Raw genomic sequence first — 230,686 nt, forward strand, 5'->3', positions numbered from 1 at the left:
ATGTACCGATTAGTCCAGCGTCTGACCCCTGAGCAGGTCGGTATTATTGCCCGTCAGCTGTACATTGAGATGCTGAAGGGCGGTTACACTCAGGTGGCTGAGTTCCATTATTTGCACCATGCCCCGGATGGTAAACCTTACGCAGATAGCGGGGAGATGACCGGGCAACTCAGTCAGGCTGCGGAACAAGCCGGGATTGGCATGACGCTGTTACCTGTGTTGTATCGCTACGCCGGATTTGGCGGGCAGCCCGCGCAGCCCGGTCAAAGGCGCTTTATTCAGGATGTAGAGAGTTATTTGCAGCAACAGCAGAAAATTGCCCAACAGATACGGCATCAACCACTACAAAATCAAGGGTTATGTTTTCATTCGCTGCGAGCGGTAGAGTTGGAGCAAATGCAGCAAATACTGGCCGTGTCGGATAAACAGTTGCCGGTGCATATTCATATCGCTGAGCAGCAAAAAGAGGTGAATGACTGTCTGGCATGGAGCGGTCAACGACCCGTGGCTTGGTTATATAATCATTTACCGGTAGATAGCCGCTGGTGTCTGGTGCATGCCACTCATCTGGATAATGACGAATTATCCGCGCTGGCTGCCAGTCATGCAGTAGCGGGGCTTTGCCCAACCACAGAGGCCAATCTGGGCGACGGTATTTTCCCGGGGGTTGAATACATTCAACATCATGGGCGCTGGGGAATTGGTTCCGATAGTCACGTTTCACTCAATGTGGTGGAAGAACTGCGCTGGCTGGAATATGGGCAGCGGCTACGAGATCAGCGGCGTAATCGCTTGACCAGCCCTGAGCAACCGGCGGTGGCTGATTTGCTGTATAGCCAGGCGTTATCCGGCGGTGCGCAGGCCTGCGGTACCCAAATTGGAGCATTGGCGGTCGGCTATCGAGCCGATTGGTTGGTGTTGGACGGTGACGATCCTTACATTGCCGGCACACCTTCATCGTCGTTACTGAATCGCTGGCTTTTTGCCGGTGATAAATCGCAGATCCGCGATGTGTACGTAGGTGGTAAGCCGGTGATTATTGGCGGTTTCCATCCGTTACAGCAGCTGAGCGCTCAGGCATTTTTGGCGGTGCTGAAAGACTGCCTGCGGGAGGCTTTTTAATGAGTCTGACATTTTTTGATTATGCCAGTTTACCCGTGAGTCGCTGGCGCAATGGCGGGGGAGAAACCCGTGAAATTGCCTGCTGGCCGGTAGGTGGCGAGGATTTTGGCTGGCGAGCCAGCATTGCGACCATTGAACAAAACGGGCCGTTCTCCACCTTTCCTGAGGTTGAACGTTCGATAACCTTATTGGCGGGTGACGGAGTCAGGTTATTTAGCGCAGAGGGTCATATTGATCACGAACTCGCTCAATCTTTGCAGCCATTCTCGTTCCCGGGGGATATTGCGCTGGAGGCGACATTGCTCGGAGGTAACAGTCAGGATTTTAATATCATGACGCGAAGAGGCTGCTGGCGCGCGGATGTCTGCATCATTTCTGGTGCGCAGCCATTGCCCGTCAGTCGTGCCGGTGTGGTGTATGTGGTTCGCGGTGATTGGCAGATTCAACACGAGGAAAGCCGCCGGTTATCTCATCAACAGGGTTGTTGGTGGACGCCAATGATTAGAGGGGGACAATTGCGTCCCCTGGTCGCGAATAGCCAGCTAATTTGGGTTGATTTATTATCCGCAGTTTAGTTTGATAATCAACGGGTATGTTTTTTGAATGATATTTACACGCACCAATAAAGGGGGGCTCCCTTTGTTGGGCAATGATGATTTATGTTATTAACATGAAGAGATTTAATATTTCATGTGTTTATCGGTATCTAATAATATAAAGAAATTCCGATGACGTTTTTCATTGTGCATTTTTATATCTACATTTTTTAATCTTCGATGGTGTCATTTAATGTCTGTTTAGTAGGGGAGTTTTCATTTTGATTGATGAAATTGACAGCTATTTACTCGCGGCTTAATAAGATTAATAACGGGCGATGTGTTCGCCATATTAGCTCACTAGCGAGTGTTAGTGTTTTAGGTGTTTGCTTTTTTTATTATTTAATATCTTTCAGTGGGATAGCGGAGTCGGTTTGTTAACTGTAATTGATTCTCTATCAGGCGTTCCCTGATGTCAGTGACGACTTTTCCCGACGGTTAAATAGATATAAATACCTAGTTATTAATAATGAATTATTTATGGATAATGTTTTTTATTAGAATTACCATCCTTTTATTTTTATGGCTAAGAAATGGTTAACGTCCAGTACATGATAATTAATATTTGTTTTTTTATGTTCAGGTGATATGTTGATATGTAACGCTTCAATTGTTTGTTGGGTCATGATGAGATTTTCTTGAAGTTTACTTTCGTTTTTTTGTTTGTCGAAAATCTCTAAAACTATTGTGAAGTATAATCAGCATTTTAATTTTTTGTAATAAGTCCATCCGTGTAATGGCGCACCAGGGGAGTCGCTTTAGATATGTTTTTTTAACTATTAACTTTTCCTATTATTGCTATTGCACTTACGGATATTCATCTTGTGATTTCAAATCATCACCACATGGTTGGGGGAATATACCAGACGCTTACCGTTTATACGGTGTCATTTTAGCTGTCCAGCACTGAGGGAAAATTGATTTATCTGGCGTAACTAGGGGCGTCGTTAACGGAGAGGGCGCAATGAACCAATCGGGATGATACAAATATTCGCCCAGTTAATGAATGAACAATAAAGGATTTTTAATCAGAGGGAATCATATGGCATCAGATGACACTGCGGCGGTATTGCTTTCTCGGTTGCGAGCTGCGGGGCTCGTGCTGTGGGAGGAAGATGGAGAGTTGCACTATCGGGCACCTGAAGGTTCACTGACGCCAGCGGATTTGAAATCGTTACGAGCAGCCAAGCCATTGTTATTAAACCAGTTGTTGGCAGAACGGGATAAATTCATTCTGCTTGAAAATACCGCTGAGCGTTACCAGCCTTTTCCTCTGACAGATGTGCAGGCCAATTATCTTTTAGGGCGTGAAAATGTTTATGGCTACGGCGGCATTGGGTGCCACGTCTATCTGGAGGTCACCTATCCAGATTTAGTTGCTACAAGAACGGAAAACGTTTGGAATCAGCTCATTGCGCGGCATGATATGCTGCGAGTCGTGATGGAAGCCAGCGACAGTCAGCGGATTTTATCTAAGGTTCCCTTTTTTACCATTCCCTGTGGGGATATGAGGAACCTCACGAGCGCGCAAGCGCAAACCGCATTGGATCGAATACGAGCTGAACTCAGCCATAAGAAATACGATCCGCAACAGTGGCCACTGTTTGAAATAAGAATCAGCCGAACTGCTGAATACAGCGTATTACATTTGTCGGTGGATTTATTAATGGCCGATTGGTCCAGTATTTGCCTTCTTTTAGCTGAATTTGAAGGACTGTATGCCCAACCTGACAAAGCCTTAGATCCGATAGATGTCACTTTCCGGGATTATTTACTAGCAGAGCGGAAGTTGCGCGGTAGCCCAACGTACAGTCGCGATCGGCAATATTGGTTGCAAAGCTTGGCTAATTTCCCCTCTGCCCCTGAGTTGCCGCGCGCCGAACATCTTCCTCAACCTGAGAATGCCCGTTTTCGGCGGCGTCATCTGAGGCTTGATAATGAGGACTGGCTGGATTTAAAGCAGCATGCAACGGCACACGGGTTAAGTCCTACCTCCATTATATTAACCGCTTTCTCTGCGGTTATTGCGCGTTGGAGTCTGAACAAAAAGTTTTGCCTGAGCTTAACGGTGCTAAATCGTTTGGCTGCCTATCCGCAAATAGAGCAGGTCGTTGGAAATTTTACATCCGTCAGCCTATTTCCCGTTGACTGGCAGTCAGATAGTTCTTTTGCGCAACAGGCCGCCGCTATCAGCGCACAGCTTTTTGCTAATCTGGATCATCGTCTATTTTCAGGCATTGAGGTGTTGCGGGAGTTGGTTAGGCAGAAAGGGCGAGGGGCCGCGCTCATGCCGGTTGTATTCACCAGCGCAATTGGGCTAAGGGATTATAACTCTTTGCTGAGTAGCGATGGTCGTTTGGATGGGCGCGGTATCACGCAGGCACCTCAGGTATTTATTGATTGCCAAGCGGCAGATGACGCGCACGGATTACAGATTAACTGGGATATCCGTGAGGGAATATTTCCTATGGGAATGGCGGATGACATGTTTGACGTCTTCACCGAGTTGTTGCTTGGGCTCGTTGATTCCGTTGGTCTCTGGCGGCAAAAATATCAGCTACCGCTTCCGGCATGGCAGCGAAAAGAACGGCAAAAAGCCAACAGTACCATGATGAAAATCACCTCGAAGCTGTTGCATCAGGCCATATTTCAGCAGGCTGAACGAACGCCGGGAGCCGCAGCTGTTATCGATTCACAACAATCAGTTAGCTATGGCGAATTGGCTGAACGAGCCAGGGCGGTGGCGAATCGTTTGCAACTGTTAGGATGTCGTAGCGGTGAATGCGTTGCGGTGGTGATGAATAAAGGTGCGGAACAGATATCGGCGTTATTAGGCATTTTTTCCGTGGGTGCTGTTTATGTCCCAATTGATGTAGGGCAACCGGAAGTACGCCGTTTTTTCATCCTTAAAGATGCCGGATGCAGGCTGGTATTGACCACGTCAGAGATGACCATGCGTTGGCCTGCAGAATTGAAACGGGTAGATATTGATCGTCTTAAATCTCAGTGTCATGACATCATGGTTCCGACAATAACGTCAGAATCGCCAGCTTATGTCATTTATACATCAGGCTCCTCGGGGCAACCCAAGGGCGTAACGGTATCTCATCGTTCCGCGCTAAATACCATATTGGATATTAACCGCAAGTTTAAAGTTTCCTCTCAGGATCGAGTGTTGGGCTTGGCTCATTTGGATTTTGACCTCTCGATTTATGATGCACTCGGCCTGCTTTCTGTTGGAGGCTCCTTGGTTTATCCGCGATCTCATCGTGCATCCGCATCTGACCCGGCTCATTGGGTTGAATTGATGCTCAAACATAGCATCACGCTATGGAATACGGTTCCAGCAATGATCCAAATGCTGGAGACTTATTTAACCAGTATGCCACCGATTCGTATGCCAGCTTGGCGTTTGGCATTAGTTTCCGGCGACTGGGTGCGGCCTGGTTTACCTGACGCCCTAAAGGCTCGGTTCCCACAGCTTCAACTGGTTGTATTGGGTGGGGCGACGGAAGCCGCGATTTGGTCAAACTATCATTGTTATCAAGGCGCTCAACCGGGGTGGCGCAGTATTCCGTACGGTTTTCCTTTAGCCAATCAGAGATTGCACGTTCTGGATGAGAACACGCATGATTGCCCGGTTTGGAGTAAAGGTGAGATTTATATCGGTGGTGACGGGGTAGCGATAGGCTATATAGGGGATGAATTCACAACATCCCAGCGCTTTATAACCCATAAGGAAACACATTCTCGGTTGTTTCGCAGTGGCGACTTTGGGCGCTATCTTCCAGGAGGCGAAATTGAGTTTCTGGGGCGTGAAGACTGCCAAACCAAAATCAACGGACAACGCATTGAGCTGGGTGAAATTGAATCGGTACTGTGTCAGCATCCAGGCGTAGCCGCCGCTGGGGTGGCGATCAGCGAGTTTGAAGGTCATATTTCACTCTTTGCCGCAGTAGAAACACGCCAATCCACCGTTCAGCCTGATCCGATACCAATACACTTTAACCTTGAGCGACGAAATAGGTTGGAGTACCGCACTAAACATATCTTATATGAATACACCGCTTCTCAAGTTGTTGCTGCGTTAGAGTCACTCAACGAGGCTATGTTGGACTCAATGCGTTCGGCTCTATTACAGTTAGGGCTATTTGCGCTAAATGACAGGGAAAAGACAGAACAATGGATAGGTGATAGTGCGATCTCCCCCGATTTCTATTGGCTCATAGAACGATGGTTTGCGGTGCTATTAACTGAAAAATGGTTACTAAAAAACTCTGATGGTTCCGTCATGCTGGCTAACCGAATAAATCAAAATGAGGGGCATCATCGCTGGCGAAAAGCTGAATGTTTATGGAATAACGTTCTGGCCAACTCGGAGTTTCTTGGCTATCTGAAACGTTGTGCTGACAGCTTACCGGCGCTATTGAAGGGGACGCTGGATGCCAAAAACCTGTTGCTACCACAGGGCAATATGGCTGTCGTTCAGGCATTGTATTGCGAAAATATGATGGCGCAGTATCTCAATGATACGGTGCGTGATCTAATCGGCAATATTGCGTCAGATCGTTTATCTAATCGACGTTTACGAATACTTGAGGTCGGCGCAGGAAGTGGTTCGATGACTCAGGCAGTATTATCGATTTTTCGTAACTATTCCGTTGATTATCTGTTCACCGACATATCCACCTTTTTCCTTTCGGAAGCACGCGCAAATTTCGGTAGTTTTCCCGATATCTCATTCACCCGATTCGATATTGAACAGGATTACCGCAGTCAGGGGCTACAGCCAAATGGGTTTGACATTGTGCTAGTCGATGGCGTGCTGGGAAACATCAGTCATCTGGAGGAGGCCTTATGCCAATTGATTGAGCTGGCAGCGCCGGGCGCCTGGCTAATCCTGGCTGAATCCACGCAGGAACATCCGTGGATACTGGCTTCACAGGCTTTTATGATGAAGAGCAAAACGGGGTTATCACGTTCTCAGGCCGCTTATTTAAACCGAAACGACTGGCTGACCCGGCTTGCTAACTATACCGACGGAGAAGTTATTTGCTTACCCGAATCGTCGCATCCGCTGTTTTCTTTGGGGCAGCATATATTTGCCGCGCGGTTAAAAACTCAGCGTGCTTTTCTTACAGTGACTCAGATCGGTGCCTTTCTTCGGATGCGGCTTCCTGATTATATGATTCCGGAGCAGTGGCAAATAGTGGATAAATTACCAGTAACCGCCAACAGTAAGCTGGATCGCAAACAATTACGTCGGTGGCAAATGGCTGCGTGGCAACATTATCAACGCCAGCCAACGACATCGGGTAATGCGAATCTATTAAATAACAAGCTGGCTGAAATGTGGAGAAATGCGTTAGGGGTGACGCAACTGACACAATCGCAGAATCTGTATGAAATGGGGGCCGATTCTCTGATTATGGCGCGGATGGCCAGGCGAATGCGTGAACAGCTAAAAGGAGCGCCATATGGTGTTGATGAGATCCCTTTTGATGCATTGTTATATCTAATGCTAAATCAACCAACCATTGAAGCACTGGCAGAATTTATTTGGCATTACCCCAAAATGTCGGCAATGAATATTGGCCATCAGCACACTGCTATTGGCGGAGAAAATACTAAACCCTTTCGAAGTAACGGCATATTTTATCACTATGGAGGAGGTAATACCGATGTTACCCGCATAGTCTTTCACGCGGGTTTAGGTTCAATGGACAGCTTCCAACCGTTATTGACGGAAATGGCTGAGCAATCTGTGGGGGCGGTGATCGGTATTAGCGTCGCTGACGATAAGAAATATTGTGCTCTAGATACAGAAAGGTTGGTTGAACGAATTGCGGATGATTATGCCACCTTCTTACTTGCTGCCGGATATCAACAGCTCCAACTTTTAGGGTACTGTCTGGGAGGGCTTTATGCCGTTGAAGTTGCCCGACGTTTAAAAGACCGTGGCGTTAACATCCTGGACTTGGTGTTAGTCAGCAGTCATCCGGTGCGCTTTGAAGTCCACGATGAATTGATGATCGAAATGTTGTTTCTGCCCAATCTGAGCATCTCAATAGAGCAGTTAGAATTAGGTGCCATAAATAGCAGCCTATTGGTTCAGGGTTTTATGCAGGTTATTGAAGCTAATAATGGGGTCATCCCCATGGATTCGTTAGGTACGATAGGTAACGGGGGAAACTTGGATCAGGTAGGCGAACTGTTTAGAACGTTGAACACCCAAACTCGCCGTCAACGATTTGAATGTTATGTTGCTGCTAAGGCACGTCACATTGGGCAAACTATGCCGGTGGAGAAGGCTATGGAGCTTTTTACCGTCTTTCGCCAAAGCTTTCTCTCTGGGCGCTTCACGCCCACACCTTATTTGGGTGATATTCGTTTTTTGCTACCTCAGCAAGGTTATGATTTCGCGCCAGGAATTGATAGTCAGACATTAGCGTTTTGGCGTGAGATCTGTTTAGGGACAATGAAAGTAACTCATATTGAAGGAAATCATTTCAGCTGTATTGCCGCAGAAAATGTGGCGTCATTGGCCCGTTTAATTGCTTTACCATTTCAGAAGTAAATGAGGGGCATTGAATAGACCCGGGTTTCGTAGGCACTTTTTTGCCTCATAATGGAGGCTCAATGAAGGAGTGTTTATGTCAGCCAAAAATTTCACTGAAGAATTCAAAATTGAAGCCGTACAACAGATTAGCGAGCAGGGATACCCTGTTTCTGAGGTTGCGGCACGACTCGGTGTTTCTACCAACAGCCTTTACGCGTGGATTAAGCGTTACCAAAAACCTGAACCACAGCGAAAGCAGGACGATGCCCTTCAGCACGAAGTAAAGCGCCGCAGGCAAGAACTTAAGCGTGTGACTGAAGAGCGAGATATTTTAAAAAAGGCCGCCGCGTACTTTGCAAGAACGTCAGGCTGAAGTACGCCTTCATTAAACAAATGTCCTCCTTTTATGCTGTACGCCGGTTGTGTCTGGTTCTTGGCCTCCATTACAGCGGTTATTACCAGTGGCTAAAGCGACCTCAATCTTTGCGTGCCAGGCAAGATGAGCGCCAAACAGGTCTTATTAAGCAGCTGTGGCTTGAAAGTGGTACGGTTTATGGTTATCGAAAAATCTGGCTCGATATGAAAGACTTGGGTGAACGCGCTGGGCGTAACAGGATCGCGCGCCTAATGAGGCTTGCAGAGTTGGCTTCTCAAACCGGATACCGGAAACGACGCTATTACGGCGGCGGAAAGCCTTCAGTTGCCAGCCCTAATTACCTTGAGCGCCAGTTCATTGTTCCTACCCCAAATACTCATTGGGTGAGTGACATGACCTATATAAGAACGCATGAGGGTTGGTTGTATCTGGCCGTTGTTCTCGATCTCTTCTCGCGCCGGGTTATCGGCTGGAGTATGGGTGGACGAATGACAGCAGAGTTGGTGATGGACGCCTTGTTGATGGCGGTGTGGCGACGCAAACCAGCGGCAGAAGTACTAATCCATTCGGATCAGGGTTCTCAATATACGAGCGAAAGATGTCAGCACTTTATGACAGCTCACAATTTAAAAAGCAGCATGAGTCGTCGTGGGAATTGCCATGATAACGCGGTGGCAGAAAGTTTTTTCCAGTTGCTGAAACGAGAACGCATAAAGAAACGGATCTATAAAAATAGAGAAGAAGCAAAGGCTGATATCTTCGATTATGTAGAGATGTTTTATAATGCTAAACGTCGGCATAGTGCCTGTGAAGATCAACCCCCTGCAGTTTATGAAAGTGCCTGGTTCATGAGGCACGCTACCGTCTAGGAAACTGGGGTCTATTCAAAATCGCTGGAAAAGCTGGAAACTCAATATATCTGCCGGGTATTGCGTATTGCTGAGGAATTGGTGAAGCAATTCCGGTTTTCCAGTGTATTCAACGCTGGGTTCGTTACGCTATCGCTTAAATCCAGTACCCGACGCTTGTTGAATCGTGAGCTAGGTAAGGTAGAAGCAAAGCGAGTACTGAAACGCTGGAAGCACCTTCTGAAACCCCTGAGGCGAGATCTGGCTTTACTGCTGGATCATTACGAAGGTACAGCATTGACCAACCGTTACGGTAAATGTGTTACCAATGCGGTAGGGCAGTCATTCAATATCACCTACAAAGATGTGGCAGCGCGTAAACGGAGGAAGTCAGATGTGATGCGCCGGAAGCTGCTTTCGCATATGTTACAGGGCCTGGAAAGTCAGGCCGTATACGATTACGTTGCCAGCCATAAGGGCGTTTGTGCGCTGGAACACGATGGGTTTGTTTCTTATGAAGAGATCACTGACTGGTCCCATCCATATCTGTTGATTGAGAAAAAGCATTAAGGGGAGCCACTCAGTCAATTACAGCTTATCCCGGTTGATAGACTAGACGGGACATTTAGCTCTTTCATGATGTGCATAGCAGGTGATCCTAGCCTGCTTTCAGCGAGGAACTGACATTTAATTTATATTTTTTCAGGTGGTTACATTCAGTAATCCACCACATTTCCTCATTATCAGCGTCTCCGCAGCAAAATCGCCCACAGTTGCACCCTACAGAAATTGACACTATTGTTGGCCGAGAGGTACTGGCTGTGGGCTGGAAAGCGATAAGAGGGCGATGAACCACAAAATATTCCCGTTTTGTTACTTTGATACGATTGCTCAAAATGGGTGGCAACACTGAGATAGTTGAAATGACTGCATGTTACATTGTTACTTTTGTTACCGTTGAAAACATCAAGTTGGAGAGCTAAATGGATTGGCCAAAGGAGTACAGCAAGACGACTCAAGCGGTAAGAGATGCGGCGTATAAACACTACTATGTTGAAGCAATCACACGGTCGGTTCTGCTACCGGGACAGGAGAAAACCGCTTATCACGATGGACTACTAACGACGGATTATTACCTTTTCCTGTTCACCAGCAGGGAGAATCCGAAGCTTACAGGGTATTTTACCTGTGGCTTGTATGCTGCAAAGGGGTGGTTCGAGTTGAACGGACAGCGACCTGAGGAAATTCCATCATACAACCCCCTTACGGGCGAGTCCTCCGGTGGTAGTAAAAAGAGTGGCTGCGGGATTACTAAACCGCTGAAAGCTGAATCAGACCCAAGAATGAAACGTCTTATCAGGGTACTCCAGACGTTCATTTCTCTGACGGACGATGAGAAAAGGAAAATAAAAGGCGAGTCAACCACACTGGCTGTCCTACAGAAGCTCATAAAAGCGTCAAAAGAAGCCCCCAGCACGTCAAATATTAGATCAGTAAATACCACTCTGTACAAAGCGCTCAAGGATGGCCGTCATGGTGGTGCTCGTACATTCACTCAACTAGTTGGTTATTACGAGATTCTTCTTGGTGTGACTTTCAAGAAGATATCTATTGATGATTTCAATCAGGAGATCGACGATACCCGTAACAAGTCAGCGACATATCCGTATATCCCTTTGGCATCATTCTGAAATGAAGTGCTACAGTCTTGTCTGCTATCGGCCCATCGATCAAGCTTAGTGGGCGGAAGCTCTGTTAGGAACGAGGGGCTGGTCACGGGGTGGCGATTGGAAAATGCTGAGTGATGGATTTCGCTTCCAGCTCAAGCGTTAAGATTGAGCTAGCTGAATATAGTTCTTTATAACGACAGCATTAGTTCTTAGGAAATCTACCATTTTATGGCAGTATTCTTAAACACACTATGTCAAGGAATACGTATGTCAAGAATCACCGTCAAAGCTGGAGCCGACTTTCTTACTGGATTGGCTCATGCAAAACCAGTTGCCGCATTGAGTGAGCTAATTTGGAATGGTTTTGATGCAAAATCTAAGCGTGTTGAGATCGAGATTAAGACGGATCTGGCCTTTGGGGGGATTGAAGCAATTCTGATTAAGGATTATGGTACCGGAATTGCTCACAATAAAGTTGTGGATTACTTTGGTAATCTCGGTGAATCTTGGAAAAAAGCTGAGAAGGCAAATGGAGATCGTTCCCTCCATGGCCAGTTTGGGCGGGGGAGATTCAAATCTCTTTCTCTTGGTGAACAAGTTCATTGGAAAACCGTGTTCGAAAAAAATGGATCAAAATATAAATACACGATTTCAACCGATGCTAATAAAATTAACGATTTTACAATCAGTGAGCCAGAGTTAGCTGATGATGAAGATGTAGGTACACAAGTAGAGATTTATAATGCTAGTAACACTGCGGAGCTTTTATTAACTGAAGATGCTTTAGCTGATCTAATCATGGAATTTGCTCTTTTCCTTACAGAGTATCCAAGTAGGAAGTTAATATTCTTAGGTAAGAGTGTCTCACCTTTTGATGCTTGGTCTGACAAACAGGACTACGATATAGGCGGGGTGAGTCTCCCAGATGGTTCATTGATTAATGCTTCCTTGACTATTATAGAATGGAAAAAGAAAGTTCATAGGGAACTTCATTATTGTGATTTGTTAGGGTTTTCTCTATACAAAGAGAAAATTGGGCAGATTATTCGCGCTCCTGGGTATGATTTTACACTCTACGCGAAGTGTGATTATTTTAAGACGCTAAGTAATAAAAATGAAGTATCTTTAGGTGAGCTTATTCCTGAGGTTAGAGCGATTAAAGATGCTATCATTCAACGGGCGAAGATTCATTTTCTCGACAAAGCATTTCTTAATAAATCCAAAATCGTCGACTCTTGGAAAGAACAAGAAATTTACCCATATAACGATGACGTACTCCAAGGTCCGACGGAAGTAATTGAACGAAAGGTGTTTGATATTCTTGCGGTTAATGTTCAAAGCTATCTCAAAAGCTTTGAAAGTGCTGATAGGAAAACAAAAAAATTCACCTTTATGCTCTTATCTCAAGCGATTAAACAGAATCCCACGTCTGTTCAAAAAATTCTAACCGAAGTGTTAGGTTTGAAGTCTAAAGAGCAAGATGAATTGGCTGCGTTATTGGAGAGGACAACCTTATCATCAATAATTAGTGCTTCTCAGATTGTGTCTAATAGAGTTGATTTTATTAATGGGCTAGATAATCTTTTACATGATAAAAATACAAAGAAAACATTATTGGAAAGAGATCAGCTTCATAAAATTATAGAAAAGGAAGCTTGGCTTTTTCGGGAGGACTTTTTCCTTGCTGGTTCTGAAGACTGGCTTGAAGATGTTTTAAAAAAACATATCAAGCATCTTGGCAAAAGATATGATGAGGATGATAACGAACCTGTTTTACTCCCAGATGGAAGGCAAGGCCGCGTTGACCTAATGTTTGCAAAGTGCCGTCAACCGTATGAAGGCTATACAGAGTATTTAGTCGTTGAACTTAAACGGCCCTCTCAGAAAATTAATTACGATGTTATCGGTCAGGTCGAAAAATACGCGTTATCTGTTTCTGGGGATGAACGTTTTGATCATACTAAATCAAAATGGACTTTCATAGCAGTGTCTAACTCAATGGATGAGTATGCTGAACGTAGGGCTAATCAACGTGGGTGGCCTAAAGGTAAAACATTAGATGATGCTGAGTTAAATGTTGAAGTATGGGTTATGATCTGGGCTGAAGTGTTGAATGCAGCAAGAGCAAAATTAAGTTTCTTTAGTAAGCAGTTGAATCTAGAGGCATCAAGAGATGATGCAACATGTTATCTTGAAAAGACACACCGTGAATTTATTCCGGTTATAAATAGTACTGAAGAAGTCTAATTATCCTCACCGCCTTCGGGCGGTTTTTTGTTGTTATTAAAATGATCTACGCATTCTAATAATTATAAAGCTACGACGACTTCCTGTAAGTATCCCTGCAAAATGAGTCATCAATTTTTAGAGAGTTTCTGGCACTTCAACTTCCGCTTCTGGCTCGAAGTCATGTGGTCTGCCAAGTGCTAGAAGCGGATGTACATGGTCGTGAATTAGTAATCTGCCTAGCAGAAAGATTAATCTGATCCACCTAACATGGATGGTGAAGTGGACCAAACAGCAGGATATTATCATACCGGTATTGCGTTAATTCTGACCAAGCATATGAGTCTATTCAATAATTAAACTTTCAATGAGGATACCAGAGAGCCTTTTCTTTTAGCATGATCTTTTCGCAACAAAACAAGTTCAAGCATTGCATAGGGTTCAAGAGACTTTTCTATAATGCTCTCTTCATCGATAAGTTCATCAAAAGAAGAAGGACTATTTAAGGATCTAAATTCTTTTAAGATGGCTTGATATTGCTCTGATAAACCATAATGTTGCGTTAGTTCTATGAATAAATCCCGATAATATATTGGCCTGTTAATCGGATATGAATCTATGATTTCGGCGAGAGTACTTAAAACAAGAATGTGAAACGTCTGAAAAGGCCATAGTTGCTCATGTTTTCGATTCATTTTCAGGTGCCGTGGGAAAGAGGGGCCTTTCTTGTCTAATGCTGGTGTAAAAAGATGTCTCTTAATCATCCATTCTTTCCAAAACGAATAGTTAGCCTTGAAGAATGTGTCGTAACCGTTTGAGTATTCAGAAGCTAACATTTCGACCTTTTCTTTTATATGGCGTAGTTTGTCGATGTTAATTAATTCTAGTATATATTGGTTCCTTCTTTTCTGAATGCTTGCCTCCACAGAAGGATGTTTCAACCATGAGCAATGAATAACATTAGACGCATCGTCAAAGTAATTACATATCGCATATTTCCCAGCGGGGGTTCGCAATTCAGGAATGCAACTTGAGTATGAATAACCAACTCTGATCGTTCTACCTCCAGTAAATATATCGAGGACGACACATTCATCAGACTCAAATGTCAGCGAGACTTTTTGACATGTAACGGTGCGGGCAGTAAATACCTCTCTATTTATGTTATGCGTCTTACCATTGTGTTCGACTACTATGTCTTGGCATATGCCGGGGAGATACAGCGTTTTATCCTCCATAGAACGTTTAATGAGTTCGTGTACTTTAGATTCTCTTTCAGCTTTGGCCTGTTGCTTTTCTTGTTCAATCTTTTCCAGGTGCTTGAGTTTATTTTTCTCAAGGGCTGAGTGGTAGATCCATTTGTAGTCTACGCGGTTAACTTTTAGTAGAGCGATCCATTCGTCAATGCTCCTGTTTTCATTCGGTGGAAAACGGTACTCAATCGAATCAATCTGGTGGTCGATGTAATATTGTCTCTTCTCTTCCTCACATTCATGAGTGACCCAGACTTCAATTGCTACACCACCAATGCCTGTCTCTAGGTACACATCTGCCCAGTATTTCCCGAGTTTGTACTCAAGGGTTGATTTACTGACATCTGTAGTAAATTCAGGAACAAATATATCAGTATCATCAAGAGTTAACGAATTTTGGGGAAGGGTAAACTTGGATATCGATAAGAAGTGTTGCTGCATCCCGATGTGCAGCTGTGTCATTTGACAGTCTCGGCTTTCTTCTTTGGTTGTGTGAGAGAAATGGTGGCTTATTACCCTACCGTTGTTCTTTGCTACCAGAGCGTCCCCACAGTTCTTACAGATGCATTCACACCGTTTGCCGTTAGGAACGGCATCAACGTGAACAATTTTGTTTGTATCTTTATGGAGGGCATACTCAAAAAGCATTTATTCTTTTAGCATCCTTTCTCAGATATATCGTTGATTTATCATCATTTGTTCTATTCTTGATTGGAAGGCATCTTTTCCAACTTATCGGTTTATTCTTGCATCATTACCCTGCTTTCATCAAGGTAATGTAAAGATCTCGTATAACCGAGCGCTGGCTGATGTGTAAGTATCCCGCTTAAACGGCCCATTCACTTTTAGAGATCTTCCGACATACTGATGATGTCACCTGAGGAGATCCTTATGCGCAAGATCCGATTTACCGAGCACCAGATCATCGCCGTACTGAAGTCCGTCGAAGCGGGTAGGACCGTCAAAGATGTGTGCCGCGAGGCTGCTATTTCCGAAGCCAGCTATTACAATTGGAAGGCGAAATATGGCGGGATGGAAGCCGCTGATATCAAAAAAATCAAAGATCTAGAAGACGAGAATCGCCGTCTGAAGCAGATGTTTGCCGACCTGAGTCTGGAATGCCGTGCGCTGAAAGACGTCATCGAAAAAAAGCTTTAAAACCAGCGATAAAGCGTGAGCTCGTCAACTATCTGACCACGCAGTTTACGATGAGCATACGCCAGGCATGCAGGACGTTATCGCTGAGCAGGACGGTGTTTCGTTATCAACCGAATACACGACGTGATGAACCGGTGATCCAGAGGCTGACTGAGCGGCTGAACGCTATCCCCGCTATGGATTTAAGAAGCTTTTTCAGGTGCTTCGCAGGCAGGGATACGCCTGGAACCACAAGCGCATACACCGGATTTACTGTCTGCTAAAACTGAATTTTCGTCGTAAAGGGAAACAACGCCTGCCGGTGCGTAATCCGGCGCCGCTGGCCACGCCGGAAGCCCTCAACCAAAGCTGGTCGATTGATTTTATGCACGACGCGCTGACATGTGGCCGACGTTTTCGGACCTTCAACGTCGTGGATGATTTTAACCGCGAGGCTCTGGCTATCGAAATTGACCTGAATATTCCGGCGCAGCGCATTGTGCGGGTGCTGGACAGAATAGCGGCAAACCGTGGCTATCCGCTGAAGATGCGGATGGATAACGGGCCGGAATTGATATCACTGACGCTGGCACAATGGGCTGAAGACCATGGCGTGATGCTGGAATTTATCAAGCCCGGCAAACCAACACAGAACGCGTTTATCGAACGGTTTAACCGAACGTACCGGACCGAAATACTGGATTTTTATCTGTTCAGAACACTGAATGAAGCACGGGAAATAACGGAGCGCTGGCTGAATGAATACAACAGTGAGCGGCCTCATGAATCCCTGAATAATCTGATGCCGGAAGAAAATCGGCTGATGGCTGAGAAACCGGAAATCTCAAAAAGTGTGTGGAACTAAAGCTGGGATACTTACATCGCGAGCTTCGGCAAGTTTGACCGTCGGGTACTCACCCAGCGCAAACATGCTGGATTTACCGTTGAGTTTAAACCGATAGCGCCATGCCTTTTTGCCATTGGGTTTCACTTCGAGGTAGAGACCATTGAAATGATTGAGCCGATAGAGTTTTTCTTTCGGCTTGGCTGTGCGGCATTGTGTATCAGTGAGCATAGCGAGTCTTTGTCTAGTTCTTATACCGCGATTGTACTCATCCCTATAATCATTTTTCACTGCATTGTCATGAGGTTATGTGAGACGCCATGAAAAGAAAAATCCACGCAATTGCGTGGATTTTATGATGTTTGTCTGTCTTCATGCGATACATTGATATCCCAAGAGACAACAAAATTAACTTAGACGTTAAACAAGAAGTTCATGACATCGCCATCTTTAACGATATAGTCCTTACCTTCTGAACGCATTTTGCCGGCTTCTTTCGCGCCTTGCTCACCTTTGTAGGTGATGAAGTCTTCAAAAGCGATGGTCTGAGCGCGGATAAAGCCTTTCTCGAAATCGGTATGGATTTTACCTGCGGCCTGCGGAGCCGTTGCACCGACAGGGATGGTCCATGCACGAACTTCTTTTACGCCTGCGGTGAAGTAAGTTTGCAGGTTCAGCAGTTCGTAACCGGCACGGATAACGCGGTTCAGACCCGGTTCTTCGATACCTAACTCGGCCATGAATTCAGCGCGATCTTCGTCTTCCATCTCGGCAATATCAGATTCAACGGCCGCACATACGGCAACCACTACGGAACCTTCAGCCGCGGCAATTGCGCGCACTTGATCCAGATACGGGTTATTTTCGAAGCCATCTTCATCAACGTTGGCGATATACATCGTTGGTTTCAATGTCAGGAAGCTTAAGTAGCGGATTGCTGCTTTGTCTTCAGCAGTCAGAGTCTTCAATGCACGCAACATACCGGCATTTTCGAGGTGTGGCAGACATTTTTCCAACGCTTCCAGCTCAGCTTTAGCGTCTTTATCGCCGCCTTTGGCTTTTTTCTGTACGCGATGAATGGCACGCTCACAGGTGTCCAAATCGGACAGCGCCAATTCGGTATTGATGGTCTCAATATCGTCAGCCGGATCGACTTTACCTGCAACGTGGATGATGTTGTCGTTTTCGAAACAACGTACTACGTGGCCAATCGCCTCAGTTTCGCGAATGTTGGTCAGGAACTGGTTGCCCAGGCCTTCGCCTTTGGATGCGCCCTTTACCAGACCGGCAATATCGACGAATTCCATCGTGGTTGGCAGAATACGCTGCGGTTTAACGATTTCAGCTAATTGGTCCAGACGCGGGTCCGGCATGGGTACCACACCCGTGTTAGGTTCAATGGTACAGAAGGGGAAATTCGCTGCTTCGATACCCGCTTGTGTCAACGCGTTGAACAGGGTGGATTTACCAACGTTTGGCAGACCAACGATACCGCATTTGAATCCCATGTTTATATCACCTTAAATAACTTAAAAATCAGCCAATTAGGTTTAACCAGCCGATGTAATCAAAATTTATTCCGCCATTATACACATAATGATGATTTATCTCGATCCTACTGTTTGACGCAGTGATTTTAACTGCGGTTTAGCCTCTGTATTTTACCGGTCTATCTTTATCTGGGATCCCGAGAGTCGGTCATAATTTGTTGTTCTTGCATATAATCTTGGTTTGTTGAATTTATCGCTTTCGGTGAGAGTGAGAAGTAAACAAGGGAACGCCGAATAAAAATCTACAGCATTACCGGTTTGCTGCCGATAACCAGTGATTACACCTGATGCCAACTATGGCGTCTTACTGTTCTGATAGGGTATTAAATATGGTGATGAGCGGCTTTAAATGGTTGTTGCTGATCTTATTTGGCTCTTTGCTGGGCATCACTATCACGCATTATTTAACCAGAGTGGACACTGAGCGTCCTTTAACCTGGTTAGAGCAAATCGATAATTACGGAAAATTAGTCGAGCGTCGCTCCGATAAAAGCATTAAATATATCGGAGTGAAAAAGGTGATGACTTCGCCAGAAATGGACAGCTATTTAATGCGTTTTAGCGCATTAACCGATCGCTATGAAACTAACGGTAATAAAGTCGCTAATCAGAAAAAATCGGATGAGTGGGATAAGTTTTTCTGTACTGATGGATTAAAGAATATTATCGGCCAGTATAAGAATCGTCGGGTCAAAGTGATGGTGCCAGGTGCGGTTTACAGCAAGACCGGAGCCCGTGGCAGCGCGACGGCCTGCTATATTAATTAGCTAATTATTTGTTTAACATGTTTTTGAGTGAGAGTTTTCTTAGTTTTTTGTGCAGTACGATATAATTTTCGCAACATTGAATGATTTCTTCATATTTTTCTTCATCGATCGTGTTTTCTGCTGAAATGGCTCTTCGGCTGGACATTCGGCATTTATAACACGCGGATTTTAATTTATCTTTTAACTCATTAAATTCGGCGCTGGTTTTATATTCCCCCCAAAAATCGAGTGAAATACAGGCCAGCCGTATGGCTTTATTAAATTCACCCACTTTCTTCGATTGATAATCAAAGTTCTTTATGCTGCGGTTTTCGCAAACTCTTTTTAACGCTCTGATACTTCTGACTGTATCGTAAGTCAGTTTCAAAAACTGCTCGACTAGCAGAGCAGTTTGCTCCGTTTTTTTATTATCAAACCATTTTATCGCGACTACGGCCGCAGTGATTGCCATAATGGCACTGGAAATCGCAATGACGATATCTGAAATTGAACCCCATTCCATAGTCTCAATCCTAATAAATTAAAGTGTATTGGCGTTTTTTATAATAATTATCCTTGCCCTCGGTGATGAATATGAGGGCAAGGGGAATATTATGCGTTGGCTTTAAATGAATGCAGGCGATTCATAGCCTTGGTCACGTCTTCTTTTAATAAAACCTCGGTACAACGAATAGCTTCATCGATGGCATCATCAATTAACGTTTGTTCGCTCGCCGGTGGTTTCCCTAAGACAAATCCGGTCACTTTACTTTTATCTCCCGGGTGACCAATACCGATGCGCAAGCGGTAAAAATTGGGATTATTACCTAATTTGCTTTGAATATCTTTTAAACCGTTATGGCCCCCGTTACCGCCGCCCAGCTTTAATTTAGCCACGCCGGGCGGAATATCCAGTTCATCGTGCGCAACTAAAATTTCTTCCGGTAAAATACGATAGAAGCTGGCCATGGCAGAAACCGCTTTGCCGCTGAGATTCATAAAGGTAGAGGGAACAAGCAGTCGAACGTCCTGACCGGCCAGATTTAAACGGGCAGTGTAGCCGTAGAATTTACTCTCTTCTTTCAGAGATTGATTATTACGCTCAGCCAGTAAATCTACGTACCAGGCACCGGCGTTATGGCGGGTTTGGGCATATTCAGCGCCTGGATTTGCCAGGCCAACGATCAATTTAATGCTGCTCACTTCGTTATTCGCTATTACTCAGAGATGAAAGAACCCTAGTTTACCCGTCGCCGCGTAGAATCACAAAAATAAGGGGGAGAATAAAGGTAAAACTAGCGGATAAGGTAAATACTAACCATGGTTAATTATTCAACAATTAGGCCAAATAATCGCTTAATGTAAAGATTTATAGAAATATCTTTGCCAGATGTGATCGTCTCCGCAATACCCTTATGCTTTCCCTGACTATACTAAGTCATTAAGTACAGGTGAACAATTCAATAGGAAGAGTTGTTTAAAGGAAGTGAATGCAGGAGGTGGCATATGAAACGCAAAACCGCAACAACGTTAGGTAACGCGCTGATGGGGCTGGGTCTGGTCACTATGGTTGTTGGGGTAGGTTACTCTATCCTGACCGAAGTTTCTCAACTTGGTTTACCGCAGTTCTTCTCCCACGGTGCGGTCATGAGCATTTTTGTGGGGGCCTTGCTCTGGCTGGTCGGGGCGAGAATCGGTGGCCGGGAAGAGGTGGCGGATCGCTATTGGTGGGTTAAGCATTTCGATAAACGCTGCCGCCGTAATGAGCGACACTCATAATATTGACGTATTTATCGTCAGTGAAGTGTGATGCCAGAAAATGTTACCGAAAATGCAGCTGAATAATTCAAACTGAGGGTAGGGAATTAAATGACAGCCCAAGAGTAGAAAGCCCGTTGTTGCTTGCGCTTCAACGGGTTTTTCTTTTTCTGCGTTTAACCGCAAATCACTGTCAGTGCGGCGATAAGTCAGATACAACCTATGCCAGACTTGCAGCGCCTAAGCGCTGCAGAGAGTGATTAATGCTCAAACATCGCAGAGATGGACTCTTCGTTGCTGATACGGCGGATGGCTTCAGCCAGCATACCGGACAGCGTCAGAGTACGAACGTTTTTCAACGCTTTGATTTCCGCAGACAGCGGAATGGTGTCGCAAACAATCACTTCATCAATAACTGAATTTCTGATGTTTTCCACTGCGTTACCAGAGAAGATCGGGTGTGTCGCGTAAGCAAATACGCGTTTGGCACCACGTTCTTTTAAGGCTTCAGCAGCTTTACACAACGTGCCACCGGTATCGATCATATCGTCAACCAGCACACAGTCACGGCCAGCAACGTCGCCGATGATATGCATCACCTGGGAAACGTTAGCACGCGGACGGCGTTTGTCGATAATGGCCATATCGGTGTCATTCAGCAGTTTAGCAATAGCTCGTGCACGAACAACACCGCCGATATCTGGTGAAACAACGATTGGGTTTTCCAGATTCTGCTGCAACATATCTTCCAGCAGGATTGGGCTACCAAATACGTTATCAACCGGCACATCAAAGAAGCCTTGGATCTGTTCAGCATGCAGGTCCACTGTCAATACACGGTCAACCCCAACACTTGAGAGAAAATCGGCAACAACTTTGGCAGTGATAGGCACACGAGCAGAACGCACACGGCGATCCTGACGAGCGTAACCGAAGTAAGGGATAACGGCAGTAATACGTCCTGCGGAGGCGCGACGCAGGGCATCAACCATGACAACCAATTCCATCAGGTTATCGTTCGTGGGTGCGCAGGTGGACTGGATGATGAAAATATCACCACCGCGTACATTTTCGTTGATTTGCACGCTCACTTCGCCGTCGCTAAAACGACCTACAGCGGCGTCACCAAGACTGGTGTACAAACGGTTGGCAATACGTTGTGCTAGTTCCGGGGTGGCGTTACCAGCAAAAAGCTTCATATCAGGCACGAGAAGAACCTCAGGCTTGCGTCCAGAGAAGATATTGTCAGCCAGTAGTCAGGGGCGATTCATCCTACTGATTGCAATATACATACGGGTATTTAAAACCAAAACATTGTTAACCTAAAAGAGCGTTATGAGCCGGCTTTTAATTCAGTTAAGAAGGCAACGTGTTGGCGACGCAGGATAAACCGTAATGCTATGGAAAAACCTGAGTTGCCACGCAAATCGCTGCTTATTTCTCAACTTTTCCAGAGCGTACAAGATGCAGTGGTGAGACGTTAACGCCACGAGCCACAAAACCCTGTAACCACTCCGGGGCAATACTTAACACCTGACGGGCCGATGACTCGGTATCAAATTCAGCAAATACACAAGCGCCGGTCCCGGTTAGGCGCGACGGGGCGTATTGTAACAGCCATGAAAGAACCTGTTCAACCTCGCGAAAACGTTTTCTTGCGATCGGTTCGCAATCATTTGCGTAAGGAGCGGCTAAAAGTGCCGCCAAGGGGCGAACTGGCGTGTTTCTTGTTAAATCCGGATCGGAAAAAATAATTGGCGTTGGGATGCTAACGCCGGGGTGTGCGACCAAATACCAGCGCTCAATGGGCTGCGCGGGCTGCAATTTTTCGCCAATTCCTTCGGCGAAGGCGGCATGGCCGCGCACAAATACCGGTACGTCGGCACCCAGTTGCAGGCCAAGATCGGCTAATTCTTCATCATTCAATCCGCATTGCCACAGGTGATTTAAGGCGACCAATACCGTCGCCGCGTTGGAGGAACCTCCGCCTAAACCGCCTCCCATTGGCAGGCATTTTTCGATCGAAATATCCGCTCCGTGGGGGGTATCGGAACCTGCCGTATGTTGCTGCAATAAACGTGCTGCCCGCACGATCAGATTTTGTTCGTTTTCCACCCCTTCAAGCGGCGTAAGTAAACAAATCTGGTTATCATTTCTCGGTGTGATAGTGAGGCTGTCACCATAATCGAGAAACTGAAATAGCGTCTGTAATTCATGGTAACCATCGGCGCGTTGGCCGGTGATATAAAGGAATAAATTCAGTTTTGCCGGAGAAGGCCAGGTGTGAATCATTTGACAGTCCAGTTATCCATTTTCAGTTTGATGCGTTGCTGATCCTGCTTTAGCTCCAGACGACTCGGTAAAACTGGGGTCACCTTGGTGTTATATTCTTGATAATCAACGGTCCACACTTGATTTCCCTGCTTATAAGTCAGCTGTTTCAGGCGATATTTATCGTCGAGGACAAAATCGTTGGTTTCGCCGGGCAGGCCGAGAATCCATTGGCGCAGGCTATTGATAGGAATGTCCATGCCGGTAAGTTTGGCAATCATTTCTTCCGGGTTATCACTAACGTAGCGTTTGCCCTGGTTATCCGTCAGTTGAGTAACGCCCGGCTGCACGACCAGCTCCATCTCGGTGCTGCCCAGCGGATTGGTCAGCAGCAGACGGTAACGATCCGCTGAATATTGTTGCCAGAAGAAACGGGCATAAACCTTCTGTTTATCTGAAATATAAGCGAAAGAGCCGCGGGTCTGGAACTGGCTGAGTTGCTGCAATTGTTGCTCATGCTGTTGCCACTGCGGCGAGGTGGGGCTCGTCGCCGGGCCAGTCGAGGTGGTGGTAGTACAGGCGGCTAGCATCAGGCTGGCTAATGGAAGCAGGCGATAAAAAGTGACCTTGCGCATGGGCATATCAATATCAATCCTTTAAAAGCGTGGTTTTCACCAGCGAGGCATTTGGGTGCTGCAAAGTTGCAGCCAAGGTGCTCACGCTAACGGTGGTAAGGCGGAGCGTCAATATCTTGTTTATGTCGTGAGCAATTTACCCACGATATCCGTGATATTAGGACGGATAATGCGGTGTGACTTTAATTGCTCTCGCGCATCAAGTAGAATGCGACTCAGACGAGAATCCATACTAAGACAAGTATTACTCTAAGCCGTTCTCATGACCCTGCTCGCATTAGGCATTAATCACAAAACCGCTCCTGTCTCGTTACGTGAACGGGTGACATTTTCACCTGACTCGATCGACCGGGCGCTTAATAGCTTGCTCCAGCAACCGCTGGTGCAGGGCGGTGTGGTGTTGTCTACGTGCAACCGCACCGAATTATACCTCAGTGTAGAACAGCAAGAAAATCTGCATGAGCAATTGGTTGACTGGCTGTGTCATTACCACCGCCTCAGCCGCGATGAGGTCATAAAAAGCCTGTACTGGCATCATGATAATGAGGCCGTCAGCCACTTAATGCGGGTAGCCAGTGGTCTGGATTCGCTGGTGTTAGGCGAGCCGCAGATTCTCGGGCAGGTTAAAAAGGCGTTTGCTGAATCCCAGCGGGGTCAATCCCTCTCTGGTGAATTGGAGCGTTTGTTCCAAAAAACTTTCTCCGTAGCCAAGCGGGTGCGTACTGAAACCGATATCGGTGCCAGTGCGGTGTCGGTGGCTTTTGCCGCCTGTACGTTGGCGCGGCAAATTTTCGAATCCCTTTCCGAACTGAATGTGTTGCTGGTAGGCGCAGGTGAAACCATCGAATTGGTGGCGCGTCATCTGCGTGAACATCAGGTTAAACATATGATTATCGCTAACCGCACCCGTGAGCGGGCGCAGTCTCTGGCGGACGAAGTGAACGCCGAGGTGATTACCTTGCCGGAAATCGATGCCCGCCTGGCCGACGCCGATATCATTATCAGTTCAACGGCCAGCCCGCTACCGATCATCGGTAAAGGTATGGTCGAGCGTGCGCTAAAAGCGCGCCGTAATCAGCCGATGCTGTTTGTCGATATTGCCGTGCCGCGGGACATCGAGCCCGAAGTCGGCAAACTGGCTAACGCCTATCTGTACAGTGTGGATGATTTACAGGCAATTATTCAGCACAATCTGGCGCAGCGTAAGGCTGCGGCGGTGCAGGCTGAATCGATAGTACAGCAGGAAAGCATGAATTTTATGGCTTGGCTGCGTTCACAGGGGGCGGTAGAAACCATTCGGGATTACCGTTCTCAGGCTGAACAGATTCGTAGTGAAATGACCGCCAAAGCGCTGGCGGCCATTGAGCAGGGTGCGAATGTGGAGCAAGTGATCAATGAACTGGCCCACAAGCTGACCAACCGCCTGATTCATGCTCCAACCAAATCCCTCCAACAAGCAGCCAGCGATGGCGATATGGAGCGGTTACAATTATTACGCGACAGCCTTGGGCTGGATCAGCATTAGTTTCCTCAATTAACAGGATTTAAAACCGCGGATGAAGTCTTCTATTGTTGCCAAACTGGAAGCGTTACAAGAGCGCCACGAAGAAGTGGAAGCACACCTTGGCGATGCCAATGTGATTGCCGATCAGGAGCGTTTTCGTGCGTTATCGCGCGAATATGCCCAGTTGACCGATGTGACCCGTTGCTTTAAAGAGTGGCAGGGCGTTCAGGACGATCTCGAAGCGGCAGAAATGATGCTGGAAGACCCTGAAATGCGTGAAATGGCGCAGGAAGAACTGAAAGAAGCCAAAGCCCGTAGCGAAGAGCTGGAACAGCAGCTTCAGGTCTTGTTATTGCCGAAAGATCCCGACGATGAGCGCGGTTGTTTCCTGGAAATCCGCGCCGGAACCGGCGGCGACGAAGCGGCGATTTTCGCCGGCGATATGTTCCGTATGTACAGCCGTTACGCTGAGGCTCGTCGTTGGAAGATCGAAGTAATGAGCGCCAGCGATGGCGAGCACGGTGGCTATAAAGAAATTATTGCCAAAGTATCCGGCGAGGGCGTTTACGGTCAGCTGAAATTTGAATCCGGCGGTCATCGCGTCCAGCGCGTGCCAGAAACCGAATCTCAGGGGCGTATCCATACGTCGGCCTGTACCGTAGCGGTGATGCCGGAAATACCTGAAGCTGAAATGCCAGAAATCAACGCGGGCGATCTGCGCATCGATACTTTCCGCTCCTCGGGTGCAGGTGGCCAGCACGTTAATACCACCGATTCCGCTATTCGTATTACCCATATTCCGACCGGGATTGTGGTGGAATGTCAGGATGAGCGTTCACAGCATAAGAACAAAGCTAAAGCGATGTCAGTGCTGGGTGCGCGTATTCGCGCTGCCGAAGTGCAAAAACGTCAGCAGGCCGAAGCGTCTGAGCGTCGTAACCTGTTAGGGTCTGGCGATCGTTCCGACCGTAATCGCACCTATAACTTCCCGCAGGGGCGTGTCACCGATCACCGTATCAACTTGACACTGTACCGTCTGGATGAGGTGATGGAAGGCAAACTGGATATGTTAATTCAGCCGATTGTGCAGGAATATCAGGCCGATCAGCTGTCCGCACTTTCCGAGCAAGATTGATGGATTACCAACGCTGGCTGGCGCAGGCTGCGGCACGCTTTCAGCACAGTGACAGTCCCAAGCGCGATGCGGAAATTCTGTTGGGTCTTGTCACCGGGCGTCAGCGTACTTTTTTGCTGGCCTTCGGTGAAACCGAATTGACCGAAGAGCAGAAAGAACAACTGGAACTATTAGCCGCCAGGCGAGAGCAGGGCGAACCTATCGCCTATCTGGTCGGTGAGCGCGAGTTTTGGTCGCTGCCGTTGAGCGTGTCTTCGGCCACGTTGATTCCTCGCCCTGACACCGAGTGTCTGGTGGAACAGGCGCTGGTGCGTTTACCTGAACAACCTTGTCGGGTTCTGGATTTAGGCACCGGCAGCGGGGCGATAGCACTGGCGTTGGCCAGCGAGCGGCCAGATTGTCAGGTCACCGGCGTCGATCTCAAACCGGATGCGGTGGCGTTGGCGCGCCATAACGCGGAAAAACTGAGTCTAAACAACGTAGAGTTTCTGCAAGGCAGCTGGTTTTCACCCCTCACCGGGCGTTTTGCGTTGATCGCCAGTAATCCTCCTTATATTGATGCCAATGATCCTCATCTGGAGCAGGGGGATGTGCGCTATGAACCACACAGCGCGCTGGTGGCTGAAGATGAAGGTCTGGCCGATCTTGCGGCCATTATCCGGCAGGCACCCGATTATCTGGAACCGAAAGGGTGGTTATTGCTGGAGCACGGATGGCAACAGGCGACAGCGGTAGAGAAACTGTTGTTGCAGGCCGGTTTTAGCACGGTGGCAACCTGTAAAGATTACGGTAACAACGATAGGGTTACTTTGGGGCAGTGGTTGCCGCAGATGACACATAATTAGAATGAAAATGGAGTGACTCATCATGTGGATTGATTATATCGCCATGAAATATCTACATTTGGCGACGGTGGTTATCAGCATTAGTCTGTTTGTTTTGCGGTTCTTCTGGAAATGCCGCGGTTCAGCTATGATAGACAAACGTTGGGTGAAGATAACGCCACATATCAACGACACGTTATTGTTTGTCAGCGGTATTGCACTGATATTTATCACCGGGTTTTACCCGTTCAGCCCGCAGGGTACCTGGCTTACGGAAAAACTGTTCGGCGTGATTCTCTACATCGTGTTGGGCTATGTTGCTTTAGGTAAACGCGACCGTAGCCAAAAGACGCGTTGTGTGGCCTTTATCCTCGCACTGGGTTGTCTGTACCTGATTATTAAACTGGCAACGACTAAATTACCTCTGCTGATGGGATATTTATGAGTACCATTGCTGATTTCGAATTCAACACCGCGCCTTTGAGTGAAGGGGTGTTACTGGTTACCCAGGAAATCCGACCGAACTTTCCAATGGCTGACGTTCGCAACCAACTGCAACAGTTGGTTGATGATGCCCGCGCGGCGATGCCCAGTGACCTCAATCAAGATCAGCAATTGGAAGTGCTTATTGATTTGTTCTACCGCAAGTGGAAATTCGGTGGGGCGAGTGGGGTTTACCGGCTGTCCGATGCGATCTGGCTGGATAAAGTTCTGGCGAAACGTCAGGGTACACCGGTTTCATTGGGCGTCATTTTTCTGCATATCGCCCATCAACTGGATTTGCCATTGATGCCAGTGATTTTTCCCACTCAGCTCATTCTTCGTGCCGATTGGCTAGACGAAGAAATGTGGCTGATTAATCCGTTAAACGGGGAAACGCTGAACGAGCATATGCTGGAAGTCTGGATTAAAGGTAATTTGGGGCTGTCTGCGGAACTGGAAGATGAAGATCTGGAAGAAGCGGAACATACCCTGATTATTCGTAAGATGTTGGATACGCTGAAAGCGGCGTTAATGGAAGAGAAACAAATGGAGCTGGCGCTGCGTGCCAGCGAAGCGGTGCTGGCGTTCGATCCCGATGATCCCTACGAGATCCGCGATCGGGGTTTGATTTACGCTCAGCTGGACTGCAATCATATTGCCATCTCTGATTTAAGCTATTTTGTCGAACAGTGCCCGGAAGATCCTATCGCTGAAATGATAAAAATGCAGATTCACTCCATTGAGCAGCAGCGTATTACTCTGCATTAACATAATTTGATAGGGCGCTGAGGCGTCGTGATTTATTCCGATTTACCATCATTAAAGGCATAAGCATGAAACAAAAAGTGGTTAGCATTGGCGATATCAAGGTAGCGAACGACCTACCCTTTGTGCTGTTTGGTGGCATGAACGTGCTGGAGTCTCGCGATCTGGCGATGCGCATCTGCGAGCATTACGTCACCGTGACTCAAAAACTCGGTATTCCTTACGTATTCAAAGCCTCGTTTGACAAAGCCAACCGTTCTTCGATTCATTCTTACCGCGGGCCGGGTCTGGAAGAAGGCATGAAAATCTTCCAGGAACTGAAGCAACAGTTCGGCGTGAAGGTCATCACCGACGTGCATGAAATCAGTCAGTGCCAGCCTGTCGCTGAAGTGGTAGACGTGATTCAGTTACCTGCGTTCCTGGCGCGCCAGACCGATCTGGTGGAAGCCATGGCGAAAACCGGTGCCGTGATCAACGTGAAAAAACCGCAGTTTGTCAGCCCAGGTCAGATGGGGAACATTGTCGACAAATTCAAAGAAGCCGGTAATGATCAGGTTATCCTGTGCGATCGCGGCAGTAACTTCGGTTATGACAATCTGGTTGTTGATATGTTAGGTATCAATGTGATGGTGAACTCTACCGGCGGTCATCCGGTTATCTTCGACGTCACTCACTCCCTGCAGTGTCGCGATCCGTTTGGCGCCGCGTCCGGCGGTCGTCGTGCGCAGGTCGCCGAACTAGCGCGTGCCGGTATGGCTGTGGGTCTGGCTGGCCTGTTTATCGAAGCTCATCCAGAGCCTGACAGCGCGAAATGTGACGGTCCTTCCGCACTGCCGTTGGATAAACTGGAGCCGTTCCTGGTGCAGATGAAAGCCATCGACGATCTGGTGAAAAGCTTCCCAGAGCTGGATACCAGCAAATAAGCTGAGTTATTTCGCGCACTAAAGCGATACAAAAGGGCAGCGTGGTGGATAACTATGCTGCCCTTTCTGTTGTGACCAATTCGGTTTTAACGTTGTTTCAGCGCTGCGAGCGCCTCGGGTAGAGAGCCGTAGAAGCTCAGCTTGCCTGGAATCGGCTTCACTCTAGCCCGCGCCAGCGTTTTCAATGGCTGGAACGGCGTATCGGTAATTATCAGCTCCCGGCCTTCTGGTAGGGCTTCCACAAAGCGCAGGAAGGCGTTCAAACCGCCAGCATCCAGCACCGGAACTGCGTCCCACTGTAAGACAATGGTTCGTCGATTCTCGCTCATTTCTAGCAACTCATTGAAAATACGCTCAGCAGCGGCGAAAAACAGCGGGCCGTTGACTCGTAAAATCAGCGTTTGATTATCCTGAGCGCCGGACAACGGGCTGAGGCGAGTCATACGGGCAATGCGGCGCATAAACAGCAGGGAAGCCAGCACGATACCAACGGTGATAGCGATAACCATATCGAATAGCACCGTCAGGCTCATACACAGCAGCATGACGATAATGTCGTCTTTTGGCGCCCGCCGCAGTAAATCTACCACTTTGTGCGCTTCGCTCATGTTCCACGCCACGATCAGCAGCAGGGAGGCCATTGCCGCCAGCGGTAGATAAGACAGCATTGGCGCCAATATCAATAACGCCAGCAGCACCAGCAGGGCGTGTACCACCGCAGAAATCGGGGAAGTCGCTCCCGCGCGCACGTTGGCGGCTGAGCGAGCGATGGCCGCTGTTGCCGTGATTCCGCCGAAGAATGGCGCAATCATATTTCCCAGGCCTTGGCCCACCAGCTCGCTGTTTGGACGGTGTTTCTGGCCGGTCATCCCGTCCAGCACGACAGCGCATAGCAGCGACTCAATGGCACCGAGCATCGCCATGGTGAAGGCGGCGGGTAGCAGAGCGGATACCGTGGCCCAGCTCAGAGTAAACTCTTGCCCATGAGCGGCCGGCAGGTTCCACGGCAGTACGAACTGCGGCAGAATCGGTGGGATTCCTTGTCCGTAGGTACCATCGGCCAGCATATAGCTGAACTTTGAACCAATGGTTGCCACTTGCTGGTCGAACAGAGACAAAACCCACATGACAGCGGTGCCTGCCACTAGCGCAGGTAAGTGACCCGGTAACTTAATCCCAAGCCTCGGCCAGAAAATCAAGACCAGCAGCGTCACGCTGCCGATTAAGGTATCGCTGAAATTAAGGCTCGGAAGCGCCTGCACCAGCGCTGAAACTTTACTCATATAATTTTCCGGCACGACCTCCATCTGTAGACCAAAAAAGTCTTTTACCTGCATGGTGGCAATGGTGATGGCAATCCCGGAAGTAAATCCGAGCGTTACCGATAGCGGAATATATTCAATCAATCGTCCCAGCCGTGCTAATCCCATGCAGAGTAAAAACAGACCAGACATCAGCGTGGCTAGCAATAATCCCGCGAGGCCGAACTGCTGTGAGACCGGGAATAAGATCACCACAAAAGCGGCGGTAGGGCCGGAGACGCTGTAACGCGAACCGCCGCTGACTGCAATGACAATACCGGCAATAGCGGAGGTATACAGGCCATATTGCGGAGGTACGCCGCTGGCAATAGCCAAGGCCATCGCTAAAGGAATGGCAATAATCCCGACGGTGATGCCGGCAATTATGTCTTTAATAAATCGTTGAAGTGTATAGGTTTCTCGCCAGCAAGCTTCAATAAGCGCGCTGAACGGCCTAATGCCGTTAATTCCGTGCGTTTTCATCTAAGGTGCAAACCAAATAAGGAAAAGACAAAATAAATGGCGGGCCAATAGGGGTCCGTCTCGAGTAGTGAATATCAACGATACGCCAAATGTGGGGCAGAGATCTAGATGTATATCAATCTCTGATCGGAATAAGGATAACAGGGGGTTTTAAAATGTCCTTATAAGCGTAAAAAGCACGTCAGATAACGGATTAAAGCATCGATATTTATTCATTTTATGAACTTTTATCAGTTATAGATGAATATTTATTACTAATGAGTAAAAGAGAATAATAATGATTACTTTGCACTCAATATTTGGGGGGCGTGGGTGGCGTAAAAAACGCTGGGTAATGTGGCAGGAAAGTGTAAGAGAGCAGCAATAATGAAAATTTCCCTGTGGAATTGCTTTACGTAGCTAAGATTTAAATGAGAAGCCCTTGAGGTAATCTATATTATGCTGGCATGATTAGGTTATAACGAGGGCAGAAAGCAATATTATTTGAAGACGACGGGTCGCGCTGATGGCTATAGGTAAAGTGAACATAATGATGACAATACAGCATAAGTTTCATTTTCCGTGAGTTTCACCACAACTCTCTCATCGCTGTTTAACGATGCTAGTGTCACTTACGCATCGCTATCTATCAGCTATTTCGCTTTGAGTAAAAATACGCCGTTTTCCTATGACGGTGAAAGATGGAAACGTTTGCTGTTTGGTCTGGTTTCCGGCCTGATATCGCTGTATTTGAATCAGGACAAATTCATTATCATCAACAGCTTCTTTTATAGTTTTGAAATATTACCGATCATTTTGGCGACATTTTACGGCGGCTGGCTCAGTGGTTTAGTGGCTTTAGCCATTAACATTATTTTTACCGGTCTGTTTACGCTGGATAATATACTGATTGTCTTAATCATATTTCCGCTGCTGTTATCCAAAGTGTGGGAAAGAAAGAGCAATCGGGTTTTCTATCTCACTATCGCAGTTATTGCCGTTTACCGTATCTGCGTCGGCGCGACTTTTCTCAACTATGGACATTTGTGGCCGTCTACATTGATTTATCTGGCGTCATCTGCTTTGTGTCTGGCTATTTGTTTTCACGCATTGAATTTTAAAGAACGCCATATTCATGCTTATTTTGCTATGAAAGAGCGAGCGAACGTCGATAATCTTACCCGCTTAAATAACCGCGCTAGCGTTGATTTCCACTTAAAGCAATTAAGTACGTTAAGGCGCGCCTGTGGGTTATTAATACTGGATCTGGATAAATTTAAATCGGTTAACGATAATTACGGTCACGGCGCGGGAGATTTGATTCTTTCCAGTGTGGGTGAGATTTTGAAGCAATCCGTGAGAAGTCTGGATTTTATTGGCCGCTTCGGGGGCGAGGAATTTATCATTATTACCGAAAGCCACCATCCGGAAAATATGAAAGTGATGGCGGAGCGCATTCGAGAAAATATTCAACAGCTAGAAGTGACGTTAAGCGATGGACGCAAAGTCAGGATCACTATTTCTATTGGCGTTTCGCTGTATTTACCGGGAATGTCGATGGTGAAGGCGATAAAAATGGCGGACGATGCGCTGTATCAGGCTAAACGGCAGGGACGAAATCAGGTGGTTTATAGCAAACTGATGCCATTCTCTCCGTTGGGAGATCGCATCAGGGGCGTTGGAAAGCGACAGCCGCGGCGTAATAGCCCGTTATAGCCGATGAGTACTATCAGGTACTTTTTGGGGATGGCACAAAAGTTAAAGGCCCCGACTTTCGTCGGAGCCTTTAGCTCGAATATGGCGGTGAGAGAGGGGTTCGAACCCTCGATACACTTACGCGTATACACACTTTCCAGGCGTGCTCCTTCAGCCACTCAGACACCTCACCGTGTTGTTACAGCGTTAACACTGCAACGGGGCGGTACTATAGGGATAGGGGCCTTGAGGGTCAAGAAGAATTTACGTGAAACCATTCGCTTGCTTAATTCACCGTCAACTTGCGGAAATACCCCGCAAATCCGCGTTATTTTTGCCAGAGTTCCGCTTGCTGTGGCGAATCTACCATCACAAAATCGGCCTGAAGCGCTTTCGCTAAATTATAATCAGATTGCGAATTAATACCTATTAACATCAATTTGCTCAATGAATTGCGTTTAAAACAATGAGTCACTTTTTGATTCCACACCATAGTCGCTGCTGATTGCCCTCTACCCAGCGTTAAGGTTTCAACCACAGATACCGGCGCACGTAATTCAAAAGCATGATATTCCAGTTTCTGCGCTTCCATTCTGTCGTCAACCCGACAATCATCAGCCATTAGTACATTAGCCAGCGTTTTACGCGTATGGCTGCGCGGTGCAAATGTTCTGATCTCTGGCCCCAGCTCTTTGAAAAACCGATGCTTGGTTGAATAAACTCGGGTTCTGCCCGCCGCGTTGCTGTCCGTAATGACCGCCGAGATATATTGAGCCACGCGACCAAAGTCTTTTGTATGATCTTTTATGTCGATAAAGAATTTTGTCGTAGGAAATTTGTTTAATACGCTGGCCAGCGTGGGGATTTTTATTCCCAACCCTCTGAATTTGTATTCTCCTTCAGATTTAAATTTATAACCCGCATCCAGCTTTTGGAGCTCTTCAAGGGTTAATTCAGCCACGGTACCTTCTCCATCAGTTGTGGCATTCAGATTTTTCGAACGGAAAAGTACGGGAATGTTATCGCTAGTGAGTTGGACGCTAATCCAGATAATATCCGCATGATGTTCCAGTGCGTGTTGAATCGCTGTTACGGTGTTTTCCGGCAAATCCGCTGTACCGCCGCGATGAGCGACGATTAACGGTGCCGCCTGAGCGGGGAGCAGGCTGGGCAACAGTGTGAGGGAAGAGAGATAAAATAACGTGCGTAATTTCATGAGAATACCCCTGTCCATAGAGATGTTGAAACGCATAGCATTTTGTCGCCAAGCGATGTTTTGGCTCAGATGTTTTAGCATGGCGGAATTAGGGGTTGGCATAATCAAATTTAACAGGTTCTATCTATTTCTTATTCAACAGAACGGTAGCGAAAAGTGATTAATCAGGGAAAAGCACAGGGAATGGGGAAGCGTCAGGTTTGGCTGGTTTTAGATAAAAAAAACGGCAATCACATTCAGTGGGAAATCGCTTTCCCTACTGTGGATTGCCGTTCTTCTTGCGGAGGACTAACTGCATCATCCGGTACTCAATATGGCGGTGAGGGAGGGGTTCGAACCCTCGATACGCTTGCGCGTATACACACTTTCCAGGCGTGCTCCTTCAGCCACTCAGACACCTCACCGTATTGTTGTCGCCAACGCCAAACGTTGTCGACCGGCGTAATGTAGGGAAAACCAAGCTCAGCGTCAACCCTCTTGTGTATTGTTTATGACTGTTTAGCTAAAGTTGCATCAATTTGCTGATTTCATCGGCATTTATTTCCACAAAACCGTCGCGTCGTTGTAAATCTCTCGCAGAAAATATTTTTGTCAGACAAATAGATGATTATTTGTACTTTTGTGCATAATTAGGCGATTAATTCGCACAATTAGTGCTTAATTATGAGGTTAACGGGCTTTGTTACTGGAGTTATAGTCAAAAATGTCGCTAAATAATCGGCTTGATGGGATTGAAATACCGAACGAAAGTACCTCTGCCTGCGCGGCTATCTGAGCAAAACTACGGCCAGTCGTACTTTTGGTCGGAATAGTATTTTTAGTCGGAAGAGCACTTTTAGTCGAGATAGTATCTTTAGTCGAAATAGCATCTTTAGTCGAAATAGTATCTTTAGTCGGATTAGTATTAGGGGTAAATTTTGGAACAGTCAGATTCCGCACCGCAGCTCAGTGATGATCTACCGCAGCCGATTCCAGCCGGAACCGGGACTTTATTCTTCATCCAAACCTTTGCCACGTTAGGTTTTGCCGTGCTTTATTCCACGCTGGTGCTCTATGCCACCAAGCGTTTGGGGTTCAGTGAGAGCAACGCCAATGCCATCATGGGCGTATTCGGCGCATTTAACTATGGGCTGCATTTATTCGGTGGTTATTTGGGTGGGCGCTACCTGAGCAATCGAAATCTATTTGTGCTGGGCATGGTACTACAGGTTATTGGTTGCTGGCTGATCGCGGTTTATGGCCTGTGGGGACTGTATTGGGGGCTGGCGATGTTCCTGACCGGCAGCGGCCTGAATGTAACCTGCCTGAATATGATGCTGACTCAGAGATTTATGCCGGATGACGATCGCCGCGAATCGGCTTTCCTGTGGAATTACGCCGGCATGAATTTGGGTTTCTTCCTCGGTTTTGCCGTTGCCGGTTATTTCCAACTGAGTGAAAACTATCGAGCACTGTTCCTGTTTGCCACTTTGGGTAACCTACTGGCGATTGTGATTACTTTATCTCGCTGGCACATATTGAGAGACACCAATACGCCGCTACAGCAGGCCGGAGCAAAGCAGGCCAAATGGCGAATGCTGGTGGGTATTTTGGTGCTGATTGCTTTGGTTCCCATCATTCGTTTGTTGCTGACTCACGCCGGTTTTAGCAGCTATTTTGTTATCGCCATCGGCGTCGCTGTTTTTGTGATGCTAGGCGTAGTCACGGCTCGCCATCATCCTCACGTCGAGCGCCGTCGTATGGTGGCCTACATGTTGCTGGCCGCAGGCTCATTGGTCTTTTGGGCGTTGTACCAGTTGGCTCCGATGGGGCTGATGTTGTTTGCTGAACATAATATCGATTTGAACGTTTACGGCTGGCGCGTGGCTCCGCAATGGATTCAGAACATCAATACATTGGTGATTGTGATCGGTGGGCCACTGATGGCGCTGTGGTTTAGTCGCTTGCGTAAACGCGGTTTCTCTATTGATGTTCCTCTTCAATTTTCTGGTGCGCTTTTGTGCATGGGGATGGGCATGCTGGTTCTGCCGCTGGGAATTCAACTGGCGGGAGGCGACGGGCTGGTGGCGTTTAAATGGATTGCGCTGAGTTATGTACTGCAAAGTACGGGGGAATTGCTGATTTCACCGATCGGATACGCCATGATCGGCAAACTGGCTCCGCCGCGCTATCAGGGCGTAATGATGGGATGCTGGATGATGGTGACCGGCGTGGCATCAGTTTTGGCGGGCTATGTCTCTGGCATGATGCCGACTAATAGCGGCAGCACGCCGATAGAAACCAATCCGGGCTACAGCCATATTTTCAACATGCTGGGCTGGGGTTCTTTGCTGACCGGCGCGGTGCTAATTGTGCTGATTCCGTTGTTGCGTCGTCTGATTCAGGAAGGGCAATTATCTGCGCAAAGCAAGCTGACAGCGCAAAACCGTTAACCCACTGGCATTATTCAGATTTAGGGCGAAATTTCTCCGGTTTCGCCCTTGCATCTCACCGCTAATCGCGGAAATCTAGGGTGACTTATGCTAGGAGCCTACAGATCATGAATATTATTTTTTATCACCCCTTTTTCGATGCCCAACTGTGGCTAACGGGCATGAAGACTCGTTTACCGCAGGCAAATATTCGTCAATGGCAGCGGGGTGATAACCAACCGGCGGATTATGCCCTGGTATGGAATCCGCCTCACGAAATGCTGGCTAAGCGCCAACAACTGAAAGGCCTGTTTGCGTTGGGCGCAGGCGTGGATGCCATTTTGGATCACGAGCGCCGTCACCCCGGGACTTTGCCTGCCGGAGTGCCGTTGGTGCGACTGGAAGATACCGGCATGGCGTTGCAGATGCAGGAATATGCGGTGAGTAGCGTGCTGCGTTATTTCCGCCGGATGGATGAGTATCAGTTGCAGCAGGAGCAAAAACTGTGGCTGCCTCTGCCGCCTCATCAGCATGATAATTTCGTTGTGGGGATCATGGGGGCGGGCGTGTTGGGCAAAAGCGTGGCACAAAAGCTGGCGGGTTTTGGCTTTAACGTGCGTTGCTGGAGCCGAACGCCAAAACACATTGACGGCATTGAAAGCTATGCCGGTGGTGCGCAACTGGGCGATTTTCTCAAAGGGACGCAATTGTTGATCAACTTGTTGCCGAATACGCCGGAAACTGTGGGCATTCTCAATGGTTCGCTGTTCTCCCAATTGAATAAGCGGGCTTATGTGATCAATCTGGCTCGCGGCGTGCATTTGCTGGAGCGGGATCTGCTGGCGGCGATGAGTGAAGGGCAAGTTGCGGCCGCTACGCTGGACGTTTTTGCCGAAGAACCTCTACCGAGTATGCATCCATTCTGGACGCATCCACGAGTGACCATTACGCCGCATATTGCCGCCATTACTTTACCTGAAGTGGCGATGGATCAGGTGGCCGAGAATATCAAGCTGATTGAAGCGGGCAAGCAACCGCAGGGTCTGGTGGATGTGGCGCGTGGTTACTGATTCCAGCAGGCAAAACATGGGTTTCAGCTCGGCTGCGCGGGGGATTCCTGCTATGCTTAGCGGACTATGTTTTGCCTGACAAACTGAGAATAAGAACCCGCGGAGTAGTTATGTATCCAGTTGATTTGCATATGCACACAGTCGCCAGCACCCACGCTTACAGTACCCTGCATGATTACATCGCCGAAGCGAAACAAAAGAATATTCAGCTGTTTGCGATTACCGATCACGGCCCAGATATGGCTGATGCTCCCCACTATTGGCACTTTATGAATATGAAAGTGTGGCCACGCTTGGTTGATGGTGTGGGTATTCTACGCGGTATTGAAGCGAATATTAAAAATCTGGACGGGGATATTGATTGCACCGGCCCGATGCTGGACGCGGTGGATCTGGTGATCGCCGGTTTCCATGAACCGGTCTTTCCGCCGCAGGACAAAGCCGCTCATACCCAGGCAATGATTGCTGCGATGGCGCAGGGCGATGTGCACATTATCAGCCACCCGGGAAATCCGAAGTTTCCGGTCGATATTCCCGCCGTTGCGGCGGCGGCAGCAAAATATCAGGTGGCGCTGGAGTTGAACAATTCATCCTTTACTCATTCCCGTAAAGGCAGTGAAGCCAACTGCCGCGCTATTGCCGAAGCGGTGCGGAATGCGGGGGGCTGGCTGGCGCTGGGGTCTGATTCTCACGTGGCATTTTCGCTGGGGATTTTTGATCACTGCGAACGCATAATTGCTGATGTGGGGTTCCCAGAAGATCGCATTTTGAACGTAAGCCCGCGCCGTTTACTGAATTTCCTCGAACTGCGAGGCCGCCCGGCCATTGCGGAATTAGCCGATATGTGACATCGTCACGCCCAATGTTAGCGCAGAAAAATAGTTACCGTAGTAAATGGTCAGCGTAGTAAAAGCGTTTGCTGCGAAAAACATTTACCGCCGTAGACCCATAGACAAATGGATTAGGACAGTTTTATGAATGATTTTTCGCTGGTTTGCCGGGTTTTGGGTTCGCTGTTTTATCGTCAACCACAAGATCCGCTGTTAGCGCCGCTGTTTACTCTGATTGAACAGGGGAAGCTGGAGCAACATTGGCCGCTGGAGCAAAGCGATCTGCTGGCGCGTTTGCAGCAGGAATATCAGCCGCAGGCGCTGGCCGATGATTATGCCGCGTTATTTACCGGCAGTGAATGCAGCGTTTCGCCTTTTGCTTCTCAATGGGAAGACGCGCGTCCGGAAGCAGAGTTACGCGCTTTCTTGCAACAACGCGGTATGCCGTTAAACGACGGGCCGGTAGATCACTTTGGCTCTCTGCTACTGGCCGCCTCCTGGCTGGAAGATCAGGCGCAGGAAGACGAAGTTCAGGCGCAGATTGCTCTGTTTGATGATTTCCTGTTCCCGTGGTGCGGGCGTTTCCTCGGTAAAGTGGAAGCCCATGCGGCGACCGGTTTTTACCGCACGCTAGCGCAGTTAACTCGCGAAGCGCTTCAGGCGATGCGCGATGAGCTGGCGGAAGAAGAAGACGAGCCCGAGGCAGAATAAACCGTAGGTTTGCCTAGCCTGGACGATCAAAAAGCCCGCCGATCGGCGGGCTGGTATGATTGTTCAGTAAACGCAGGTTTTAGTCAGTAAAGGGTACGATTAACATCCCCGGTTTAACTTCCAGTCCTTTAGCCAGTTTTTTCGCCATAGCTTCGGTTTTACTTTTGTCAGCATCTAATACATAGGCCGGTTGTTGGTCAAAATACGATTTTAGTGACTGATTCAAATAGGGTTTTAACATACTCATCGCCGAATCCATTTTTTCTGGTTGGACTTTATAATCGGTCACTTCCATATCTTTCAGGAAAATAGCCCCTTTCTCGCGATCGAATACCGGCTGCGCTTTCAGCGTCAGCTGCATATCGGCGTTCTGCGGGCCGAGGATCGAACTGATTTTCACCTGCGCATTGCCGGTTAGCGTCACTTTACCCGGCTCGGCGCGCCCTATCTGGCTCTGTAATTGGCTCAGGGTAATATGGGCATCCACCAGCCCCGGCACGCCAATCTGTTTCTCGTAATGATTGTGTTTTTGCAGATACTCGTTAATTTCTTGCTCGGTTAGCGTGTACTGTGTCAGTGGGTTGCAGCCGGCAATGGCACCGACAAAAATCAGAGCGGCAGCGCCCCAAAGTAGCTTTCTCATTATGACCTCGTTGAACCGCAAATTTGGCTAATAGTAACCGGTTAGACCTTGGGTTGGAATTTGTAACCGGTTTCTGCCGTTGCAACGCCATTGGTGGCGTTCAGAAATAAGGCTGGATAGTGCGGGAGCGGGGAGAAACTGCCAATCGGATAACTCTGTGTCCGATGATTTAATTAACCAGACCCGGTTTTAGGCGCGTTTATTCCTGATTCTCGAAAGTGTCCATCAGCAAAAAAGTGCCTGCCTGTCGTTGGTAACTGTCTATTTGCGGAACCAGACGCCTGAAATGCTCGGTTTTGCAGTGGGTATCCAGCGCGACGCGATCCGGCCATTGCTCGATAAAAATGAAATGGCCGGGATCTTTTTGGTTGATACACAACTCATAAGCGTGACAAAGCGGCTCCTGCAAGGTTTTTCCTACTCATTCCCGGTATAGCGGCATGACTTTATCGATATGTTCAGGATGAACAAAATCTTGCGCAATCACTTTCAACATAGGAATAACTCACTGTTTAAGCCTGGCTATCCATTTGATTCGGTCACTTGTGGCAAGATTAGCTGCCACTTAACATTGCCGGTTCGATACGCCGTTGATTAAACTGCCAATATAATCCAGCCAGCGTAATCAGGCCGATGATTCCGAGTAGGAACCAAGGGAGCTGCGGCAAAGACAGGCTTTTGCCTGTGTCGTACATCCAGCCGCCACCGGTGTAGCCTAGTGCGCCACCCAATGCCAAACCTAAACGGCTAAAGCCCATATAGCTACCTCTGGCACGCGCATCTGCCAGCGAGGCGCTCAGGGTTTCCCGCGCTGGCTCGGCAATAATGGAACCCAAATAGAAGAAGCAGATCAGCATTAATAATGTTTGCAAACTGTCGGTTAACCCGATAGGGAACATGCTGATGCTCATAATAAACAGGCCGGTCATCAGCCGTTGTTCCAGACGAAAATGCTTTTCGCTCCAGCGGGCGATCGGATACAGCAACGTCAATGACAGCGCGGCTTCAATGGCATACATCCATTTTACCGCCGCCGGAGAACCGGCCACTTCGTTTACAACGATAGGCAGCATCAACATCACCTGGACCGCCAGCATGTAATAACCGGTGAGCGTCAGGACATAGGTCAGGAAGCGTTTGTCGCGAATCACTCGCAGCATGCCTTCCCGCATTGGGGTGCGCACCGTTGAAATACGGTAGGCGGGGAGCAGCCAGGCGTTCCACAGCGCGGCCAGCACAAAAATAAATGCACCAACCCAACACACCAGATGAAAATCATACTGGAGCAGCCAACTGCCCAGCAGAGCGCCGATCACTGCACCGGCGCTATCTTGCATCATGAGAATAGAGTAAAAACGGCCACGTTCATGAGGGCGAACCAGTTTGATCACCAACGCGGTGCGCGGCGGATCGAACAATGTGCCGCCCAGCGCGGACAATGCGCAGGCGAGCCACAGAATCCACGGCTGATCCGCGATGGCCATCAGGGCAAAACCCGCCGCGCGCAGCAACATCCCAATCACGATCATTGGTTTTGCGCCAAAACGATCGGCAATGGCGCCGCCGAAAATGCCAAGGCCTTGTTGAATAAACTGTCTCAATCCCAGTGCGGCACCGACAACAACCGCCGCCCAGCCTAATTGATCGACAAATCGGATGGATATCAGGGGAAACACCACGAAAAACCCCAGCACGACTAATAAGTTATCAAACAATAAGAAGTACTTACCCAAGCTGCGCGCTTGCGATACCAGAGACATGTTTCACCGTCAGAAAATAGAAAGAGAGGAAGGGTAATTATTACCCTGATAGTTTGTACCCAAATTGATGGAAGCGATAGATGGTGAGTTGATAATATTTTTTTATCGTCAATATGTTAGCTAGCGGGCAAATTGGTAAAAAAAATCGTTTTTGCGAATTGATTGCGCAATAACTCGTCAATAGCGGTTTTACCCGCGACCATTGCAACGGTTATATTAATCGTCACTTTTAATGTTCCGCCTGAACTAAGGGGAGTCGATGTTTGGCTATCATTCAGTATCACCAAAAGTACGCCTGACAACCGATCGTATGTCGCTGCGTTTGGTTCATGAGCGGGATGCGTACCGGATGGCGGAGTACTACGCCGAGAATCAGGCATTCCTTAAACCTTGGGAGCCTGTGCGGGATCAAAGCCACTGCGTGCCTTCCGGTTGGCAAGCGCGGCTCAGCATGATTGCCGAGATGCATAAACAGGGCAGCGCCTATTATTTTATTCTGCTCGATCCGGAAGAGAATGAGGTGCGCGGCGTCGCCAATTTCAGCAATGTGATGCGCGGTTCATTCCACGCCTGTTTCCTCGGCTATTCTCTTGGCGAACGCTGGCAGGGACAGGGCTTAATGTTTGAAGCGCTGCAACCGCTGATTCGCTATATGCAGCGACAGGAAAAAATGCACCGAATCATGGCTAACTATATGCCGCATAATCGCCGCAGTGGCGATCTGTTGGCCAGATTGGGCTTTGAACGTGAAGGTTATGCGAAAGATTATTTGCTCATCGATGGTCAGTGGCGCGATCACGTGCTGACGGCATTGACCGATACTGAATGGAAAGCAACGCGCTGAGGTTAGGATGAAATACAGTTTAAGCCCGTTAGAAGCCCGTGTAGTGGGCTGTTTGCTGGAAAAACAGGTGACAACACCGGAGCAATATCCAATGTCTCTAAACGGTATCGCCACCGCCTGTAACCAGAAAACCAACCGTGAGCCGGTGATGGAACTGTCCGAGAGCGAAGTGCAGCAAACGCTCGATCTGCTAACGAAAAAACACGTTATTCGTAGCCAAAGTCTGGTGAATAGCCGGGTAATGAAATATGAACACCGATTTTGCAACTCGGAGTTCGGTCATCTGAAGTTTTCTTCCGCGGAAGTCGCGATAGTCACCACATTATTGCTACGCGGCGCGCAAACGCCGGGAGAGTTGCGTACCCGCACCAATCGTATGCATGAATTCAGCGACGTGAGTGAGGTAGAGGCAACGCTGGAAAGTCTTGCTACACGTGAAGACGGGCCTTTTGTGGTGCGTTTGCCGCGCGAACCAGGCAAGCGAGAAAGCCGCTATATGCATCTGTTTAGCGGTGAGGTTGCCGCCGCCTCTGCGGACGAGCTGGCAAGCGAGCCGGTCAACGGCGTGCTGGAAACCCGAATTGCTCAACTTGAATATCAGGTAGCTGAATTGACTCGCCGTTTGGATGAAGTCATGACCCAGTTGGATGACTAATAAGGTCACTATGAAAAAACTTCGCGTGGGTATGGTGGGGCTTGGCGGTATTGCGCAAAAAGCCTATTTACCGATTTTAAGCCGTGCCGACGACTGGACGCTGGCAGGCGCTTTTTCGCCCAGTCAGGCCAAGGCTCAGCCGCTGTGTGACCGCTACAGAATACCGTATTTTCCCCGGTTGAATGAGCTCGCGACGGCCTGCGACGCGATTTTTGTTCACAGCAGCACCGCCAGCCATTTTCAGGTGATCGGCGAACTGCTGCGCGCTGGCGTTCACGTCTACGTGGATAAACCACTCGCTGAAACCGTGGAACAATCGGAACAGTTAATTGAACTAGCGGAAAAACAGGGCAAGGCGCTGATGGTTGGCTTCAATCGCCGTTTTGCGCCGCTGTATCAGCAACTTAAGCTGGAAATGAATCAGCCGGCTTCCCTGCGCATGGAAAAACACCGACAGGATAGCGTTGGCCCAAACGGGCTAGGGTTTACCCTGCTGGATGATTATCTGCACGTGCTGGATACCGTCCTGTGGCTGGGAGGCGAAAACGCCAGCCTATTGGGAGGGCATATCGCCACTAATGACGCGGGTCAGATGCTGTATGCCGAACATCATTTTCAGGCTGGAAACTGCCTGATTACCAGCAGTATGCATCGTCGGGCGGGAACCCAGCGGGAAAGTGTTCAGGCATTGACGGAAGGGCATTGCTACCAGATCACCGATATGCGGCGCTGGCAGCAGGAGTCTGCCGGACAGATGATTGAAACTCCGGCACCGGGCTGGCAAACAACGTTAGAACAGCGCGGCTTCGTCGGCGCGGTACGTCATTTTATCGATTCCGTCAGCCATCAAACCCCGCCGTTGATTTCCGGTGAACAGGCTATTAGCGCTCAGCGAAGGGTGGAAAAAATGCTGGAAAAGCGTTGAGAAGCCCGCAAGGTGGCGAGATGCAGATTGTTACAACAAGAAGTGGCTATTAGTCGGCGGATACGTAGACTATTGTCATACTAAAAACCCGTCATCGGGTTGAGCTGACGCCTGCTAATTGCAGGCGTTGATATTTCCAGCGTAACGAATCAGAAAATATATGAATTTACTTAAATCACTGGCTGCGGTCAGTTCGATGACCATGTTCTCGCGCGTGTTGGGCTTTGCCCGGGATGCCATTGTCGCGCGAATTTTTGGTGCCGGTATGGCTACCGATGCATTTTTTGTCGCATTCAAATTACCTAATCTGTTGCGACGCATTTTTGCTGAAGGGGCGTTCTCGCAGGCTTTCGTGCCGATTCTGGCAGAATACAAAAGTCAGCAGGGGGAAGAGGCGACCCGCACCTTTGTGGCTTATGTTTCCGGCCTGTTAACGCTGGTATTGGCAGTGGTCACGGTATTGGGGATGCTGGCAGCGCCTTGGGTGATTTACATTACTGCCCCTGGTTTTACCGATACGCCGGATAAATTTGCTCTGACTTCTGCACTGTTGCGCATTACTTTCCCGTATATCCTATTGATCTCACTGGCCTCGCTGGTGGGGGCGATACTGAATACCTGGAACCGTTTCTCCATTCCGGCCTTTGCACCGACGTTATTGAACGTCAGCATGATCGGTTTCGCTTTATTTGCCGCACCGTATTTCCATCCGCCGATTTTAGCTTTGGCCTGGGCTGTCGTTTTGGGTGGCGTACTCCAATTGGGCTATCAGCTGCCGCATTTGAAGAAAATCGGTATGCTGGTGTTGCCTCGTCTGGCGCTGCGCGACGCTGGCGTGTGGCGGGTGATGCGCCAGATGGGACCTGCAATTTTAGGGGTTTCCGTTAGCCAGATATCCCTGATCATCAATACCATTTTTGCTTCTTTTCTGGTGTCTGGTTCGGTTTCATGGATGTATTACGCCGATCGCCTGATGGAGTTTCCTTCCGGCGTGTTGGGTGTGGCGTTAGGCACTATTTTGTTGCCATCGCTGGCGAAAAGTTTCTCCAGCGGCAACCACGATGAGTATTCTCGCCTGATGGATTGGGGGCTGCGCCTGTGCTTCCTGCTGGCTATTCCCAGCGCGGTCGCCTTGGGTATTTTGGCCAAGCCGCTGGTGGTTTCCCTGTTCCAGTACGGTAAATTCAACGCTTTTGATGCGGTAATGACCCAACGTGCGCTGGTGGCCTATTCGGTTGGTTTAATTGGGCTAATTGTGGTGAAGGTATTGGCGCCCGGCTTTTATTCTCGTCAAAACATTAAAACGCCGGTGAAAATTGCCATCGCCACGTTGATCATGACTCAGGTGATGAACCTGATGTTTATCGGGCCGCTGAAGCACGCTGGTTTGTCTCTGTCTATTGGTTTGGGCGCCTGTCTGAACGCCAGCCTGCTGTACTGGCAGTTGCGTAAACAGAAAATCTTCCAGCCTCAGCCGGGTTGGGGGATATTTATGACCAAACTGATTGTAGGCGTGGTTGCAATGTCCGCCGTACTGATTGGTATGCTGTGGTTAATGCCAGCCTGGGACGTCGGCGGAATGGCCTACCGTCTGTTACGTCTGTTTGCGGTCGTGGTGGCTGGCGTGGTGGCCTACTTTGGCGTTCTGGCGCTACTCGGTTTCAAACTGCGCGACTTTGCCCGCCGGGTTGCCTGATAACTAAATGGGCAAAAATGCTCATATCATCTCTATGTAAAGCCCGATTCTTCTCGGGGTTACGTGAAATAGTCACCTCCACCCTGTTAGCGGTACGCTGACAGGGTGTTTTTTTATATCAAATGAGATCAATATCTCAGTTTTATTTCCTGCACTACAAGTTCCCGCCAAAATTCTTTTATATTAATTATCCCCATTATTTCTTAGAACTATGCTAGCGAGGTTGGTAATTAAAGCTAATATTTTTCTTATTCATGCCGATAAGTGTATTAAGTCGGGGTTTTTGAAAGATTTGATATTTTATAAGAATCTTCTAAATGATGATTTTCATTAGGAATGCTGTACACATTAATTTGACTTAGTGTTGAAGGATAATTGATTTATTTACTGGTTTAATAACATTCTGATTGCGTTTAAGTCTGACTAGACAACAGCGATATAACCGTTTGCGCCCTGCTGAATTCAGGGTTCAGTCAATTTAGAATGAAATATATTTACATATATTTAACTCAAGGATGAGTAGGGCAGGTTATTTACTAAATAGCTTGGGCTATTTCTCATAATGGAATCTATGATAAAAAGAATCGGACTCTATTTTCTGCTCGTCAGTAGCCCCGTCCAGGCGGCGACTCAGCCCGCTATGGGGAATTTTTTACCGCTAGGTGAAAGCGAAGCGCGCCGCTCTTTGCAGAACAGCGCCCGTGAGGTTAATGAGCTAATGGAACAGCGTCGCTACCAACAGTTGCGCCAACCTAAGGCGATTGAAGAGGACGTTATTCCTGCTCAGGCGGCGTTGCCGGAATCCGATCGTTGTCTGGCGATAAAGGGCGTTTATTTACAGGGAATAACCCTTTTAGGAATGGGTGAACTGAATAAACTGACCGCTTTACCTTCGGATTGCATTACCAGCAATGATATCAATCGCCTGACTCATGAATTAACCCGTCTCTATGTTAGGCAGGGTTATATCACCGCTCGCGTGAATTTTGTTCCGCTGAATGCTGACGGCGAATTGGGCATCAATGTTATTGAGGGCGTGGTAGAGAAAATAGAAGGGGGCGATTATTGGGTGAATAGCCGATTATTATTCCCTGATGTTGTAGGTAAGCCGCTCAAATTGTCGCAGCTTGATCAAGGTTTAGACCAGGCCAATCGATTGCAATCCAATCAGACGAAATTAGATATTTTGCCAGGGAGGAGCACCGGCGGTTCTATTATTCGTCTAAACAATACGCATAAAAAGCCCTGGTTGCTCACAGGCACGTTGGATAACTATGGTCAGAAAAATACCGGAGAGTGGTTGGTCCGTACTACCGCTAGCGTAGATAGCCCATTTGGTTTATCTGACTTTGTCAGCATGAATATCAGCAGCACGATCAAAGATGAATCGCGGCATCATAACCGGGCTTATACCTTACTTTATTCTTTGCCCTACGGAGCTTGGACATTCAGCAGTTTTGCCAGTTATTCCGAATACCTGAATTACCAGCGCTTACCGCTTAATACCGTGAAACTGGATGGCAATACCCAGCAGTACGGCGGGCGCGCAGATTATATGTTTTATCGCGACCAGGAGCAGATCGATGCCCTGAACGTTCAGCTGACCTATAAGAACGTGAATAACTACCTTGAGTCTTCCCGTTTAGGTATCAGCAGTACCACCCTGACGGTATTGGAGTTGGGTGCCAATCATTTGCAAATTCTTCCGCGCGGCGTGCTCAGCCTAAATGCCAGCGTAGAACGGGGACTCAGTTGGTTTGGCGCGGATAAAGCCAGTTCGCATCGGTCGGCTAACTACCCTGATGCCCAATTCACCAAAGCGAAAATGTTTGCCACTCTCAGCCAGCGTTTTAGCCTGTGGGAGCAGCCTTACCAACTCACTCACCTGTTTTACGGCCAGTACAGTCGCGATCCCTTGCCGGGGGTCGAATGGCTAAGCCTGACCGATCGCAGCGCGGTGCGCGGTTTTAGCCGCAATACCCTTTCGGCGGATAACGGCTGGTATCTGCAAAATACATTATCACGGCCGATGACGCTCGGTAATGCCAGCTTGACGCCGCGCATAGGCGTTGACGTAGGGCGTGTTCAAGCCCATCGCGATGCCGTTGGCTGGCAGAGCAATATGGGGCTGAGTGCCGGTGTGTCCTTCAAATATTCGCAGGCGGTGGTTGATCTGGATGTGAGCCGAGGATGGCTGCTTTCCGATCAAAAAAGTCCCACCGACCCGATTCAGGTGTTAGCTCGCCTGAGCTACAGCTTTTAGCTGACTTTCCATTCGTCAGTATTGCAGTGCTTTTACCTTTCAATGAATGGAAATATTTGGAGAAACATGGATGAAAAAAAGTAAGTTCCGCCTTTCCCCCTCAGGAAAGCTTGCCGCGTCGCTGGCGATTATCATTACTTCGCTAACCGCAACTCAGGCAGCAGATATTATCGGTGCGGGCGATGCCGGGCATAATCCGGGCATCAGTCAGGCGGCAAACGGTGCGGCGGTGGTGAATATCGTCACCCCGAACGCCTCGGGCCTGTCTCATAACCAATATCAGGATTTCAACGTTAACAAACCGGGGGCGGTGCTGAATAACGCCTTGAACGACGGACAATCTCAGTTAGCCGGTCAGCTGAACGCTAACCCCAACCTGAACGGACAGGCCGCTAACGTCATTTTGAACGAGGTCATTAGCCGCAACCCATCGTTATTGCTGGGTAAGCAGGAAATATTCGGTATGGCGGCAGATTATGTGCTGGCTAACCCGAACGGTATTGCCTGTGATGGTTGCGGGTTCATCAACACCAATCGCTCCGCTTTAGTGGTGGGAAACCCGCTGCTTGAAAAAGGAGCCTTAACCGGTTTCAACACTTTCGGCAATGACAATACTTTGAGCATTCGCTCCGGCGGATTACAGGCCAACAGCGTGTTGGATCTGATCGCGCCCAAAATTGACAGTCGCGGGAAAGTGATTGCCACGCAGCAAATTAACGCGCTCAGTGGGCACAATCAAACTGCAGCCGACGGCAGTTTAGTGCGAGCGGAGGATGTCCCGAACAGTAGTCTGGACAGCTACTATCTCGGCAGTATGCAGGCGGGTCGCATTCGCTTGGTGAATACTACTGTGGGCAGTGGCGTAAATCTGGCCGGGGAATTCACCGGGTTGGAAGGCATAGACGTAAGCTCTCAGGGCAATTTGGGCTTACAGGCAGCGAATCTGCGCGGTGGTGATATCGGTCTACAGGGTAAAAACATCGATGCTCAAGGCGTCGTGAAAAACAGCAGTACGAATCGCGACGGCAGTGAGAATTACAACAGCACCTGGAGCGGCCAGTACGTCAATGACCGCAGTACCACGCAACGATTACAGCGTACGGTATTAACCGGCAAAAATATCACGCTGAACGCCAGCGATCGTAACCGACTGACGGCGACAGATATTCAAGGGGATAATGTCACCCTGCAAGGTGGTGAACTGACGTTGGACGGGCAGATGCTGACCCAGACTCAGGGTCATACGCACAATCAGGATAAGCTTACCTGGCGGCACAATGTCACGACAGAAAGCGAACAGCGTCAGCAGATCGGGACGTCGGTCAAAGCCCGTGAGAACGCGACTCTGAAGGCCACGGCTGGTGATATTCAGTTGAAAGGCAGTAGCGTGGAAGCGGGTAACAATCTGGCACTCAACGCTACCGGCGACATTCAGCTGACGGGGTTGGTGGAGCAGAAGAAATCCACCGAAACTGGCTATCGCAAAAATCACACGGCCAGCTTACTGACGGGAAACTGGCAGGAAAGCAGCGAAAGTGAAAGTCTGAAGAAAAGCCAACTACGAGCGGGCGATAATCTGGGGCTAACGGCCGGCAACGCGGTGGTCAGTCGCGCAGGCAATGTGCAAGCCGGTAAAGATTTGCTGGTCACGGCGGAAAAGGTGCGGATTGACGTGCAGAAAACCGCCAATAGAAAAACTCAGAAAGATAATAAAACGGCCTGGGGCGGAATTGGCGGCGGTGATAATAAAGACAATGCCAATTTACAGGAAATCAGCCAGGCTTCAGAACTGACGGCGGGCGGTAAACTTTTGGTGTCCGGTAATCAGGGCGTCACTATTACCGGTAGTAAAGTAAAAGGGACGCAGGGCGGTTTTGTGCAAACCCAACACGGCGATTTGGTGATTGATAATGCCGTGAGTACCACTACCGATAAAGTGAATAGCCGCACCGGAACCGTATTCAACATCACCAAGGGTTCACAAAAGACCAATAACTCCATGCAGCAGACTGTAGGCAGTGAACTGAAATCCGATGCGGATTTAAAACTGTTCAGCCAGCAGGATATTACCGTGGTAGGCAGTTTGGTGAAAAGCGCGGGCGAGCTGGGCATTGACGCTCTGGGTGATGTCAATGTGAAAGCAGCCGAACTGCAACACAAAATCGATGAAGAGAAAACCGCTTTAAGCCTGAAAGGCCACGCGGAGAAAACCGGAGATAAGCAATATCGCGCGGGTGTTAATCTGGATCACACTCGCGATACCGAAAATACCGAACGCAGTGAAAACAAATCTTCAACCCTGAGCGGGGGGAGCGTGACGTTAGCATCGGGTAAAGATGTCACTTTCACTGGCTCTCAGCTGGTCGCTCATCACGGCGATGCCAAAGTCAGCGGCAACAATGTCACCTTTACAGCAGCAGAAGATCAAACCACCAGTGAAAGCAGCCACGCCAAAACCGGCGGCGGTTTCTATTACGTGGGCGGGATGGATAAAGCCGGCAGTGGTATTCAGGTGGGGCATGAAAGCAGCAAAACTCACAGCGATGGCAGCAAAGCGCTGGTTTCTGGGACTCAGGTCAGCGGAGATTTGGTGATTGCGGCCAAGGGCGACCTGACTCATCAGGGCACCCAGCAACAGATTGGTGGGAAATATCAGGTTGATGCCGATAATGTCCACAATCTGGCGGCTAAAAATAGCGATAACAGCACAACCACAACGTTGAAAGTGGGCGTAGATATCGGTGTAAACGCCGATTATAGCGCCATCACTCGCCCGTTAGAGCGCGCCGGTGGCAAGGTTGCCAGCCTGGATGCTGGCGGTACGCTTAATGATATCGGCGGAATAGGTGCGCCGAACGTTGGGATTGATGTTAACGCCAGCGGTAGCAGCAGTGATGTGCGTAAAAACAGCGAGCAAGCGGTAGTGAATACGGTGAATGCCGGTGATATTTCCATCAATGCAGGGGGAGCAATCCGCGATCAGGGAACGCAATACAAAGCTAATCAGGGCGGCGTCACCTTGGATGCAGAAAGCCATAGCCACGAAGCTGCGGTGAATCGCGATCAGACCGTTAGTCGTGAAACGAATGGCAGCGCCGGCGTGCGGGTTTACACCACGACCGGTAGCGATGTGGTCGTGGATGCTAAAGGTCAGGGAGGGACGACTCGCAGCGATAAAATCAATGAGCAAGCCGTTGCCGGTGGCATCAGCGCGGTAGACGGTATCACGATTCGGGTTAAAGACGACGCGCGCTATACCGGAACCGCTCTCGACGCTGGAAAAGGTAAAGTCAACGTCACTGCCGGTGGCGATATAGCTTTTGAACAGGCGACCGACCGCGAAACCGAAAATCATAGCGGCTTCAACGTGAAGGCTTCTGGCAAAGGTGGTTTCACCGCAGATAGCAAAAGCTTCGGCGGCGGTTTGGGCGGTGACTATGACAAAGGGGAAAGCAAGACGTCTCACGCTAACGTGAGCCAATTACAGGGCTTGCAAGGCGTAGAATTGAATGCCGGACAGGATTTAACGCTGCAAGGCAGTGAAATCGGCAGCAAAGATCGGCCGGTGGGCGATGTCACGCTGAACGGGAATAAAGTTGATTTGCAGGCCGCACAGTCCAGCCATTGGGAGAAAAGCACTAAGTTCTCCGGCAATCTGGACGCCGGTGGCAGCAAAGGGGAAACCGATAAAAAAACCAGCGCTGGCGGTAACTTCGGCTTTGCCGCAGATTACGCCAAAGTCGATCAATCGACCAACGACGCTCAAGGCGGTGGTATCACTAGCAGCGGCAACCTGAATATTCAGGCCAACGGTGATAATGAGCAAGCCATTCACCTGGAAGGTACGCAGGTGAGCAGCAAAAATACCGTTTTGAATGCGGATAATGGTGGAATTGTGCTGGAATCTGCTAAAAGCGGAGAGCACAAAGATAACTGGAATCTGGGAGGCAAAGCCAACGGTAAACTCGGCCAAAGTTTCGGTAAAGATGAGCAGGGCGCGGTAGACAGCGCCAGCGGGAAGAAAACCCACACGGCGGGCGTCGGCGCGACCTTCGGTCTCGATCGTAAACAGGCAGGCACTCAGCAAAATACCCAGATTGCGACCGGCGATCTGAGCTTCTCCAGCGATGCGGATACGGTTCTGGCCGGCGCGAAAGTCAAAGCGGATAAAGTGGACGGCAGCGTGGGCGGCGATTTGCGTATTGAAAGCCGCAGAGACACCGAACAAAGTCTGAAAGTTGGCGTTGACGTTGGATTAAGTCATACCAACGATCCGAACAGCAGCGTGGTTTCCAAAGTCTCTAAAGTCGGTACGCCACGTTACGCGGATAAAGTAAAAGAAACGCTGGAAGGCGGCGCGAACAAAGTCTTCGATAAAGCCGAGGAGAAATATAACCAAACCGCTCGCGGTCTGGACAGCAAACAAGATACCACCAACGGCGTCAGCTTCAGTAAAGCCGAGGATAAAGTGACCTTGCCGGAAACGCTCGCCAATGAGAAAGAGGGCAGCGCGCTGTGGGATAAAGGTGCACGTAAAGCGGGCAATGTGGCCAAAGAGAGTCTTTTAGGCCCGGCAGGCCGTGATGGGCACTTTAAGGTTACCGCCGATGTGGTGAAAAACGATGCCGTTGGTGAACAAACTGCGCTAAGTGGCAAGCAGGGCGTGAACCTGACCGTACAAGGTAAAACTCAGCTGATCGGCGGCCAGATCGGTAGCCAGAAAGGGCAAGTTGACCTGAACAGCGGCGGTCTTGAGCAAAGTGATATGAATGGCAAACGCTATCACGGCGGCGGCAGCGCCGATGTGGCAGCCACCGTAGGCAGCCTGTTGAGCGGCAGCACCAAAGATATTCTTTCTGGGGATTCACCGTTCATTAAAGTGGATAAAGGGACGACCGAGGTTAGCGATGCTCGCGGCGCGATTATCAGCCATAAAACGGTTAAATAAGCGGGAGCGATAAGAGGTTATTCTTTTTAGATCAAATAAATAATAGCCCACGCTAACGGAGTTATTCGTTAAGTGGGCTATTTTCTCTTACATGATCACATGATCAATCGTTACATCACCAATTTTCCGCAGACAATCAATGCCCGCGCACCATCGGTTTTACATCCGTTCTACCGTTTCAATACCCAAAGTATCCAAACCTTGCTTCAGCGTCTTGGCGGTTAGCATCGCCAGTTTCAGGCGGCTTTGACGGCTTTCTTCGCTATCGGCGTTCAGAATCTGGCAGTGCTCGTAGAAGCTAGAGAACAAACCGGCCACATCGTACAGATAGGCACACATAACGTGCGGAGTGCCTTCGCGGGCGACGTTAGTAATGGTTTCTTCGAATTGAAGCAAACGGGTTGCCAGTGCGGCTTCGCGGTCTTCGGTGATGACTAACGGCAGCGTCAGGCTGCTCGCGTCTACCACACCAGCGCGTTTAAACACTGAAACTACGCGGGTATAAGCATATTGCATGTAAGGCGCGGTATTGCCGTCCAATGCCAGCATATTATCCCAGTCGAAGACGTAATCGGTAGTCCGGCTTTTCGACAGGTCGGCGTATTTCACCGCGCCGATACCGACCGCATTTACCACTTCGGCCAGTTCATCCGCAGGCATATCCGGGTTTTTCTCCGCGATCAGCTTACCTGCGCGTTCGATAGCTTCGTCCAACAGTTCAGACAGCTTAACGGTGCCGCCAGAGCGGGTTTTGAATGGTTTGCCATCTTTGCCCAGCATCATGCCGAACATATGGTGTTCTAACGGCACGGATTCTGGAACATAACCGGCTTTACGCACGATGGTCCAGGCTTGCATTAAATGCTGATGCTGCCGGGAATCGATGTAATACAGCACCCGGTCGGCACCCAGCGTTTCGTAACGATATTTGGCACAGGCGATATCTGTGGTGGTGTAAAGGTAGCCGCCATCCTTTTTCTGGATAATGACGCCCATAGGCTCGCCTTCTTTATTTTTGTATTCATCGAGGAATACAACGGTAGCGCCTTCGCTCTCAACCGCCAGACCTTTCGCTTTTAGATCGGCCACAATGCCCGGCAGCATTGAGTTGTACAGACTTTCACCCATGACGTCGTCTTTGGTCAGAGTGACATTCAGACGATCGTAGGAAATCTGGTTTTGCGTCATGGTGATATCCACCAATTTACGCCACATGGCGCGGCAATATTCATCCCCGCCCTGCAGTTTTACGACGTAAGCGCGAGCGCGAGCCGCAAATTCTTCGTCTTCATCGTAATTTTTCTTCGCTTCGCGATAGAAAGCTTCCAGATCTGACAGACCCATATCGCTGGCGTTCTCATTCTGCATTTTTTCCAGATAGGCGATCAGCATCCCGAATTGGGTGCCCCAATCTCCGACGTGGTTAGCGCGAATGACATTGTGACCCAAAAATTCAAGCGTTCGCGCGGCGGCGTCACCGATAATGGTGGAGCGTAGGTGACCCACATGCATTTCTTTCGCTACGTTTGGCGCAGAATAGTCGATAACCACGGTCTGAGGCTCAACCGGAGCAATCCCCAGTTTTGGCGCAGTCAGGGCAAACTCGACTTTCTCGGCAACCCATTGGCGGTCGAGGAAGATGTTGATAAAACCGGGGCCGGCGATCTCGACTTTGCTGGCGATACCCTCAAGATCCAGCAGCTCAACCACTTTTTCAGCCAGTTGTCGGGGTTGCATACCGAGTTTTTTGGCAACGGCCATCACGCCATTTGCTTGATAATCGCCAAATTGGGCCTTTGCGGACTGGCGAACTTGCGCTTCGCTGTCGACGGGGGCACCTGCTGCAATCAGCGCCTGGCTGACTTTATCTGAAAGAAGAGCCTGAATATTCACCGGGTTACCTTAATTACGGACATGAGGCGCAAAAATGCGCCCTGTTAATATCAACGGGTCTGGCGTCACGCACGCGGTTTCTCTACGCGGGAGGGCCAACCACAAAACTGCTGGGTTTATATCATATTTGCCCGCCGACGTCAGCAGGGGGAAAGCCTTCCGCTTGTGCTATCTCAGCGCTATGTTCCTAACGAACAAAAACAGTGCTTTTATCGGTTATTTCAACAGCAATAGCGGAGATTCATCGACAAAACTCTGTTGTTCGCCGCTGAAAACGGTAAATTATGGCCGATTCGCTTTCCCCCCCGATGAACGGAGAGAAAACCTTATGCAAGCCTTGGCACACATTACCGAATTACAGGATTTGGTACAGGATTTACCCCGTTTTGAACAACAGCTGACGGATTTTGCGCAACGGCTCAATTTGGACCTCAGCCAGTTCACCGCCGACCACATTTCTCTACGCTGTCACCAGGCCGCTACAGCCGATCGCTGGCGCAGCGGTTTGCTTCAGTGCGGTAGCCTGATGTCAGAAAATCTTATCAATGGCCGCCCTATCTGCCTGTTTGATTTAGCGCTGCCGTTGTCCGTTGGGCCTTGGGGAATTGATTGCGTAGAATTGCCTTATCCGGGAAATAAGCGTTATCCCCATGAAGGCTGGGAGCATATTGAACTGGTATTGGCCGGCACCCCGGAAACGCTGTACTCGCGGGCGTTGAGCCTGCTACCGGCAGAGTCTGACCTACCGGTAGGCGTGACCTTCAAATTCAGTTCGCCAAAAGGGGAAGCCGAACGTTTGGCTAACCCCACGCTGGCGGTAAGCAACGGCGCGATTACCATTAAGTTCCATCCCTATACATTAAGGCAAATTATTGACAGTGAGCACAATAGTTAACGTGTTTAGGTTATTTATCTCGCTCAGGATTATCACTTATGGTTATCACTGTGACTGACCTCTAGTCATTATTTTGAATTGAATGCCATAGTAAGGCTTTCGGCAGTCTTGATGAGATGACCTTTGGGCTTGAGTGATAAGTTCTGCATCCAATCTATCAGACGGCGGAATGATTGATTTACGGGTGGTGAAATGAGCTGTAGCAGATGTGTTTGTCAAAAGGGGAGAGATAATGACTAAGTTAGAAATTTGTTGCTATAGCGTCGATTGCGCGCAGACCGCTGAGCGCGCTGGAGCCGATAGAATTGAGTTGTGCTCAGGTCAGTCTGAAGGCGGCCTGACGCCAAGTTTGGGCGCGCTGATGCAAGCGCGTGCCACGGTAACCATTCCGGTCCACCCGATAGTCCGGCCGCGCGGTGGTGATTTCTGCTATAGCGAGAGTGATTTTGCGATCATGAAAAATGATATCGCACAAATTCGGGATATGGGGTTTGCCGGAGTTGTCGTCGGCGTACTGGATGAAGAAGGGCACATTGATTTGCCGCGAATGCGTGAAATCATGGAGATCAGCGGCCCGCTGGCGGTCACTTTCCATCGGGCATTTGATATGTGTCTGAATCCGATGGTGGCGTTGGAACAGTTAACGCAGTTGGGCGTGGCGCGGATTTTGACCTCCGGCCAACAGCAAAATGCCGAGTTGGGGTTAACCTTACTGCGCGATCTGGTGAACGCGACCCAGGGGCCGATTATTATGGCCGGTGCCGGTGTGCGCTTGTCAAATATGCAGAAATTCTTAGAAATTGGCGTCACGGAATTACACAGTTCCGCAGGCCGCACACGTCCTTCCACCATGCGTTACCGTAAAGCCGGTGTCACTATGTGTGCAGATAACGATGTGGATGAATTTGCTCGCTATTGCGTGGATGAAGAAGTGGTGGAGGCGATGAAAAGCCTGTTATGTATTACCGAACCGCTGCCACGTTCCGCCTGATAGTCCTAAATAAAAAAGCCCCGACGCGTGATGTTCGGGGCTTTTTTTATGCCGGAAGAGAGCCGATTGTGATTAAGGCTTACGGGCAATCAGTACCGCTCGCATCGGTGCCGGATAGCCTTCAACGGTCTTGCTGCTGTCGTTGGGATCGAGGAATTCAGCCAGTGACTCGCTAGTCATCCAATCGGTACGACGCTGCTCGTCGGTGGTTGTGAGCGCCACGTCGGCGATTCTCACATCGACAAAACCGCATTTTTCCAGCCAGCCTTTCAGCGCCAGCGCTGACGGGATGAAATACACGTTGCGCATTTGCGCGTAACGATCGCCCGGCACCAGAACCTGCTGGCTATCGCCTTCGACTACGATGGTTTCCAGCACCAATTCGCCGTCGCTGACTAACTGATTTTTCAACTGATATAAGTGATCTAACGGTGAACGACGGTGGTACAGCACGCCCATAGAGAAAACGGTGTCAAAGGCCGCCAGCTCCGGCAATTGCTCAATGCCTAGCGGCAGCAGATGGGCGCGCTGATCGCCACCCAGCAGTTTTCGTACCGCTTCGAACTGACATAAAAACAGCTGCATTGGGTCAATGCCTACGGCCAAATGCGCGCCTTCGCCGATCATGCGCCACATGTGATAGCCGCTGCCGCAGCCGACATCAAGAATCGTTCGACCTGCCAGCGGGCTGATATGGGGCAGAACGCGATCCCATTTCCAGTCTGATCGCCATTCGGTATCGATATCCAGCCCGTATAATGAAAACGGGCCTTTGCGCCACGGCATCAGCGCGCGCAGCATTTTTTCCATGCCCTCGCGCTGACCGGCTGACAGCGGCGGGGTGATGTCCGCGCGCACGCCGTCTTTCAAATTCAGTTCGGTAGGTGTCAACAGCGGCAGATGCTCAACGGCGTTAAACCAGGTTTTGAACTTACCGTGCAGGGATTCACGCTGCCAGCAGCTTAGCTGCGCCGGCAGGGTTTCCAGCCACGGGCTAAGTGGCCCTTTGGCAATCAGTCGGTAAAAATCACCGAATTCAATCATTGGGCTTCTCCTGCTTTCAGAGCAATCAACGAACCAAAATTAAAGCACTGGAACCATACTTCGGCGTGTTCAAAACCGGCGCGGCGTAAACGCGCTTTATGGGTTTCCACCGAATCGGTCAGCATAACGTTTTCCAACATGCTGCGTTTTTGGCTGATTTCCAGCTCGCTGTAGCCGTTCGCCCGTTTAAAATCGTGGTGCATGTTAAACAGCAGATCGCCGACGTTGGCATCTTCAAAACTGAATTTTTCCGATAACACCAGTGCACCACCGGGACGCAGCCCCGCGTACACCTGATTCAGCAAGCGCTGGCGATTGGCTGGCTCCAGGAATTGCAGAGTGAAATTCAGCACGACCATTGAGGCGTTTTCCAGTTTCACATCCAGAATATCCGCCTCGACCACTTCCACCGGGGTATCGGCGCGGAAAGCGTCTAAATGGCGACGGCAGCGTTCAACCATGGCAGGGGAATTGTCCACGGCAATGATTTTACAGCCGGGAACCTGAATATTACGACGCATGGCCAAGGTTGCCGCGCCCAAAGAACAGCCCAGATCGTAAACCTGACTATCAGGTTGTACAAAGCGCTCAGTCAACATGCCAATCATCGAAATAATATTGGAATAACCGGGTACCGAACGCTGGATCATATCGGGGAAAACCTCCGCGACGCGTTCGTCGAAAGTCCAATCACCCAATTTGGCAATGGGCGCAGAAAACAGGCTATCCCGCGGCGGTTGCGTGGATTCTGTGTGCGGCTGGCTTGCCGGCATAGCATCAGTTGCTGGTTTGGTATCGCGATTTGGCATGACGGTCATTGAGATTGCTGGAAAATGAAGGCGCGTATTCTAACAGAAACGACCGGTTTTTGCTAAAACCGGTTAAACCTGAGTGACAGGAAAATTTGTCCTTGATAATTTAAAGGGATTGGTCGCTTACTCCTGGTTATTCCGTGGCTATAGCGGCCTGAGTCGCTGCTATATGGGTTCGGTTATCGTTGAATATATAACCGGTGGATTTAACAGCAACCAGTGATGTCTGGTGTTATTATCCGTTGCGGGAATAATTCAGGGATGGATGATGAGAAAGATTATCTTTTTAATCGGCTTAGTGGTGGTGGTTTTGAGCAGCTATGTACTGCGCTATATGCCGCTTTACCTGGTATTCATGCTTTTTATTTGCTTGATAATTTATGGCGCAGGTATCTACCTTAACCCCAGATTAACGACCTCAAACTGGCACCTTGGGCAGAAATGTCAGATCAATGGTGCGACGGCGGTCTCTTTGAGCGTCTTATTTTTAATCTTAGTGACGTGTAGTTCAACCATCGGCTGGGCTTATTATATGTCGACCAAGCCTTGGTATCAGGAAGATAGCAACGGCTATCAGACGCATACGCTGTCCGCCACTAGCCGGAAAATTGCCCAGGTGCATAATGCGGTATTGAAGAAAGTCAAACATCCAGAACGAGCTGAATTCCTCGGAGATTATATCAGTCCCTCCGAGGGGTTAGGAGTGATTTGCGGCTACCTGAACTATCAGGATCCCGCAGGTGAAGACGATGATTATTATCGCTATGTTTCCAATGGCACACCATCCGGCACCTTTTTACAGCTGCAAACCGAAAGTTTTTCCGCGGTGTGGACCCAATTCTGTTTGGATAAAAACTGAAAATAGAATCGTGGTTGACCGCATGAAAGCGTGTCTGAACAGCGGGAGGGAAAGAGGCGGGGTAACACGGGAAGGGGAAAACCGGATAAGCTAAGGTGAGAAAGCTGGAACATGAAGGCGGTGATAAACCGCCCGAACTAACTGTGGTTCCGATAAAAGAACGCATAAACAGTGAAACCGGGGATTAAGTTAAGCTAAAAATCTGTTCCCACGGTAAATAGTAGATATTAGCGATTATCATTAGTATCAATGAAACATAAGTTGCACTCATCCCTGAACGTCGCCAGCGAATTTCCCGGTGACGTAACCCGTAATAGTGTAATAAACGACCGACAATCAGCATTAATCCACACAGATGAATCATCCAGGTCTCTGCGCCGTTCATTTCCATCATAACCAGCAATACCACGGCGATCGGAATATATTCTACGGCATTGCCGTGTACCCGTATGGCCGTTTGCAACTCATAAAACCCACCGTCGCCATAGGCTACCCGGTACTGGTTTCTTAATCTCACCACATCAAATGAAAGCTTAATTAGTAATAGTGCGCCCAACACAACATAAAGCGAGCTAACCATTTTTAACTCCATAGCCCAACCATAACTGGCTGAATAATGATAACCGTCAACGTCGTCACTGTCGCTAGAAAAATCGAAAGTCTACTATCTATAATCGCTGTTGTTTATAGAGTAGAAATAAATACCTGCCACCATTCAGCCTTGCATTTTGTCGAAATGAGCGTCAGTTCTCATTTTTCACCGATTTCTGGCGTTTCTACTCTTTTAAATGTGCGACTTCTCGCCGCCCTTCATTTTGATGCAAATCATGACAAACTGCCGGGATTGGACAAGGGAATTTTCTGCTAAAACAATGTGTTTTGCTCTGGCCAATCCGGCGCGGGAGGTAAAGAAGGTATTAACGCCGCTAGCCGTTGCCAGATTTTTTGCGCTTGCTGCGGTGAATCGCCATTATCCGGCGTATGAATAAACAGATAAGGCTGGTGCTGATGCTCCCATACCGGCAGTTTTTGCAGCCAGGGGGCGAAAAGTTTCAGATTTTCATCCAGCCTATCGCCGCCGATAAACCGCACCAGAGGTTGATGACCGGTAACCACGGCATGTACCGGCAGTTTGGGTTTTTTACTTTGCGCGTCCCGCACCGCGGCGGTATTGGGTGCGGCGCTGTGGATCGGACGGCTATCGAGAATAACCCGGTTAACTTGCCGTTGGTGCAAACCTTGATTGAGCGCCAGTTCCTCCCCGCCTTTGGCAAAAAAAGCCGGATGCCGAACCTCCACACCATAGTTAAAGTCACGGGGTAATCGGTCGAGAAAGTGAAACAGCCGCGGCAATTCACGCGGCCCAAAGGCGGCGGGCAATTGCAGCCACAGTTGGCCGATACGCTGATTGAGCGGTTCCAACGTCTGATAAAAGGTTAATAATTCCTGCTCGCACTGACTGAGTGCCGCCTGATGGCTGATAGTGGCGGGGAATTTGAAGCAGAACCGAAAGCTTTCCGGTGTCATATCCCGCCAGCGCAGCACAATTTCCGGTTTCGGCAGCGCATAAAAAGTGGTGTTGCCTTCCACGCAGTTGAAATAGCGGCTGTAATCCGCCAGATCCTGCAAACCTAACCGGCTCCATGCCGAATGTTGCCATTGAGGTAATCCAATATACATAAGTCAGCCGCTGCGAAAGAAAGAAACAACGCGGCTCAGCTCACAAACGAAGCCGCTAAAAGGTACCCTTACCTTAACGTCAGGCGGTTAGCGCGGCAATAATTTCATTGCTGCTACGGACGCGAGAAAAACGCGGGAAGATGTGGTGGAAGCTGGCCTGATGCTGCTCGGTGTCCGGAGCGCTACAGGCGTCTTCGGCGATCACCAGCTCGTAGCCGTGTTCCCAGGCGGAGCGGGCGGTAGATTCAACGCCGAGATTTGTCGCAATCCCGCCCAACACGATGGTTTTTATCCCGCGCCGGCGCAGTTGCAGATCCAGTTCAGTGCCGTAAAAAGCCCCCCATTGGCGTTTAGTCACCAGAATATCGCTATCGCGAACCTTCAACTGCGGCGGGAAATCCCACCAGTTGGCAGGTAAACGGCCAGCCGGGTTTGGGCGATCGACCGGCGGATGCAATACGTCGGCAAAATCTCCCGACCAGCCCACGCGCACCCAAAACACCGGAGCGCCTAATTGACGAAACTGTTCGGCTAGGTGTGCACCATGATTGACAACTTGTTCGGCACTGTACGGGCCGCCGGCGTAAGGGAGAATTCCCTGTTGCAGGTCGATCAGCACCAGTGCGCTGGTTTTTGCTTCAATTTTCATCATCTTTGGCCTCGAACAGACATGGGCTAAATGAGGTTTATGGCCTCTGGTGCCTCCGAGTTTATGCCAACAAATGTTGCCGAACAGTCTTATCACGGGGAGAATTTTGTTAAATGATGTGTTAAATCACCGCAGAGAGTGACTTTGTCGTCCCTGACCTGTGCGTTCGCTCTTATCTATGCCATGAATTTCCTTTATAATGACCCCCTTTTTTCAACACTCTTTAATCCAAAATACCTATGCCAATTTATGAATATGCGTGTAGCGCGTGCCAACATCGATTAGAGAAACTACAAAAATTTTCTGATGCGCCACTGACAGACTGTCCGGCGTGTGGGAAGCCTGCGTTATCGAAACAGATATCTGCTGCCGGTTTTCAGCTGAAAGGCACCGGTTGGTACGCCACTGATTTCAAACCGGGTGCCAAAAAACAGGGTTCACCAGAGTAAGGGTTCACCAGAATAATAGCCGCGCGAACAGTTCAGAACACTCGACGGGCGCGGCATCGGCTGAGTAAAAGGACATTGTATGCGTACTGAGTATTGCGGGCAGTTGAATCTGTCCCACGTGGGACAAAGCGTCACACTTTGTGGTTGGGTCAATCGTCGCCGTGACCTGGGTGGCCTGATTTTTATTGATATGCGTGACCGTGACGGCATCGTTCAGGTGTTCTTCGATCCTGACCATAAAGCGGCCTTTGAGCAGGCTTCTGAGCTGCGCAATGAGTTCTGCATTCAGATTACCGGTACTGTGCGTGCGCGTCCGGAAAGTCAGATCAATAAAGATATGTCTACCGGTGAAGTGGAAATCTTTGCCAACTCACTGAATATTATCAACCGTTCTGAGCCATTGCCGCTGGACTCCAACCAGATCAACAGCGAAGAACAGCGTTTGAAATATCGCTATTTGGATCTGCGTCGTCCAGAAATGGCCGACCGCCTGAAAACCCGCGCTAAAATCACCAGCTTTGTGCGCCGCTTTATGGACGATCACGGTTTCCTTGATATCGAAACCCCGATGCTGACCAAGGCGACGCCGGAAGGTGCGCGTGATTATCTGGTACCAAGCCGGGTACATAAAGGCAAATTTTACGCGTTGCCGCAGTCTCCTCAGCTGTTCAAACAGTTGCTGATGATGTCTGGCTTCGACCGTTACTATCAGATCGTAAAATGTTTCCGTGACGAAGATTTGCGCGCCGATCGCCAGCCAGAATTTACCCAGATCGATGTGGAAACTTCCTTTATGAGCGCCGATCAAGTGCGTGAAATCATGGAAAAAATGATTCGTCAGCTGTGGCAAACCACCAAAGGCGTTGATCTGGGTGATTTCCCGATCATGACTTTTGCGGAAGCCATGCGCCGCTTCGGTTCAGATAAACCGGATCTGCGTAACCCGTTGGAGCTGGTGGACGTTGCCGACTTAGTGAAAGACGTTGAATTCAAAGTGTTCTCCGGCCCGGCGAACGATGCGAAAGGCCGCGTTGCTGCTATTCGTGTACCTGGTGGCGCGCAACTGACTCGTAAACAGATCGACGAATACGGCCAGTTTGTCGGTATCTACGGCGCAAAAGGTCTGGCGTGGTTGAAAGTCAATGACCGTGCTGCCGGTATGGAAGGGGTGCAAAGCCCGATTGCCAAATTCCTTAGTCCGGAAGTGTTGGAGGCCATTCTGGCTCGCACTCAGGCTGAAAGCGGCGATATTCTGTTCTTCGGCGCAGACAGCTTCAAAATCGTCACCGATGCTATGGGCGCACTGCGTCTGAAGCTGGGCCGCGATCTGGAACTGACTAAGCTGGATAGCTGGGAGCCGCTGTGGGTGGTTGATTTCCCCATGTTTGAAGACGATAGCGAAGGCGGTCTGACGGCGATGCATCACCCGTTCACCGCGCCGAAGGACATGACGCCAGAAGCGCTGGCAGCGAACCCGACTTCTGCTATCGCTAACGCCTACGATATGGTGATTAACGGTTATGAAGTCGGCGGCGGTTCCGTGCGTATCCACCGCACCGAAATGCAGCAGCAGGTCTTTGGCATTCTGGGCATCAATGAACACGAACAGCGTGAGAAGTTCGGCTTCTTGCTGGATGCGTTGAAATTCGGTACTCCACCGCACGCCGGTTTGGCCTTTGGTCTGGATCGTCTGGTGATGCTGCTGACCGGTACTGATAACATCCGCGACGTGATTGCGTTCCCTAAAACTACCGCCGCGGCCTGTCTGATGACCGACGCGCCGAGTTTTGCCAACCCGGCCTCTTTGCAAGAGCTATCGATCAGCGTCGTAGCGAAGAAAACCGCAGCCGATACTCCGGCAGAAGAGAAAGAGTAATGAAATACAAACGCCCCGAGTCAATTTTGGCGCTGATCTATGCCCAATCTACGGGTCGGGTGCTGATGTTACAGCGGCGTGATGACCCTGAATTCTGGCAGTCGGTTACCGGCAGTCTGGAGGAGGGGGAATCCCCATTGTCTGCCGCGCAGCGTGAAGTAAAGGAAGAAGTGGGCATTGATATCACAGGTGAAAACCTGACGCTGCTCGACTGTCAGCGCTGCGTGGAGTTTGAACTCTTCGCGCATTTCCGTCCTCGCTATGCACCGGGTACTACGCATAATAAAGAACACTGGTTCTGTCTGGCGTTACCCGAAGAGCGTGATGTCAAACTTACCGAACATCATGCGTACCAGTGGCTTAACTCGCCGGAAGCGGCGGCATTGACTAAGTCCTGGAGTAATAAGCAAGCGATTGAAGAGTTTGTTATTTATTAGGTCTAATTAGGCTATTTTCGGAGATTCTTATGGCAGGTCATAGTAAGTGGGCCAACACTAAACACCGCAAAGCGGCGCAGGATGCCAAACGCGGTAAGATTTTCACCAAAATTATCCGTGAACTGGTTACGGCTGCCAAATTAGGCGGTGGCGATCCGGCTGCTAACCCACGTTTACGTGCGGCTATCGATAAGGCATTGTCCAATAACATGACGCGCGACACCCTAAACCGGGCTATCGCACGCGGCGTGGGCGGTGACGAAGATAACAACATGGAAACCATCATTTATGAAGGTTATGGTCCGGGCGGCACCGCGGTAATGGTTGAATGCCTAAGTGACAACCGTAACCGTACCGTATCTGAAGTTCGCCACGCCTTTACCAAAACCGGTGGCAACCTGGGCACTGATGGTTCCGTTTCTTACCTGTTCACCAAAAAAGGCGTGATTTCTTACGCCCCAGGTCTGGATGAAGATACCGTGATGGACGCGGCGCTGGAAGCCGGTGCCGATGATGTGACCGTGTATGACGATGGTGCTATTGACGTGTTCACTGCGTGGGAATCTCTGGGTCAGGTAAAAGACGCGCTGGATGCGGCTGGTCTGGTGGCTGAATCGGCGGAAGTGTCGCTGATCCCATCAACTAAAGCCGATTTGGATGCAGAGACTGCGCCAAAACTGCTGCGTTTGATCGATATGCTGGAAGATTCTGACGACGTGCAAGAGGTTTACCATAACGGTGAGATCTCCGACGAAGTCGCTGCTACGCTGTAATGAGCGGCAATCAGCGTGATTTCATGTAAGTCATCGCGGCAACAGCGTTAAAGCAGTAAAGTCGCCGTGCTCATTATTGGGCACGGCCTATTTTTAGGTGGGTGTGGTTCCCAACGATAACGGACAAGGTGAAAACTGGTATGGCGATCGTATTAGGTATCGATCCCGGTTCTCGTGTCACCGGTTATGGCGTTATCCGCCAGGAAGGGCGCCAACTGACCTACCTGGGCAGTGGTTGTATCCGAACCGTGGTGGACGATTTACCGACCCGGTTGAAATTGATTTACGCCGGTGTGACTGAAATCATTACTCAGTTTCACCCGGACTTTTTTGCTATTGAACAGGTGTTTATGGCAAAAAACGCTGATTCGGCGTTGAAGCTAGGGCAGGCAAGAGGCGCGGCCATCGTCGCGGCGGTCAATCTGGATCTGCCGGTGTCTGAGTACGCGGCAAGACAGGTGAAACAAACGGTTGTTGGCACCGGCGCGGCAGAGAAAAGCCAGGTACAACATATGGTGCGTTCATTACTGAAGTTACCGGCTAATCCGCAGGCCGATGCCGCCGATGCCTTGGCGATTGCGATTACCCACTGCCATCTCAGCCAGAATACGGTGCGATTGGGTAATAACCAATTGGTCATGGCACGTGGCCGTTTGCGTTAATTTTGTGCAACGGCGCGCAAAGACCCGATAAAGCCGGGTTAATCGCTGAAGGCTGGATATCCATCCAGCCTTTTTTATGTTATAAACAGCTATAAAATATATTCATCGATAAACCTGCCGGGCAAGGAGACAGTCAAGGTGATAGGGCGCATCAGAGGTATCATTCTGGAAAAGCAGCCGCCGCTGGTGCTGCTAGAGACCAACGGCGTTGGCTATGAAATCCAACTGCCAATGACCTGTTTTTATGAACTGCCGGAGATCGGGCAGGAAGCCATTATCTTTACTCAGTTTATCGTGCGGGAAGACGCGCAGTTACTCTATGGTTTCAATGATAAACAGGAACGTGCGTTATTCCGTGAACTGATTAAGGTCAACGGCGTTGGGCCAAAGCTGGCGCTGGCGATTCTGTCCGGTATGTCGGCGCAGCAGTTTGTCGGTGCCGTTGAACGTGAAGATATCACTACGTTGGTAAAACTGCCGGGCGTAGGAAAGAAAACCGCCGAGCGTTTAGTGGTGGAAATGAAAGACCGCTTCAAAGGCTTGAACGGCGATCTGTTTAATAACACCGGTGAGATCCCGTTGCCTACCACCTCGGCGCAGGTTTCTGCGGCAGACACGGAGGCAGAGGCCGTTTCAGCGCTGGTGGCGTTGGGATACAAACCCCAGGAAGCCAGCCGTTTGGTCAGCAAAATTGCCAAGCCCGGCGCAGACTGTGAAACACTAATTCGTGACGCGTTGCGCGCAGCCTTATAGTAGTGACAGCAAGAGGTAGAGGATGATTGAAGCAGACCGCCTGATTTCGGCTGGCGTTATCAGTGAAGAAGAGATCATTGACCGAGCGATTCGCCCCAAGCTATTAAGCGAATATGTCGGGCAACCCCATGTCCGCGAGCAGATGGAAATCTTTATTCAGGCGGCGAAACAGCGCGGTGATGCGCTGGATCATTTGCTGATATTTGGCCCTCCGGGTCTGGGTAAAACTACGCTGGCTAATATTGTGGCTAACGAGATGGGCGTGAATCTGCGTACCACTTCCGGCCCGGTACTGGAAAAAGCTGGCGATCTGGCGGCGATGCTGACCAACCTTGAGCCTCATGACGTACTGTTTATTGATGAAATTCATCGCCTATCTCCGGTAGTCGAAGAGATTCTTTACCCGGCGATGGAAGATTATCAGTTGGACATAATGATCGGTGAGGGGCCAGCGGCGCGTTCTATCAAGCTGGATTTGCCGCCCTTTACTTTGATTGGTGCCACGACGCGTGCCGGATCTCTGACTTCACCGTTGCGGGATCGCTTTGGGATTGTGCAGCGGCTGGAGTTTTATCAGGTTGCGGATCTGGAGCATATTGTCAGCCGTAGCGCCCAATGCCTGGGATTGGAATTAACGCCGGAAGGTGCTCATCAGCTGGCGCGTCGATCACGGGGCACGCCGCGGATTACCAATCGCCTGCTACGACGGGTTCGGGACTTCGCCGAAGTGAAAGCCGACGGTGCCATTAATGGTGATGTGGCGATGAAAGCCTTGGATATGCTGAATGTGGATGCGGAAGGCTTTGATTACATGGACCGTAAGCTATTGCTGGCAGTGATTGATAAGTTTATGGGTGGCCCGGTAGGGTTAGATAATCTGGCGGCGGCTATCGGGGAGGAGCGTGAAACCATTGAAGACGTGCTGGAACCCTATCTGATTCAGCAAGGTTTTATCCAACGCACTCCGCGTGGGCGTATTGCCACGCATCATGCCTACAAGCATTTTGGTATCGATCGAGAAGAGTAATGTTGTAAGCGGCGGAGTCTGCCTGAATGAGACAACTCCGCCGAATGACTGTGCCTGAATTAGGTTTTAAACCGTGGCTTTCTCGGCTACTGGCGTATTCACCATTCGGTTCAACCATGGAATCATCAGCCCCATCACGACTGCAATCCCCAGCGTAGTCAAACCGATCTTACCGAACACATCGGTATAGATAGGCAAGGTTTCCAATGGGTCGGTAATGCCTTCCGGCGTCGCGGTGAAGGTCGCAACGTAGCCCCCAATCAGGAAGGATGCTGCCTGTGTCAGGAACCACATCCCCAGAATAAAGCCCATCAAATACTGAGGCACTAACGCTGCTACCATCGCCAGACCCAAGGCGCTAATCATTAATTCCCCGATACTCTGGAATAGATAAACCAGAACGATAAACCAAGGTGATGTCAGGCCCTGGGCATCGGCAAACCACATACCGGCTGCCGCAGCGGTCAAAAATCCCAGCGAGCATAAGAACATGCCCAAAGTGAATTTGGCTGGCATAGTCAAATCTCGTCCTTTACTACCAAAACGAGTGTAGAGGCTGGCGAGAATAGGGCTGGCAACGACCACCCAAAACGGATTGAGTGCCTGGAAGCTGACTGGATTAATGGCAAAACCCAGTATTTCGTGATGAACGTTATTAATTGCGAAGAAATTTAGCGAGGTTGGCATCTGCGCGTACAGCACGTAGAAAACAATAGCTTCCAACATCAAAATGAAGGCAACAAACATCTTATTGCGCCCCAATGTATCCTGCTTGAATGCTTCTTTGAAGAAAATAAAAACCACCACTAATGACAGCACGATTAACACCAGATTGGCGATCATGACGTGATTCATCAGCCAGGCACAAACAAATACCATAATGACCGTACCGGCCAGCACCAGAAACAGGTTTTTCCAGTTTAGCGGCTGGGCGTCCGGCTCGGATCCTATATGGCGAACCATATGACGGCAGCAGAAATAAACCAGCAGAGCAAAGATCAGACCGATACCGCACAGATAGTAAGTGACAGTGTAACCATAGCGTTCGGCGATAATTGGGGCTAACGACAGAGAAAGCAACGAACCTACGTTAATTGACATATAAAACAGGGTAAAAGCACCGTCCAAGCGAGGATCTTTTGGCGGGTAGCACTTGGATAATAAGCTAGCTGGATTAGCTTTAAATAAACCATTCCCAACAGCAATAATCCCTAGGGCGATAAAAATCAGATTAGGCCGGTACAAGGATAAACCGGTAGCGAAATAACCAATGGCCAGCACCACTGCACCCAGCACCATGGTGCGCTTGGTTCCCAGTAAATGATCGCCGACGTAGCCACCGATGGAAATCAGGCCATAAACCAAAGCGGCAAAAGCCCCGAAAGTCACAAATGCCTGTTCTTGTGAGAAGCCCAGCTGTTTAACAAAGAAAACCGCGAGAATGCCCTGCACGCCGTAGTAGCCAAACCTTTCCCACAGTTCGACAAAGAAGATCATAAAGAAGGGTTTGGGCTGCTGTAATAAACCGGTTGGTGTGGGTTTATCCATGATGGTTTGCCTCTGAATAATAGTTATGAGTGGGTAGGGCGCGCACAAATCCGTCCCGGCGCGATAAAGAAAGCCGAATAGAATAGTGAAAATGTTTTCTCAAAAAGCAACGACGGCAGAGTATTACACTGGGTGAATATTATGTTTGTGGCTGATCACACTAATTAAAACTTACTGAGTGGTTTTTGTATCCGACATGTTTATTTCGTACAGAATGTTATCAAATTCAAAAAAATATAACTGAAATAACAACGGCGTAAGCGGTTGCGCCCAAAGGCTATTTGGGAGGGAAAGGTGAATATCAGCAAAATGCGGGATAAATAAGCAGGCGAAATAAGAAACAGGAAGTATAAAGCAGGAGGTAAGAGGAAAAGTATAAGAGGTCAGAAGTCCAAATCAACGCACGGAGGGAGCTGCGAACTTGCTCCCTCCGCAGAGCTTTATCCTCTGGGTTTTTGCGACAGGCTTAGCACAAACATCATTGCGGCGCAGAGCACCACGGATGGGCCAGCTGGCGTATCGTACAGCGCAGAGAAGGTCAGGCCGCCGGTTACAGCGAGAATGCCAATCACCACGGCGACCCCGGCCATTTGCTCCGGCGTTCGGGCAAAACGACGGGCGGCGGCGGCGGGAATGATGAGCAATGACGTGATGATCAGTGCGCCAACAAATTTCATTGATAAACCAATGGTCAACGCGGTAATTAGCATCAACAGCATTTTGACCCGCTGTAGGTTAACCCCGTCAACGTGTGCCAGCTCCGGGCTAATGGTCATCGATAACAGCGGCCGCCACTGCCAGCGTAGCACCAGCAATACCACGGCGACGCCGATGGCAATCATCCAGATATCATTGAGGGTAACTGAAAGCAGGTCGCCAAACAGATAGGCCATCAGGTCGACCCGCACATTTGACATTAGGCTGACGACGACTAGACCGAGCGACAATGCGCTGTGCGCCATGATGCCCAGTAAGGTATCGACGGCCAACTGCGGGCGACGTTCGAGCCACACGAGAACCAGAGCCAATATCAGCGTCATGGCGATCACCGCGTAAAACGGGTTCACATTCAGCAGCAGGCCAAATGCCACGCCGAGCAGCGAGGCGTGAGCCAAAGTATCGCCGAAATAAGACATTCGACGCCAGACCACAAACGACCCCAGCGGGCCAGCGGCGCAGGCCAGCAGGACACCCGCTAACCAGCCGGGTAAGAGTAATTCGATCATGCGTCACGGCTCCCTGGGTTTTTTAGAATAATTTTGCCATGCAAATCGTGACGATGATTATGGTGATGACGGTAAACGGCCAGTTTTTCGGCACCGCGGTTGCCAAACATGGCGATGAATTCTGGATGGGTAGAAACCACTTCTGGCGCTCCGGAACAGCAAATATGTTGATTAAGGCATAATACTTCGTCGGTTTTCGCCATAACCAGATGCAGATCGTGGGACACCATCAGTACGCCGCAGCCCAATTCGGTACGCAGTTGTTCAATCAGATCGTACAGTGCCAGCTGCCCGTTGACATCGACACCTTGTGTCGGTTCATCAAGCACCAGCAACTGCGGCTTATTCAACAAGGCTCTGGCTAGCAGTACCCGCTGATTTTCCCCTCCGGACAGTTTCTGCATGGGCTGTTCTAATAAATGGGCAGCATGGACGCGTTTCAGCGCCGGTAAAATATCCGCTTGCTTCACGCCGGGCTTAAGGCGCATAAAACGGCTCACCGTCAGCGGTAGAGTGGCGTCCAGATGTAATTTTTGTGGCACATAGCCAATACGTAATCCAGGCTCCCGAACCACGGAACCGCCGGTAGGGGCGATCAATCCCAGCACCACACGAACCAGCGTCGATTTTCCCGCGCCGTTTGGCCCAAGCAAAGTGAGGATTCTTCCCGGCTGTAATGAGAGGGAAATATCAGCGAGTACCCGCCGATTCCCGAAGGTAACGGATATTTTGTTCAGACTTACCAATGTGGACATGATGATTACGTTTGCAGAATTAAGTGAATGTTATAATATTACGCTTTTCCAGCGGAAAGGACGAGTTAACTTACCATGTTCAAGAGAAATAACGTTATGTTACAAAAAAACCAATGGCTACGAAGAACCCTATTAGCCAGCGCCGTTTTGATGGCAGGTGTGGTACATAGCGCATCAGCAGCGGTAGTCACCTCCATCCGTCCGTTGGGATTTATTGCGGCTTCTATCGCTGACGGCGTGCTGCCAACGGAGGTTTTACTGCCCGACGGCGCTTCGCCACACGATTATGCCCTTCGTCTGTCCGATGTCCAGCGTTTACGTCAGGCTGAGCTGGTAATTTGGGTGGGACCGGAAATGGAGGCCTTTCTGATAAAGCCATTGACGCAAGTCCCTGCCAGCAAACAGATTGCTGTTTCTCAATTGACTCAGGTTGCAGCGCTTTTAATGAAAGGCGACGAGCATGATGAACATGAAGGTGAGCATGACACGCATCATGATGATCATGCAGCGAATAATGATGAACCTGGACATCACCACGGTAAGTACAACATGCATGTTTGGCTTTCGCCAGAGATCGCTAAGTTGACGGCAATTGCTATTCACGACCGATTATTGGAACTTATGCCACAAAATCGGGACAAACTAGATGCAAACCTGCGCCGATTCGAGGATCAACTAGCGCAAAGTGACAAAAAAATTGCTAATATGCTGAAGCCTGTGCAGGGTAAGGGATATTTTGTTTTTCATGATGCCTATGGCTACTTTGAAAAACACTTTGGCTTGGCCCCATTGGGTCACTTTACAGTCAACCCCGAAATACAGCCCGGCGCACAGCGTTTACTTCAAATTCGAACACAGTTGGTTGAGCAAAAGGCGGTATGCGTTTTTGCTGAGCCACAATTCAGGCCGGCCGTCATTAATGCCGTTGCCAAGGGAACTCAGGTGCGTTCAGGCACGCTGGATCCATTGGGTAGCGGCATCGCATTGGGCAAAGACAGCTACACAGAGTTTCTGTCTCAGTTGTCTGACCAATACGAGAGCTGCCTGAAGTAAGACTTATAAGGATACTCATAAGTGCAGCAGATAGTCCGAACTATCGCTCTGGCGTATAACAACTTACCGCGGCCCCATCGAGTGATGTTGGGGTCGTTGACCGTAATGACCTTGGCCGTTGCCGTTTGGCGGCCATTTGTTTATCACCCAGAACACGATCCCATCGCGAAGAGCGTTATTCTTGATACCAGCCAGGCGAACATTTTGGCTCCAGAAGCCAGTGAGCCGCTAGACCAACCGAGTCCGGACGATGAGATTCCTCAGGACGAGCTGGACGCTAAAGATGTTAATGAAAGTGGCGTTCATGAATATGTGGTTTCCACCGGCGATACCCTTGGCAATATTCTGACTCAGTACGGCATCGAGATGTCCGATGTGGCGTTACTGGCTTCGCAAAACCGCGACCTGCGTAATCTGAAGATCGGGCAGCAAATTTCCTGGACGGTGAACGATTCCGGCGATTTACAACGCCTGACCTGGGAAGTGTCTCGCCGTGAGACGCGTACTTACGATCGCGTTGGCAATACCTTTAAAGAAACTAAAGAGTTGCAAAAAGGTGAGTGGCGTAACAGCGTAATGACCGGTCGTCTGGACGGCAGTTTCGTTAACAGCGCCAAGAAAGCCGGATTGAACAACTCGGAAATTCGCGCTGTGACTAAAGCCTTACAGTGGCAGTTAGATTTCAGTAAATTGCGTAAAGGCGATCAGTTCGCCGTGCTGATGTCGCGGGAAGTGCTCGACGGGCGCAGTGAGCAAAGCCAATTGGTCGGCGTGCGTATGCGCTCCGGCGGCAAAGATTACTATGCTATTCGCGCCGAAGACGGCAAGTTCTATGATCGTCAGGGTTCCGGTCTGGCCCGTGGCTTTATGCGTTTTCCAACCATGAAGCAGTTCCGCGTGTCTTCCAACTTTAATCCACGTCGTATTAACCCGGTTACCGGGCGTGTTGCGCCGCACAAAGGCGTCGATTTTGCTATGCCGGTCGGTACTCCGGTACTGGCGGTGGGCGATGGCGAAGTAGTGATTGCGAAACGCAGCGGCGCGGCGGGCAACTATGTGGCCATTCGTCACGGTCGCCAGTACACCACGCGTTATATGCATTTGAAAAAGCTGCTGGTTAAACCGGGTCAGAAAGTAAAACGGGGCGATCGTATCGCACTGTCTGGAAATACCGGTCGTTCCACCGGGCCGCATTTGCACTATGAATTCTGGATCAACCAGCAGGCGGTTAACCCGTTGACGGCTAAACTGCCTCGTTCCGAAGGATTGAGCGGTAAAGAACGCAGCGATTATCTGGCTATTGCGAAAGAAGTGATCCCGCAGTTGCAGCTCGACTAACCGGTAATTCCACTCAGGAATTCTTGAGCGGAATAAATAAAATCTAATGTGGTCGTTATGGTGATATTCATTGTAACGGCCACGTTGGTGATCAACAGGTCAGGTTTTTTAGCCTGATATCAGTTTTTACAGTCAGATGGACAATTGCATTCTCTATCTTCGCAATTATGATTAGCTGATTGGCCTATTCGAAGAGTTTCCTGATGCAAAAAGAGAAGAACGACAGCGCGGGTTTTATTCCGGTATTCCAAAAATCATTCCTTCATCCGCGTTTTTGGGGCGTATGGCTGGGCATTGGCGTGATGGCAGCGCTGGCTTATTTACCGGCAAGAATTCGCGATCCTTTTTTAGCCAGTGTAGGCCGTTTGGCCGGTAAATTCGCCAAAGGCGCTCGTCGGCGCGCGCGGATAAACCTTCTCTATTGTTTGCCGGATATCAGTGAGACGGAACGTGAGCAAATTATCGATGAGATGTTTGCCACTGCGCCGCAGCCGATGATGCTGATGGCCGAACTGTGTTTCCGCGATCCTAAGCACGTGTTGTCCCGTGTTCATTGGCATGGTGAATCTGTTTTAGATGAACTCCAGCAGCAAGGGCGCAACGTTATTCTGCTGGTGCCCCACGCGTGGTCTATCGATATTCCCGCCATGTTATTGGCCGGGCAGGGGAAACCGGTCGCCGGAATGTTCCATCATCAGCGCAACCCGCTGGTAGATTATCTGTGGAACAGCGCTCGCCTGCGTTTCGGTGGCCGCATTCATGCGCGCGAAAGCGGCATTAAGCCTTTTATCAGCTCGGTGCGTCAGGGGTATTGGGGCTATTATCTGCCGGATGAAGATTACGGCGCAGAGCAGAGCGAGTTCGTTGACTTCTTCTCGACCTATAAGGCCACGCTGCCTGCGGTAGGGCGTTTGATGAAAGTGTGCCGTGCGGCCATTGTGCCGATGTTCCCTGTTTATAATTACCGTGAACATCGTTTGGATATTTATATTCGTCCACCAATGGATGATTTAGCGGATGCGGATGACGCTTATATTGCTCGTCGCATGAACGAAGAAGTAGAGGCTTTGGTTAGCCCTAACTTAGAGCAGTACACTTGGATTTTGAAACTGCTGAAAACCCGTAAAGAAGGTGAAATCGAGCCTTACGTACGCAAGGATCTGTAATCCGGCGTGAGCGGGCCGCGCGTTCAGTAGTGAAAAGTGAAATAAAATGCAGATAAAGAAAAAGCCAGTCAACTTAACGCGGACTGGCTTTTTTATTGGCGCAGAATAATTATTCCACGCGAATAATACGGCTGGTGTTAGTCGTACCTATGGTACCCATCACATCGCCCTGAGTGACGATAACCAGATCGCCAGAAACCAGGAAGCCTTTATCGCGCAGGCAGTTAACCGCTTCATTGGCAGCCACTACGCCATCGGTGTGGTTGGCGCAATAAACCGGCGTGACGCCGCGATAGATCGCGGTCAGGTTCAGCGTATGTTCATGACGAGACATGGCAAAGATCGGTAAACCCGAGCTGATACGCGACATCATCAAGGCAGTACGGCCAGATTCGGTCATGGCAATGATCGCCGTGATACCTTTAAGGTGGTTAGCCGCGTACATCGTGGACATCGCGATGGCTTCTTCGACGTTATCGAATTGCACATCTAAACGGTGCTTGGAAACGTTAATGCTTGGGATTTTCTCTGCACCCAAACAGACTCGCGCCATCGCGGCTACGGTTTCAGCCGGATACTGACCCGCCGCCGTTTCTGCTGACAGCATCACCGCATCGGTCCCATCCAACACGGCGTTCGCTACGTCCATAACTTCGGCGCGGGTTGGCATTGGGTTGGTGATCATCGATTCCATCATCTGCGTGGCGGTAATGACCGCACGATTCAACTGACGGGCACGACGGATCAGTTTTTTCTGGATACCGACCAGCTCTGGATCGCCAATTTCTACGCCCAAATCGCCACGGGCGACCATAACCACGTCAGAGGCGAGGATGATGTCATCCATGGCTTCGTCAGTGGCTACGGCTTCGGCACGTTCGACTTTGGAGACAATTTTCGCGTTACAGCCAGCATCCCGCGCCAAACGGCGGGCATAATGCAAGTCTTCGCCAGTACGCGGGAAGGAGACGGCCAGATAATCGACGCCAATTTTTGCGGCAGTCACGATATCAGCTTTGTCTTTCTCGGTCAGCGCTTCAGCGGATAAACCACCGCCCAGTTTGTTGATGCCTTTATTGTTGGAAAGAGGGCCGCCGACGGTGACTTCGGTGAACACTTTCATGCCCTGAACTTCCAGCACTTTGAGCTGAACGCGGCCGTCGTCGAGCAACAGAATATCGCCCGGCACCACGTCCGCAGGTAAGCCTTTGTAATCGATACCAACTTTATCTTTGTCGCCTTCGCCTTTACCCAGGTTGGCGTCTAACAGGAACTTATCGCCAATATTCAGGAAGACTTTGCCTTCCTTGAAGGTGGATACACGGATTTTTGGCCCTTGCAAATCGCCAAGAATTGCCACGTGACGCCCCAAACGCGCGGCGATTTCGCGCACTTTATTAGCGCGTAACATGTGGTCTTCAGCGGTGCCATGGGAAAAATTCAGGCGGACTACGTTTGCACCCGCAGCAATAACCTTTTCCAGGTTATTATCGCGGTCGGTAGCCGGCCCCAGTGTGGTAACAATCTTGGTCCTTCTGAGCCGTCTGGACATGCATTACTCCGTTGACTGGTGAAGCATTGGTGTTGTTAAAACTGCGGATAATTAACCCTAGGGCAAAATGTCACTGAGTGACGAGTTTTACTCTGAAATTGTGTCATCCAAATTAACCGCATGCGAATGTAGAAACGATAGCTGTGTAATAGGTTATCGGCGCAAAACTGAAATAAATCAGCTCTAAGCGATATTTTTAGCGTCGGGCGTTTATTCAATCAGGCCCTGTAAAGACGCGCCCTTATCAAAGCGCGATTCTTTCAACGCTTCTTTGACCCGCTTCAAGTTATCCCTGAATTTATCGCCGCGGCGTAAAGTAAATCCGGTTGCCAGTACATCAATCAGTGTCAGTTGAGCAATTCGTGACACCATCGGCATATAAACATCGGTATCTTCCGGAACGTCCAGCAGCAATGACAGCGTTGCTTCGTGTGCCAGCGGCGTGTCTCGCGAGGTAATGGCAATAACGGTCGCATCGTTCTCGCGTGCCAGACGGGCCATTTCTACCAGATTCTTGGTGCGGCCAGTGTGGGAAATCAGCACCACAACGTCACCTTCCCCGGAGTTCATACAACTCATGCGTTGCATAACGATATCATCGAAATAAATAACCGGGATATTGAAGCGGAAAAATTTATTCATTGCATCATGGGCGACGGCGGCGGATGCGCCCAGGCCAAAGAAGGAAATTTTCTTGGCCTGAGTCAGTAAGTCCACCGCCCGATTTATCGCTGCAATATCCAGATTGGTTTTCACCATATCCAGACTGGCCATCGTCGATTCGAAAATCTTGCCTGTATATGCAGCAACACTATCATTTTCTTCGACGTTACGGTTCACATAAGGTGTGCCATTTGCCAGACTTTGGGCTAAATGCAGTTTAAAATCAGGGAAGCCTTTGGTATCCAGACGGCGACAGAAACGATTAACCGTTGGTTCGCTAACGTTGGCCATTTTCGCCAGCGTGGCGATACTAGAGTGAATGGCAGTTTGTGGGGAGGCAAGGATCACCTCGGCGACTTTCCTTTCAGATTTGCTCAGGAGGTCCAGATTATTTTGGATCTTTTCCAGCGTATTCATATAACGAGAGTCACCCATGGGTTTTGTCGATTTCATTCAAAGGAGAAATCTATGCCGGTTTAATGGAAATATACTACGAGCCGGGACCCGTTGGCAGAGGCATTGATGAGGAAGCAGCCCTTTTTCATCAGAATATGACCTGTGTCTAATTTTCAGAATGGTAAAAGACGATCAAAAAAGTCATAAAATTACATTTTTATCTTACGCCGCCTTATTTGACGGGGCTTAGCGCCTGATAGGATGTTTTATAACCGTTTTTATTGCCTTTTTATCCGGGTTTACTGGCTATAGTCAAAGAGAGTACATTATAGATGTAAGAAAATTACAAATATCCTGCAACGAGGAGAAATACATGGCGGTAACTAATACAGCCCAGGCATGCGACCTGGTTATTTTCGGCGCTAAAGGTGACCTGGCACGCCGAAAGCTGCTGCCTTCCCTTTACCAGCTAGAGAAAGCGGGTCATATCCATCCTGATACACGCATTATCGGTGTGGGTCGGGCTGACTGGGATAAAGACGCGTATATCGGCGTGGTGAAGGAAGCCCTCGACACCTTTATGAAAGAAAAGCTGGATGACGAACTTTGGCAGAAGCTCAGCAGCCGGCTGGATTTCTGTAATCTGGATGTCAACGACAGCAAGCACTTTGCTAAATTGGGCAAAATGCTCGATCAAAAAAACCGCACTACCATTAACTACTTTGCCATGCCGCCTAGTACTTTCGGTGCCATCTGCAAAGGTTTGGGCGAAGCCAAGCTGAATAACGAACCGGCGCGCGTAGTGATGGAAAAACCGTTAGGAACCGATTTGGCTTCCTCACGGGTGATCAACGATCAGGTTGCTGAATACTTTAACGAGTGTCAGGTTTACCGTATCGACCACTATTTAGGTAAAGAAACGGTTCTGAACCTGTTGGCGCTGCGTTTTGCCAACTCACTGTTTGCTTCCAACTGGGATAACCGCACTATCGATCACGTGCAGATTACCGTTGCGGAAGAAGTGGGTATCGAGGGCCGTTGGGGCTACTTCGATCAGGCTGGCCAGATGCGAGATATGATTCAAAACCATTTGCTGCAAATCCTGACCATGATCGCCATGTCGCCACCGGCAGATTTGACCACCGACCGTATTCGCGATGAAAAAGTGAAAGTGCTGCGTTCACTGCGCCGTATCGATCAGACCAACGTGCGTGAAACCACGGTTCGCGGTCAGTACACCGCCGGTTTCGTTCAGGGTCACAAAGTACCGGGCTATCTGGAAGAGGAAGGGGCGAATAAGAGTAGTAATACCGAAACCTTTGTGTCTATCCGCGTGGATATTGATGACTGGCGTTGGGCCGGCGTGCCGTTCTACCTGCGTACCGGGAAACGTTTGCCGACCAAATGTTCGGAAGTGGTGGTGTACTTTAAAAACCCTGCGCTGAATCTGTTCCGCGAGTCTTACCAACAGTTGCCGCAGAACAAGCTGACCATTCGTTTACAGCCGGACGAAGGCATTGAGATTCAGGTGCTGAATAAAGTGCCGGGTCTGGATCATAAGCACCGCTTGCAAACGACTAAGCTGGACTTGAGTTTCTCCGAGACTTTCAACGAAGAGCATATCGCTGATGCCTATGAACGTTTGTTGCTGGAAACCATGCGCGGCATTCAGGCCCTGTTTGTGCGTCGTGATGAAGTGGAAGAAGCTTGGAAATGGGTTGACTCCATCATGGAAGCCTGGGCGGCGGATAATGAAGCGCCGAAGCCTTACCAATCCGGTACCTGGGGACCTGTAGCCTCAGTTGCCATGATCACTCGCGATGGTCGTTCATGGAACGAATTCGAGTAATCGTTTAACAGCATAACCATCAGTAACCTCACTACCCCGGTGCCGCAGACACAGCCGGCCGCTGACCGGCGGGGTAGTGCATCCATCAGGGAATGCCTGGATGAACTCACGGACGGAGCACCTGCGCGATTATAAGAGCCATTCAAAGGCTTAGTTCTGATTTTGTTTCATGGCAGGCAGTATAGAAGAGGCGGGTCACTTTCCGTGGGTCTTCGGCTGAGTGCCATCTTTTAACCGATGCCTAGAAGGCAACCAACATAGCCCTGAATGGAAAGGCATCAATCCTATGTCAGACGGCATAAGTGGAGATAACGACCGATGAAAAGCTGGAAAACGAGCGCAGAACAGATTATGACCGCAGGTCCGGTGGTCCCGGTAATCGTCATCAATAAACTCGAACAGGCGGTGCCTTTGGCTAAAGCGCTGGTTGCCGGTGGCGTACGCGTGCTGGAAGTGACTTTGCGTACCCCGTGCGCAGTTGACGCGATTCGCGCCATTGCACAGGAAGTACCAGAAGCGATTATTGGTGCCGGTACCGTGCTGAATCCTGAGCAATTGGCAGCCGTGACCGAAGCGGGCGCCCAGTTTGCTATTAGCCCTGGCTTAACCGCCGATCTGTTGCAGGCGGCCACCGCAGGCACGATTCCATTGATTCCAGGCATTAGCACCGTTTCTGAATTGATGCTAGGCATGAGTTACGGCCTGAAAGAGTTCAAATTCTTCCCGGCGGAAGCCAACGGTGGCGTGAAGGCGCTACAGGCTATCGGCGGCCCGTTCTCTCAGGTTCGCTTCTGCCCAACAGGCGGTATCACGCCAAATAATTACCGTGATTATTTAGCGCTGAAGAGTGTTTTATGTATCGGCGGCTCCTGGTTGGTTCCGGCCGATGCGCTGGAGAAAGGGGATTACAATCGGATAACCGAGCTGGCGAAACAGGCGGTAGAAGGCGCAGCGGCATAAGCTGTCTAAGCCCCTGAACCGGCGAGATAATTTCTGCTTTTCTCTAGAATTGAAAACCCCCAGGTTCTGGGGGTTTTGTATTTTTGAAATAACTAAAGTGCTCTTTTATAAACTTTTTTTTCTCTAATTTTTTCAAATTGGCGGTTTGCTTTCTATTTTTGCCTATGGTACAAATAGCTCAGTTAATTATTCTAATTTGATGAGGATTTGAGGCAAATCGCACTCGGTTTCACGAAATATGTGCGGCTAAAAAAGAGAAAACATTATGATTAAAACTAACGGAATTACTCTCAAAACTTCTACCTGCCAACTCTTCCTGTCTGCCATTCTAGCCAGTGAACATCACTGGTGCAGCGAGCTTTAGCGTCACTCTCCCTTAACCGGCGCGGCATTTAACTCCGCATAATCCGGGCATAGCATTTTTATACGCCAAGTGAGTATCTATTTCTTACGGCCTACGCACGTCTGCAATCTGTGATTTCAGCTTGTGCATGAGGATAACCGTAACAAATAGACCTTAGCGTGCGTTTTCGCGTGTTAGGAGAGATTTTATGATTTATTGGATTTTTTTAGGCTTAGCTATCGTTGCAGAAATTATTGGTACCCTTTCAATGAAATACGCCAGCGTCAGCGGCGAATTAACCGGCCATTTGGTGATGTATGTGATGATCACCGGTTCTTACATCTTATTGGCGATGGCGATTAAGAAAGTGGCATTGGGCGTGGCTTACGCGCTGTGGGAAGGGATCGGGATTCTCATTATTACTCTGTTCAGTGTGCTGTGGTTTGGCGAAACGCTGTCTCCGTTGAAAATCGCCGGTCTGGTGACCTTGGTGGGCGGGATTATGCTGGTTAAATCCGGCACCCGTAAGCCGAAAAAACCGGGTCAGGGCGGTGGCATCAAGCTCCCCGGAGCGCTGAAAGCCAAAGTCACTGGCCAGCCGACATTAGCGGTTAAGTCAGGTGGGGATCATGCAACAGCTTGAGTTTTACCACATTGGCTTTTTGATTCTGGCGGTGATTTTAGAAATTCTTGCCAATATTTTGTTGAAAATGTCAGACGGCTTCCGTCGGGTTTGGTTAGGGATTTTCTCCCTGCTGTCGGTACTTGGTGCGTTCAGCGCTTTAGCGCAGGCGGTAAAAGGTATCGATCTTTCGGTGGCTTACGCGTTATGGGGCGGTTTTGGTATTGCCGCTACCGTCGCGGCCGGTTGGATTCTGTTTAACCAGCGATTGAATTATAAAGGCTGGATTGGTCTGATTCTGCTGCTGGCCGGTATGGTGATGATTAAACTGGCGTAACACCGGGGATCGCACTGACTCAGTAACAAACTACAGAAAAGTCACAGAGAAACCATATAAAAACAAAAGGGTAGCCGGTGCATGCGGGCTACCCTTTTGTACGATTTAACGTGCGGCGATAATTTTAATTTCGACTTTATACTGCGGATTCATCAACTTAGCCTGAACGGTGCAGCGTACCGGTGCGCTGCCGTCAACGACCCAAGCATCCCAGGCGGCGTTCATACCGGCAAAGTCTGCAGCGTCGGCCAGAAAAATTGTCGCATCGAGGATTTTGCTCTTGCTCGAACCCAGATGATTCAGCAGCATATCAATAGCGGCCAGCGTATTGGCCGTTTGCGCGGTAATATCAGCATCCAGATTTTCCGGTACGCCGGTGTAATAAATAGTGTCGTTATACACCACCGCATCTGACCAGCGTTTTTCCGGGTTAATTCGTTCAATGCTCATTTTCACTCCTTTGTGTGAATATCGTTATCTGCTACCTCTATCAGGGTAACATAAGTGATCGCGATAATGTGTGTGGTGCCTCAGCCTCATGCTTGGCATAATCAGCGCTGATTTGATTCGGCAGAGAGAAAGTGTGACAGACGATTTTGCAATAGACGGCGCTTTAGCGCAGGCGATAACCGGTTTTAACCCGCGAGAATCACAGCGTCAGATGGCGCAGGCGATCGGCGAAGTCATTACCACCAAACAACAATTGGTGGTGGAAGCAGGCACCGGTACCGGTAAAACCTATGCCTATTTGGCACCGGCGCTGCGTGCAGACTGCAAAGTCATTATCTCTACCGGTTCTAAGGCCTTACAGGATCAGCTGTATTCCCGCGATCTGCCTACGGTCGCCACGGCGTTGAAATATAAAGGCAAACTGGCGTTGCTAAAAGGACGCTCCAACTATTTGTGTCTGGAACGTTTGGAACAGCAAACTCTGGCAGGCGGTGAGCTGGCGGGAGAAACGCTGGTGGATTTAGTCCATTTGCGCGGCTGGTCGTCACAAACCGTAGACGGTGATATCAGCACCTGCGGCGATGTGGCGGAAGACAGTTTCGTCTGGCCGTTAGTCACAAGTACTAATGATAACTGTCTGGGCAGCGATTGCCCGGCTTATCAGGACTGTTTTGTGGTGAAGGCGCGCCGCCGCGCGATGGATGCGGATGTGGTGGTCGTTAACCATCACTTGTTTTTGGCGGATATGGTGGTGAAAGAAAGCGGCTTTGCCGAGCTGATCCCCAGCGCTGACGTAATGATTTTCGATGAAGCCCATCAGATTCCTGATATCGCCAGCCAGTATTTCGGCCAGCAGCTCACTAGCCGCCAGCTTATGGACTTAGCTAAGGATATCACCATCGCTTATCGCACTGAGGTGCGAGATTCGGTACAGCTACAGAAAAGCGCCGACCGGCTAAGCCAAAGTGCGCAGGATTTCCGATTGGTGCTTGGCGATCCCGGATTCCGTGGCAATCTGCGAGACGTACTCCAGCAACCGGCGATCCAGCGGGCTTTGCTGCTGTTAGACGATGCTTTAGAGCTGTGCTATGACGTAATGAAGCTGTCGCTTGGGCGCTCCGCTATGCTGGATGCGGCCTTCGAGCGAGCCACGCTATATCGCAACCGGTTGAAACGTTTGAAAGAAGTGACTACGCCGGGTTATAGCTATTGGTATGAATGTAATGCGCGCCATTTCGTGCTGGCTCTCACGCCGCTGTCGGTTTCCGATCGTTTCCGCGAGTTAATAGAAGAAAAAGCCGGTACCTGGATTTTCACTTCGGCCACTTTATCGGTGAACGATCAGCTAGGGCATTTTACTCAACGTCTCGGTTTAACCGATGCCAAAACCCTGCTGCTTCCCAGCCCGTTTGACTACGCCAATCAGGCATTGCTGTGTGTACCACGAAATTTGCCCAATGCCAATGAGCCGGGCGGGGCACGTAAACTGGCACAAATGCTCAAACCGATGATTGATGCTAATCAGGGACGCTGCTTTTTCCTTTGTACTTCTCATCAGATGATGCGCAGTCTGGCGGAGGAGTTTCGCGCCAGCATGACGTTACCGGTGCTGGTGCAGGGTGAAACCAGTAAAGGCCAGTTACTGGCTCAGTTCGTCGCTGCCGGTAATGCGTTACTGGTTGCAACCAGCAGTTTCTGGGAAGGGGTAGACGTACGCGGCGATGCGCTTTCCTGCGTGATTATTGACAAATTGCCCTTTACTTCACCGGACGATCCGCTATTGAAAGCGCGGATTGAAGACTGCCGATTGCGCGGCGGCGATCCGTTCAACGACGTGCAGTTACCCGATGCGGTGATTACCCTGAAACAGGGCGTTGGGCGTTTGATTCGGGATATTGACGATCGCGGGGTGCTGGTGATTTGCGATAACCGTCTGGTGATGCGGCCTTACGGTGCGGTATTCCTCAATAGCCTGCCGCCCACGCCACGTACCCGTGATTTGACCAAAGCTATCGCTTTCCTGAAACGGCAGGAGTGAGGGTAAAGCCTTGTGGGGTGTGCTATTATGCGCGCCCTGTGTTGAATATAGATTCTTTTTCCTGCCGAGGTTGGCATGTCCACGCGAATTTTAGCGATCGATACCGCAACAGAAGCCTGTTCTGTTGCACTCTGGAACGACGGCGCGATCCACGCCCATTTTGAACTTTGTGCCAGAGAACACACTCAGCGAATTCTTCCGCTGGTGCAGCAAGTTTTAACCGAATCCCACCTGACGTTAACTCAGTTGGACGCGCTGGCCTTTGGGCGCGGGCCGGGCAGTTTTACCGGTGTGCGTATTGGCATCGGCATCGGGCAAGGATTGGCGTTGGGTGCCAATTTGCCGATGATTGGCGTTTCCACGTTGCAAACCATGGCGCAGGGTGCATTTCGTCTGATCGGCGCAACTCGCGTATTAGCTGCAATTGATGCACGTATGGGCGAAGTGTATTGGGGACAGTTTGAACGCCAGACTGACGGTAGCTGGCTGGGCGAAGAAACCGAAGCGGTACTGACTCCGGCGCAAGTACAAGAGATGACGCAGGATTTAAGTGGCAATTGGGCCTTTGTTGGCACCGGTTGGCAGACTTATCCCGATCTGGTCGCGAGTCATGCGGCTATACTGACTGATGGGCAAATGTTGTTGCCGCAGGCGGAGGATATGCTGCCTCTGGCGATCCAACTGTGGAACAACGGTGCGGCCTTACCGGTTGAACAGGCTGAACCGGTTTACCTGCGTAATGAAGTGACCTGGAAAAAGTTACCTGGACGATAAAATATGGCAACTTGTCTCTGAATTTATGGTCTTAAAGTTTAAGATTAATTAAGGAGATAACGGCGATGACACCCAGTGAATTAAGGCGTAAATGGCTTTTCGGGCTAGTAGGACTGAGTGCCTTACTCTTGACTGGTTGCGTAACCATTCCCGATGCCATAAAAGGCACCACGGCTACGCCACAGCAAAACCTTAATGCGGTACGTAATGCGCCGCAGGTTTTTGCCGGTCAGGAGGCGCGTTTTGGCGGCACGGTCGTCAATGTGGTTAACGAAAAACAACGCACTCGTCTGGAGATTGCCAGCGTGCCGTTGGATTCAGGCGCCAGACCTATTCTCGGTGAACCGTCTCAAGGGCGAGTGATTGCCTATGTGGATGGTTTCCTCGATCCGGTAGATTTCCGTGGTCATCTGGTGACGGTCGTCGGGCCAATTGTCGGCAGCGAGGCGGGCAAAATTGGTATGACGCCCTATAACTTCGTGGTAATTAACGCCACCGGTTATAAGCGCTGGAATATTGCCCAGCAGGTGATGATGCCACCAGCGCCAATGGGGCCTTGGGGCTTCCGCGGTCATCCTGGGTGGGGGCCAGGCTGGGGTTGGTATGATACCGGGCCAGCGCAGATTCAGACTATTGTAACTGAATAGCGTTGCTGAAACGGTAGGCCAGTTAGCCAGCCGTTGCCAATATAATAATATAGAGAAGGGTGTTGAGCGATCGACACCTTTTTTTATTGTTTTAATCCGACAATTAGGGCGCTAAATCATCCTCTGCTCGGATAACTCCCCGTTACTGCCCCACATATTTGACTGTTATCTCGCGAGAGTGAACGCTGTTAGGTTCAAAAAATGACCCTGATTCAGGGGATAGGGCGCATCATTGCCACCCGGTCAGCCATGCCGCTCGCGACTTCTTCCGTCAGTATTTTCGTCAGCCAAGGCGGCGTATTACGTGAATTCAGGCGAATAAAACCGAATTTGGTATAGAGCGCAACGCTTTGAGCAAAACGGCTAAAGGTCGTCAGATACAGCGCGGTAGCGCCGCGATCTCGCAGACGATCAATGACTGCCGCCAATAATTGGCTGCCAATACCTTGTCCACCGTGCTGGGGTACAACATCAATTTCCCCCAGTAAAGCCCTCTGATCCACCCAGTACACTAAAGCGAAACCCACGGGAGTCCCGCTTCTGTCTTTCGCTATCCACAGGCGTTTTTCTCGCTGCGCTGTCACTAATTCAATCAGCGGCAGCGTTTCTGTTTTTAGATCATCAGGCAACAAGTGTGCAGGGAAAAGTTCGGCTGCCTGTTGCTCAATACTTGCCAAAAACGGCAGATGTTGCTTTTTAGCAGACTCAATCTGATATTCGGTCATTGTATCCACTCGTTAACATTAGAGTGATAGCTTAACCGCCAATGAAGAGTCGCATAAGGTTTTTTTGATAAATGGATAAAAACTATGTGTGCTATTTAATCGATTTGTTGAAATTATCACCGGGTAATCATTTCCAGCTCAGCTTTAGATTATAAACTGACTTAAACGGTGTATAATCAAAGAGTTACAATCATTATAATTATGAATTTATATAACGCATTGATTTTATTTATATTAATGAGGCGGCGATGGCCGCCTTGTTTTTTTGTTGAGATACATGAAAAAAATTAGTGATGTACTTCTCAACCTCAAAATTGTTTAAAAGCAAACTGGTACGCTGAGTTAAAATATTGTTAAAGTCCTGAGGTGGATTTGGGTGAAGATATGATAATCAACAATGATTTCAGGAGTGCTACCTTGGAAAAAGCATGGCTAAAACGTTACCCGGCGGATGTTCCAGCGGAAATTGATCCGGATCGTTACTCTTCTCTGGTGGAAATGTTTGAGAATGCGGCGCTGCGTTATGCGGATCAGCCTGCATTTATCAACATGGGTGAAGTCATGACTTTCCGTAAATTGGAAGAGCGTAGCCGCGCTTTTGCTGCCTATTTGCAAAATGGTTTGGGGTTGAAGAAGGGCGACCGCGTGGCGTTGATGATGCCGAACCTGTTGCAGTATCCCATAGCTTTGTTTGGTATTTTACGGGCTGGAATGGTGGTGGTGAACGTCAATCCGCTGTACACGCCCCGCGAGCTGGAACACCAACTGAACGACAGCGGCGCAGCAGCAATCGTGATTGTTTCCAATTTTGCTCATACATTGGAAAAAGTTGTCTTCAACACACAGATTAAACACGTTATTTTGACCCGCATGGGCGATCAGCTTTCCGCAGCGAAAGGCACATTGGTCAACTTTGTGGTGAAATATATCAAGCGTTTGGTGCCGAAATATCACTTACCTGACGCCATTTCTTTCCGTACCGTATTGCAAAAAGGCCGTCGCCTGCAATATGTCAAACCGGACGTGCTCAATACCGATTTGGCTTTCCTGCAATACACTGGTGGCACTACCGGCGTGGCTAAAGGCGCGATGCTAACCCACCGGAATATGCAATCTAACCTTGAACAGGCTAAAGCGGCCTATGCGCCGTTGCTACAGCCTGGGCAAGATTTAGTGGTAACGGCGTTGCCGCTGTACCACATCTTTGCTCTGACGATGAACTGCCTGCTATTTATCGAGCTGGGCGGGCGCAGCCTGTTAATCACCAATCCTCGAGATATTCCGGGAACGGTGAAAGAGCTCAGCCGTTATCCCTTTACCGCGATGACCGGGGTGAATACCTTGTTTAACGCGTTACTGAATAACGAAGAATTCAACAAACTTGATTTTTCCACTTTGCGACTTTCTGTCGGAGGGGGGATGCCGGTACAGAAAGCCGTTGCGGAAAAATGGGAAAAACTGACGGGCAGGCACTTGCTGGAGGGCTACGGCCTGACGGAGTGTTCACCTTTGGTCACAGGTAATCCCTATGATTTAAAACATTACAGTGGCAGTATTGGTCTGCCGGTGCCTTCTACCGATGTTCGCCTGATTGATGATAACGGGCAGGATGTTGAAACCGGTATGCCGGGGGAACTATGGGTGCGCGGGCCGCAAGTTATGTTAGGCTACTGGCAGCGGCCGGAAGCCACTGACGAAGTCTTAAAAGACGGTTGGTTGGCCACCGGAGATATTGCCACTATCGATGATATCGGCTTCTTGCGTATTGTCGATCGTAAAAAAGATATGATTCTGGTTTCTGGATTCAACGTTTATCCTAATGAAATCGAAGATGTGGTAGCGTTGCACCCTAAAGTGCTGGAGTCTGCGGTGATCGGTGTGCCTAATGAGGTTTCCGGCGAAACGGTGAAAGTTTTCGTGGTAAGAAAAGACCCGTCTCTGAGCCGAGACGAATTGCTGACCCATTGCCGCCGCTATCTTACCGGTTATAAAGTACCGAAAATTGTCGAGTTCCGTGACGAATTGCCGAAATCAAACGTAGGCAAAATATTGCGCAGAGAACTGCGTGATGAACCTGTTAAGGAGAGTAGCAAAAACGCTGCTTAATAGGCTTCGTTACAGGCTCATCATCAACAACGCCGGTCAATACCGGCGTTGTTGTGTCTGTCATAGGCTAACGACCAAGAGAATGATGTTTTGAATTATCAGTTGATCACTACCGACGCTGCGTTGCAGCAAGTCTGCGAGCAAGCTCGTAACCATACCCAGGTGGCTTTGGATACAGAATTTGTCAGAACGCGTACCTACTATCCTCAGTTGGGCCTGATTCAACTGTTTGACGGTGAACAACTTTCACTGATCGACCCTTTGCCGATCACCGAATGGCAGCCCTTTCGCGAGTTGCTGAAAGACGAGTCGGTGGTGAAGTTTCTGCACGCGGGCAGTGAAGATCTTGAAGTCTTTCTTAATGCATTTCAGCAATTACCTACGCCAATGATTGATACTCAGGTATTAGCTGCCTTTACGGGTAAAACGCTTTCCTGCGGTTTTGCGACGCTGGTGGCAGAACTGGAAGGCGTCGAATTGGATAAAAGTGAGTCCCGCACCGATTGGCTGGCTCGTCCATTAACTGAGAAACAGTGCGATTATGCGGCGGCCGATGTTTTCTATCTATTGCCTATGGCAAAAAAGCTGGTGGATGCCACACTGGCGGCGGGGCGTATGGATGCCGCGCAGGACGAATGCCTGCTGCTGTGTCGCCGTCGCAGTGAAACGGTAGATCCTGAGCTGGCTTATCGTGAGATAACTAACGCCTGGCAGTTACGAGGTCGTCAGTTGGCATGTTTGCAAAAACTGGCGTCGTGGCGTTTACGTCAGGCGCGCGAGCGTGATTTGGCGGTCAACTTTGTGGTCAGAGAGGAAAATCTGTGGCAGGTTGCTCGCTATCAACCTACGTCACTCGGTGAACTGGATTCTCTGGGCTTAAGCGGTCAGGAAATTCGCTACCACGGGCGCACTTTGCTGGCGCTGGTGGCTGAAGGTAATGCAGTGCCGGAAGATCAGTTGCCACCTTTGGTCGCCAACCTTATCGACCAGCCGGGTTACAAAAAAGTCTTTAAAGATATTAAAGCATTGATTCAGGCAGTGAGCGAGCGCAGTGGATTAAGCAGTGAGCTTTTGGCTTCACGTCGGCAAATTAATCAGTTATTGAATTGGCATTGGAAACTCAAGCCGATTGAAATTCGTCCTGAGTTATTAGCCGGATGGCGCGGTGATTTGTTAGGTAGTGAATTGGAAGAAATACTTAAACAGTATTAATCCTATTTAAGGGCAGGGGAACTCTCTTCTGCTCTGAATATTTTATACGCGGTAGGATTTTATTTATTTAGCGGTATCAATAATCCATCAAGCTATTAAGACTTTTTTTTGCCAGAAATGACGAAACTCATTTCCGCAGTAACTTCTTTTCACTGTGTTTATATACAGCCAGGAAAACTCAATTACCCCCTGTAAATAAATACAGGGGGTAATTAATGCGACGATGTCATTTAGGTGTTTCTTCCGTTTCCGGTAATGTCACGTTAAGTTCTAACACCGAAATATCGTCACCTTTCTGCTCAAACTGAACGTGTAGCATTTCCGGATCGATCTGAATATATTTACAAATCACCGCCAATATATCGCGCTTAAGATCAGGCAAATAATGGGGCTCACTGTCCCCACGACGACGCTCAGCGACGATAATTTGCAGCCGTTCCTTGGCTATATTGGCTGTCGGTTTTTTGCGGGACAGAAAAAAGTCTAACAAGGCCATGGTTTATCCCCCAAAAAGGCGTTTCAGGAAGCCCTTCTTCTCTTCTTCAATGAAGCGGAATGGGCGTTCTTCTCCTAGTAAACGATCAACGGTATCGTCATATGCTTTACCCGCATCTGACTCTTTATCCAGAATAACCGGCTCGCCTTGGTTAGAAGCGCGCAATACGGATTGGTCTTCTGGGATAACGCCAACCAGCGGGATCCTAAGGATTTCCAGGACGTCCTCCATGCTCAGCATGTCACCGCGACTCACCCGGCCTGGGTTATAACGGGTCAGCAGCAGGTGTTCTTTAATCGGCTCTTCGCCACGTTCGGCACGACGAGATTTTGAGGATAAAATACCCAAAATACGGTCGGAATCGCGAACGGAAGAGACTTCCGGGTTAGTGGTAATGACTGCTTCATCGGCAAAGTAAAGGGCCATTAACGCCCCGCTTTCGATACCGGCAGGAGAATCACAAACCACAAAGTCAAAATTCATATCGCCAAGGTCGTTCAGGATTTTCTCAACGCCTTCAACGGTCAGAGCATCTTTATCACGAGTTTGTGATGCGGGTAGAATATAGAGATTATCCGTGCGTTTATCTTTTATCAGCGCCTGATTCAGGGTGGCATCACCTTGAATGACGTTAACAAAATCATAAACAACTCGACGCTCACATCCCATAATCAAATCAAGGTTACGCAGGCCGATATCAAAATCGATGACCACGGTTTTCTTACCTTTTTGGGCCAAGCCGGTCGCAATGGCCGCACTTGAAGTGGTCTTGCCAACGCCCCCTTTACCCGATGTAACAACAATAATGCGTGCCATGAAATGGATTCCTTGTTAAAAGGGCTTAATTTAGAGGTTGTATGGTTAAAGCATTATCCAACAGATGAAGACGTGCGGCCTGGCCAAAATAATCGCTTGGAATCTGGTCACTTAACCAATATTGCCCTGCAATAGAGACTAGCTCAGCGCTCAGATGTGTGCAAAAAATCTGACACTGAGCATCGCCAGAAGCGCCAGCTAAAGCACGCCCTCGCATCATTCCATAGATATGAATATTGCCGTCTGCAATAAGTTCTGCACCGGCACTGACACTGCTGATAACAATCAAATCACAATTACGGGCATAAATCTGTTGGCCGGAACGGACAGGAGTATTAATGATACGCGTCTTAACGGGGGCATTTTCCGGTGGGCTTACTGGCTCGGGAGCCATCTTTTGGCCTTTACCTTCATTCAGTAATGGCAAACCCGCTCGAGCAATCGCACGTTTTTGTCGTTCATCCCGACAGCCGCTGACGCCAACAATACGAAGGCCCGCTGAAGTGACAGCCTGCTGAACATCTCTGAAGTTAGCATCGTTAGGTAACGTAGCAACATTAAGAACAACAGGGGCGTTTTTCAGAAAAGCGGGAGCTTGTTCCACTTTTTCCTGCAAAGCCTGACGAATTACCTCCGGCTGTGCATGATGTAAATGCACTACCGATAGGGTAAAACTACTGCCTTTTAACTCAATTGGCGATTGTGACATCTATCCTGACTCAGTTTCAGCTACGTTAAATCCCCGGAATACCATTCGGGGTACGATATTCCGATGTACCTATGCATGTTATAGGTAATATAAAGATAAATCTATCCGTATCAATATATCGAAACCCTTCAGCAACATTTATTAAAATTCGATTGGAAATTACAGCACAACTTTGGCGTATTCGCTAGCCCACCTCGGCTATATATCTCTGTTACTGGTCGTTTTATGTGATAATTGATCCGGTACCAAATCAAATTCACCGGTGTTTGTCTTGTATGTAAAATAGACAGAAAGTAATGTGGCTGAGTCAGTTCTGTCTATTTATCCCATTGATGTTTTTTCAATAGAAGTTTTTCCGGTTGTATTTTAGTGATAATAAAATCTTCAATTCATATAATTTCAGATCAATCTGAGCATTTATTGTCAGCCTTGAGTCCAATAGCGAGTTAATTGGGCGAATTATCTGCGATAAAGATCACAGTTCGCCGACGTAGATCTCGGACGTGGTGATGGAGCGGGTTTGGGGAAATGAAACTGCCGTGACTGATAGCGAGTTTAGTGCTGGCAGGCATGGCGCTTCTCCGCCTTTTCCACTTTAGATGAAGCAGTGCGCCCACTAAAGATAGCGACGAGATCCCTATTATTTAAGGATTAGTGAGTAATAGCCGGTAATAGAGAGTGGTAGTCTTGAAATTATCACCACGCGTTGGATTAGGAGAGAATAATGAAGGGAATCTATCTTTACTTAATTCTGTTCAGCGGAGTCGCTTATATCCCTGTTAATGCCAATGTGAGTGATTTGGCAAGCTACGAGCGGGGATTACAACTCTTGGGCGAATGGGAGGGGGACAGAGAAAGGGGTATCGGCGCTTTCTCTGCGATGACTCTCCCTTCATTGAAGACGGTTGCCCGGTGGATGCGGGATTGCCACTACAACATAATGGAACAGAAAAATCGTTTCTTATAACAATTGAAACCCGTCTATGTAGCCATAGGCTGAGTTCGGTGACGTTTAATTATCTGGGAATATTGCCAATTTTCAGCAACCCAATGTGGTTATCCACCGTGTAAAAAAGCAACGGCAACCCTGATTTGACGGCCGCTGGCTCAAGGGCTAAAGTCACTTTTTCTGATACAGGCGTGGTATAGTCCACGGCTTATACAGGACGTTATTGACCACTTGAGTAGAGCTAAAAACATGCATTGTGTGATTTATCGAAGCCCTAAACGGGATCAAACTTACCTCTATATTGAAAAAAAAGACGATTTCTCCCGGGTTCCTCCTGAATTACTGGCCAGCTTTGGTCAACCCCAGTTTTCCATGATGTTGTCTCTTTCAGAGCGAAAAAAATTGGCTACCGCAGATATTGAGAAAGTAAAAACTGCGTTGATTGAGCAGGGTTTCTATCTGCAAGTTCCGCCACCGCCAGAAAGCCTGCTAAAAATGCATTTAGGGACGGATAAAGCCTAATTCTCCACCCCGATGAGAAGCCCGGATGCCAGCCTTTGCTGCGCCGGGTATTTCGCAGGTTTTTTCCCCCTATCGGATTAAATTGATTGGCTGCCTCAAAGTATTGCCAGTAAATAACCAAAGGAAGTGGGTGATGAGGGTTTCGTTACTGACAATGTTGTTCGCTTCGGCCGTTTTGAGTGGCGGGTTACATTCGGCTACAGCTGCTCCGGCAGTGACGCCAGATTCGGCGAAGGTCGCAAATAGGTCGACAACCGTCACCACGCCGGCGCAGCAAGGCCGCGATCCCGCTGAATTCCACGCTTATGTCGAACAACTTAAAATCCAGGCTCGCTCACAGGGAATCACTCAGGCGACCTTAGATCAGGCGTTTGCTGACATTCATTTTGTTGACCGAGTGATCAAATCCGATCGCAATCAGTTAGAAAAGAAAGTGACGTTGGATGATTATCTACAGCGGACATTGCCCGCGCAGAAAATCAAACAGGGAAAACTGTTTCATCGCCGTTATAAACCTCAGTTAGCCCGAGCTAGCGCCCGCTACGGAGTACCTGAGCGCTATATTGTGGCGCTATGGGGAATGGAAAGTGGCTTCGGTAAAATTCAGGGGAAAGAGGATGTCATTTCGGCGCTAGCTACACTCGCTTTTGAAGGGCGGCGCGAAGCATTTTTTACCAAGGAACTCATGGCTGCCCTGAATATTATTCAGCAAGGGCATGTCGGTAACCAAAAGCTAAAAGGTTCCTGGGCCGGAGCCATGGGGCAGAATCAGTTTATGCCATCCTCTTTCCTGAATTATGCGGTTGATGGCGACGATGACGGAAAGATCGATATTTGGACCAACGTCGATGATGTTTTTGCCTCAACGGCCAATTATCTGTCTAAAGAAGGCTGGAAAACAGGGGAAAGCTGGGGGCGGGAGGTTCTGTTGCCGGCGAATTTCAAATCGCAATATGTGGGTTTGAAAAATGAGCAGGTGCGCACTTTGGCTGAGTGGCAGCGAATGGGCGTATTACCGCTGAATAAAAAGGCGTTCAGTTATCCTGCATTACGAGCCTGGGTTATTACACCAGATAATATGCAAGGTCGAACATTCCTAGTTTATGATAACTTTAGAACTATCATGCATTGGAATCGCTCTTACTATTTCGCACTCAGTATAGGTATGATGGCTGATGGTATTGTACGTTAGCAGAGCGAAATATTGATGACCCGATTGGGATTAACTGTCGATGTACTCTAGAGTTTATCTGTAGATGATTTCAGGAGAAGCAACATGTATCAACATAGAGACTGGCAGGGAGCCTTACTTGATTTCCCGGTAAATAAAGTGGTGTGCGTCGGCAGCAATTATGCAGATCATATTAAAGAAATGGGCAGCGCAGTACCCGTTGAGCCAGTGTTGTTTATTAAACCTGAAACCGCGCTGTGCGATATTCGTCAACCGGTTGCTATTCCAAAAGGGTTGGGCGGCGTTCATCACGAAGTGGAATTGGCGGTATTAATTGGAACCCCACTAAAACAGGCCAATGAAGATCGGGTTGCTCGCGCAATAGCCGGTTACGGTGTAGCGCTGGATTTAACGCTGCGTGACTTGCAAATGGGTTTTAAAAAAGCCGGTCAACCGTGGGAGAAAGCCAAAGCTTTTGACGGTTCTTGCCCTATATCCGGTTTTATTCCTGTGGCAGAGTTTGGTGACGCGCAACATGCCGAACTGTCTTTAATGATCAACGGTGAAGTTCGCCAACGGGGCAATACCGAAGATATGATTACGCCAATTCTGCCTCTGATTAGTTATATTACGCGTTTCTTTACCCTGCGAGCCGGAGATATTGTGCTGACGGGAACGCCGCAGGGCGTAGGGCCGCTAAATTCAGGGGATATGTTACAAATTGCTCTGAATGATAAAAGGCTAAACACTCGTATTATCTAATGATTTGCTCGCTGCCCCGGCCCGCTTGGGGTGGCGAGGCTTGCATCTTCGCTCTAAAGCGTCTATAACGACCCGCCATCACTTACTTACACCGGATACCGATATGTCACAACTTCCTTTTTGGCAACAAAAAACGCTGGCCGAAATGTCAGACGCAGAATGGGAATCTCTGTGCGACGGCTGCGGTCAATGTTGTTTAAACAAACTGATTGACGAAGACACCGACGAAATATATTTCACTAATGTTGCCTGCAATCAGCTAAATATCAAAACCTGTCAATGCCGTAACTATGAGCGTCGCTTTGAATATGAAGAAGACTGCATCAAATTAACCCGCGAAAATCTGGTGACCTTTGATTGGCTTCCGCATACCTGCGCCTATCGATTGGTGGGTGAGGGCAAACAATTACCCGATTGGCATCCGCTATTAACCGGTTCCAAAGCCGCAATGCACGGTGAACGTATTTCTGTACGCCATATTGCCGTGCGTGAAAGCGAAGTTATCGACTGGCAGGACCATATTTTAAATAAGCCTAGCTGGGCCAGGTAGTCAATTGATGAAAAGAATTGTTTTCTTTTAAAAAACCGGGTGCGCCAGTGGTTTATTGTCATTAAAATCCAAGGTTATTATCATATATAGATCTAGGTTATTTCTTCTTGCTGCGTAGCCATCGTGAGGAGGGGGGTAGCCTTATCATTGCTTGTTTTCACTCATCATTTGAAATGCACTTCTTATTGGTCTTTATTATATTTATACAAAAATAAAACTTGCGTTTGATATTTTCCCATTAAAGTAACAATATTCACTTTAAGTTTAAGTTTAAGTTTAAGTTTAAGTTTAAGTTTAAGTTTAAGTTTAAGTTTAAGTTTAAGTTTAAGTTTAAAGCTTAATGATAAATTTAATGTGAGTACAGCGGTGGTTCATGATTACTGCTCCTGAGGTGAAACGGTATGGTATGCCTTTCATGATGCAAAGTTCGAAAAATGAAAATATTCTAATTGGTGTGGATCAAGCGGAAAATATTGCCAGCCAGCCAGCCAGCCAGTGGGTTGAGTACCAACACGGCGGCCATCCCGGTGAAGCTGCTAAGGGATTTTTTCTAACGTTCAAACTCAGGCTAATCAACTTAAGATCAAGGTAATAGGTATTTGGGTAAGAATAAATTAGGAGTAAATGTATGCTCCATAGAACGAGAGTTTTTAAACTGCAAGGATCTCGTCAGGCATCTTTTTCTGGTGTTGGTCACAATATTTTGGGGCAAATAGCAAAGGCGGCTTTATCTCTCTATCGTATTGTGAAACCACCAGTCGGCAAGGTCGATGCTGACATATAAAAATATGATTCTTATCAGGCAATAAAATGTTATTTAGGGGCGTAACTATCTACTGATTAATTCATCGAATATCATTCGCAACTAGTATTTGGTAAATTTTAAATGAGATTTTTTATTTGTCACTATATGTGAGGGTCAGTAGGTTCAACACGATTCAACAAATCAAACATTGTTTAATTCGAGAATATTCCCCTGTTATTTCTGTGTGGAAACCGCAGGGGAAGTCATAATATCGTTAGCTGCTATTTAAGAGTTATACTGGGCTAAAATTATTCGCGTTGCTTCAGCCAGAACATCCCGTCGTGATTCTGCATCTTTCTTATGTTGGGTAAAATATACTGCGAGAATTAACGGTGCTCCCGTTGGCGGCCAAAGTACGGCCACGTCATTGGTTGTCCCGTAATCACCGCTGCCGGTTTTATCACCCACGAGCCAGTCTGCTGGAACACCGGCGCGAATGCTGGCATTTCCCGTAGTATTTCCTTTTAACCATTGAGCCAACTGTTGCTGCTGGGCTGGCGCTAATCCATCGCCGAACTGTATTTTTTTCACTAACGCCGCCATTGAGCTTGGCGTTGTGGTATCACGAGGATCACCAGGAATAGCGCTGTTTAATTCAGGTTCCCAGCGATCCAGACGAAATGCAGTATCTCCGAGGCTCTGGGTAAACTTATTCACACCTTCTAATCCGCCAAGTTGCTGAATTAATAAATTCGCAGCAGTGTTATCGCTATATTGCAGCGCTGCGGCGCAAAGTGCAGCTATCGTCATGCCTTTTCCCAAATTTTCGCGAGCTATCGGCGCATAGGAAAGCAGGTCGGCCTCAGAATACGTGATATGTTTTTCCAGCAAAGCAGGTTGAGACATACTTTGGCGCAATATTGCTGCCGCCAGTACCAGCTTAAAGGTGCTACAGAATGGGAAAGCTTCATTGCCACGATATTGAAGTTCTTTACCGCTTTGGATATTAATCAGCGAAACGCCCAAACGACCTTGAGCTTTTTCCTCAAGGGCTGTCAATTGTTCAGATAATGGCTGGCCGGCAGATTTCGCCCATGAGGGGAATGCCAGATTGGCCAATGGAAGGGTGATACCTGCAAGTAGCAGCGAGCGCCGCAGCGTTGAATGCTTCATAGTCGTCTCTTATGCAATGTGAATCTGGGGTTCTGAGCAATAAACTCTGCTCGTCTCTGTTTGACCGCAAAATGAGAGCGGCTCCGAGTTACTCAAGATTCGGTGAAATAAGAGAACAAAAAGACCAGGATTGCCACGGCGATCATAATCATGGTTGTACGTCTCATTTTAGCGCTCCAATGTGTTGTTCAATCTAAAGGTGAATGAACATGGCGACTATTCTACGTCTGCCCAGGTAAAAACCCTAGTCCGTTAGGGGAGCGGGAATCGACAGCATCAGGATATTGATTTAATGCAATTAAACCAGTGACATTTTTTACCTGCTTGACTGGATATGACATAATGCAGGTAAGATTAAAATGATAAGTTGAATGCCATGAAAAAAAATAAATTAGTGTTGTTTACCTTCGGATTAGCGATGGTCATAGGTACATTCTCTGCCTCAGTATTGGCATCTCCGCTGATGCGTTTACAGTGTTTAACTGAATCGGGGTTAAAGTCAGAGAGTTTGCTGGATGGCCTTAACCAACAACTAACCATTGACGGTGCTATTTTCAAATTCACCGAAATTAAAAATGACGCCAATGGCGAACGTCTGCTTTTTCAACGTACTGTTGATAACAGCACTTTTCACGCTGCGTTGAATATCTCCACCACGCCTATTTATCTAGATTTGAACAACGGTGAGAAAACATTGAATTTCACCTGTAAAAGTCTTAAGGCCTAAGTTTTACTGCAAGTGATACCGTTAGAGTCTTACGTTTTCTCTGTGTAGAAAGGGTAAGCAGCCCCTGTTCCCCATACAGGGGCTGTCGTTATAACGATTAATAAACGGTTTGATTCCTTCCAGCGTTTTTGGCCTTATAGAGATTATTATCTGCGGCTTTTAGTAGCGAATCTAATGTTGGTGTATCCGTACTTAGCTGTTTTAGCCCAAATGAAAGGGTGAGTTTAATATTATCCCCGCTTGCTGGAGTGAAAATTGTCTCTTCGACCTCTTTCCTGATTTTTTCAATTCGCTGATAAGCGTTCTCCACATGACAGTTGAAAAAGACCATGGCAAACTCCTCACCGCCAATGCGTATCACCATATCTGATTTTCGGCTATTCTTTTTGAACATATTAGCCAACTCGCAAAGTATAAAGTCACCCACAGGATGCCCGTAGGTATCATTGATCTTCTTAAAATGATCGATATCGCCGGCAGCCAGAGTAATGGGTTTGTTCAGCGAGTGGATGACCTTCCAATCTTTCGCTAATTTACGCCGATTGAATAAATGTGTTAACGGGTCTATATTAGCTTCTCTAATTGCTCTCTTATTGGTTATAATCTGTTTGAATATAATGACCAAATAGGTCAGTTGCAGAAGTAAGCTGAATCCAAGCCCAAAACAGAATAATATCTTGGCGCTTTTATCTACCTCCGAGATGGCCATTTTCGCCTCGGATAACTGCTCACTGCTGTATTTCAAGAGTCGCATGTTTCGGAGTTCAAAATCGATAAAATGGCTAAGTGCATCGTTGAAAAGAATATTTCTCGCTTCATTAATATATCCGTTTTGATACAGCGAAACTGCTTTTTCACTTAGGCTAATATAACGCAGCCAGGCATGATACGCCTCGTCAAGATCCTGCCTGTTATTGCTCTCTGGCAAGGTTTTACTATACATATAGAAAGTATTTTCTATTCTTATTATTAACTCATTTGTTTCTTTCCGTACCTCCTCAACAGCTTTATCATCGTGAGCATTAACCAGTTGAAGCTGCAACTGCCTTAATTGCACGGTATCAGTAATAAAGCTCCTGCAGGCCGTAAGTGCTGGTATAGTTTTATCCGTCAGTTCGGCCGTTCTGGCACCGAACCGGGCGGTATCTTTTAGCAGGTTATTACCCATATAGAGGTAAAGAATATTCACAATCACAATGACAATAAATACAGATATGGCGACCCCATTTTTTTTTGAGGCAAGACATCTTAATCTCCCAGTGTTTTCCTGTTTATAAAGTTGTCATAACGCACTTATATAGCCTGGTTAGTCTTACTGGTAGGTAATGGCAGTTTTTTTGTCGCTGATAATAGTTAAATAGATAAGTTTAGTCCAAAATTTTTTACTTCATTTCATTTTTAACGGAACTTATATTGACGGGTAGGTTATTAATGTACTTGATTCTGGCTATTTCTCTGAGATTGGATAATTATAGCTATTATGCAAATAAAAAAAGGTGCCTTTCAGCACCTTTTTAAGATTAGGAGTTTGTTATTTATCGGCCAAACAGGTCACGTCTTTTCGGCTTAACAAATTGACTAATAAGAACCAGAATAGCAACCACAAGGTAGGCGGAAAATATAACGACTAGCCACTGAGGCATCTCAAGAGATAAGAATTGCCACTGTCTCACTGAGCAATCGCCACTGGCCAGGAATACAGAAGGCAGCCATTTGTCTAGTGGCAACCAAGACGGGAAATTAACAAAGAAATCGCAGGTGGCAAATGGGGAAGGGTGAAGTTGGAACATGGTATGTTCCCACGCTAATTGCACGCCCTTCCAGGCACTGTATATCCACAATGCAATCGCTAAATAGCGTAATGGCGATTTGGGCGCAATAGCGCCAAGCAGCGAAGCACCAAGAATACCAAACAACGCACAGCGTTCATAAATGCACATTACACATGGCTGTAATAGCATGATGTGTTGAAAATAGAGTGCGGCCAGCTCAAGCAGAAGTGCAGTCAAAGCCATTAAAAGCCAAGCACCGCGCCCTTGGGAGCAACGGTTAAGAAATTGCAACATATCTTTATATTCCATGCAGTAAGCAATTGTAGTGGCAGTGTAAACCAATTCATCATTGCTGCCAGCTATCCGGCGACAAGTTTAAGCGAAAATCATCTGTTTATCGCTTAGACCACGATTTAACGGATAAAAATTCATCTTTGATGATGTTAATGGCATTTTAAGCCAGCCCTTTAGTATAAAAGTGTAGGGCTGGCTGAGGTCAGAATGCAAGGAATCAGTGTGTAACCAGTGCGCCTGGGTCAATTTGCGGCACGGCTATCAGGCCCGATTGAATCATTAATTCGGTCATAGGAACTAATGCAAACTCAACGCATAGAAGACCAACCAACGTCATGACAATGGTATAGGGCAGTGCCATATACACCATTCTTCCGTAGGATAAACGAATAAGCGGAGCCAGCGCGGAAGTCAGCAGGAATAAGAATGCGGCCTGTCCGTTAGGCGTAGCAACGGAAGGTAAATTGGTGCCGGTATTAATGGCCACCGCCAGTAGTTCGAACTGCTGTAGGGAAATAACACCCTGTTCGAAGGCGCTACGAGCCTCGTTAATATAAACGGTGCCGACAAAAACATTATCAGATACGGAAGAGAGCAAACCGTTAAACAGATAAAACAGCGACAGTTGCGCCGATGGCGACGACTGTAGGACAAACTGGATAATCGGCGTAAACAGATGCTGTTCAATGATTACCGCCACCACGGCAAAAAATACCGTCAATAACGCGGTAAAAGGCAAGGCTTCCTGAAATGCTTTGCCCAGTGCATGTTCGTTGGTAACGCCGCACAACGACGTGGCCAGAATAATAACGGACAATCCAATCAGACCCACTTCAGCCAAATGTAATGCCAACGCTACAACCAACCAAACGCCAATTAACGCCTGAATGATTAATTTCATTTTTTCCTGACGCGTGCGTTTGGCGGAGGTTTGCTGATCGTATTCTTTCAAAATCTGGCGCACACGATCCGGCAATTCTGCACCGTAGCCGAACAGTTTAAAACGCTCAACCAGCAGACAGACCAATAAACCGCAAACAAATACAGGCAAAGTGACCGGAAGCATGCGAATAAAGAAATCGAAGAAATGCCAGCCAGCGCTTTTGGCAATGATCAGATTTTGTGGTTCGCCAACCATCGTCATTACGCCACCCAGCGCAGTACCGACACCGGCATGCATCATCAGGCTGCGTAAAAAGGCGCGGAACTGCTCCAGTGTCTTACGGTTTTCCTGCGAATCTATCCAGCTGTCATCGTTGACGTCCTTATCGCTATGATTGGAGGCAACGTGGTGATAAATAGTATAAAAACCGACGGATACGCTGATAACCACGGCGATAACCGTTAGTGCATCGAGAAATGCAGAGAGGAAGGCGGAGGCCAGACAGAAAGCCAAAGACAGAATGATTTTCGACCGAATATTCAGCAGCAGCTTGGTAAAGACAAATAACAGCAGCTGTTTCATAAAATAGATACCGGCCACCATAAAGATTAATAGCAGCAGCACTTCGAGATTATTAGCAATTTCCTCCGCAACCTGATGCGGACTGGTCATCCCAATAATAATTGCTTGAATCGCCAATAAACCGCCAGGCTGCAACGGGTAGCATTTTAACGCCATCGCTAAGGTAAAAATAAACTCAACGACCAGCATCCATCCCGCGACAAAGGGACTGACGAAGAAAAAGACGAGAGGGTTTATTATCAGAAAACCGATAATGGCTATTTTGTACCAGTCTGGTGAGTTGCCCAGAAAGTTCTTGATTAGAGCCTGTCGATTGGTCATATCCATTGTGTGTCATTATCCCCTTAATTTTTCTATGGTTCAGTTAATAATCAAGCTTACGGCGTGCTTTGAGCAAGCGATTTAAAGAGTGTAAAAATATGACTAGTAGCGTGAAGTTGGCGCGATTTTTGCCATTTTATGACCGCTTTCACCAATTGTTCTGCTGCGACGCTATATCATACACGGCGCGTCTGGTATGATAAGCTCTATTAAATTGCTGAAAAATATCGCTACGGAACGTCACACACATGGTTATAAAGGCGCAAAGTCCTGCCGGTTTCGCGGAAGAGTACATTATTGAAAGTATTTGGAATAATCGCTTCCCTCCAGGATCTATTTTGCCCGCGGAGCGTGAACTTTCAGAACTCATCGGGGTAACCAGAACGACCTTGCGGGAAGTATTGCAACGTCTTGCTCGCGATGGCTGGCTCACCATTCAGCATGGTAAGCCTACAAAAGTAAACAATTTTTGGGAGACGTCGGGCCTTAATATTCTTGAAACACTGGCTCGCCTGGACCACGATAGCGTCCCTCAATTGATAGATAATTTACTCGCTGTTCGAACCAATATCGCTTCGATTTTTGTGCGGACTGCGTTCCGCCAACATCCCGATCAAGCATTGGATATACTGGCGAAAGCGTCAGAGGTAGAAGATCACGCAGAAGCTTTCACTGCTTTGGACTACGGCATTTTCCGCGGTCTGGCATTTGCTTCCGGTAATCCGATTTACGGGCTAATCCTGAACGGACTAAAAGGTCTTTATACTCGCGTTGGTCGTTATTATTTCTCTAACCCGGAAGCCCGTAAGCTAGCGCTGAACTTTTATAGCCAGTTAGCTAGCCTGTGCGAAAATAAATCATACGACCAGGTTATGGAATGTTTGCGTAACTACGGGAAAGAAAGCGGGGCGATCTGGCACAGTATGCAAGGCACAATGCCGAGCGATCTGGCTGAAGCGCGCCGCTAGAACGGCAAATGACAATGAAAAAGGGCCATTAGGCCCTTTTTACTATCTGATAAACGGTATTCTCGATAAAACCGCATCAGACGAAGGCAAAGGTTACAATTTGCTTTCACGTGGTGGCGTGCTTTCCAGCAGTTCGGTGCTGCCATCCTCATTCAACTGTTCAATGTGTACGTCAAATCCCCAGAGGCGATGGATATGTTTCATCACTTCTCGACGACTTTTATCCAGCGGAGCTCGATCCTGCGGAATATAGCGTAAGGTCAGTGAGCGGTCGCCGCGCAAATTGACATTCCAAACCTGAATATTTGGTTCATGGTTACTCAGATTGTATTGAGCAGACAGCTCATTGCGAATAGCCCGATAACCCTCTTCATTATGAATCGCCGAGATTTCCAGATAATTATTTTTATCGTCATCCAGTACGGTAAATAAACGAAAATCGCGCATGACTTTGGGCGACAAAAACTGGCTAATAAAACTTTCGTCTTTAAAATCACGCATGGCGAAATGTAACGTATCTAACCAATCAGAACCGGCAATACCCGGGAACCAGTAGCGATCTTCTTCCGTTGGCGACATACAGATGCGCTTGATGTCCTGAAACATGGCAAAACCCAGCGCATAAGGGTTTATCCCACTGTAATAAGGGCTGTTATAGGCGGGTTGGTACACCACGTTGGTATGACTGTGCAGGAATTCCATCATAAACCGATCGCTGACCCGACCTTCGTCATACAGGTGGTTTAAAATAGTGTAATGCCAGAAAGTGGCCCAACCTTCATTCATCACCTGAGTCTGTTTTTGCGGATAAAAATATTGGCTGATTTTGCGTACGATGCGCAGGATTTCCCGCTGCCAGGACTCCAGTAATGGGGCATTTTTCTCCATAAAATAGAGAATATTTTCCTGGGGTTCACTTGGATAGCGTAGCGCTTCAGCCTGGGTTTCTTCTCGAGCAATGCGCGGCAGGGTTTTCCATAGGGAGTTGACCTGGCTTTGCAGATATTCCTCCCGACTTTTCTGCCGAGCTTTTTCTTCCTGTAGCGAAATTTTTTGCGGGCGTTTATAACGGTCAACGCCGTAGTTCATCAGCGCATGGCAGGAATCGAGCAGTCGTTCCACTTCTTCTACACCGTAGCGTTCTTCACATTCACTGATGTAATGGCGGGCAAACAGCAGGTAATCGACAATGGAGCTGGCGTCAGTCCAGGTTCGGAAAAGATAGTTATTTTTAAAGAAGGAATTATGCCCATAGCACGCGTGAGCCATGACCAGTGCCTGCATCGTAATGGTGTTTTCTTCCATCAGATAGGCGATGCAAGGGTTGGAGTTAATCACTATTTCATAGGCCAGACCCTGCTGGCCTTGTTTATATTTCTGTTCCGTTTCGATAAATTTTTTGCCAAACGACCAATGGGTATAATTTATTGGCATACCAATACTTGAATAAGCATCCATCATTTGCTCAGAGGTGATCACCTCGATTTGATGCGGATAGGTATCCAATCGATAATGTTTGGCGACCCGATCGATCTGATCGAGGTAAACCTGTAGTAATTCGAAAGTCCAGTCTGGTCCGTCAGTCAGACGCTTATCTTGCGCGCCCGTTTTTTCAGTTGAAGTTGTCATCAGCGCACCCTCACGGTTTTAACATCTGGCCAAATACCTGTCCCTTGCATAATCCTAGCTCAATCTGAACAAACTGAAGCACGGCAAGACCTTATGTCAATATAGTTTATTTTTGCCGCGCTGGGAGCATCATCTTATTCTTCTATTTGGCAATATTTTATTCTGCATTAATGGCAATTTATAAGAATTAAATATCGTCAAAGTCATCTTGGTCAAGTTGTGGATTATTTGGACTATAAACAGCTAACTTAATGAATTTATTGAGATATATACCTGTTTATGATGTTCAAACCGAATCTTATCGCCAATAATGTAAATCACTTGAAAAACAATAAGATTAAAATATAAAATAACTGTGAGCAGAATCACAACCCACGATCAAATTGTTGGCTAGTTTTTTACACTAAGTTAATTTTCTGTCAGCAGAATATTATGCTTTATGTATTATCGGCGGAGTTAAGGTATGCGTATTATCATTTTGGGAAGTGGAGTGGTGGGGGTGGCCAGCGCCTGGTACCTGGCAAAAGCAGGCAATGAGGTAACGGTCATTGACCGCCAATCTGGCCCGGCTCAGGAAACCAGCGCAGGTAACGCGGGGCAAATTTCCCCCGGCTATGCCGCGCCTTGGGCAGCTCCGGGCGTACCGTTGAAAGCCATTAAATGGATGTTCCAACGCCATGCTCCGCTGGCCATCCGATTAGATGGCAGCAGCTTCCAGTTACGCTGGATGTGGCAGATGCTGAAAAATTGTAGTACTTCCCATTATATGACCAATAAAAGCCGCATGGTTCGGCTGGCCGAATACAGTCGGGATTGCCTGAAAGATCTGCGCGAAGATACCGGAATCCAATACGAAGGCCGTCAGGGTGGAACCTTGCAATTGTTCCGGACTCAGCAACAGTTTGATAATGCTGCAAAAGATATGGCGGTATTGGAGGATGCGGGCGTACCTTATCAATTATTAACCGCTGATAAATTAGCGACCATAGAGCCAGCCTTGTCCAAAGTGTCTCATAAACTGACCGGCGGATTACGTTTACCTAACGACGAAACCGGCGATTGCCGTTTATTTACCGAGCAATTGGCGAAAATGGCTGAAGCCGCCGGAGTGAAATTTATTTTTAACCGCTCGGTAGATAAATTGCTGGTGGACGGTAATCAAATCGCTGGTGTACTTTGCGGCAATGACGTGATCAAGGGAGATGCTTATGTCGTGGCATTTGGCTCTTATTCCACGTCATTACTACAGGGTTTAGTGTCTATTCCGGTATATCCGCTAAAGGGTTACTCGCTGACTATTCCAATTACCGATCCGGATTCTGCGCCATTTTCTACCGTGTTGGATGAAACTTATAAGATTGCAATTACCCGATTTGACGATCGTATTCGCGTCGGTGGTATGGCGGAGATTGTGGGTTTTAATACCCAATTGGAACAGGCCCGTCGGGAAACGCTGGAAATGGTGGTGCAGGATTTGTATCCGGATGGGGGCAAAGTTGAACACGCCACATTCTGGACCGGGTTGCGTCCAATGACGCCTGACGGTACGCCGGTGGTAGGGCGGACGACGCTGAAAAATCTCTATCTGAATACCGGCCACGGCACTCTGGGCTGGACAATGGCCTGCGGCTCAGGGCAACTACTGGCCGATATCATTTCTGGCCGTCAGACCGCCATTGACGCCGATGATTTAGCGGTTGCTCGTTATAGTCCGGGATTCCATTCCGCGAATCATGGCAGTCTGTACGCGGCGCGTTCGATTCGCTAATTTTCAAATATTGCACAACAAGCGGCTGGGTAATATCGGCCTCTTGATGTGCGCGTTATTTCATAGAATAAATAATCCGGTAACAATTAAAAGCCCGACAAACCCGGTAAAGTAAAAAGGAACGCGCATGCCTCGCCCGATATCTGCCACGCTGCATTTGTCTGCCTTTGATAATAATCTTAATGTCATCAGAAATTGTGCTCCTCAGTCAAAAGTATGGTCAGTGGTTAAAGCCAATGCTTACGGTCACGGCCTGAGCAGAGTGTGGGAAAGTTTATCCGCTACCGATGGGTTTGCATTATTGGATCTCAATGAAGCAGTCTTACTGCGTGAGAAGGGTTGGAAAGGGCCAATTCTATTGCTGGAAGGGTTCTTTCAACCGCAGGATTTGACGTTGTTGGATCATTATCGTCTGACGACGACGATACACAGTGATTGGCAATTAGACGCTATTCAACGAGCGCGGTTAAGTGCACCACTTAATGTTTATCTTAAACTGAACAGCGGAATGAACCGCTTAGGTTTTCCGGTTCGTCAGGCTGAGACGGTCTGGCAATGGGCGAAAAGCATTGCCAATATCGATCAAATTACGTTAATGAGTCATTTTGCTAATGCGGATAATCCTACCGGCGTGGCGCAGCAGTTTAATGACATCAGCGATGCCAGTGCCAATATTCCTGCTCCGCGCAGTTTTGCCAATTCCGCCGCGACGCTTTGGCACAGTCAAACTCATCGAGATTGGGTACGGCCGGGTATTATTTTATACGGGGCGTCCCCGAGTGGTAGGACGGCAGATATTGCGGACACCGGTTTGCAACCGACAATGAGTTTGTGTAGTGAAATCATCGCCGTTCAGGATTTGAGCAAGGGCCATGGCGTGGGCTATGGCAGCCGCTATCAGGCCAGCGATGCTCAGCGTATTGGCGTCGTGGCTTGCGGCTATGCCGACGGCTATCCGCGTCATGCGCCAACGGGTACTCCGGCATGGGTTGAGGGCGTTATGACTCGAACCTTGGGCACTATATCAATGGATATGATGATGGTGGATTTAACCCTTTGTCCACAGGCCGTAACAGGTAGCAAGGTTGAATTGTGGGGGAAAAATCTGCCGATTGACGACGTTGCCGCCGCTGCGGGAACCGTGGGCTACGAATTGATGTGCGCTTTGGCTCCCAGAGTGCCGGTGAAAATCGAGAGTTAAGCTTGAAAATTCCGATATTCCGAAACCTATCCTGAAGGCGTATCTTTATCCAGATATGCCTTCTTTATTTTGATCTCATTTCATTAATTTGTTGATATGGCGACATGTGAATAGTGGTTATAAAACCCATTTATATCGTTATTCTCCCTTCGGTTTTTATTATTGCCACCTCATCTGATTTATTTATAGTGGTTGAACTGCTGATCATCCGCATGATTTTATATTCTGAGAATAAATGAAATCGAATAGGAGAGTATTATGTCAGTTGCCAGAATAGATTCACTCCAGTTGAGAATGAATCAGACAAGAATACTCATCCTGTCATTAATATCTATCTCTCAGCTCATGCTTTGTCTGTATTCAATATTATCACTGCGGTAGCATCGGGGTTTGATTGTTTATTTTCAATACTAGGGAAAACTATTGTTGATCAATATTATCGACGATCTTTCTATCGGCTAACCGAGACAGTTTTAGCGAGGAAATATGATGCGCCAACTCGTGGGTCTGATTACCTCTGATTTATCCCGTATGGCGCACAGCCGCGCATGGGAAACGCTGGAGCGTAACATGGCAGCCGATGATTTTCGGCTGGATAGCAAGGTGAAAAATACCAAAGAAACCTCCGGTGAGTTGATGATTATCAGAACGGGTGCCGAAGCCATTGTATTTCCCTCTGGCGTTAATGTATTAATTGAAAATGCAGATTATCTATTTTATTGCTTGCTCCATCCGATAACTCAGCTATGGATGAAAAACAGGCGGCCTGACGGTTACGATCTCAATGTTCTGTATAATAATAGCCAATCCCGCTATATCATTTATATGCAGATGACCGAAGCCATGTTGTATTACGTACGCCGGGGGTATCGGGTCTTGGTTATCTATCATTGCGATCCAAAGGCCACCGATCCAGCAGTCCAGTGCGCTATTTCACTGGCGCGACGGGAGCGGCATCGAGTTACGTTGCGGACTATCGGTGGTGTAATAGAGCCAAACCAGGAAGAACAGCAATATCGGGCGGGTCTCATATCCGCGTCAGATAACCGCGGGTTTATCTATGCGCTATTCACTCGTAAGAAAGTCATGATGGCTGTTATCCATTACCTATTAAATAGGTCTCAGCCAAACTGCGACAGAATAATCTCAGTCTTGGCGGATTATTGCATCGACTGGAATCGCTTTATTCCAGATATCGATCATCAGATTGATACTTATTTATATCCGTGGAATGGCGTTTATTGCAGTGAAGCGCCCCGAACTCTATTTTGCCTGCTGGCTTCGGTTGGTACGAATAAAGGTTGTCTATTAGAGATTAACGGGCACCGAGTTCGTCATTTACGTTATCGCTTCGGGACGTTGAGTTGGGCTGCGGGAGCAGAAAATCCTCATCATGGCTATTTGCATTTTGACTGGCAGGCACAGGGGCGGAGGATAGTAGGATACTGTTGGAGAACGGGACAACGCAGCCTAGAGGGTCAACGTATTGTCGCTTTTTCTGCCACTCTGGAGGGACAGGAAAAAGTCGAAGCAATTTTATCCTGCGAAGGACATTGTCGCGAAATCATTCGAAAATTTTCAAGTGGAGAAAATGAGCCTAGATTTGATTTGCCTGACTGGGCGCAGGAATTTGTGCAACCAATGATACAACCGCGTCCCCAAGGTGGGGAAAGGGTGTTTTGTCATTATTGGCGGAAAGCAGCCTTGGCAAGGCTGGCACTGAGGTTATTACAAAGTAAGTGCTAACGTAGGATAAACATTAGGGCAGAGTAAAATAACGGCTGATTTAGCGGGTTATCAATGATCCTCTAAGATTAATTATCCATACCATTTATTACCCGACGAGTTCACGTCATCCAACTCATTCCGCGAAAGCGGATCGACAGAGCGATCCGCAATCATTATCAGGCAATTTTCTTGATGATGGTCGGCATCCGCTTGCTGGCACTGCGGGCAATCCACGCCAATAAACAGCCGGTTAACATCACCAACGCCAGCGAAAGCTTAGGCTGAATGGGTAATGACATAGCGATCAGACCCAAGGCGGCACCGCCGGCCATTTGCACAAAACCGACCAGAGCAGAGGCCACACCGGCTTCATTGGCGTAAGGTTCCAAGGCATAGCTGGTCGCCGGGCCCATCATAAAGGCCAGACCGGCGCAGGCACTGGCGACCGGCAACATGTAAGTCGGCCAGCTATTCTGCATTTCTGCACTTAATTGTGTTAAGCCAAATAATAAGCCTACACACCCCAAAGCCATGAGCAGACTACCGGTCATCAGACAGGCTGGACGGCCCACTTTTTGAATGATCCTATTGGCAAAGAAACTCACAAACATAATCCAGAACCCGTTGGCGCCGAAAGCCAGTGAGAACTGGAGCGGTGTGAGATTAGCCTCGCCCATCAATACGTTAGGAGCCAGAGACACATAAGTCAGCGCCATTCCCATCGCACCCGCGTTCACCAGCGCAAAGACCAGAAAACGATCGTCACGCAAAATACGCAAATAGTTTTTGAACGGTAAGCCTTTAACCGACTGGGTTCCCGCTGGGCGGGTCTCTGGTAGGAAAAATACCACCAATATCAGTACCAGAACGGCGTATAGCACCAAGAACCAGAAGGGGGCGCGCCAGCCGAAGGCTTCGGCTAACAGGCCGCCTAACAAAGGCGCCAGCGCAGGGACGATATTCAAGGTGCCATTTAAAAAACCAAAGGCTCGGGCGGCCTCGTTACCATTTAAACGATCGCGCACGCCGCTAAATGCCACCACGGCGGTGCAACATACGGCGGTTCCCTGTAGCAGGCGCGAGGCGACAAACATCGTTGGCGTAGTCGCTAGCGCTGCCATTGCGGCACCCAGCATATACAGCAGAATTCCGATGATGGCGATAGGTTTGCGGCCATATTTATCCACCAATGGACCTGCGATCAGTTGCCCGACGCCCAAAACCAGAATAAACAGCGCTATGGTGGATTGAATTAGTGATTCGCTGCTATTCAGGCCTTTGGCAATAGCGGGAATAGTGGGCAGGTAAAGGTCGATACCCAGTGGGCCTAATAGAATCAGGCTGAGTAATAAAAACAGAAATTTTTGCATAGCAGAGATAAAACGTCCAGGTGACAGAAGCGGCAAGAAACAGGAATTTGGCTGAGAAAGGGGGCTACGTTTCGGCAACGGCGTCACTTGTCTCAGAAAAACTCAACCTGGTTAGATTACTACAATCAATGAAATATAACCTGCAAATAGTTTTAATTGCACGGTAATTCTGGGGAAGCGGTGCGGGGAAGGATTACCGCACCGGATTGATAACTCTCCTTTTATCTACAAACCCCGAGATTAGCTGATCCAATTAATAACACTTGGCGGGGTTACGATAGCTTAACCGAGGATATCACCACAGGTTATTTTTTGTACTCACTTATGATTCGTAGCATGTCACGGTCGGGGAGCAACTTGGGGTCTGGATATTGCCGCCAGGCGTGCGTACCGCCAAAGGAGCATCGCGGGCGCGAGTGGTTAAATTGCGATTGCGGCAGCAGGTGCCATTTGCCGTCTATTTTAACTCTCGGCTGCTTGCCAGGAATGTCATAGGCGGGGCGTGTATCGCAGTTTGCGTGTAGCGTATCGTCGACGGGCGCTTGCATGGCCATATGGCTGATGCGATAGCATTTTTCCTGATTAATCGCGACGCCTCGACGTTCCACTTCGGCGGTTAAGCGTAATACGGATTTACCGTCGTTATTATAAGTACCCAGCGCGGAGCATAATGCATCTGAATCAAATTCAGCGATCTGTTTGTCGGTCAAATGAGGAAGGGGAAGTGAGCAACCCGAAATGAATAAAAAAGCCAGCGGTAATACAACTCTCATGAAAAATCCTGTTCCATAAGTCACTACAAAAAATAGTGGTAAATAATTTCAATACTAATTAATAGTCCATTTAGAATTAACCGTATTGAAAAGTGAGGGGCTAGTGTAAGTGATAATAAGCAGATTTATTATATTAATTGCCAATTTAGATAAATAAAGGATAAACAGAGGAAATTAATTTATGGTAGTGGAGTGAGTTAACCCGCGTTAGGCTGATGAGTAACCCCATCAGCTTGACGCGTGAGCAATGACCCATTGTTCCATGGCGGAAGCATCCAGCGGTTCGGAAAACAGATATCCCTGCCCGATGAGATAACCCTGACGGCTGAGCAAGTTGCGTTGCGCTTCGGTTTCCACGCCTTCTACCACGACGGAGAGTTGCAGGCTTTCACCAATGCGGATTACCGCTTCGCTAAGCGTTCTGCTGGTTTCATCGTGCTCCAGATCGTTTACGAAACTCTTATCCAGCTTGATTTCATCTAATTCCAGTCGACGTAGATAGCTCAGGCTGGAATAGCCGGTGCCAAAGTCATCCATTGATAACCTGACGCCCTGCTTATGGATCTTATGAAGGGTGGCAAAAATACTGGGATTATTATCAATCAGAATATCTTCGGTAATTTCCAAAGTTAAATCCTGCGGTGGCAGATGGTAGCGTTGCAGAATGTGGGCGATGATATCCGGCAGCCCTAAATTATGGAAATTGGTTGGTGATAAATTAACGGAAATAGACGGTACATCAAGGCCACGCAGGCGCCATTCCGCCAACTGACGACAGGCTTCATTAATAGTCCACAGCGCGAGTTCATTAATTAACCCGCATTCTTCGGCCAATGGAATAAAACGCTGCGGCGGGATCTCCCCAAGCGTTGGATGATGCCATCGGCTTAAGGCTTCTACGCCGTAAAGTTGACTATCGTGAAGTCTGACCTGTGGCTGATAATAGAGCTGCAGGGTATTGAGATGAACCGCTTGACGCAGCGCGCCTTCCAGCGCCTGACGCTGTAAATTTAGCTGGTTCATTTCTCTGCTGAAGAACTGGAACTGTCCACGGCCCATCTCTTTAGCCTTGTGCTTGGCAGCATCTGCATTGTGCAGCAGCGTATTGATTTCTTTGCCATTATCTGGATACAGGCTAATACCTATTCCGGCAGAAGGAATAATGGTCACCCCGGCAATCTGGCAGGGCTGTGACAGGCAACCCAGCAGTTTCTCGACTCGTAGCGTGGTTTTATCAACGTCAAAAGAGGTTAGAATCAGGACGAACTCGTCCCCCGATAAACGGCCAATAATATCGTGTTTGGCCATATCCCCGCGTAATCGTTGGGCAATGGTACACAGCAATTCATCTCCCGCAGCCTGACCCAATGAATCGTTTACCTGCTTAAAGCGGTCGATATCAATCACTAATACGACCAGCGATTGCCCTTGCGCTTCAGCTTGACTAATTGCCTGATGAGCATGGTTGAGGAACTGGGCGCGATTAGGCAGGCCGGTCAGTGAGTCATACAGCGCCAGTTGCTGGATTTTCATCCGTGACTGTTTTCTTTCCAGCGCCAGCGCGCACAGGTTAGTGGACAGTTTGACTAACTTATGGTGGAAGGCGTTAGGGCCGCGTTTTTCGCGAAAGTAGAAGGCAAAAGTTCCCAGCACTTCTCCCTGGCTGGATAAAATAGGGCTAGACCAACAGGCTAATAATCCGAGTGGCAGCAAAATATGACGGAGGCGACGACACAAAGGGTCGTTGGCGATATCGTCCACTAATACCGGTTCTTTGCGATAGGCTGCAGTACCACAAGAGCCGCTGTGCGGGCCGATGGGCACCCGTTGCAGTGCGTCGGTGTAGTGTGGTGACAAACTGGGAGCCGCCAAATGCTGTAAGGTATTATCATCCCGCGCCTGAAGAATACTCACCACGACTTCCGGCGCAATGCGTTCAATCTCGAGACAAAACATATTCAGCACTTCATCCAGCGGGCGCTCTAACACTAAGGATTCCAATACCTTATATTGTAGTACTTCATATATTTTGGTCGGGGTAATATCCGTCAGTACGCCAATGGTATAACTGGCTTTCCCCTGTTCGTCATAGACCGAATTTATGGTTGCCGAGCACCAATGAGGCTGGCCGTCCTGACTATAAAACAGTTCTTCCGGCTGCAACGTTTGGTGAAGGTCGTCGGACGAAGCCGATATCGATGAGGAAGGCGGTTTATTTTGTAATAGGGCAGCAATCGGTTGCCCCAGTGCCTGCTGTGCGCTGTAACCGAATAGTTTGGTAAAACCCTGATTAATATACAAGGTTAGCTGACCGTCATCGCTGCCACCGGCAATAAACATTGCGCTATCGCTGCGGTCGGTCAGTTCGGTCAGCAGCTGTACCCATTCATGGGTTGAGGATTCCAGCGCCACCTGCTGAGTGATATTTTTGGCGATTTTGACCATTTTGGCGGTTTTACCGTCGCGACCCGGAACCGGCTGATAAATCGCGGCGAGCCATACCGGGGAGCCGTCTTTATGTCGCCGCTCAAAGCGACCTTCCAGAGACTGGCCAGCGCGCAGGCTTTTACGCAGGGCGTGATACTCTTTGCTCCCGATAAAATCGGGCTTACAGAACATTTTATGGGACTGTCCGATGACTTCGTCACGCTGATAACCAAAGTAATCAAGGTAGTTCTGGTTAACATTGACTACCACGCCGTTAAGATCGAATTCGATAATAGCCAGAGAAAGATTTAATGCTTGCAACAGCGCCTCATGTTCACTGTACGCAGACAGATCTTTTTCAGTGGGGAAAGGGTCATTTAAATGGCTCATGAGGATTCCTGTAGCAATAGAAGCGCCTAGGCCGTTGTATCATTAAACTAAAATCATCGGATATGTAAATCAAATATCACTATCTATATAGAAACAGAATAGGATAACTGACAAAGAAATTAAATATAATAAAGTCATTTCCCCAAAGAACAGACTTTGTACAACGACAAGTAGATTTTTTTAAATCTGTTTAGCGTGTATTTAACCTACCTTAGGAGAGAAACCCCATGGTCATAAAGAGTAAATATAGTGCAATATTTATAAATTAATTAGAGTTTTTAATGCGTATTCAATCTGTCGCTTTTTATCGACTAATTAAAAGTTAAATGAATGCTTGTTGTCGACAGCTAATAACGCAGAAAAACCGGCTAAAAAGATAACCATTGTTTGTAACTCATTAAATTATTGAGTTTTTATTACGTTGATGGAAAGAATAAGCCCCGCCAGCGCTAAAAAGGCCGGCGGGGCTGAGATATCGGCCATCAAAGATTTTAATGGTCGATAGAGCTGAAACGTCCGCCATTAAAATCTTTAATGGCATTTTTGATTTCCTGCTCGCTGTTCATAACAAAAGGCCCGTAACCGACAATAGGTTCATTGATCGGTTCGCCGCTGAGCAATACCAAGACGGCATTATTGTTGGCTTCAATGGTCAGATGGCTGCCCGCTGAATCCAGCAAGACCATTTCCGCTTCGCGACCAATGCTTTCGCCATTCACCATAATGGTGCCGTGCAAGACGATCAGTGCGGTATTCCAGCCTTCCGGCAGAGAAATTTCACTGACGCTGCCCTGATTCAACCGCATATCCCAAACGTTCAGCGGTGAAAAGGTTTTGGCAGGCCCGGTATGGCCGTCGAACTCACCGGCTATGACCCGAACACGACCGGCGTTATCCGGCAGTTCAACGCGCGGAATATCCTGACTCAGGATCGCCTGATATCCAGGTGCGGCCATTTTATCTTTGGCAGGCAGGTTCACCCACAGCTGAACCATTTCCAGCGGGCCACCGCTTTTACTGAAGGCTTCGGAGTGAAACTCTTCGTGTAAAATACCAGAGCCTGCGGTCATCCATTGCACATCGCCGGGCCCGATAACGCCGCCTTTACCGGTTGAGTCACGATGTTGGACTTCACCTTGATACACAATGGTGACGGTTTCAAAACCGCGATGCGGATGTTGCCCTACGCCACGCGGGTGATTGCTCGGTTTAAAATCCTGCGGACCGGCATAATCCAGCAGCAAGAACGGACTCAGCTGCTTGCCATGGCTTTGATACGAAAACAGAGAACGAACCGGGAAACCGTCCCCAACCCAGTGGGAACGTGGCGCAGTGTAAACACCTAGTACTTTTTTCATCATAATCTCCTTACAACAGGTAGGTTGCTGTATTGGATAAAGTATAGGTTTAGGATAATTTAAGCGGTAGATAGCAAAATAGCACATCACTGTCCTATTAAATGAACAATAAGGTGACTATGCAAGATCTCAACGATCTTTATTACTACGTTCAGGTGGTCGATCACGGTGGTTTTAGCGCAGCCGCGCGAGTGCTGGGTATGCCTAAATCCAAGCTCAGCCGCCGTTTGGCGCTGCTTGAGGACAGATTGGGCGTTCGCTTGGTGCAGCGTTCTACCCGACGTTTTGCGGTGACGGAGATCGGCCAAACCTATTATGAGCACTGTAAAGCCATGCTGGTGGAGGCCAAAGCGGCGCAGGAGTCTATTGAGTTAACCCGCGCTGAGCCACGTGGCGTGGTCAGAGTCACCTGTCCGGTGGCGTTGTTGCAGGCGAACGTGAGCCAGATGCTGGCGGATTACATGGCCAGTTGCCCTCATGTGAGCGTGCATTTGGAAGCCACGAATCGCCGGGTTGATCCGGTGGCGGAAGCTATTGATATTGCGATAAGAGTACGGCCTGGACCGATTGAGGACAGCGATTTAGTGATGCGGGTGCTGGCCGATCGTTGCCAGAGTCTGGTTGCCAGCCCGGCGTTGCTGGCGCAGTGCGATGAAATCCGATCACCGGCAGATCTGACCGGCATCCCCAGTTTAGGATTAGGGCAACCGCAGCAGAATTTTGTCTGGAATTTGCAAGGCCCAAATGATGCTCACGCGGCGGTTAATCATCAGCCTCGGTTTATTACTGCCGATATGGTGGCGTTGCGCTGTGCCGCGCTGGCTGGCGTTGGCGTGGTGCAATTGCCGCTGATGATGGTCAGGGAGCAACTAGAGAGTGGGGCGTTGATTCGCCTGCTACCGGATTGGGCACCCAAACCGGAAATTATTCATGCGGTATTTCCGTCTCGTCGCGGGTTGCTGCCTTCGGTTCGTAGCCTATTGGACTTCCTCGCCGAACGTTTTGCGCAAATTCACGAAACATAATCGCCGGATTATCCGCCACGCCGTAGCAAATTCACCATATTCACGACCGCGGTGGAGCGCTCGTGGCGGCGCCAGGCCAGCGTAATCTGGGTTTTTAGCTGGTCATCATCAATTTCATGGTAGGTAACATTGTTTGCATGAATGGTTGTTAGTGAACGCGGCACTACGGTGATACCAAATCCGGCTGAGACCATGCCGATGGCGGAAACCAACTGTGGCGATTGTTGCCCCAGTTCTGGCTCAAATCCGGCGCGATAACAGGCGTTCATAATGGCATCAAACAAGCCGGGGCCAACTTCCCTTGGGAAGGTGATCAGCTTTTCATGCTGTAAATCCCGCAGGCTGATTTTGGCACAATGGTGCAGAGGATGATTGGCGGGCAGCACCAGCACCATATCTTCTTCCACTAGCACCTCACAGGTAAATTCGGTACTGGCGCTACAAGGCTGGCGAATAAAAGCCACGTCAATGCGTTCGCTGTGTAAATCGTTCATCAGCACCGGCATGATTTCTTCGCTAGGCAATAAAATGACCGCGGGAAAGGTTTCTCGATAGCGGTGCAACAAGGATAAAACCGCCGGTTGGAAAGCGGTGGAGCTGGCAAATCCAACCCGTAGTTTTCCCGTTTCCCCTCGGGCGATGCTTTTGGCTCGCTCAACCGCTTCATCCGTCAATTGCAAAATATGAAGGGCGTCGGCATAGAAAGCCTCACCGGCCTCCGTCAGTTCAACTCCCCGGCTTAACCGATGTAACAGCGGCGTACCTATCTCTCGTTCCAGCTTTTGAATTTGCTGACTCAGCGGCGGTTGCGAGATGCCGAGCTTTTCAGCTGCCCGGGTAAAGTGCCGAGTAGAAGCGACGGCAACGAAGTAACGCAGATAACGATGTTCCATATATTTTTGATATCAAAATAGTGAGGTTCCTATATTGGTACTTATGTCGTTCTCGCGTCAACCTTATAACTAAACATAAGTGTAATTTATGTTACAGATAAGAGGGAGAGCGACATGATTAAACAAGATCACCCAGTATGTTCATGTGCAGAGACGATTGCGCAGAGCTTCATTGCCCATCAGAAAGGGCATCCAGAGTGTGTTTTGTACCAAACCTCATTGATGAGTGCGCTAATTAGTGGTGTTTACGAAGGCAATATCACCATGAAGCAGCTGCTTCAGCACGGTGACTTTGGATTAGGAACCTTCAACAATCTCGATGGGGAGTTAGTGGCGTTCAACAGCGAAATTTATCAATTGCGTTCGGACGGTAGCGCCCGTAGCGCCCAGCCTGAGCAGAAAACGCCCTTCGCAGTGATGACCTTCTTCCAGCCGACGGAAAAACGTTGTTTTGAGCATAAAATGAGCCGCCAGCAGATTCACAATGTGATTGATGATGTGACCGAGACCGATAATCTGTTCTGCGCATTGCGTATCGATGGCAAGTTTAGCCACGTTGAAACCCGCACCGTACCGCGTCAGCAGCGCCCTTATAAACCCATGCTCGAAGCCATTGCCGAACAGCCGACGTTTGAATTCGAGCATCGCAGCGGCGTGATTATCGGATTTCGCAGCCCGGCTTATACCCAAGGCATTAATGTCGCGGGTTACCACGAGCATTTTATTACCGATGACCGCAGCGGTGGCGGCCATGTACTTGATTATCAACTGGAAAACGGAGAGCTGACTTTCGGCACGTTGACCAAGCTGGTGATTGATTTACCGCAGGACAATGACTTCCTGAAAGCAGATTTGACGCCGTTGAATCTCGATACAGCGATTCGCGCGGTAGAAAGTTAATTCCCCCTGATGGGTAATGAGAGCGGTAACAAAGGACAACGTCATGAGTCATGAAATTGAAATGCAGGAATGGAAATGCGGTGCCGATCTGGTGGTGAATCATCTGGAGCAACAAGGTGTTAAGCAGGTTTTCGGTATTCCGGGCGCGAAAATTGATCGGGTATTTGATTCACTGGAAGATTCTACGATTGAAACCATAGTGGTACGCCACGAAGCCAACGCCGCTTTTATGGCTGGAGCCATTGGCCGTTTAACCGGTAAGGCCGGCGTGGCATTGGTGACTTCTGGCCCAGGTTGTTCAAATCTGGTGACCGGGCTGGCCACCGCAACGTCGGAGGGGGATCCGGTGGTCGCTATCGGCGGTGCGGTGAAACGGGCGGATAGCCTGAAAATCACTCACCAAAGCATGGATACCGTCAGCATTTTCCGGCCAGTCACCAAATTTAGCGTGGAAGTGACCGCCGCGAGCGCATTGCCGGAAGTTATGGGAAACGCCTTCAGAACCGCAGAGTTTGGTCGACCAGGCGCCGCCTTTGTGAGCCTACCGCAGGATATTATTAATGAGCCGGTAACCAGCCGTATTCTGGCTCATCAGCCTTGCCCGGTTAACGGGAGTGCGCGGACGGAAGATATCGTCGACGTTGCGGCACTGCTCAATAAGGCCAAGAATCCCATATTGTTACTAGGTTTAATGGCGAGCCAACCGGCCAACGCCGAGGCGGTGCGACGCCTGCTGCGCCATAGCCAACTGCCGGTTACCAGCACTTATCAGGCGGCCGGGGTTATCGATCAGGTGCATTTCGATCGTTTTGCGGGTCGGGTTGGGCTGTTTAATAATCAGGCCGGTGATAAGTTACTGCAACAGGCGGATGTAATTCTCACCGTTGGTTATAGCCCGGTGGAGTACGATCCGGCGCTGTGGAACAGCGGCCACGCTACCTTAATCCATCTGGATGTATTACCGGCGGAAATTGACATTGCCTATCAACCGGAAAAAGAGCTGGTGGGGAATATAGCCACCACGCTGGATGAGCTGACCAAACGGCTGAACGGTTCGTTAATCCTGACCTCACAGACCGAGGCTGTGCTGGAAGAACGCGGTCGCCAGCGCCGTGATTTGGCCAACCGAGCCGAACGCATGAACGGTTTTGCTATTCATCCTTTGAGATTAGTTCGTGCGATGCAGGATATTGTTAACAGTGACGTGACGCTGTGCGTGGATATGGGGAGTTTCCATATCTGGATTGCACGTTATTTGTATAGTTTCCGTACGCGGCAGATTTTGATGTCTAACGGCCAGCAAACCATGGGGGTAGCCTTACCCTGGGCGATTGCCGCCGCGTTGGTAAATCCTCATCAAAAAGTGGTGTCGGTTTCTGGGGACGGTGGCTTTATGCAATCCAGCATGGAGCTGGAAACGGCGGTGCGGTTGAAGAGTAATTTGTTGCACATTATTTGGGTGGATAATGGGTATAACATGGTTGAAATCCAAGAGCAGAAAAAATACCACCGTCCTTCCGGCGTCAGTTTCGGCCCGATAGATTTCAAAATGTATGCGGAATCCTTCGGTGCCAAAGGTTTTGCCGTTGAATCTGCTGATGAATTAACCGCCAAACTGCGTCAGGCTATGGACGTTGACGGCCCCGCCGTGATCGCGATTCCGGTGGATTACTCAGATAATTACCGTTTAATGGAAGAGTTAAATATCAGTCAACTGCTGTAGGTGAACGAGGTTAGATCCGCTGATTTTCATAGGAATAAGCAGGGTAGTTACAGCGTTGAAGAGATAAAAAAACCGGCTGATGTTTGGCCGGTTTGTATTTTTCTGATCAATCAACTTTCGGCGGTTTGCCGGTGGAACAGTTCCCGGAACACGGGATAAATGTCTTCCGGTTCGCGAATATGCTGCATAGCGAAATTATCGAATTGTGCTTCCAAAGCCTCGTATTCCCGCCACAGGGTTTGATGTGCGCGGCGGGTGATTTCTATATAGCTGTAATAACGCACCAGAGGGAGCAGCTTTTTCGCCAGAATCTCGCGACATAGCGGCGAATCATCAGCCCAGTTATCGCCGTCCGACGCCTGAGCGGCATAAATATTCCACTGCACCGGGTCATAACGTTCCTGAATAACTTCATCCATTAACTTTAAGGCGCTGGATACAATGGTGCCGCCGGTTTCCTGCGAGTAGAAAAACTCCTGTTCGTCAACTTCCTTAGCCTGCGTATGGTGGCGAATGTACACCACATCTACGTTTTTATACGTCCGGCTCAGGAACAGATACAGCAGAATATAGAAACGTTTAGCCATATCCTTGGTCGGTTGATCCATTGAGCCGGAAACGTCCATCAGGCAGAACATCACCGCCTGACTGGAAGGTTCAGGACGACGTTCATAGTTTCTGTAGCGTAAATCGAAGGTATCAATAAAAGGAACCCGTTCGATTTTCTGCCGTAATTCAGCAATTTCTTTTCTCAGACGCTCTTCTTCCAGCAACTGAGCCGGTTCTGAGTTTTCCAGTAAAGCTAATTCTTCTTCCAACTGATGCATCAACCGCCGTTTACTTGCGGTCATCGCGGTACGACGCGCCAGCGAGTTTTGCAGTGAACGCACCACGCTGATATTGGCCGGAACCCCATTTGCCGTGTAACCCGCGCGATGTGTTTTAAATTCAGTCAGCTGTTTATATTGGTTCTTTTTCAAATTGGGCAGGGCGAGATCTTCAAATAGCAGATCCAGATACTCATCTTTGGAGATCTGAAAGACAAAATCATCTTCGCCTTCACCATCCTTACCGGCGTTTCCCTGACCACTGCCCGATCCGCCGCCACCTTGCTGGCGTTCAACCCGATCGTTAGTCACAAAATGGTCGTTACCAGGATGAACCCGGTGACGTGCGCCACCGCGTCCCTGATGAAACATCGGTTCGTTAATGTCGTCGATAGGGATGGAAACCGATTCGCCGCTGTCTACGTCAGTCACAGACCGTTTGTTGATGGCCTCGGTAATCGACTGTTTAATCTGCGCCTTATAACGACGCAAAAAGCGTTGGCGGTTAACCATGCTTTTGTTTTTGCCGTTAAGTCGCCTGTCAATAAAGTAGCCCATAAGTCCCCCGAATCCGATCGACCTGAATCTCACCTTCATCTTTCGAACGGTTGTTGCGTTGGCGGCTTTCCTTCACCCCAGTCACTTAGCGGGCTAAATGACTGGGGGGTGTTCAATTGCCGCCTTGCCGCCGCCCGAAATCTCTTGGGGAGCCCCGTTATTTCTCAAGCTGCCGCTTGAAATCTATTGGGTTTATACCTGTTATGCCGAACTGTATCGGCAAACGGGTTATGAAGATTTTCTTACCCGCAGATACCATTCACACAGCAGGCGAACTTGCTTGCGGGTATAACCTTTCTCCATCATCCGGTCGACAAAGTCATCATGTTTTTTCTGCTCATCCGTTGAGGTTTTCGCATTGAAAGAGATGACTGGCAGTAACTCTTCGGTATTAGAGAACATTTTCTTCTCAATGACCGTGCGTAATTTTTCGTAGCTGGTCCAGTTAGGATTACGGCCATTGTTATTAGCCCGCGCCCTCAGAACAAAATTAACGATCTCGTTACGGAAATCTTTCGGGTTACTGATACCCGCTGGCTTCTCGATTTTCTCCAGTTCGGCGTTCAGTGCCTCGCGATCGAACAGTTGACCGGTATCCGGATCGCGATATTCCTGATCCTGAATCCAGAAATCGGCATAGATAACGTAGCGGTCGAAAATGTTTTGGCCGTATTCAGAGTAGGATTCCAGATAGGCGGTCTGAATTTCTTTACCGATAAATTCGGCGTATTTCGGAATCAGATAACCTTTCAGGTGCTCCAGATACTTCTCAGCCACGTCCTGCTGGAATTGTTCCCTCTCGATTTGCTGTTCCAGAACATAGAACAGGTGCACCGGGTTGGCCGCCACTTCCGCGTGATCGAAGTTAAATACGCGCGACAGAATTTTAAAGGCGAAACGAGTAGATAGGCCGTTCATCCCTTCATCCACGCCGGCATAATCACGATATTCCTGATAAGACTTGGCTTTAGGATCGGTATCTTTCAGACTCTCACCGTCGTACACGCGCATTTTCGAGTAAATACTGGAGTTTTCCGGCTCTTTCAGACGCGATAAGACAGAGAAACGAGCCAGCGTTTCCAACGTTCCTGGCGCGCAAGGCGCGTGGGTTAACTCACTGTGTTCCAACAGTTTGTCGTAAATCTTGATTTCCTCTGAAACCCGCAGGCAGTAAGGAACCTTGACGATGTATACGCGGTCGAGGAAGGCTTCATTGTTTTTGTTGTTTCTGAAAGTGACCCATTCCGATTCGTTGGAGTGAGCCAGGATGATGCCGTTGAATGGCAGGGCAGAGATACCCTCAGTACCGTTATAGTTACCTTCCTGCGTGGCCGTCAGCAGGGGATGCAGGACTTTAATCGGCGCTTTGAACATCTCAACGAATTCCATAATCCCTTGGTTAGCGCGGCATAATGCACCAGAATAACCATAGGCATCGGGGTCGTTTTGCGCGTGATTTTCCAGCTTACGGATATCCACTTTCCCAACCAGAGCGGAGATGTCCTGATTGTTTTCATCTCCCGGCTCGGTTTTGGCAATGGCGATCTGTTGCAAAATCGAAGGCCAAACTTTAATCACTTTAAATTTAGTGATATCGCCACCGAATTCGTGCAAACGTTTGGCGGCCCACGGCGACATGATGGTGCCGAGATAACGGTTAGGAATATTGTACTCTTTCGCCAGAATGGCCGCGTCTTCCTGCGGATTAAACAGGCACAGCGGATGATCGTTAACCGGGCTGCGCTCGCCGTTGGCGCTGAGCACATAGATGGGTACGAGCTGCATCAAGGCTTTTAGTCTTTCGGCCAGAGAGGATTTACCCCCGCCCACCGGACCTAATAAATAGAGGATCTGTTTCTTCTCTTCCAGCCCTTGGGCCGCATGTTTCAGATAGGAAACGATTTGTTCGATGGCTTCTTCCATGCCGTAGAATTCTTCAAACGCAGGGTATCGGGCAATAACCCGGTTGGAGAATAGCCGAGACATGCGTGAATCCAGCGCAGTGTCGACCATCACGGGGCTACCAATAGCCATCAGCAAACGTTCGGCCGCGTTGGCATAAGCACTGCGATCCTGCTGACAGACAGTAAGAAACTCCTGCAGAGTGAACTCTTCGTCTTTGGCCGCTTCATAGCGCTGGCGATAGTGATCAAATATGTTCATAGCATGCCCGTCCTGTTTGAATGGTTGGGAACATAAAAAAGTAGTAGGGCTTTATTGGGTTAAAATTTTGAAACTACTACCTTATTGTTATGGTCGCGTCTGTTCTAAAGGTCAAGTTGGCCATGGCGATAGATTGACCAATTCTGCAGTGAGGGAAGGTACTTAATTAGAGTATTATGCTAATATTACGGGGTTAACTGATTGAATTATGATTCTTGCTGGTTTTTTATTCTGGGAAAGTGCCGGTATACTGGTGTAATCAAAACGACATAAATTTTACTTACTTTCTGTTAACAGCGGTCAAATCTATCGCAACCTATTTATCTTTGTAATCAATCCGCAGCGTCAGACTGCGGCTTTCGGTCTAAGGTTGGAATGAGCGTCGGGATTGATGTCGTAGGTCGATAATCTGAGGACGGGAAAGAAAGGCGCTTAGAGATTGATGCGATAGCATCATTTTTATCCGCAGAAGAGTAACAATAATTTTCACTAGTTACTATAATTGCTTGGCTAATTGCAGCCGTAAACCGCACTGTGATTGAAAATGTTACCGGTTTGGTAATAGGCATTTCCTTTATAAATCACGGAGTTTTTGCCTGAATTTATGTAAAGTTCCAGCAGAAAGCCAACAGTTGCTTTACACTAAGGCAACTAATTATTTGTTTACATATGGAATAGACAATTTGTGAAAACCTTTAAACTAAAAACTTTGGCTGCTGCAGCCATCGCCATTAGCTGTGCCAGTGCTGCACATGCCGGTACCTGGTCTTTAGGGGCTTCCGCCTTAGTTAGCCCGGATCCGTATTTGGGCAAACAGGATCGCGTTTATCCGGTTCCTGTGATCAATTACGAAGGTGATGATTTTTATTTCCGTACTCTGGCTGCCGGTTATTACCTGTGGCGTGATGATAGCAACCGTCTGACTCTGGACGCTTACTTTCTGCCGTTAAACTTCAGACCGAATGATAGCGACGACTGGCGCATGAAGCAGTTAGACAAACGTCGCGGCACGTTAATGGCTGGCGTGTCTTATGCTCATACCGAAGACTGGGGAATTATTCGCACCGCGATTTCGGGGGACATGCTGGATAACAGTAACGGTTTGATCGGGGATGTGGCTTACCTGTATAAATTCCAACTGAACAACTGGTTGTTGACGCCGGGTGTGGGTGTAACCTGGAACAGCAAAAACCAGAACAAATATTACTACGGCGTGAGTGGTAACGAAGCTGCGCGTAGCACTTTGAGCGCTTATGAGCCGAGTGATAGCTGGTCGCCTTATGCTGAGTTGTCTGCACATTATCAAATTAACGCTAGCTGGAATGCATTCTTCCTTGGCCGTTATATTCAACTGTCGAGCGAAGTTAAAGACAGCCCAATGGTTGATAAATCCTATACCGGTATCGTCTGGACCGGTGTGACCTATACTTTTTGATTAATATAATCAGATAGAATGACAGGGGCCAGCAGGCCCCTGATTTTGGTTAATTTAACGCTTAACTGACGCTTCCTCTTATCATTTCCCTAGCGCGAATGGCCTATTCGCAGGCACGCCTTAGATTTTTTTGAAGAACAATTCGTTTAATGCTAATAATCGTATTGATATGGATTGAATTTCTATATTGGCGAACCGTTTGAACGAAGAGTTTTCAGGAACCTTATTCTATTTTTTAGACTTAATGGGTTCTCATAGCTATTTCTGCGTTCGATTAAACGGCGAATCTCCTATCCCATATTTTACCAATAATCTGGATGTATCCTGTTGTCTATTTACTCAGACTAAAACGGATAAGTTAATCAGGTAGGTAAATGGTTAAGGTACTGGATACCAGAAGAAAGTTATTATTTTATTTATTTCACCCAGTTGGTTTATGTCATCAGGACGCTTCGTTAATTCATGATGATCATTCTCGGGAGAGTTACGAGTCCCGCTGATTATTATTTTCAGTGATATGCTACACAGGACGCATATTAATTTAAAGGTTTTGGCTTTCATTACATTAACGCATTAGCCGAATGGATGGGGATTATCGAAACCAGTCTAAATACAAATTATAAATTCTAAAGTGTAGATTCAGAGAGTAAAATTGAAGTATTTAATGGAAAGGAAATGATGGAATAAACAGTGATGAATTTATGTTCCCCGAAACCGGCTAAAGAGCGATTTATGAATCGGCTATTCGCATATTAAAACGACAATCTCTACGCTTTTGAAATCAATTTCACCGATGCAATAGCTGCTGAGCGCAAGAAAGTCGCCATATACATACGAATATATGTGGTTATCTGCTACAAGGCATAGACCCATATAAAAATGGAGCACCAGGCTCCATTTTAACGTACTGATATTGCGTGCGGCGGCGTTGTTAGGCGTTTTTGCGGCTGCGAATTGTCATTGCAAGGCGAGCAGGCGCTTCATCGGCCGCGACCATGGGTTGACTGACTCGCGCAGTTTCAACGCAAAACATGGTTTTGTAGCCATCATTTGGCATATCCTGCATGCTGCAAGACAGCTCAGGGCCTGGGTTCCAGGCAACAACGTCGCTTTGGTGATGATGATGAATCTCAATGGTTCGTTTCAGCGCCGGGTCTTTAATCAGGCTGTAAGGTTCCGGTTGGGTATAAACCCGATCTGTCTGGCCGTTAAAGACCAGGTCGCCGCTTTGAGCGGCGTCGTTGATTTTCAATACCTTATCGATGTACTTCTCGCCCAGGCCACTAATTTTAATCTGGCTGATATCCCCGATTTGGAAATAAGTATGCAGGGCGGCGGCAGCCTGATAATCCCCGTGGGATTCCAGCTCCATTTCACATTCAACGCCCAGTTTGAAACGAGCGATTAACGTGAAGGCATGTGGCCAGTATTTACGGGTTTCGTCGCTGTCTTTCAGCGTGAAAGTCAGCATCACGCCGTTATCATTCTCATCGTGCGCGGTCAGTGTCCACGGCAGAATGCGTGCGAAACCGTGGGAAGGCTGCGCCGTTGGACCGAACCAAGGCCAACAGATAGGTACACCGCCGCGAATCGCTACGCCGTCGGTAAATGCGGTATTGTTGCTTAGCCAAATAACCGGTTGTTCACCGCTAGGCTGCCATGCCAGCAGATGCGCACCTTGCAGAGCAACGGCGGCGCGTACTTTAGGGTGAGAAACGACCACAACGGGTAGGTTGTCCAGTTGACGTTGGCTGATATAAGGGGAGATTTGTTCAACAACGGGCAGACTAAAAACTTTCTCGTTCATTAATTTGGCCTTAATTGAAAAGTGGCAGTTATTCGTTGAACCTCAGATTATCGATAGTATCACAAGCTTTTCTGTTTTTACCTACGGCTTATATGTAGCAGATTAATCATTGATATTGCGCAAATTTATCGGCATTGAGGCAGAGAACCGGGGGAGGCTAGGGGCATAAAAAAACCGCCCGAAGGCGGTTTTTACTGATTTCGACATCAATCCATTACTTGGAGATGTGGGAGATCAGGTCCAGAACTTTGTTCGAGTAGCCAGTTTCGTTATCGTACCAAGAAACCAGTTTCACAAAGTTGTCGTTCAGCGCGATACCTGCTTTAGCATCGAATACTGAAGTGAGTTTTTCGCCGTTGAAATCGGTAGATACAACGTCGTCTTCGGTGTAGCCCAGAACGCCTTTCAGCTCGCCTTCTGAAGCTGCTTTGATTGCAGCACAGATTTCTTTGTAAGAGGCGGGTTTTTCCAGACGTGCAGTCAGGTCAACAACAGAAACGTTAGGAGTAGGAACGCGGAACGCCATACCGGTCAGTTTGCCGTTCAGTTCTGGAATCACTTTACCTACAGCTTTAGCTGCGCCGGTAGAGGATGGGATGATGTTCTGGGATGCGCCGCGGCCGCCGCGCCAGTCTTTGTGAGACGGGCCATCAACGGTTTTTTGAGTTGCGGTAGTTGCATGAACAGTGGTCATCAGCGCTTCAACGATACCGAATTTGTCGTTGATAACTTTAGCCAGTGGTGCCAGGCAGTTAGTGGTGCAAGAAGCGTTAGAAACGATTTCTTGGCCAGCATAAGACTTGTGGTTAACGCCCATAACGAACATTGGGGTGTCGTCTTTAGAAGGGCCAGTCAGAACCACTTTTTTCGCGCCAGCAGCGATGTGCTTACGAGCCGTTTCGTCAGTCAGGAACAGACCAGTCGCTTCAGCAACAACGTCAACGTTGACTTCGTTCCACTTCAGGTTAGCCGGATCTCTCTCTGCGGTAACACGGATGGTTTTACCGTTAACAACCAGGTGGCCGTCTTTCACTTCTACAGTACCGTCGAAACGACCATGGGTAGAGTCGTACTTCAGCATGTATGCCATGTAATCCGCGTCCAACAAATCGTTGATTGCAACGATTTCAATGTCAGAACGTTCTTGAGCAGCACGGAAAACAATGCGACCGATACGGCCAAAACCGTTGATACCTACTTTGATAGTCATATATTCCACCAGCTATTTGTTAGTGAATAAAAGGTTGGTTGTAAAATTACAAAAACCACACCGAGCGTCAAGCGGAATCGTGTCAATTCTTGCTGCAAATCAAACCAAACGAGCGAGTTTGCACATTAATCACACATTCCTGAAACCATTGGCCACATTTCTATATTGGGGCGAACCCACAAGTTTAAAGGGCGGGGCGGTAAATTTTGCGATTTTTATCACATTAACGCACTTCAAACCGGAATGGGATAGAGTCTAGGCTAAAATCTGCTGCTTTGTTGTTAATTTTTTGTTATTATTACACCTTGTTTTCGTTGACTTTATTCCTTGTCAGAGAACCGCACAAATGGCTAAAGAACAAAACCCTACAAAACCTCTTGAGCAACTGACTGATATACAGCGTCATGTTACGCAGAACCACGGAACCGAAGCGCCATTTTCCGGCAAACTGCTGCACAATAAGCGCACCGGGGTGTATCAGTGCCTATGCTGCCAGCAACCGCTATTTATCTCCGATTCCAAATTTGATTCCGGCTGCGGCTGGCCCAGTTTTTACGAACCTATCGCCGCCGACTCTATTCGCTATATTGATGATTATTCACATAATATGCATCGGGTAGAGATCCGCTGTGGTCACTGCGACGCTCATCTGGGCCACGTGTTCCCCGACGGCCCGCAGCCAACCGGCGAGCGTTACTGTGTCAATTCGGCCTCGCTGAATTTTGTTGACGATGAGAGTGGCGAACAGATAGCGGGTTGAACCCTTATCTCGACGTATTTTTAATTTGCAATTTTGCTGAAAAAACGATTCAGCAAATTATTCACTTAGGAATGCCCAATGGAGCTTGATGATTTGATTGCCTCCATGACGCCGGAAATTTACCAGCGTTTGTCGCAGGCGGTGGAGTTAGGGAAATGGCCCGATGGTGTAGCCCTGACGGCAGAACAAAAAGAGAACAGTCTGCAAATGGTTATGTTGTGGCAAGCCCGGCATAACACAGACGCTCAACATATGAGTATTGGCACCGACGGCCAGATCGTGATGAAGAGTAAGCAGGAGCTTAAACAGCAATTTGCCAAGCAGCCGCTGATTAAGATTAAAGCGCAATAATTCAGGCGAGAGCCGGAACCACACTGGCGAGCATACAAAAGCGAAACGGGCCATTCCGCCTAATGCTGGTCATTTAAGGTGACCAGCAGCCTTTTTATGCGGGTACTTTTTACATTTTGCTCTGACTTCATGCGGGTAACTTCATTCCCGTCTTAACGGCAACATGCAATGTCTGGCCTGTTCTTAAAATCTTTTTAACTCTCCCGGCACTGTCTGTTCCCGGCGAGACCCACGGCAGCGTTATAAGTCGCCGCATTAGCCTGGTTATCGCGCGGCTAAACTCAGCTATACGGCAGATAATCGCCTTTCAGAGGGTACGCCGTTTTGACCATCTGGTAGCGAACCCAATTGTAAACCTCATCACTCCTGCCGCATCATTCCGGGTAACCTGCTGCGAAGCGTCTAACTGTACAACTCAACCCTATCATGTTTAGAGCTTATCTAATTCCGTCAAGCCGTTCGGCTATCTGTGACAATGAGACTAATTGCGCACCGGCGCTCCGCATTTCAATCAACGCCAGCTCACTGTCTTGCGGTTGCAGGTTAACACCGCGACAGCCTTCGGTAATCACCCAGGTTTCATAGCCCAGGGTGAGAGCATCTAACACGCTGTATTTAACGCAATAATCGGTGGCTAAACCCATGACCAGCAGACGGTTAATACTCTGCGCTTTTAACCAGTCATCCAGTGCCGTTTTCGCCCGTCGACCGTTATCAAAGAACGCGCTGTAGCTGTCTATCTCGGGGTCCTGACCTTTCCGAAATACTTGTTGAATAGCTGAACTGTTCAGGTGGGGATGAAAATCAGCTCCCGGTTGATGCTGCACGCAGTGTACTGGCCACCACACTTGCGTCAGTCCATTCAGATCGCCAATCGTTCCCGGTTGCGCATTGGAGTTAACGGCGAAACTGCGGTGGTTTGCCGGATGCCAATCCTGACTGGCAATAATCGAATAATCCCGTTTTTGGCACAGTTCGATAGCCTGATTCGCTACCCCGATGACTTTATCGCCATCGGTGACAGCCAATGCGCCAGCGGGGCAAAAATCATTCTGTAAATCAATTAAAAGCAGGGCGGTTTTCATTCAGGCTCCGAAGATTAACCGACATCGGTTAATTCACCACATAGGTTCTGTTGCATCAATTGGCGAATTTGGTCGGCATCCAGCGGCTGGCTGAGCAGATAGTGCAATTTGGTCAACGCCGCTTCTACGGTCATATCAAATCCACTGATCACGCCAGCATGAGCCAGAGCATTACCGGTGGCATAGCCGTCCATATTCACACGACCAGAAATACACTGAGTCAAATTCACCACTACAATGCCACGTTCGCTGGCATGTTTCAGCTCATCCAACAGTTCGGCTTTCTGCGGGGCATTACCCACGCCGTAAGAACGCAAAATCAGCGCCTTGACCGGCTGTAGCAAGAAGTTGCGCACTACCGCGCCGGAAATCCCCGGATAGATAGTCACGACCCCAATGGGCTGCGGCGTAATGTTATGCACGATCAACGGACCGTTACTGGCCGGAGAGATGACCGAAGTTACGCGGCGAATGTGTATCCCGGCTTCCAATAACACCGATAGGTTGGGTGAGGCAAAGGCGTCGAAACCATCGGCATGAGCCTTGGTGGTGCGATTGCCGCGAAACAGTTTGTTATTGAAGAACAGGGTCACTTCGTTAACCGGATAGTTTGCCGCCAGATACAGCGAGTTCAACAGGTTGGTTTGCCCATCGGAACGCAACTCCGCCAATGGAATCTGTGACCCTGTCACTATGACCGGTTTAGCCAGATTCTCCAGCATAAAAGACAAAGCGGAAGCGGTAAACGCCATGGTATCCGTACCATGCAAAATCACGAAGCCATCATAAAGATCGTAATTCTGCTTAATGTCATCGGCGATGTGCTGCCAGTCTTCCGGCGTCATATCCGAAGAATCAATCAAAGGCGCGTATTCGTGAATGGTAAAATCGGGCATTTCAGGACGATGGAATTCAGGCATCAGCGCCAGTTGACGTTGTAAATGGCCGGATACCGGGATGTAACCCTGTTCAGAGCGCTGCATACCGATAGTACCGCCGGTATAGGCAACGTAAATGGATTTCTTTTGCATGTAAGCATACCGCTGAGTGAGATGACTGGATTATAGGGTGGCTGGCGCAGAAAAAAAGCCCGGCAAGTACCGGGCTGGAGATTTATCTGTTATTTGCGTTGTTTATCAGCGTACATCACCGCAATTCAGGCAAAGCGCATAGCGATTCTGTGGATCGTTCAGATTAGTAAAGAAACCCGGTTGATCTTTTACCGCCATGGCGAGCGTGGAAACTGGCGCTGGCAGCCAAGCTTGCAGCACTGAAGGCAGCACGGCGTGAACCGACGCCCCCATTTGCCCAAACAGCATATCGATGAAGCCCGGCTGATCGACATACCAGTTCAGCTGGTAGGTTTTCAGCTTAGCCAGCTCGGCGGCTTTTTTCACCGCGTCATCGAAGTCGCCCAGTTGATCCACCAAACCGTTGTTTTTGGCATCTAAACCTAACCAGACGTGTCCTTGAGCAATGGCATCAACCTGCTCAGGTGTTTTATGGCGCGAGGTAGCAACCAGATCGATAAAGTTCTTATAACCATTCTCGATGCTGATTTGCATCATCTGAGCAAATTCAGGCGGCAAATTCTTGGTGACAGCCACGTCAGCCAGCGGCGAAGTAGCTACGCCGTCGGTATGGACACCCAAGGCACCCAGCGAATCCTGATAGGTGTTGACCACGCCGAAGATGCCGATGGAACCGGTCAGGGTGCTTGGGCTGGCGATAATGTAGTTCGCCGGGGTGGATACCCAGTAACCGCCGGATGCAGCCATCCCGCCCATAGAAACGACAAGCGGTTTGTTTGCGGCACGTAGCGCGGCCAGTTCGGAGCGAATCAGCTCAGAGGCGCTGACGCTGCCACCCGGACTATTTACCCGCAATACCACCGCTTTGATTTTCGGATTCAAACGCGCTTCACGGATTTGTGCCGCGGTATTATCACCGCCCACGCTGCCGGGCGTTTGTGGACCATCCATAATCGCCCCGTTAATAAAGATAACGGCGATTTCTTCACCTTGCTGCACTTTTGGAGCAGGTTGGTAATCGTAAATACTGACGGAGTTGTAATCGTTTTTTTGCTTGTCCCAGCCGAAAGTTTTGATCAATTCAGCTTCTACCGCCGGACGGGAGGCCAACTGATCAACCAGTTTATGTTCCAGCGCGTACTGCGCCGGATCGCCACCAACCTGCTGCAAGCCGCTGATAATACCGGCCGCTCCGGGGAACAGTTGTTCAGGAGTGAGCTGGCGGTTAGCGGCAACTGCCGTCAGATAGTTATTCCACATGCCGCCGATCCAGCGGGTATCCGCTTCACGCGCAGCCGGAGACATATCATCGCGAATCATAGGTTCCACGGCGGATTTATAAGTCCCGACGCGGAAAATATTGGTCGTGACTTTCAGTTTTTCCAGCAGAGATTTGTAGTACAGGTTATTGCTGGCAAAGCCTTTTAGATCCACCGAGCCTTGAGGAGACAGGTAGATTTTATTGGCGAAACTGGCCAGATAATATTGTTGCTGGTTATAGCTATCACCCACGGCATAGATAGGCTTGCCACTGTCACGGAATTCGCGTAGCGCTTTGCCAATGTATTGCAGAGAAGGCTGGTCGGCACCGGCAAAATCAGACAGGGACAAAACGAGCCCATTGATATTGTTATCGGTTTTAGCCCGACGAAGGGTTTCCACCACGTCGAACAGCGAATTTTCCTGCAGACGGTTGCTCGATGCCCCTAACATTTCGCGGGTGAACTGCATCACTTTATTGTTCACTGCCGGCGTATCTACCACCACACCGGTCAGATTGACCAGCAGAGCACCTTTTACCGGTTCAACCGGCTTGCTTTGGACCATCAGATAAATACCGACGCCCACAACGATGAGGAAAATCAGGAACAGGTTAAGAACGAATTCTCTGACAAAATTAAGTAGACGCCAGGTCCACTTGAAAAAACCGCTAATAATTCGCCACAAAGTGCGCATGTGATCTCCAACAAATCCGAGCAAGTGGGGGTATCCTAATGACCTACAAATAAAAAGTCAGTATTAAATCATCAGACAGCTAAACGTATTGGTCAAGCTGGTAACAAATCCTCTACTTATGTTACCGTGCTGAAAATGAAGATCGTTATCTGGAGAAGAGTATGGATGCGTTAGATTTGCTGCTTAACCGCCGTTCGGCCTCGCGTTTGACCGCCCCTGCGCCAACTGGCGAAGCGTTGGAAAATATCATTCACGCCGGTATGCGCGCTCCGGATCATGGTGCACTGCAACCCTGGCGTTTTGTGCTAATTGAAGGAGAAGGGTTGGGACGTTTCAGCGAATTGCTGCAAAAAGCAGTGCGCCATGATGGCTCCGACGATGCGGTACTGGAAAAGGCGAAAATGGCTCCTTTCCGCGCGCCACTGATTATTACCGTGATTGCCCATGTGACGGAAAACCCGAAAGTACCAAACTGGGAGCAGGTTGTTTCCGCCGGTTGTGCGGTGCAGGCAATGCAAATGGCTGCTCTGGCGCAAGGTTTTAACGGTATCTGGCGAACTGGCTCATGGACACATCATTCGGTGGTTCGGGCCGGTTTTGCCTGCCGTGAACAGGATGAAATTGTCGGTTTCCTCTATCTTGGCACACCGCAGTTAAAAGGTTCCAGTAAGGTGACGCCGCCGGATGTCAGCACCTTCGTTAGCCACTTTTAAGCCTTTCCCAATGCAGCTTAGGCCAGAAATTGGCAGCTTAAGCTGCGTTTCCGTCTGCTTTGTGACCAAGCTAACTGCCTGAACAGCCAGCGCTACTTATCAATTCCCTCGGTAAGCGCTACCATAGGCGATATGTTCTTTGCCTATCATAATCAGTGTTAATTAATCCGATGATGGTTAACCGAGGGAAGTGATATATGACATCGCCAGCGATACGTCTTACGCAATATAGCCACGGAGCCGGATGCGGCTGCAAAATCTCGCCGAAAGTGCTGGAAACCATTTTGCACTCCGATCAGCAGAAATTCTTCGATCCGCGGCTATTGGTGGGTAATGAAACCCGGGACGATGCGGCGGTGTACGATATTGGCAGCGGTGTCGGTATTATCAGCACCACGGATTTCTTTATGCCGATCGTGGATGATCCCTTCGATTTTGGCCGTATTGCTGCCACTAATGCGATCAGCGATATCTATGCCATGGGGGGGAAACCTATTATGGCGATTGCGATTCTTGGCTGGCCGATCGATAAATTGGCGCCGGAAGTGGCGCGTCGGGTGATTGAAGGTGGGCGACACGTTTGCGCTCAGGCGGGTATTTCGCTGGCCGGTGGGCATTCTATCGATGCGCCAGAGCCGATTTTTGGTCTGGCAGTGACCGGCGTGGTCAGTACCGAACAGGTGAAGAAAAACAGCGCCGCACAGGCAGGCTGCAAGCTGTTTTTGACCAAACCCTTAGGCATTGGCGTTCTGACAACGGCGGAAAAGAAAAGTAAATTACGGCCGGAGCATCAAGGCGTTGCAACTGAAACTATGTGCCAATTGAATAAATCAGGCGCTGATTTTGCTCACATTGCCGGCGTTACCGCGATGACCGACGTGACCGGTTTCGGCCTATTGGGGCATTTAAGCGAAATCTGTCAGGGTTCCGGTGTGCAGGCAACGCTACATTTTTCGGCGATTCCCAAATTGCCTGCGGTGGTTGAATATATTGAAGAAGGCTGTGTGCCGGGGGGGACGCAGCGTAACTTTGACAGCTACGGTCATCTGATCGGGCAGATGTCTGATTTACAAAGAAAACTGTTGTGCGATCCTCAAACCTCCGGTGGCCTGCTACTGGCAGTATTACCGGCGGCTGAAAATGAGGTTCATGCCGTAGCTGAGCGCTATGGCATGATGCTTAGCCCGATAGGGGAACTGACTGCACCGCGCACCGATCGCGCCTTAATTGAGATTTGCGAATGATTTTCCCATCGCCTTCAATACCGATACTACCGACGTTTCTTTAGGGCCGCTAATGCAACTGTTTATTGCCGAAAAACCCAGTCTGGCCCGCGCTATTGCCGATATCTTGCCGAAACCCCATAAGCGGGGGGACGGCTTTATTGCCTGTGGTAATCAACACGTTGTCACCTGGTGCGTCGGGCATTTGCTCGAACAGGCGCAGCCGGATGCCTACGATAGTCGCTATGCGCGATGGTCATTGGCCGATCTACCGATTATTCCTGAAAAGTGGCAATTGAAGCCGCGGCCTTCGGTCAGCAAACAGCTTAACGTTATCAAACAGTTGTTACAGCAGGCTGATGAAGTCGTCCACGCGGGCGACCCGGATCGCGAAGGGCAGCTTTTGGTCGATGAGGTGTTGGATTATCTGGGATTAGCGGCGGAAAAACGACAGAATGTGCGGCGCTGCCTGATAAACGATCTCAACCCGCAGGCGGTAGAGCGGGCAGTTTCTCGTCTACGCGATAACAAAGAGTTTATTCCGCTGTGCGTTTCCGCTCTGGCGCGCTCACGGGCTGATTGGCTATACGGCATCAATATGACTCGCGCTTATACCATTCTGGGTCGTAATGCGGGTTACGACGGCGTGCTGTCCGTTGGCCGGGTGCAAACGCCGGTTCTGGGGCTGGTCGTCCGGCGGGACGAAGAAATTGAAGACTTTGTACCCAAGGATTTCTTTGAGGTTAAGGCTCATATTGTTACGCCGGCCGATGAACGCTTTGTTGCCTTGTGGCAGCCAAGCGATTCCTGTGAATCCTATCAGGATGAGGAAGGTCGCTTACTGCACCGTCCCTTAGCTGAGCACGTCGTCAACCGGATCACTGGCCAGCCGGCGCGGGTGACATCCTATAATGATAAACGGGAATCAGAAACCGCACCTTTACCGTTTTCCCTGTCTACGCTGCAAATCGAGGCCGCCAAGCGTTTTGGCCTTAGCGCTCAACAGGTGCTGGATGTGTGCCAGCGTTTATACGAAACCCACAAACTTATTACTTATCCTCGCTCGGATAGCCGTTATCTGCCGGAAGAGCATTTTGCCGGTCGTCATTCGGTGTTGAATGCAATCAGCGTGCATCTACCGGATTTACAGCCGCCAGCGGTGATGGACAGCGATCGCCGCAATCGTTGCTGGGACGATAAGAAAGTGGATGCGCACCATGCGATTATTCCTACTGCCCGCTCCAGCAAGGTTTCATTGACGCAGGATGAAGCCAAGGTCTATACCTTGGTCGCTACTCAGTATCTGATGCAATTCTGTCCCGACGCGATGTTCCGCAAATGCGTGATTGAACTGGATATTGCCGGAGGAAAATTTATCGCCAAAGCTCGTTTTCTGGCCGAGGCGGGCTGGCGTACGCTATTGGGCAGCAAAGAGCGAGACGAGGAAAACGAAGGTTCACCGCTGCCGGTGGTTGCTCAAGGGGACGAATTGCTGTGTGAAAAGGGCGAGGTGGTAGAGCGACAAACGCAACCGCCGCGGCCTTTTACCGATGCAAGTTTATTGTCTGCCATGACGGGCATAGCGCGCTTTGTGCAGGATAAAGAACTGAAAAAAGTCCTGCGCGCGACCGATGGTTTAGGGACAGAAGCGACTCGCGCGGGCATCATTGAACTGTTATTTAAACGCACTTTCCTATTTAAAAAAGGGCGTTACATTCATGCCAGCCCTGCGGGAAGGGCGTTGATCCATGCGTTGCCGGATATTGCCGCTCGACCCGATATGACGGCGCACTGGGAGTCGACTTTGACGCAAATCAGTGAGAAAAACTGTCGTTATCAGGATTTTATGCAACCATTAGTGGTAACGCTGCAAAATTTAATTTATCAGGCAAAGCAGAACCGAACGCCTCAGGCGTTTCGTGGTTTACCGGCTGCGCCGGCCGTTCCGGCTAAAAAAAGTAAAAAAACCAGCGTGAAGGCAAAGGAGAGTAAATCATGAAAAAAACCATAATGATAGGGTGCCTCGCGTTGAGCGTTTTATTCTGCAGCACGACTTGGGCAAACCGCCCAAACCTGGGAAATAACGTGGATGTGGTGGTGCCTTTGCCTCCGGACATGTGGAATAACGCCGGTACGCGTGGAACCAATAATAATAACTGTCCCCGCTGCTGCGTTTATCAAAATCAGAATTACTCGGAAGGGGCAGTTTTGCGGGTGGAAGGCGAGATATTGCAGTGTGTGCGGGATCCGAACGTCACCGGAACCCATCCACTGATTTGGAAACGACTTCCTCGTTAACCTATTTGGTTGTCCGTTGGCTGATAAAGGCTTCCAGTAAAGGAATATCCGCCGGAGCCAACGGATAATTTAGTGCTTGCTCCGGAGTGACCCAGATTAAAGCCGAATGGCAATGCATCTGGGGTTCTCCGTAAAATTCCTCTACGCGCCAGGCATGTAAACAAATTCTGCGATCGGGTAAATCTCGCTGGTGGCTGGCAACGTAACCGGAAATTTTGGCGTCAATGTCCAATTCTTCTGCTAATTCGCGTCGTAACGCCTGCGGCTGGCTTTCACCTGGCTCAACCTTTCCTCCGGGAAACTCCCACAAACCGGCCTGATCGCTGCTTTCATCTCGCTGAGCCAGCAGGATTTTGTCCTGATGCTGAATGATAGCGGCAACCACGTCGATAAGTTTCATGAATATAATCTCTCAGAGGAGCCATTCGGCGTATAAGAATTGCGACATTCCCCGTGTTGCCACGGGGAAAATAGCGATGAAAATAGTTATAGAGAAAACTCAGACCAGATCGGGGCGTGATCGGACGGTTTTTCCATACTGCGGATCTCGTAATCAATACCGGTAGAAATGCAGCGGTCTGCAAGTGATTGAGTCGCTAGCACAACATCAATGCGCAGCCCGCGGTTTTCATCAAAGCCGCGAGAGCGATAATCGAACCAGGAGTAACGATCATGACAATCAGGGTTGGCGGCGCGGAAAGTATCGACCAGCCCCCAGTTTTGCAAACGGGCTAACCATTCCCGCTCTTCCGGTAAGAACGAACATTTTCCGGTGCGCAACCAGCGCTTACGGTTGTCTTCACCGATGCCGATATCTAAATCCGTTGGGCTAATATTGATATCGCCCATGATTAAAACCTGCGCCTCCGGGCTTAATTCTTTTTCCAAATAGCTTTGTAGATCCTGATAAAAACGTTCTTTTGCCGGGAATTTAGTCGGATGATCGCGGCTTTCGCCCTGTGGAAAATAACCGTTAATGACGGTTAAAACACCCTGTGGCGTTTCCAGATCGGCCATAATAATCCGGCGCTGGGCATCTTCTTCATCGGTTGGGAAACCACGGCGCACTGCCAGCGGTTGCTGCTTGGTGAGCAGAGCGACGCCATAATGGCCTTTTTGGCCATGATAAAACACGTGATAGCCATGCTGGCTAACTTCTTCAAGAGGGAACATATCATCGTGAACTTTGGTTTCTTGTAGCCCAATAACGTCCGGCTGATGTTGTTCGATGATCGCCGCTAATTGATGAGGGCGGGCACGTAGACCATTGATATTAAAAGAGACAAATTTCATAGCCAGCGTCGTTTCCTGATAAAAATGTGCGTGAATAGTAGCAGATATCCGATAAAAATGTAATGAAGTGGGGAGGTGGCTGAGTCGATAGGGGGCGCTTTGCTATAGATTTACATTCAGCGATTTAAACTTGTTATAGGCTGTCTTATTCACAATATAGAAAATGTAATGACTATGAGTGGGAGTAGATGCAGTTAAGGATAAACTAACATGTATTCTGGACTATATATTTAAGAAGTCAGTTAACTATCCCATCGTTAAATATTAAAATCAGACTTTTATATGGTGTAATATTAAAAATAGAGAGTGAACTATAATCCTCACATCTAACATTTGCCGCGTGTCAGTTATTATTTTGTTGATAAATTAGCTTAAAAAAAGAATGGTAAGGTGTTGGTATTTGAATAAGCCTCATTATTTAGTCATCACAGATAAATAAATTTATCATTTGTTATAGTGACGTAGTAACGTTATCAGCATGATTGGCAAAAAATAGGATTTATTATAAATCTGGAATTTATTTTGTTTCTAATTTTCACTATCTTTATTATAGGTAAGCCCCGCGTTTGACAATATTTTAACTAAACTATGGTAGTGAAATGCCTCAAGAATTTTTATGGGTTAACGCCGCTATAATATAAAAAATAATTCTGTTAATTTATTTTAATAGGCTTCAGTGAAATGGCTTTTTTTAGGTCGGCTAATTAAAATACTCTAACTTTTTTAGTAGTGCTGATCGACAGTTAAATAATCAGTCAAATGCTAATATACCAAATTAGAAAATCAATAAACAGCCATTCTGGCGGTGTGAAAATTTGCATATTTAATATTGGTTATTATCTACAGCTCTGGCTGACTATCCCTATTTTTATGATGAATATTAACGTGTAAATGAATAAAATTAACACACGATTATTTTTCATTCATGAACGAATAAAAATTATTAGTTAATAAGCATGGAATTAAGTATCGAGTTTTGTTAAAAATTATAGAACATAAACTATATATATATTTAAAACCAATTCATGCATCGCTGATGAATATTATGATCTTAACCGTACTTCAAATACATAAATGTCATTTTATGAGCCACTTTTACAATACGTGTTTACTGTTCTTATTTTAGATTTAACCTGTTGTTTTTAGTGATTTTTTTTCAATAAAATGAAGTTGAGAAAGTTTAGTGATTGTGAAAAAACAATTTGTCCGGGTAACCGGTAGCATTTTTAATAATCAATGGTTGAATAAAGGATGGTGAACTATGTTTTTATCTAGAAAACTAGAGGCATTTATGGCGGTTGTGGAATACGGTTCTTTAAGTAAAGCGGCGCGAGTTATGAATCGCACTACGCCACCCGTAGCCAAATCGATTAAAGACTTTGAAAGTATTATAGGAAAGAAACTGTTCAAAAGAGAAAAATTTGGCATGAGCCTCACTCATGATGGAGAAGTGCTATATAATGATCTGAAGGATCTTCATCAGCAAGATAAAGAAATTACCAGCAAACATCTTACGGGGCATGTTTCTAATGCGGTGAATATTTATTACGATTGGGGTAAGGTGGATAGCTTAACAAAAATATGGGAAGTGGCAGAGAAGAACAATATACATGCAAGCATTATTAGATTTTGCTATGAAATGATTGATGATATTTGTGACTTTGACGGAAATAGCTTGATTATCTCTTCAGAGAAAATTCTTTGCGACAGATTTTCTCTCATTAAAGAAGCCTGTGATACCGGTTTGGGGGTTTATGCCCGTAAGGAAATTATTGGTGAAAATTCAGATATTATCAATTTATTACGTAGCAATACTTGGCTATGCAATCCAATACTGTATAAGAGCGAATTTATAAAATCGTTAGAAGAAGAGGTGAAGAAGTCTGTGAGCAAAGTTAGCATCAGACAGGTAGATAATTTAAATTGTTGCCTGAGTTTTATCAATTCTGGTAATTATGTTTGTATTACTGACTCGATTATCGATAGTTTTGCCGTTTGTAATAAACTAGGTTTTGTTAACCTTAAAGATCACTTTGGCGATCATAAGTTCTACTTTTATAAATCCAGATCGCATTCCAGCGTGCTCAATGGGTTAATAGACTTTGTAAAAGCAATAAACTGATAAGTAAAAATTAGCGCACTGAGGTATACAGTCTGGTAGTTTGTCATGTTTGTTGGCATTGATTCTTGATCTATATAAGACTCAGATAGAGGAATATTTATATTTCTTTTATCGTGGTTGGCATGCTGACAAACATTACTTTTGAGTCAATAGGGATGTAACGCACCCAGTGTCACTTTCGCGCTGAGAACCAACATGTATTCCATTTGGGTAAAGCATCGCCATTGAATGAGGGACGGGGGTCTATCGCATTGGGTTGTTCATATTGCCTCTCGTCAAAGGTTTGGCGATAGAACGAGTTTAGAGCCTAGCAAAGGATAGAGAGGATATACCGGGTGTCGGTGGCGGAAAATAGGGTGTGGTTTGGCGAAATTTAACCTGGTTAAGCACCTTTTTGATTTTGAACCGAAATAAAAAATCATTTTGAACCGAAATAAAAAATCTATAGTGCGATCTTCGTTTAAATTGACGAGTATATGACTGAGCGCATCCTGTTCAACTCTATCCAAGGGCTGTTAACTAAGGGGAATGCTGCTCATCTTAGCTTCTGCCTGAAGCGTTAAGGCCTGCTAGAAGGCGAAAGGAGTTTATTGGTAGGATAATACCGGTAGTTGGGGGAGCATCATTTCGTTCTTCACCCTTCGGGTTACCGAAGTGCAATGTTGTCTCACGCTGCTCGACTCAAACCCTGTCGAAAGTTATTACCTTCGCCCAAAATATCTAAGGGTGGTTTGGTGATGGGGTTAATACCTTGGAAATATAATAGAGATGGTGGTGGGGGAAGGATTCGAACCTTCGAAGTCGATGACGGCAGATTTACAGTCTGCTCCCTTTGGCCGCTCGGGAACCCCACCACTGAATTCGTGGTTTTTATTTCTGGCTAAATACCTGGCCGGTATTTTTTAATGATTTTGCTATTCATCTTAATTACTGCGCTTGGCTATTTAATATTCCGAATAACCTAACAAGCCAGTTTAAAATGGTGGTGGGGGAAGGATTCGAACCTTCGAAGTCGATGACGGCAGATTTACAGTCTGCTCCCTTTGGCCGCTCGGGAACCCCACCACTGGCCTAACTGCTTAGAAACGTTGTCTCGGTAAGCGGGGCGCATCATATCAAATGAAGCGCCACTGTAAAGACTTGATTTGAAAAAAAAGATTTGTTTGCCGTTTTTTTGCTCTTGAAGGTGTTTCTTCAAACAAAAACTAACGATTTATTGTGCAGTTACAGAATAACTGTGCGATTACCGTAAACAAAAACGCGCTGCGCTAAAACACGATAAAGTGCGCGGCTCAGTACGTTTTTCTCCACATCTCGGCCAGCACGCATCATATCTTCAGCGGTATAAGAATGATCGACGTGGATAACGTCCTGCATGATAATTGGGCCTTCATCCAGACTGTCATTTACATAGTGAGCCGTTGCCCCAATAATTTTCACGCCGCGTTCATAAGCCTGATGATAAGGGCGTGCACCAATAAAAGCTGGCAGGAATGAATGATGGATATTGATAATTTGGTATGGATAGCGCTGTACAAAGGCAGGAGTTAATACCCGCATATATTTGGCCAGAACAACATAATCAGGTTGGTATTGGTCGATCTGCGTAATCAGCTGTTGATCGTGTTGATCCCGAGTTAATCCTTCATGGCTAACCAGATGGAAGGGGATATCAAACCGCTCGACCAGGTGTCGCAATGAATCATGGTTACCAATGACGGCGGCGATTTCTACATCCAGTCCACCATAAGCGCTTTTCATTAACAGGTCGCCAAGGCAATGAGCTTCTTTGGTGACCATGATAACAATGCGTCTGCGCCCTGCAGTATGCAGCTCGCGGCTGGTACCTTCGGGCAGTGCATCATCCAAATCGGCGAGCAACGTTGTGTCGTTAAAGATCCCTTCCAGTTCGGTGCGCATAAAGAAGCGCCCGGTCAGATGATCTACAAACTCATTATTTTGAACAATATTAAGCTGATGCTTGTAACAAATATTGGTGATCTTGGCGATTAACCCTTTGGCATCAGGACAAATGGTACGTAATACTTTTCTTTGTATATTCTGGTGTGGCATAAGTTGGTCAATCCTGTCTGAGATATCTTTGATGTTGTGTTTTAATTCGATGCAGCCAGATTAGGCACGTTTAGGCGTAAATCATCCGCAGCATTTCTTATATTTTTTGCCTGAACCGCAAGGACAACTGTCGTTCCTGCCGACCTGAGGGCGTATTCCATCAATATAGTACCAGCGTTCATTTAAACGAAGGAAGCGCGAACGTTCATGCATCATCGAAATGGCACCGCTATTGCCTTCTTTAAATCGGGCAACAAACTCGACAAATCCTTCATCTGGATGGGAACCGGCCGCTTCTTCTCTAACGGTTAAACCCAACCACTGCGTGCCTGCAAAACCCTCTGCGATATTGTCACGCCATTTTTCTGCATGGCAATCGGGATGCCAGGTACCTACCAAATAATTGACGTCTTCTTTGACATAAGCGCTGTAGCGCGAACGCATCAGAATGCCAGGCGTAGCTGCTACTTTAGCGCCGAGAATATAGGGTTCGCAGCAAAGTTCGTAATTTATACGGCTTCCGCAGGGGCAAGACTCTGTCAAAATATCTCCTGATAACATAATTAAATTCGCGTAATGCAATCTCTTCGTGGCAAGGTTGTGTAATGACGATTGCCTGACGCAATTTTCCAGGATGTGCACAGGAATGATTAAATTGTGCAGATCGGTCCAATTTGAAAGGTTTCAGCCGTATATCTTACCTAATCACCCCCCAAGGTTCAAAGGCATGGACTTAAAATGGGAATCGCGTGTCCTGTGTTTTTTATTGTGATGCCAATGGCTAAAATTGACCGGTGTTTCATTTTAATGTAAATTGCGTTTTGTGATTTAGATCACATTGTAATGGCGAAATTGAAAGGTCAAAATCATGAAGTTAATCAATAGAATCATCGCGATGTTCGAAAACATGCATATCTCTTTCGGCACATTCAACGCCTAATCATTTTCTGGCGTTTTTACCCAGGCCTGATGAGGTCTGGGTATCATTTAACTCAACTCGCTGATAGTGAGTCGTATTCTACGATTCCGATAGTGTTCTTCATCTTCACTTTGCCTCATCCCTCAACTCCCCCAGGTAAGATTCCGTCCTCAGATTGTGCTCCATATAAACGTTACCGTCTCATTAAACGGGTGGGTTATCGAGATGCCTCGTAGCAATTATTCTCTGTTGCAATACGATTAACTTTCTCTGTGAGACTCCGTGCAAAATGCAAGATTAGTCACGATTACTTACAGCCAAAGATTGGATTGTTCACTTATGATGCTGTAATTCAGCGATTAGAACGCGATGGTTCGATGATAATCAGGGTTATAAATTGCTCGATAATTCATTTGGTTAATTTGATGAATCAGATGGCAGAGTGATGACTAACAAGGATGTTAGCTGTATCTCACTAATGAGAATTAATGAAATTACAACTAATGAAAGCGTGCATGATGCTAAGTCCTGTGGGCAGTATAGCCAAATAGACGCTGTTAATAGTTTTGAGCATAGCTGACGTTGGTTGCGAAACGGGAACCGTATTCGAGTGAGATATACCGAAACACATGCGAGTGGATAATGCGACAAATAAAGGTAGGTTTAGCTCTTGGTGCAGGTGCAGCAAAAGGATGGGCGCACATTGGTGTGATCAATGCGCTGAAAAAGCTGGATGTGGAAATTGATATCATCGCCGGTTGTTCGGTTGGTGCACTCGTTGGCGCGGCGCAGGCGACCCAGCACATGCCGGAACTGGAGCGTTGGGTCAGATCCTTCAGCTATTGGGATGTGATTAAACTGATGGATTTTTCATGGCGAAGGGGCGGATTACTGCGAGGTGAACGTGTATTTAATACGGTGGGCGAACTTCTTTCAATCGATGACATGAGCCAGTGCGCCATTCCTTTTGGGGCGGTAGCAACCAACCTGAGTACTGGTAGAGAGTTATGGCTTACTGAAGGCAATATCCATCAGGCCATTCGTGCATCCTGTAGCATGCCGGGATTGTTCTCCCCCGTTTGGCTTGACGGCTACTGGCTGGTGGATGGTGCGGTGGTGAATCCGGTTCCTGTTTCATTGACCAGGGCAATGGGGGCTGACGTGGTCATTGCCGTTGATTTACAGCACGACGCACATCTTATGCAGCAAGATCTGCTTTCTATCAGTATGCCAACGGAGGAAACTCCTTCCGATATGCCACAAAACTGGCGCAGTCGCCTACGTGATCGCATTGCCCATCTGGCACCAAAACGTTCGAATACGCCTCCGAGCGCGATGGAAATTATGTCTACCTCTATCCAGGTGTTAGAAAACCGCCTGAAACGTAACCGTATGGCCGGCGATCCACCTGATGTGCTGATTCAACCTTATTGCCCACAGATATCTACTTTAGATTTTCATCGGGCGAATGAAGCCATTGCTGCCGGTGAATCGGCGGTTGAGCGCAAACTTGAGCAATTAGTGCTTTTAGCTAAAAGAAGAGGAAAAACACAGAATGGAAATAAAAATTGACGTCATGGCCACTTCTGGCAAGCACAAGTCACCTTTTTGAGCCACTATTAGCACAACGATAGCTAAGAGATAACATTGCATGGACAAACCGTTTACAGATAAGAACATTTTGATTGTTGAAGATGAAATGGTCTTTCGCACGGTACTGAATAATTATCTGAGCAACCTAGGGGCTTCGATATTACAGGCATCGAACGGTCTTGAAGCATTGAATTTGTTGGAAAACAGTATGCCTGACCTGATTCTCTGCGATTTGGCTATGCCAGAAATGGGAGGGATTGAACTGGTTGAGCAACTGCTGGTTCGGGGGATTAAAACTCCGGTTCTGGTTATCTCAGCCACAGACAAAATGACGGATATCGCGCAGGTTCTACGTTTGGGTGTAAAAGATGTTTTACTCAAACCTATAGATGATTTACATCGCCTGCGGGAAGCGGTATTGACTTGCCTGTATCCGACATTGTTTAGCTCTCCGGCGATTGAGGAAACTGAACTTATTCAAGACTGGGATGCGCTGAAGAAAAATCCGTTTGAAGCCGCTCAGTTACTGCATCAGTTACAACCGCCCGCGCAACAAGTTATTGCTCGTTGCCGCGTGAATTACCGCCAGCTAACCGGCGTTGATCAACCGGGATTGGTTTTGGATATCGCCGCACTTTCTGATAGCGATTTGGCTTTCTATTGTCTTGATGTCACTCGAGCCGGTGATAATGGTGTTCTCGCGGCATTATTACTACGGGTGTTATTCAACGGTATCTTGCAAGAACACTTAGCCGGTCGCCATCACCGTCTGCCGCAAATGCCGGCGTTGCTTAAACAGGTTAACCAACTCTTAAGACGAGCCCATCTTGAAGGGCAATTCCCCCTGTTGGTCGGGTATTACAATTCGGAATACAAAAACTTGATCCTGGTTTCCGCCGGGCTGCATGCTAATGTCAGCGCGGGTAAAAACCATATACAGCTGAGTAATGGCGTGCCTTTGGGAACGCTGAGAACCGCTCATTTAAATCAAATCAGTCAGCGCTGCGAGGCTTGGCAGTGTCAGGTATGGGGAGGGGGCAGCCAATTAAGACTTATGCTTTCTGCTGAATAATATTCATTATGCTTATTTACCATTCGTCATCCATTATCCCCACTGTCTTATTTCCCTCCCTTTTTTAAGTCTCGTATGTAGCCTATTTTTTGAACCAATGAAAAGAAACTCTGACCTGTAAATATAAGTCAGCTTATATCCTTCGTTTTTCCGTTGATTGCTACACTTCAATTGCCGGGTCTTAAGGTTACGTTAATGCTTCTCTCTTAAACTACGCTTAATGGCTGACAGCATGCGGAAATAGTCATGCCCTTCGTGGCGGCTTAGGCTATTGAAAATCGCAAACTAATCATGCAACACCGGATTAATCGCCCATGTTGAATCTGAAAATGTTAACGATGGTTGATAAAGCATTAATACAGACTGTGCAATTGTGTGCTGCTGCCAGCAGTAGCCACTAACGTACCAGGGTTTTTATTCATCTACCTTTTATTCTAGTGGTCCGAGAGTTCGGTGAATCGCCGCTGCAAACGGTTTGTATCGTTTCGACAATGTGTCATTAGCGCAATACATGTAGCGGTATGCTCTGGCTTATTTATTAAACATTCGATCGCTAAAGATGATTGAAAGTTTCGTGGCTAACAATTGGTTTTCGATTTAAACGGTTAGGGTAAATATAATGAAAGTAACCATTTTTGGTATTGGCTACGTCGGATTGGTTCAAGCCGCAGTATTTGCTGAGGTTGGGCATGATGTACTTTGTATTGATGTCGATGCACGTAAGGTAGAAGGCTTGCAAAAAGGGCATCTGCCAATTTTTGAGCCTGGGCTGTCTACTTTGGTAAAAGAAAACGTTGAGGCTGGTCGTCTGCATTTCTCTACGGATGCGAAAGCTGGTGTACATCACAGTGCCATCCAATTTATTGCTGTTGGTACTCCGCCAGATGAGAATGGTGCCGCAGATTTGCAATATGTGATTCAGGTTTCAGAAACTATCGCTAAATATATGATGGAACCTAAAGTTATCATTGATAAATCCACGGTTCCGGTGGGTACTGCCGATAAAGTTCGGAGTGCCATGGCTGCAGTTCTACGTCAGAGAGATATAGAGATCGACTTTGATGTGATATCCAATCCTGAATTTCTGAAAGAAGGGGCGGCGGTATCCGACTGTAAGCGCCCTGAGCGTATCGTAATAGGTACTGACAATAATGACGTGATTCCACTTATAAGTGAGCTGTATGAGCCATTTAATCGTAATCACGACCGTATGCTGGTAATGGATGTGCGCAGTGCTGAACTGACGAAGTATGCGGCTAACTGTATGCTGGCGACAAAAATCAGTTTTATGAATGAAATTGCAAATCTGGCCGAACTATTAGGCGCAGATGTAGAAAAAGTCCGGCAGGGTATAGGGTCAGATTCGCGTATTGGCTATCACTTTATATATTCAGGCTGCGGCTACGGTGGATCCTGTTTCCCAAAAGACGTTCAAGCATTAATTAGTACAGCTGAGAATATTGGTTATCAACCAAAACTGTTACAAGCCGTAGAGCAAGTCAACATTCAGCAAAAATCCAAACTGACTCAGTTTATTAAAAAACACTATGGCGATAACCTGGCTGGAAAAACTTTTGCGCTATGGGGACTGGCATTTAAACCTAATACCGATGATATGCGTGAAGCGCCAAGTCGTGTTTTGCTGGAGTCGCTGTGGGAGGCTGGTGCTATTATTCAGGCTTATGATCCTGAAGCTATGGACGAAACTCAGCGGATTTATGGTTCGCGTGACGATTTGAGATTAATGGGAACTAAAGAAGCTGCGCTTCAGGGGGCAGATGCGTTGGTTATTTGTACCGAGTGGCAAAACTTTCGAGCTCCAGATTTTGACGTTATCAAATCCAGATTGAAAGAAGCGGTTATTTTTGATGGGCGTAATTTGTACGACCCGGAGCGCTTAAATAGCCGGGGCTTTATTTATTATGCCATCGGCCGCGGAGCATCGGTTAATCACGCTAACTCGCGCTAAGTAAGAACATTCTGAGCAGCGGTATGTTTTACAACGGCATACTGCTGCATTTTCTGATTTTTCTATCCACGTTAAAACCGTAAATTTTCTTCTGAATAAATCTGACGTTGGTAAAACTATGACGACACTTTACCTGAAATTTAAAACTAACTATTAATATTGTTATAGATTAGCAGAGTATTCTTATGGATTTGCTATGAAAATGATAACGGAGAGTAATTTATAGAGAAGTGTAATGATTGGTAAGAAATTGGGAATTTTTTCTGGGTTAAGGATCGTTTTTAAAACCCAATAAAAAATACCCTCAACATAAGAAGAGGGTATTTCTCAGATAATAGTAAATGTTTAAATACTATTACAGTAGGAAATCGTCCAGCGATTTACCTTGTTCATCGAGAGCTTTCTTAATCACAGCTGGAGTACGGCCTTGGCCGGTCCAAGTTTTCAGTTCGCCATTTTCATCAGTATATTGGTATTTAGCTGGGCGAGCTGCACGTTTAGCTTTGCCTGCTGCTTTAGCTGTACTTAAAGTGGCCATCAGCTCGTTCGGGTCAATACCGTCTGCAATAAGCATTTCACGATATTGCGACAGTTTACGCTCACGTTCTTCAATCTCAGCTTTAGACTGACGTTCTTCTTCAACACGCTCTTCAACAACTACCTTCAGCTTCTCAAGCATTTCTATCAATGTATCAACGTTACATTCGCGCGCTTGAGCACGTAGAGTACGGATGTTGTTTAGAATTTTTAACGCTTCGCTCATTGTCCTGGTCTCAATTATAATGTTGGGGGGCGTCTGGATAATAATAGAGTGCTATTTTAATTTCTGCAATAGCCAATTTGATTAGCTTACTGGAATTTACTCTTTTTAAAAGCTGAAAGTTGTCTATCGTTAGTAATAAGTGATGAGTTCGGGCAATTAGTTTGCACAGTTCTAAGACAAATTCTCGATATGTGAGTAAAAGTTGCAATTTTAGAACATGATTTTCTCACTAAGCTATAAGTATGCTTTATATCAATAAAGCAAAAAATAGAGCGTTGTTGATTGTGCTTGCTCGTTTACAACCATCGAAAAAAATGTGGATATAGATGACAAAATCGACTTTGCCAAGGATACCTTTAACCGGATAAAGTCGCAACGACACTAATAAATATGTCTGTTAGGTATTTAATGTTAATTTCTATCGCTGCCATGATGCATGGGATTAATGAGTAAAATGGGCTATTGTTGAATTCGATGTTTTTTTTGGTTTTTACTCCTTTTAGTACAGCCCCATGTTTGGGGAAAATCTTTAAGCGCGATGAAACTGTGAACTCAGTCAAAAAATAGCATCGAATGGATTCTTAAATCAGTCCAGGTAAAAGAAGCCGGAATGCTTTCATCGCATTACTCAATTTATTAAACTTATTAACCTCCTGCATCCCCTGTCAGCTTGCGCATAAAGTTTGTGTTACACTATGGCATATCGTTAATTTGCGCTTTTAATATACCAGTGGAGTTACGGGCCCATGGCTCAGCTTTATTTTTATTATTCTGCAATGAATGCAGGGAAGTCCACCGCATTACTTCAATCCTCCTATAACTATCAAGAGCGTGGTATGCGCACACTGGTTTTCACGGCAGAGATTGATAACCGTTTCGGCGTTGGCAAAGTCAGTTCACGTATCGGCCTAACCTCTCAGGCTCAGCTTTATAATAATGAAACCCAATTGGCGGCCATTATAGAAGCAGAGCACCATGATAAGCCGGTGCATTGCGTGCTGCTGGATGAGTGCCAGTTCCTGACCAAAGAGCAGGTTAGGCAGCTTTGCCACGTTGTCGATGAATATCATATTCCAGTCCTTTGCTATGGCCTGCGCACCGATTTCCTCGGGGAGTTATTTACCGGCAGTAAATATTTGCTGGCCTGGGCTGATAAATTGGTGGAATTAAAAACCATTTGTCACTGTGGCCGTAAAGCCAATATGGTGCTGCGATTAGATGCGCAGGGCAGAGCGGTGCATGATGGTGAGCAAGTAGTGATTGGTGGTAACGAAAGCTATGTTTCCGTTTGTCGCCGGCATTATAAAGAAGCAATCAGTGCGGCCTGCACGCCGTTAGCTGGGCAGGGCGATATTTAATCCTCGAGAATCCCCCTCAGAAGCCCCATGGACGTTTTTTTTGTCGCCGTAGGGTGACTTACCTTTTTGTCTTTCCTCGTATTAGCATTCTGTTGACGTCGTTTGAACCTAAACTCAATGGCACAGACAGATACGTTCGTTAATCTATGTACCTTAGCCGATGAATAATAGGAATAGCGGCAGATAATTATGATCGGGTCGATATTCACTATGAGTCTCGATGACGGGGAAATAATGGGTAGGGTTTGACAATGTTGCTGCACAAGAAAACCCCCCAATCAGATTTACCGATTGAGGGGTAGACAGTTTGCTGATTACCCACCGTTAGATGAGCAGTGCAGTCAAATGATTACTTCTTGGTCTTTTTTTCTGCTTTAACCACTTCTTTTGCAGCTGCTTCTTCACGTTCGAATTCTTCGACGTATTCGCGGCCATAATAAGTGTCCATCAGAATCTGTTTCAGCTCAGAGATCAGCGGGTAACGTGGGTTAGCACCGGTACACTGGTCATCGAAAGCATCTTCAGACAGTTTGTCGACCTTCGCCAAGAAGTCAGCTTCCTGAACGCCCGCTTCGCGAATAGAAGTCGGGATACCCAGTTCGGCTTTGATTTCATCCAACCAAGCCAACAGTTTCTCGATTTTCTGTGCGGTACGGTCGCCAGCGGCAGCCAGACCCAAGTGGTCAGCGATTTCAGCGTAACGACGACGTGCCTGTGGGCGGTCGTATTGGCTGAAGGCCGTTTGCTTAGTCGGGTTGTCGTTCGCGTTATAACGGATAACGTTAGAGATCAACATGGCGTTAGCCAGACCGTGCGGGATGTGGAACTCAGAACCCAGTTTGTGAGCCATTGAGTGACAGACACCCAGGAAGGCGTTCGCAAACGCGATACCGGCGATAGTCGCTGCGTTGTGTACACGCTCACGTGCAACCGGGTTTTTCGCCCCTTCTTTGTAGCTGGCTGGCAGGAATTCTTTCAACAGTTTCAACGCTTGCAGCGCCTGACCGTCGGAGTATTCGTTAGCCAGTACAGAGACATAGGCTTCCAAGGCATGAGTTACCGCATCCAATCCGCCGAAGGCGCACAGGGATTTAGGCATATTCATAACCAGGTTGGCATCAACGATAGCCATATCTGGAGTCAATGCGTAGTCAGCCAATGGATATTTCTGGCCGGTAGCATCGTCGGTAACGACCGCAAACGGTGTTACTTCTGAACCGGTACCGGAAGTGGTGGTGACGGCGATCATTTTCGCTTTCACGCCCATTTTCGGGAACTTGTAGATACGTTTACGGATATCCATAAAGCGCAGCGCCAGTTCTTCGAAGTGAGTTTCCGGATGTTCGTACATTACCCACATGATTTTGGCCGCATCCATCGGTGAACCGCCACCCAGCGCGATAATCACGTCTGGTTTGAAGGAGTTCATCTGCTCAGCACCTTTACGCACGATGCTCAACGTTGGGTCAGCTTCAACTTCGAAGAAGACTTCGGTTTCGATACCGTGAGATTTCAGCACGCTGGTGATTTGGTCAGCGTAGCCGTTGTTGAACAGGTAGCGGTCAGTCACGATGAAGGCACGTTTTGCACCGTCAGTTGCCACTTCTTCCAGCGCGATTGGCAGTGAGCCACGGCGGAAGTAAATAGATTTCGGTAGTTTATGCCACAACATGTTTTCTGCTCGCTTAGCCACAGTTTTCTTGTTGATCAAGTGTTTCGGACCGACGTTTTCAGAGATGGAGTTACCACCCCATGAACCACAACCCAGCGTCAGAGACGGTGCCAGTTTGAAGTTGTACAGGTCACCGATACCACCTTGTGAGGCAGGGGTGTTAATTAGAATACGGGCAGTCTTCATTTTATCGCCGAAGTATTTCACGCGAGCAGTCTGGTTATCCTGGTCGGTGTACAGGCAAGAGGTGTGACCAATCCCGCCCATTTCAACCAGTTTTTCCGCTTTATCGACTGCGTCTTCGAAGCTCTTCGCACGATACATCGCCAGAGTCGGGGACAGTTTTTCATGAGCAAACGGCTCGGATTCGTCCACAACTTTCACTTCACCAATCAGAATCTTGGTATTGCCCGGAACCTTAATACCGGCCATTTCAGCAATTTTAGTTGCTGGCTGACCTACGATAGCCGCGTTCAGGCCACCGTTTTTCAGGATGATGTCCTGAACGGCTTTCAGTTCTTTACCTTGCAGCAGGTAGCCGCCGTGGGAGGCGAAACGTTCACGTACCGCGTCGTATACGGAATCAACGACGATAATAGATTGTTCAGATGCGCAAATGACGCCGTTATCAAAGGTTTTAGACATCAGAATAGAGGCTACAACGCGTTTGATATCTGCGGTTTCATCAACCACAACAGGCGTGTTACCTGCGCCTACGCCGATAGCAGGTTTACCAGAGCTGTAAGCCGCTTTAACCATGCCTGGGCCACCGGTTGCCAGAATCAGGTTGATATCTGGGTGGTGCATTAGTTGGTTAGATAATTCAACGGTAGGGGCATCAATCCAACCAATAATGTCGGCTGGCGCACCTGCAGCGATAGCGGCTTGCAGCACGATATCAGCAGCTTTATTGGTTGCGTCTTTAGCACGAGGATGCGGAGAGAAAATGATACCGTTACGGGTTTTCAGGCTGATTAATGCCTTGAAAATAGCCGTTGAAGTTGGGTTGGTTGTCGGCACGATACCGCAGATTAAACCGATAGGTTCCGCAATAGTGATGGTGCCGAAAGTTTTGTCCTCACCCAAGATGCCGCAGGTTTTTTCATCTTTGTAAGCGTTATAGATATACTCAGATGCGAAGTGGTTTTTAATAACCTTATCTTCGACAATACCCATGCCAGATTCCGCTACGGCCAATTTAGCCAAAGGGATACGGGCATCAGCAGCGGCTAGGGCGGCAGCGCGGAAGATTTTATCAACTTGCTCTTGAGTAAAGTTGGCATACTCGCGCTGGGCTTTCTTGACGCGTGCTACTAGCTCGTTAAGTTCAGCGACATTCGTTACAGCCATAATGCTCTCCTGATAATGTTAAACTCTTTTAGTAAATAAGCAGTTGAAGCAACTAGTATAGTCAGGCTATCTCGTGCTGCATTGTCGAATAGGAAGACTTTTCGCATTCTACTCAACCATTACTACCGCTGATTTACTGAAAGAGCTTTCTTTATTTTTGTCGGGGTGCGGATTTGAAGCTAACCACAACTGACCTTTCCAAGCTCTCTACCTCTTTTCCTATGACAGAGCTTAACTATTCTTAGGTATGGATTTCGTGATTTAAATCACAAAAACGTCAAGCTGACACCTTTCAGCAGCGTTGAATTGAGAATTAAAAGCATTAAAACCATAAAGGCGATATTTTATGACGTTAAAACAGCAGAAAAGACACACTTTGTTAACAGTTGCTCGCCTATTTTTTGAGTAAACTTATTGCGTATTAAAATGCTGATCTAATCCATAGATTCCCCAATGTAATTCCATTACATTAGCGCGCATATAGATGAAGGCTGTGCGTTATGCCAGTCCGGCAGCCAAAATAACTGCCTGAATGGCTCCAAGCGGCGGGTTTCTTCTGTAGTAGCTTGTAGTCGCGCCGTCACCTGAGCAAAAACTGGTCAGGGAGGCGCTAATCGACGGACATTAACCGCTAATGGTGGTTATTGCGCCGAGGTACTTTATATTAGCGATAGTGCGGAGTGGGTGTGAGTCAATCACTGTTGGACCTGTCAGGCTACATCAAGTTTTTTGTTGGCTTGTTTGCGCTGGTTAACCCGGTAGGAATATTGCCGGTATTTATTAGTATGACGAGTTACCAGGCAGAAGCGGGGCGCAATAAGACAAACCTGACGGCGAATCTTTCCGTCGCCATCATTTTATGGATAGCGCTATTCCTTGGGGATGCCATCCTGAAAGTATTTGGTATTTCTATCGATTCTTTCCGCATCGCCGGCGGTATTCTGGTAGTTAGCATTGCAATGTCGATGATTAGCGGCAAGCTGGGCGAGGATAAGCAAAACAAGCAGGAAAAAACCGAAACGGCAGTGCGGGATAGTATTGGCGTAGTACCCTTGGCTTTACCATTAATGGCAGGCCCAGGGGCGATCAGTTCGACTATTGTCTGGAGCTCCCGCTATCACAGTTGGCTAAATTTGCTCGGTTTAACTCTTGCTATCGCCTTATTTGCCTTCTGTTGCTGGCTGCTATTTCGCGCGGCGCCGCTATTGGTACGCTTGCTAGGGCAGACCGGTATTAACGTTATCACCCGAATCATGGGTTTGCTGCTGATGGCATTAGGTATCGAGTTTATTGTTACCGGTTTAAAGGCCAGCTTCCCCGGCTTACTTTAATTTAATTAATTTAATCTCGCGATGATACCGGCTGGCCGACCTATATCCTCGGCTGGCCGGTTTCCTTCCTCTCGCTTTCATTTTTTGTTTTATTTCCCACTTATCCGGTTCTTCAATATCCCTGTATTTTCCTAAACCCCATCCCGCTGCATTAATTTGGTGCGAACAGTGCATTAATTTTAACCAGATGCACTTTAATGTGGCGTAAATAAAGCTCTCCTGCCTTTAAACTGACTTAAAGCCTATTTATCTGTGTTTACGCACTGGCATCAGCGCCGTTTGATTAAAATAAATCCGTCATTTGTTGTTAATTTGCTCACATGATTCTGTAATGCTTGTGTGGAATTTATCTAGATGTTATTAGTGATTAAGACAACATATCCAGATGTTTATTCTGGGAATGGTATAAATGTTAATTTTATGTTTCTTTCTGCGGGTTGTGCGAAATTTCATTAGTTCAATTTTTTCCTTCCCTCTGAATTAATACAGTTAAATCAGATTGTTGTGTAACTTGTTGGGTGGAGTTAATACTATGAAAGATTACTCACTCAATGTAAGAAAAGAGAATTGCTTAACATTTCTGTAAAAATTATTGGCGTAGATTTTCTGCTTCTGTTAGCTTTCGAACCACTTCCGAATGAGATTTTTCTGTGTTCTCTGCAAAAAATGAGCATGGATATTGCAAGGAAATGAGCAGTGCAGCGCGGTATTGGCTCCAGACTGACCCTAACCATTAAAAAAAACATCATAAATTTGGAAAAAGGACTATTGGACATGCAGATAAATTTGAAGCGTAAGCCATTAACAGTACTTAGCACTATTCTGAGTTTATCTTTTCCTTGTATGGTCGGTGCCGCAACTGTTCCTGCCGGCGTTGAATTAGCCGCAACTCAATCCATCACCATTAATAACGGCGCAGAAGTTGCGTCGCTCGATCCTCATAAAGTTGAAGGCGTTGCGGAAAGCAATGTGATTTTAAATTTGCTGGAAGGTTTGGTGAGTAATGACGCCGATGGCCATATTATCCCCGCCGTTGCGACTCATTGGGAAAATAAAGATTTTAAGGTTTGGACTTTCCATCTACGGGATGGCGCGGTTTGGAATGATGGGTCGCCCGTGATCGCAGAAGATTTTGTGTACAGCTGGCAGCGTTTGGCTGATCCTAAAATAGGTTCGCCTTACGCCAGTTATTTGCAGTACGCTCAAATTGAAAACGTTGACGATATTTTAAAAGGCACGAAAACGCCGGGCACTTTAGGCGTTAAGGCATTGGATGCTAAAACGCTACAGGTCACATTAAGTAAACCCGTACCGTATTTTGTCAGTATGTTATCGCATACTTCAATGAAGCCAGTGAATCGGGCTGCGGTGGAAAAGTTTGGCGATAAATGGACTTTGCCGGGAAACTATGTCGGCAATGGTGCATACAATCTGAAAGATTGGGTGGTTAACGAACGCATTGTTATTGAACGTAATCCTACCTATTGGAATAATAAAGCGACAGTGATTGATCAGGCGACGTTCTTGCCAATAGCCTCTGAAGTGAGTGATATCAACCGTTATCGTAGCGGTGAAATAGATATTACCAGTGGTGCTATCCCGCCAACTTTATTCGCCAAAATGAAGCAAGATCTGCCAAAAGAAGTTCACGTAAGCCCTTATCTCTGTACTTTCTATTATGAAATTAATAATGGCAAAGCGCCGTTTACCGATGCGCGCGTGAGAACCGCCATTAAATTGACGCTGGATCGGGATGTGATCGCCAATAAGATTATGGGACAAGGGCAGATCCCAGCTTACGGATTTACGCCAACGTTTATGGAAGGGGCGAATTTCACATTGCCGGAGTGGGCGGGTTGGTCGCAAGAAAAACGTAATCAAGTGGCAAAACAGCTATTGGCCGAGGCTGGATATAACGATAAAAATCCGTTGAAGTTCAATTTGCTCTACAACACATCGGATCAGAATAAACAGCAGGCAATTGCTGCCGCATCTATGTGGCAAAAGAATCTGGGTGCCAAAGTTACTTTGCAGAATCAGGAATGGAAAACTTCGCTAGAAAGCCGCCATCAAGGTCAATTTGACGTGGCTCGAGCCACGTGGTGCGCGGATTATAATGAGCCTAGCGCCTTCCTGAATATGCTGTTATCCGACGGTAGCAATAATACCTTCTTCTATAAAAGCCCTGAATTTGACGCTATTTTGGCTAAAACGCTGACCGCGTCGGATGAAAAAGCCCGCGCCACGCTATACCAACAGGCAGAAAATTTACTGGATAAAGATTCGGTGATGGTTCCGGTGTATTACCGGGTCAGCGCCCGACTTATTCGGCCAACGGTAGGCGGTTTTAGCGGAAAAGATCCGCAGGACGCTACCGATATAAAGAATTTGTATATCCGTAAACTCTAGCAGAGTCAGTAATATCGTAGTAAAAACAATGATGGCAGTGAAATAGGGATGTATGACGCAGCGTCAGTGCGGTGTTAATACATGTGGGGTCTTACTTCCTGTGGATTCGTTCCTCCATAGGGGTAAATAAAAAATGCCTTTTAAAAGGTGAGGCGTATTCAGTCACTGGATAACGCAATAATAAAAAACTGGAGTTAAGATAAGTATGACCAACATCACAAAGAAAAGTCTCCTGGCCGCAGGTATCATCGCCGCTTTGGGTATAGCGTCGGTCAGCAGCAGTTTCGCCGCTGACGTTCCCGCCGGCGTTCAATTGGCAGAAAAGCAGGTTTTAGTCCGTAATAACGGTTCTGAACCTCAGTCTTTGGATCCGCATAAAATTGAAGGCGTGCCTGAGTCAAACCTGTCCCGTGACCTGCTGGAAGGCGTAGTGATCAACTCGCCAAACGGTGATATTGTTCCGGGTGTGGCAGAAAGTTGGGATAACAAAGACTTTAAGGTCTGGACTTTCCATCTGCGTAAAGATGCTAAATGGTCAAACGGTGACCCTGTCACTGCGCAAGACTTCGTTTATAGCTGGCAACGACTGGCCGACCCGAAAACGGCTTCCCCTTACGAAAGCTATGTGCAATATGCGCATATCGCGAATATCGATGACATTATTACCGGTAAAAAACCCGCTGACACACTGGGCGTAAAAGCGCTGGATGATCATACGCTGGAAGTCACTTTAAGCGAGCCGGTGCCTTACCTGGCCAAATTGCTGGCGCACCCGTCTATGTCTCCGGTGAATAAAGCCGTAGTCGAGAAGTTTGGCGACAAATGGACTCAACCAAAGAACTTCGTTGGCAACGGTGCTTATAAACTGAAAGACTGGGTGGTTAACGAACGCATCGTTCTGGAACGTAGCCCAACCTATTGGGATAACGAAAAAACCGTTATCAATCAAGTTACTTATCTGCCAATTTCTTCAGAAGTGACTGATGTTAACCGTTATCGCACCGGTGAAATCGACATGACCTATAACAACATGCCGATCGAGTTATTCCAGAAACTGAAGAAAGAGATCCCCGATCAGGTACATGTAGATCCTTATCTTTGTACTTATTACTACGAAATCAATAATGCGAAAGCGCCATTTACCGATGTTCGCGTGCGTGAAGCATTGAAATTAGGTATGGATCGCGACGTTATCGTTAATAAGGTGAAGAATCAGGGCGATCTGCCAGCCTTTGGTTTCACTCCGCCTTATACCAGCGGTGCCAATCTGAAGCAGCCTGAGTGGGCGAGCTGGACACAAGAAAAACGTAATGAAGAAGCGAAAAAATTGTTGGCCGAAGCCGGTTATACCAAAGATAAACCGCTGACATTCAACCTGTTGTATAACACTTCTGATCTGCATAAAAAATTGGCTATCGCCGCTGCGTCTATCTGGAAGAAAAATCTGGGTGTGGACGTGAAACTGGAGAATCAGGAATGGAAAACCTTCCTGGATACGCGCCATCAGGGCAATTTCGACGTGGCGCGTGCCGGCTGGTGTGCCGATTACAACGAGCCTTCTTCCTTCCTGAATATGATGCTGTCTAACAGCAGCAACAATACCGTTCATTATAAGAGCCCGGCCTTTGACAAGCTGATTTCTGATACGCTGAAAGTGAAAACTGACGAAGAGCGAGCGGCGTTGTATCAGCAGGCAGAAACTCAGTTGGATAAAGATTCTGCCATCGTGCCGGTGTATTACTACGTGAACGCCCGTTTGGTGAAACCTTACGTTGGTGGCTACACCGGTAAAGACCCGCTGGACAACTTGCACGTTAAAGATCTTTATATTATCAAGCATTAATCATTTTGAGGGCGGTTTCCTATGGGAAACTGCCCTTATTGTTTCGATAATATAAAGCCGTAGTAAAAGGCTAAAGACACAGGTACGGGCAATGTTAAAGTTTATTTTACGCCGCTGTTTGGAAGCAATTCCGACGTTATTTATACTGATTACTATTTCATTCTTTATGATGCGTCTTGCGCCGGGAAGTCCATTTACCGGTGAGCGTAATCTTCCGCCAGAAGTCATGGCCAATATTGAGGCAAAATATCACCTCAACGATCCTATCTATAAGCAGTATTTCAACTACCTTGGCCAATTGGCGCAAGGTGATTTGGGGCCTTCATTCAAATATAAAGATTATACCGTTAACGATTTGGTGGCCGCGTCTTTCCCGGTTTCCGCCAAGCTCGGTCTTGCGGCCTTTATTTTGGCCGTGGTGTTGGGGGTGAGTGCCGGCGTTATTGCGGCGTTGAATCAGAATACCAAATGGGATTATACGGTGATGGGCTTTGCCATGACCGGGGTAGTTATCCCCAGTTTCGTGGTGGCACCGCTGTTGGTGCTGATTTTTGCCATCATGCTTAAATGGTTACCGGGTGGCGGTTGGAACGGGGGCGCACTGAAATTTATGATTCTGCCGATGGTGGCGCTTTCTCTGGCTTATATAGCCAGTATCGCGCGTATTACCCGCGGTTCGATGATTGAAGTTCTGCATTCCAACTTTATTCGCACCGCGCGAGCCAAAGGTTTGCCGCTACGTACTATTGTATTCCGCCACGCATTAAAACCGGCGCTGTTGCCCGTTCTGTCTTATATGGGGCCAGCGTTCGTGGGTATTATTACCGGCTCTATGGTTATTGAAACCATCTTCGGGTTGCCGGGGATTGGTCAGCTGTTCGTAAACGGTGCGTTAAACCGCGATTATTCTCTGGTGTTGAGTTTGACGATACTGGTGGGCGCGTTAACCATTTTATTTAATGCGATCGTTGATGTGCTCTATGCCGTTATCGATCCAAAAATCCGTTACTAACACTGGAGCTGGCCTATTATGTTGAGCAAAAGAAATAGCGAAACGCTGGAAGCTTTCAGTGAAAAACTGGAAGTAGAAGGGCGTAGCCTTTGGCAGGATGCCCGTCGCCGTTTTGTACATAACCGCGCGGCGATCACCAGTTTGGTGGTCTTGATGTTAATTACTTTATTTGTGATTCTGGCTCCAATGCTGTCGCCATTTGCCTATGATGATACCGATTGGGCCATGATGTCGGCCGCGCCGAGCTTTGAATCCGGCCACTATTTTGGCACCGATTCCTCTGGCCGTGACTTACTGGTTCGTGTTGCCATCGGTGGACGAATCTCGCTGATGGTCGGTGTCGCAGCGGCTCTGGTCGCCGTGGTGGTCGGAACTTTGTACGGTTCACTCTCCGGTTATCTGGGCGGAAAAATCGACTCCCTGATGATGCGGTTGCTGGAAATTCTGAACTCCTTCCCGTTTATGTTCTTCGTGATTCTATTAGTGACCTTCTTCGGACAGAACATTTTGCTGATCTTTGTGGCGATCGGCATGGTTTCCTGGCTGGATATGGCGCGTATCGTGCGCGGGCAGACGCTAAGCCTGAAGCGCAAAGAATTCATTGAAGCGGCGCTGGTGGGCGGCGTATCAACCCGCAATATTGTGGTGCGACATATCGTCCCTAACGTATTGGGCGTGGTGGTGGTTTACGCTTCTTTATTGGTACCGAGTATGATTCTGTTCGAATCCTTCCTGAGCTTCCTCGGATTGGGGACTCAGGAACCGTTAAGTAGCTGGGGCGCATTATTGAGTGATGGAGCCAACTCGATGGAAGTCTCCCCTTGGTTGCTGATGTTTCCGGCGGGATTCCTGGTGATTACGCTATTTTGTTTCAATTTTATCGGCGATGGCTTGCGTGATGCCCTCGACCCGAAAGATCGCTGAGGAATATTGCCATGTCGATTACGAATAATCAGTCTGCCAATCCACAGTCCGTTTTATTGGATGTGAAAGACCTCAGTGTGACTTTCTCCACGCCGGATGGCGATGTGACGGCGGTGAACGATCTGAACTTCGACCTACGTGCTGGCGAAACCTTGGGTATCGTTGGTGAGTCTGGTTCAGGTAAATCTCAGACCGCATTTGCTCTGATGGGCCTACTGGCCAGCAACGGGCGTATTGGCGGTTCGGCCAAATTCAATGGTCGGGAAATTCTGAATCTGCCGGAAAAACAGCTAAACCGGATGCGGGCAGAGGAAATCTCGATGATTTTCCAGGACCCGATGACATCGCTGAATCCTTATATGCGCGTCGGCGAACAGCTGATGGAAGTGCTGCAACTGCATAAAAAGATGAGCAAAAGCGAAGCCTTTGAAGAATCCATTCGGATGCTGGATGCAGTAAAAATGCCGGAAGCCCGTAAACGGATGCGGATGTATCCCCATGAGTTTTCTGGCGGGATGCGTCAGCGAGTCATGATTGCTATGGCGTTGCTGTGCCGTCCTAAGTTATTGATTGCTGATGAGCCGACTACTGCTCTGGACGTTACCGTACAGGCGCAGATTATGACGCTGCTGAATGAGCTGAAAAACGAATTCAATACCGCGATTATCATGATTACCCATGATTTGGGCGTAGTGGCCGGTATCTGTAATAAAGTATTGGTGATGTATGCTGGCCGAACCATGGAATACGGCAAAGCCCGCGACGTGTTTTATCATCCAAGTCACCCATATTCCATTGGTTTACTGAATGCGGTTCCGCGTCTGGACGCTGAAGGCGAATCGCTGATGACCATCCCCGGCAATCCGCCGAACCTGCTGCGTTTACCGAAAGGCTGCCCGTTCCAGCCTCGCTGTCAGTACGCCATGGACCGTTGCTCAACCGCACCGGAATTGGAGCATTTTGGTGAAGGGCGCTTACGCGCTTGCTTTAAGCCAGTGGGGGAATTGGTATGAATACAGTGACAGATAAGCGCGTTTTGCTCGAGGTCGCCGATCTGAAAGTGCACTTCGACATTCAGGATGGCAAACAGTGGTTCTGGCAACCGTCGAAAACCCTGAAAGCGGTGGACGGCGTGACGCTGCGTTTATACGAAGGGGAAACCCTTGGTGTAGTGGGCGAATCCGGTTGCGGTAAATCGACCTTCGCTCGCGCCATTATCGGTTTGGTTAAAGCGACCGGTGGCAGCGTTGCCTGGTTAGGGAAAGATTTGCTGAATATGAGCGACGCCGAGTGGCGTACTACGCGCAGCGATATTCAGATGATTTTCCAAGACCCGCTAGCGTCATTGAATCCGCGAATGACTATCGGCGAAATTATTGCCGAACCTTTACGCACCTATTACCCTAAAATGCCACGTCAGGAAGTGCGGGATAAAGTGAAGGCCATGATGTTGAAAGTGGGCCTGTTACCTAACCTAATCAACCGTTATCCGCATGAGTTCTCTGGCGGTCAGTGTCAACGCATCGGTATTGCCAGGGCGCTGATTCTGGAGCCGAAACTGGTTATTTGTGACGAACCGGTATCGGCTCTGGACGTATCGATTCAGGCGCAGGTGGTTAACCTGTTGCAGCAGTTACAGCGTGAGATGGGGCTGTCGTTGATCTTTATTGCTCACGATTTGGCGGTGGTAAAACACATTTCCGATCGCGTATTGGTGATGTATCTCGGCCACGCGGTTGAACTGGGTACCTACGATGAGGTGTACCACAATCCGCAGCATCCCTATACTAAAGCGCTAATGTCGGCAGTACCTATTCCCGATCCGGATAAAGAACGGGACAAAGTGATCCAACTATTGGAAGGGGAGCTTCCTTCGCCGATCAACCCGCCTTCCGGCTGTGTGTTCCGTACCCGCTGCCCGATTGCCGGGCCGGAATGTGCTAAAACTCGGCCGTTGCTGGAAGGCAGCTTCCGTCATGCGGTTTCCTGCCTGAAAGTTGATCCACTGTAATCATTCCGGCGGAATATCATTGAGAAAAAAAAGCCCTGTTAGTTCAATTGCTAACAGGGCTTTTCTATAGGTAAGGTAGTTCATTAGCCTGAGACTAAATGAGTGCCTGACTTACTCTTTCCACAGAATATGGCAGAGTTTATGGTCTTTTTCTCGGCACAACAGAACGCGGGCAAAGACGTCATTAACCGGTTCGCCTTCGCTCTCGGCCAGACCGATGACCACTTCCGCGAAAAAATCTGGATTCAGGTCAAAATCGACGTGCTCACTCCAGTCTTCGGCGGGATCGAAAAGCTCAGCCGCACCGCGTTCCTCAAACTGCAAATTGAATAGCAGAATATCTGCCGGATCCAGATTGTCGCCTGCCAGCTCAAGAAAAATATCGTAAGCCTGTTCCAGCGTTTCGTCTTCGCTCAGGCGGTTGTTGAGGTCCATAATCGTCTGGTCCATGTGCAGGTTCCCATTAGTCATCGCAATATTGCCCACATTAAAACATTCTCTTTGCGCCTTTTACACACTTTATAGCGCTTATTGCCAATAACTAAGAATTTCTACAATACGATAATCATTACTAAGCAACATTATTACAGGAATGGACTGAAGAAATAGAACAGACGCTCCATCACCCGATGCCAGAGTGGCCGTTTGGCCCAAACTTCACCGTCCAACAACGTTGAGCGAGCGATATAATCGTCCTGAACCTGAGACAAATCATTACCGAAACCGGCATCATCGATCACCAACGTGATCTCAAAATTAAGCCACAGGCTGCGCATATCCAGATTGACCGTACCGACCAGACTTAGCTGTCCATCGACCAAAACGCTCTTGCTGTGTAGCAAACCGCCTTCAAACTGATGAATTTTAACGCCAGCCTCCAGCAATTCGGCGAAGAATGCGCGGCTGGCCCAGCGGACCATCATGGAATCGTTGTCTTTCGGAACGATAACACTGACGTCTACGCCGCGCTGCGCCGCGGTGCAAATAGCGTGGAGCAAATCGTCGCTTGGCACGAAGTAGGGGGTGGTCATCACCAATTGTTCACGGGCGGCATAAACCGCGGTCAGTAGCGCCTGATGAATCATTTCTTCCGGGAATCCAGGGCCGGAAGCAATAACCTGAATGGTATGGCCGGACTCCTGTTCAAACGGCATGATATTGGCATCGGGCGGCGGGGGTAAAATACGTTTTCCGGTTTCGATTTCCCAATCACAGGCATAAACTATGCCCATAGTTGTTGCTACCGGGCCTTCCATTCGCGCCATCATATCGATCCATTGACCCACACCTGCATCCTGTTTAAAGAAACGCGGATCAACCATATTCATACTGCCGGTATAAGCGACAAAGTTATCAATCAGCACCACCTTACGATGTTGACGTAAATCCATTCGGCGCAAGAATACGCGGAACAAATTCACTTTCAGTGCTTCAACCACTTCAATTCCGGCGTTGCGCATCATAGCGGGATAAGGGCTGCGGAAGAAGGTCACGCTTCCGGCAGAATCCAGCATAACGCGGCAATGCACGCCCCGACGAGCGGCGGCCATTAAGGATTCAGCCACCTGATCCACCAGTCCGCCGGGTTGCCAGATATAGAAAACCATTTCAATATTATGTTGAGCCAGATCGATATCGCGGATCAGCGCTTTCAGCGTGTCATCGGTGGTGGTCAACAACTGAAGTTGGTTGCCTTTAACGCCGCTAATGCCTTGACGACGTTCGCAAAGTTGGAATAGCGGCGCGGCTACCTCGCTGTTTTCGGTGGCAAAGATATGCTGGCATTCTTTTAATTCACTTAGCCAATGAGCGGTGGAAGGCCACATGGCCTTGGCGCGTTCGGCTCGTCGTTTACCGAGATGCAGCTCCCCAAACGATAGGTAGGCGATAATCCCGACCAACGGCAGAATATAGATGATAAGCAACCAGGCCATGGAGGAAGGTACTGCGCGTCGCTTCATCAGGATACGTAGCGTAACCCCGGCAATAAGCAGCCAGTAGCCGAAGAAGGAGAGCCAACTGATTACGGTATAAAATGTTGTCATAAAAGCGAGAAGTCCTGTTCGCAAACGTTCATCACTGAGTGTACGCACAGTAATGAAAAGGGGAAACCATTAACTCGATATATTCAACTATAAATTCTTTCAGTTAAAAGGACTTGCGTCCATTTGTGTTCTTATAATCTTAGCGGGTTTCTCGTCAAGCGTGAATAAACCTGCGATGGAATAAGATAACTACGAATTCCTATTTCCTGCGGACAAGTACTTGGCGGCTGAGCCGAAAGGTCTATAATGAGCCGGTTCTCAGCTTTGGAAGAATAGTTTCATGAGACGTAGTAAAAATGAAGTTGGCCGTTGGCGGATGCTTCGGCAAAATCAACGTCGGCGTAATCGCTGGTTGGAAGGGCAGTCTCGTCGTTATCGTCATATATATAGCGTGCGCCAGATTCACGTAAATCAGCATCGCCGGGCGTTGTTGTTTAGCGTGGCTTATGAGTGGCAGTAAATGACGAGAATAATAAGAACGGTCCCTTTGTGGGGCTGTTTTTATCTTGTTTTAATATATCTTACAAATAGACTCTGAGTATTTTGGCTTCATTTTTTTTGCGCGGAATCTAACCAGATGAAGTGGGTATAACAATATTTTTCCGATATTTCTTGAACGGATTTCACTTCTGAGCAAAGTCGCGTTAATATATATACATGGTCGCTTTGTGACTAGAGGTCAGTTTCAGGGGTGTTACTGAGCGATAGCATAAAGCGGCCGACCTTTCGGCGTAATATTTAGCCATTTATTCAAGTGTTCTTTCTTTATTAATTCTCGAATTATTTCCTGTATCATGCTGTTTTTTATGGATTTAATATCCAATGATGACGGATTCAATTGCGGTTTTATATCAATGAATGCTATCTGAAATATTTTAGAATTCACTATTCCTTTGTGCAAGATTAATCTGAAGGTTTAATGAAATGTCAATGTCCATATCAGCCTAAAAATAAATATTGCTACTCTTTTCTTGTGCCACGGACAATAAATCAGACAATTAACTTTTAGCCTAATCTGCTGGCAATCGTCTTCAATGCGTAGCCAAAAATAACGTTATCCTAGCTATTGTTATATGTTTTCACCTGTTCTATTGAGGGCGATCAAAGATGAATCAACCGCTTATAGTCTTAGACCCAAACCGTGTAAAGGGTTCTACAGATAAGTCCAGTTTAAAATCAGGTGTTAATTAAATAAAACAGAACCGGTACTAGAACGATTGACCGAAATCTCGTTTTCATGCGTGGAACGATAATAATAAAAATTAGTGAAGATACGACTATTGATCTGAAGCCGGATCCGGATAAACCCTCGACGCAACTTTAAAAATTGAGTTATTTCAAAGCCGTTACTGCGGTTATGCCGTGATCATCACAGATGTAATTATCAAATCGGTGGAGACTGGCTCTTCCATTTCAGCAGAGAGTGTATTTTCTATGTCTCGATATATTTTGGCTAAAACGGTTTTCTTTGGAAATTTGCAAAAGAGTGACGCGCTTTACAAGTATGAGATTTACAGCGATCGGGCTGAAACTGTGTTCCAAACCACTATTTATGCTGAACAGACTATGACTCAGGGGAAACACAGTTATAGTTTGTGGGTACGGAAAGATCATCGCATTTTGAAGGCTGCGCCTCACGATCTTGAACAGGCCGTCGATGCGTGCGAGGAACATTGGGAAAAAACCTACGCGAACCTTAAATAATCGCTGACATTTTGTTTTCACAAAAACACTGTTATTGGCAGACATTGTGGGCAGCTGCCAATAACGCCGGTTTGAGTGGAAACAACATCCAAGGATATCAATGCAATTACCGATTAAAACCTTAAGACTTCTGCTACGACGCTTTACTCCAGATGATTTCCCTTCTTATCAGGCCTATCACTCACTGGCGTCGGTTTATCGTTATCTCTATTGCGCTCCGGCGGATGATGCCACTCTTCGGGCAAATTTACTGCAGGCCACTGAATGCCGTTTTCAGGAACAGGGAGATACCTTAACCTTGGCCGTTGAACGTGTGGACACCGGCGAGCATATTGGCGAAGTATTGTTTAAACTGTCTAATAAACCGGCAGCTCAGGCTGAGGTTGGTTATATATTTAATCCAAAGTTTAGCGGGCAGGGCTTTGCCACTGAAGCGGTTCAGGCCATGTTGAATATCGGCTTTACCCAACATGGATGCCATCGTATTTTCGCTCGGTTGGATGCATTGAATATCGGCTCGATAAATGTGGTCGAGCGTTTGGGAATGCGCAAAGAAGCGCATCTGATACAAAACGACTGTTTTAACGGCGTATGGGGCGATGAACTTATTTATGCGCAGCTCAAACGTGAGTGGCTGGCTAATTCTGCCCGTCAGGATTAGGGGAAAGATATGCAGGCCGTGTTCGCTAGATCCTTACCAACTGTGTCGGTGCAATAATAAAGGAGGCTCGAATGTTAGATAATTACTTTGGCTCTGGGAATCTCCCAAGCGATCAGCAAAAACAACGGCTATTGGCGGTACAGGCTGCCTTAGAAATTATTAAACAATCGGTTGGTGCCAGCGAAGGGGCTGCTTATTCGCGCGTTAATGACGATATGAAGCACGCTGTCGAGTGGCTAGCGCCACTGGCCGATGCCATTCAACAAGCCTTGATTGTGAAGAAATAGTTTTATTCTAGGGTCTTATCAGAACAGCGGTTATCGATGAGACCCGGATTAGTATGAGGGGTATAACGCCAGGACTCACGTAAACGGGCTACAATGCTCTATTCTTCGTACGGTTAATCAGCAATACATGAATAATATTTAATTAGGATTTTATTGCGCGCTTTATTTAAGTAAGAAAAAGTTAATTAAATTGGTCTAATGAATTCACGGAGAGTAAGACTAAAACAGTTAATTTCCCACATATATTATATGGGCGAAAGAAATGACTTTTTAAAGCAGCTGCAGTCAATAGGCCACACAGTTAATCTGTCGATTTAATCCGCCGGTAAATTCAAATACTCATCAGAATACTTGTTTAAAAGGTTTTACAATCACCGATTGATAAACGCCGGCCGCCACATAGGGATCTTGTTCTGCCCAAGCTTGAGCTTCGGCCAGACTTTCAAATTCCGCAATAACCGTTGAACCGCTGAAACCCGCGGCGCCTGGGTCATGGCTGTCGATAGCAGGATGAGGGCCTGCGGTTAATAACCGCCCCTGATCCCGTAGGGTTTGCAAACGCGCTAAATGGGCAGGGCGAACGGACAAACGCTGTGCCAGAGAATCGGGTACATCGGTTGAGAAAATTAAATAAAGCATCGTATCACCTTAAAAATCAGACCGATAAATGAGTAATAATCGAATATTCATCTGACCATGTTCAGTGATTAAATTCAACCCGCGAACATAATTTTGGTTATTTGTTTTTACTCAACCGATAATGGCAGGTTATCAGTGCTGAAATAAAATGATAATTAACTGTCAACAGAAAGTTTTATCATTCTGAGATCGCAGCTAAAAACATCATTTAGTGCCGATTGAAGCAATTGTTTGCCATTGCTTATTGAATATGATTGCTATTTGCATTTAAACTTGGCGGCATCAGAGGATATTGAATCACTATGCAGCTAAAAAAACTTTTACCGGTTCGTCGGCTTACATGGCCAGTAGCATTTTCTCTCGGGTTGCACGGCAGCGTTATTGCTGCATTGCTTTATGTCTCCGTCGAGGAAATAAATAAACAACCTGAAATTGAAGATGCGCCGATTGCAGTGACGATGGTTAATATCGCCACATTTGCTGCTCCGCAGCCTGCGGCTGCCGAACCGGAAAGTCAGCCGGAGCCCGTAGTTGAGGAAACCCCGCCAGAACCTGAAGTTTTGCCAGAACCGGTACCGGTTCCTTTGCCTAAACCTGAGCCAGTGAAAAAGGAAGTGGTTAAGCCGAAACCCAAGCCTAAACCGGTGAAGAAAGAAGTGAAAAAACCGGACGTGAAGAAAATCGAGCAGCCGCCAACGGAATCGCTGTTTAAATCCGATGAACCGACCGCGGTGACCCAAGCGGCGCCGGTGAAATCTGCACCGCCAGCCTCGGTGCCTGGCTCGTCTAACACTGCTGGTCCTAAAGCGCTGAGTAAGGCAAAACCAACTTATCCGGCGCGCGCACTGGCGTTAGGCGTGGAAGGTTCGGTTAAAGTGCAATATGACATTGATGAAAATGGCCGCGTGACCAACGTGCGTATATTAGAAGCCACACCGCGTAATACTTTTGAACGGGAAGTTAAACAGGTGATGAGAAAATGGCGATTTGAGGCCGTAGCGGCAAAAAATTATGTTACCACCATTGTGTTCAAGATTGGCGGTGATATGGAAATGAACTGATTGGGTTATTTCCCATAAGTTCGTCCGGTTATACGTTTTTGCAGTGTCTATGTCAGTATCTATGTCGCCTTAAAAAGGGTCGCTTTGGCGACCCTTTTTAAGGGTAGAAACTGAAGCTAAAAAGCAGCGGGAAATGATTACTGCCCGGAGCCAACTTCAAAATTAATCTTTCCCGCGGGCAGTGGGCGAGATTTGCCTTCATCATCGACCGCCACGTAAGTAAATACCGCTTCGGTAGCGCGATAACGCTGACCAATAGGTTCTGATGAAACTTTCTTAACCCACACTTCGACATTCACTACGATGGAACTGCGGCCAGTTTTAATGCAACGAGCGTAGCAGCAAACTACGTCGCCTACGGCCACCGGCTTGAGGAAGGTCATGCCGTCCACTCGTACCGTCACCACTCGACCGTGAGCTATTTCCTTTGCCTGAATAGCGCCACCAATATCCATTTGCGACATCAGCCAGCCGCCAAAAATGTCGCCGTTCGCGTTGGTGTCGGCTGGCATTGCCAAGGTACGAAGTACCAATTCCCCGTTGGGTAAAAGTTGCTGAGTCATCTCTGTCTTCTTATAAAAAGTAAATTCATACAATAATGGCTCGCCCAGAACGGCGGGCGAGCATCAAATCAATCTTAGGATTTTTTTTGTTCTGTTGGCATATGGCGATAAATATACACGCCGCTTATCAGGGTAAAGACCAGCGTTAATGCGGTTAAACCGAATACTTTGAAGTTTACCCAGATATCCTGCGGCAACCAGAAAGCGACATAGATATTAGCCAGACCGCAGACCAGGAAAAACATCGCCCAGGCCAGATTGAGTCGCGACCATACGCTATCAGGCAGGGTTAACTCTTTGCCCAGCATGCGCTGAATCAAGGGTTTCTTCAGGATTAACTGGCTGATCAGCAAGGCACCGGCGAACAGAACGTAAATTACCGTGACTTTCCATTTAATAAACTGATCGCTATGGAAGGCCAAAGTCAGTGAACCAAATACCACAACCATGGCGGCGGTGACCAAGGTCATTTTCTCGACCTTGCGGTACATCACCCAACTTATAGCCAAAGCCAACAGCGTTGCGACGATGAGTGCGCCCGAGGCGACGAAAATGTCGTACATCTTATAAAAAATAAAGAAGACGACCAGCGGTAGGAAATCTAAAAGTTGCTTCATTAATCAATCCATTTTCTGTACATCAAGTGACTATACCGGATTCAGCGATGTGAGGGTACAGTGGGCAAACCGTTATTATCCCTAATTATCAGCCGGAATGCGCGGGCTGCCAGCGTTATTTGCAGAAACTTACGATTAACTTATCTGGTAGTTGCCAGTTGTCGTAGAACTCAGCATGATGGACTGAGACTATTGGTTTAGAGGTAGAGAAGAACAGATGCTGAGGAAATCGCTCCGTTATTGGATGCCGGGATTAACCCTGTTAATGGCCTACCAGCGCGAATGGCTAAAACCGGATATTCGTGCGGGTTTGTCGGTGGCTGCGGTGGCGTTGCCTATTGCCATCGCTTATGCCGAGTTAACCGGCGTGAGCGCGGCGGTGGGGCTATATTCCTGTATCTTACCGATGATTGCCTACGCCTTTTTCGGCTCTTCCAGGCAGTTAATTGTCGGGCCGGATGCGGCAACCTGTGCGGTGATCGCGGCAGTCGTAGCGCCGTTGGCGGCGGGAAACAAAGAGGTTCATTGGCAGTTAACCATAATGATGACGCTGATGATGGGGAGCTGGTGTCTGGTGGCTAGCCGGTTCAAGCTGGGCGCGCTGGCGGATTTGCTGTCGCGACCGATTCTGACCGGTTTGTTAAACGGCGTGGCAATTACCATTATTGTCGATCAGTTGGGCAAAGTGTTTGGTTTTATGACCCGGCCGCCACAGCTGATAGAGCGGGTGCTGGCGCTGCCGCACAATATTCTCAACAGTCATTTACCTACGCTGGCGATTTCTATCCTGACTTTCGCCATTCTATTCGGCGTGAAATGGGCGCGCCCCAACTGGCCTGCGCCGCTGCTGGCTATCGTAATCGCGACTTTTGTTACCTGGGCCGGCGGCTTACAGCAGTTTGGCGTGGAAGCGGTGGGCGGATTTAACGGCGGTTTGCCGATAGTTAGCTGGCCGGAATTCAAGCCGGGCTTGCTGCGCGATATGGTGATTCCGGCGCTTAACCTCGCGGTAGTCAGCTTTGTGAGTATGATGCTGACGGCGCGCAGCTTTGCTACCAAAAACGGTTACGAGGTCGATGCAGATGTTGAACTACGCGCTTTGGGCGTGACTAACATCGTTTCGGCGCTGTCGCAGGGCTTTGCCATCAGCGGAGCCAGCACCCGTACCGCAGTTAACGATGCCAACCACGGTAAGAGCCAATTGGTGTCGATTATTGCCGCGCTAGCTATTGCGTTGGTGCTATTTTTCCTCACCGCGCCGTTGCAGTTTATCCCAGTAGCTGCGCTGGGCGTGGTGTTGATCTACGCGGCTTGGTCACTACTGAGTTTCAAAGGCATCTGGCAACTGCGAAAAAGAAATACGCAGGCGTTCAGTCTGGCGATTTTTACCTTTGGCAGCGTAGTGCTGGTGGGCGTCATCGGCGGGATTGGGTTGGCGGTATTACTGGGGTTACTGCAGTTTTTACGTACCGTTTTCCGCCCGACGGAGCAACTGTTGGGGGTGAATTCAGAAGGCATGATTCACTCGATGGGTAACAATAACGGTATTAAAGCGGTGCCGGGGGTAATGATTTACCGTTTCAACTCGCCGTTAACCTATTTCAACGTAGCTTACTTTAAGCGCCGCATCCTTAACTTGGTGGACTCAACGCCACATCAGGCAGACTGGGTGGTGATCGACGCGGTTGCCAGTTTCACCTACGCCGATATCAGCGTGCTGGCGGCTATTGATGAGCTAAAACGAGACTTAAAACAGCGCAATGTCAAATTGGTATTGGCGGGGCGTCGCACTGAGTTAACGCGTTGGTTCCGCCTGAATCGCTTAAAAAGTCAGGATAACGATCTGATTTTAGTACCGGATTTGTATCTGGCACTCAAGCTGATTCAAAGTAAAAAACGGGTTGAGGAACGAACCGAAGCGGAGCAACTGGAAGGATCGTCCTAAATTAGTTGCCGAGCACAAAGTGACGCGGTCGAGGGCTGACCACCATGTTTCTTCCGCCTCGATTTGGCGGTTTCTTTTGTTGGTCATAACATTGGCAGTAAAAAAGGGCCTGAGCGGCCCTTTTAGGTTTCTATATGATGACGTTATGCTTTACGCAACAACATATATAAGCGGAACAGATAAACCAGCAGCAGTGCCGAGACCAGATTGCTCAGGGTGCTCAGTACCACGGTGGCAATGGCAGGTGGCAGCGCGGCAAGGTGGCCGGCCAGATAGAGCAAAATCAGCTTGGCTGCCAGCCACAACATTAACGCCGGAATCACCAAACGCACGTTAGCAAAGGCCAGTTTGGCACTGGCTTTCATTGCCGCAAATACGCCGATTTTTTCGTTGGCGACCATCACCGGAGCCAGACATACCGCGACCGCAATCACCACGCCCGGCACAATAAACAGCGCCAAACCCAGTTGAATCAGTAGGGTACAGATAAACAACAATAACAGCAGACGCGGCAGAATCGGCAAGGAAAGCCCCACCGCCTGCAATGCGCTGATTCGGCTGCCCTGTGAGACGGCAGAAATTAGCGTCAGCATTCCACCAACCAGCAGTAGATTACCGATCAGTGCGGAGAAGGTCGCCACCGCAGAGACTTTGAGCAACACCATTTGCTGTTCTGGCGTCATTTGCGACACCATTTCGCGAATTCCCATGGTGCTTGAAGAAGCGATATCCGTATCACCAGCATTCAAAATCAACAATTGGTCTGCATCAGGAATAAACGCCTGATTCAGCATGACGGTAATAAACGCAGTCAATAACGCCAATAACAGAATGGCGGCGAGCTGATTGCGAAAGAAATTAAAACTGTCACGGTACAGAGTGTTCGCCGTGATAGGCATGAAGGCTCCTTGGGATAATCGATAAAAATAACTTTCAGGGAAGGATTATACCCTGTTATGCGCGTTCTGTGACCCTGTGATCAACAGGCTACCTATTTCCTCGGCGGCCAATTGCTCAAATTCTTCAACAGGTAACGGCGGTAAGCCGTAATAGGCTCTGGCTCGATCGCAGGATTCATTGCGTTGGTTATTTTCACCAGAATAGGAAAATTCATGGCAGGGAGTGGGTCGATCCGGATAAATGCTACAGGCGACCTGTTGGCCGATGTCACCCTCTAGGGCGACGCAGCGCGGCGATTTGCAGTTAGTACCGCTCATGCAGCTAATAAAAGGGGTGATTTGCTCAGTCAGGTCATTGGGCACTGAGCCTTGTTCGCTGCCCGCTTCGGACCAATAGAAGGAAACACGAAAATAGGCGCAGCACGCGCCACAGCTAATGCAAGGGTTGATAACAGCGCTCATCTTGAACTCATTCGCTCCTGTATAAATAAAAAATATAGGACAGCCAACCGATCACGAATTCACACAACTGATAACGCCTGACAGCATTACCTACCTCCCCCTGAGGAATCAATGGTTATTTAACCAACAGCAATAAATGAACCATTCACCCCTTTCTTGATTCAGATCAATTCCAACGTTTTTAAGGAATTAAATAACCTTACGCAAAATGTTATTTTTTAAAACGACGTTAAAAGTTGTGATCCGGATTGGATCATAACTACGCATTTATAGGTATATTCTGCCTCACTATAAACCATACAAATGGAATGGATAATGAAAAAGGTATGTTTGTTATTACTGGCTGCGGCAACTCTGGCTCCGTCTTTGGCATCGGCTCATCAGGAAGGTGATTACATATTCCGTGCGGGTACGGCAACGGTACGACCAAATGCCGGTTCAGATGACGTATTGGGACAAGGTTCTTTCAGCGCTGACAACAATACCCAACTGGGCCTGACTTTCAGTTATCTGGTTACGGACAACATCGGGGTGGAATTACTGGCTGCGACGCCTTTCCGCCATAAAATTGGTTTGGGCGCGATGGGCAATATCGCTGAAGTCAAACAATTGCCGCCAACCTTGATGGCGCAATATTACTTTGGCGACAAACAGGACAAACTGCGTCCTTATTTAGGCGTAGGTCTGAACTACACCACTTTCTTTGATCAAAAATTCAATAATACCGGCAGCGAAGCAGGCCTGACGGATTTGAGCGTGAAAGATTCCTGGGGTATCGCCGGGCAGGCAGGTTTGGATTATATGGTCAGCGAAAACTGGATGCTGAACATGTCCGTTTGGTGGATGAATATTGAAACTGACGTGAAATTCAAAGCGGCGGGGCAAGAGCACACTATCAATACCCGTCTGGATCCTTGGGTATTCATGTTTGGCGCGGGTTACCGCTTCTAATTTATCTGAGCGATATGGCACAAAACAGAGGAGGCGCATTGAGCGCCTCCTTTTTCTTATATGACTTATAATGATTGACTAAGACGCGTATTAATTATCGAATTCTCATATCGTTTGCTACAGATTTGACACCGGGTACGGTGCGGGTAATCTGTACGGCGCGATCAGCTTGCTGGCTGGAGCTGACAAAACCGCTCAACTGTACCCGGCCTTTAAAGGTCTCAACGCTAATTTCAGTCGATTTTAGGTTCTTCTCACCCAGTAACGCGGTTTTTACTTTCGTGGTAATCACTGTGTCATCGACATAACCCCCGGTGCCTTCGGTTTTGGCCGTCGGAGCACAGGCGGATACGGCTAACGCCATTACGGCGGCAATACATAAGGCTGAAAGGGTTTTAAATAGCTTCATAAGTTACTCTCCATGTCCTGCCAATGTTAAAAGAACGTTCACTACAAAGTTAATAGCTGAAACTTTAATCGTGTTAAAGCGGTCATTGTGTTGAGAAGAAAATAATGTTGAACCAAAAATAACGACACATTCAGTACCATCAGCGACGCCGAAGTGATTCGGAATAGGGCAATTGATCGTTCGCATGTGCAGTTAAGTATTGATTATGAATAGTGATTGAGCAAATTAGTACGGGCAATTTGGTGTGGAAAGAGACTCATTAAACCTAAATAATGCCCGATCTGACGGATCGGGCATGCCGTATTAACGGCGAGTGGCGGCCTTCATTTTACTGACAAATCGAGATAGCTGCGCCAGCATTTCTGCCGGTTGCACTAAATTGTTTTCGATAATTTTCACGATGGCCGAACCGGAAATGGCACCCGCGGCACCGGCATCCAGCGAGGCTTTTACCTGTTCAGGATCGGAAATTCCGAATCCTTGCAGCGCCGGAGCCGCATGATATTCATGCAGTTTATCCACCAAATGATTGAGCGGTTGCTGCGCCCGATTTTCTGCGCCGGTGACGCCCGCGCGGGAAAGTAGGTAAGTGTAGCCGCGGCCGTGGGAAGAAATCTCCCGCAGCAGGTCATCGCTGGCGTTAGGCGGGCAGATGAAGATCGGCGCGATACCGTGGCGCAGAGCGGCGGCGCGGAAAGGGGCGGACTCTTCAAAAGGCACATCGGCGATTAATACCGAATCCACGCCGACTTCTGCGCAGCGTTGATAGAAGTTATCTATGCCTTTGTTGAAGACCAGATTGGCATACATCAGCAGGCCAATAGGAATATTCGGGTGTTTTTTGCGAATTTCCGCCAGCATTTCAAAACACTGGGTTGGGGTGACTCCGGCGGCAAAGGCTCGCAGGGCCGCATTTTGAATCGTTGGGCCATCGGCCAAAGGATCGGAAAAAGGAATGCCTAATTCAAGAGCATCGGCACCGGCGGCAATCAATGTATCAATGATCGCCAATGATTGGGTTGGCGATGGATCGCCCAGTTGCACAAAGGGAACGAATGCGCCTTCTTTACGTGCATCCAGTTGTTTGAAAAGTTGCTGATAGCGTTCCATCAAATTTCTCCCCGTGCTTTCAAAATATCGTGAACGGTGAAAATGTCTTTATCACCGCGGCCAGAGAGATTCACGACCAGAATCTGTTTTTTCTCTGGCGCGGCGTTAATCATTTTCAGGGCGTAGGCCAATGCGTGGGAGGATTCCAACGCCGGGATAATCCCTTCTTTACGAGAGAGAGCCTTAAAGGCTTCCAGCGCTTCATCGTCAGTGACGGAAACGTATTCCGCGCGGCCAATGCTGTTGAGATAAGCGTGCTGAGGCCCGACGGAAGGGAAGTCCAGACCGGCAGAGATAGAGTAAGATTCTTCGATCTGACCTTCGGAAGTCTGCATCATCGGTGATTTCATACCGAAGTAGATGCCAACGCGACCATGTTTTAACGGCGCGCCGTGCTGACCGCTTTCGATACCGTGACCGGCGGGTTCAACGCCGATCAGACCAACGTTTTCTTCATCGATAAAATCGGCAAACATACCGATGGCGTTGGAACCGCCGCCGATGCAGGCGAGAACGGCGTCGGGCAGACGGCCTTCGCGCGCCAGAATCTGCGCTTTGGTTTCTTCGCCAATCATGCGCTGGAATTCCCGGACGATAGTCGGGTAAGGGTGCGGGCCTGCGGCGGTGCCCAGCATATAGTGAGCCTTTTCGTAGCTGCCAGACCAATCGCGCAACGCCTCGTTGCAGGCGTCTTTTAGAGTAGAGGAGCCGCTGTGTACTGGAATCACTTCCGCACCCATCAGGCGCATACGGAAGACGTTCGGTGACTGACGCTCAATATCTTTGGCGCCCATATAAATGCGGCATTTCAGGCCCAACAGGGCGCAGGCCAGCGCCGACGCTACGCCGTGTTGACCGGCACCGGTTTCGGCGATGATTTCAGTTTTGCCCATGCGTTTGGCCAGCAAGGCTTGCCCCAATACCTGATTGGTTTTATGCGCACCGCCGTGCAGCAGGTCTTCGCGCTTCAAATACAGCTTGGTATTGGTGCCTTCGGTGAGATTCTGGCACAGGGTCAGGGCCGTTGGGCGACCGGCGTAATTTTTTAACAAATCATGGAATTGCGCCTGAAACTCAGGATCCAACTGGGCGCTGACAAAAGCCTCTTCCAGTTGTACCAATGCTGGCATCAGAATCTGCGGCACATACATACCGCCGAATTCACCAAAGTAGGGGTTAAGTCTGGTCATTATCCTGTCCGTTATTCGTAGGTTTATCGGGTTCACCCATAGCAAAGCTATTTTAATAAGCGCGTAAGGTCTGGAACGCAGCGGCAATCTTGTTCGGATCTTTGATTCCGGCTGCGCCAGCCACTTCTACGCCGGAGTTAAAATCCAGCCCGGCACAGCCAAGCGTAGCGGCAATGGCGCAGTTTTCGGCATTCAGGCCGCCTGCCAGCAGCACGTTATCCAACGGCTGTTGATTCAAAACTGACCAGTCAAAACGTTGGCCGCTGCCGCCCGCGCCGTTGTCTAGCACATAGCGATCCACAGAGGGGATATCGCGGGCGGGCAGGGAATTACCGACGCTAACCGCTTTCCAAATCTGGCAGCTTGCCGGTAACAATTCTCGCAGTTTCTGAATATAGTCCCGATCTTCGTTACCGTGTAACTGAATCGCCGCTAATGCCAGCGCTTCGACACTTTGCTGCACGGTTTCCAGCTTGGCGTCGCGGAATACGCCGACATATTTCAGCGGCGCGGCGCTGATGACGGCGCGGGCCTGTGCCATATCGATATAGCGAGGGGAACTGCCGACGAAAATCAATCCGCCGTACACTGCGCCAGCGCTATAGGCGGCTGCAGCGTCCTGCGGACGAGTAAGGCCGCAAACCTTGTTTTCCCCGAGCAACACCCGACGCACTGCGGCATTCAGGTTTGGTTCTGACATCAAAGCGCTGCCGATCAGGAAACCGTTAGCAAATTGGCTCAGTTCCCGCACTTGTTGATAGGTATTGATACCGGATTCGCTGATTACCGTGACGCCGGCTGGCAGACGTGGAGCCAGCTGTTTGGTGCGATTCAGGTCGATAGACAGGTCGCGCAGGTCGCGGTTGTTGATACCCACCACTTTGGCTCCCAGTTTAATTGCTCGCTCCAGCTCTTCTTCATTACTGGCTTCGGTCAGTACGCCCATATTCAGGCTGTGAGCGACGGCGGCTAGCTCCCGATAGCGTTTGTCGTCCAATACCGATAGCATCAGCAATACGGCATCGGCTTGATAAAAACGCGCCAGAAGAATTTGATATTCTTCGATAATAAAATCTTTGCACAGCACCGGCTGAGTGACCGCAGCGCTGACCAGAGGCAGAAAATCAAAGCTGCCTTGAAAATATTTTTCATCGGTCAGCACTGAAATGGCCGAAGCATAGTTGGCGTAAACCCCGGCGATCTCCGCCGGATCGAAATTCTCGCGAATAACCCCTTTGGAGGGGGACGCTTTTTTGCATTCCAGGATAAAAACGGTGTTATCCCCTTGCAATGCCTGATAGAAACTGCGCTGACTTGGCGTCACCAGATGTTGGAAACTGGACAGCGGCTGATGTAGCTTGCGTGCGGCGACCCAGATTTCTTTGTCGCGAACAATTTTGTGAAGTATCGTTTCTTGCATGATCTATCCTCTCGCTGCCAGTGCGATAACTCGCTCAAAAGCTTTGCCGCTATGAATTATTTCCATAGCCTGATGTGCGTTTTGACGTAAATTCTCCTGCCCGTTTAATTTCAGCAACAGCGCCACGTTAGCCGCTACCGCCGCCGCGTGGGCAGGTTCGCCTTTACCTTGTAACAACCTCGCCAGAATGTCACGATTTTCTTCCGGTGAGCCGCCCTGTAAGGACGCCATCGGATAGGTTGATAAACCAAAGTCTTTCGGCGTCAGTTGATAGGTTTGGATCTTACCGTTTTTCAGTTCCGCTACCTGAGTGGGTGCGTGGATAGCCACTTCATCCATTCCTCCACCGTGAACCACTGCCGCACGTTGGTAACCCAGCACTCGCAGTGTTTCGGCAATCGGCAACACCAATTCCGGGCTGTATACCCCGATTAACGCCAGCGGTGGGCGCGCCGGATTTATCAACGGGCCCAGCACGTTAAACAGGGTGCGGGTTTTCAGCTGTTGGCGTACCGGCATCGCGTGGCGAAAACCGGTGTGATACTGCGGTGCGAACAGGAAACAAATCCCTAATTCATCCAGCGCCTGACGAGATTGCTCGGCGGTCAAATCCAAACGAATGCCGAAGGCTGCCAGCAAATCTGAAGATCCAGAACGGCTAGACACGCTGCGGTTGCCGTGTTTGGCTACTTTCATCCCGCAGCTAGCAGCCACAAAGGCGCTGGCCGTGGAGATATTAATGCTGTTAGTGCCGTCGCCGCCTGTGCCGACGATATCGGCAAAGGCGTAATCCGGGCGAGGGAATGGCTGCGCGTCGGCCAAGAGCGCCTGTGCTGCCCCGGCGATCTCTGCCGGCGTTTCCCCCCGAACTTTCATACTGATTAAAGTCGCCGCCAGTTGGCTAGGCTCCAGCTCGCCTCGCACGATGGCGGTAAATAATTGCTGGCTTTCCTGCTGAGTCAGTGGCTCGGCGCGGAACAGTTTTTCAAATAAATTATGCATGATGAGTTCCTGAAAAGTTACGCCAAAGCCCAGGCCAGAGTTTGCTCGAGTAAACGAGCGCCCTGAGTGGTCAAAATGGATTCCGGATGGAACTGGTAGCCGCAAACCCGGTGAGCATCGTGACGAACCGCCATTACCATTTGGTTAAAATGCGCGTTAACCGTCAGTTCGGCGGGAATATTGCTGCCGACCAGCGAGTGGTAGCGGGCGACCGGCAGTGGATTCGGCATACCGGCGAACATACCTTGTTCATCGTGCTCAATCGTCGAGGCTTTACCGTGCAGGATTTCTCCCGCCTGACCTACGTAGCCGCCGTAGGCTTCCACAATGGCCTGATGTCCCAAACAAATCCCGATAATGGGAAGTTGACCGCGTAGGCGCTGCAATAATTCCGGCATACAACCTGCTTGCGCTGGCGTACCGGGGCCGGGTGACAGCACCAGCACCGGCTGAGACATCTGTTGCAAGCGCTCGGTAATGGTGTCGGCGGCGATCTGGTTGCGGTAAATCACCACTTTATGACCGCTGGCGCGTAGCTGATCCACCAGGTTGTAGGTAAAGGAGTCAATGTTGTCGAGCAGTAAAATATCGGCCATTAGAAAATCTCCTTTGCCTGATGAGCGGTCGCGATAGCGCGCAATACCGCTCGCGCTTTGTTACGGGTTTCATCGGCTTCGGCCTGCGGGATGGAATCCAGAACGACACCTGCACCGGCCTGTACCGTCGCTACGCCGTCTTCGACATAAGCCGAGCGAATAACAATGCAGGTATCCAAATCACCGTGCGCGGTCAAGTAACCGACTGCTCCGCCATAGCTGCCGCGTCGTGTGCCTTCGCTTTGAGCAATAAGCTGCATGGCGCGAACTTTGGGGGCGCCGCTTAAGGTGCCCATATTCATACAGGCCTGATAAGCATGGAGAACGTCCAAATCGTGTCGTAGCGCGCCGACAACGCGGGAAACCAGATGCATCACGAAGGAATAGCGGTCTACTTTGGTTAAATCCGCTACGTAACGGCTGCCTGGCTCGCAAATTCGCGCCAAATCGTTGCGTGCCAAATCCACCAGCATCAGATGCTCCGCCAGCTCTTTATGGTCGGTACGCATTTCCAGCTCGATGCGGCTGTCCAGATCTCGGTCCAGCTCGCCGTTGGCTCGACGCCCGCGCGGGCGGGTTCCAGCAATGGGGTAAATTTCGATCTGGCGATTGTCCGCGTCGTATTTCAAGGCGCTTTCTGGCGATGCGCCGAACAGAGTAAATTCGTTGTCCTGCATAAAGAACATGTAAGGGCTGGGATTGCTGTCTTTTAGCGTTTGATAGGCAGCCAGCGGCGACGGACAAGGCAGGGAGAAGCGGCGCGAAGGCACCACCTGGAAAATTTCTCCGGCGCGAATCGCCTGCTGCAAGCCGCTGACTACCTGACAGTATTCCTCGTCGGACTGATTGCAGTTCAGTGCCATTTCCGGCACGGACACCGCTGGAATCGGCTGCGGAACCTGCTGCATTTGTTGCACCAATTGCTTCAGGCGTTGCTGTAAACGGTATTGTTCCTCTGTATCTGGCGTGAACAGACTGGCTTGTAAACGGGCGGTGCGGTTCTGGTGATCCAGTACCAGCAAAGTTTCTGCCAGATAGAAACAAAAATCCGGGCAGCGTTGCTCCTGACGCAGTGGCGGCAGGTCTTCAAATCCGGCGACCAAATCGTAGGCAAACAGACCGCCTAACAGCATGGCTTCGCGTTCGTCGGCCGGTGTTTCTACCAGCGTTAATAACTGGCGCAACGCGTCAAACACTGACAGCGCCTGTAGGCGGGAATCTTCGTCCTGCATATCGTTGATCGGCGGGAAGGTGAGCTCGCGGCCGATAGGACGCTCTTCGATTTTTACTTGCTCGGGCAATGCTGCATCCAGCAGTGGCAGCAGCGCCGCGCCGTTGCGACTCAGTGCCTGAATGCTGACCTGACGACCTAACGCGGTGATGCGCAGCGCACTATCAACTACCAGCAAGCTTTTCAGATTTTGCTTGCTGGTTATCTCGGCGGATTCCAGCAGCAACGTTGCCGGGCGAGCGCCACACAGCTGGTGGAAAAGGGCGGTTGGGTCGTCCCTATAACAGGCTTCAGCCGTGAGTAGTTTTAATGTGGGGCGTACTGTTTGCATTGATTTAACCCTGATTCTGTCCATAAAAAAGCCCGCGAATGAGCGGGCTGAAGCAATCTGCATGGTCTGATGACTGATATGCGTGATTACACCGCCCGAAAAAGGGAGCTATGCCACCAACGAAGTAGAGAAGTCATATAGTTGTTCATCATCAGTCTCTTTATGATTGCATTCAGTTTATGGGGCTGGATCAGCTTACCGCTGTCCTCAACTAGCGTTTTTTTCGCTACTTTACTTCAACTTATTACCGTTCTGGCTGACCGCTTTGTACCGAGAATACTCTTCGATGGTACTTTGCTATTACTCAACCGAATTATTCGCTCTGCCAGTGAACTCGTGTACTAGTAAACTAGTTCTAGGGGTTGCTGTCAACCCCTCGATCTTGTTTTTTAACGCGCTTTTTCATCCACCCGCATCGCCTTTGTCAAGATTGGTTAACATCTGCAGCGGGTTAGCGGTTATGATAGGCCGCCCAGACTGATTCGGATCCTAGCTTTGACTGACACCACAATTGAACCGACCGCTTTTACCCTGTATGACCTCCATAGCCATACCACTGCCTCCGATGGGTTATTAACGCCCTCGCAATTGGTGGCGCGTGCGGCATCAATGCGCGTGGGGGTATTGGCCATAACCGACCATGACACCACCGCCGGACTGGCCGAGGCGGCGCAGGCTATAGATGAGCAAGGGTTAGCGCTACGGTTGATTAACGGGGTGGAAATCTCAACGCTGTGGGAAAATCATGAAATTCATATTGTTGGGCTGAATATCGATATCAGCCATCCAGCGATTTGCGGTTTGCTGCAACAGCAGTCAGATCATCGCCATCAGCGAGCGATGGAAATCAGCGCCCGTCTGGAGAAAGCACGTATTCCTGATGCTTGGGCAGGGGCGAACCGACTGGCCAGCGGCGGGCAGGTGACGCGCGGCCATTTTGCTCGTTATCTGGTGGAACTGGGATTCGCGTCGAACGTCGGCCAGGTATTTAAAAAATTTCTGGCGAAAGGCAAGACCGGTTATGTCCCGGCGCAGTGGTGTACAATAGAACAAGCGGTTGAAGCCATTCATCAGTCTGGCGGACAGGCGGTAATGGCGCACCCTGGCCGTTATGATCTTTCCACCAAATGGTTGAAACGGTTGTTGGCTTATTTCGCCGAGCAAGGCGGAGACGCAATGGAAGTCGCTCAGTGCCAGCAGGCACCGCACGAGCGAGCCCAGTTGGCGCAGTATGCGCGTGACTATCATTTACTTGCATCCCAGGGGTCTGATTTTCATCAGCCTTGTTCCTGGATTGAGCTGGGCCGCAAACTGTGGCTGCCCGCTGGGGTGGAACCGGTGTGGCGTGATTGGCCCGTAGAAGCCAGCCATACCGAAGACACGTTGAACGATGAGGTAGAGTTATGAGTCAATTTTTTTATATTCACCCGGATAACCCACAGCCGCGTTTAATTAATCAGAGCGTAGACGTGTTACGCAAAGGCGGTGTGATTGTTTATCCAACGGATTCTGGCTACGCGCTGGGCTGTCGTCTGGAAGAAAAAGCGGCGATGGAGCGTATTTGTCGGATTCGTCAGCTCGATGGTAACCATAACTTCACTCTGGTTTGCCGCGATCTCTCGGAATTGTCTACCTACGCCTACGTAGATAACACCGCTTTCCGTTTGATCAAAAACAATACACCGGGTAACTATACCTTTATTTTAAAAGCGACCAAGGAAGTGCCTCGGCGCCTGATGAATGACAAACGTAAAACGATAGGACTGCGCGTGCCGTCTAACCCTATTGCGTTGGCGCTGCTGGACGTATTGGGTGAGCCGCTGATGTCCACGACGCTTATGCTGCCGGGGAATGATTTTGCCGAATCCGATCCGGAAGAGATTCGCGATCATTTAGGTAAACAGGTTGATTTGGTGATTCACGGTGGATCCCTTGGCCAGCAGCCAACCACGGTTGTCGATCTGACCGAATCTGCGCCGGAAGTGATTCGTGAAGGGGCTGGCGACGCCCGACCTTTCCGATAATTTTCCTGAAACGGTCATATTTATCGGGTTTGGCGTTTGTCCAGACCCGATAATGTCTCATATTTTTTCCCTAAACTGGCCGTCTTCTGGCCACCAAACGTCGCTACTTTTCTCATTCCGCCTCTATCCTGAGCAAATGCTCACGCAGAAAAGGCGTTATTTTGCCCATTGCTGTGGTGGCTGATGCCGGCAGAGACGAATGTGCTCTGCAACGGTGAGATTTATTAGAATCATTGGGCAGAAAATTAGTGTAAAATAACCGACCACGGACTGGCTTGTGTGGCTGCCTATAGGGCGGATTTATCGACATGCTTAGTTCTAAAATGTATTCCAATCAGTTGGTTAGACTCATTTCGGGGTAAGCGATTGATAAAAATATATAACACGACGCCTGTGAAGGCGACATTAGAGGTTGCTCAATGAGCGAGAAGTTACAGAAAGTTCTGGCGCGTGCCGGTCATGGTTCACGCCGTGAAATTGAAGGGATCATCCAACAGGGCCGCGTCAGCGTTGACGGCAAAGTGGCAAAGTTGGGCGATCGCGTTGAAGTGGCTCAGTCCACCAAAATTCGCCTGGATGGCCGCGTTCTATCGATCACTGAATCGGAAGAAGCGGTATGCCGGGTTTTAGCCTATTACAAACCGGAAGGCGAGCTGTGTACCCGCAGCGATCCCGATGGCCGTCCAACGGTGTTCGATCGTTTACCTAAACTGCGCGGTTCCCGTTGGGTCGCCGTAGGTCGTTTGGACGTTAACACCTCAGGTTTACTGTTGTTCACCACCGATGGCGAGCTGGCAAACCGCCTGATGCACCCAAGCCGCGAAGTTGAACGTGAATATGCCGTACGTGTCTTTGGCCAGATTGATGATGAAAAAATCAAACAACTGAGCCGCGGCGTACAGTTAGAAGACGGCCCGGCCGCATTCCGCACCATCAGTTTCCAGGGTGGGGAAGGTTTGAACCAGTGGTACAACGTGACTCTGACCGAAGGGCGTAACCGCGAAGTTCGCCGTCTGTGGGAAGCCGTTGGCGTACAGGTCAGCCGCCTGATTCGCGTGCGTTACGGTGATATCAATCTGCCTAAAGGTTTACCGCGTGGCGGTTGGACCGAGCTGGATTTGAAAGCCACCAACTACCTGCGTGAGCTGGTTGAATTGGATGTTGAAACCGTTAGCAAGCTGCCGGTGGAAAAAGATCGTCGCCGTGTGAAAGCTAACCAGATTCGTCGGGCGGTAAAACGTCACACTGAAGTGGCAGGTCGTCAGCAGACTGCCGGTCGTCAAGGTTCAGCCCGTAAAGGCTCAACTCGTCAGAACGCGGGTAATACCCCCTCTGCGAGCACTCCGGTTTCAGGTCGCCGCGGCGCGCCCGCTAAACGCGGATCAAAATAGCGGTTAACCTTATTGCCGCAGTCTCTGTACTGCGGCAAATTTTCTTCCTCATTCATCTCTTCAATATTACTGCCTGATTATTCCCATTGCTTTTCCAATTATCATATTCATACAGAATCATATTTATAAAATGAATGTAGTGTTACCAATCGATTCCTTGCTGGGCCTTAATTCCGGCGTCAAAAGCATGTTTAACCGGACGTAACTCGCTTACGGTATCCGCCAGTTCCAGCAAATCGCGATGACAGCCTCGTCCGGTGATGATGACCGTTTGATGAGCAGGGCGATGATTCAAAGCTTGAATAACCTCTTCCGGCGTTAAATAGCCGTAGCTGACCATATAGGTCAGTTCATCCAGCACCACCAAATCCAGCGAGGCGTCTGCCAGCATCCGTAATCCATGTTGCCAAACTTCCTGACAGGCAGCGGTATCAGTGGCTTTATTCTGGGTATCCCAGGTAAAACCGGTGGCCATAACCTGAAATTCGACGCCGTGAGGCTCTAGCAGATTGCGTTCGCCATTCGGCCATTCGCCTTTAATAAACTGAATAACACCCGCACGCAGGCCGTGGCCAACGGCGCGGGTGACAGTACCGAATGCGGCGGTGGTTTTACCTTTGCCATTGCCGGTCATCACAATCAAAATACCGCGCGTTTCCTGCGCCGCCGCGATGCGCGAATCGACTTTTTCTTTCAGCCGCTGTTGGCGCTGTTGGTGACGATCGTCAGACATAGTTGAATACTTTCCTTAAAGCGACTCGACGGTCAGATTACTCGGCAGCGCCAGCTTTGCGTCCCGGCTGAGCATCAAAGCTAATGCCGGTTTTGCGGCGGCTATCATCGCCCATTAAATAGAGATAAAGCGGCATGATTTCAGCCGGTGTTTTCAGGTTATTCGGGTTCTCTTCCGGGAAGGCAGATGCGCGCATTTTGGTGCGAGTCCCGCCTGGATTGATGCAATTAACCCGTAAGTTAGTAGTTTTATACTCTTCGGCCAATACCTGCATCATGCCTTCGGTAGCGAATTTGGAAACCGAATAGGCTCCCCAACCGGCGCGCCCCTGACGGCCAACGCTAGAACTGGTAAAGACGAGCGAAGGAGAAGCCGCTTTCAGCAACAAGGGCAGTAAAGCCTGAGTAAGCATAAAGGTCGCGTTGACGTTCACCTGCATCACGTCTTGCCAGATCTGCACGTCTTGTTCGGTCATTGGCACCACTTCGCCCAGCAAACCGGCGTTGTGCAATACGCCGTCCAAATAAGGCACAACCTCAGCAACTTTCTGCGCGAGCTGATGGCAATCGGCGGAGGTAGCATGCAGTAAATCCAGCGTCAGAACTCTGGCGGGTAAACCGCCGGACTGCTCGATTTGTTGCTTAACACTTTCCAATTTGCTTTCAGTACGGCCAACCAAAATCAAACGCGCACCGTAGCGAGCGTAGGTTAGCGCGGCCTCGCGGCCAATGCCGTCTCCGGCACCGGTTACCAGAATAATTCGGTGCGTCAAAAGGTCATGTTTAGGTTGATAATGCATAACAACTCCTCTCACTATCGGCAGGTTTGCGCGATAGCAGGCAGTTAACAAAGCAGGATAACGGAAGGGAACTCGATCGAACCTAAGCTCAACCTACTGACTATCTTGCGCGAAAATGGCGAGCATCAGAAAAAGTCATTACTCCTATATGCCTGAAACAAAATGCATTTTCAATCAGAAAGACCCTGAAGATGTTTTTGTCTGTAACAATTTAGAGGTAATTTCGTTTCATTTTTCCGCTACTGAATAACATTCATTCTTATATTTAAGAGAAACTAATGCAATTCATCATTTGCGCAAGACGGCGAGTCAGGTGTTCGCTAGAATGCAAATACTCTCTTTCAACACTGATTAAGAAAGGCGGAATGTGTGGAGTTAATTTCACTGTATGGGCTGTTTCTAGCCAAGGTTATCACTGTTGTTGTGGCTATTGGGGCACTGGTTCTGCTGGTGGTAAGCCTTGGGCAACGCAAGCAAGGTGCAAAGGGTGAATTGAATCTGGTGGATCTCGGCGAACAGTATCGGGAAACCCAGCGGGAAATGCGTCTAGCGCGTATGTCATCCGCCGAGCGGAAAATCTGGAGCAAAGAGTTTAAAAAACAGCAAAAAGCCGATCTGAAACTGAAAAAAGAACGCGCCAAGGCCGGTGCTATTGCCGCGGTGAAACCTTGCCTGTATGTGCTGGATTTCAAAGGCAGCATCGATGCGCATGAGGTGACCTCTTTGCGTGAAGAAATTTCGGCCGTGCTGGCGGTGGCGACGCCGCAAGACGAAGTATTGCTGCGGTTAGAAAGCCCCGGCGGCGTGGTTCACGGTTACGGTTTGGCGTCGTCCCAGTTGGAACGTTTGCGCCATGCAGGCGTGCGTTTGACGGTGGCGGTCGATAAAGTGGCCGCCAGCGGTGGCTACATGATGGCCTGTGTCGCGGATCGCATTATTTCCGCGCCTTTTGCCATTATTGGCTCGATCGGCGTTGTTGCGCAAATTCCTAACTTCCATCGCTTATTGAAAAAGAATGATATTGATGTGGAATTGCATACCGCCGGCGAATTTAAACGCACTCTGACATTATTTGGTGAGAACACCGAACAGGGCCGCGAGAAATTCCGGGAAGACCTGAACGAAACTCACGAGTTGTTTAAGCAGTTTGTGCATCAACAACGACCTTCACTGGATATTGATTCGGTGGCAACCGGAGAACATTGGTTCGGCATTCAGGCAAAGGAAAAAGGTCTGGTTGATGCCATTGGCACCAGCGATGATTTACTGATTGCCGAGATGGAAAATCACGAAGTGATTGGCGTGCGTTATTCTCGTCGTAAACGTCTGATGGAGCGTTTTACCGGTAGTGCGGCAGAAAGCGTCGACCGCCTGTTATTACGCTGGTGGCAGCGCGGTGAGAAACCACTGCTGTAAGTCGATTGGCTCACTGCTGGCAATCAGTGTCAGGAATAATGTCAGGTAATAAATAGAAGAAAGCAGGGGGCTAATGCCCCCTGTTGTTTTATGACGCAGGGCAAAATTGAGATGCCCCAAAGCGGTGGTTAATCAACCAGGTGATATTTGGACGACAACACGTGAGCCAAATGCTTAAACATGTTAAATACGGCGGTAGTTTTCGCCGTCGGTAACCCGTCCTTATCCAGGAAGAATTCGCCGCGAAAAACTAATACCGGCCCTTTTTGCTCTACTTCAGTTGCCACCATGCCGTGCAGATAATCCTCATGTTGTTGGATTATTTCGTTAGCTTCAGTCAGTAATGCCTGACGTTGAATCGGGGTTGTTTCACCGTACATTATCTTTCTCCCTCTAAGGTCATTTCTGTCGCTATTCTACTGCGGGTTAGCGTTTATCCGCAAACAGGCTAAGGTTTATGCGAGTGAACAAACGTTTAACCTTAAGGGATTAGCTAAATTAAGATTCCGAGTTAATTAGGTTGCGCAGCGGTTTTTATCAGGTACAGTGTGGGATTTTATACTACTAGGTGGAAGGTTTTGTTGACGCAATTGGGCTGAATTAATGCCCTGGCCTCTGGGCGTAGACAAAAATCTTGAGGGCGTTTGATACGGATTTTAGGATCGTCGGGTTGAGGCGGCGATCAAAAAACATGTTGATCTCCTGCAAAAGTACCGCAATATAAAAAAGAGATGCAGAATGCCGCGGTATGGCGAGATAAAAACCTTCTTTTAGAAGCAATAATTTAGGTAAAGGTAATTATGGGTAAAGCTCTCGTAATAGTTGAGTCCCCGGCAAAAGCCAAAACTATTAATAAGTATTTAGGGAATGACTACGTGGTTAAGTCCAGTGTCGGTCACATTCGTGATTTGCCGACCAGTGGTTCAGCCAGCAAGAAGAGCGCTAACTCAACCGAAGATAAAACCAAGACAGAAGACAAACCCAAAAAGAAAGTTAAAAAGGACGAAAAGGTTGCGTTGGTAAACCGTATGGGCGTTGACCCGTATCACGGTTGGAAAGCGCAGTATGAAATCCTGCCCGGCAAAGAGAAAGTGGTTGCCGAGCTAAAAGCTTTAGCGGAAAACGCCGACCACATCTATCTCGCAACCGACCTTGACCGCGAAGGAGAGGCTATTGCCTGGCATTTGCGGGAGGTGATTGGCGGTGACGATAAGCGTTTTAGTCGCGTGGTTTTTAACGAAATTACTAAAAATGCTATTCAGCAAGCGTTTAACCAACCGGGTGAGTTGAATATCAACCGGGTTAACGCTCAGCAGGCTCGCCGCTTTATGGATCGCGTGGTGGGCTACATGGTTTCTCCACTGCTATGGAAGAAAATTGCTCGCGGTTTATCCGCTGGGCGAGTGCAATCCGTAGCGGTACGTTTGGTGGTTGAGCGCGAAAAGGATATTAAAGCCTTTGTTCCTGAAGAATACTGGGAGCTGCATGCTGACCTGTTGGCCAAAGGTGAAATTCCAATTCAAATGGAAGTCACCCATGCGCACAATAAACCGTTCAAACCGGTTAATCGCGAACAAACTCATGCGGCGCTCAAGCTGCTTGAAACTGCGCGTTATAAAGTACTGGATCGTGAAGATAAACCGACCAGTAGCAAACCGGGTGCGCCTTTCATTACGTCTACCTTGCAGCAGGCGGCCAGTACCCGTTTGAGCTTTGGCGTGAAGAAAACCATGATGATGGCGCAGCGTCTGTATGAAGCGGGTCATATCACCTATATGCGTACCGATTCAACCAATTTGAGTCAGGACGCGCTGACCATGGTGCGTGGCTATATCGGCGAGAATTTCGGCGAAAAATACCTGCCGTCAGCGGCTAATCAGTACAGCAGCAAAGAAAACTCTCAAGAGGCTCATGAAGCTATCCGTCCATCGGATGTCAACGTGTTGGCCGAGCAGTTGAAAGACATGGAAGCGGATGCGCAGAAACTGTATCAGCTGATTTGGCGTCAATTTGTCGCCTGTCAGATGACGCCGGCGAAATATGATTCCACTACGCTCACGGTGCAGGCGGGTGATTATCAGTTGCGTGCCAAAGGGCGAACCCTACGCTTTGACGGTTGGACCAAAGTCATGCCGGCGCTGCGTAAAGGCGATGAAGATCGCACCTTACCGGTGATTGAGGTCGGCAGTGAACTGGATCTGCAAAAACTGATTCCTAGCCAGCACTTTACCAAACCGCCAGCGCGTTACAGCGAAGCTTCTTTGGTTAAAGAACTGGAAAAACGCGGTATTGGCCGTCCTTCTACCTACGCGTCTATCATTTCTACCATTCAGGATCGTGGATACGTTCGAGTGGAAAACCGCCGATTCTATGCGGAAAAAATGGGTGAAATCGTCACCGACCGTCTGGAAGAGAACTTCCGCGAGCTGATGAACTATGATTTCACCGCCCGTATGGAAAGTGGTCTGGATCAGGTCGCCAACGATCAGGCTGAGTGGAAAGCGGTACTCGACGAGTTTTTTGCCGAATTTAGCGAACAACTGGAAACCGCGGAAAAAGATCCTGAAGACGGCGGGATGCGCCCGAATCAGATGGTGATGACCAGCATTGATTGCCCGACCTGTGGCCGTCAAATGGGGATTCGAACCGCGAGCACCGGCGTATTCCTCGGTTGTTCTGGCTATGCCTTACCGCCGAAAGAACGTTGTAAAACCACCATTAACCTGGTGCCGGAAACGGAAATACTGAACGTTCTCGAAGGGGATGATGCGGAAACTAACGCCTTGCGCGCCCGTCGTCGCTGCCAGATTTGTGGCACCGCTATGGACAGCTATCTGATCGATACTCACCGTAAACTGCACGTGTGTGGTAATAACCCGGCTTGCGAAGGTTATGAGATCGAAGAAGGTGAATTCCGCATTAAGGGTTATGAAGGCCCAATCGTTGAGTGCGAGAAATGTGGCTCCGAAATGCACCTGAAATTAGGGCGTTTTGGCAAATACATGGGCTGTACTAACGACGAGTGCAAGAATACACGTAAAATTTTACGCAGCGGCGAAGTGGCTCCACCTAAAGAAGATCCGGTGCCGCTTCCTGAATTACCGTGCGAAAAATCCGATGCTTACTTTGTATTACGTGACGGTGCGGCGGGCGTATTCCTGGCGGCTAACACTTTCCCTAAATCTCGCGAAACCCGCGCGCCGTTAGTGGAAGAATTAGTACGCTTTAAGGACCGTTTACCGGAGAAACTGCGTTATCTGGCCGATGCGCCGGTAACGGATAAAGAAGGTAACAAAACCCTGGTTCGCTTCAGTCGTAAGACCAAACAGCAGTATGTTTCGTCAGAGAAGGAAGGGAAGGCCACGGGTTGGACGGCGTTCTATATCGACGGCAAGTGGGTTGAAGCCAAAAAATAAGGCAGTTTTTGTGGCGCTGTGATTGCAGCGCTATGCCTGTTAATAAAACCAGTCTTTGTGGCTGGTTTTTTTATGGGCTAAGTAGGAGTAGTGCTTTATAGTTTTAACAATCCGACTATTTTCGAAATATGATCGACTTATTTTTTTTGATAATGATGAGTATGGCAAGATTGTTGGCCATTGTTTTTTTATTGTTAAGTTCTATACAGCGCTAAGCAAAATGTTATAGTGGTTATATTAAAACTTTTCTTATCGTTAAAAGATATTATAAAGTCGCTTCCAGTACTGTTGGCATAATAGCGTTAATGGTTTTTTACTTAATAACTATTTGGCTTACCAGGGTGACACCGATATACCAAACTGTGAGATGATCACAGCGTTCAACCTAGGATGGTATAGATATGAAATTGCAGCAGCTACGTTACATCGTTGAGGTGGTAAACCACAATCTCAACGTCTCCTCGACCGCTGAAGGCTTGTACACTTCCCAGCCGGGAATCAGTAAGCAAGTCAGAATGTTGGAAGATGAACTGGGTATTCAGATTTTTGCCCGTAGCGGTAAACATTTGACGCAGGTTACGCCGGCTGGTCTGGAAATTATCCGTATTGCCCGCGAAGTATTATCGAAGGTTGATGCGATTAAAGCCGTTGCCGGTGAACATACTTACCCTGATAAAGGCTCACTGTATGTTGCGACCACTCACACTCAGGCTCGTTACGCTTTACCCAATGTGATTAAAGGTTTTATTGAACGCTATCCGCGGGTGTCACTGCATATGCATCAAGGCTCGCCGACCCAAATTGCCGAGGCAGTATCCAAAGGCAGCGCCGATTTTGCGATTGCCACCGAAGCTCTGCATCTGTATGACGATTTGATTATGCTGCCGTGCTACCACTGGAATCGCGCGGTGGTGGTCAAACCGGATCATCCGTTGGCAGGAAAAGCGCACGTCACTATTGAAGAATTGGCAGCTTACCCTATTGTGACCTATACCTTTGGTTTCACGGGGCGCTCCGAACTGGATACCGCTTTTAATCGCGCCGGACTGACGCCGCGAATCGTCTTCACCGCCACCGATGCCGATGTGATTAAAACCTATGTACGCCTTGGTTTAGGGGTTGGGGTTATCGCAAGCATGGCGGTTGATCCGATTCAAGATCCTGATTTGGTCACGGTAGACGCCCGCGATATCTTTACCTATAGCACCACCAAGATTGGTTTCCGCCGCAGTACTTTCCTGCGCAGCTACATGTATGATTTTATTCTACGTTTTGCACCGCACCTGACCCGTGATGTGGTGGATAATGCGGTTGCTTTACGTTCAAATGAAGATATTGAAGCCATGTTTAAAGATATTAAGCTGCCGGTCAAGTAAGGGCATCATCTTTATTCTTGAGCGCGTGAATCGCATAGTCGTTAATCGCGTAGCCACCGTAGAAACCGAATGCTCAGGCCTTCGGTTTTTCTTTTTTTAAGGTGAAAATAAAACATCCATTTTTACTAAAAATAGATATTATGAGTTTCAACCGGTCAAAGATTATTGATATAAATATTATCGGATATTTTAATAATTGTCGACAATCAATAATTAATGAAATGTTTAATCTGAAATGAGCGTTTTATAATAGACGTAGGCATTATATTACTTATTCTCACCTCTATAAATTAGAAAGTATCTTATTGGAGGTAACTATGAAAACAACGCTGCAAAGGCCTTCTGTTATAAAATATGCACCACAGTCATCTGCGATAAATAAAAAACAGACTAACGATGTGCATTGGCGAAAAAACATGATGAAGATTTATTCCGATACTATCACTGGGGTAAAAAACATCAGTGGTATAGAACAATGCGGTATTGCTGAAAGATTGGTGACGAAACTAAAAGAAAATGGAGTGATACCTCCAGAACAAGACGTTATGTTCAAAAAGAATTATTTCTATTTGCCACTGTATAATGAAGTTTCAGTGCGTCAGGTTATTGATAAAAATAGCTCAAGAATACTATCAGGCAAGGAACCTTACCCTATTGTTTTGGCCGACCCGAAACTGTTTTGCAATACGGCTTTGGCCGCGTTGGCTAAAAATAAAAGTAAAGATATGGACAGCGAGAGTAATGAAAAACGATTTCAGAAACTGGGCGGTTGCTTAACTAAAGAGTTGATTAAGATTAATTACAATAAAAACCCAGACAAATTTAGATCGTTGGGGCGTTATCTGGCATTGAAAAAAACTCAATACATTCGCCTGGACGAAGTGAATCCATCTTCTCTGGGGAAGCTCTATATCGCCGGATACGGTAAACCGGAGGGTGAAATCTCAAAATTGGGTAAATATACGTTAGAAAACTTTAATTTATCGACGGCCAATCTGGTGACTAAAGATCTCCTGCCATTATTAACCGCCGCCGGGCTACCTGTTGATATCAGAATGCTACAAATGGAAAGTGCCGAATCCGCAGACAGCGAAAAGCCTTTAGCTCAATATATGAGTAACGCGCTCTCTGATGCTGGCGTCCCGGCCAGAGTGTTTGGTTATAGAGGTACTTCTGTCCTAAATGAGTTACATCATATTCACTCAACCCGTGCGGTGAAAAATCCCATCGATAATAATTTTATAAAATATGACCTTTATCGCGCCAGCGATGTACGCCAAGAATTTTTACCGCAGAAAAAATCGAAAAAAATGTAGATAATCCTATTGTTTACTCTGACTATAGAGTGAGTAAATTTTTGTTTTCGCTGACTGTTAAATGATTATTCTGCTATTTTCAGACATTTTTTAAGGCGGCGATTGATAATGTGGTTGGTAAAAAACCCTATTATTATTTGTGTATCTAAAATGGCGATGGAGTCACCGAAGGGTAATCAAGAAAATTTGGTGGTTACTCGCGGTGTCAATATCACTGATTCTACTTAAAATTAGCCGGTTTTTCTTTCAACATCACATTCGTGGCAATCGGTTCTGCTGCTAACACGGTCAAGCCAATAAAAACCAAATACGATATAGACTGGCCGATTTTTAATGATGAGATGATAAAAATGCCTTCTCGATGAATAGCATCAGAATATGGCAAGGGAAAGAACGCTACGGGATATTTTCACCTCATCCAACCACCGTGTTTAATTAAGATTTATATCACTGTCGTTTAAAAAATAATTAAATTCAATTATTGAGATAAAAGAGTTCCACCCTGATTCGAAAACGTCAGTCGCGGGGTAATAGATCTCAGTCATAAACGTACGACTTGGAAAGCGTCTCGGGGCGGTACGGTAGAAACAGGCGTTTTCATTTTTATCAGTGCGATCGGTAATTGTCCTCCATATTTTCCTATTGTCATACTGAATTATCCTTACGCAAAGGATCTGATTTCCCGGTAAAAAACACCTTTAATCGATTTTACCTATCGCTATAGACAAATGCGTTGTTATCAGAATGTTAACCTATCTTTGTGTTATATTTAAATCAAACCCTATAACCGAGCGGGTTATTCTCCGCCGGACTGCACCAATATCCCAATAAAAACCCTCTGTACAGAACAACAAAGGAGCCGCTATGTCGTTGGATCTACGAAAAACGAGTATGACCACGCTGGTCGCGTTAGGTACGGAATATCACTATTACAGCTTGCCGAAAGTGGCTCCGCTGTTAGGTGATATTGACCGGCTACCTAAATCTATGAAAGTCCTGCTGGAAAATCTATTACGCCACATCGATGGCGATACGGTACATGAAGAGGATCTGGCGGCCGTCGCTGATTGGCTGAAGGATGGACATGCCGATCGCGAAATTGCCTATCGGCCCGCGCGCGTGCTGATGCAAGATTTCACTGGTGTACCGGCCGTGGTCGATTTGGCCGCGATGCGGGAAGCTGTTCACCGTTTGGGCGGCGATGTCAATCAGGTTAATCCGCTGTCACCGGTCGATCTGGTGATTGACCATTCGGTTACCGTTGATGAATTTGGCGATAAAGACGCCTTTGGGGAAAACGTCCGGCTGGAAATGGAACGCAACCACGAACGTTATATCTTCCTGCGTTGGGGGCAAAAAGCCTTTAATCGCTTCCGCGTGGTGCCGCCGGGCACCGGTATTTGTCACCAAGTGAATTTGGAATACCTGGGGCAAACGGTGTGGCAGGAACAGCAGGGCGATAAACGGGTTGCCTATCCGGATACCTTGGTCGGAACCGATTCTCACACCACGATGATTAACGGCCTGGGGATTCTAGGCTGGGGCGTCGGCGGGATTGAGGCGGAAGCGGCGATGTTGGGCCAACCGGTATCCATGCTGATTCCTGATGTGGTGGGGTTCAAGCTGACGGGGAAAATTCGCGAAGGCATCACCGCCACCGATTTAGTGCTTACCGTCACCCAAATGTTGCGAAAACACGGGGTGGTGGGGAAATTTGTTGAATTCTACGGCGACGGACTGGCCGATTTACCTTTGGCTGATCGAGCCACTATCGCCAATATGTCGCCGGAATACGGCGCAACCTGCGGTTTCTTCCCGGTCGATGAGGTCACGCTGAGTTATATGCGCTTGAGCGGGCGCAGCGATGCGCAAATTGCACTGGTAGAAGCCTATAGCAAGGCACAGGGGCTTTGGCGTCATCCGGGGGATGAGCCAGTGTTTACCAGTTCATTATCTTTGGATCTCGGTAGCGTGGAATCCAGTCTGGCCGGGCCGAAACGGCCGCAGGATCGCGTGGCGTTGCCGAAAGTCCCTCAGGCGTTTAACGCTTTTGGCGAGTTGGAAATTGAGGGTAAGAAAGATAAGGTTGAGCAGATTGAGTTTTCACTGAACGGGGAAAATCATCAGCTGGAAAATGGCGCTGTAGTGATTGCGGCCATTACTTCCTGTACCAATACCTCAAACCCGAGCGTACTGATGGCGGCGGGTTTGCTGGCTAAGCGCGCCGTAGAAAAAGGGTTGAAAACCAAACCTTGGGTAAAAACGTCTTTGGCCCCTGGTTCGAAAGTCGTGACCGAGTATCTTAATTCAGCGGGATTAACGCCTTATCTGGATAATCTGGGCTTTAATCTGGTGGGCTACGGTTGTACTACCTGTATTGGCAACTCCGGGCCATTACCGGATCCAATTGAAAAAGCTATCAAAATCGGTGATTTAACCGTCGGTGCCGTGCTGTCAGGTAACCGTAACTTCGAGGGACGCATTCATCCGCTAGTAAAAACCAACTGGCTGGCTTCACCGCCGTTGGTGGTGGCCTATGCGTTGGCAGGGAATATGAAGCTGGATCTCACGACCGAATCCTTAGGGGAAGGTCATGATGGTAAGCCTGTGTATCTGAAAGATATCTGGCCGAGTGGAAAGGAAATTGCCAAAGCGGTGGAAGAAGTTAAAACCGAAATGTTCCGCAAGGAATATGCGGAAGTCTTTAGCGGAGACAAGAACTGGCAGGCTATTGTGGTAGAAAGCACTCCGACCTACGATTGGCAGGCTGATTCTACCTATATTCGCCATCCTCCCTTCTTTAGTGATATGAAGGCGGAACCTGAACCGGTGCAGGATATCCAGAATGCGCGGATTCTAGCGATTTTGGCGGACTCTGTCACCACCGACCATATTTCTCCCGCAGGCAATATCAAACTAGATAGTCCGGCTGGCCGCTATTTGCGGGACCGCGGTGTGGAAATCAAGGAATTTAACTCCTACGGTTCGCGTCGAGGAAACCACGAAGTCATGATGCGCGGCACTTTTGCCAATATTCGTATCCGCAATGAAATGGTACCGGGAGTGGAAGGGGGAATGACGCGACATATTCCTTCAAACAATATCATGGCGATTTATGACGCGGCGATGCAATACCAGCAGGAAAAAGTGACGCTGGCGGTGATAGCCGGTAAAGAATACGGTTCTGGCTCCAGCCGCGATTGGGCTGCGAAAGGGCCGCGTTTGTTAGGTATTCGCGTGGTGATTGCCGAATCCTTCGAGCGTATTCATCGTTCTAATCTGATTGGGATGGGCATTTTACCGTTGGAATTTCCGCAGGGCGTAACCCGTAAGACTTTAGGGTTAAGTGGGGATGAAACCATCAGCGTGAGTGGAATGCAGAATCTGAAACCGGGGCAACAGGTGCCGGTGACGCTGACTTACGCCGATGGTCGACAGGAAATCGTCAATACTCGCTGTCGTATTGATACCGGTAATGAGCTGATCTACTTCCAGAACGATGGCATTTTACACTATGTCATTCGCAAGATGCTGTAATCCGCTAGGGTAGGTAGGTGACGTTGTAACGAAAAGGGTGGCAATTAGGCCACCCTTTGTAGGCGCACGTCTAAGGTGCAGCTCTATGTGCAGATGATTATATTGCGCGCAATACTTATGATTTGACTAATATTTATGTCGATAATAATTGAAGGATAAAATGTAGGGATAAAAACCTATCGGCGGTAAAACCTCGCCTGCATTATTTGCTGAGCAAATGCCCCATTTTAGCCGCTTTGGTCGCCATATAATGTTCGTTTTTAGGATTACGACCCACTAAAAGCGGCACGCGTTCAACGATGTTAATTCCGGCTTCAGTCAGAATTTCGACCTTCTTCGGGTTGTTAGTCAATAAGCGAATTTCTTTGATATCCAATAGTTTATAGATGTCAGCACACAGGGTGAAATCGCGTTCATCGGCGGCAAAACCCAGCTGATAGTTGGCTTCCACGGTATCTGCACCCAAATCCTGTAGCGCATAAGCGCGGATTTTATTTAACAAGCCAATATTGCGACCTTCCTGACGGTGATAAATCAGCACTCCACGGCCTTCTTCCGCGATTTGAGCCAGCGCGGCTTCCAACTGGAACCCGCAATCGCAGCGTAAACTGAACAGGGCATCGCCGGTCAGACATTCGGAATGAACCCGGGAAAGCACCGGTGTGTTACCTGAAATATCACCAAAAATCAATGCCAGATGGTCGTGACCGGTTGCCAGTTCTTCAAAACCGACCATCAAAAAATCGCCCCACGGAGTAGGCAATTTGGCTTCTGCTACACGTTTTAGCTGCATGTTAGTGTTCATATTAATACATCAGGCTCTTATACAATTATTGTAGCGCATCCTACTTTCAGATTCGCGGTTTAACCAGTGAAACGCTCGAATTATAACTTTCGCTACACTTGATTATTTATATTGCCATAAGTTCAAATTATTAGCTGTTCAACAAATGAGCGATGAAAGAGAGGGTAACAGATAACTTCGCTATCCAATCAATTTTACGTATATTATCAATGAAGTAAAAATGGCCTGCGGCTAAGATTAAGGCTGAGTAAAGAAAAGGATATTTGATGTTAAACATCGCAAAGCGAATCATGATTGGGACTGTTCTTTTATTACTTATGCCCATAGCGGTCTGGATCTCCGGTTGGCATTGGCAGCCCGGCGCATCCGGATTTTGGCTTAAAGGACTTTTTGCGCTAACGGAGACTGTCACCGCACCTTGGGGTATCGCGACCAGCGTTATCCTGAGCGGTTGGTTTTTGTGGTGTCTGCGTTTTCGCCTTAAACCGGCAGTGGGTCTGCTGATGATATTAACGTTGGTTATTGTTTTCGGGCAGGGCGTGAAATCTCTGATTAAAGAACAGGTGCAGGAACCGCGCCCGTTCGTGGTCTGGCTGGAAAATCAGAATCACTTAACCAGTGAAGAGTTCTACCAGTTGCCTCGTAAAGAACGCAGCGCGATGGTGAAAGAGCAGCTTCAGAATCAAACGCTGGTACCAAAATGGCTGGTCAAACACTGGCGCTTTGAAACCGGATTTGCTTTTCCCTCCGGACATACGGTTTTTGCGGCAACCTGGGCATTGTTGGGCGTTGGGTTGCTTTGGCCACGCCGTCATTACAAAACCGTCGGATTATTAATGGTATGGGCGACGGGCGTGATGGGTAGCCGTCTGGTGCTAGGCATGCATTGGCCGCAGGATCTGATTGTCGCGACCTTAATTAGTGGTTTGCTGGTGGCACTGGCCACGATGGGGGTTCAGCGTTGGATCGGCCCATTGACTATTCCGCCGCAAGAGCAAAAAGAAATTGAGCAGCGAGATCAACGGTTATAATCAGGGGTTATGGAAATCTGATTGACGGCGCTATTGGCTTTTGGTTACAGACGCCCCATATCTTTACTTTGGCTTATAATTGCGGGCGTTTCTCATTATTTTTTAAATGAAAGCGGTAAAAAGTCAAAATAGCGTTCAAGATCGTGCTTTATCGCGCTTCAGGGTTTATTTGCGCACAGGGTCAGTGTTAATTTATAACGTCATGTCGCCACTTTTTTGGCATAATTCGTCGGGTAATCCGGCCTATGGGAAAGAACGTGAAATATTTGCTGATTTTTTTGTTAGTACTGGTTATTTTCGTGATATCAGTCACGTTAGGGGCGAATAACGATCAGGTTGTTACCTTTAACTACTTATTGGCTCAGGGCGAATACCGCGTATCAACGTTATTAGCAACATTGTTTGCCATTGGGTTGATCTTGGGTTGGATTATTTGCGGCCTGTTTTATCTACGTGTCCGCATTTCTCTGGGACGAGCAGAGCGCAAAATCAAACGGCTTGAACTGCAACTGGAACAACCTGCTGAAGATCGTCACTCTGCGACTCAGCCTGCTGTCAGCAAGGAATAATTCTCTATGTTAGAACTGCTGTTTCTGCTGTTGCCCGTGGCTGCCGCCTATGGCTGGTACATGGGTCGCAGAAGCGCTCAGCAGGATAAACAACAGGATGCCAACCGCCTGTCTCGTGAATACGTGGCAGGGGTTAATTTCCTTTTATCCAATCAGCAGGACAAAGCGGTCGATCTCTTTCTCGATATGTTGAAAGAGGACAGCTCCACCGTTGAAGCGCATCTTACTTTAGGTAACCTTTTCCGTTCGCGTGGTGAAGTTGACCGCGCCATTCGTATCCATCAGGCTTTGATGGAAAGTGCATCACTGACCTTTGAACAACGCCTGCTGGCCATTCAGCAATTAGGCCGCGACTATATGGCCGCCGGGCTGTATGACCGCGCCGAAGACATGTTTACCCAACTGATTGAAGAAGCTGACTTTCGCGTTGGAGCCTTACAGCAACTTCTGGTTATCCATCAGGCCACCAGCGATTGGATCAAAGCCATTGAAGTCGCAGAAAAACTGGTGAAGTTGGGCAAAGATAAGCAGCGTAGCGAAATTGCGCATTTCTATTGCGAACTGTCGTTGCAAGCCATGGGAAGCGACGATCTGGATAAGGCGATGGGGTTGCTGAAAAAGGCTGCCAGCGCCGATAAAGACTGCGCCAGAGTGTCAATAATGCTTGGGCGCGTTCATATGGCGCGCGGCGATTTTGCCAAAGCCGCGGAAGCTTTACAGCAAGTGCTGGAACAGGATAAAGAAGTGGTCAGCGAGGCGCTACCGATGCTGCACGATTGCTACCAGCATTTACAGCAACCGCAGGCGTGGTCTGATTTCCTGAAGCGTTGCGTAGAAGACAATACCGGCGCCACCGCTGAGCTGATGCTGGCAGAAATTCTGGAACAGCAAGACGGGCGCGATGTGGCACAGGTATATATTAACCGCCAGCTACAACGCCATCCAACCATGCGGGTATTCTATCGTTTAATGGATTACCATTTGGCTGATGCGGAAGAAGGGCGAGCCAAAGAAAGTTTGCTACTGCTGCGGGATATGGTGGGCGAGCAGATCAGAACAAAACCGCGCTATCGCTGCCATAAATGCGGTTTTACCGCACATTCGCTCTATTGGCACTGTCCATCTTGCCGCGCCTGGGCGTCGGTCAAACCGATTCGTGGGCTGGATGGGCAATAATCGCTGAAGATTGTTTACCGGCGATGGGTGGTGGGCAGCAAACAGCAGGGTGAGAACTTTTCTCACCCTAATCATGTCATTTTCTATTTCTTCTTTTGCGCCGGTTTAACGCCATCTTTGAGCAACTGACGCAGTTTCTTCAACTCTTTCTGACTCAGCGGCTGTTCGGAAATCTCTTCAATTCCCTGGTTATCAATCTCGCTGTGATGCGTTTTCCCGTCCTTTCGGCCAGCTTTGGCATTTTTGGCTGCCGGATTAAAACTCTGCTCCAGTCGTTCACAGACTTCGGAGCTGAGCGAAAACTGTTTTTCCAGCGCAGCGGCTTTAATCTTTTCTTTTAATTCCAGAGGGATTTTAATGGTTAAGGTCGATACTTCGCTCATCATGTCACCTTTAAGCAGGGGAAAGTACCAAGCTATGTGAGGTTTAGCGCGCTGTCTAGTTGATAACATAAAATTCACAAAAAATTCATATGTCAAATGCAAAAAAGAGCGCATCGGCGCTCTTCTTGTCATAGCTACATGAAATTACTTATTTCGTAATGGGGTGCGAAACCGCTAATTATTGATAAATAACGGCGGTGCCGTGCAGCTTATTATTGCCGCTGGCAGAGGTGATCTGGAAAGATTTTGCCCCTGCGGCCTGTGCTTTTTGAGCCAGCGCGTTTTCCAGTTCGGTCAGAGTACCGGCGTTGCTGACAGAGATTACGCCAGTTTTATTCAAACTTGCTGACTGTTGGGTGTTCACGCTGGTTGAAGCCATGCTGGTGAAAGATGCTAGGGAAAGAACTAAGGCAGAGGCGATATATTTGATGTTTTTCATGTGAAACTCCAGTCCATTATGATTAAGTGGAAGGCGATGTCTTCCGATGGACTGAATGATATAGCATCTGAAATTAATGAAAATCTCAAACTCCTGATAATCTCATTCAATTTATTTGATTGATAATTTACCTTTCTTGAAACTGTTTTACTTTCTACCGGTTATTAACTACCGAACAAGACTGACCCAAATTGACCTTTCCGCAATGATTTATACATTTCGCACCTCTGGCACCTTGCCGCAGTCATGGCCGTGGTTATCCCTGTCATCCTTAGAGAGATAACAGGGACGGAAATCTGTAATTTCCCCTCGACGCCATGTAGAATGCCGGCGGTTAATATTTTTGAGTGGCTGTTATAGATAGCACGCCGTTAGTCGCGAAAGGCAGCCTTGATTATTTGCATATATTACAGAGGGTAGAAACATGACGTCGGATACTAAAACCAATAATAATGACTCAGGATCTTCCCCGATTGTGGTCGCATTGGACTATGCCGATAAAAACGCAGCTCTGGCGTTTGCCGATCGTGTTGACCCGCGCGATTGCCGGCTAAAAATCGGCAAAGAAATGTTTACCCTGTTTGGCCCAAAGTTGGTACGTGATCTGCATCAGCGTGGGTTCGAGGTTTTTCTCGATCTGAAGTTTCACGATATTCCAAATACTACCGCTAAAGCCTTGGCTGCCGCTGCGGAAATGGGCGTCTGGATGGTGAATGTCCACGCCAGCGGCGGCGCGCGTATGATGACGGCGGCAAAAGAAGCATTGTTGCCTTATGGCGCACAGGCTCCGCTGTTGATAGCCGTGACCGTGCTGACCAGTATGGAAAAAGAAGACTTACTCGGCATCGGTATTGACGCCGATCCGGCCGATCACGCCGAGCGTCTGGCTAAACTGACTAAAAACTGTGGCCTGGATGGCGTGGTCTGTTCTGCGCAGGAAGCGGTACGTTTAAAACAGAGCTGCGGCAGTGACTTTAAGTTGGTGACACCGGGTATTCGTCCCGTAGGCAGTGAGGCAGGGGATCAGCGCCGGATTATGACGCCACACCAGGCGCTGGCGGCCGGTGTAGATTATATGGTGATCGGGCGTCCGATTACGCAATCAGAAAATCCGGCGCAAACGCTGCGAGATATTCGGGCATCTTTGGTGAAGGGGGCTTAATGGTTAACGATAATAACCGATTGGTGTATTCAACGGAAACCGGGCGCATTGACGAACCCGTGGTCAAGGCTGAGCGTCCAAAGGGCGACGGCATAGTCCGTATCCAACGACAAACCAGCGGGCGTAAAGGTAAAGGCGTATGCCTGATTACCGGCGTTGATGGCAGTGATGAAATGCTAGAGAAACTGGCGGCGGAATTAAAGAAAAAATGCGGCTGCGGTGGTTCATTAAAAGATGGCGTTATCGAAATTCAGGGTGATAAGCGGGAGCTATTGAAGCAGTTATTGGAAGCTAAAGGAATGAAGGTCAAGCTGGCCGGAGGTTGATATCAGGATAATACCTGTTAGGGGTCGACTATTTTCTGACATCTCTCATTTATTCCGCCCATCAGTCTTTTATCATCTGAAATAATCGCTTGGTATGCAGCAGGACTGATAGCAACGTTATTTAAGCAACAACTTTCGCTGCGGTTTCAATCACCGCCGCAGCGAAAGATATTTCAGTGGATCAATCAATAAGGGGAATAAATAGCCTTATTATTTACCCACCTGATGCCCGATAACCCCACCAATAGCTGCACCACCTAACGTACCCAGTGTGCTGCCAGTCAGTACGGCACCGCCCACGGCGCCGGCACCGGCACCTATAGCGGTATTACGATCGCGCTTGGACATATTGGAGCAGGCGCTCAGGGATAACGCTAAAGTAATAGCCAGTGCGGCGGTAGCAAATCGTTTAGTCATAATCATCATAAATTCTCCTGACGTTGGCCTGGAATATTGTCCATTAACACCTGGGCTGCCGGACATTATCCCGCTGGAGTTACCTCAATAAGTATAGGCAGTACTCCAACTTTAGCTGGTGGGTCATTTTTTAAAGTAGCGGTATATAAAACGTTAATCTGACTTAAATGCCAGATTAATGATAATTTGACGGAAAATAACCCGTAGAAAATAGTATAAATCACTAATAAACATTTAATAGGTAAATAGTCTTAATTTGACACCTATCGACAGGTAAAAGCGAGGAAGTACGTAAAATCGCACGATTAATCAATAAGAACGATAGCTCATGCTCTCCAATCGATGGTGACTTCCTGATTGCCCATTATGTATGTAGGCCCAAGGTTATCCGCATTTGCTGAAACCTGAAGTCACCGTTTGTTACGAGCAATCCTGATTGGTTGGCCTTTCTGATTAATTATGGACGGGTTTCTCTAGCCACAGCAGGGTATCCACCATATTTTCCATTTTGGCTTCTACTTGTGCAATAGCATCGGCAATACCTTGATTATAATAATGAGCGCCGAGTTCCTGGGTAAAAAAATCCAATAAAAATTCGGCGTCAAAATCGCCTAATTTGAACTGATGTTCGCGCTCCAGATAGCGCTGGATTTTTTGCGCCATGAGACGGGTCTGTTCACGGTTAAATACGATTTCCGCCATCTTAATCTCCACTATTTACGCCGATGGGATGAGCCTGTCTGCGTATTAAATTGTTGCACAAATGGGCAAAAGTCGCGCTATGCGGCGAGAAATGGCGCGGCGTAGTAATGGCCTGACGTATGGCAATTAATCCAGAATAGCACAGGGATTTTGCCTCGATAAGGCTGTAAAACTGAATGATACCTGACAGAGGTCGTCATCTGGCGGAAGGTCTGGCCGTCGGGCTGCGCAATACCCGAATGGAATCATAAGAAACATCCATTTTGGCCCGCTGCCAGCTCGGCGGTTAAACAGCTATGATAGCGATCACCCTATAATACCCTCGATTAGTTTATGATTAGTCATATGATCTTGGCACTCACATTTATTGAATCAGGAGATCCCCATGGAGCTTTATCTCGATACGGCGGACGTGACTGCGGTAAAACGGTTGGCGCGTATCTTGCCTTTACAGGGTGTGACCACTAACCCGAGTATTCTGGCGAAAGAGGGAAAACCGATCTGGGAAGTGCTGCCTGCTCTGCGAGATGCTCTGGGAGGAACCGGCAAGCTGTTTGCTCAGGTGATTGCCCGTGATAGCGAGAGAATGGTGGCGGAGGCGATGTTATTGTCTCAACGCGTACCGGGGTTGGTAGTGAAAATTCCGGTGACCAGCGAGGGGCTGGCGGCAATTAAGAAGTTGAAAACTATGTCGATTCCAACCTTGGGTACTGCCGTGTACGGTGCAGGTCAGGGATTGCTGGCGGTGCTGGCGGGGGCAGAGTATGTAGCGCCTTATGTCAACCGGTTAGATGCGCAAGGTCAGGATGGCGTGGCCATGGTGCGTGAGTTGCAGCAACTACTGAATTTACACGCGCCGCAGGCCAAAGTGCTGGCGGCCAGTTTCCGCACGCCGAGGCAGGTTTTGGATTGCCTGCTGGCGGGCTGTCAGTCGGTTACTCTGCCGGTAGACGTCGCCGAACAGTTGATCTCAACGCCGGCGGTACAGGCTGCGGTCGAGCAGTTTGAACACGACTGGCAGGGCGCATTTGGGTCGCCGATGCTGAGTTAACTGTCCTGTGAATTAGACACTGCGCTGATTTTGGTTTTTCACCCAATAAAAACGCCTCATCGTTGCGGATGAGGCGTTACGTCGTCACTTGATTCTTTGCCTGTCTAGGCGGAATATCAGGCTGGAATCTCTGCTAACACGGGCATTTCCCTAACTTTCCCCCCTGACTAGGGAAACGCGCATCCAGACAATAACGGTGGAATTCCCGTTCGGTCATCGGCATTTTTTCCGGATGATGACGCCGCATATGCTGCAGATAATTACCGTAATCCTGCACGCCAACCATCAAACGAAAACTCTGAGCAGTTCGCTTGGCGATCAGCCTCATTTTTCCCCACAGACTTTTCGGCTGGGGCATCAACGGAGCTAAAGGAACACAGCGCAGGATATGCAGCCCAGATCGCGCAGCGGCAGATTTATGCTGGAAAATTAAACTTGAATTAACCACGAGCGACCTCCTCGCGTAATACAATTTCGCTCTCATGAGCGGTGGGTTGACTGGATTTCAGCGCCCGACGCACCACGAAGAATGCTGAAATCAGCATAGTTACCGCCACTAACATAAAGAAAGCGCAGAGGGCGGCGTTAATCTGGTTATTAAACACGATAGTTTCCATGTCTTTAAAGCTTTTGGCCGGAGCAATCAGTACCCCTTGTTCTACGCCGGTTGAGAATTTCTTTGCCTGCGCCAGGAAACCAATGCTCGGTTTTTCATGGAAAATCTTCTGCCAACCGGCGGTCATCGAGGTAATAAACAACCAGATAGTGGGAACAATCGTCACCCAGACATAGCGCTGTTTCTTCATTTTGAACAGCACCACGGTGCCCAGAATCAGCGCCATCGACGCCAGCATCTGGTTACCAATGCCGAACAGTGGCCAAAGAGTATTAATCCCGCCCAATGGGTCAACCACCCCTTGGTAGACGAAAAAGCCCCAGCAAGCGACGGCGACGGAGGTTCCCGCCAGATTACCGAACCAGGAACGGTTATTGGCCAGACTTGGTACCGCTACGCCGACCAAATCCTGCACCATAAAGCGACAGGCGCGGGTTCCTGCATCCACTGCGGTTAAAATAAACATAGCTTCAAACAGTATGGCAAAGTGATACCAGAACGCCATCATATTGCGGCTATTAAAGACTTCACTAATGATATGAGCCATACCCACGGCGAAGGTCGGCGCGCCACCGGCTCGCGACAGAATGGAGTTTTCGCCCACGTCTTTGGCAATCATGGTTAACACTTCCGGCGTCACCACAAATCCCCAACTATTGATCGCCGCCGAGGCGCTTTCCACGGTAGTCCCGATCAGCGCTGCCGGTGAGTTCATGGCGAAGTAAACGCCGGGATCGATCACCGAGGCGCAAATCAAAGCCATGATAGCGACGAAAGATTCCATCAGCATCGCGCCGTAGCCAATAAAGCGAATGTGGCTTTCCCGCTCTACCAATTTAGGCGTGGTGCCGCTGGAAACCAGGGCGTGGAAGCCAGAGATAGCTCCGCAGGCAATGGTGATAAACAGGAACGGGAACAGGCTGCCGGAGAACACCGGGCCACTGCCGTCAATAAACCGGGATACCGCAGGCATCTTCATTTCCGGCATAGCGAAGACAATTCCGATAGCCAAACCAATGATGACGCCGATTTTCAGGAAGGTAGACAGATAATCACGAGGAGCCAGTAACAGCCAGACCGGCAGCACTGAGGCAACAAAACCGTAGATCACCAATACCCAGGTCAGGGTAGTGCCGTGTAACGTGAAGAACGGTCCCCAATAAGGGTGAAGGGCAATATTTCCACCGTAAATAATGGCGGCCATCATCAGCACGAAACCGAGCAGGGAAACCTCAGCAATTTTCCCCGGACGCAGGTAGCGCATATACACGCCCATAAACAGCGCGATAGGAATGGTGGCGGCGATAGTGAATAACCCCCACGGGCTATCTGCCAGCGCTTTGACCACCACCAACGCTAGGGCGGACAGGATAATAATCATGACCCCCAATGCGCCAAGCATGGTAATCACCCCGGCGAATGCCCCCAGCTCTTGCTTCGCCATTTCACCCAACGAGCGACCATCTCGGCGGGTTGAAATAAACAGAATCAGGAAGTCTTGCACTGCCCCGGCCATCATGACGCCGACCAAGATCCAGATAGTGCCCGGCAAAAAGCCCATTTGTGCGGCCAGAATTGGCCCGACCAGCGGGCCTGCACCGGCGATGGCGGCAAAGTGGTGGCCGAACAGCACCCATTTGTTGGTCGGAACGTAGTCCAGACCGTCATTGCGCCGTTCGGCGGGCGTCAGGCGGCGATCATCCAACTCAAAGATATTCTTGGCGATAAACAGGCTGTAGAAACGGTAAGCGATGCTGTAGCAGGCTACCGCGGCGATAACTAACCAGATAGCATTTACGTGTTCGCCGCGGCTGAGTGCCAGCATGGCAAAGGCAAAAGCACCGATTAACGCCACAATCAGCCAGATAACGGCGGTCTTGACGTTTTTCATGAACAACAACTCCTTTGTTGGTAGGGGCAGAGTGTGAGGGTGTAGGTCTATTTGATTAACGACTCGTTAACATATGATCTTCAACGTGGAAGAAAAGCCCATAGAGCGAAATCTGTGATGAACGAATTATTTTAATGTCAATATTGTTTGCATTTGCTGACAAATTGCGAGCTGACAGGTTTTTTTGACTGGGGAAGTCAGTGGGGGAATAGGCAAAAAGAATAAAAAAAAAACCGCGGGATAGTTGGCTATCCACACGGTTTTTAACGAACAACACCTAGTTTCAGGCGGCTGGGCGGGCGATCACATTCCGGGTTTCCATACGGACTTCCGCGATGACAACCTCGATTTTATCGCTCTGACGGTAAACCACTTCACCGTTGATTTGTACGGTGCCGGTTTCCTGACTGCACACCATCTCATCACGCACCGCGTGAATAAATGGCGCAGGAATAAAGGCGACCGCGCCGTTATCCAGTAAACGAATGCGTAAACCACCGCGAGTCACATCGATAATTTCCGCTGGGAAACGGGTATCGGTACCCGCGCTTGGCTGTAAATAACGGGCGTACAGCCAGTCACCTACATCGCGCTCGGCCATACGGTTCAGGCGGCGGCGTTCGGCCAGTTGAACGGTAATCTCTTCCTGCGGTTTTTCGGCCTGTTGACCGGTAATCACCGCTTTCAGCAGCCGATGGTTAACCATATCGCCGTATTTACGAATTGGCGATGTCCAGGTGGCGTAAGCCTCTAAACCTAAGCCAAAGTGCGGGCCTGGCTCGATGCTGATTTCCGCAAAGGTCTGGAAACGACGAATACGGCTATCGAGGAACTGGGTTGGCAACGAATCAAGATGGCGACGCAGTTCGCAGAAGCCCGGTAACGTCAGTAGAGCTTGAGGATCGGCTTCCACTTCGTTGGTTTTCAGCACTGCCGCTGCCTGCTCGACTAGGGCCGGGTCAAAACCGGTGTGAACGTTATAGATTCCAAAGCCCAGACGCTCGCGCAGCACAATGGCAGCACAGACGTTGGCGGTAATCATGCATTCTTCCACAATGCGGTTGGCAATGCGGCGTTGCTCAACGATGATATCCAGCACTTCGCCTTTCTCACCCAACAGGAAGCGGTAGTCTGGACGATCTTTAAACACCAGCGCATTCTTCTGACGCCAGGCGTTACGCGCGTTACATACGCGTTGCAGCAGCTTGATTTGCTCAGCGATTTCGGCGTTCTGCGGCTGCCAGTCACCTTGATTTTCCAGCCAGTCAGACACTTCATCGTAAACCAGCTTGGCTTTAGACTCGACCCAGGCGACAGAAAATGAAATATCATCGCCCAGCGTACCGTCTTCGGCGATGGTAACCCGACAAACCAGTACCGGACGGCGCTCATTCGGACGCAAAGAACACAGGTTATCGGACAGATCTCGCGGCAGCATCGGGATGTTGAAGCCCGGTAGGTAGTTGGTGAAAGCACGTTTACGCGCAATCAGATCCAGCTCGCTGTTTTCGTCCACGTAGGAGGTCGGATCGGCAATGGCGATAGTCAGCAACAGATTGCCGTCGCCTTTGTCTGCCACATGCAGCGCATCGTCCATATCTTCGGTGCTGGCGCTGTCGATAGTAACGAAGTTCAGTGCAGTTAAGTCTTCACGCTCCAAACCGTCCTGCTTTAGTTCTGCGGCCACCATGGTTGGCGCTTCGCGCTCCAGATTATGACGGGAGAGGGTGACCCACCACGGAACGAAATGATCGTCGGCATGAGTGATAAAGGCGGTTAAATCAGCGTTGAAAGCGCGATCGCCTTTTAGCGGATGGCGGCGCATTTCGGCTACGGCCCAATCACCGTTTTGGAAATCGTGGGTTAACTCGCGTACCGGACGACAAGGGATAGCATCCCGCAGCAAAGGATGGTCTGGAATAATCGACAGGCGGTCATCTTTTCTCTGCACTTTACCGACAAAGCGAGAGAGAAAAGGCTCGACCAGAGACTCTGGCTCAGCAATTTCACGATCTTTTTCGGTATGAAGAGTGGCGACTATACGGTCGCCGTGCATGACCTTCTTCATATACGGCGGTGGGATAAAGTAACTTTTCTGCCCATCTACCTCAAGAAAGCCAAAGCCTTTCTCAGTCCCTTTTACCACGCCTTCAACGCGTGGGGTCTGAGTGTGAAGTTGCTGTTTAAGCTGCGCCAGCAGCGGGTTATCTTGAAACATATCGTCCAGTGAATGGTGTAGTGAGTCGAGTGATTCGCGGCTGACAGTTTTACGCGAATCAGCCGCGTCGGGCAAGCGTCATATCACTCTGATGCACAAATCCCTTAAATAATTCAGGGCATAATGAATGCCCTGCATAAGAGAAATATTTCTAACTCAGGCAATACGTTGCGAGCGTGGCTCTTGCCACGGACGTATCACCACCGGAATAGATTTGGACGTTGGCGTATGGGTTTGATCGCCAAAACTTGATAGCGGGACTAATGGATTGGTTTCCGGATAATAGGCCGCCAGATTGCCACGGGGAATGTCATAACTGACCAGTTTAAAACCGTTAACCTTACGGGTAATACCGTCATTCCACAGCGTTTCAATTTCTACCTGATTACCATCCGCCAAACCTAAATCCGCCAAATCCTGCGGGTTGATAAACAGGACTTCCCGCTGCCCATAAACGCCCCGATAGCGATCGTCCAATCCGTAAATGGTGGTGTTGTATTGATCGTGAGAACGAAGGGTTTGTAGCACGAAAGGCGCGTTGGTATTGCCAATCTGCGGGAACAGACTGTTTGGTAAAGGCGCGTCGCTGAACTCGGCTTTTCCGCTGGCAGTGGCGAATTTCAATTCGGCGGCGGTACTGCCGAGATAGAAACCGCCCGGCTGCTCGCAACGGGCGTTAAAATCGCTAAAACCCGGCACTGTGGCGGCGATATGGTCGCGAATCAAGTGATAATCGTCCGCTAACGCTAGCCAGTTCAGTTTATCGCAGCCCAGCACTGCATCGGCGATGGCACAGACAATGGCGGTCTCCGAACGTTGGCTATCGGACAGCGGTTTACCCACGCCTTCAGAAGCGTGCACCATGCTAAAGGAGTCCTCTACGGTGATGTATTGCGAGCCGGTGGCTTGCATATCTCGTTCGGTACGCCCCAACGTCGGCAGAATTAAGGCGTCGGCACCGGTCACCAAATGGCTGCGATTCAGCTTGGTGCTGATATGCACGGTTAAATCACAGCAGCGCAGCGCCTGAGCGGTCCGTTGGGTATCCGGTGCAGCGGCGGCCAGATTCCCACCCAGGGCTATCAAAACTTTCACTTCACCACGCAGCATGGCTTCCAGCGCTTCCACGGTATTGTGACCGGCTTCTCTCGGCGGAGTGAAATCAAAGTGTGCGGCCAGTCGATCCAACATAGCGGCGGACGGTTTTTCGTCGATACCCATGGTTCGGTTGCCCTGTACGTTGCTGTGACCACGTACCGGACACAGGCCCGCTCCCGGTTTACCGAGCTGACCGAACAGCAACTGCATGTTGGTCATTTCCCGCACCGTGGCCACGGAGTGCTTGTGCTGAGTAATGCCCATTGCCCAAGTGAAAATAACCCGTTCGGCATGCTGGTAAACCCGTGCAGCGTGGCGCAGCTGCTCTTCGCTCAAGCCTGATTGTTGGGTGATTTTCTGCCAGGAGGTGCGGTCGACGGCGGCAAAGTAGGCGGAAGAGCCTCGCGTATGCAGATCGATAAACGTCTGATCGAAAATGCCGTCTAACCCCATAGAGAGCTGCTCGCGATGCGTTTCCAGCAGGGCTTTCACCATACCGCGCACCGCCGCCATATCACCGCCTAAATTCGGCTGATAATAGGATGAGCTGATCGGAGAAGACTTCGGCGTAAGCAGCTCAATCGGGTTCTGCGGGTCGGCAAAACGCTCCAGACCGCGTTCCCGCAGCGTATTAAAACTGACAATGCGCGCGCCGCGATCCTTGGCGTGACGCAGGCTGTGCAACATTCGCGGATGATTGGTGCCGGGATTTTGGCCAAAGACAAAAATGGCGTCCGCCCGTTCAAAATCTTCCATACGAATGGTGCCTTTACCCACGCCGATACTTTGGCTTAGCCCGGTGCCGCTGGCTTCATGGCACATATTCGAACAATCAGGAAAATTATTCGTACCCAGCATTCGGCCAAACAGTTGGTATAAATAGGACGCTTCGTTACTGGCGCGACCGGAGGTATACAACTCTAACTGATTCGGATTATTCATCGCGCCGATGTGATGGGCAATCAACCCCAACGCTTCTTCCCAGCTTACCGGGCGATAGCGGTCGCTGCTGGCATCGTAGCGCATTGGGTGGGTAATACGGCCTTGGTATTCCAGAAAGTAATCGCTTTGCTGGCTAAGCGTTGTCACGGTATGCGTGGCGAAGAATTCTGGATCGACGGCTTTGCGCGTAGCCTCCCAACTGACGGCTTTGGCACCGTTCTCGCAAAAACTGAAGGTGCTGTGATTATCATCACCCCAGGCACAGCCGGGACAGTCAAAACCTTTGACCTGATTGACCCGCAGCAGATTACGGATATTGGCAAGCGCACGTTTGCTGTCCAGCACAAAACGGGTCGTAGCTTCCAGGGAACCCCAACCACCGGCTGCGGCAGTATAAGGTTTGATCGATGGTTTGAATTTCATGATTAATGGCCGCAGATGTTGTTTCGAATAAGTAAATTATTATTTAAATACTTGAGAATAATTTGTCACAAGTCTAGTGCGGCGGCGGGAGGGCGTCTAATCGAATGCCGCAATCGCGGCATAGAGGATATTTATCGCGGTAAAATAGCGTTGATTTGGGATGAGGCTAGGCTGTGAAGCGCGGCTTTGCGGGATAGCAGGGCGAACATCATCAGTTTTCCGGGTAAACCTTATCTTTAAATTCGCATAAATCTTCAATAATGCAGGAACCACAGCGAGGTTTACGGGCAATACAGGTGTATCTGCCGTGTAAAATCAACCAGTGGTGACAGTCCTGCTTGAACTCGGCGGGCACGACTTTCAGCAACTTTTCTTCAACCTGATCGACATTCTTACCAGGGGCAAAGTGGGTGCGGTTACAGACCCGGAAAATATGGGTATCGACGGCGATAGTCGGCCAACCAAAAGCGGTGTTCAGTACCACGTTGGCCGTTTTGCGTCCCACCCCCGGCAGTGCTTCCAGTGCCGCCCGATCCTCCGGTACTTCCCCCTGATGTTTTTCCAGCAGAATGCAGCAGGTTTTAATCACATTTTCCGCTTTGGTATTAAACAGCCCAATGGTTTTGATATAGGACTTCAAACCGTCCACGCCCAAATCCAGTATGGCCTGCGGCGTATTCGCCACCGGATACAGCTTGGCGGTAGCTTTATTGACGCTGACATCAGTTGCCTGTGCCGATAGCAGCACCGCAATGAGTAGCTCAAACGGGCTGGTAAACATCAATTCGGTGGTTGGGTGCGGATTGTTCTCGCGCAGGCGAGTCAAAATCTCGATGCGTTTCTGTTTATTCATCAGGCTTTCTCAACCATTCCTTTGGGCACCGCCTCAGCGGCGACTCGCCGGGCTTTACGGGCTTTCATTTTTTCATCAATCACATATTTTACTGCCAGTAATAATCCGAGGCCGATAAAAGCGCCGGGCGGCAGCATGGCCAGAAGAAACGGACTATCCAGATGCACGATTTGAACCCGCAGCACCTTAGCCCAGTTGCCCAGCAGCAGATCTGCGCCGTCGAATAGGGTGCCGTTGCCCAGAATTTCCCGCAGCGAACCGAGAACAAACAGAGCGCCGGTTGCGCCTAACCCCATTGCCAGCCCGTCCAGCGCCGAGAGCCCGATTGGATTTTTGGCAGCATAAGCTTCGGCGCGGCCAATCACGATACAGTTGGTCACGATAAGCGGAATAAAGATCCCTAAAGACTGATATAAACCAAAGGCATAAGCATTAATCAGCATTTGAACCGTGCTCACTACCGAGGCGATAATCATCACGTAAATAGGGATGCGAATCTCGTTTGGCACCCAACGGCGTAGGGCTGAAACGGCCGTATTGGTACAGACCAGCACCAACGTCGTCGCCAGCCCCAGCCCAAGGGCGTTAGTCGCGGTGGAGGAGACCGCCAGCAAAGGGCACAGCCCCAGCAATTGCACCAGCGCAGAGTTATTCTTCCACAACCCTTGCACCATCAAATTCTTAGCTTCACTCATTGTTCAACTCCGCAAGTTGGCAGGGTAGACAGCCTGGCTGGCAGGGTTTCCATAAACAGCGCGGTATTTTTAACGGCGCGAACTACCGCCCTTGGGGTGATGGTGGCACCGGTAAATTGATCGAAAGTACCGCCGTCTTTAATGACTGCCCAGCGCTTATCGTCTTTGCCTTCAACCTGTTGATTACTGAAACGGGTAATCCAGTCAGAAATGCGAATATCAATTTTATCTCCCAACCCAGGCGTTTCGTGATGTTCCATCACCCGGCTGCCGAGGACTTTACCTTGAAAATCTGCGCCAACCAACAGCTGAATAGCACCGGAATAGCCATCTGGCGCGGTACTCTCTATGGCGGCGGCAACGGGCTTGCCGTCTTTACGCGCCAGATACAGGCGATGTGGCGCGGTGTTGCCTAATGCCGGATCAGTGACAACGTAACACTCACCCTGCATATCGTTATCGTATAACTCTGCGGGAACCACTTGATCTAACAATGCCTTCTGCTGCAAGGCTGCCTGATGAGCAATGGTATTTTGTGTCAGGCTGTTCACTACGGCGGTCAGGCCGGTGGCCAGCGCGGCAAAGACGGCCAGCGTCACGCCGTGACGTTTCATGGTAGCTAGCATGGCACTCTCCTTACTTGTGGCCGTAAACGCGTGGCTGGGTGTAATGATCGATCAACGGCACGGTGATATTCGCCAGTAGCACGGCAAAGGCGACGCCGTCCGGATAGCCGCCGTAAACGCGAATTAACCAGACCAGCAACCCGATCAGTGCGCCAAAAATCAGGCGACCACGCGGTGTCGTGGAGGCGCTAACCGGATCGGTCGCAATAAAGAAGGCCCCCAGCATGGTCGCGCCAGAGAACAAATGCAGCAATGGTGAACCGAAGCTTTCCGGTGCCAGCAGCCAGCTTAATCCGGCGCAGACGCTCAAAGACAGCAGAAAACTGAACGGAATATGCCAGTGAATGACTTTTCGCCACAGTAAGAACAGGCCGCCGGCTAAAAAGCCAAGGTTAATCCACTGCCAGCCTAAACCGGCCAGAACGCCGCCAAATAGCGGTTGCTGTAGAATTTCTCTCGCCGGCAGGCTGCGCAGCGAGGTTTTGAAGCTGTCCAACGGCGTCGCCTGGCTGACGCCATCATAGCCTAGCTGTAAATCACGAATGCTCGCGCCTTGAGAGGTGTGGCCGGTAAAAATGGTCAACAGACTGTCGTAAAAACCAATGCTATTGGCTTGCAGGCTGATCGGGGGCATCCAGCTGGTCATTTGCACCGGGAAAGAGATCAGCAACACCACATAACCCACCATCGCCGGATTGAAAGGATTTTGCCCTAAACCGCCATACAATTGCTTGGCAATGACGATCGCAAAAAAGGTGCCCAACACGATCATCCACCACGGAGCCAGCGGCGGCAGGCTAATTCCCAGTAGCAAACCGGTAAGTAGCGCAGAATTGTCGGCCAGCCGCGTTTTAATCGGCTGTTTACGTAAAGCCAGCACTGCACTTTCGGTCAGCACTGCGGTTATCATGGCCAGCACCATCTGAATCAGGCTACCAAAACCGAAGAAATAGGTCTGAGCGGCGATGCCGGGAAGACAGGCCAGCATCACCAGCAACATAATGCTGCGGGTGCTGCGCTGATTATGAGTGAAAGGGGAACTGGCTATTTGTAACCCTTTGGTGAGGGTGTGTTGCACTGGCCTGAATTTCATGAAGTTACAACCATAGGTTCGTATAGGTAATCAAGGTTCTTAACGTTGTTGTGCGCCGCCGGGCGGGGTACTTGCCGGGGAAACACACTTGGCCATTAGGGATATATTGGGCTGGCGCATTCTACCCTAATCACGGCAAGGGTAATACGTCTTAATTATAAGGGTATTATCCCGATAAAGGAGAAATGATTAAACGATGCTAATCGGAAGGTGATTATTCGCAGTGTACATTTCTCTTGCATTTCTGCACTAATTAGTGACAACGCATTCGGTAAAAATGCACTTTTATTTATGTGGCTACCGGTTTGTTACTTAAAAGTAATGAAAGTCGCATCAAAAAAGCAAGGCTTGTATATTAATGTAAATTAACTAACACCATGTATTTATACGTATTATTTGTTGATTTTAGCCTTGGCTAAAAAACCATTGGTTTCAGGTCAGATTAATGTAGTATGCAGTGTAATTATATATTTGAAGATCTCAGTAATGATGAACGAAGACGTATTGTTTATTGAAGAACTTATTGAATGGATCGAAATTAATTTAGAGAAAAGACCGACGTTGGATGATGTTGCCAAAATCTCGGGTTATTCAAAATGGCACCTACAACGGAAGTTTAAAAGTATTGTCGGCCTGCAACTGGCGTCTTATATCCGTGGTCGGGTTTTGACTCGCGCGGCGGTGGCGCTGCGTATTTCTCGCCGTCCTATCATCGAAATTTCCGATGCGTTGGGCTTTGACTCGCAGCAAACTTTTACCCGTACGTTTAAGAAACGTTTTGGCACCACGCCCAACCATTTCCGTCTACAGGATAAATGGAACGTAGAGGGCATGATCCCGCGCTTTAGTTTCTATGAGAACTATACGCCGGAGATTAAACCTCTGACGCTGGAAGCCAAAGAGCTGGTCGGTATTACTCGCCGTCTGAACTTTGATGAACGTAATCTATGCAGCGGACAGCATGCGTCCTGCATGGCAATGAAGGATGAGATTCTGCTCGATTTCTTTAAGGAGATGAATTTCACCAGCCAGCGGATTTATGCGGTTTTCTCAGTCGATCCTGACGAGCGAGATCAAAGCAGCTTCTATTACTCAACGGCGGTAGATAAAGATCAGCGCCATGAGTTGCATGGTAATAGCGAAACCAACAGTTTCACTATCCCAGGGGGGGAATTTCTGTCTATTTCTCATCAGGGTAGTGCGAAGGAATGCGTGAAGTTTTCTTCTTATTTGTTCAATGAGGTTTTGCCGAAGATTCGAGAGGAAGTGAAGGGCAGCATTGAGATGGAAGTGATTGAAGTAGAGCACTGTCATTCGGAAGCGAAAATGCGTGATATCGACGTGGTATATCAGTATTTGATTTCCGTAGATTAATCCAGTTTTCACTCCCCGCATCTGATCGTTCGGCCATCCAAGTAACGGGATGGCCGATGACGCTGATTTTACGAAGATATTGCTGATTTTTCTGCGGCTTTTTTGGCTTTGACTCTGGCAATGGCTGCCGCCACCGCCGCTTTACGCGGATCGTCCGTCGGGTTATTCACGGCTTCGCTGACGACGGGAGTGGCGCTGTCATCTTGTTGATTTTGCGCGGCTTTTTTGGCTTTGACTCTGGCAATGGCTGCCGCCACCGCCGCTTTACGCGGATCGTCCGTCGGGTTATTCACGGCTTCGCTGGCGACGGGAGTGGTGATGGCATCTTGTTGATTTTGCGCAGCTTTTTTGGCTTTGACTCTGGCAATGGCTGCCGCCACCGCCGCTTTACGCGGATCGTCCGTCGGGTTATCCACGGCTTCGCTGGCGACGGGAGTGGCGCTGGCATCTTGTTGATTTTGCGCGGCTTTTTTGGCTTTGACTCTGGCAATGGCTGCCGCCACCGCCGCTTTACGCGGATCGTCCGTCGGGTTATTCACGGCTTCGCTGGCGACGGGAGTGGTGATGGCATCTTGTTGATTTTGCGCGGCTTTTTTGGCTTTGACTCTGGCAATGGCTGCCGCCACCGCCGCTTTACGCGGATCGTCCGTCGGGTTATTCACGGCTTCGCTGACGACGGGAGTGGCGCTGTCATCTTGTTGATTTTGAGCGGCTTTTTTGGCTTTGACTCTGGCAATGGCTGCCGCCACCGCCGCCTGACGATCGTCGGTTGATTCTGGTGTAGACGTTGTCGCTTCGCGTTTTTCTGCCTGACGTGCTCGAGCCTGTGCTTTTCTGGCTTCTCGAGCGGCGATGATGGCACTGTTATCTGGCATTTCACCTGGTTGTACGTTAATCGCTGTGTCGGAAGATTTCTGCGCCGCAATTCGCTCCATCGCAGCCTGTACTGCCTGTTGATCGCTATCGGTCAATTTGACCGCTGCTTGTTTATGTCGTTGTTCTCTAGCCTGTTTTTCCCGTTCCAGACGAGCCTGTTTGGCCTCAAAACGCGCCTTGGCTTCGGCCGCTCGCGCAGCCTCCTGATCCAGCGCTTTAATTTCGGCTTTTTCTTTTCTGTAATACTGCACTAACGGAATATTACTCGGGCAAACATAGGCACAGGCACCACACTCAATACAATCAAACAGATTATGATTGCGGGCTTTTTCATGCTCTTCGCCGCGGCTGAACCAGTAAAGCTGCTGTGGCAACAGCCCCGCCGGGCAGGCATCGACACACAGCCCGCAGCGAATACAGGCTTCTTCCTGCTCGCTGATACCGATCTCGGTTTCAGCGGGAGCCAGAATACAGTTACTGATTTTGACTATCGGCACATCCAGACTTGGCAGCGTAAAGCCCATCAGTGGGCCGCCCATAATCACCATTGGCTGCGCTTGCGGAGTAAAGCCAGCCAGCGCCAGCAGATGGAGCACCGGCGTACCGATCCTGGCCCAGAAATTGCCGGGACGAGAAAGGGCGTCGCCGGTCAGAGTCACGACACGCTCAATCAGCGGTTCGCCGTCGATAATAGCTCTTTTGATCGCGACGACGGTTCCAACGTTTTGCATCAATACACCGATGGCTGAGGAATGCTTACCGAAAGGCACTTCCTGACCGGTCAGAATTTTAGTGAGCTGTTTGGCTCCGCCGGAAGGATATTTGGTCGGTATGACGCGTAACAGAATCGACGAATGGCCGGCCAACGACTGCTTCAGGGCTTCAATGGCTTCCGGTTTATTGTCTTCGATGCCAATCAACACCCGCTCAGGTTGTAGCAAGTGAATTAAGATATTGATTCCGCTGACCACTTCGTCGGCATGATCCTGCATCAGTCGATCATCGGCGGTAATATAAGGTTCACATTCGGCGGCGTTAATGATTAAGGTTTTAACGCCGTTTAAACCACCCTGTAATTTGCTTGCCGTAGGGAATCCCGCGCCGCCCAGCCCGGCAATACCGGCCTGATGAATACGTTCCAACAAATCGTGGGGCTGAGCCTGCTGATAATCGGGTAGGGGATGGCGTTCACACCAGCGGTCTTCTCCATCCGGTGTAATATGTACACAAATCTCGGCTAAACCAGATGGATGCGCAGTCGTGTGTGGCGCAATTGCAGTGATCAAACCGGATGTCGGCGCATGAACCGGGACGGTGCGTCCGCGCCCAACGGTCAGCGGCTGACCTTTCAACACGTTATCGCCCGCTTTTACTCGTAGTTCGCCTTCCGGCCCTAAATGCTGCTGGAGCGGGATAATAAATTGATCGGGAAGCGGCGCAATACGCATGGGTACGCGGCTGGATTGCACTTTCATTTCCGGTGGATGAATGCCGCCATCAAAGTCCCAGATTTTATCTTTCTTACGCGGTGTAAATAGCTTAAACATGTTGCTCCACGTCGATCAATTTCACTGGAATAATCTGTGATGGGACGGTTTTCACCGGAATAGCGTTGAGATCCCACTTCCAGTTGGCGGTCGTGGTAGGAACCGGAATCATTTCAATACAATCGGTTGGGCAAGGATCAACGCATAAATCACAACCGGTACAGAGATCCGGCAATACTGTATGCATGGCGCGGGTTGCGCCCACAATGGCATCGACCGGGCAGGCCTGAATACACTTGGTGCAGCCAATACAGTTGCTTTCATCAATAAATGCCACTTTCCGCACCGGATTGGCCAGCGTTTCGTCGCCGTCCAACGGTTGCGGTTCTACGCCCAGTAAATCAGCCAGTTTAAGCATAACCTGCTCGCCGCCGGGGGCACATTTATTGATTTTTTCGCCGCTGTTGGAGACCGCTTCAGCATAAGGACGACAGCCGGGATAGCCACATTGGCCACACTGGCTTTGTGGCAGAAGCTCGTCGACCTGCTCAACGATGGGATCTTCGTCTACCTGAAACCGGCGCGCGGCAAAGCCTAGCACCACACCGGAAATTAGCGCTAGCATGCTGAGTGCGCCAATAGCAATCCATAACGACATCATTAGAATTTCACCAGCCCCGTAAAGCCCATAAAAGCTAATGACATCAGCCCGGCCGTAATCAATGCAATGGAGGAACCACGGAATGGCGCGGGAACATCGGCGACCGCCAGACGCTCGCGGATAGCCGCGAAGAGAACCATCACCAAAGAGAAGCCCGCCGCGGCGCTAAAACCGTAAACGGCTGATTGAAGGAAATTATGTGACTGGTTCACGTTCAGCAGGGCCACGCCCAATACCGCGCAGTTGGTTGTAATCAATGGCAAAAATATCCCCAGCAGACGATATAGCGCCGGACTGGTTTTGCGTACCACTAACTCGGTGAATTGCACCACTACGGCAATAACCAGAATGAATGCCAGCGTTCGTAAATAAACTAGCCCCAAAGGCAGCAAAATAAAGCTGTTCACCATCCACGCGCATACCGACGCCAGCGTCAGTACAAAAGTGGTTGCCAGCCCCATGCCGATAGCGGTTTCCAGTTTTTTGGAAACGCCCATAAACGGACACAGGCCAAGAAATTTGACCAGCACAAAGTTATTTACCAGAACGGTGCTAACGAACAAAAGCAGGTATTCAGTCATTGCGGAACCTAAAAAAATAAAAGCCGCCTATTATCCGAAATTGGCGGCCTGACGACAACAGATGAAATGCAGGGTTATTGCATTTTTCCCTCGATTTTATGGGGAATTAGTGCGTTGCGGCCTTAAATCTCCGTAAAAGTCCCTTTTACCCGAACAGATTTTTGCATATAGGGTACAAAGCAAGCTGCTGCCAACAGAGGCCAGCCGAGGGCTCTCAGGGCAACTTCATCGGAAATTGGTGCGAAGGCGAAGGCTTTCAGTGCCAGAAGAACCGTCAGCAACAGCCACAAAATAAACAGTTTAGGGAAACGGCGGGAACGGCTGCAAAACAGCCATAGCATCCACAGCGTGAAGCCCCACATAAACAGCGTTGTCACCACAGAAAAGTACCATTGAAGGGTAAATGCCTGTGAGTTGGCCATAAGGTATTCCCGCGACTCTGGTGTGACCACCGCCATAGCATACAGTGCCAACATCAACGTAGCGCTGAGCAAGGTGACAATCAGATAGGCCATTGGTGCCAGTAACCAACCGCCGATTCGCTGATATTCTTCAGAGTGAGACATGACAAAACCTTATTCTTCATTACGCATTAATGGCCGGATAACCGGCCAACAGATCGTTAGCTTAACCCGTAGATATGCCCTTCGTCATCTATATCAATATGATGGTAGGCAGGCAAACTACCTAGCCCCGGCATGGTCATGATATTCCCAGCGTAAACCCGAACAAAACCGGCTCCGGCGGATACGGCGCAAGAAGTAATCGGTAGCGTGAAGTCACGGGGAACGTTCTTTTTCGCGGGGTCTGCACTGATTGATAACGGCGTTTTAGCAACGCACAGCGGCAAGTGACCAAAGCCCTGCTCGGTAATATCCGCCAGTTGCTGGCGCGCCAGCGGGCTGAGCAGTACCTCTTTGGCTCCATAACGTTCGGCTAAACGGTTCAGTTTGGCTTCCAATGACATGTCGTTCGAATAAGGCAATTTCGGTGTATTAGGGTTGTCGCAGGCTGCCAGTACGCAGCGTGCCAGTTGCTCAGTGCCTGCACCGCCGGTGGCAAAGGCATGGCTAAGTTCGCAGGCCTGCGCTCCGGCAGATAAGGCGAAATCTTGCAGGAAGGCAAGCTCCTCCTCGCTATCGGTCGGGAAATGGTTTATGGCGACGACCACAGGTAAACCGTAGCTGGCGGCATTATCAATATGCCATTTCAGGTTAGCGCAACCCTTGGCGAGCAGAGGAATATTGCTGTCAGCAATTTCTGCTGGCAAAGACTGGCCCGGTTTAATGTCAAAATCGCCGCTGTTAGCTTTGAGGCTGCGTAACGTAGCCACCAGAACCACGCAGGAAGGAGCGATGCCAGATTGGCGATATTTGATATTGAAGAATTTCTCCATCCCCATATCTGAGCCAAAACCGGCCTCGGTGACGACACAATCTGCCAGTTGCAGGCCTAAACGATCGGCGAGTACGGATGAGTTACCGTGCGCGATATTGGCGAAGGGGCCCGCGTGAATCAACACCGGCGTTTGCTCGCTGGTTTGCATTAACGTTGGGTGAATACTGTCTTTCATCAACGCAGTCATGGCACCCGCTACGCCTAAATCATCGGCGGTAATAGGTTGACCGCTGGTGGAATAAGCCAGAATAATTCGGCCGATACGACGGCGCATATCCTGCAATCCCTCCGCCAGCGCGAGAATAGCCATAAGCTCCGAAGCGGCTGTTATTTCTACGCGGTCGGCTCGTTCCACGCCGTGGCTGCCACCTCCCACCCCTACGGTAATCTGGCGCAGAGCACGATCGTTATGATCCAGTACCCTTGGCCATAGAATGCGATGTGGATCGATACTCAGCCGTTCCATGCCGGTCTGCGGGCCGAAATCCTCACCGAGACGTTGTTCGTGGTAAAGGCGAGCGTCCAGTGCGGCGGCGGCCAGATTATGGGCTGAACTGATGGCGTGGATATCGCCGGTCAGATGAAGGTTGAGCTTTTCCATCGGTAAAACTTGCGACGCGCCACCGCCGGCGGCACCGCCCTTAACGCCAAACACCGGGCCAAGACTCGGTTGACGAATACAGGCGACACACCGCACGCCGAGTCGGTTGATGCCTTGGCTGAGCCCGATGGTTGTGACGGTTTTACCTTCGCCTAATGGGGTAGGTGTAATGCTGGAAACCAGGACCAATTTGCCCTGCGGCTTGTCGGCATCAATACAATCGATATCAATTTTAGCCATGTGCTTCCCATAGGGAATCAAAGCTTCATCGGCTACCCCAAGGCTGCGGGCGACGGCCTCAATAGGCAGCAAAGCAGGGGCAACGGGCTTGTTTTCAATCGTCGATAATTTTTGTGTCATGGCGATAGGTGTTCCTGTTATTTGGCGGCAGAGCAACTGGCTGAACATAACCCGTGAATTATGTCATAGACCGGAGAGGAAGCTTGGCAGCAAATCAACAAAATGCGAATCAACGCGAAAAATAAAAAGAAACTGATGTAAATAAACCGGGGATATTGCAGAGGACTTGTTTTGAACATATTTTAACCATCAGTGCCGAGGGCGATTTGTTGATAATAATCCTCAAATAAAAATATTAAAAAATAATGTATTAATAGCTGTTAACTTTCATTATTAATGCTTAATAAAGTTTTAATACTATTAAAGAAATGAAGTAGATAGAGATAGAGAACAAGAAAAAATAACCAAAATCTGTCCATATCGATTGTGATTCCCCTGCCTTTACCCTGAAGCGGATCGAGTTTATGGCATTAAATTTATATGATGTGTTTTTATTTTAATTCATTAAAAACAATATGATAAAGAAATGGGTTTATGATAAACCCTTAAAGTTGTATATTAAATGCATGTTTAAGGATATGATGATGCCTCGAACGATAGCCGATGGAACATTGATCACCGTTAGATTCAAACGATGAGCGAAGGAACGGCAATACATTCTAAATGATTTAGAACGAGGTAATGATGACGCAAATATCAATGTCAGATATGAAAGATAAAGGGCGTTTAATCACAGACTGGCGGCCGGAAGATGCTATTTTCTGGAAACTACGTGGTCAATTTGTAGCAAGACGGAATCTCTGGATTTCTATTTTCTGTCTGCTATTAGCTTATTGTGTCTGGATGTTATTTAGCGCATTGGCAGTTAATTTAAATCACGTCGGATTTTCATTTTCGGCAGACCAACTGTTTATGCTGGCCGCATTACCTTCGGTATCTGGCACGTTATTGCGGGTAGCTTATTCCTTTATGGTGCCAATTTTTGGTGGTAGACGCTGGACCGCGGTGAGCACGGGGTTTTTGATTATCCCCTGCGTGTGGCTAGGTTTTGCGGTGCAGAACCCCAAGACCACCTTTGAAACCTTCGTCATTATCGCTCTACTATGCGGGTTTGCCGGAGCCAATTTTGCTTCCAGCATGGGAAATATCAGCTTCTTTTACCCGAAAGATAAACAAGGGCAGGCGCTTGGTTATAACGGCGGTTTGGGCAATATTGGCGTAAGCCTGATGCAATTGGTGGTACCCATTGCTATTTCGGTTTCGTTGTTTAGCGCCTTTGGCAGCGCAGGGAAACTGATGCCCGATGGGGAAACGCTGTGGCTGGAGAATGCGGCGTGGATCTGGGTCATTCCCCTTGGCATCGCCACGCTACTGGCCTGGTTTGGCATGAACGATCTGGCGATGAACAAAACTTCCGTCGGCAAACAGTTCGGCATTTTGAAGAACCGCCATTTATGGGTTCTGGGATTATTGTATCTGGCGTCTTATGGCTCATTCATCGGTTTTGCCGCTGCTTTTGCCATGCTATCCACCATTGAATTCCCTGAGGTCGAGATACTCTATTACGCCTTCTTTGGCCCGTTTCTCGGTGCATTAGCGCGCTCCGTGGGCGGAATCATGGCGGATCGTTTTAGTGGCGTATTGGTCACCGCGCTCAATTTTGTTGTGATGGCGCTACTGATCCTGTTGTTGATTATGACATTACCGGATGCTAATAGTCCTGGCTCGTTTGTTGCTTTTTTCAGCGTCTTTATGCTGCTGTTTATCACTGCAGGGCTGGGCAGCGGTTCAACCTATCAAATGATCGCGGTGGTCTTTCGTAAAAGTACTGCCGACAAAATAAAAGCGCAGGGCGGCAGTCAGGAAGAAGCGGAGCGTCACGGCGTGGCTGATACCGCCACCGCTCTGGGCTTTATTTCCGTGATTGGTGCATCGGGTGGCTTCTTTATTCCGAAAGTCATGGGCTCGTCATTGGCAATGACCGGCTCGGTCTTTACAGCAATGTTGTTTATTTTTGTGCTTTATATTTTATCCATCACGATGACTTGGCTGGTTTATGGCAGAAGAAAAGGGTGTTAACGTCCGCCATAACGCCAGAGAAAAGTTGTTCAGTGTTTACAAAGAGGGTTATATGCAGGAACTCATTTGCTACAAAAAAATGCCGGTTTGGAACAGTCGCACGTTGCCTGCGATGTTCCAGGAAAAACACAATACCAAAGACGGTACCTGGGCCAAGCTGACGATATTGCAAGGCGAGCTGACTTTTTCATTGCTCACGGAAGACGGGGAAGACATTGAGTCCTTCATTTTTAGCAAGGTTAACCAGCCGAAAATGATCGAGCCGCAGGTATGGCACCGGATTGCGTCTTTCTCTGATGATATAGAATGCCAGCTAGAGTTTCTCTGCACGCCAGAAGATTTCTATCATAAAAAATACGCTTTGACGCCGACTCATTCGGAGGTTATCAACGCTGCCCGTCTGATAACACCTTGTAAAGCGATGGATTTGGGCTGTGGTTCCGGCCGTAATTCACTGTATCTCAATCTGCTCGGTTTTGATGTGGATGCCTGCGATCACAACGCTCAGTCGGTGGAATTTATTGATGAAATTATTGAAAAGGAAGGGCTGCAAAACATCCATACGCAGGTACGTGATATTAACGATCTGGTGATCGACGGTCAGTACGGTTTAATTTTATCTACCGTGGTGTTTATGTTTCTCGACCGTCAGAAGATACCGGCGATTATCGACAATATGCAACAATCGACTCAGCCTGGCGGTTATAACCTGATCGTGGCCGCGATGTCTACGGATGATTACCCGTGCAATATGCCTTTTTCCTTCACCTTTAAACACAATGAGTTGAAAGAATATTATCGGGATTGGACTATCGTGAAATACAACGAGGACCTTGGGGCTTTGCATAAGAAAGATGCAGAAGGCAACAGAATCAAACTGCGCTTTGCCACTTTATTAGCCAAGAAAGGTTAGCAAAAAATGTTTGCGAAGAAAGATTAGCTAAACATGTTTACGAAAAAGTGAGTTAAGAATAATAGTTAGCCAAACATAGTTAGCCAAGGCAAACGAGTGTGCGAATCAATATCCGGTCGAGCGAATCAAGGGGGATAGGCTAAAAACGCAATGTCATTATGGATAAATAGCATGATGAATAAACGCAATGACGCTCTCAAAGTCGCTGTGCCGTATATTGAGCGTTTGCGATAGCTATAGCCTTAAAGGAATAAGGCGCAATAAAAACGCTCTGGCCACTACGGAGCAGAGCGTTTTTTCATCGTCATGATGTTATTTGCGATTACGGTTTTAAAGCGATTAACCTCAGCGAGGTGGGCAACCGATATTTAGCGTTGATCGCCGTTGCTTTCAATCACTTTTTGATACCAGAAGAAGCTTTTTTTACGTTGACGCGCGAGCTGCTTTTGGTGATCAACGTAGACAAAGCCATACTGCTTCTGGAATCCATTAAGCCAGCTGAGCAAATCGATAAATGACCAAGGGTAGTATCCGCGTACATCCGCCCCTTGCTTGATTGCATCTTCAATAGCACCGATATGCTGGTTGAGATAATCAATACGATCGTCGTCCACCACTTCGCCATCGATAATAGGATCTTTAGCGCCTAAGCCATTTTCGGTGATGTAGATCGGAATATCACCATAACGGGCTTTGATATTCATGATGCCTTCGGTCAGACCTTGAGGGTAGATTTCCCAATCCCAGTCGGTGTAAACGCCGTTTGGATTACGGACAAACTTGAACAGTCCTTTGAAACCGAATTCATTACCCTGCTGGTGGCCTGCGCCTTTTTGCCCGGTTGTATTAATCTTTAGCTGAGTATCCTGATTATTGGCGGCGATAGTCTCGCGCTTATAGTAATTCAAGCCAATAAAGTCGCAGATATTGCTGCGTAACAGTGCGTCATCCCCTGGTGCAAACCTCGGAACTCCCCAGATAGCCTGAGCTTGCTCCAGCAACTCGGCAGGATATTCGCCTTTCAGCACAGGATCGTATAGCCAGTGGGTGAAAATGCCTTCAGCCAGATTGAAAGCCGCCATATCTTCCGCAGAGTGGCTCAGCGGTGTATGGGTTTGCAGCACGTTCACAAAACCAATCTTCCCGTCGATACCGCAGGAACGGAAAGCCGCTACTGCTTTAGCGTGAGCCACAAATACGTGGTGACAGGCTTGAATGGCGCGCGCAGGTTCCTGAACGCCCGGTGGGTGCGCGCCAGTAATATATCCGAAACCAATGAAACACACAGTTTCATTGAATGTTGACCAGAGTTTGACCCGATCACCGTATGACTCATAGCAAAGGCGAGCATATTCTTCGAAAGCATCGGCAGTACTGCGAGCTTCCCAGCCGCCTTCATCCTGTAATGCTTGAGGTAAATCCCAGTGATACAGGGTAATCATTGGCTCAATGTTGTGTTCCAACAAAGCATCGATCAAATCGCTATAGAATTTTACGCCGGCTGGATTGACTTCCCCACGGCCCGTAGGTAACAGGCGAGGCCAGGAAATAGAGAAACGGTAACTTTTCATTCCCATTTCGGCCATCAACGCGACGTCTTCACGGAAGCGATGGTAGTGATCTACGGCCACATCGCCGTTCGTTCCCTGATAGGTCGTACCCGGTAAATGGGAGAAGGTATCCCAGATGGAAAGGCCCTTGCCGTCGGCGTCGTAAGCCCCTTCAACCTGATAGGCGGCGCTGGCGGCGCCCCAGAGGAAATCTTTTGGAAAAGCAGACATAAAACATTCGCTCCACGTAAATTGAAAATGGGATCGTCCAATTTGTTAAGTTTAGTGTAAGCGGAATAGATTTATTCCTGCAACCGGTTTCTGAAACCGGTTGCAGGAAAATGAATGTCACTTTGCGCAACATCAATTTTAATCGGTATGAAGAGAATTTCAGAAGAAAACAGAAAAATTCAGCATGTGTGGGAGCGATTTATCACCTTGTCAGATGGGTAACAACCGACTTTAAACATACCAGACAATCCAGTATGAGAACCTGATGCTAGTAAGCGTTTTTGCGGGAAGAACGCATAAGATTCTGAATAAATGAGGGGGAGGTTAACGCGGGTTGAGTGGGATGAATCACTGATTATTGACATCTAGATAGCTGATTGAGAAGGGCTTCGCGTCAATGATTTCCCGGTAGAGAGGAGCAATGTTATATCACCGCCGCAATATTGAACCTCATGATCTTTATCTATCGCATCGTCTATCGCGAGGACGGTATCACCTGGAGAATAGCGATCACATCGTGCGGATTTAGCCTGATTGTCCGGGTGGAAAGGGAATTAGCTCTTGTTCAGAGTGACATCATGGTGTCAAATCGATCCAGATTTAAAATAGAAAAAGCTAATGGCGAGAGGATAAACGATGGCTGAAAATATTAGAGTTGGGTTGCTGGGCTACGGTTATGCCAGTAAAACCTTTCACGCGCCGCTGATTTCGGGGACTCCCGGCGTAGAATTTGCGGCCGTCTCCAGCAGCGATGCCAGTAAAGTGCACGCCGACTGGCCGTCGGTTACCGTGGTGAACGATGCTCAACATTTATTTGACGATCCGAGCATCGATGTCATTGTTATTCCTACTCCCAATGATACCCACTTTCCATTGGCGCAACGGGCGCTGGCCGCAGGCAAGCATGTGGTCGTGGATAAGCCGTTTACCGTGACGCTGTCACAAGCTAACGAGCTAAAACGCCTGGCAGATGAGGCCGGTTTGCTATTGTCGGTTTTTCACAATCGTCGTTGGGACAGTGATTTTCTGACGCTGAAAACCTTGCTGAAGGAAGGTGCGTTAGGAGATGTCGTGTATTTCGAATCTCATTTCGATCGGTTCCGTCCGGAAATTCGTCAGCGCTGGCGGGAACAACCCGGAGCCGGCAGCGGTATCTGGTATGACTTAGGGCCACATTTGCTGGATCAGGCGTTGCAGCTGTTTGGACTGCCGGAAACCCTTAATGTCGATCTTGGTTTGCTGCGTCCCGGCGCACAGTCGGTGGACTATTTCCACGCGGTATTAAGCTATCCTGGCCAACGTGTTGTGTTACATGGCACGGTGCTGGCGGCGGCAGAAACGGCGCGTTATATCGTTCACGGCACTAAAGGCAGCTATATTAAATACGGTCTGGATCCGCAGGAAGATCGCCTGAAAGCCGGTGAACGCCTACCTCAAACCGATTGGGGCTATGACATGCGTGACGGAGTCGTGACATTGTCACAAAATGGCGTATTGGTGGAACAGCCTTTGCTGACGCAGCCGGGTAATTATCCAGCTTATTATGCTGGCATTCGCGATGCCATTTTGGGTGTAGGCGAGAATCCCGTCCCTGCAACCGAGGCGATTACCGTAATGGAATTGATCGAACTGGGGCTGGAATCAAATAAACATAAGCAAGCGTTGCCGGTTAATCCCCGTTAGCACTAACCATTAATACAGGCTATGAGTAATAGCTTTCCTGCACTTTTGATAATTACGTCTATCGTTTAGGTCTATTATTGATGGTTTCCTCTGATTGATATTTTTTATTAATCGGAGGCATTTTGATTGAAGGAATACAGTGGCATGTCTTGGTTGCAACGCTTACGTATTGATACGTTTTTACTGGTATTAATTGGGGTGGTGATCATCGCCTCTTTTTTCCCCTGTGAAGGGGAAACCAAAGTGTGGTTTGAACGATTGACCACCGCGGCCATTGCGCTGCTGTTTTTTATGCACGGAGCTAAATTATCCCGCGCGGCAATAGTGGCCGGCA

192 protein-coding genes, 4 tRNA genes, 1 other RNA gene, 5 pseudogenes and 1 other annotated feature (2 of these 203 running past the window's edge) are annotated in these 230,686 nt (G+C 48.5%); of the genes and pseudogenes, 110 read left to right on the forward strand and 92 right to left on the reverse strand.

The window, feature by feature from the left end; translation table 11 throughout:
- The 7 genes from PL78_RS04185 to PL78_RS04220 form a co-directional block, all read left to right on the forward strand.
- Window positions 1-1,122: the 3' portion of a formimidoylglutamate deiminase gene (locus PL78_RS04185; RefSeq protein WP_064513384.1), read on the forward strand. 252 nt of this gene lie to the left of the window's left edge; the window shows 1,122 of its 1,374 coding nt (coding positions 253-1,374); its start codon lies beyond the left edge, outside the window; the stop codon is at window positions 1,120-1,122.
- Window positions 1,122-1,697, forward strand: coding sequence for a HutD/Ves family protein (locus PL78_RS04190; RefSeq protein WP_064513386.1), 576 nt, complete (start codon window positions 1,122-1,124; stop codon window positions 1,695-1,697). Before PL78_RS04185 ends, PL78_RS04190 begins: the two co-directional genes overlap by 1 nt.
- Before the next feature lie 1,063 nt (window positions 1,698-2,760).
- Entirely contained in the window at window positions 2,761-8,295 is a 5,535-nt protein-coding gene (locus PL78_RS04195) for a non-ribosomal peptide synthetase (RefSeq protein WP_064513388.1), read from the forward strand.
- Window positions 8,296-8,371: 76 nt separating this feature from the next.
- Window positions 8,372-9,522, forward strand: a protein-coding gene (locus PL78_RS04205; RefSeq protein WP_145933951.1) for an IS3 family transposase whose coding sequence is annotated in 2 segments (ribosomal slippage) — window positions 8,372-8,609 and window positions 8,609-9,522 — 1,152 coding nt in all. Because the reading frame shifts where the segments join, the coding sequence is not laid out codon by codon here.
- Between the two features lie 81 nt (window positions 9,523-9,603).
- Window positions 9,604-10,071 carry a hypothetical protein gene (locus PL78_RS04210; RefSeq protein ID WP_143711282.1) on the forward strand — a complete coding sequence of 156 codons (468 nt, stop codon included), beginning with the start codon at window positions 9,604-9,606 and terminating at the stop codon, window positions 10,069-10,071.
- 413 nt (window positions 10,072-10,484) lie between these two features.
- Complete coding sequence (locus PL78_RS04215; protein WP_064513396.1) at window positions 10,485-11,192, forward strand: hypothetical protein; 708 nt, start codon at window positions 10,485-10,487, stop codon at window positions 11,190-11,192.
- Between the two features lie 246 nt (window positions 11,193-11,438).
- The gene (locus PL78_RS04220; protein WP_064513399.1) at window positions 11,439-13,418 is read left to right on the forward strand and encodes an ATP-binding protein; all 1,980 of its coding nucleotides are present in this window, start codon (window positions 11,439-11,441) and stop codon (window positions 13,416-13,418) included.
- Window positions 13,419-13,753: 335 nt separating this feature from the next.
- On the opposite strand, the gene PL78_RS04225 is transcribed toward PL78_RS04220, so the two are convergent.
- Window positions 13,754-15,112: a hypothetical protein gene (locus PL78_RS04225; RefSeq protein ID WP_235601005.1), complete on the reverse strand. Its 1,359-nt coding sequence runs from the start codon at window positions 15,110-15,112 to the stop codon at window positions 13,754-13,756.
- Window positions 15,113-15,541: 429 nt separating this feature from the next.
- Here PL78_RS04225 and PL78_RS04235 point away from each other — a divergent pair.
- Window positions 15,542-16,652, forward strand: a pseudogene (locus PL78_RS04235) (IS3 family transposase).
- 15 nt (window positions 16,653-16,667) lie between these two features.
- On the opposite strand, the pseudogene PL78_RS19475 reads toward PL78_RS04235, so the two are convergent.
- Window positions 16,668-16,862: pseudogene (locus PL78_RS19475) on the reverse strand (Arm DNA-binding domain-containing protein); the annotation flags it as partial.
- 182 nt (window positions 16,863-17,044) lie between these two features.
- Window positions 17,045-18,139 (reverse strand): redox-regulated ATPase YchF, encoded by a 1,095-nt coding sequence (gene ychF, locus PL78_RS04240; protein WP_064513402.1) that lies wholly within the window; start codon window positions 18,137-18,139, stop codon window positions 17,045-17,047.
- A gap of 338 nt (window positions 18,140-18,477) precedes the next feature.
- Between ychF and PL78_RS04245 the strand changes: the two genes are divergently transcribed.
- Window positions 18,478-18,948, forward strand: coding sequence for a hypothetical protein (locus tag PL78_RS04245; protein ID WP_128821864.1), 471 nt, complete (start codon window positions 18,478-18,480; stop codon window positions 18,946-18,948).
- 4 nt (window positions 18,949-18,952) lie between these two features.
- Here the strand turns inward: PL78_RS04245 and PL78_RS04250 are convergent, their stop codons facing one another.
- Both PL78_RS04250 and pth read right to left on the reverse strand, forming a co-directional pair.
- Window positions 18,953-19,450, reverse strand: coding sequence for a hypothetical protein (locus PL78_RS04250; protein WP_064513406.1), 498 nt, complete (start codon window positions 19,448-19,450; stop codon window positions 18,953-18,955).
- Window positions 19,451-19,539: 89 nt separating this feature from the next.
- Window positions 19,540-20,130 (reverse strand): aminoacyl-tRNA hydrolase, encoded by a 591-nt coding sequence (gene pth, locus PL78_RS04255; RefSeq protein ID WP_049597644.1) that lies wholly within the window; start codon window positions 20,128-20,130, stop codon window positions 19,540-19,542.
- Window positions 20,131-20,433: 303 nt separating this feature from the next.
- On the opposite strand from pth, the gene ychH reads away from it, so the two are divergent.
- Window positions 20,434-20,706, forward strand: a complete 273-nt coding sequence (gene ychH / locus PL78_RS04260) for a stress-induced protein YchH (RefSeq protein WP_064513408.1) — start codon at window positions 20,434-20,436, stop codon at window positions 20,704-20,706.
- A gap of 239 nt (window positions 20,707-20,945) precedes the next feature.
- Here ychH and prs read toward each other — a convergent pair whose 3' ends face one another.
- The 3 genes from prs to lolB form a co-directional block, all read right to left on the reverse strand.
- Entirely contained in the window at window positions 20,946-21,893 is a 948-nt protein-coding gene (gene prs, locus PL78_RS04265; protein WP_012006410.1) for a ribose-phosphate diphosphokinase, read from the reverse strand.
- 226 nt (window positions 21,894-22,119) lie between these two features.
- Window positions 22,120-22,977, reverse strand: coding sequence for a 4-(cytidine 5'-diphospho)-2-C-methyl-D-erythritol kinase (gene ispE / locus PL78_RS04270; RefSeq protein WP_064513410.1), 858 nt, complete (start codon window positions 22,975-22,977; stop codon window positions 22,120-22,122).
- Window positions 22,974-23,597 carry a lipoprotein insertase outer membrane protein LolB gene (lolB, locus tag PL78_RS04275; RefSeq protein ID WP_064513412.1) on the reverse strand — a complete coding sequence of 208 codons (624 nt, stop codon included), beginning with the start codon at window positions 23,595-23,597 and terminating at the stop codon, window positions 22,974-22,976. The genes ispE and lolB overlap by 4 nt, the downstream gene beginning before the upstream one ends.
- Window positions 23,598-23,853: 256 nt before the next feature.
- Between lolB and hemA the strand changes: the two genes are divergently transcribed.
- From hemA to kdsA, 6 genes are all read left to right on the forward strand, one after another.
- On the forward strand, window positions 23,854-25,116 hold the full coding sequence (hemA, locus tag PL78_RS04280) for a glutamyl-tRNA reductase (RefSeq protein ID WP_064513413.1): 1,263 nt from the start codon (window positions 23,854-23,856) through the stop codon (window positions 25,114-25,116).
- Window positions 25,117-25,147: 31 nt separating this feature from the next.
- Window positions 25,148-26,230 carry a peptide chain release factor 1 gene (gene prfA / locus PL78_RS04285; RefSeq protein ID WP_049597649.1) on the forward strand — a complete coding sequence of 361 codons (1,083 nt, stop codon included), beginning with the start codon at window positions 25,148-25,150 and terminating at the stop codon, window positions 26,228-26,230.
- On the forward strand, window positions 26,230-27,075 hold the full coding sequence (prmC, locus tag PL78_RS04290; RefSeq protein WP_064513416.1) for a peptide chain release factor N(5)-glutamine methyltransferase: 846 nt from the start codon (window positions 26,230-26,232) through the stop codon (window positions 27,073-27,075). Before prfA ends, prmC begins: the two co-directional genes overlap by 1 nt.
- Before the next feature lie 22 nt (window positions 27,076-27,097).
- Window positions 27,098-27,499, forward strand: coding sequence for a SirB2 family protein (locus tag PL78_RS04295; protein ID WP_064513418.1), 402 nt, complete (start codon window positions 27,098-27,100; stop codon window positions 27,497-27,499).
- A complete protein-coding gene (sirB1, locus tag PL78_RS04300) occupies window positions 27,496-28,305 on the forward strand; it encodes an invasion regulator SirB1 (protein WP_064513420.1) in 810 nt (269 codons plus the stop codon). The genes PL78_RS04295 and sirB1 overlap by 4 nt, the downstream gene beginning before the upstream one ends.
- Before the next feature lie 65 nt (window positions 28,306-28,370).
- A complete protein-coding gene (gene kdsA, locus PL78_RS04305) occupies window positions 28,371-29,225 on the forward strand; it encodes a 3-deoxy-8-phosphooctulonate synthase (RefSeq protein WP_064513422.1) in 855 nt (284 codons plus the stop codon).
- 86 nt (window positions 29,226-29,311) lie between these two features.
- Here the strand turns inward: kdsA and dauA are convergent, their stop codons facing one another.
- A complete protein-coding gene (gene dauA, locus PL78_RS04310; RefSeq protein WP_064513424.1) occupies window positions 29,312-31,009 on the reverse strand; it encodes a C4-dicarboxylic acid transporter DauA in 1,698 nt (565 codons plus the stop codon).
- A 561-nt stretch (window positions 31,010-31,570) separates the two neighbouring features.
- Between dauA and PL78_RS04315 the strand changes: the two genes are divergently transcribed.
- Window positions 31,571-32,704 (forward strand): GGDEF domain-containing protein, encoded by a 1,134-nt coding sequence (locus PL78_RS04315; RefSeq protein WP_064513426.1) that lies wholly within the window; start codon window positions 31,571-31,573, stop codon window positions 32,702-32,704.
- Between the two features lie 82 nt (window positions 32,705-32,786).
- On the opposite strand, the gene PL78_RS04320 is transcribed toward PL78_RS04315, so the two are convergent.
- The 3 genes from PL78_RS04320 to PL78_RS04330 all read right to left on the reverse strand — a co-directional run bounded on the left by PL78_RS04320 (window position 32,787) and on the right by PL78_RS04330 (window position 34,303).
- Window positions 32,787-32,876, reverse strand: a tRNA-Ser gene (locus PL78_RS04320).
- Window positions 32,877-33,011: 135 nt separating this feature from the next.
- Complete coding sequence (locus PL78_RS04325) at window positions 33,012-33,899, reverse strand: glycerophosphodiester phosphodiesterase family protein (RefSeq protein ID WP_064513428.1); 888 nt, start codon at window positions 33,897-33,899, stop codon at window positions 33,012-33,014.
- A gap of 314 nt (window positions 33,900-34,213) precedes the next feature.
- Window positions 34,214-34,303: transfer RNA gene (locus PL78_RS04330), tRNA-Ser, on the reverse strand.
- Window positions 34,304-34,816: 513 nt separating this feature from the next.
- On the opposite strand from PL78_RS04330, the gene PL78_RS04335 reads away from it, so the two are divergent.
- From PL78_RS04335 to PL78_RS04350, 4 genes are all read left to right on the forward strand, one after another.
- Complete coding sequence (locus PL78_RS04335) at window positions 34,817-36,331, forward strand: peptide MFS transporter (RefSeq protein WP_064513430.1); 1,515 nt, start codon at window positions 34,817-34,819, stop codon at window positions 36,329-36,331.
- Window positions 36,332-36,438: 107 nt separating this feature from the next.
- Window positions 36,439-37,380 carry a glyoxylate/hydroxypyruvate reductase GhrA gene (ghrA, locus tag PL78_RS04340; RefSeq protein ID WP_064513431.1) on the forward strand — a complete coding sequence of 314 codons (942 nt, stop codon included), beginning with the start codon at window positions 36,439-36,441 and terminating at the stop codon, window positions 37,378-37,380.
- A 110-nt stretch (window positions 37,381-37,490) separates the two neighbouring features.
- On the forward strand, window positions 37,491-38,228 hold the full coding sequence (locus PL78_RS04345) for a phosphatase (protein ID WP_064513433.1): 738 nt from the start codon (window positions 37,491-37,493) through the stop codon (window positions 38,226-38,228).
- A 126-nt stretch (window positions 38,229-38,354) separates the two neighbouring features.
- Window positions 38,355-38,921 (forward strand): TorD/DmsD family molecular chaperone, encoded by a 567-nt coding sequence (locus PL78_RS04350; RefSeq protein ID WP_064513435.1) that lies wholly within the window; start codon window positions 38,355-38,357, stop codon window positions 38,919-38,921.
- Between the two features lie 79 nt (window positions 38,922-39,000).
- On the opposite strand, the gene PL78_RS04355 is transcribed toward PL78_RS04350, so the two are convergent.
- The 3 genes and pseudogenes from PL78_RS04355 to mdtH form a co-directional block, all read right to left on the reverse strand.
- Entirely contained in the window at window positions 39,001-39,564 is a 564-nt protein-coding gene (locus PL78_RS04355; RefSeq protein ID WP_064513436.1) for a lipoprotein, read from the reverse strand.
- A gap of 199 nt (window positions 39,565-39,763) precedes the next feature.
- Window positions 39,764-40,060: pseudogene (locus PL78_RS04360) on the reverse strand (putative quinol monooxygenase).
- Between the two features lie 58 nt (window positions 40,061-40,118).
- Window positions 40,119-41,324: a multidrug efflux MFS transporter MdtH gene (gene mdtH, locus PL78_RS04365; RefSeq protein WP_064513438.1), complete on the reverse strand. Its 1,206-nt coding sequence runs from the start codon at window positions 41,322-41,324 to the stop codon at window positions 40,119-40,121.
- A 259-nt stretch (window positions 41,325-41,583) separates the two neighbouring features.
- Here mdtH and rimJ point away from each other — a divergent pair, with 259 nt between their 5' ends.
- The 6 genes from rimJ to PL78_RS04395 all read left to right on the forward strand — a co-directional run bounded on the left by rimJ (window position 41,584) and on the right by PL78_RS04395 (window position 52,655).
- Entirely contained in the window at window positions 41,584-42,168 is a 585-nt protein-coding gene (gene rimJ / locus PL78_RS04370; RefSeq protein WP_064513441.1) for a ribosomal protein S5-alanine N-acetyltransferase, read from the forward strand.
- A gap of 7 nt (window positions 42,169-42,175) precedes the next feature.
- A complete protein-coding gene (locus PL78_RS04375) occupies window positions 42,176-42,823 on the forward strand; it encodes a YceH family protein (protein ID WP_064513442.1) in 648 nt (215 codons plus the stop codon).
- 10 nt (window positions 42,824-42,833) lie between these two features.
- Window positions 42,834-43,748, forward strand: a complete 915-nt coding sequence (locus tag PL78_RS04380) for a Gfo/Idh/MocA family protein (protein WP_084414375.1) — start codon at window positions 42,834-42,836, stop codon at window positions 43,746-43,748.
- A gap of 160 nt (window positions 43,749-43,908) precedes the next feature.
- On the forward strand, window positions 43,909-45,444 hold the full coding sequence (gene murJ, locus PL78_RS04385; protein WP_064513446.1) for a murein biosynthesis integral membrane protein MurJ: 1,536 nt from the start codon (window positions 43,909-43,911) through the stop codon (window positions 45,442-45,444).
- A gap of 571 nt (window positions 45,445-46,015) precedes the next feature.
- On the forward strand, window positions 46,016-47,707 hold the full coding sequence (locus PL78_RS04390; protein ID WP_064513448.1) for a ShlB/FhaC/HecB family hemolysin secretion/activation protein: 1,692 nt from the start codon (window positions 46,016-46,018) through the stop codon (window positions 47,705-47,707).
- Window positions 47,708-47,777: 70 nt separating this feature from the next.
- The gene (locus PL78_RS04395) at window positions 47,778-52,655 is read left to right on the forward strand and encodes a hemagglutinin repeat-containing protein (protein WP_064513450.1); all 4,878 of its coding nucleotides are present in this window, start codon (window positions 47,778-47,780) and stop codon (window positions 52,653-52,655) included.
- Window positions 52,656-52,814: 159 nt separating this feature from the next.
- Here the strand turns inward: PL78_RS04395 and argS are convergent, their stop codons facing one another.
- Window positions 52,815-54,548, reverse strand: a complete 1,734-nt coding sequence (gene argS, locus PL78_RS04400; RefSeq protein WP_064513452.1) for an arginine--tRNA ligase — start codon at window positions 54,546-54,548, stop codon at window positions 52,815-52,817.
- A 328-nt stretch (window positions 54,549-54,876) separates the two neighbouring features.
- Here argS and PL78_RS04405 point away from each other — a divergent pair, with 328 nt between their 5' ends.
- On the forward strand, window positions 54,877-55,443 hold the full coding sequence (locus tag PL78_RS04405) for a VOC family protein (protein WP_064513454.1): 567 nt from the start codon (window positions 54,877-54,879) through the stop codon (window positions 55,441-55,443).
- 232 nt (window positions 55,444-55,675) lie between these two features.
- Window positions 55,676-56,434, forward strand: a complete 759-nt coding sequence (gene cutC, locus PL78_RS04410) for a copper homeostasis protein CutC (protein ID WP_064513456.1) — start codon at window positions 55,676-55,678, stop codon at window positions 56,432-56,434.
- A gap of 72 nt (window positions 56,435-56,506) precedes the next feature.
- Here the strand turns inward: cutC and cmoB are convergent, their stop codons facing one another.
- Together cmoB and cmoA are read right to left on the reverse strand one after the other, a co-directional pair.
- Window positions 56,507-57,478 (reverse strand): tRNA 5-methoxyuridine(34)/uridine 5-oxyacetic acid(34) synthase CmoB, encoded by a 972-nt coding sequence (cmoB, locus tag PL78_RS04415; RefSeq protein WP_064513458.1) that lies wholly within the window; start codon window positions 57,476-57,478, stop codon window positions 56,507-56,509.
- The gene (gene cmoA, locus PL78_RS04420; RefSeq protein ID WP_235601029.1) at window positions 57,475-58,251 is read right to left on the reverse strand and encodes a carboxy-S-adenosyl-L-methionine synthase CmoA; all 777 of its coding nucleotides are present in this window, start codon (window positions 58,249-58,251) and stop codon (window positions 57,475-57,477) included. The genes cmoB and cmoA overlap by 4 nt, the downstream gene beginning before the upstream one ends.
- A 261-nt stretch (window positions 58,252-58,512) precedes the next feature.
- Here cmoA and PL78_RS20145 point away from each other — a divergent pair, with 261 nt between their 5' ends.
- Window positions 58,513-58,692: a hypothetical protein gene (locus PL78_RS20145; protein WP_128821863.1), complete on the forward strand. Its 180-nt coding sequence runs from the start codon at window positions 58,513-58,515 to the stop codon at window positions 58,690-58,692.
- Window positions 58,693-58,822: 130 nt separating this feature from the next.
- Window positions 58,823-59,149 (forward strand): hypothetical protein, encoded by a 327-nt coding sequence (locus PL78_RS20150; protein WP_145933953.1) that lies wholly within the window; start codon window positions 58,823-58,825, stop codon window positions 59,147-59,149.
- A 184-nt stretch (window positions 59,150-59,333) separates the two neighbouring features.
- On the opposite strand, the gene PL78_RS04430 is transcribed toward PL78_RS20150, so the two are convergent.
- From PL78_RS04430 to PL78_RS04440, 3 genes are all read right to left on the reverse strand, one after another.
- Window positions 59,334-59,729: an MAPEG family protein gene (locus PL78_RS04430; RefSeq protein ID WP_049597676.1), complete on the reverse strand. Its 396-nt coding sequence runs from the start codon at window positions 59,727-59,729 to the stop codon at window positions 59,334-59,336.
- 284 nt (window positions 59,730-60,013) lie between these two features.
- Window positions 60,014-60,829, reverse strand: coding sequence for a DUF72 domain-containing protein (locus tag PL78_RS04435; RefSeq protein ID WP_064513462.1), 816 nt, complete (start codon window positions 60,827-60,829; stop codon window positions 60,014-60,016).
- A gap of 79 nt (window positions 60,830-60,908) precedes the next feature.
- Window positions 60,909-61,478 (reverse strand): hydrolase, encoded by a 570-nt coding sequence (locus PL78_RS04440; protein ID WP_143711273.1) that lies wholly within the window; start codon window positions 61,476-61,478, stop codon window positions 60,909-60,911.
- A 239-nt stretch (window positions 61,479-61,717) separates the two neighbouring features.
- On the opposite strand from PL78_RS04440, the gene PL78_RS19480 reads away from it, so the two are divergent.
- From PL78_RS19480 to ruvB, 7 genes are all read left to right on the forward strand, one after another.
- Window positions 61,718-61,927 carry an FmdB family zinc ribbon protein gene (locus PL78_RS19480; protein WP_049597679.1) on the forward strand — a complete coding sequence of 70 codons (210 nt, stop codon included), beginning with the start codon at window positions 61,718-61,720 and terminating at the stop codon, window positions 61,925-61,927.
- A gap of 79 nt (window positions 61,928-62,006) precedes the next feature.
- Window positions 62,007-63,803 (forward strand): aspartate--tRNA ligase, encoded by a 1,797-nt coding sequence (gene aspS, locus PL78_RS04445; protein WP_064513466.1) that lies wholly within the window; start codon window positions 62,007-62,009, stop codon window positions 63,801-63,803.
- On the forward strand, window positions 63,803-64,240 hold the full coding sequence (gene nudB / locus PL78_RS04450) for a dihydroneopterin triphosphate diphosphatase (RefSeq protein WP_064513468.1): 438 nt from the start codon (window positions 63,803-63,805) through the stop codon (window positions 64,238-64,240). Before aspS ends, nudB begins: the two co-directional genes overlap by 1 nt.
- 29 nt (window positions 64,241-64,269) lie before the next feature.
- Window positions 64,270-65,013 (forward strand): YebC/PmpR family DNA-binding transcriptional regulator, encoded by a 744-nt coding sequence (locus tag PL78_RS04455; RefSeq protein ID WP_004719779.1) that lies wholly within the window; start codon window positions 64,270-64,272, stop codon window positions 65,011-65,013.
- A gap of 140 nt (window positions 65,014-65,153) precedes the next feature.
- The gene (gene ruvC / locus PL78_RS04460) at window positions 65,154-65,675 is read left to right on the forward strand and encodes a crossover junction endodeoxyribonuclease RuvC (RefSeq protein WP_049597683.1); all 522 of its coding nucleotides are present in this window, start codon (window positions 65,154-65,156) and stop codon (window positions 65,673-65,675) included.
- Window positions 65,676-65,813: 138 nt separating this feature from the next.
- The gene (ruvA, locus tag PL78_RS04465) at window positions 65,814-66,428 is read left to right on the forward strand and encodes a Holliday junction branch migration protein RuvA (RefSeq protein ID WP_064513470.1); all 615 of its coding nucleotides are present in this window, start codon (window positions 65,814-65,816) and stop codon (window positions 66,426-66,428) included.
- A 22-nt stretch (window positions 66,429-66,450) separates the two neighbouring features.
- Window positions 66,451-67,455, forward strand: coding sequence for a Holliday junction branch migration DNA helicase RuvB (ruvB, locus tag PL78_RS04470; RefSeq protein WP_064513472.1), 1,005 nt, complete (start codon window positions 66,451-66,453; stop codon window positions 67,453-67,455).
- Between the two features lie 66 nt (window positions 67,456-67,521).
- On the opposite strand, the gene dtpB is transcribed toward ruvB, so the two are convergent.
- The 3 genes from dtpB to znuC all read right to left on the reverse strand — a co-directional run bounded on the left by dtpB (window position 67,522) and on the right by znuC (window position 70,984).
- The gene (dtpB, locus tag PL78_RS04475; protein WP_064513474.1) at window positions 67,522-69,003 is read right to left on the reverse strand and encodes a dipeptide/tripeptide permease DtpB; all 1,482 of its coding nucleotides are present in this window, start codon (window positions 69,001-69,003) and stop codon (window positions 67,522-67,524) included.
- A 440-nt stretch (window positions 69,004-69,443) separates the two neighbouring features.
- Window positions 69,444-70,229, reverse strand: coding sequence for a zinc ABC transporter permease subunit ZnuB (gene znuB / locus PL78_RS04480; RefSeq protein ID WP_064513475.1), 786 nt, complete (start codon window positions 70,227-70,229; stop codon window positions 69,444-69,446).
- Entirely contained in the window at window positions 70,226-70,984 is a 759-nt protein-coding gene (gene znuC / locus PL78_RS04485) for a zinc ABC transporter ATP-binding protein ZnuC (RefSeq protein ID WP_064513477.1), read from the reverse strand. The genes znuB and znuC overlap by 4 nt, the downstream gene beginning before the upstream one ends.
- Before the next feature lie 96 nt (window positions 70,985-71,080).
- On the opposite strand from znuC, the gene znuA reads away from it, so the two are divergent.
- The 3 genes from znuA (at window position 71,081) to lpxM (ending at window position 74,541) form a co-directional block, all read left to right on the forward strand.
- Window positions 71,081-72,037: a zinc ABC transporter substrate-binding protein ZnuA gene (gene znuA / locus PL78_RS04490; RefSeq protein ID WP_064513479.1), complete on the forward strand. Its 957-nt coding sequence runs from the start codon at window positions 71,081-71,083 to the stop codon at window positions 72,035-72,037.
- Window positions 72,038-72,058: 21 nt separating this feature from the next.
- On the forward strand, window positions 72,059-73,375 hold the full coding sequence (gene mepM / locus PL78_RS04495) for a murein DD-endopeptidase MepM (protein ID WP_064513481.1): 1,317 nt from the start codon (window positions 72,059-72,061) through the stop codon (window positions 73,373-73,375).
- 203 nt (window positions 73,376-73,578) lie between these two features.
- The gene (gene lpxM / locus PL78_RS04500; RefSeq protein ID WP_064513484.1) at window positions 73,579-74,541 is read left to right on the forward strand and encodes a lauroyl-Kdo(2)-lipid IV(A) myristoyltransferase; all 963 of its coding nucleotides are present in this window, start codon (window positions 73,579-73,581) and stop codon (window positions 74,539-74,541) included.
- 109 nt (window positions 74,542-74,650) lie between these two features.
- On the opposite strand, the gene pyk is transcribed toward lpxM, so the two are convergent.
- Window positions 74,651-76,093 carry a pyruvate kinase gene (gene pyk, locus PL78_RS04505; RefSeq protein WP_049597692.1) on the reverse strand — a complete coding sequence of 481 codons (1,443 nt, stop codon included), beginning with the start codon at window positions 76,091-76,093 and terminating at the stop codon, window positions 74,651-74,653.
- 210 nt (window positions 76,094-76,303) lie between these two features.
- Complete coding sequence (locus PL78_RS04510) at window positions 76,304-77,191, reverse strand: MurR/RpiR family transcriptional regulator (protein ID WP_462952511.1); 888 nt, start codon at window positions 77,189-77,191, stop codon at window positions 76,304-76,306.
- Between the two features lie 334 nt (window positions 77,192-77,525).
- Here PL78_RS04510 and zwf point away from each other — a divergent pair, with 334 nt between their 5' ends.
- The 4 genes from zwf (at window position 77,526) to mdtI (ending at window position 81,263) form a co-directional block, all read left to right on the forward strand.
- Window positions 77,526-79,001 (forward strand): glucose-6-phosphate dehydrogenase, encoded by a 1,476-nt coding sequence (zwf, locus tag PL78_RS04515; RefSeq protein WP_064513489.1) that lies wholly within the window; start codon window positions 77,526-77,528, stop codon window positions 78,999-79,001.
- 318 nt (window positions 79,002-79,319) lie between these two features.
- Window positions 79,320-79,961 carry a bifunctional 4-hydroxy-2-oxoglutarate aldolase/2-dehydro-3-deoxy-phosphogluconate aldolase gene (locus PL78_RS04520; RefSeq protein ID WP_064513491.1) on the forward strand — a complete coding sequence of 214 codons (642 nt, stop codon included), beginning with the start codon at window positions 79,320-79,322 and terminating at the stop codon, window positions 79,959-79,961.
- A 551-nt stretch (window positions 79,962-80,512) separates the two neighbouring features.
- Complete coding sequence (gene mdtJ / locus PL78_RS04525; RefSeq protein ID WP_064513493.1) at window positions 80,513-80,947, forward strand: multidrug/spermidine efflux SMR transporter subunit MdtJ; 435 nt, start codon at window positions 80,513-80,515, stop codon at window positions 80,945-80,947.
- Complete coding sequence (gene mdtI / locus PL78_RS04530) at window positions 80,934-81,263, forward strand: multidrug/spermidine efflux SMR transporter subunit MdtI (RefSeq protein WP_064513495.1); 330 nt, start codon at window positions 80,934-80,936, stop codon at window positions 81,261-81,263. The genes mdtJ and mdtI overlap by 14 nt, the downstream gene beginning before the upstream one ends.
- Window positions 81,264-81,368: 105 nt before the next feature.
- Here mdtI and PL78_RS04535 read toward each other — a convergent pair whose 3' ends face one another.
- On the reverse strand, window positions 81,369-81,713 hold the full coding sequence (locus tag PL78_RS04535; protein ID WP_064513497.1) for a RidA family protein: 345 nt from the start codon (window positions 81,711-81,713) through the stop codon (window positions 81,369-81,371).
- Window positions 81,714-81,846: 133 nt separating this feature from the next.
- Between PL78_RS04535 and PL78_RS04540 the strand changes: the two genes are divergently transcribed.
- The 3 genes from PL78_RS04540 to PL78_RS04550 all read left to right on the forward strand — a co-directional run bounded on the left by PL78_RS04540 (window position 81,847) and on the right by PL78_RS04550 (window position 85,172).
- A complete protein-coding gene (locus tag PL78_RS04540; RefSeq protein WP_064518247.1) occupies window positions 81,847-83,751 on the forward strand; it encodes a DNA repair helicase YoaA in 1,905 nt (634 codons plus the stop codon).
- Between the two features lie 75 nt (window positions 83,752-83,826).
- Entirely contained in the window at window positions 83,827-84,525 is a 699-nt protein-coding gene (tsaB, locus tag PL78_RS04545; protein ID WP_064513499.1) for a tRNA (adenosine(37)-N6)-threonylcarbamoyltransferase complex dimerization subunit type 1 TsaB, read from the forward strand.
- Window positions 84,526-84,590: 65 nt separating this feature from the next.
- Window positions 84,591-85,172, forward strand: a complete 582-nt coding sequence (locus PL78_RS04550; RefSeq protein WP_064513501.1) for a Slp family lipoprotein — start codon at window positions 84,591-84,593, stop codon at window positions 85,170-85,172.
- 212 nt (window positions 85,173-85,384) lie between these two features.
- On the opposite strand, the gene PL78_RS04555 is transcribed toward PL78_RS04550, so the two are convergent.
- A complete protein-coding gene (locus PL78_RS04555) occupies window positions 85,385-85,897 on the reverse strand; it encodes a GNAT family N-acetyltransferase (protein WP_064513503.1) in 513 nt (170 codons plus the stop codon).
- A 417-nt stretch (window positions 85,898-86,314) separates the two neighbouring features.
- Between PL78_RS04555 and fadD the strand changes: the two genes are divergently transcribed.
- Together fadD and rnd are read left to right on the forward strand one after the other, a co-directional pair.
- Window positions 86,315-88,003, forward strand: a complete 1,689-nt coding sequence (fadD, locus tag PL78_RS04560) for a long-chain-fatty-acid--CoA ligase FadD (RefSeq protein WP_064513505.1) — start codon at window positions 86,315-86,317, stop codon at window positions 88,001-88,003.
- Window positions 88,004-88,093: 90 nt separating this feature from the next.
- Window positions 88,094-89,215 (forward strand): ribonuclease D, encoded by a 1,122-nt coding sequence (gene rnd, locus PL78_RS04565; protein ID WP_064513507.1) that lies wholly within the window; start codon window positions 88,094-88,096, stop codon window positions 89,213-89,215.
- Window positions 89,216-89,441: 226 nt separating this feature from the next.
- Here the strand turns inward: rnd and minE are convergent, their stop codons facing one another.
- The 3 genes from minE to minC are packed head-to-tail and all read right to left on the reverse strand — an operon-like array spanning window position 89,442 to window position 91,236.
- Entirely contained in the window at window positions 89,442-89,711 is a 270-nt protein-coding gene (gene minE, locus PL78_RS04570) for a cell division topological specificity factor MinE (protein WP_002211180.1), read from the reverse strand.
- Window positions 89,712-89,714: 3 nt separating this feature from the next.
- Complete coding sequence (gene minD, locus PL78_RS04575) at window positions 89,715-90,527, reverse strand: septum site-determining protein MinD (protein WP_049597704.1); 813 nt, start codon at window positions 90,525-90,527, stop codon at window positions 89,715-89,717.
- Window positions 90,528-90,552: 25 nt separating this feature from the next.
- Window positions 90,553-91,236 (reverse strand): septum site-determining protein MinC, encoded by a 684-nt coding sequence (gene minC / locus PL78_RS04580; RefSeq protein ID WP_064513509.1) that lies wholly within the window; start codon window positions 91,234-91,236, stop codon window positions 90,553-90,555.
- 724 nt (window positions 91,237-91,960) lie between these two features.
- Between minC and PL78_RS04585 the strand changes: the two genes are divergently transcribed.
- The 7 genes from PL78_RS04585 (at window position 91,961) to PL78_RS20445 (ending at window position 95,974) form a co-directional block, all read left to right on the forward strand.
- Window positions 91,961-92,203, forward strand: coding sequence for a hypothetical protein (locus PL78_RS04585; protein ID WP_064513510.1), 243 nt, complete (start codon window positions 91,961-91,963; stop codon window positions 92,201-92,203).
- Between the two features lie 231 nt (window positions 92,204-92,434).
- Window positions 92,435-92,707, forward strand: coding sequence for a YcgL domain-containing protein (locus PL78_RS04590; protein ID WP_049597707.1), 273 nt, complete (start codon window positions 92,435-92,437; stop codon window positions 92,705-92,707).
- 133 nt (window positions 92,708-92,840) lie between these two features.
- The gene (locus tag PL78_RS04595; protein ID WP_064513512.1) at window positions 92,841-93,899 is read left to right on the forward strand and encodes a lytic murein transglycosylase; all 1,059 of its coding nucleotides are present in this window, start codon (window positions 92,841-92,843) and stop codon (window positions 93,897-93,899) included.
- Window positions 93,900-93,983: 84 nt separating this feature from the next.
- Complete coding sequence (locus PL78_RS04600) at window positions 93,984-94,640, forward strand: fumarylacetoacetate hydrolase family protein (RefSeq protein ID WP_064513514.1); 657 nt, start codon at window positions 93,984-93,986, stop codon at window positions 94,638-94,640.
- 103 nt (window positions 94,641-94,743) lie between these two features.
- On the forward strand, window positions 94,744-95,190 hold the full coding sequence (locus PL78_RS04605; RefSeq protein WP_064513516.1) for a YcgN family cysteine cluster protein: 447 nt from the start codon (window positions 94,744-94,746) through the stop codon (window positions 95,188-95,190).
- A gap of 373 nt (window positions 95,191-95,563) precedes the next feature.
- Window positions 95,564-95,782, forward strand: coding sequence for a hypothetical protein (locus PL78_RS04610; protein WP_064513518.1), 219 nt, complete (start codon window positions 95,564-95,566; stop codon window positions 95,780-95,782).
- 36 nt (window positions 95,783-95,818) lie between these two features.
- Entirely contained in the window at window positions 95,819-95,974 is a 156-nt protein-coding gene (locus PL78_RS20445) for a hypothetical protein (RefSeq protein WP_158513757.1), read from the forward strand.
- A gap of 246 nt (window positions 95,975-96,220) precedes the next feature.
- Here PL78_RS20445 and bla read toward each other — a convergent pair whose 3' ends face one another.
- A complete protein-coding gene (bla, locus tag PL78_RS04615) occupies window positions 96,221-97,108 on the reverse strand; it encodes a class A beta-lactamase (RefSeq protein WP_064513520.1) in 888 nt (295 codons plus the stop codon).
- Window positions 97,109-97,484: 376 nt separating this feature from the next.
- Between bla and PL78_RS04620 the strand changes: the two genes are divergently transcribed.
- Window positions 97,485-97,835, forward strand: a complete 351-nt coding sequence (locus tag PL78_RS04620; protein ID WP_064513522.1) for a hypothetical protein — start codon at window positions 97,485-97,487, stop codon at window positions 97,833-97,835.
- Between the two features lie 97 nt (window positions 97,836-97,932).
- Here the strand turns inward: PL78_RS04620 and PL78_RS04625 are convergent, their stop codons facing one another.
- The 3 genes from PL78_RS04625 to nhaB form a co-directional block, all read right to left on the reverse strand.
- A complete protein-coding gene (locus PL78_RS04625) occupies window positions 97,933-99,024 on the reverse strand; it encodes a GGDEF domain-containing protein (protein ID WP_145933955.1) in 1,092 nt (363 codons plus the stop codon).
- Window positions 99,025-99,370: 346 nt separating this feature from the next.
- Window positions 99,371-99,901 carry a disulfide bond formation protein DsbB gene (dsbB, locus tag PL78_RS04630; protein ID WP_064513527.1) on the reverse strand — a complete coding sequence of 177 codons (531 nt, stop codon included), beginning with the start codon at window positions 99,899-99,901 and terminating at the stop codon, window positions 99,371-99,373.
- A 217-nt stretch (window positions 99,902-100,118) separates the two neighbouring features.
- Window positions 100,119-101,693 carry a sodium/proton antiporter NhaB gene (nhaB, locus tag PL78_RS04635; RefSeq protein ID WP_064513528.1) on the reverse strand — a complete coding sequence of 525 codons (1,575 nt, stop codon included), beginning with the start codon at window positions 101,691-101,693 and terminating at the stop codon, window positions 100,119-100,121.
- A gap of 242 nt (window positions 101,694-101,935) precedes the next feature.
- Between nhaB and fadR the strand changes: the two genes are divergently transcribed.
- Window positions 101,936-102,655, forward strand: a complete 720-nt coding sequence (gene fadR / locus PL78_RS04640; RefSeq protein ID WP_064513530.1) for a fatty acid metabolism transcriptional regulator FadR — start codon at window positions 101,936-101,938, stop codon at window positions 102,653-102,655.
- Between the two features lie 93 nt (window positions 102,656-102,748).
- On the opposite strand, the gene PL78_RS04645 is transcribed toward fadR, so the two are convergent.
- Window positions 102,749-104,284 carry a SpoVR family protein gene (locus PL78_RS04645; protein ID WP_064513532.1) on the reverse strand — a complete coding sequence of 512 codons (1,536 nt, stop codon included), beginning with the start codon at window positions 104,282-104,284 and terminating at the stop codon, window positions 102,749-102,751.
- A 463-nt stretch (window positions 104,285-104,747) separates the two neighbouring features.
- Between PL78_RS04645 and PL78_RS04650 the strand changes: the two genes are divergently transcribed.
- The 3 genes from PL78_RS04650 (at window position 104,748) to PL78_RS04660 (ending at window position 108,999) form a co-directional block, all read left to right on the forward strand.
- Window positions 104,748-106,052 (forward strand): D-amino acid dehydrogenase, encoded by a 1,305-nt coding sequence (locus PL78_RS04650; RefSeq protein WP_064513533.1) that lies wholly within the window; start codon window positions 104,748-104,750, stop codon window positions 106,050-106,052.
- Between the two features lie 127 nt (window positions 106,053-106,179).
- On the forward strand, window positions 106,180-107,253 hold the full coding sequence (gene dadX / locus PL78_RS04655) for a catabolic alanine racemase DadX (RefSeq protein ID WP_064513535.1): 1,074 nt from the start codon (window positions 106,180-106,182) through the stop codon (window positions 107,251-107,253).
- A gap of 486 nt (window positions 107,254-107,739) precedes the next feature.
- Window positions 107,740-108,999, forward strand: a complete 1,260-nt coding sequence (locus PL78_RS04660; protein ID WP_128821860.1) for an SAM-dependent methyltransferase — start codon at window positions 107,740-107,742, stop codon at window positions 108,997-108,999.
- A 158-nt stretch (window positions 109,000-109,157) separates the two neighbouring features.
- Here the strand turns inward: PL78_RS04660 and PL78_RS04665 are convergent, their stop codons facing one another.
- From PL78_RS04665 to PL78_RS04680, 4 genes are all read right to left on the reverse strand, one after another.
- Window positions 109,158-110,351, reverse strand: coding sequence for a multidrug effflux MFS transporter (locus PL78_RS04665; RefSeq protein WP_064513539.1), 1,194 nt, complete (start codon window positions 110,349-110,351; stop codon window positions 109,158-109,160).
- A 305-nt stretch (window positions 110,352-110,656) separates the two neighbouring features.
- Window positions 110,657-111,124, reverse strand: a complete 468-nt coding sequence (locus tag PL78_RS04670; RefSeq protein WP_064513541.1) for a hypothetical protein — start codon at window positions 111,122-111,124, stop codon at window positions 110,657-110,659.
- Window positions 111,125-111,352: 228 nt separating this feature from the next.
- Window positions 111,353-113,941 (reverse strand): sensor domain-containing protein, encoded by a 2,589-nt coding sequence (locus tag PL78_RS04675; RefSeq protein ID WP_064513543.1) that lies wholly within the window; start codon window positions 113,939-113,941, stop codon window positions 111,353-111,355.
- A gap of 491 nt (window positions 113,942-114,432) precedes the next feature.
- Complete coding sequence (locus PL78_RS04680) at window positions 114,433-115,299, reverse strand: pirin family protein (RefSeq protein ID WP_064513545.1); 867 nt, start codon at window positions 115,297-115,299, stop codon at window positions 114,433-114,435.
- Between the two features lie 119 nt (window positions 115,300-115,418).
- On the opposite strand from PL78_RS04680, the gene PL78_RS04685 reads away from it, so the two are divergent.
- Complete coding sequence (locus PL78_RS04685; RefSeq protein ID WP_064513547.1) at window positions 115,419-116,324, forward strand: LysR family transcriptional regulator; 906 nt, start codon at window positions 115,419-115,421, stop codon at window positions 116,322-116,324.
- 8 nt (window positions 116,325-116,332) lie between these two features.
- Here PL78_RS04685 and PL78_RS04690 read toward each other — a convergent pair whose 3' ends face one another.
- Window positions 116,333-117,217: a LysR family transcriptional regulator gene (locus PL78_RS04690; protein ID WP_064513549.1), complete on the reverse strand. Its 885-nt coding sequence runs from the start codon at window positions 117,215-117,217 to the stop codon at window positions 116,333-116,335.
- Window positions 117,218-117,331: 114 nt separating this feature from the next.
- On the opposite strand from PL78_RS04690, the gene budA reads away from it, so the two are divergent.
- Both budA and alsS read left to right on the forward strand, forming a co-directional pair.
- On the forward strand, window positions 117,332-118,117 hold the full coding sequence (gene budA / locus PL78_RS04695; protein WP_064513551.1) for an acetolactate decarboxylase: 786 nt from the start codon (window positions 117,332-117,334) through the stop codon (window positions 118,115-118,117).
- 43 nt (window positions 118,118-118,160) lie between these two features.
- Window positions 118,161-119,840, forward strand: a complete 1,680-nt coding sequence (gene alsS, locus PL78_RS04700; RefSeq protein ID WP_064513553.1) for an acetolactate synthase AlsS — start codon at window positions 118,161-118,163, stop codon at window positions 119,838-119,840.
- 110 nt (window positions 119,841-119,950) lie between these two features.
- Here alsS and PL78_RS04705 read toward each other — a convergent pair whose 3' ends face one another.
- Complete coding sequence (locus tag PL78_RS04705) at window positions 119,951-121,225, reverse strand: YeaH/YhbH family protein (protein ID WP_064513555.1); 1,275 nt, start codon at window positions 121,223-121,225, stop codon at window positions 119,951-119,953.
- Between the two features lie 228 nt (window positions 121,226-121,453).
- Complete coding sequence (gene yeaG / locus PL78_RS04710; RefSeq protein ID WP_049598161.1) at window positions 121,454-123,388, reverse strand: protein kinase YeaG; 1,935 nt, start codon at window positions 123,386-123,388, stop codon at window positions 121,454-121,456.
- A 685-nt stretch (window positions 123,389-124,073) separates the two neighbouring features.
- Here yeaG and PL78_RS04715 point away from each other — a divergent pair.
- Window positions 124,074-124,823 carry a MipA/OmpV family protein gene (locus tag PL78_RS04715; protein WP_084414286.1) on the forward strand — a complete coding sequence of 250 codons (750 nt, stop codon included), beginning with the start codon at window positions 124,074-124,076 and terminating at the stop codon, window positions 124,821-124,823.
- A 931-nt stretch (window positions 124,824-125,754) separates the two neighbouring features.
- Here PL78_RS04715 and PL78_RS04720 read toward each other — a convergent pair.
- Complete coding sequence (locus PL78_RS04720; protein WP_064513559.1) at window positions 125,755-126,630, reverse strand: D-hexose-6-phosphate mutarotase; 876 nt, start codon at window positions 126,628-126,630, stop codon at window positions 125,755-125,757.
- A 214-nt stretch (window positions 126,631-126,844) separates the two neighbouring features.
- Window positions 126,845-127,840, reverse strand: a complete 996-nt coding sequence (gene gapA, locus PL78_RS04725; protein WP_004875218.1) for a glyceraldehyde-3-phosphate dehydrogenase — start codon at window positions 127,838-127,840, stop codon at window positions 126,845-126,847.
- Window positions 127,841-128,186: 346 nt separating this feature from the next.
- On the opposite strand from gapA, the gene msrB reads away from it, so the two are divergent.
- Both msrB and PL78_RS04735 read left to right on the forward strand, forming a co-directional pair.
- Entirely contained in the window at window positions 128,187-128,600 is a 414-nt protein-coding gene (gene msrB / locus PL78_RS04730) for a peptide-methionine (R)-S-oxide reductase MsrB (RefSeq protein ID WP_064513560.1), read from the forward strand.
- 78 nt (window positions 128,601-128,678) lie between these two features.
- The gene (locus tag PL78_RS04735; RefSeq protein WP_064513562.1) at window positions 128,679-128,951 is read left to right on the forward strand and encodes a YeaC family protein; all 273 of its coding nucleotides are present in this window, start codon (window positions 128,679-128,681) and stop codon (window positions 128,949-128,951) included.
- 437 nt (window positions 128,952-129,388) lie between these two features.
- Here PL78_RS04735 and pncA read toward each other — a convergent pair whose 3' ends face one another.
- The 3 genes from pncA to sppA form a co-directional block, all read right to left on the reverse strand.
- Window positions 129,389-130,036 (reverse strand): bifunctional nicotinamidase/pyrazinamidase, encoded by a 648-nt coding sequence (gene pncA / locus PL78_RS04740; protein ID WP_064513564.1) that lies wholly within the window; start codon window positions 130,034-130,036, stop codon window positions 129,389-129,391.
- 14 nt (window positions 130,037-130,050) lie between these two features.
- Entirely contained in the window at window positions 130,051-131,067 is a 1,017-nt protein-coding gene (gene ansA / locus PL78_RS04745; protein ID WP_064513566.1) for an asparaginase, read from the reverse strand.
- 105 nt (window positions 131,068-131,172) lie between these two features.
- A complete protein-coding gene (gene sppA, locus PL78_RS04750; RefSeq protein WP_064513568.1) occupies window positions 131,173-133,023 on the reverse strand; it encodes a signal peptide peptidase SppA in 1,851 nt (616 codons plus the stop codon).
- A 161-nt stretch (window positions 133,024-133,184) separates the two neighbouring features.
- Between sppA and PL78_RS04755 the strand changes: the two genes are divergently transcribed.
- The 4 genes from PL78_RS04755 (at window position 133,185) to PL78_RS04770 (ending at window position 137,257) form a co-directional block, all read left to right on the forward strand.
- Window positions 133,185-133,736 (forward strand): NAD(P)H nitroreductase, encoded by a 552-nt coding sequence (locus tag PL78_RS04755; RefSeq protein WP_064513570.1) that lies wholly within the window; start codon window positions 133,185-133,187, stop codon window positions 133,734-133,736.
- A 197-nt stretch (window positions 133,737-133,933) separates the two neighbouring features.
- A complete protein-coding gene (gene selD / locus PL78_RS04760; protein ID WP_064513572.1) occupies window positions 133,934-134,980 on the forward strand; it encodes a selenide, water dikinase SelD in 1,047 nt (348 codons plus the stop codon).
- A 52-nt stretch (window positions 134,981-135,032) separates the two neighbouring features.
- On the forward strand, window positions 135,033-136,958 hold the full coding sequence (locus PL78_RS04765; RefSeq protein ID WP_064518249.1) for a DNA topoisomerase III: 1,926 nt from the start codon (window positions 135,033-135,035) through the stop codon (window positions 136,956-136,958).
- Window positions 136,955-137,257: a DUF1496 domain-containing protein gene (locus PL78_RS04770; protein WP_064513574.1), complete on the forward strand. Its 303-nt coding sequence runs from the start codon at window positions 136,955-136,957 to the stop codon at window positions 137,255-137,257. The genes PL78_RS04765 and PL78_RS04770 overlap by 4 nt, the downstream gene beginning before the upstream one ends.
- Before the next feature lies 1 nt (window position 137,258).
- Here PL78_RS04770 and PL78_RS04775 read toward each other — a convergent pair whose 3' ends face one another.
- Window positions 137,259-137,657, reverse strand: coding sequence for a pyrimidine (deoxy)nucleoside triphosphate diphosphatase (locus PL78_RS04775; protein ID WP_064513576.1), 399 nt, complete (start codon window positions 137,655-137,657; stop codon window positions 137,259-137,261).
- Window positions 137,658-137,743: 86 nt separating this feature from the next.
- Window positions 137,744-138,550: an exodeoxyribonuclease III gene (xthA, locus tag PL78_RS04780; protein ID WP_064513579.1), complete on the reverse strand. Its 807-nt coding sequence runs from the start codon at window positions 138,548-138,550 to the stop codon at window positions 137,744-137,746.
- A gap of 1,261 nt (window positions 138,551-139,811) precedes the next feature.
- Here xthA and PL78_RS04785 point away from each other — a divergent pair.
- Window positions 139,812-140,672: a LysR family transcriptional regulator gene (locus PL78_RS04785; RefSeq protein ID WP_064513581.1), complete on the forward strand. Its 861-nt coding sequence runs from the start codon at window positions 139,812-139,814 to the stop codon at window positions 140,670-140,672.
- Window positions 140,673-141,277: 605 nt separating this feature from the next.
- Here PL78_RS04785 and PL78_RS21170 read toward each other — a convergent pair.
- The 5 genes from PL78_RS21170 to PL78_RS04805 form a co-directional block, all read right to left on the reverse strand.
- Window positions 141,278-141,397, reverse strand: a non-coding RNA gene (locus tag PL78_RS21170) — RtT sRNA.
- Window positions 141,398-141,441: 44 nt separating this feature from the next.
- Window positions 141,442-141,526, reverse strand: a tRNA-Tyr gene (locus PL78_RS04790).
- Between the two features lie 126 nt (window positions 141,527-141,652).
- Window positions 141,653-141,737, reverse strand: a tRNA-Tyr gene (locus PL78_RS04795).
- A gap of 159 nt (window positions 141,738-141,896) precedes the next feature.
- Window positions 141,897-142,745 (reverse strand): formyltetrahydrofolate deformylase, encoded by an 849-nt coding sequence (gene purU, locus PL78_RS04800; protein WP_064513583.1) that lies wholly within the window; start codon window positions 142,743-142,745, stop codon window positions 141,897-141,899.
- A gap of 81 nt (window positions 142,746-142,826) precedes the next feature.
- Window positions 142,827-143,288, reverse strand: a complete 462-nt coding sequence (locus PL78_RS04805; protein WP_064518251.1) for a YchJ family protein — start codon at window positions 143,286-143,288, stop codon at window positions 142,827-142,829.
- 1,018 nt (window positions 143,289-144,306) lie between these two features.
- Between PL78_RS04805 and rssA the strand changes: the two genes are divergently transcribed.
- The 3 genes from rssA (at window position 144,307) to PL78_RS04820 (ending at window position 148,298) form a co-directional block, all read left to right on the forward strand.
- Window positions 144,307-145,236, forward strand: coding sequence for a patatin-like phospholipase RssA (gene rssA, locus PL78_RS04810; protein ID WP_064513588.1), 930 nt, complete (start codon window positions 144,307-144,309; stop codon window positions 145,234-145,236).
- A 79-nt stretch (window positions 145,237-145,315) separates the two neighbouring features.
- Complete coding sequence (rssB, locus tag PL78_RS04815) at window positions 145,316-146,329, forward strand: two-component system response regulator RssB (RefSeq protein ID WP_064513589.1); 1,014 nt, start codon at window positions 145,316-145,318, stop codon at window positions 146,327-146,329.
- Between the two features lie 619 nt (window positions 146,330-146,948).
- On the forward strand, window positions 146,949-148,298 hold the full coding sequence (locus PL78_RS04820) for a UDP-glucose dehydrogenase family protein (RefSeq protein ID WP_064513591.1): 1,350 nt from the start codon (window positions 146,949-146,951) through the stop codon (window positions 148,296-148,298).
- A 355-nt stretch (window positions 148,299-148,653) separates the two neighbouring features.
- Here PL78_RS04820 and hns read toward each other — a convergent pair whose 3' ends face one another.
- Window positions 148,654-149,061: a histone-like nucleoid-structuring protein H-NS gene (hns, locus tag PL78_RS04825; RefSeq protein ID WP_064513593.1), complete on the reverse strand. Its 408-nt coding sequence runs from the start codon at window positions 149,059-149,061 to the stop codon at window positions 148,654-148,656.
- Window positions 149,062-149,807: 746 nt separating this feature from the next.
- On the opposite strand from hns, the gene PL78_RS04830 reads away from it, so the two are divergent.
- Complete coding sequence (locus tag PL78_RS04830) at window positions 149,808-150,419, forward strand: thymidine kinase (protein ID WP_064513595.1); 612 nt, start codon at window positions 149,808-149,810, stop codon at window positions 150,417-150,419.
- A 349-nt stretch (window positions 150,420-150,768) separates the two neighbouring features.
- Here the strand turns inward: PL78_RS04830 and adhE are convergent, their stop codons facing one another.
- Entirely contained in the window at window positions 150,769-153,441 is a 2,673-nt protein-coding gene (adhE, locus tag PL78_RS04835; RefSeq protein ID WP_064513597.1) for a bifunctional acetaldehyde-CoA/alcohol dehydrogenase, read from the reverse strand.
- Between the two features lie 686 nt (window positions 153,442-154,127).
- Here adhE and PL78_RS04840 point away from each other — a divergent pair.
- The 7 genes from PL78_RS04840 (at window position 154,128) to oppF (ending at window position 162,971) form a co-directional block, all read left to right on the forward strand.
- Window positions 154,128-154,772: a YchE family NAAT transporter gene (locus tag PL78_RS04840; RefSeq protein WP_064513599.1), complete on the forward strand. Its 645-nt coding sequence runs from the start codon at window positions 154,128-154,130 to the stop codon at window positions 154,770-154,772.
- 774 nt (window positions 154,773-155,546) lie between these two features.
- Window positions 155,547-157,181: an ABC transporter substrate-binding protein gene (locus PL78_RS04845; protein WP_064518252.1), complete on the forward strand. Its 1,635-nt coding sequence runs from the start codon at window positions 155,547-155,549 to the stop codon at window positions 157,179-157,181.
- Between the two features lie 205 nt (window positions 157,182-157,386).
- Window positions 157,387-159,024 (forward strand): oligopeptide ABC transporter substrate-binding protein OppA, encoded by a 1,638-nt coding sequence (gene oppA, locus PL78_RS04850; protein WP_064513601.1) that lies wholly within the window; start codon window positions 157,387-157,389, stop codon window positions 159,022-159,024.
- A 91-nt stretch (window positions 159,025-159,115) separates the two neighbouring features.
- A complete protein-coding gene (oppB, locus tag PL78_RS04855; protein ID WP_064513603.1) occupies window positions 159,116-160,036 on the forward strand; it encodes an oligopeptide ABC transporter permease OppB in 921 nt (306 codons plus the stop codon).
- A 15-nt stretch (window positions 160,037-160,051) separates the two neighbouring features.
- Window positions 160,052-160,960 carry an oligopeptide ABC transporter permease OppC gene (gene oppC, locus PL78_RS04860; protein ID WP_049598206.1) on the forward strand — a complete coding sequence of 303 codons (909 nt, stop codon included), beginning with the start codon at window positions 160,052-160,054 and terminating at the stop codon, window positions 160,958-160,960.
- Between the two features lie 11 nt (window positions 160,961-160,971).
- A complete protein-coding gene (gene oppD / locus PL78_RS04865; RefSeq protein ID WP_064513605.1) occupies window positions 160,972-161,973 on the forward strand; it encodes an ABC transporter ATP-binding protein in 1,002 nt (333 codons plus the stop codon).
- Window positions 161,970-162,971: a murein tripeptide/oligopeptide ABC transporter ATP binding protein OppF gene (gene oppF, locus PL78_RS04870; protein ID WP_049598210.1), complete on the forward strand. Its 1,002-nt coding sequence runs from the start codon at window positions 161,970-161,972 to the stop codon at window positions 162,969-162,971. The genes oppD and oppF overlap by 4 nt, the downstream gene beginning before the upstream one ends.
- A gap of 111 nt (window positions 162,972-163,082) precedes the next feature.
- On the opposite strand, the gene PL78_RS04875 is transcribed toward oppF, so the two are convergent.
- Together PL78_RS04875 and cls are read right to left on the reverse strand one after the other, a co-directional pair.
- Complete coding sequence (locus tag PL78_RS04875; protein WP_064518254.1) at window positions 163,083-163,406, reverse strand: HI1450 family dsDNA-mimic protein; 324 nt, start codon at window positions 163,404-163,406, stop codon at window positions 163,083-163,085.
- A 149-nt stretch (window positions 163,407-163,555) separates the two neighbouring features.
- Window positions 163,556-165,016, reverse strand: a complete 1,461-nt coding sequence (cls, locus tag PL78_RS04880; protein ID WP_064513607.1) for a cardiolipin synthase — start codon at window positions 165,014-165,016, stop codon at window positions 163,556-163,558.
- A 280-nt stretch (window positions 165,017-165,296) separates the two neighbouring features.
- On the opposite strand from cls, the gene PL78_RS04885 reads away from it, so the two are divergent.
- From PL78_RS04885 to PL78_RS04905, 4 genes are all read left to right on the forward strand, one after another.
- Window positions 165,297-165,476 carry a YciY family protein gene (locus PL78_RS04885; RefSeq protein WP_038242532.1) on the forward strand — a complete coding sequence of 60 codons (180 nt, stop codon included), beginning with the start codon at window positions 165,297-165,299 and terminating at the stop codon, window positions 165,474-165,476.
- Between the two features lie 974 nt (window positions 165,477-166,450).
- Entirely contained in the window at window positions 166,451-166,720 is a 270-nt protein-coding gene (locus PL78_RS04895; RefSeq protein ID WP_064513611.1) for a hypothetical protein, read from the forward strand.
- A 100-nt stretch (window positions 166,721-166,820) separates the two neighbouring features.
- Window positions 166,821-167,381, forward strand: coding sequence for a GNAT family N-acetyltransferase (locus PL78_RS04900; RefSeq protein ID WP_064513613.1), 561 nt, complete (start codon window positions 166,821-166,823; stop codon window positions 167,379-167,381).
- Window positions 167,382-167,452: 71 nt separating this feature from the next.
- Complete coding sequence (locus tag PL78_RS04905; RefSeq protein ID WP_064513615.1) at window positions 167,453-167,668, forward strand: hypothetical protein; 216 nt, start codon at window positions 167,453-167,455, stop codon at window positions 167,666-167,668.
- Between the two features lie 342 nt (window positions 167,669-168,010).
- Here PL78_RS04905 and PL78_RS04910 read toward each other — a convergent pair whose 3' ends face one another.
- On the reverse strand, window positions 168,011-168,307 hold the full coding sequence (locus tag PL78_RS04910) for a YciI family protein (protein ID WP_064513617.1): 297 nt from the start codon (window positions 168,305-168,307) through the stop codon (window positions 168,011-168,013).
- A 302-nt stretch (window positions 168,308-168,609) separates the two neighbouring features.
- Here PL78_RS04910 and PL78_RS04915 point away from each other — a divergent pair, with 302 nt between their 5' ends.
- A complete protein-coding gene (locus PL78_RS04915; protein WP_064513619.1) occupies window positions 168,610-169,368 on the forward strand; it encodes an energy transducer TonB in 759 nt (252 codons plus the stop codon).
- Between the two features lie 137 nt (window positions 169,369-169,505).
- Here the strand turns inward: PL78_RS04915 and yciA are convergent, their stop codons facing one another.
- Window positions 169,506-169,931 carry an acyl-CoA thioester hydrolase YciA gene (gene yciA / locus PL78_RS04920; RefSeq protein WP_049598221.1) on the reverse strand — a complete coding sequence of 142 codons (426 nt, stop codon included), beginning with the start codon at window positions 169,929-169,931 and terminating at the stop codon, window positions 169,506-169,508.
- 74 nt (window positions 169,932-170,005) lie between these two features.
- Entirely contained in the window at window positions 170,006-170,548 is a 543-nt protein-coding gene (locus PL78_RS04925; RefSeq protein ID WP_064513621.1) for a septation protein A, read from the reverse strand.
- A 217-nt stretch (window positions 170,549-170,765) separates the two neighbouring features.
- Here PL78_RS04925 and PL78_RS04930 point away from each other — a divergent pair, with 217 nt between their 5' ends.
- Window positions 170,766-172,493 (forward strand): SulP family inorganic anion transporter, encoded by a 1,728-nt coding sequence (locus PL78_RS04930; protein ID WP_064513623.1) that lies wholly within the window; start codon window positions 170,766-170,768, stop codon window positions 172,491-172,493.
- A 143-nt stretch (window positions 172,494-172,636) separates the two neighbouring features.
- Here the strand turns inward: PL78_RS04930 and PL78_RS04935 are convergent, their stop codons facing one another.
- Window positions 172,637-173,392 carry a YciC family protein gene (locus PL78_RS04935; protein ID WP_064513625.1) on the reverse strand — a complete coding sequence of 252 codons (756 nt, stop codon included), beginning with the start codon at window positions 173,390-173,392 and terminating at the stop codon, window positions 172,637-172,639.
- Window positions 173,393-173,437: 45 nt separating this feature from the next.
- Window positions 173,438-173,854 carry a YkgJ family cysteine cluster protein gene (locus tag PL78_RS04940; RefSeq protein ID WP_064513627.1) on the reverse strand — a complete coding sequence of 139 codons (417 nt, stop codon included), beginning with the start codon at window positions 173,852-173,854 and terminating at the stop codon, window positions 173,438-173,440.
- 315 nt (window positions 173,855-174,169) lie between these two features.
- On the opposite strand from PL78_RS04940, the gene ompW reads away from it, so the two are divergent.
- Window positions 174,170-174,805, forward strand: coding sequence for an outer membrane protein OmpW (ompW, locus tag PL78_RS04945; RefSeq protein ID WP_120805458.1), 636 nt, complete (start codon window positions 174,170-174,172; stop codon window positions 174,803-174,805).
- Window positions 174,806-174,899: 94 nt separating this feature from the next.
- Here ompW and PL78_RS04950 read toward each other — a convergent pair whose 3' ends face one another.
- The 6 genes and pseudogenes from PL78_RS04950 to PL78_RS04980 all read right to left on the reverse strand — a co-directional run bounded on the left by PL78_RS04950 (window position 174,900) and on the right by PL78_RS04980 (window position 182,094).
- The gene (locus PL78_RS04950) at window positions 174,900-175,214 is read right to left on the reverse strand and encodes a BON domain-containing protein (protein WP_064513631.1); all 315 of its coding nucleotides are present in this window, start codon (window positions 175,212-175,214) and stop codon (window positions 174,900-174,902) included.
- Window positions 175,215-175,517: 303 nt separating this feature from the next.
- A complete protein-coding gene (gene trpA, locus PL78_RS04955) occupies window positions 175,518-176,324 on the reverse strand; it encodes a tryptophan synthase subunit alpha (RefSeq protein WP_064513633.1) in 807 nt (268 codons plus the stop codon).
- Window positions 176,324-177,517 carry a tryptophan synthase subunit beta gene (trpB, locus tag PL78_RS04960; RefSeq protein ID WP_179207936.1) on the reverse strand — a complete coding sequence of 398 codons (1,194 nt, stop codon included), beginning with the start codon at window positions 177,515-177,517 and terminating at the stop codon, window positions 176,324-176,326. Before trpB ends, trpA begins: the two co-directional genes overlap by 1 nt.
- A 49-nt stretch (window positions 177,518-177,566) precedes the next feature.
- Window positions 177,567-178,934 carry a bifunctional indole-3-glycerol-phosphate synthase TrpC/phosphoribosylanthranilate isomerase TrpF gene (gene trpCF / locus PL78_RS04965; protein WP_064513637.1) on the reverse strand — a complete coding sequence of 456 codons (1,368 nt, stop codon included), beginning with the start codon at window positions 178,932-178,934 and terminating at the stop codon, window positions 177,567-177,569.
- Window positions 178,935-178,937: 3 nt separating this feature from the next.
- Window positions 178,938-180,532 (reverse strand): annotated as a pseudogene (gene trpD, locus PL78_RS20745) (bifunctional anthranilate synthase glutamate amidotransferase component TrpG/anthranilate phosphoribosyltransferase TrpD).
- On the reverse strand, window positions 180,532-182,094 hold the full coding sequence (locus tag PL78_RS04980) for an anthranilate synthase component 1 (protein ID WP_064513643.1): 1,563 nt from the start codon (window positions 182,092-182,094) through the stop codon (window positions 180,532-180,534). The pseudogene trpD and the gene PL78_RS04980 overlap by 1 nt, the downstream one beginning before the upstream one ends.
- Window positions 182,095-182,116: 22 nt before the next feature.
- Window positions 182,117-182,219: a sequence feature (Trp leader region), on the reverse strand.
- Window positions 182,220-182,580: 361 nt separating this feature from the next.
- Between PL78_RS04980 and rnm the strand changes: the two genes are divergently transcribed.
- From rnm to rluB, 3 genes are all read left to right on the forward strand, one after another.
- Window positions 182,581-183,501 (forward strand): RNase RNM, encoded by a 921-nt coding sequence (gene rnm / locus PL78_RS04985; RefSeq protein ID WP_371112905.1) that lies wholly within the window; start codon window positions 182,581-182,583, stop codon window positions 183,499-183,501.
- On the forward strand, window positions 183,498-184,118 hold the full coding sequence (locus tag PL78_RS04990) for an L-threonylcarbamoyladenylate synthase (RefSeq protein WP_064513647.1): 621 nt from the start codon (window positions 183,498-183,500) through the stop codon (window positions 184,116-184,118). The genes rnm and PL78_RS04990 overlap by 4 nt, the downstream gene beginning before the upstream one ends.
- A 419-nt stretch (window positions 184,119-184,537) precedes the next feature.
- The gene (gene rluB, locus PL78_RS04995) at window positions 184,538-185,509 is read left to right on the forward strand and encodes a 23S rRNA pseudouridine(2605) synthase RluB (protein WP_049598247.1); all 972 of its coding nucleotides are present in this window, start codon (window positions 184,538-184,540) and stop codon (window positions 185,507-185,509) included.
- A 142-nt stretch (window positions 185,510-185,651) separates the two neighbouring features.
- Here the strand turns inward: rluB and cobO are convergent, their stop codons facing one another.
- Together cobO and PL78_RS05005 are read right to left on the reverse strand one after the other, a co-directional pair.
- Window positions 185,652-186,242: a cob(I)yrinic acid a,c-diamide adenosyltransferase gene (gene cobO, locus PL78_RS05000; RefSeq protein WP_064513649.1), complete on the reverse strand. Its 591-nt coding sequence runs from the start codon at window positions 186,240-186,242 to the stop codon at window positions 185,652-185,654.
- A gap of 37 nt (window positions 186,243-186,279) precedes the next feature.
- Window positions 186,280-187,041: a YciK family oxidoreductase gene (locus PL78_RS05005; protein ID WP_064513650.1), complete on the reverse strand. Its 762-nt coding sequence runs from the start codon at window positions 187,039-187,041 to the stop codon at window positions 186,280-186,282.
- Between the two features lie 369 nt (window positions 187,042-187,410).
- Here PL78_RS05005 and sohB point away from each other — a divergent pair, with 369 nt between their 5' ends.
- Window positions 187,411-188,457 (forward strand): protease SohB, encoded by a 1,047-nt coding sequence (gene sohB / locus PL78_RS05010; protein ID WP_064513652.1) that lies wholly within the window; start codon window positions 187,411-187,413, stop codon window positions 188,455-188,457.
- 128 nt (window positions 188,458-188,585) lie between these two features.
- Here sohB and PL78_RS05015 read toward each other — a convergent pair whose 3' ends face one another.
- Window positions 188,586-188,837: a YciN family protein gene (locus PL78_RS05015; protein ID WP_064513654.1), complete on the reverse strand. Its 252-nt coding sequence runs from the start codon at window positions 188,835-188,837 to the stop codon at window positions 188,586-188,588.
- Between the two features lie 420 nt (window positions 188,838-189,257).
- On the opposite strand from PL78_RS05015, the gene topA reads away from it, so the two are divergent.
- From topA to acnA, 4 genes are all read left to right on the forward strand, one after another.
- Window positions 189,258-191,873, forward strand: coding sequence for a type I DNA topoisomerase (topA, locus tag PL78_RS05020; protein WP_064513656.1), 2,616 nt, complete (start codon window positions 189,258-189,260; stop codon window positions 191,871-191,873).
- A gap of 401 nt (window positions 191,874-192,274) precedes the next feature.
- Complete coding sequence (gene cysB / locus PL78_RS05025; RefSeq protein WP_064513658.1) at window positions 192,275-193,249, forward strand: HTH-type transcriptional regulator CysB; 975 nt, start codon at window positions 192,275-192,277, stop codon at window positions 193,247-193,249.
- 317 nt (window positions 193,250-193,566) lie between these two features.
- Complete coding sequence (locus PL78_RS05030; protein WP_064513661.1) at window positions 193,567-194,565, forward strand: hypothetical protein; 999 nt, start codon at window positions 193,567-193,569, stop codon at window positions 194,563-194,565.
- 864 nt (window positions 194,566-195,429) lie between these two features.
- Complete coding sequence (gene acnA, locus PL78_RS05035; protein ID WP_064513663.1) at window positions 195,430-198,102, forward strand: aconitate hydratase AcnA; 2,673 nt, start codon at window positions 195,430-195,432, stop codon at window positions 198,100-198,102.
- Window positions 198,103-198,304: 202 nt separating this feature from the next.
- Here the strand turns inward: acnA and ribA are convergent, their stop codons facing one another.
- Window positions 198,305-198,895 (reverse strand): GTP cyclohydrolase II, encoded by a 591-nt coding sequence (ribA, locus tag PL78_RS05040; protein WP_064513665.1) that lies wholly within the window; start codon window positions 198,893-198,895, stop codon window positions 198,305-198,307.
- 278 nt (window positions 198,896-199,173) lie between these two features.
- On the opposite strand from ribA, the gene pgpB reads away from it, so the two are divergent.
- The 3 genes from pgpB to lapB all read left to right on the forward strand — a co-directional run bounded on the left by pgpB (window position 199,174) and on the right by lapB (window position 201,683).
- Window positions 199,174-199,938, forward strand: coding sequence for a phosphatidylglycerophosphatase B (pgpB, locus tag PL78_RS05045; RefSeq protein ID WP_064513666.1), 765 nt, complete (start codon window positions 199,174-199,176; stop codon window positions 199,936-199,938).
- Window positions 199,939-200,195: 257 nt separating this feature from the next.
- On the forward strand, window positions 200,196-200,507 hold the full coding sequence (locus tag PL78_RS05050; protein WP_064518255.1) for a LapA family protein: 312 nt from the start codon (window positions 200,196-200,198) through the stop codon (window positions 200,505-200,507).
- A 6-nt stretch (window positions 200,508-200,513) separates the two neighbouring features.
- Window positions 200,514-201,683 carry a lipopolysaccharide assembly protein LapB gene (gene lapB, locus PL78_RS05055; RefSeq protein WP_064513668.1) on the forward strand — a complete coding sequence of 390 codons (1,170 nt, stop codon included), beginning with the start codon at window positions 200,514-200,516 and terminating at the stop codon, window positions 201,681-201,683.
- Between the two features lie 83 nt (window positions 201,684-201,766).
- Here the strand turns inward: lapB and PL78_RS05060 are convergent, their stop codons facing one another.
- Both PL78_RS05060 and bhsA read right to left on the reverse strand, forming a co-directional pair.
- The gene (locus PL78_RS05060; protein ID WP_064513670.1) at window positions 201,767-202,066 is read right to left on the reverse strand and encodes an Arc family DNA-binding protein; all 300 of its coding nucleotides are present in this window, start codon (window positions 202,064-202,066) and stop codon (window positions 201,767-201,769) included.
- Between the two features lie 178 nt (window positions 202,067-202,244).
- Entirely contained in the window at window positions 202,245-202,505 is a 261-nt protein-coding gene (gene bhsA / locus PL78_RS05065) for a multiple stress resistance protein BhsA (RefSeq protein WP_064513671.1), read from the reverse strand.
- A gap of 424 nt (window positions 202,506-202,929) precedes the next feature.
- On the opposite strand from bhsA, the gene pyrF reads away from it, so the two are divergent.
- Window positions 202,930-203,667 (forward strand): orotidine-5'-phosphate decarboxylase, encoded by a 738-nt coding sequence (pyrF, locus tag PL78_RS05070; RefSeq protein WP_064513673.1) that lies wholly within the window; start codon window positions 202,930-202,932, stop codon window positions 203,665-203,667.
- A complete protein-coding gene (yciH, locus tag PL78_RS05075) occupies window positions 203,667-203,993 on the forward strand; it encodes a stress response translation initiation inhibitor YciH (RefSeq protein ID WP_064513675.1) in 327 nt (108 codons plus the stop codon). The genes pyrF and yciH overlap by 1 nt, the downstream gene beginning before the upstream one ends.
- Window positions 203,994-204,203: 210 nt before the next feature.
- On the opposite strand, the gene osmB is transcribed toward yciH, so the two are convergent.
- Together osmB and PL78_RS05085 are read right to left on the reverse strand one after the other, a co-directional pair.
- The gene (gene osmB / locus PL78_RS05080; protein WP_064513677.1) at window positions 204,204-204,419 is read right to left on the reverse strand and encodes an osmotically-inducible lipoprotein OsmB; all 216 of its coding nucleotides are present in this window, start codon (window positions 204,417-204,419) and stop codon (window positions 204,204-204,206) included.
- 444 nt (window positions 204,420-204,863) lie between these two features.
- Window positions 204,864-205,112, reverse strand: coding sequence for a DUF2164 domain-containing protein (locus PL78_RS05085; protein WP_064513679.1), 249 nt, complete (start codon window positions 205,110-205,112; stop codon window positions 204,864-204,866).
- Window positions 205,113-205,497: 385 nt separating this feature from the next.
- Here PL78_RS05085 and fsa point away from each other — a divergent pair, with 385 nt between their 5' ends.
- Window positions 205,498-206,163 (forward strand): fructose-6-phosphate aldolase, encoded by a 666-nt coding sequence (fsa, locus tag PL78_RS05090; protein WP_064513681.1) that lies wholly within the window; start codon window positions 205,498-205,500, stop codon window positions 206,161-206,163.
- 133 nt (window positions 206,164-206,296) lie between these two features.
- Here the strand turns inward: fsa and PL78_RS20565 are convergent, their stop codons facing one another.
- The 8 genes from PL78_RS20565 to rsxD all read right to left on the reverse strand — a co-directional run bounded on the left by PL78_RS20565 (window position 206,297) and on the right by rsxD (window position 216,618).
- Window positions 206,297-206,611: a YbdD/YjiX family protein gene (locus PL78_RS20565; protein WP_064513683.1), complete on the reverse strand. Its 315-nt coding sequence runs from the start codon at window positions 206,609-206,611 to the stop codon at window positions 206,297-206,299.
- Window positions 206,604-208,670, reverse strand: coding sequence for a carbon starvation CstA family protein (locus tag PL78_RS05100; protein WP_064513684.1), 2,067 nt, complete (start codon window positions 208,668-208,670; stop codon window positions 206,604-206,606). The genes PL78_RS20565 and PL78_RS05100 overlap by 8 nt, the downstream gene beginning before the upstream one ends.
- 283 nt (window positions 208,671-208,953) lie before the next feature.
- Window positions 208,954-210,888, reverse strand: a complete 1,935-nt coding sequence (locus tag PL78_RS05105) for an exoribonuclease II (protein ID WP_064513687.1) — start codon at window positions 210,886-210,888, stop codon at window positions 208,954-208,956.
- A gap of 156 nt (window positions 210,889-211,044) precedes the next feature.
- Window positions 211,045-213,351 carry an FdhF/YdeP family oxidoreductase gene (locus PL78_RS05110; RefSeq protein WP_064513689.1) on the reverse strand — a complete coding sequence of 769 codons (2,307 nt, stop codon included), beginning with the start codon at window positions 213,349-213,351 and terminating at the stop codon, window positions 211,045-211,047.
- Between the two features lie 211 nt (window positions 213,352-213,562).
- Window positions 213,563-214,204, reverse strand: a complete 642-nt coding sequence (nth, locus tag PL78_RS05115) for an endonuclease III (RefSeq protein WP_064513691.1) — start codon at window positions 214,202-214,204, stop codon at window positions 213,563-213,565.
- Window positions 214,204-214,899, reverse strand: a complete 696-nt coding sequence (locus PL78_RS05120; RefSeq protein ID WP_064513693.1) for an electron transport complex subunit E — start codon at window positions 214,897-214,899, stop codon at window positions 214,204-214,206. The genes nth and PL78_RS05120 overlap by 1 nt, the downstream gene beginning before the upstream one ends.
- Entirely contained in the window at window positions 214,896-215,525 is a 630-nt protein-coding gene (gene rsxG, locus PL78_RS05125) for an electron transport complex subunit RsxG (protein WP_064513695.1), read from the reverse strand. Before rsxG ends, PL78_RS05120 begins: the two co-directional genes overlap by 4 nt.
- Window positions 215,526-215,535: 10 nt before the next feature.
- A complete protein-coding gene (gene rsxD, locus PL78_RS05130; RefSeq protein WP_064513697.1) occupies window positions 215,536-216,618 on the reverse strand; it encodes an electron transport complex subunit RsxD in 1,083 nt (360 codons plus the stop codon).
- Window positions 216,619-217,104: 486 nt separating this feature from the next.
- Here rsxD and PL78_RS05135 point away from each other — a divergent pair, with 486 nt between their 5' ends.
- Window positions 217,105-217,992: a helix-turn-helix domain-containing protein gene (locus tag PL78_RS05135; protein ID WP_064513698.1), complete on the forward strand. Its 888-nt coding sequence runs from the start codon at window positions 217,105-217,107 to the stop codon at window positions 217,990-217,992.
- A 68-nt stretch (window positions 217,993-218,060) separates the two neighbouring features.
- On the opposite strand, the gene rsxC is transcribed toward PL78_RS05135, so the two are convergent.
- The 5 genes from rsxC to PL78_RS05160 all read right to left on the reverse strand — a co-directional run bounded on the left by rsxC (window position 218,061) and on the right by PL78_RS05160 (window position 223,956).
- Window positions 218,061-220,415, reverse strand: coding sequence for an electron transport complex subunit RsxC (rsxC, locus tag PL78_RS05140; RefSeq protein ID WP_064513700.1), 2,355 nt, complete (start codon window positions 220,413-220,415; stop codon window positions 218,061-218,063).
- Window positions 220,408-221,016: an electron transport complex subunit RsxB gene (gene rsxB, locus PL78_RS05145; RefSeq protein WP_064513703.1), complete on the reverse strand. Its 609-nt coding sequence runs from the start codon at window positions 221,014-221,016 to the stop codon at window positions 220,408-220,410. The genes rsxC and rsxB overlap by 8 nt, the downstream gene beginning before the upstream one ends.
- Window positions 221,016-221,597 (reverse strand): electron transport complex subunit RsxA, encoded by a 582-nt coding sequence (rsxA, locus tag PL78_RS05150; RefSeq protein ID WP_064513705.1) that lies wholly within the window; start codon window positions 221,595-221,597, stop codon window positions 221,016-221,018. The genes rsxB and rsxA overlap by 1 nt, the downstream gene beginning before the upstream one ends.
- 122 nt (window positions 221,598-221,719) lie before the next feature.
- Window positions 221,720-222,163, reverse strand: coding sequence for a DUF2569 domain-containing protein (locus PL78_RS05155; protein WP_064513710.1), 444 nt, complete (start codon window positions 222,161-222,163; stop codon window positions 221,720-221,722).
- 56 nt (window positions 222,164-222,219) lie between these two features.
- On the reverse strand, window positions 222,220-223,956 hold the full coding sequence (locus tag PL78_RS05160) for a formate--tetrahydrofolate ligase (RefSeq protein ID WP_064513711.1): 1,737 nt from the start codon (window positions 223,954-223,956) through the stop codon (window positions 222,220-222,222).
- A gap of 624 nt (window positions 223,957-224,580) precedes the next feature.
- Between PL78_RS05160 and PL78_RS05165 the strand changes: the two genes are divergently transcribed.
- Together PL78_RS05165 and tehB are read left to right on the forward strand one after the other, a co-directional pair.
- Entirely contained in the window at window positions 224,581-225,975 is a 1,395-nt protein-coding gene (locus PL78_RS05165; protein WP_064518257.1) for a NarK family nitrate/nitrite MFS transporter, read from the forward strand.
- A gap of 52 nt (window positions 225,976-226,027) precedes the next feature.
- A complete protein-coding gene (gene tehB, locus PL78_RS05170; RefSeq protein ID WP_064518259.1) occupies window positions 226,028-226,888 on the forward strand; it encodes an SAM-dependent methyltransferase TehB in 861 nt (286 codons plus the stop codon).
- A gap of 368 nt (window positions 226,889-227,256) precedes the next feature.
- Here tehB and PL78_RS05175 read toward each other — a convergent pair whose 3' ends face one another.
- Window positions 227,257-228,669, reverse strand: a complete 1,413-nt coding sequence (locus tag PL78_RS05175) for a glycoside hydrolase family 1 protein (protein WP_064513712.1) — start codon at window positions 228,667-228,669, stop codon at window positions 227,257-227,259.
- Window positions 228,670-229,305: 636 nt separating this feature from the next.
- On the opposite strand from PL78_RS05175, the gene PL78_RS05185 reads away from it, so the two are divergent.
- Both PL78_RS05185 and PL78_RS05190 read left to right on the forward strand, forming a co-directional pair.
- Window positions 229,306-230,352, forward strand: coding sequence for an oxidoreductase (locus PL78_RS05185; RefSeq protein ID WP_064513717.1), 1,047 nt, complete (start codon window positions 229,306-229,308; stop codon window positions 230,350-230,352).
- A 144-nt stretch (window positions 230,353-230,496) separates the two neighbouring features.
- Window positions 230,497-230,686 (forward strand): annotated as a pseudogene (locus tag PL78_RS05190) (bile acid:sodium symporter family protein); it runs 822 nt beyond the window's last position.

The sequence above is a fragment of the Yersinia entomophaga genome, from assembly GCF_001656035.1.
In the GTDB taxonomy this organism is placed as follows: Bacteria; Pseudomonadota; Gammaproteobacteria; order Enterobacterales; family Enterobacteriaceae; genus Yersinia; species Yersinia entomophaga.

Excerpts from the sequence above, each read along its gene's own strand:
- PL78_RS04765 (WP_064518249.1), top strand. The coding sequence starts at position 135,033 with ATGCAACTGTTTATTGCCGAAAAACCCAGTCTGGCCCGCGCTATTGCC.
- PL78_RS04895 (WP_064513611.1), top strand. The coding sequence starts at position 166,451 with ATGTCTCGATATATTTTGGCTAAAACGGTTTTCTTTGGAAATTTGCAA.
- rsxB (WP_064513703.1), bottom strand. The coding sequence starts at position 221,016 with ATGATGTCGTTATGGATTGCTATTGGCGCACTCAGCATGCTAGCGCTA.
- mdtH (WP_064513438.1), bottom strand. The coding sequence starts at position 41,324 with ATGTCTCTGGTATCGCAAGCGCGCAGCTTGGGTAAGTACTTCTTATTG.
- sppA (WP_064513568.1), bottom strand. The coding sequence starts at position 133,023 with ATGCGCACTTTGTGGCGAATTATTAGCGGTTTTTTCAAGTGGACCTGG.
- pyk (WP_049597692.1), bottom strand. The coding sequence starts at position 76,093 with ATGTCCAGACGGCTCAGAAGGACCAAGATTGTTACCACACTGGGGCCG.
- PL78_RS04250 (WP_064513406.1), bottom strand. The coding sequence starts at position 19,450 with ATGGAATGGGGTTCAATTTCAGATATCGTCATTGCGATTTCCAGTGCC.
- nudB (WP_064513468.1), top strand. The coding sequence starts at position 63,803 with ATGAAATACAAACGCCCCGAGTCAATTTTGGCGCTGATCTATGCCCAA.
- oppD (WP_064513605.1), top strand. The coding sequence starts at position 160,972 with ATGTCGATTACGAATAATCAGTCTGCCAATCCACAGTCCGTTTTATTG.
- ribA (WP_064513665.1), bottom strand. The coding sequence starts at position 198,895 with ATGCAGCTAAAACGTGTAGCAGAAGCCAAATTGCCTACTCCGTGGGGC.
- PL78_RS04390 (WP_064513448.1), top strand. The coding sequence starts at position 46,016 with ATGATAAAAAGAATCGGACTCTATTTTCTGCTCGTCAGTAGCCCCGTC.
- PL78_RS04605 (WP_064513516.1), top strand. The coding sequence starts at position 94,744 with ATGTCACAACTTCCTTTTTGGCAACAAAAAACGCTGGCCGAAATGTCA.
- murJ (WP_064513446.1), top strand. The coding sequence starts at position 43,909 with ATGAATTTACTTAAATCACTGGCTGCGGTCAGTTCGATGACCATGTTC.
- PL78_RS05060 (WP_064513670.1), bottom strand. The coding sequence starts at position 202,066 with ATGAGCGAAGTATCGACCTTAACCATTAAAATCCCTCTGGAATTAAAA.
- PL78_RS04225 (WP_235601005.1), bottom strand. The coding sequence starts at position 15,112 with ATGACACAGCTGCACATCGGGATGCAGCAACACTTCTTATCGATATCC.
- tsaB (WP_064513499.1), top strand. The coding sequence starts at position 83,827 with ATGTCCACGCGAATTTTAGCGATCGATACCGCAACAGAAGCCTGTTCT.
- cutC (WP_064513456.1), top strand. The coding sequence starts at position 55,676 with ATGACTAAGTTAGAAATTTGTTGCTATAGCGTCGATTGCGCGCAGACC.
- PL78_RS04325 (WP_064513428.1), bottom strand. The coding sequence starts at position 33,899 with ATGAAATTACGCACGTTATTTTATCTCTCTTCCCTCACACTGTTGCCC.
- PL78_RS04550 (WP_064513501.1), top strand. The coding sequence starts at position 84,591 with ATGACACCCAGTGAATTAAGGCGTAAATGGCTTTTCGGGCTAGTAGGA.
- dsbB (WP_064513527.1), bottom strand. The coding sequence starts at position 99,901 with ATGTTGCAATTTCTTAACCGTTGCTCCCAAGGGCGCGGTGCTTGGCTT.
- nhaB (WP_064513528.1), bottom strand. The coding sequence starts at position 101,693 with ATGGATATGACCAATCGACAGGCTCTAATCAAGAACTTTCTGGGCAAC.
- PL78_RS04215 (WP_064513396.1), top strand. The coding sequence starts at position 10,485 with ATGGATTGGCCAAAGGAGTACAGCAAGACGACTCAAGCGGTAAGAGAT.
- PL78_RS05005 (WP_064513650.1), bottom strand. The coding sequence starts at position 187,041 with ATGCATTATCAACCTAAACATGACCTTTTGACGCACCGAATTATTCTG.
- PL78_RS04555 (WP_064513503.1), bottom strand. The coding sequence starts at position 85,897 with ATGACCGAATATCAGATTGAGTCTGCTAAAAAGCAACATCTGCCGTTT.
- msrB (WP_064513560.1), top strand. The coding sequence starts at position 128,187 with ATGGCTAAAGAACAAAACCCTACAAAACCTCTTGAGCAACTGACTGAT.
- PL78_RS05120 (WP_064513693.1), bottom strand. The coding sequence starts at position 214,899 with ATGAGTGAAGCTAAGAATTTGATGGTGCAAGGGTTGTGGAAGAATAAC.
- PL78_RS04590 (WP_049597707.1), top strand. The coding sequence starts at position 92,435 with ATGCATTGTGTGATTTATCGAAGCCCTAAACGGGATCAAACTTACCTC.
- cls (WP_064513607.1), bottom strand. The coding sequence starts at position 165,016 with ATGACAACATTTTATACCGTAATCAGTTGGCTCTCCTTCTTCGGCTAC.
- PL78_RS04395 (WP_064513450.1), top strand. The coding sequence starts at position 47,778 with ATGAAAAAAAGTAAGTTCCGCCTTTCCCCCTCAGGAAAGCTTGCCGCG.
- PL78_RS04690 (WP_064513549.1), bottom strand. The coding sequence starts at position 117,217 with ATGGAACATCGTTATCTGCGTTACTTCGTTGCCGTCGCTTCTACTCGG.
- cysB (WP_064513658.1), top strand. The coding sequence starts at position 192,275 with ATGAAATTGCAGCAGCTACGTTACATCGTTGAGGTGGTAAACCACAAT.
- PL78_RS04680 (WP_064513545.1), bottom strand. The coding sequence starts at position 115,299 with ATGAAAAAAGTACTAGGTGTTTACACTGCGCCACGTTCCCACTGGGTT.
- PL78_RS04670 (WP_064513541.1), bottom strand. The coding sequence starts at position 111,124 with ATGAGAGTTGTATTACCGCTGGCTTTTTTATTCATTTCGGGTTGCTCA.
- PL78_RS04650 (WP_064513533.1), top strand. The coding sequence starts at position 104,748 with ATGCGTATTATCATTTTGGGAAGTGGAGTGGTGGGGGTGGCCAGCGCC.
- PL78_RS05100 (WP_064513684.1), bottom strand. The coding sequence starts at position 208,670 with ATGAAAAACGTCAAGACCGCCGTTATCTGGCTGATTGTGGCGTTAATC.
- bla (WP_064513520.1), bottom strand. The coding sequence starts at position 97,108 with ATGAAGCATTCAACGCTGCGGCGCTCGCTGCTACTTGCAGGTATCACC.
- PL78_RS04905 (WP_064513615.1), top strand. The coding sequence starts at position 167,453 with ATGTTAGATAATTACTTTGGCTCTGGGAATCTCCCAAGCGATCAGCAA.
- sirB1 (WP_064513420.1), top strand. The coding sequence starts at position 27,496 with ATGAGTACCATTGCTGATTTCGAATTCAACACCGCGCCTTTGAGTGAA.
- PL78_RS04190 (WP_064513386.1), top strand. The coding sequence starts at position 1,122 with ATGAGTCTGACATTTTTTGATTATGCCAGTTTACCCGTGAGTCGCTGG.
- oppA (WP_064513601.1), top strand. The coding sequence starts at position 157,387 with ATGACCAACATCACAAAGAAAAGTCTCCTGGCCGCAGGTATCATCGCC.
- PL78_RS04380 (WP_084414375.1), top strand. The coding sequence starts at position 42,834 with ATGAAAAAACTTCGCGTGGGTATGGTGGGGCTTGGCGGTATTGCGCAA.
- rluB (WP_049598247.1), top strand. The coding sequence starts at position 184,538 with ATGAGCGAGAAGTTACAGAAAGTTCTGGCGCGTGCCGGTCATGGTTCA.
- PL78_RS04755 (WP_064513570.1), top strand. The coding sequence starts at position 133,185 with ATGGATGCGTTAGATTTGCTGCTTAACCGCCGTTCGGCCTCGCGTTTG.
- hns (WP_064513593.1), bottom strand. The coding sequence starts at position 149,061 with ATGAGCGAAGCGTTAAAAATTCTAAACAACATCCGTACTCTACGTGCT.
- fadR (WP_064513530.1), top strand. The coding sequence starts at position 101,936 with ATGGTTATAAAGGCGCAAAGTCCTGCCGGTTTCGCGGAAGAGTACATT.
- PL78_RS19480 (WP_049597679.1), top strand. The coding sequence starts at position 61,718 with ATGCCAATTTATGAATATGCGTGTAGCGCGTGCCAACATCGATTAGAG.
- PL78_RS04830 (WP_064513595.1), top strand. The coding sequence starts at position 149,808 with ATGGCTCAGCTTTATTTTTATTATTCTGCAATGAATGCAGGGAAGTCC.
- PL78_RS04950 (WP_064513631.1), bottom strand. The coding sequence starts at position 175,214 with ATGAAGCTATTTAAAACCCTTTCAGCCTTATGTATTGCCGCCGTAATG.
- PL78_RS04535 (WP_064513497.1), bottom strand. The coding sequence starts at position 81,713 with ATGAGCATTGAACGAATTAACCCGGAAAAACGCTGGTCAGATGCGGTG.
- PL78_RS04435 (WP_064513462.1), bottom strand. The coding sequence starts at position 60,829 with ATGTATATTGGATTACCTCAATGGCAACATTCGGCATGGAGCCGGTTA.
- ispE (WP_064513410.1), bottom strand. The coding sequence starts at position 22,977 with ATGATTCACACCTGGCCTTCTCCGGCAAAACTGAATTTATTCCTTTAT.
- PL78_RS04770 (WP_064513574.1), top strand. The coding sequence starts at position 136,955 with ATGAAAAAAACCATAATGATAGGGTGCCTCGCGTTGAGCGTTTTATTC.
- tehB (WP_064518259.1), top strand. The coding sequence starts at position 226,028 with ATGCAGGAACTCATTTGCTACAAAAAAATGCCGGTTTGGAACAGTCGC.
- xthA (WP_064513579.1), bottom strand. The coding sequence starts at position 138,550 with ATGAAATTTGTCTCTTTTAATATCAATGGTCTACGTGCCCGCCCTCAT.
- minE (WP_002211180.1), bottom strand. The coding sequence starts at position 89,711 with ATGGCCTTGTTAGACTTTTTTCTGTCCCGCAAAAAACCGACAGCCAAT.
- ghrA (WP_064513431.1), top strand. The coding sequence starts at position 36,439 with ATGAATATTATTTTTTATCACCCCTTTTTCGATGCCCAACTGTGGCTA.
- purU (WP_064513583.1), bottom strand. The coding sequence starts at position 142,745 with ATGCCACACCAGAATATACAAAGAAAAGTATTACGTACCATTTGTCCT.
- PL78_RS04900 (WP_064513613.1), top strand. The coding sequence starts at position 166,821 with ATGCAATTACCGATTAAAACCTTAAGACTTCTGCTACGACGCTTTACT.
- PL78_RS05155 (WP_064513710.1), bottom strand. The coding sequence starts at position 222,163 with ATGTCTCACTCTGAAGAATATCAGCGAATCGGCGGTTGGTTACTGGCA.
- PL78_RS04915 (WP_064513619.1), top strand. The coding sequence starts at position 168,610 with ATGCAGCTAAAAAAACTTTTACCGGTTCGTCGGCTTACATGGCCAGTA.
- pncA (WP_064513564.1), bottom strand. The coding sequence starts at position 130,036 with ATGAAAACCGCCCTGCTTTTAATTGATTTACAGAATGATTTTTGCCCC.
- PL78_RS05165 (WP_064518257.1), top strand. The coding sequence starts at position 224,581 with ATGACGCAAATATCAATGTCAGATATGAAAGATAAAGGGCGTTTAATC.
- PL78_RS04885 (WP_038242532.1), top strand. The coding sequence starts at position 165,297 with ATGAGACGTAGTAAAAATGAAGTTGGCCGTTGGCGGATGCTTCGGCAA.
- znuA (WP_064513479.1), top strand. The coding sequence starts at position 71,081 with ATGTTACAAAAAAACCAATGGCTACGAAGAACCCTATTAGCCAGCGCC.
- PL78_RS04610 (WP_064513518.1), top strand. The coding sequence starts at position 95,564 with ATGATTACTGCTCCTGAGGTGAAACGGTATGGTATGCCTTTCATGATG.
- PL78_RS04195 (WP_064513388.1), top strand. The coding sequence starts at position 2,761 with ATGGCATCAGATGACACTGCGGCGGTATTGCTTTCTCGGTTGCGAGCT.
- cobO (WP_064513649.1), bottom strand. The coding sequence starts at position 186,242 with ATGTCTGACGATCGTCACCAACAGCGCCAACAGCGGCTGAAAGAAAAA.
- PL78_RS05110 (WP_064513689.1), bottom strand. The coding sequence starts at position 213,351 with ATGAAATTCAAACCATCGATCAAACCTTATACTGCCGCAGCCGGTGGT.
- PL78_RS04620 (WP_064513522.1), top strand. The coding sequence starts at position 97,485 with ATGAAAAAAAATAAATTAGTGTTGTTTACCTTCGGATTAGCGATGGTC.
- PL78_RS05015 (WP_064513654.1), bottom strand. The coding sequence starts at position 188,837 with ATGTACGGTGAAACAACCCCGATTCAACGTCAGGCATTACTGACTGAA.
- PL78_RS04455 (WP_004719779.1), top strand. The coding sequence starts at position 64,270 with ATGGCAGGTCATAGTAAGTGGGCCAACACTAAACACCGCAAAGCGGCG.
- PL78_RS20150 (WP_145933953.1), top strand. The coding sequence starts at position 58,823 with ATGTCGACCAAGCCTTGGTATCAGGAAGATAGCAACGGCTATCAGACG.
- PL78_RS04295 (WP_064513418.1), top strand. The coding sequence starts at position 27,098 with ATGTGGATTGATTATATCGCCATGAAATATCTACATTTGGCGACGGTG.
- topA (WP_064513656.1), top strand. The coding sequence starts at position 189,258 with ATGGGTAAAGCTCTCGTAATAGTTGAGTCCCCGGCAAAAGCCAAAACT.
- pyrF (WP_064513673.1), top strand. The coding sequence starts at position 202,930 with ATGACGTCGGATACTAAAACCAATAATAATGACTCAGGATCTTCCCCG.
- minD (WP_049597704.1), bottom strand. The coding sequence starts at position 90,527 with ATGGCACGCATTATTGTTGTTACATCGGGTAAAGGGGGCGTTGGCAAG.
- rsxG (WP_064513695.1), bottom strand. The coding sequence starts at position 215,525 with ATGCTAGCTACCATGAAACGTCACGGCGTGACGCTGGCCGTCTTTGCC.
- acnA (WP_064513663.1), top strand. The coding sequence starts at position 195,430 with ATGTCGTTGGATCTACGAAAAACGAGTATGACCACGCTGGTCGCGTTA.
- PL78_RS04645 (WP_064513532.1), bottom strand. The coding sequence starts at position 104,284 with ATGACAACTTCAACTGAAAAAACGGGCGCGCAAGATAAGCGTCTGACT.
- PL78_RS04510 (WP_462952511.1), bottom strand. The coding sequence starts at position 77,191 with ATGGGTGACTCTCGTTATATGAATACGCTGGAAAAGATCCAAAATAAT.
- adhE (WP_064513597.1), bottom strand. The coding sequence starts at position 153,441 with ATGGCTGTAACGAATGTCGCTGAACTTAACGAGCTAGTAGCACGCGTC.
- lapB (WP_064513668.1), top strand. The coding sequence starts at position 200,514 with ATGTTAGAACTGCTGTTTCTGCTGTTGCCCGTGGCTGCCGCCTATGGC.
- PL78_RS05185 (WP_064513717.1), top strand. The coding sequence starts at position 229,306 with ATGGCTGAAAATATTAGAGTTGGGTTGCTGGGCTACGGTTATGCCAGT.
- oppF (WP_049598210.1), top strand. The coding sequence starts at position 161,970 with ATGAATACAGTGACAGATAAGCGCGTTTTGCTCGAGGTCGCCGATCTG.
- PL78_RS04345 (WP_064513433.1), top strand. The coding sequence starts at position 37,491 with ATGTATCCAGTTGATTTGCATATGCACACAGTCGCCAGCACCCACGCT.
- ompW (WP_120805458.1), top strand. The coding sequence starts at position 174,170 with ATGAAAAAGGTATGTTTGTTATTACTGGCTGCGGCAACTCTGGCTCCG.
- bhsA (WP_064513671.1), bottom strand. The coding sequence starts at position 202,505 with ATGAAAAACATCAAATATATCGCCTCTGCCTTAGTTCTTTCCCTAGCA.
- PL78_RS04980 (WP_064513643.1), bottom strand. The coding sequence starts at position 182,094 with ATGCAAACAGTACGCCCCACATTAAAACTACTCACGGCTGAAGCCTGT.
- PL78_RS04875 (WP_064518254.1), bottom strand. The coding sequence starts at position 163,406 with ATGGACCTCAACAACCGCCTGAGCGAAGACGAAACGCTGGAACAGGCT.
- prmC (WP_064513416.1), top strand. The coding sequence starts at position 26,230 with ATGGATTACCAACGCTGGCTGGCGCAGGCTGCGGCACGCTTTCAGCAC.
- rimJ (WP_064513441.1), top strand. The coding sequence starts at position 41,584 with ATGTTTGGCTATCATTCAGTATCACCAAAAGTACGCCTGACAACCGAT.
- PL78_RS04595 (WP_064513512.1), top strand. The coding sequence starts at position 92,841 with ATGAGGGTTTCGTTACTGACAATGTTGTTCGCTTCGGCCGTTTTGAGT.
- lolB (WP_064513412.1), bottom strand. The coding sequence starts at position 23,597 with ATGCCCATGCGCAAGGTCACTTTTTATCGCCTGCTTCCATTAGCCAGC.
- PL78_RS05160 (WP_064513711.1), bottom strand. The coding sequence starts at position 223,956 with ATGACACAAAAATTATCGACGATTGAAAACAAGCCCGTTGCCCCTGCT.
- PL78_RS04845 (WP_064518252.1), top strand. The coding sequence starts at position 155,547 with ATGCAGATAAATTTGAAGCGTAAGCCATTAACAGTACTTAGCACTATT.
- PL78_RS04775 (WP_064513576.1), bottom strand. The coding sequence starts at position 137,657 with ATGAAACTTATCGACGTGGTTGCCGCTATCATTCAGCATCAGGACAAA.
- dadX (WP_064513535.1), top strand. The coding sequence starts at position 106,180 with ATGCCTCGCCCGATATCTGCCACGCTGCATTTGTCTGCCTTTGATAAT.
- mdtI (WP_064513495.1), top strand. The coding sequence starts at position 80,934 with ATGCAACAGCTTGAGTTTTACCACATTGGCTTTTTGATTCTGGCGGTG.
- PL78_RS05085 (WP_064513679.1), bottom strand. The coding sequence starts at position 205,112 with ATGGCGGAAATCGTATTTAACCGTGAACAGACCCGTCTCATGGCGCAA.
- PL78_RS04675 (WP_064513543.1), bottom strand. The coding sequence starts at position 113,941 with ATGAGCCATTTAAATGACCCTTTCCCCACTGAAAAAGATCTGTCTGCG.
- PL78_RS04720 (WP_064513559.1), bottom strand. The coding sequence starts at position 126,630 with ATGAACGAGAAAGTTTTTAGTCTGCCCGTTGTTGAACAAATCTCCCCT.
- kdsA (WP_064513422.1), top strand. The coding sequence starts at position 28,371 with ATGAAACAAAAAGTGGTTAGCATTGGCGATATCAAGGTAGCGAACGAC.
- PL78_RS20445 (WP_158513757.1), top strand. The coding sequence starts at position 95,819 with ATGCTCCATAGAACGAGAGTTTTTAAACTGCAAGGATCTCGTCAGGCA.
- selD (WP_064513572.1), top strand. The coding sequence starts at position 133,934 with ATGACATCGCCAGCGATACGTCTTACGCAATATAGCCACGGAGCCGGA.
- rsxD (WP_064513697.1), bottom strand. The coding sequence starts at position 216,618 with ATGAAATTCAGGCCAGTGCAACACACCCTCACCAAAGGGTTACAAATA.
- ruvC (WP_049597683.1), top strand. The coding sequence starts at position 65,154 with ATGGCGATCGTATTAGGTATCGATCCCGGTTCTCGTGTCACCGGTTAT.
- PL78_RS05175 (WP_064513712.1), bottom strand. The coding sequence starts at position 228,669 with ATGTCTGCTTTTCCAAAAGATTTCCTCTGGGGCGCCGCCAGCGCCGCC.
- PL78_RS04785 (WP_064513581.1), top strand. The coding sequence starts at position 139,812 with ATGTTTTTATCTAGAAAACTAGAGGCATTTATGGCGGTTGTGGAATAC.
- znuB (WP_064513475.1), bottom strand. The coding sequence starts at position 70,229 with ATGATCGAATTACTCTTACCCGGCTGGTTAGCGGGTGTCCTGCTGGCC.
- yciA (WP_049598221.1), bottom strand. The coding sequence starts at position 169,931 with ATGACTCAGCAACTTTTACCCAACGGGGAATTGGTACTTCGTACCTTG.
- PL78_RS04665 (WP_064513539.1), bottom strand. The coding sequence starts at position 110,351 with ATGCAAAAATTTCTGTTTTTATTACTCAGCCTGATTCTATTAGGCCCA.
- yeaG (WP_049598161.1), bottom strand. The coding sequence starts at position 123,388 with ATGAACATATTTGATCACTATCGCCAGCGCTATGAAGCGGCCAAAGAC.
- PL78_RS04940 (WP_064513627.1), bottom strand. The coding sequence starts at position 173,854 with ATGAGCGCTGTTATCAACCCTTGCATTAGCTGTGGCGCGTGCTGCGCC.
- rsxA (WP_064513705.1), bottom strand. The coding sequence starts at position 221,597 with ATGACTGAATACCTGCTTTTGTTCGTTAGCACCGTTCTGGTAAATAAC.
- pgpB (WP_064513666.1), top strand. The coding sequence starts at position 199,174 with ATGTTAAACATCGCAAAGCGAATCATGATTGGGACTGTTCTTTTATTA.
- PL78_RS04935 (WP_064513625.1), bottom strand. The coding sequence starts at position 173,392 with ATGCCTATCACGGCGAACACTCTGTACCGTGACAGTTTTAATTTCTTT.
- ychF (WP_064513402.1), bottom strand. The coding sequence starts at position 18,139 with ATGGGATTCAAATGCGGTATCGTTGGTCTGCCAAACGTTGGTAAATCC.
- lpxM (WP_064513484.1), top strand. The coding sequence starts at position 73,579 with ATGCAAAAAGAGAAGAACGACAGCGCGGGTTTTATTCCGGTATTCCAA.
- trpCF (WP_064513637.1), bottom strand. The coding sequence starts at position 178,934 with ATGCAAGAAACGATACTTCACAAAATTGTTCGCGACAAAGAAATCTGG.
- PL78_RS04660 (WP_128821860.1), top strand. The coding sequence starts at position 107,740 with ATGATGCGCCAACTCGTGGGTCTGATTACCTCTGATTTATCCCGTATG.
- ychH (WP_064513408.1), top strand. The coding sequence starts at position 20,434 with ATGAAACGCAAAACCGCAACAACGTTAGGTAACGCGCTGATGGGGCTG.
- PL78_RS05135 (WP_064513698.1), top strand. The coding sequence starts at position 217,105 with ATGATGAACGAAGACGTATTGTTTATTGAAGAACTTATTGAATGGATC.
- hemA (WP_064513413.1), top strand. The coding sequence starts at position 23,854 with ATGACCCTGCTCGCATTAGGCATTAATCACAAAACCGCTCCTGTCTCG.
- zwf (WP_064513489.1), top strand. The coding sequence starts at position 77,526 with ATGGCGGTAACTAATACAGCCCAGGCATGCGACCTGGTTATTTTCGGC.
- PL78_RS04925 (WP_064513621.1), bottom strand. The coding sequence starts at position 170,548 with ATGAAGCAACTTTTAGATTTCCTACCGCTGGTCGTCTTCTTTATTTTT.
- budA (WP_064513551.1), top strand. The coding sequence starts at position 117,332 with ATGATTAAACAAGATCACCCAGTATGTTCATGTGCAGAGACGATTGCG.
- fsa (WP_064513681.1), top strand. The coding sequence starts at position 205,498 with ATGGAGCTTTATCTCGATACGGCGGACGTGACTGCGGTAAAACGGTTG.
- PL78_RS20145 (WP_128821863.1), top strand. The coding sequence starts at position 58,513 with ATGTCTGGTGTTATTATCCGTTGCGGGAATAATTCAGGGATGGATGAT.
- PL78_RS04930 (WP_064513623.1), top strand. The coding sequence starts at position 170,766 with ATGCTGAGGAAATCGCTCCGTTATTGGATGCCGGGATTAACCCTGTTA.
- minC (WP_064513509.1), bottom strand. The coding sequence starts at position 91,236 with ATGTCACAATCGCCAATTGAGTTAAAAGGCAGTAGTTTTACCCTATCG.
- nth (WP_064513691.1), bottom strand. The coding sequence starts at position 214,204 with ATGAATAAACAGAAACGCATCGAGATTTTGACTCGCCTGCGCGAGAAC.
- rssA (WP_064513588.1), top strand. The coding sequence starts at position 144,307 with ATGCGACAAATAAAGGTAGGTTTAGCTCTTGGTGCAGGTGCAGCAAAA.
- PL78_RS04990 (WP_064513647.1), top strand. The coding sequence starts at position 183,498 with ATGAGTCAATTTTTTTATATTCACCCGGATAACCCACAGCCGCGTTTA.
- cmoA (WP_235601029.1), bottom strand. The coding sequence starts at position 58,251 with ATGCCGGCAAGCCAGCCGCACACAGAATCCACGCAACCGCCGCGGGAT.
- PL78_RS04735 (WP_064513562.1), top strand. The coding sequence starts at position 128,679 with ATGGAGCTTGATGATTTGATTGCCTCCATGACGCCGGAAATTTACCAG.
- PL78_RS04910 (WP_064513617.1), bottom strand. The coding sequence starts at position 168,307 with ATGCTTTATTTAATTTTCTCAACCGATGTACCCGATTCTCTGGCACAG.
- alsS (WP_064513553.1), top strand. The coding sequence starts at position 118,161 with ATGAGTCATGAAATTGAAATGCAGGAATGGAAATGCGGTGCCGATCTG.
- PL78_RS05105 (WP_064513687.1), bottom strand. The coding sequence starts at position 210,888 with ATGTTTCAAGATAACCCGCTGCTGGCGCAGCTTAAACAGCAACTTCAC.
- osmB (WP_064513677.1), bottom strand. The coding sequence starts at position 204,419 with ATGATGATTATGACTAAACGATTTGCTACCGCCGCACTGGCTATTACT.
- PL78_RS04430 (WP_049597676.1), bottom strand. The coding sequence starts at position 59,729 with ATGGTTAGCTCGCTTTATGTTGTGTTGGGCGCACTATTACTAATTAAG.
- prfA (WP_049597649.1), top strand. The coding sequence starts at position 25,148 with ATGAAGTCTTCTATTGTTGCCAAACTGGAAGCGTTACAAGAGCGCCAC.
- rsxC (WP_064513700.1), bottom strand. The coding sequence starts at position 220,415 with ATGTTTAAGCTATTTACACCGCGTAAGAAAGATAAAATCTGGGACTTT.
- PL78_RS04600 (WP_064513514.1), top strand. The coding sequence starts at position 93,984 with ATGTATCAACATAGAGACTGGCAGGGAGCCTTACTTGATTTCCCGGTA.
- PL78_RS04520 (WP_064513491.1), top strand. The coding sequence starts at position 79,320 with ATGAAAAGCTGGAAAACGAGCGCAGAACAGATTATGACCGCAGGTCCG.
- aspS (WP_064513466.1), top strand. The coding sequence starts at position 62,007 with ATGCGTACTGAGTATTGCGGGCAGTTGAATCTGTCCCACGTGGGACAA.
- dtpB (WP_064513474.1), bottom strand. The coding sequence starts at position 69,003 with ATGGATAAACCCACACCAACCGGTTTATTACAGCAGCCCAAACCCTTC.
- PL78_RS04440 (WP_143711273.1), bottom strand. The coding sequence starts at position 61,478 with ATGAAAATTGAAGCAAAAACCAGCGCACTGGTGCTGATCGACCTGCAA.
- trpA (WP_064513633.1), bottom strand. The coding sequence starts at position 176,324 with ATGGAACGCTATCAGCAACTTTTCAAACAACTGGATGCACGTAAAGAA.
- PL78_RS04820 (WP_064513591.1), top strand. The coding sequence starts at position 146,949 with ATGAAAGTAACCATTTTTGGTATTGGCTACGTCGGATTGGTTCAAGCC.
- PL78_RS04685 (WP_064513547.1), top strand. The coding sequence starts at position 115,419 with ATGCAAGATCTCAACGATCTTTATTACTACGTTCAGGTGGTCGATCAC.
- yciH (WP_064513675.1), top strand. The coding sequence starts at position 203,667 with ATGGTTAACGATAATAACCGATTGGTGTATTCAACGGAAACCGGGCGC.
- PL78_RS04705 (WP_064513555.1), bottom strand. The coding sequence starts at position 121,225 with ATGGGCTACTTTATTGACAGGCGACTTAACGGCAAAAACAAAAGCATG.
- mdtJ (WP_064513493.1), top strand. The coding sequence starts at position 80,513 with ATGATTTATTGGATTTTTTTAGGCTTAGCTATCGTTGCAGAAATTATT.
- PL78_RS04355 (WP_064513436.1), bottom strand. The coding sequence starts at position 39,564 with ATGAGAAAGCTACTTTGGGGCGCTGCCGCTCTGATTTTTGTCGGTGCC.
- PL78_RS04245 (WP_128821864.1), top strand. The coding sequence starts at position 18,478 with ATGGCGTCTTACTGTTCTGATAGGGTATTAAATATGGTGATGAGCGGC.
- PL78_RS04405 (WP_064513454.1), top strand. The coding sequence starts at position 54,877 with ATGCAAGCCTTGGCACACATTACCGAATTACAGGATTTGGTACAGGAT.
- cmoB (WP_064513458.1), bottom strand. The coding sequence starts at position 57,478 with ATGATTGAATTCGGTGATTTTTACCGACTGATTGCCAAAGGGCCACTT.
- PL78_RS04375 (WP_064513442.1), top strand. The coding sequence starts at position 42,176 with ATGAAATACAGTTTAAGCCCGTTAGAAGCCCGTGTAGTGGGCTGTTTG.
- PL78_RS04220 (WP_064513399.1), top strand. The coding sequence starts at position 11,439 with ATGTCAAGAATCACCGTCAAAGCTGGAGCCGACTTTCTTACTGGATTG.
- ansA (WP_064513566.1), bottom strand. The coding sequence starts at position 131,067 with ATGCAAAAGAAATCCATTTACGTTGCCTATACCGGCGGTACTATCGGT.
- znuC (WP_064513477.1), bottom strand. The coding sequence starts at position 70,984 with ATGTCCACATTGGTAAGTCTGAACAAAATATCCGTTACCTTCGGGAAT.
- oppB (WP_064513603.1), top strand. The coding sequence starts at position 159,116 with ATGTTAAAGTTTATTTTACGCCGCTGTTTGGAAGCAATTCCGACGTTA.
- rssB (WP_064513589.1), top strand. The coding sequence starts at position 145,316 with ATGGACAAACCGTTTACAGATAAGAACATTTTGATTGTTGAAGATGAA.
- dauA (WP_064513424.1), bottom strand. The coding sequence starts at position 31,009 with ATGAAAACGCACGGAATTAACGGCATTAGGCCGTTCAGCGCGCTTATT.
- gapA (WP_004875218.1), bottom strand. The coding sequence starts at position 127,840 with ATGACTATCAAAGTAGGTATCAACGGTTTTGGCCGTATCGGTCGCATT.
- PL78_RS04585 (WP_064513510.1), top strand. The coding sequence starts at position 91,961 with ATGAAGGGAATCTATCTTTACTTAATTCTGTTCAGCGGAGTCGCTTAT.
- PL78_RS04350 (WP_064513435.1), top strand. The coding sequence starts at position 38,355 with ATGAATGATTTTTCGCTGGTTTGCCGGGTTTTGGGTTCGCTGTTTTAT.
- ruvB (WP_064513472.1), top strand. The coding sequence starts at position 66,451 with ATGATTGAAGCAGACCGCCTGATTTCGGCTGGCGTTATCAGTGAAGAA.
- PL78_RS05030 (WP_064513661.1), top strand. The coding sequence starts at position 193,567 with ATGAAAACAACGCTGCAAAGGCCTTCTGTTATAAAATATGCACCACAG.